Origin of the sequence: Enterobacter cloacae complex sp. GYL001 (genome assembly GCF_049237125.1) — a bacterium.
Taxonomy (GTDB): domain Bacteria; phylum Pseudomonadota; class Gammaproteobacteria; order Enterobacterales; family Enterobacteriaceae; genus Enterobacter; species Enterobacter hormaechei_C.
This window is the reverse complement of sequence record NZ_JBMKGW010000005.1, coordinates 112,884-281,792: the sequence shown is the minus strand read 5'-3', so window position 1 is coordinate 281,792 and position 168,909 is coordinate 112,884. Positions and strand designations below refer to the sequence as shown.

Annotated in this window: 158 protein-coding genes and 1 pseudogene (1 of these 159 cut by a window edge); 93 read left to right on the top strand and 66 right to left on the bottom strand. The window is 56.2% G+C overall.

The features are described from left to right. From ACOTWU_RS12570 to ACOTWU_RS12560, 3 genes are all read left to right on the top strand, one after another. On the top strand, nucleotides 1-7,260 hold a 7,260-nt coding region (locus tag ACOTWU_RS12570), incomplete at its 5' end, for an Ig-like domain-containing protein (protein ID WP_284993021.1). Between the two features lie 176 nt (nucleotides 7,261-7,436). Next, entirely contained in the window at nucleotides 7,437-9,602 is a 2,166-nt protein-coding gene (locus ACOTWU_RS12565) for a type I secretion system permease/ATPase (protein ID WP_040117621.1), read from the top strand. After that, on the top strand, nucleotides 9,599-10,774 hold the full coding sequence (locus ACOTWU_RS12560; protein ID WP_032104109.1) for an HlyD family type I secretion periplasmic adaptor subunit: 1,176 nt from the start codon (nucleotides 9,599-9,601) through the stop codon (nucleotides 10,772-10,774). Before ACOTWU_RS12565 ends, ACOTWU_RS12560 begins: the two co-directional genes overlap by 4 nt. Before the next feature lie 33 nt (nucleotides 10,775-10,807). On the opposite strand, the gene ACOTWU_RS12555 is transcribed toward ACOTWU_RS12560, so the two are convergent. After that, nucleotides 10,808-11,692, bottom strand: a complete 885-nt coding sequence (locus tag ACOTWU_RS12555) for a hypothetical protein (RefSeq protein WP_040118301.1) — start codon at nucleotides 11,690-11,692, stop codon at nucleotides 10,808-10,810. Between the two features lie 285 nt (nucleotides 11,693-11,977). Here ACOTWU_RS12555 and ACOTWU_RS12550 point away from each other — a divergent pair, with 285 nt between their 5' ends. Then, nucleotides 11,978-13,435, top strand: coding sequence for an EAL domain-containing protein (locus ACOTWU_RS12550; RefSeq protein WP_220719561.1), 1,458 nt, complete (start codon nucleotides 11,978-11,980; stop codon nucleotides 13,433-13,435). Between the two features lie 84 nt (nucleotides 13,436-13,519). Here ACOTWU_RS12550 and ACOTWU_RS12545 read toward each other — a convergent pair whose 3' ends face one another. The 6 genes from ACOTWU_RS12545 to ACOTWU_RS12520 all read right to left on the bottom strand — a co-directional run bounded on the left by ACOTWU_RS12545 (nucleotide 13,520) and on the right by ACOTWU_RS12520 (nucleotide 16,384). Then, nucleotides 13,520-13,798 carry a biofilm development regulator YmgB/AriR family protein gene (locus tag ACOTWU_RS12545; RefSeq protein WP_044596271.1) on the bottom strand — a complete coding sequence of 93 codons (279 nt, stop codon included), beginning with the start codon at nucleotides 13,796-13,798 and terminating at the stop codon, nucleotides 13,520-13,522. A gap of 23 nt (nucleotides 13,799-13,821) precedes the next feature. Further along, nucleotides 13,822-14,121, bottom strand: coding sequence for a hypothetical protein (locus tag ACOTWU_RS12540; protein WP_040117623.1), 300 nt, complete (start codon nucleotides 14,119-14,121; stop codon nucleotides 13,822-13,824). 119 nt (nucleotides 14,122-14,240) lie between these two features. Beyond that, nucleotides 14,241-14,480, bottom strand: a complete 240-nt coding sequence (gene ycgZ / locus ACOTWU_RS12535; RefSeq protein WP_003857265.1) for a regulatory protein YcgZ — start codon at nucleotides 14,478-14,480, stop codon at nucleotides 14,241-14,243. A gap of 188 nt (nucleotides 14,481-14,668) precedes the next feature. Next, nucleotides 14,669-14,941, bottom strand: coding sequence for a DUF883 family protein (locus tag ACOTWU_RS12530; RefSeq protein WP_003857263.1), 273 nt, complete (start codon nucleotides 14,939-14,941; stop codon nucleotides 14,669-14,671). A 168-nt stretch (nucleotides 14,942-15,109) separates the two neighbouring features. Beyond that, nucleotides 15,110-15,733: a hypothetical protein gene (locus tag ACOTWU_RS12525; RefSeq protein ID WP_040117624.1), complete on the bottom strand. Its 624-nt coding sequence runs from the start codon at nucleotides 15,731-15,733 to the stop codon at nucleotides 15,110-15,112. A gap of 339 nt (nucleotides 15,734-16,072) precedes the next feature. Next, nucleotides 16,073-16,384 carry a hypothetical protein gene (locus ACOTWU_RS12520; RefSeq protein ID WP_023303710.1) on the bottom strand — a complete coding sequence of 104 codons (312 nt, stop codon included), beginning with the start codon at nucleotides 16,382-16,384 and terminating at the stop codon, nucleotides 16,073-16,075. Between the two features lie 605 nt (nucleotides 16,385-16,989). Between ACOTWU_RS12520 and ACOTWU_RS12515 the strand changes: the two genes are divergently transcribed. The 3 genes from ACOTWU_RS12515 (at nucleotide 16,990) to ACOTWU_RS12505 (ending at nucleotide 20,267) form a co-directional block, all read left to right on the top strand. Continuing rightward, nucleotides 16,990-17,265, top strand: coding sequence for a metal/formaldehyde-sensitive transcriptional repressor (locus ACOTWU_RS12515; RefSeq protein ID WP_003857256.1), 276 nt, complete (start codon nucleotides 16,990-16,992; stop codon nucleotides 17,263-17,265). A 32-nt stretch (nucleotides 17,266-17,297) separates the two neighbouring features. Next, a complete protein-coding gene (locus ACOTWU_RS12510; RefSeq protein ID WP_017693450.1) occupies nucleotides 17,298-18,416 on the top strand; it encodes an S-(hydroxymethyl)glutathione dehydrogenase/class III alcohol dehydrogenase in 1,119 nt (372 codons plus the stop codon). 159 nt (nucleotides 18,417-18,575) lie between these two features. Then, entirely contained in the window at nucleotides 18,576-20,267 is a 1,692-nt protein-coding gene (locus ACOTWU_RS12505; protein ID WP_032648265.1) for a methyl-accepting chemotaxis protein, read from the top strand. Between the two features lie 41 nt (nucleotides 20,268-20,308). Here the strand turns inward: ACOTWU_RS12505 and ACOTWU_RS12500 are convergent, their stop codons facing one another. Beyond that, entirely contained in the window at nucleotides 20,309-21,232 is a 924-nt protein-coding gene (locus ACOTWU_RS12500; protein ID WP_126498530.1) for a LysR substrate-binding domain-containing protein, read from the bottom strand. A 227-nt stretch (nucleotides 21,233-21,459) separates the two neighbouring features. Here ACOTWU_RS12500 and hglS point away from each other — a divergent pair, with 227 nt between their 5' ends. Both hglS and ACOTWU_RS12490 read left to right on the top strand, forming a co-directional pair. Next, nucleotides 21,460-22,803 (top strand): 2-oxoadipate dioxygenase/decarboxylase HglS, encoded by a 1,344-nt coding sequence (hglS, locus tag ACOTWU_RS12495; RefSeq protein ID WP_045334836.1) that lies wholly within the window; start codon nucleotides 21,460-21,462, stop codon nucleotides 22,801-22,803. A 42-nt stretch (nucleotides 22,804-22,845) separates the two neighbouring features. Further along, nucleotides 22,846-24,351, top strand: coding sequence for a carboxylesterase/lipase family protein (locus ACOTWU_RS12490; RefSeq protein WP_017384004.1), 1,506 nt, complete (start codon nucleotides 22,846-22,848; stop codon nucleotides 24,349-24,351). Here the strand turns inward: ACOTWU_RS12490 and ACOTWU_RS12485 are convergent. Next, the gene (locus ACOTWU_RS12485; protein WP_015570561.1) at nucleotides 24,338-25,180 is read right to left on the bottom strand and encodes a LysR family transcriptional regulator; all 843 of its coding nucleotides are present in this window, start codon (nucleotides 25,178-25,180) and stop codon (nucleotides 24,338-24,340) included. The genes ACOTWU_RS12490 and ACOTWU_RS12485 overlap by 14 nt on opposite strands. Before the next feature lie 113 nt (nucleotides 25,181-25,293). On the opposite strand from ACOTWU_RS12485, the gene ACOTWU_RS12480 reads away from it, so the two are divergent. The 4 genes from ACOTWU_RS12480 (at nucleotide 25,294) to rimL (ending at nucleotide 29,768) form a co-directional block, all read left to right on the top strand. Beyond that, on the top strand, nucleotides 25,294-26,463 hold the full coding sequence (locus tag ACOTWU_RS12480) for a pyridoxal phosphate-dependent aminotransferase (RefSeq protein ID WP_017384002.1): 1,170 nt from the start codon (nucleotides 25,294-25,296) through the stop codon (nucleotides 26,461-26,463). Nucleotides 26,464-26,473: 10 nt separating this feature from the next. Beyond that, nucleotides 26,474-27,247: an ABC transporter substrate-binding protein gene (locus tag ACOTWU_RS12475; RefSeq protein ID WP_003857237.1), complete on the top strand. Its 774-nt coding sequence runs from the start codon at nucleotides 26,474-26,476 to the stop codon at nucleotides 27,245-27,247. 230 nt (nucleotides 27,248-27,477) lie between these two features. Further along, nucleotides 27,478-29,133 (top strand): glucan biosynthesis protein D, encoded by a 1,656-nt coding sequence (locus ACOTWU_RS12470; protein WP_032619695.1) that lies wholly within the window; start codon nucleotides 27,478-27,480, stop codon nucleotides 29,131-29,133. A 95-nt stretch (nucleotides 29,134-29,228) separates the two neighbouring features. Further along, nucleotides 29,229-29,768: a 50S ribosomal protein L7/L12-serine acetyltransferase gene (gene rimL, locus ACOTWU_RS12465; RefSeq protein WP_032653529.1), complete on the top strand. Its 540-nt coding sequence runs from the start codon at nucleotides 29,229-29,231 to the stop codon at nucleotides 29,766-29,768. On the opposite strand, the gene ydcK is transcribed toward rimL, so the two are convergent. Next, a complete protein-coding gene (gene ydcK, locus ACOTWU_RS12460) occupies nucleotides 29,763-30,743 on the bottom strand; it encodes a YdcK family protein (protein WP_126498531.1) in 981 nt (326 codons plus the stop codon). The two genes, rimL and ydcK, sit on opposite strands and share 6 nt — an antisense overlap. A gap of 121 nt (nucleotides 30,744-30,864) precedes the next feature. On the opposite strand from ydcK, the gene tehA reads away from it, so the two are divergent. Both tehA and tehB read left to right on the top strand, forming a co-directional pair. After that, the gene (gene tehA / locus ACOTWU_RS12455; RefSeq protein WP_023303716.1) at nucleotides 30,865-31,860 is read left to right on the top strand and encodes a dicarboxylate transporter/tellurite-resistance protein TehA; all 996 of its coding nucleotides are present in this window, start codon (nucleotides 30,865-30,867) and stop codon (nucleotides 31,858-31,860) included. Continuing rightward, nucleotides 31,860-32,453 (top strand): tellurite resistance methyltransferase TehB, encoded by a 594-nt coding sequence (gene tehB, locus ACOTWU_RS12450; RefSeq protein ID WP_015570555.1) that lies wholly within the window; start codon nucleotides 31,860-31,862, stop codon nucleotides 32,451-32,453. The genes tehA and tehB overlap by 1 nt, the downstream gene beginning before the upstream one ends. Here the strand turns inward: tehB and pepT are convergent. Continuing rightward, entirely contained in the window at nucleotides 32,450-33,679 is a 1,230-nt protein-coding gene (gene pepT / locus ACOTWU_RS12445; protein ID WP_126498532.1) for a peptidase T, read from the bottom strand. The genes tehB and pepT overlap by 4 nt on opposite strands. A gap of 111 nt (nucleotides 33,680-33,790) precedes the next feature. On the opposite strand from pepT, the gene ACOTWU_RS12440 reads away from it, so the two are divergent. Then, on the top strand, nucleotides 33,791-35,386 hold the full coding sequence (locus tag ACOTWU_RS12440) for an ABC transporter substrate-binding protein (protein WP_045331860.1): 1,596 nt from the start codon (nucleotides 33,791-33,793) through the stop codon (nucleotides 35,384-35,386). A 134-nt stretch (nucleotides 35,387-35,520) separates the two neighbouring features. Next, on the top strand, nucleotides 35,521-36,195 hold the full coding sequence (locus ACOTWU_RS12435) for a DUF3313 domain-containing protein (protein WP_003857221.1): 675 nt from the start codon (nucleotides 35,521-35,523) through the stop codon (nucleotides 36,193-36,195). Between the two features lie 34 nt (nucleotides 36,196-36,229). Here the strand turns inward: ACOTWU_RS12435 and ACOTWU_RS12430 are convergent, their stop codons facing one another. Then, nucleotides 36,230-37,126: a DMT family transporter gene (locus ACOTWU_RS12430; RefSeq protein ID WP_023303719.1), complete on the bottom strand. Its 897-nt coding sequence runs from the start codon at nucleotides 37,124-37,126 to the stop codon at nucleotides 36,230-36,232. Between the two features lie 174 nt (nucleotides 37,127-37,300). Here ACOTWU_RS12430 and ACOTWU_RS12425 point away from each other — a divergent pair, with 174 nt between their 5' ends. Continuing rightward, complete coding sequence (locus ACOTWU_RS12425; RefSeq protein WP_006810606.1) at nucleotides 37,301-38,173, top strand: helix-turn-helix domain-containing protein; 873 nt, start codon at nucleotides 37,301-37,303, stop codon at nucleotides 38,171-38,173. Here ACOTWU_RS12425 and ACOTWU_RS12420 read toward each other — a convergent pair. After that, the gene (locus ACOTWU_RS12420) at nucleotides 38,153-39,340 is read right to left on the bottom strand and encodes a benzoate/H(+) symporter BenE family transporter (RefSeq protein WP_228336787.1); all 1,188 of its coding nucleotides are present in this window, start codon (nucleotides 39,338-39,340) and stop codon (nucleotides 38,153-38,155) included. The two genes, ACOTWU_RS12425 and ACOTWU_RS12420, sit on opposite strands and share 21 nt — an antisense overlap. A gap of 71 nt (nucleotides 39,341-39,411) precedes the next feature. Here ACOTWU_RS12420 and ACOTWU_RS12415 point away from each other — a divergent pair, with 71 nt between their 5' ends. Both ACOTWU_RS12415 and ACOTWU_RS12410 read left to right on the top strand, forming a co-directional pair. Then, nucleotides 39,412-39,939, top strand: coding sequence for a helix-turn-helix domain-containing protein (locus tag ACOTWU_RS12415; protein WP_015570550.1), 528 nt, complete (start codon nucleotides 39,412-39,414; stop codon nucleotides 39,937-39,939). 80 nt (nucleotides 39,940-40,019) lie between these two features. Beyond that, nucleotides 40,020-41,984, top strand: coding sequence for a peptidase U32 family protein (locus tag ACOTWU_RS12410; RefSeq protein WP_108394207.1), 1,965 nt, complete (start codon nucleotides 40,020-40,022; stop codon nucleotides 41,982-41,984). On the opposite strand, the gene ACOTWU_RS12405 is transcribed toward ACOTWU_RS12410, so the two are convergent. After that, a complete protein-coding gene (locus ACOTWU_RS12405; RefSeq protein WP_015570548.1) occupies nucleotides 41,981-42,214 on the bottom strand; it encodes a DUF2554 family protein in 234 nt (77 codons plus the stop codon). The genes ACOTWU_RS12410 and ACOTWU_RS12405 overlap by 4 nt on opposite strands. Nucleotides 42,215-42,457: 243 nt before the next feature. Between ACOTWU_RS12405 and ACOTWU_RS12400 the strand changes: the two genes are divergently transcribed. Then, nucleotides 42,458-42,820: a hypothetical protein gene (locus ACOTWU_RS12400; RefSeq protein WP_015570547.1), complete on the top strand. Its 363-nt coding sequence runs from the start codon at nucleotides 42,458-42,460 to the stop codon at nucleotides 42,818-42,820. A gap of 148 nt (nucleotides 42,821-42,968) precedes the next feature. On the opposite strand, the gene ftrA is transcribed toward ACOTWU_RS12400, so the two are convergent. Beyond that, entirely contained in the window at nucleotides 42,969-43,967 is a 999-nt protein-coding gene (gene ftrA, locus ACOTWU_RS12395) for a transcriptional regulator FtrA (RefSeq protein ID WP_023303721.1), read from the bottom strand. Nucleotides 43,968-44,040: 73 nt separating this feature from the next. Here ftrA and ACOTWU_RS12390 point away from each other — a divergent pair, with 73 nt between their 5' ends. The 8 genes from ACOTWU_RS12390 to zinT all read left to right on the top strand — a co-directional run bounded on the left by ACOTWU_RS12390 (nucleotide 44,041) and on the right by zinT (nucleotide 52,049). Then, complete coding sequence (locus ACOTWU_RS12390; protein ID WP_015570546.1) at nucleotides 44,041-44,451, top strand: rhodanese-like domain-containing protein; 411 nt, start codon at nucleotides 44,041-44,043, stop codon at nucleotides 44,449-44,451. 156 nt (nucleotides 44,452-44,607) lie between these two features. Continuing rightward, nucleotides 44,608-45,711, top strand: a complete 1,104-nt coding sequence (locus tag ACOTWU_RS12385) for a cobalamin-independent methionine synthase II family protein (RefSeq protein ID WP_015570545.1) — start codon at nucleotides 44,608-44,610, stop codon at nucleotides 45,709-45,711. A gap of 200 nt (nucleotides 45,712-45,911) precedes the next feature. Next, nucleotides 45,912-47,183 (top strand): urea ABC transporter substrate-binding protein, encoded by a 1,272-nt coding sequence (urtA, locus tag ACOTWU_RS12380; RefSeq protein ID WP_126498533.1) that lies wholly within the window; start codon nucleotides 45,912-45,914, stop codon nucleotides 47,181-47,183. A 22-nt stretch (nucleotides 47,184-47,205) separates the two neighbouring features. Next, nucleotides 47,206-48,780 carry an urea ABC transporter permease subunit UrtB gene (gene urtB / locus ACOTWU_RS12375; protein ID WP_015570543.1) on the top strand — a complete coding sequence of 525 codons (1,575 nt, stop codon included), beginning with the start codon at nucleotides 47,206-47,208 and terminating at the stop codon, nucleotides 48,778-48,780. Beyond that, a complete protein-coding gene (urtC, locus tag ACOTWU_RS12370) occupies nucleotides 48,780-49,853 on the top strand; it encodes an urea ABC transporter permease subunit UrtC (protein WP_015570542.1) in 1,074 nt (357 codons plus the stop codon). The genes urtB and urtC overlap by 1 nt, the downstream gene beginning before the upstream one ends. Then, the gene (gene urtD / locus ACOTWU_RS12365; protein ID WP_058689375.1) at nucleotides 49,853-50,650 is read left to right on the top strand and encodes an urea ABC transporter ATP-binding protein UrtD; all 798 of its coding nucleotides are present in this window, start codon (nucleotides 49,853-49,855) and stop codon (nucleotides 50,648-50,650) included. The genes urtC and urtD overlap by 1 nt, the downstream gene beginning before the upstream one ends. Nucleotides 50,651-50,659: 9 nt before the next feature. Then, nucleotides 50,660-51,358 (top strand): urea ABC transporter ATP-binding subunit UrtE, encoded by a 699-nt coding sequence (urtE, locus tag ACOTWU_RS12360; protein ID WP_032103021.1) that lies wholly within the window; start codon nucleotides 50,660-50,662, stop codon nucleotides 51,356-51,358. A 52-nt stretch (nucleotides 51,359-51,410) separates the two neighbouring features. Beyond that, a complete protein-coding gene (gene zinT / locus ACOTWU_RS12355) occupies nucleotides 51,411-52,049 on the top strand; it encodes a metal-binding protein ZinT (RefSeq protein WP_017693437.1) in 639 nt (212 codons plus the stop codon). Between the two features lie 46 nt (nucleotides 52,050-52,095). Here the strand turns inward: zinT and ydeE are convergent, their stop codons facing one another. Beyond that, entirely contained in the window at nucleotides 52,096-53,313 is a 1,218-nt protein-coding gene (gene ydeE / locus ACOTWU_RS12350) for an efflux MFS transporter YdeE (protein ID WP_017383985.1), read from the bottom strand. A 193-nt stretch (nucleotides 53,314-53,506) separates the two neighbouring features. On the opposite strand from ydeE, the gene eamA reads away from it, so the two are divergent. Next, a complete protein-coding gene (gene eamA / locus ACOTWU_RS12345; protein WP_058700938.1) occupies nucleotides 53,507-54,406 on the top strand; it encodes an O-acetylserine/cysteine exporter in 900 nt (299 codons plus the stop codon). A gap of 38 nt (nucleotides 54,407-54,444) precedes the next feature. Here eamA and marB read toward each other — a convergent pair whose 3' ends face one another. Genes marB through marR form a run of 3 tightly spaced genes read right to left on the bottom strand, consistent with a single transcriptional unit; the run spans nucleotide 54,445 to nucleotide 55,528 of the window. Further along, nucleotides 54,445-54,660, bottom strand: coding sequence for a multiple antibiotic resistance protein MarB (gene marB / locus ACOTWU_RS12340; RefSeq protein WP_015570538.1), 216 nt, complete (start codon nucleotides 54,658-54,660; stop codon nucleotides 54,445-54,447). Between the two features lie 32 nt (nucleotides 54,661-54,692). Next, nucleotides 54,693-55,073 carry an MDR efflux pump AcrAB transcriptional activator MarA gene (gene marA, locus ACOTWU_RS12335; protein ID WP_001303241.1) on the bottom strand — a complete coding sequence of 127 codons (381 nt, stop codon included), beginning with the start codon at nucleotides 55,071-55,073 and terminating at the stop codon, nucleotides 54,693-54,695. A gap of 20 nt (nucleotides 55,074-55,093) precedes the next feature. Continuing rightward, entirely contained in the window at nucleotides 55,094-55,528 is a 435-nt protein-coding gene (gene marR / locus ACOTWU_RS12330; protein ID WP_017383983.1) for a multiple antibiotic resistance transcriptional regulator MarR, read from the bottom strand. A 255-nt stretch (nucleotides 55,529-55,783) separates the two neighbouring features. Between marR and ACOTWU_RS12325 the strand changes: the two genes are divergently transcribed. Continuing rightward, complete coding sequence (locus tag ACOTWU_RS12325) at nucleotides 55,784-56,449, top strand: MarC family NAAT transporter (protein WP_017693435.1); 666 nt, start codon at nucleotides 55,784-55,786, stop codon at nucleotides 56,447-56,449. A 237-nt stretch (nucleotides 56,450-56,686) separates the two neighbouring features. On the opposite strand, the gene ACOTWU_RS12320 is transcribed toward ACOTWU_RS12325, so the two are convergent. Next, nucleotides 56,687-57,883 carry a sugar transporter gene (locus ACOTWU_RS12320; protein WP_023296611.1) on the bottom strand — a complete coding sequence of 399 codons (1,197 nt, stop codon included), beginning with the start codon at nucleotides 57,881-57,883 and terminating at the stop codon, nucleotides 56,687-56,689. A 176-nt stretch (nucleotides 57,884-58,059) separates the two neighbouring features. Here ACOTWU_RS12320 and ACOTWU_RS12315 point away from each other — a divergent pair, with 176 nt between their 5' ends. The 3 genes from ACOTWU_RS12315 (at nucleotide 58,060) to ACOTWU_RS12305 (ending at nucleotide 60,228) form a co-directional block, all read left to right on the top strand. Beyond that, nucleotides 58,060-58,848 (top strand): PhzF family phenazine biosynthesis protein, encoded by a 789-nt coding sequence (locus tag ACOTWU_RS12315; protein ID WP_045349595.1) that lies wholly within the window; start codon nucleotides 58,060-58,062, stop codon nucleotides 58,846-58,848. 22 nt (nucleotides 58,849-58,870) lie between these two features. Beyond that, complete coding sequence (locus ACOTWU_RS12310; protein ID WP_047741288.1) at nucleotides 58,871-59,683, top strand: PhzF family phenazine biosynthesis protein; 813 nt, start codon at nucleotides 58,871-58,873, stop codon at nucleotides 59,681-59,683. Between the two features lie 62 nt (nucleotides 59,684-59,745). Next, nucleotides 59,746-60,228, top strand: coding sequence for a GNAT family N-acetyltransferase (locus ACOTWU_RS12305; RefSeq protein ID WP_047741328.1), 483 nt, complete (start codon nucleotides 59,746-59,748; stop codon nucleotides 60,226-60,228). Here the strand turns inward: ACOTWU_RS12305 and ptrR are convergent. Then, complete coding sequence (gene ptrR, locus ACOTWU_RS12300; RefSeq protein WP_047741287.1) at nucleotides 60,182-61,060, bottom strand: putrescine utilization regulator PtrR; 879 nt, start codon at nucleotides 61,058-61,060, stop codon at nucleotides 60,182-60,184. The two genes, ACOTWU_RS12305 and ptrR, sit on opposite strands and share 47 nt — an antisense overlap. A 99-nt stretch (nucleotides 61,061-61,159) precedes the next feature. Here ptrR and sad point away from each other — a divergent pair, with 99 nt between their 5' ends. The 8 genes from sad to ACOTWU_RS12260 all read left to right on the top strand — a co-directional run bounded on the left by sad (nucleotide 61,160) and on the right by ACOTWU_RS12260 (nucleotide 69,929). After that, on the top strand, nucleotides 61,160-62,542 hold the full coding sequence (gene sad / locus ACOTWU_RS12295; RefSeq protein ID WP_126498536.1) for a succinate-semialdehyde dehydrogenase: 1,383 nt from the start codon (nucleotides 61,160-61,162) through the stop codon (nucleotides 62,540-62,542). A 127-nt stretch (nucleotides 62,543-62,669) separates the two neighbouring features. Next, nucleotides 62,670-64,259, top strand: coding sequence for a methyl-accepting chemotaxis protein (locus ACOTWU_RS12290; protein ID WP_126498537.1), 1,590 nt, complete (start codon nucleotides 62,670-62,672; stop codon nucleotides 64,257-64,259). A gap of 62 nt (nucleotides 64,260-64,321) precedes the next feature. Further along, the gene (glsB, locus tag ACOTWU_RS12285) at nucleotides 64,322-65,248 is read left to right on the top strand and encodes a glutaminase B (RefSeq protein WP_003857165.1); all 927 of its coding nucleotides are present in this window, start codon (nucleotides 64,322-64,324) and stop codon (nucleotides 65,246-65,248) included. Beyond that, complete coding sequence (locus ACOTWU_RS12280; protein ID WP_003857163.1) at nucleotides 65,248-65,610, top strand: DUF4186 domain-containing protein; 363 nt, start codon at nucleotides 65,248-65,250, stop codon at nucleotides 65,608-65,610. The genes glsB and ACOTWU_RS12280 overlap by 1 nt, the downstream gene beginning before the upstream one ends. 58 nt (nucleotides 65,611-65,668) lie before the next feature. Beyond that, a complete protein-coding gene (locus ACOTWU_RS12275; RefSeq protein WP_040117642.1) occupies nucleotides 65,669-66,634 on the top strand; it encodes a sensor domain-containing diguanylate cyclase in 966 nt (321 codons plus the stop codon). 82 nt (nucleotides 66,635-66,716) lie between these two features. Then, nucleotides 66,717-67,244 (top strand): GNAT family N-acetyltransferase, encoded by a 528-nt coding sequence (locus ACOTWU_RS12270; RefSeq protein ID WP_032619668.1) that lies wholly within the window; start codon nucleotides 66,717-66,719, stop codon nucleotides 67,242-67,244. Between the two features lie 117 nt (nucleotides 67,245-67,361). Further along, a complete protein-coding gene (locus tag ACOTWU_RS12265) occupies nucleotides 67,362-68,813 on the top strand; it encodes a tagaturonate reductase (RefSeq protein ID WP_047741284.1) in 1,452 nt (483 codons plus the stop codon). A 201-nt stretch (nucleotides 68,814-69,014) separates the two neighbouring features. Continuing rightward, nucleotides 69,015-69,929, top strand: coding sequence for a bestrophin family protein (locus ACOTWU_RS12260; protein WP_003857155.1), 915 nt, complete (start codon nucleotides 69,015-69,017; stop codon nucleotides 69,927-69,929). Here the strand turns inward: ACOTWU_RS12260 and ACOTWU_RS12255 are convergent. After that, nucleotides 69,917-70,465: a GNAT family N-acetyltransferase gene (locus tag ACOTWU_RS12255; RefSeq protein ID WP_022651192.1), complete on the bottom strand. Its 549-nt coding sequence runs from the start codon at nucleotides 70,463-70,465 to the stop codon at nucleotides 69,917-69,919. The genes ACOTWU_RS12260 and ACOTWU_RS12255 overlap by 13 nt on opposite strands. A 136-nt stretch (nucleotides 70,466-70,601) precedes the next feature. On the opposite strand from ACOTWU_RS12255, the gene ACOTWU_RS12250 reads away from it, so the two are divergent. From ACOTWU_RS12250 to ACOTWU_RS12220, 7 genes are all read left to right on the top strand, one after another. Continuing rightward, nucleotides 70,602-71,564 carry a hypothetical protein gene (locus ACOTWU_RS12250; protein WP_033487945.1) on the top strand — a complete coding sequence of 321 codons (963 nt, stop codon included), beginning with the start codon at nucleotides 70,602-70,604 and terminating at the stop codon, nucleotides 71,562-71,564. Continuing rightward, nucleotides 71,564-72,172 (top strand): hypothetical protein, encoded by a 609-nt coding sequence (locus tag ACOTWU_RS12245; protein ID WP_047741283.1) that lies wholly within the window; start codon nucleotides 71,564-71,566, stop codon nucleotides 72,170-72,172. The genes ACOTWU_RS12250 and ACOTWU_RS12245 overlap by 1 nt, the downstream gene beginning before the upstream one ends. Continuing rightward, nucleotides 72,169-72,609, top strand: coding sequence for a GNAT family N-acetyltransferase (locus ACOTWU_RS12240; RefSeq protein WP_126498538.1), 441 nt, complete (start codon nucleotides 72,169-72,171; stop codon nucleotides 72,607-72,609). Before ACOTWU_RS12245 ends, ACOTWU_RS12240 begins: the two co-directional genes overlap by 4 nt. Nucleotides 72,610-72,743: 134 nt before the next feature. After that, a complete protein-coding gene (locus ACOTWU_RS12235) occupies nucleotides 72,744-73,739 on the top strand; it encodes an alpha/beta fold hydrolase (RefSeq protein ID WP_047741281.1) in 996 nt (331 codons plus the stop codon). Between the two features lie 44 nt (nucleotides 73,740-73,783). Then, nucleotides 73,784-74,509: a response regulator gene (locus tag ACOTWU_RS12230; protein WP_126498539.1), complete on the top strand. Its 726-nt coding sequence runs from the start codon at nucleotides 73,784-73,786 to the stop codon at nucleotides 74,507-74,509. Next, nucleotides 74,506-75,801, top strand: a complete 1,296-nt coding sequence (locus ACOTWU_RS12225) for an ATP-binding protein (protein ID WP_047741280.1) — start codon at nucleotides 74,506-74,508, stop codon at nucleotides 75,799-75,801. Before ACOTWU_RS12230 ends, ACOTWU_RS12225 begins: the two co-directional genes overlap by 4 nt. A gap of 135 nt (nucleotides 75,802-75,936) precedes the next feature. Then, entirely contained in the window at nucleotides 75,937-77,127 is a 1,191-nt protein-coding gene (locus ACOTWU_RS12220; protein WP_047741279.1) for a cytochrome c biogenesis protein/redoxin, read from the top strand. Nucleotides 77,128-77,133: 6 nt separating this feature from the next. Here ACOTWU_RS12220 and tam read toward each other — a convergent pair whose 3' ends face one another. After that, nucleotides 77,134-77,892 (bottom strand): trans-aconitate 2-methyltransferase, encoded by a 759-nt coding sequence (tam, locus tag ACOTWU_RS12215; protein ID WP_047741278.1) that lies wholly within the window; start codon nucleotides 77,890-77,892, stop codon nucleotides 77,134-77,136. Nucleotides 77,893-77,976: 84 nt separating this feature from the next. Next, the gene (locus tag ACOTWU_RS12210) at nucleotides 77,977-78,561 is read right to left on the bottom strand and encodes an NUDIX domain-containing protein (RefSeq protein WP_126498541.1); all 585 of its coding nucleotides are present in this window, start codon (nucleotides 78,559-78,561) and stop codon (nucleotides 77,977-77,979) included. Between the two features lie 86 nt (nucleotides 78,562-78,647). On the opposite strand from ACOTWU_RS12210, the gene ACOTWU_RS12205 reads away from it, so the two are divergent. The 3 genes from ACOTWU_RS12205 (at nucleotide 78,648) to ACOTWU_RS12195 (ending at nucleotide 81,417) form a co-directional block, all read left to right on the top strand. Beyond that, nucleotides 78,648-79,406 (top strand): DeoR/GlpR family DNA-binding transcription regulator, encoded by a 759-nt coding sequence (locus ACOTWU_RS12205; RefSeq protein ID WP_015570520.1) that lies wholly within the window; start codon nucleotides 78,648-78,650, stop codon nucleotides 79,404-79,406. 104 nt (nucleotides 79,407-79,510) lie between these two features. Continuing rightward, nucleotides 79,511-80,803, top strand: coding sequence for a glycoside hydrolase family 28 protein (locus ACOTWU_RS12200; protein WP_126498542.1), 1,293 nt, complete (start codon nucleotides 79,511-79,513; stop codon nucleotides 80,801-80,803). Next, complete coding sequence (locus ACOTWU_RS12195) at nucleotides 80,803-81,417, top strand: NUDIX domain-containing protein (RefSeq protein ID WP_080338042.1); 615 nt, start codon at nucleotides 80,803-80,805, stop codon at nucleotides 81,415-81,417. Before ACOTWU_RS12200 ends, ACOTWU_RS12195 begins: the two co-directional genes overlap by 1 nt. Before the next feature lie 175 nt (nucleotides 81,418-81,592). Here the strand turns inward: ACOTWU_RS12195 and ACOTWU_RS12190 are convergent, their stop codons facing one another. From ACOTWU_RS12190 to ACOTWU_RS12180, 3 genes are all read right to left on the bottom strand, one after another. Beyond that, nucleotides 81,593-82,078, bottom strand: coding sequence for a GNAT family N-acetyltransferase (locus tag ACOTWU_RS12190; RefSeq protein ID WP_110293091.1), 486 nt, complete (start codon nucleotides 82,076-82,078; stop codon nucleotides 81,593-81,595). Beyond that, complete coding sequence (locus tag ACOTWU_RS12185) at nucleotides 82,066-82,332, bottom strand: DUF1778 domain-containing protein (protein WP_003857131.1); 267 nt, start codon at nucleotides 82,330-82,332, stop codon at nucleotides 82,066-82,068. Before ACOTWU_RS12185 ends, ACOTWU_RS12190 begins: the two co-directional genes overlap by 13 nt. 63 nt (nucleotides 82,333-82,395) lie before the next feature. Next, entirely contained in the window at nucleotides 82,396-83,325 is a 930-nt protein-coding gene (locus tag ACOTWU_RS12180; RefSeq protein WP_110293092.1) for a LysR family transcriptional regulator, read from the bottom strand. A gap of 128 nt (nucleotides 83,326-83,453) precedes the next feature. Between ACOTWU_RS12180 and ACOTWU_RS12175 the strand changes: the two genes are divergently transcribed. Next, a complete protein-coding gene (locus ACOTWU_RS12175) occupies nucleotides 83,454-84,842 on the top strand; it encodes an MFS transporter (RefSeq protein WP_126498675.1) in 1,389 nt (462 codons plus the stop codon). Nucleotides 84,843-84,864: 22 nt separating this feature from the next. Here ACOTWU_RS12175 and ACOTWU_RS12170 read toward each other — a convergent pair whose 3' ends face one another. From ACOTWU_RS12170 to ACOTWU_RS12160, 3 genes are read right to left on the bottom strand one after another with little or no spacing between them, the layout of a single operon-like run. Continuing rightward, a complete protein-coding gene (locus tag ACOTWU_RS12170) occupies nucleotides 84,865-85,860 on the bottom strand; it encodes a DUF2891 domain-containing protein (RefSeq protein ID WP_110293093.1) in 996 nt (331 codons plus the stop codon). A gap of 9 nt (nucleotides 85,861-85,869) precedes the next feature. Next, a complete protein-coding gene (locus tag ACOTWU_RS12165) occupies nucleotides 85,870-86,856 on the bottom strand; it encodes a DUF979 domain-containing protein (RefSeq protein WP_110293094.1) in 987 nt (328 codons plus the stop codon). Next, nucleotides 86,853-87,575 (bottom strand): DUF969 domain-containing protein, encoded by a 723-nt coding sequence (locus ACOTWU_RS12160; protein WP_003857121.1) that lies wholly within the window; start codon nucleotides 87,573-87,575, stop codon nucleotides 86,853-86,855. The genes ACOTWU_RS12165 and ACOTWU_RS12160 overlap by 4 nt, the downstream gene beginning before the upstream one ends. Nucleotides 87,576-87,799: 224 nt before the next feature. Between ACOTWU_RS12160 and ACOTWU_RS12155 the strand changes: the two genes are divergently transcribed. Beyond that, nucleotides 87,800-88,348 (top strand): winged helix DNA-binding protein, encoded by a 549-nt coding sequence (locus ACOTWU_RS12155; protein ID WP_110293095.1) that lies wholly within the window; start codon nucleotides 87,800-87,802, stop codon nucleotides 88,346-88,348. Here the strand turns inward: ACOTWU_RS12155 and glgX are convergent. From glgX to treZ, 3 genes are read right to left on the bottom strand one after another with little or no spacing between them, the layout of a single operon-like run. Then, entirely contained in the window at nucleotides 88,345-90,420 is a 2,076-nt protein-coding gene (glgX, locus tag ACOTWU_RS12150) for a glycogen debranching protein GlgX (RefSeq protein WP_220719555.1), read from the bottom strand. The two genes, ACOTWU_RS12155 and glgX, sit on opposite strands and share 4 nt — an antisense overlap. Before the next feature lie 15 nt (nucleotides 90,421-90,435). Next, a complete protein-coding gene (gene treY / locus ACOTWU_RS12145) occupies nucleotides 90,436-92,904 on the bottom strand; it encodes a malto-oligosyltrehalose synthase (protein WP_126498544.1) in 2,469 nt (822 codons plus the stop codon). After that, nucleotides 92,901-94,688 (bottom strand): malto-oligosyltrehalose trehalohydrolase, encoded by a 1,788-nt coding sequence (treZ, locus tag ACOTWU_RS12140; protein ID WP_126498545.1) that lies wholly within the window; start codon nucleotides 94,686-94,688, stop codon nucleotides 92,901-92,903. The genes treY and treZ overlap by 4 nt, the downstream gene beginning before the upstream one ends. 131 nt (nucleotides 94,689-94,819) lie before the next feature. Between treZ and ACOTWU_RS12135 the strand changes: the two genes are divergently transcribed. The 3 genes from ACOTWU_RS12135 (at nucleotide 94,820) to ACOTWU_RS12125 (ending at nucleotide 97,428) form a co-directional block, all read left to right on the top strand. Further along, complete coding sequence (locus ACOTWU_RS12135; RefSeq protein WP_017382336.1) at nucleotides 94,820-95,347, top strand: GNAT family N-acetyltransferase; 528 nt, start codon at nucleotides 94,820-94,822, stop codon at nucleotides 95,345-95,347. A 111-nt stretch (nucleotides 95,348-95,458) separates the two neighbouring features. Continuing rightward, on the top strand, nucleotides 95,459-96,343 hold the full coding sequence (locus tag ACOTWU_RS12130; protein WP_017382335.1) for an SDR family oxidoreductase: 885 nt from the start codon (nucleotides 95,459-95,461) through the stop codon (nucleotides 96,341-96,343). Nucleotides 96,344-96,450: 107 nt separating this feature from the next. Further along, the gene (locus tag ACOTWU_RS12125) at nucleotides 96,451-97,428 is read left to right on the top strand and encodes an MBL fold metallo-hydrolase (protein ID WP_069595828.1); all 978 of its coding nucleotides are present in this window, start codon (nucleotides 96,451-96,453) and stop codon (nucleotides 97,426-97,428) included. Nucleotides 97,429-97,545: 117 nt separating this feature from the next. Here ACOTWU_RS12125 and ACOTWU_RS12120 read toward each other — a convergent pair whose 3' ends face one another. Beyond that, nucleotides 97,546-98,130 (bottom strand): nuclear transport factor 2 family protein, encoded by a 585-nt coding sequence (locus tag ACOTWU_RS12120; protein WP_015570507.1) that lies wholly within the window; start codon nucleotides 98,128-98,130, stop codon nucleotides 97,546-97,548. Between the two features lie 109 nt (nucleotides 98,131-98,239). Between ACOTWU_RS12120 and ACOTWU_RS12115 the strand changes: the two genes are divergently transcribed. After that, nucleotides 98,240-99,121 carry a LysR substrate-binding domain-containing protein gene (locus ACOTWU_RS12115; protein WP_126498676.1) on the top strand — a complete coding sequence of 294 codons (882 nt, stop codon included), beginning with the start codon at nucleotides 98,240-98,242 and terminating at the stop codon, nucleotides 99,119-99,121. Nucleotides 99,122-99,137: 16 nt separating this feature from the next. Further along, a complete protein-coding gene (locus tag ACOTWU_RS12110) occupies nucleotides 99,138-100,061 on the top strand; it encodes a LysR family transcriptional regulator (RefSeq protein WP_220719553.1) in 924 nt (307 codons plus the stop codon). On the opposite strand, the gene ACOTWU_RS12105 is transcribed toward ACOTWU_RS12110, so the two are convergent. Further along, a complete protein-coding gene (locus ACOTWU_RS12105; protein WP_017382331.1) occupies nucleotides 100,052-100,936 on the bottom strand; it encodes a LysR substrate-binding domain-containing protein in 885 nt (294 codons plus the stop codon). The genes ACOTWU_RS12110 and ACOTWU_RS12105 overlap by 10 nt on opposite strands. A 111-nt stretch (nucleotides 100,937-101,047) precedes the next feature. Between ACOTWU_RS12105 and ACOTWU_RS12100 the strand changes: the two genes are divergently transcribed. The 3 genes from ACOTWU_RS12100 to ACOTWU_RS12090 all read left to right on the top strand — a co-directional run bounded on the left by ACOTWU_RS12100 (nucleotide 101,048) and on the right by ACOTWU_RS12090 (nucleotide 104,438). Further along, a complete protein-coding gene (locus ACOTWU_RS12100) occupies nucleotides 101,048-102,529 on the top strand; it encodes a UbiD family decarboxylase (protein WP_126498547.1) in 1,482 nt (493 codons plus the stop codon). A 324-nt stretch (nucleotides 102,530-102,853) separates the two neighbouring features. After that, the gene (locus tag ACOTWU_RS12095) at nucleotides 102,854-103,141 is read left to right on the top strand and encodes a VF530 family DNA-binding protein (RefSeq protein WP_003857097.1); all 288 of its coding nucleotides are present in this window, start codon (nucleotides 102,854-102,856) and stop codon (nucleotides 103,139-103,141) included. A gap of 7 nt (nucleotides 103,142-103,148) precedes the next feature. Next, nucleotides 103,149-104,438, top strand: coding sequence for a glycoside hydrolase family 10 protein (locus ACOTWU_RS12090; protein WP_023296643.1), 1,290 nt, complete (start codon nucleotides 103,149-103,151; stop codon nucleotides 104,436-104,438). A 38-nt stretch (nucleotides 104,439-104,476) separates the two neighbouring features. Here the strand turns inward: ACOTWU_RS12090 and dsbG are convergent, their stop codons facing one another. From dsbG to ACOTWU_RS12035, 11 genes are all read right to left on the bottom strand, one after another. After that, nucleotides 104,477-105,253, bottom strand: coding sequence for a thiol:disulfide interchange protein DsbG (dsbG, locus tag ACOTWU_RS12085; RefSeq protein WP_015570501.1), 777 nt, complete (start codon nucleotides 105,251-105,253; stop codon nucleotides 104,477-104,479). Between the two features lie 41 nt (nucleotides 105,254-105,294). Then, nucleotides 105,295-105,852: an RNA polymerase sigma factor gene (locus tag ACOTWU_RS12080; RefSeq protein WP_198922803.1), complete on the bottom strand. Its 558-nt coding sequence runs from the start codon at nucleotides 105,850-105,852 to the stop codon at nucleotides 105,295-105,297. A gap of 5 nt (nucleotides 105,853-105,857) precedes the next feature. Continuing rightward, entirely contained in the window at nucleotides 105,858-106,271 is a 414-nt protein-coding gene (locus ACOTWU_RS12075; protein WP_023303756.1) for a hypothetical protein, read from the bottom strand. Nucleotides 106,272-106,460: 189 nt separating this feature from the next. After that, nucleotides 106,461-108,011 (bottom strand): methyl-accepting chemotaxis protein, encoded by a 1,551-nt coding sequence (locus ACOTWU_RS12070; RefSeq protein ID WP_023303757.1) that lies wholly within the window; start codon nucleotides 108,009-108,011, stop codon nucleotides 106,461-106,463. A gap of 95 nt (nucleotides 108,012-108,106) precedes the next feature. Then, a complete protein-coding gene (locus ACOTWU_RS12065; RefSeq protein WP_023303758.1) occupies nucleotides 108,107-109,123 on the bottom strand; it encodes a LacI family DNA-binding transcriptional regulator in 1,017 nt (338 codons plus the stop codon). Nucleotides 109,124-109,151: 28 nt separating this feature from the next. Then, entirely contained in the window at nucleotides 109,152-110,558 is a 1,407-nt protein-coding gene (locus ACOTWU_RS12060) for a sucrose-6-phosphate hydrolase (RefSeq protein ID WP_126498549.1), read from the bottom strand. Next, on the bottom strand, nucleotides 110,558-111,928 hold the full coding sequence (locus ACOTWU_RS12055; RefSeq protein ID WP_003857085.1) for a sucrose-specific PTS transporter subunit IIBC: 1,371 nt from the start codon (nucleotides 111,926-111,928) through the stop codon (nucleotides 110,558-110,560). Before ACOTWU_RS12055 ends, ACOTWU_RS12060 begins: the two co-directional genes overlap by 1 nt. A 66-nt stretch (nucleotides 111,929-111,994) precedes the next feature. Next, a complete protein-coding gene (locus ACOTWU_RS12050; RefSeq protein ID WP_023303760.1) occupies nucleotides 111,995-113,512 on the bottom strand; it encodes a carbohydrate porin in 1,518 nt (505 codons plus the stop codon). Nucleotides 113,513-113,683: 171 nt separating this feature from the next. Continuing rightward, on the bottom strand, nucleotides 113,684-114,580 hold the full coding sequence (locus tag ACOTWU_RS12045; RefSeq protein WP_032648360.1) for an aminoimidazole riboside kinase: 897 nt from the start codon (nucleotides 114,578-114,580) through the stop codon (nucleotides 113,684-113,686). 88 nt (nucleotides 114,581-114,668) lie between these two features. Beyond that, nucleotides 114,669-115,880: a diguanylate phosphodiesterase gene (locus ACOTWU_RS12040; RefSeq protein ID WP_126498550.1), complete on the bottom strand. Its 1,212-nt coding sequence runs from the start codon at nucleotides 115,878-115,880 to the stop codon at nucleotides 114,669-114,671. Between the two features lie 87 nt (nucleotides 115,881-115,967). Continuing rightward, a complete protein-coding gene (locus tag ACOTWU_RS12035; RefSeq protein WP_047056816.1) occupies nucleotides 115,968-117,443 on the bottom strand; it encodes an alpha/beta hydrolase in 1,476 nt (491 codons plus the stop codon). A 267-nt stretch (nucleotides 117,444-117,710) separates the two neighbouring features. Here ACOTWU_RS12035 and ACOTWU_RS12030 point away from each other — a divergent pair, with 267 nt between their 5' ends. The 7 genes from ACOTWU_RS12030 to ACOTWU_RS12000 are packed head-to-tail and all read left to right on the top strand — an operon-like array spanning nucleotide 117,711 to nucleotide 124,539. Continuing rightward, nucleotides 117,711-118,565 carry a MurR/RpiR family transcriptional regulator gene (locus tag ACOTWU_RS12030; RefSeq protein ID WP_015570496.1) on the top strand — a complete coding sequence of 285 codons (855 nt, stop codon included), beginning with the start codon at nucleotides 117,711-117,713 and terminating at the stop codon, nucleotides 118,563-118,565. Between the two features lie 12 nt (nucleotides 118,566-118,577). After that, on the top strand, nucleotides 118,578-119,150 hold the full coding sequence (gene ddpX, locus ACOTWU_RS12025) for a D-alanyl-D-alanine dipeptidase (protein WP_015570495.1): 573 nt from the start codon (nucleotides 118,578-118,580) through the stop codon (nucleotides 119,148-119,150). A 15-nt stretch (nucleotides 119,151-119,165) separates the two neighbouring features. Further along, on the top strand, nucleotides 119,166-120,698 hold the full coding sequence (locus tag ACOTWU_RS12020; RefSeq protein ID WP_003857078.1) for an ABC transporter substrate-binding protein: 1,533 nt from the start codon (nucleotides 119,166-119,168) through the stop codon (nucleotides 120,696-120,698). A 23-nt stretch (nucleotides 120,699-120,721) separates the two neighbouring features. Next, nucleotides 120,722-121,744, top strand: a complete 1,023-nt coding sequence (locus ACOTWU_RS12015) for an ABC transporter permease subunit (RefSeq protein ID WP_252049283.1) — start codon at nucleotides 120,722-120,724, stop codon at nucleotides 121,742-121,744. Continuing rightward, nucleotides 121,741-122,637: a D,D-dipeptide ABC transporter permease gene (gene ddpC / locus ACOTWU_RS12010; RefSeq protein WP_006810694.1), complete on the top strand. Its 897-nt coding sequence runs from the start codon at nucleotides 121,741-121,743 to the stop codon at nucleotides 122,635-122,637. Before ACOTWU_RS12015 ends, ddpC begins: the two co-directional genes overlap by 4 nt. Further along, nucleotides 122,634-123,620 carry an ABC transporter ATP-binding protein gene (locus ACOTWU_RS12005; RefSeq protein ID WP_032671167.1) on the top strand — a complete coding sequence of 329 codons (987 nt, stop codon included), beginning with the start codon at nucleotides 122,634-122,636 and terminating at the stop codon, nucleotides 123,618-123,620. Before ddpC ends, ACOTWU_RS12005 begins: the two co-directional genes overlap by 4 nt. Continuing rightward, on the top strand, nucleotides 123,613-124,539 hold the full coding sequence (locus tag ACOTWU_RS12000) for an oligopeptide/dipeptide ABC transporter ATP-binding protein (RefSeq protein WP_045345153.1): 927 nt from the start codon (nucleotides 123,613-123,615) through the stop codon (nucleotides 124,537-124,539). Before ACOTWU_RS12005 ends, ACOTWU_RS12000 begins: the two co-directional genes overlap by 8 nt. On the opposite strand, the gene ACOTWU_RS11995 is transcribed toward ACOTWU_RS12000, so the two are convergent. After that, entirely contained in the window at nucleotides 124,536-125,285 is a 750-nt protein-coding gene (locus tag ACOTWU_RS11995) for an SDR family oxidoreductase (protein ID WP_003857073.1), read from the bottom strand. The two genes, ACOTWU_RS12000 and ACOTWU_RS11995, sit on opposite strands and share 4 nt — an antisense overlap. A gap of 137 nt (nucleotides 125,286-125,422) precedes the next feature. Here ACOTWU_RS11995 and ACOTWU_RS11990 point away from each other — a divergent pair, with 137 nt between their 5' ends. Further along, nucleotides 125,423-126,328 (top strand): LysR family transcriptional regulator, encoded by a 906-nt coding sequence (locus ACOTWU_RS11990; RefSeq protein ID WP_126498551.1) that lies wholly within the window; start codon nucleotides 125,423-125,425, stop codon nucleotides 126,326-126,328. A gap of 23 nt (nucleotides 126,329-126,351) precedes the next feature. On the opposite strand, the gene ACOTWU_RS11985 is transcribed toward ACOTWU_RS11990, so the two are convergent. Both ACOTWU_RS11985 and ACOTWU_RS11980 read right to left on the bottom strand, forming a co-directional pair. Next, nucleotides 126,352-126,780: an OsmC family protein gene (locus tag ACOTWU_RS11985; protein ID WP_003857069.1), complete on the bottom strand. Its 429-nt coding sequence runs from the start codon at nucleotides 126,778-126,780 to the stop codon at nucleotides 126,352-126,354. A 69-nt stretch (nucleotides 126,781-126,849) separates the two neighbouring features. Beyond that, complete coding sequence (locus tag ACOTWU_RS11980) at nucleotides 126,850-127,737, bottom strand: LysR family transcriptional regulator (protein WP_023303768.1); 888 nt, start codon at nucleotides 127,735-127,737, stop codon at nucleotides 126,850-126,852. A gap of 111 nt (nucleotides 127,738-127,848) precedes the next feature. Here ACOTWU_RS11980 and ACOTWU_RS11975 point away from each other — a divergent pair, with 111 nt between their 5' ends. The 7 genes from ACOTWU_RS11975 (at nucleotide 127,849) to adhP (ending at nucleotide 134,998) form a co-directional block, all read left to right on the top strand. Further along, nucleotides 127,849-128,700 (top strand): Vmh family MBL fold metallo-hydrolase, encoded by an 852-nt coding sequence (locus ACOTWU_RS11975; RefSeq protein WP_045335124.1) that lies wholly within the window; start codon nucleotides 127,849-127,851, stop codon nucleotides 128,698-128,700. 51 nt (nucleotides 128,701-128,751) lie between these two features. After that, nucleotides 128,752-129,273 (top strand): VOC family protein, encoded by a 522-nt coding sequence (locus ACOTWU_RS11970; protein ID WP_017693390.1) that lies wholly within the window; start codon nucleotides 128,752-128,754, stop codon nucleotides 129,271-129,273. A 141-nt stretch (nucleotides 129,274-129,414) separates the two neighbouring features. Further along, nucleotides 129,415-129,630, top strand: a complete 216-nt coding sequence (bdm, locus tag ACOTWU_RS11965) for a biofilm-dependent modulation protein (RefSeq protein WP_015570485.1) — start codon at nucleotides 129,415-129,417, stop codon at nucleotides 129,628-129,630. A 95-nt stretch (nucleotides 129,631-129,725) separates the two neighbouring features. Next, nucleotides 129,726-129,863 carry a stationary-phase-induced ribosome-associated protein gene (gene sra, locus ACOTWU_RS11960; RefSeq protein WP_000841561.1) on the top strand — a complete coding sequence of 46 codons (138 nt, stop codon included), beginning with the start codon at nucleotides 129,726-129,728 and terminating at the stop codon, nucleotides 129,861-129,863. A 176-nt stretch (nucleotides 129,864-130,039) separates the two neighbouring features. After that, nucleotides 130,040-131,737: an NAD-dependent malic enzyme gene (locus tag ACOTWU_RS11955; RefSeq protein ID WP_006810704.1), complete on the top strand. Its 1,698-nt coding sequence runs from the start codon at nucleotides 130,040-130,042 to the stop codon at nucleotides 131,735-131,737. A gap of 344 nt (nucleotides 131,738-132,081) precedes the next feature. Then, nucleotides 132,082-133,791 carry an ABC-F family ATP-binding cassette domain-containing protein gene (locus tag ACOTWU_RS11950; RefSeq protein ID WP_126498552.1) on the top strand — a complete coding sequence of 570 codons (1,710 nt, stop codon included), beginning with the start codon at nucleotides 132,082-132,084 and terminating at the stop codon, nucleotides 133,789-133,791. A 196-nt stretch (nucleotides 133,792-133,987) separates the two neighbouring features. Further along, on the top strand, nucleotides 133,988-134,998 hold the full coding sequence (gene adhP / locus ACOTWU_RS11945) for an alcohol dehydrogenase AdhP (RefSeq protein WP_047056829.1): 1,011 nt from the start codon (nucleotides 133,988-133,990) through the stop codon (nucleotides 134,996-134,998). 39 nt (nucleotides 134,999-135,037) lie between these two features. Here adhP and ACOTWU_RS11940 read toward each other — a convergent pair whose 3' ends face one another. Next, the gene (locus tag ACOTWU_RS11940; RefSeq protein ID WP_015570482.1) at nucleotides 135,038-135,547 is read right to left on the bottom strand and encodes an RrF2 family transcriptional regulator; all 510 of its coding nucleotides are present in this window, start codon (nucleotides 135,545-135,547) and stop codon (nucleotides 135,038-135,040) included. Between the two features lie 130 nt (nucleotides 135,548-135,677). Between ACOTWU_RS11940 and ACOTWU_RS11935 the strand changes: the two genes are divergently transcribed. After that, on the top strand, nucleotides 135,678-136,880 hold the full coding sequence (locus ACOTWU_RS11935) for an NAD(P)/FAD-dependent oxidoreductase (protein ID WP_047056831.1): 1,203 nt from the start codon (nucleotides 135,678-135,680) through the stop codon (nucleotides 136,878-136,880). Between the two features lie 39 nt (nucleotides 136,881-136,919). On the opposite strand, the gene araJ is transcribed toward ACOTWU_RS11935, so the two are convergent. Then, nucleotides 136,920-138,095 (bottom strand): MFS transporter AraJ, encoded by a 1,176-nt coding sequence (gene araJ / locus ACOTWU_RS11930; RefSeq protein WP_047056832.1) that lies wholly within the window; start codon nucleotides 138,093-138,095, stop codon nucleotides 136,920-136,922. Between the two features lie 160 nt (nucleotides 138,096-138,255). Between araJ and ppk2 the strand changes: the two genes are divergently transcribed. From ppk2 to ACOTWU_RS11915, 3 genes are all read left to right on the top strand, one after another. Next, a complete protein-coding gene (gene ppk2, locus ACOTWU_RS11925; protein ID WP_045329877.1) occupies nucleotides 138,256-139,074 on the top strand; it encodes a polyphosphate kinase 2 in 819 nt (272 codons plus the stop codon). Between the two features lie 101 nt (nucleotides 139,075-139,175). Further along, nucleotides 139,176-139,364: a hypothetical protein gene (locus ACOTWU_RS11920; protein WP_017382306.1), complete on the top strand. Its 189-nt coding sequence runs from the start codon at nucleotides 139,176-139,178 to the stop codon at nucleotides 139,362-139,364. Beyond that, nucleotides 139,364-139,687 carry a CcdB family protein gene (locus tag ACOTWU_RS11915; protein WP_017382305.1) on the top strand — a complete coding sequence of 108 codons (324 nt, stop codon included), beginning with the start codon at nucleotides 139,364-139,366 and terminating at the stop codon, nucleotides 139,685-139,687. The genes ACOTWU_RS11920 and ACOTWU_RS11915 overlap by 1 nt, the downstream gene beginning before the upstream one ends. Before the next feature lie 51 nt (nucleotides 139,688-139,738). Here ACOTWU_RS11915 and fdnI read toward each other — a convergent pair whose 3' ends face one another. From fdnI to fdnG, 3 genes are read right to left on the bottom strand one after another with little or no spacing between them, the layout of a single operon-like run. Continuing rightward, a complete protein-coding gene (fdnI, locus tag ACOTWU_RS11910) occupies nucleotides 139,739-140,395 on the bottom strand; it encodes a formate dehydrogenase-N subunit gamma (RefSeq protein ID WP_032102982.1) in 657 nt (218 codons plus the stop codon). Next, a complete protein-coding gene (gene fdxH / locus ACOTWU_RS11905; protein ID WP_015570476.1) occupies nucleotides 140,388-141,272 on the bottom strand; it encodes a formate dehydrogenase subunit beta in 885 nt (294 codons plus the stop codon). Before fdxH ends, fdnI begins: the two co-directional genes overlap by 8 nt. 11 nt (nucleotides 141,273-141,283) lie before the next feature. Further along, on the bottom strand, nucleotides 141,284-144,331 hold the full coding sequence (gene fdnG / locus ACOTWU_RS11900; RefSeq protein WP_096152361.1) for a formate dehydrogenase-N subunit alpha: 3,048 nt from the start codon (nucleotides 144,329-144,331) through the stop codon (nucleotides 141,284-141,286). A gap of 220 nt (nucleotides 144,332-144,551) precedes the next feature. Between fdnG and yddG the strand changes: the two genes are divergently transcribed. Together yddG and ompC are read left to right on the top strand one after the other, a co-directional pair. Next, on the top strand, nucleotides 144,552-145,430 hold the full coding sequence (gene yddG / locus ACOTWU_RS11895) for an aromatic amino acid DMT transporter YddG (protein WP_032102980.1): 879 nt from the start codon (nucleotides 144,552-144,554) through the stop codon (nucleotides 145,428-145,430). 626 nt (nucleotides 145,431-146,056) lie between these two features. Further along, the gene (gene ompC / locus ACOTWU_RS11890) at nucleotides 146,057-147,130 is read left to right on the top strand and encodes a porin OmpC (protein WP_017382300.1); all 1,074 of its coding nucleotides are present in this window, start codon (nucleotides 146,057-146,059) and stop codon (nucleotides 147,128-147,130) included. A gap of 45 nt (nucleotides 147,131-147,175) precedes the next feature. Here ompC and ACOTWU_RS11885 read toward each other — a convergent pair whose 3' ends face one another. After that, the gene (locus ACOTWU_RS11885) at nucleotides 147,176-148,666 is read right to left on the bottom strand and encodes an MFS transporter (protein WP_045911762.1); all 1,491 of its coding nucleotides are present in this window, start codon (nucleotides 148,664-148,666) and stop codon (nucleotides 147,176-147,178) included. A gap of 116 nt (nucleotides 148,667-148,782) precedes the next feature. Here ACOTWU_RS11885 and ACOTWU_RS11880 point away from each other — a divergent pair, with 116 nt between their 5' ends. The 6 genes from ACOTWU_RS11880 to narI all read left to right on the top strand — a co-directional run bounded on the left by ACOTWU_RS11880 (nucleotide 148,783) and on the right by narI (nucleotide 157,675). Continuing rightward, nucleotides 148,783-149,358, top strand: coding sequence for a TetR family transcriptional regulator (locus tag ACOTWU_RS11880; RefSeq protein WP_045338669.1), 576 nt, complete (start codon nucleotides 148,783-148,785; stop codon nucleotides 149,356-149,358). A gap of 210 nt (nucleotides 149,359-149,568) precedes the next feature. Beyond that, entirely contained in the window at nucleotides 149,569-150,954 is a 1,386-nt protein-coding gene (locus tag ACOTWU_RS11875; protein WP_003857034.1) for a NarK family nitrate/nitrite MFS transporter, read from the top strand. 67 nt (nucleotides 150,955-151,021) lie between these two features. After that, complete coding sequence (locus ACOTWU_RS11870; RefSeq protein WP_110292936.1) at nucleotides 151,022-154,762, top strand: nitrate reductase subunit alpha; 3,741 nt, start codon at nucleotides 151,022-151,024, stop codon at nucleotides 154,760-154,762. Then, nucleotides 154,759-156,303: a nitrate reductase subunit beta gene (gene narH, locus ACOTWU_RS11865; RefSeq protein WP_220719538.1), complete on the top strand. Its 1,545-nt coding sequence runs from the start codon at nucleotides 154,759-154,761 to the stop codon at nucleotides 156,301-156,303. The genes ACOTWU_RS11870 and narH overlap by 4 nt, the downstream gene beginning before the upstream one ends. After that, entirely contained in the window at nucleotides 156,303-156,998 is a 696-nt protein-coding gene (gene narW, locus ACOTWU_RS11860) for a nitrate reductase molybdenum cofactor assembly chaperone (protein ID WP_126498553.1), read from the top strand. Before narH ends, narW begins: the two co-directional genes overlap by 1 nt. Further along, complete coding sequence (gene narI / locus ACOTWU_RS11855; protein ID WP_047365083.1) at nucleotides 156,995-157,675, top strand: respiratory nitrate reductase subunit gamma; 681 nt, start codon at nucleotides 156,995-156,997, stop codon at nucleotides 157,673-157,675. The genes narW and narI overlap by 4 nt, the downstream gene beginning before the upstream one ends. 80 nt (nucleotides 157,676-157,755) lie before the next feature. On the opposite strand, the gene nhoA is transcribed toward narI, so the two are convergent. Next, on the bottom strand, nucleotides 157,756-158,601 hold the full coding sequence (gene nhoA, locus ACOTWU_RS11850) for an N-hydroxyarylamine O-acetyltransferase (protein WP_017382294.1): 846 nt from the start codon (nucleotides 158,599-158,601) through the stop codon (nucleotides 157,756-157,758). Nucleotides 158,602-158,706: 105 nt separating this feature from the next. On the opposite strand from nhoA, the gene ACOTWU_RS11845 reads away from it, so the two are divergent. The 3 genes from ACOTWU_RS11845 to ACOTWU_RS11835 all read left to right on the top strand — a co-directional run bounded on the left by ACOTWU_RS11845 (nucleotide 158,707) and on the right by ACOTWU_RS11835 (nucleotide 160,192). Next, on the top strand, nucleotides 158,707-159,279 hold the full coding sequence (locus ACOTWU_RS11845) for a flavin reductase family protein (RefSeq protein ID WP_039270701.1): 573 nt from the start codon (nucleotides 158,707-158,709) through the stop codon (nucleotides 159,277-159,279). 125 nt (nucleotides 159,280-159,404) lie between these two features. Then, nucleotides 159,405-159,767, top strand: a complete 363-nt coding sequence (locus ACOTWU_RS11840) for a hypothetical protein (protein ID WP_038416106.1) — start codon at nucleotides 159,405-159,407, stop codon at nucleotides 159,765-159,767. Then, nucleotides 159,767-160,192, top strand: coding sequence for a DUF3828 domain-containing protein (locus ACOTWU_RS11835; RefSeq protein ID WP_040117684.1), 426 nt, complete (start codon nucleotides 159,767-159,769; stop codon nucleotides 160,190-160,192). Before ACOTWU_RS11840 ends, ACOTWU_RS11835 begins: the two co-directional genes overlap by 1 nt. 67 nt (nucleotides 160,193-160,259) lie before the next feature. Here the strand turns inward: ACOTWU_RS11835 and fusA are convergent, their stop codons facing one another. Then, entirely contained in the window at nucleotides 160,260-162,362 is a 2,103-nt protein-coding gene (gene fusA, locus ACOTWU_RS11830; protein ID WP_252049279.1) for an elongation factor G, read from the bottom strand. A 161-nt stretch (nucleotides 162,363-162,523) separates the two neighbouring features. On the opposite strand from fusA, the gene ACOTWU_RS11825 reads away from it, so the two are divergent. Beyond that, a complete protein-coding gene (locus tag ACOTWU_RS11825; protein ID WP_000612740.1) occupies nucleotides 162,524-162,823 on the top strand; it encodes an ArsR/SmtB family transcription factor in 300 nt (99 codons plus the stop codon). On the opposite strand, the gene ACOTWU_RS11820 is transcribed toward ACOTWU_RS11825, so the two are convergent. From ACOTWU_RS11820 to ACOTWU_RS11780, 9 genes and pseudogenes are all read right to left on the bottom strand, one after another. Further along, complete coding sequence (locus ACOTWU_RS11820; protein WP_023296669.1) at nucleotides 162,816-163,457, bottom strand: hypothetical protein; 642 nt, start codon at nucleotides 163,455-163,457, stop codon at nucleotides 162,816-162,818. The two genes, ACOTWU_RS11825 and ACOTWU_RS11820, sit on opposite strands and share 8 nt — an antisense overlap. 91 nt (nucleotides 163,458-163,548) lie before the next feature. Further along, nucleotides 163,549-164,550, bottom strand: a complete 1,002-nt coding sequence (locus tag ACOTWU_RS11815) for a Kdo(2)-lipid IV(A) acyltransferase (RefSeq protein WP_064489345.1) — start codon at nucleotides 164,548-164,550, stop codon at nucleotides 163,549-163,551. Between the two features lie 186 nt (nucleotides 164,551-164,736). Next, nucleotides 164,737-164,967, bottom strand: coding sequence for a tautomerase PptA (gene pptA / locus ACOTWU_RS11810; protein ID WP_003857012.1), 231 nt, complete (start codon nucleotides 164,965-164,967; stop codon nucleotides 164,737-164,739). Between the two features lie 37 nt (nucleotides 164,968-165,004). Then, on the bottom strand, nucleotides 165,005-165,622 hold the full coding sequence (locus ACOTWU_RS11805; RefSeq protein WP_064489344.1) for a glutathione S-transferase family protein: 618 nt from the start codon (nucleotides 165,620-165,622) through the stop codon (nucleotides 165,005-165,007). A 41-nt stretch (nucleotides 165,623-165,663) separates the two neighbouring features. Continuing rightward, entirely contained in the window at nucleotides 165,664-166,551 is an 888-nt protein-coding gene (locus tag ACOTWU_RS11800) for a transporter substrate-binding domain-containing protein (RefSeq protein ID WP_064489343.1), read from the bottom strand. 9 nt (nucleotides 166,552-166,560) lie between these two features. After that, the gene (locus ACOTWU_RS11795) at nucleotides 166,561-167,334 is read right to left on the bottom strand and encodes an amino acid ABC transporter ATP-binding protein (RefSeq protein WP_017693375.1); all 774 of its coding nucleotides are present in this window, start codon (nucleotides 167,332-167,334) and stop codon (nucleotides 166,561-166,563) included. Continuing rightward, on the bottom strand, nucleotides 167,318-168,244 hold the full coding sequence (locus tag ACOTWU_RS11790; protein ID WP_040117689.1) for an amino acid ABC transporter permease: 927 nt from the start codon (nucleotides 168,242-168,244) through the stop codon (nucleotides 167,318-167,320). Before ACOTWU_RS11790 ends, ACOTWU_RS11795 begins: the two co-directional genes overlap by 17 nt. A 9-nt stretch (nucleotides 168,245-168,253) precedes the next feature. Next, a complete protein-coding gene (locus ACOTWU_RS11785) occupies nucleotides 168,254-168,763 on the bottom strand; it encodes a GNAT family N-acetyltransferase (RefSeq protein WP_015570459.1) in 510 nt (169 codons plus the stop codon). Between the two features lie 9 nt (nucleotides 168,764-168,772). Then, nucleotides 168,773-168,909: pseudogene (locus ACOTWU_RS11780) on the bottom strand (NtaA/DmoA family FMN-dependent monooxygenase); it runs 2,127 nt beyond the window's last position.

Here is a 168,909-nt window from a genome sequence, read left to right as displayed (position 1 = left end):
AAAGGCCAGGATCTGAGCGTCAGCGGCACCAGCGCCAACCTGGCGGAAGGCACCGTGGTCACCGTGACCCTGAACGGTAAAAACTACACGGCGACGACTGCGGCAGACGGCACCTGGAGCCTGACGGTTCCGGCTGCGGATCTGTCAGGCCTCGGTGAAGCCAGCTACACCCTGAGCGCGACGGCCACCAACGGCGTGGGCAACAGCATCAGCACTACGGCGAACCTGCTTGTCGATACCGCGCTGCCAACCGTCACCATCAACACCGTGGCGGGGGACAACGTCATCAACGCGGCGGAAGTGGCCGCAGGCCAGACCATTACCGGTAAGGTGGCGAACGCGGACATCGGTAACACCGTGACGGTGAACATCGGCGGCAACACCTATACCGCGACGGTGCAGAGCGATCTGACCTGGTCCGTTAACGTGCCGGAATCCGTCCTGACCGCGCTGGGCAATGGCGATTTAACGGTGTCAGCAACCGTCACTAATGACCATGGCAATACGGGAACGGGCGAGCGCGATATCACTATCGACGCCAGCCTGCCGGGCCTGCGCGTGGATACCGTCGCGGGCGACGATGTGATTAACAGCATCGAGCATGGACAGAACCTGATTGTCACCGGCTCCAGCGACGGACTGGCGGCAGGCACTACGCTCACCGTGACCGTCAATGGCAAAACCTATGCGGCCTCCGTGCTGGCAGACGGTACCTGGAGCGCGGCGATCCCGGCAGCAGACGTCGGGGCCCTGGCTGCGGGCACGGTTACCGTGACCGTTGCAGGCCAGAGCGCGGCGGGCAATCCGGTCTCTATCAGCCACGACGTCACCGTCGATCTGGCAGCCGTGGCGATCAGCATTGATGCCATCGCCACCGACGACGTGATTAACGCGGCGGAGAAAGGCGCGGATCTGGTGCTTTCCGGCAGCACCTCCAATGTGGAAGAGAACCAGACCGTGACCATCACCTTTGGCGGCAAGTCTTACACCGCCAAAGTCGATGCCGACGGCAACTGGACGGCCACCGTGCCTTCCTCGGATCTTGCGGGTCTGAAAGACGGCGACGCCAGCGTGCAGGTGAGCGTTACCAATGTGAACGGCAACAGCGCGTCTGCGGGCCGGGAGTACAGCGTCGATGCCACGGCGCCAACCGTGACCATTGACACGGTAGCCGGCGACAACGTGATCAACGGCAGCGAAGCGGCTGCGGGCGTGGCCATTTCCGGCACCACCACGGCTGAAGTCGGTCAGACGGTAACCGTTAACCTCGGTGGAAACAGCTATACCGCACAGGTTCAGCAGGGCGGCGTCTGGAGCATTAACGTGCCGGCCGCCGATCTGTCCACTCTGGCGGATAACGGCTACACCGTGCAGGTGAGCGTGAGTGACGCCGCGGGTAACCCGGGCAGCGCGGGCAAAGCGATTACGCTCGATACTACGCCGCCGACCGTCAGCTTTAACGTCGTGGCGGGCGATGACGTCATCAACAGCGTTGAGCACGGGCAGGCGCAGGTCATCAGCGGCACCGCAACCGGCGCCAGCGTCGGCGATAAGCTGGTCATCACGATAGGTTCGAACCAGTACACCACCACCGTTGACGCCAGTGGCAAATGGAGCGTGGGCGTTCCTGCCAGCGACATTTCTGCCCTGACCGACGGCACCGTGACCCTCAGCGCGACAATCACCGACAGCGCGGGCAACAGCAGCACCCAGACCCATGACGTGGTGGTAAATACCGCATCGGTCGCGCTGACCGTCAACACCCTCAGCGGTGATGACGTGATCAATGCGGCAGAAGCGGGGGCGTCGCTGGTCATCAACGGCTCCAGCGCGCAGTTTGCTAACGGCACGCAGGTCACTATCACCCTGAATGGTAAGAGCTATACGGCCACTATCCAGAGCGATGGCTCCTGGACAACCACCGTACCGGCCGCCGACGTGGGCACCCTGGCCGACGGCGCGAGCTACCAGGTTTCTGTTTCGGCGCAGGACAGCGCCGGGAACAGCGCCTCGGCGACGCACACCATCAGCGTGGACACCACCGCGCCGGTGATTAGCGTGAACACGTTGTCGGGCGACGATGTGCTGAATGCGGCGGAAGCCCAACAGCCGCTCACCGTACACGGCTCTTCCAGCGCGGAAGCAGGCCAGACGGTGACCGTCACGCTGGGCGGGAAAACCTACACTGCGCTTGTGGCAAACGACGGCACCTGGACGCTCGACGTCCCGGCCGCCGATCTTGCCAACCTGAGCGAAGGCGCGCTGACGGTCACCGCGTCGGTGAACGACAAGGCGGGTAATAACGGCCAGACGACGCATACCTTAACGGTCGATACCGTCGCGCCAGCCGTGACCATCAGCACCGTGGCCGATGACGATATCGTCAACAACGCCGAGCAGCTGGCGGGACAGACCATCAGCGGGACCACCACCGCGGAGCAGGGCCAGACGGTGACCGTCTCCTTCAACGGCCACAGCTATCAGGCGACCGTGGCGGCGAATGGCTCCTGGTCCGTCTTCGTGCCGGGACGCGACTTCCTCGGACTGAGCGACGGGGATTACACCATTACGGCTACGGTGAGCGATAAGGCAGGTAACCCGGGCAGCGCAACGCACGACGTGACGCTGAACGGCGACGTGCCGACCATCGCCATTAACACCTTTGCGCAGGATGATATCGTCAACGCCGCCGAGCACGGCACGCCGCTGGTTATCAGCGGCACCACCGATGCGCCAACGGGCCAGACGGTGACCATTACGCTTAACGGTAAAACCTACACGGCTACCGTTCAAAATGACGGCACCTGGAGCTATACGGTCGGCAGCGCAGACGTGACCGCGCTGGCGGACGGCGGTTCGTACGTGATTAACGCGCAGGTGAGCAACGCCATCGGCAACAGCGCCAGCGATAACCATACCGTTACCGTGGATCTCACCGCACCGTCGATGGGGATCAGCATTGATTCCCTGCAAAACGATACCGGCCTCAGCGCGAATGACTTCATCACCAACGACAGCCAGGTGGTGGTGAATGGTTCCCTGACCGCGCAGCTCGGCAATAACGAGAAAGCGCAGATCAGCCTTGACGGCGGTACTACCTGGATTGACCTGACCGTCACCGGCACCACCTGGCGCTACACCGATGGCCGTACCCTGACCGACGGTACGTACCAGTACCAGGTGCGCGTGATCGACAATGCAGGCAACGTTGGGGCAACGGACAGCCAGGACGTGGTAATCGATCTGACGAAGCCTGCGGCGGCGACTATTACCGTGGATTCCGTCTCGCAGGATACCGGCCTGTCCGACAGCGACTTTATTACCAGCGACAACCAGATCAGCCTGAAAGGGACGCTCGGCGCGGCCCTGGGCAGCGGTGACCACGCTCAGATCAGCCTCGACGGTGGCGCAACCTGGACTGACGTGAGCGTCAGCGGCCTGAGCTGGACCTACGTTGACGGCCGCACGCTGGCCGACGGAGACTACAACTATCAGCTGCGGGTGATTGACGACGCGGGGAATATCAGCGCCACTACCAGCCAGGTGGTGACCATTGATACCGTCGCGCCGGACGCCAGCAAAACGATCGCTATCGACAGCATCAGCGACGATACCGGCCTGAGCAGCAGCGACTTTATCACCAATGACACCTCCCTGACGCTGCACGGCTCGCTCGGCGCAACGCTGGCCGACGGCGAATATGCCCAGATCAGCATCGACGGCGGGGTCACCTGGCAGAACGTGATCGTCACTGGCAACAGCTGGTACTACGTGGACGGCCGCACGCTGGGTAACCAGACCTATGACTACTACGTTCGCGTAGTGGATGCGGCGGGCAACGTGGGTGCCAGCGCTCATCAGCAGGTGACGGTCGATACGGTCGCGCCGGATGCGGCGATTACGGTGACCGTGGATAACATCACCGTCGATACCGGCTTCGACAATAACGACTTCCTGACCAGTTCGACCTCGTACACGCTCAACGGGACGCTCGGGGCCGAACTCGGGGCGGGTGAGTATGTGCAGGTGAGCATGGATGGCGGCACCACCTGGGTTTACGCCACGGTAAGCGGCACCCGGTGGAGTTATAACGACACCCGCACCCTGGCCGACGGCGACTACCGCTATCAGGTGCGGGTTGTCGATCAGGCGGGCAACGTTGGGGCCACCACCACGCAGGACGTGACGGTGGATACCCAGGCGCCGCAGTACGGCATCACCATTGACAGCATCAGCGAAGATACCGGGCAGTCCGGGAGTGATTTCATCACCATGGACACCTCGCTGACGATCAACGGCTCGTTGGGCAGCGCGCTGGCCAGCGACGAGCGCGTACAGATCAGCCTCGACGGCGGTAATACCTGGATTGACACTACCGTCACTAACCAGCGCTGGAGCTATACGGATACCCGCGATCTGGCAGATGGGGATTACACCTACCAGGTGCGGATCATCGACCAGGCGGGCAACGTCGGCTCAACCTCTTCGCAGGTGGTAACGGTTGATACCACGCCGCCTGACACGGTGGGAACGGTGGTCAGCTATACCGACGGGGAAGGTGAACGTACAGGCACGTACGGCGCATCAGTCGCGACGGACGATACCTCGCCGCTGATCAACGGTACGCTTAACCGCGCTCCGGAAGATGGCGAAATCGTGCAGCTTTACCGGGACGGGATCTTGCTGGGTCAGGTCACGATGAACGGCAGCGCAAGCTGGTCCTATCAGGACAACGGCCTGCTCGACGGGAATCACACCTACATTCTGCGCGTCACCGACAAAGCCGGTAACTACACGGAATCGGATGGCTTTGTGCTGAACGTCGATACCAGCATCCCGACCACCACCGCGGCGATTACTGCCCAGACCACCTCGGATACCACGCCGATTGTCAGCGGTACGGTCTCCGCAGACCTGGTGAACGGTGAATATCTGGTGGTGACGGTGAACGGGAAAACCTACACCTCCCAGACCGGCGGTGCGGTGGTCGTCGACCCGGATCACAATACCTGGTATCTACAGATCCCGGACAGCGATGCCCTGAGTGTGGCGAGTTACGACGTAACCGCGCAGGTGAAGAGTAGCGCGGGCAACGGTAACACCACCGGTACGGCAACCGGTAGCCTGGTGATCGATACCACCTCGGTGAATACCGACTGGGCGACCACTGCGGGGAACAGCAACAACTCAACCATGACTCTCGGCATGAACAGCAGCGGGCTGTGGAATATCATTGCTAATGGACAGTCTTATTCCAGCAGCGATGATTCAACCTATGCCGGGAATACGTTAACTAACACCCGTAGCTACTATGTGGTGAGCCAGACGGCAGCTGACTTTGACCGTAACGGCACGCAGGATATCTTTGCGACGGAGAACACCTACGCGGGCTCTACGCAGGTGATGTGGACCTACGATGGCAGCAGCTACACCGCCAGCCAGCTGGCGATGGGAACCACCATCTGGTACGGCGGCGTAATTGCCTACGATAAAACCGGCGATGGCTATCTTGATCTGGCGTACGGCGATGCCGGTATGGACTCCCTGACCTACCTGGTGAATACCAACGGCGTTCTGTCGCCGGACGGCACCGGCGGGGAAGGTGGATTCTACGGCCAGTTCGATTCCGGGCGTGAAATCTCCGGCGTCGACCTGAACAACGACGGTACCGTGGACATCGTGCAGCACACCAACCGCAGCGGGGCGTATTCGCTCACCGTGATTAACAACAACGGGAACGGTACGCTTTCCATTGGCCAGAACCTGACCAACGTGTTTGTGGCCAACGCCTCGAATACCACCACGGCGGCCTCCATGACGTGGGCGGACTTTAACGGCGATGGCTACATGGATCTGTACCTCGGCAGCAGCTACAACAACAACGGCGGGGTGATTTACTACAACGACGGTACCGGGCAGCTTTCCACGACCAAAAGCGCGGTGGAAGCCTCTAACGCCACGGCGGGCTATCTGTCGGTGGCGGTAGACTGGAACGGTGACGGGCAGATGGACATCATCAAGCTCAGCACCTACGGCAGCTCACAGACGGCGACCCTGTTCACCAACAACGGCTACGGCTCAACCTGGACTTCAAGCCAGCTGGCTTCTGGGCTGGCCAACGTCACCGGCGTCGCCGCGGTGGACTACAACTGGGACGGTGCGCAGGATCTGCTGGTGTCTCAGCAGAACGGTAAGGTGGTGCTGGTGCAGAACAATGCGGAGATCGCTGACGGTACCGCGATGCATCTGCACATTGTCGATAGCGAAGGCATCAACGCGTACTACGGCAATACGGTCAATCTGTATAACGCTGCGGGCGTGCTGGTGGCCTCGCAGATCATCAACGCTCAGTCCGGCATTGGCTCGAACGATACCTCTGCGCTGGTGAGTTTCTACGGGCTGGATCCGAACGAAACCTACTCGGCGGAGATCGTGAAGATCACCAACGGCGTCTCGGATAACGTCACCTGGACCGGCCTGGACGCGGGCAACGGCAAAGAGGGTTATGTTCTCACCGCCGAAGCGGCCACCGGCGGCCACAGCGGAACCATTACCGGTACCGGGTATAACGACACCTTTATCGCAGAGGATGGGACCTATACCTATAACGGCTCCGGCGGCTGGAATACCCATTCCGACTACGACACCTGGAGCAATACCGGCGGCATGGACGTGGTGGATTATCGTAATGCCACCTCTGGGATAACCGTTGATTTGCGCCTCTCAACGGCGCAGGACACCGGATTCGGTACCACGCGGTTGTTGAATATTGAAGGGATTAACGGCTCCGACTATGACGACGTGATCACCGGCAACAGCGGTGATAACCAGTTCGAAGGCCGGGGCGGGAACGACACCTTCAACATCGGCAGCGGCGGTCACGATACGTTGCTCTATAAGCTGATCAACGCGTCTGACGCGACGGGCGGCAACGGTAGCGATGTGGTGAACGGCTTTACCGTCGGCACCTGGGAAGGGACGGCGGATACGGACCGTATCGATCTGCGCGACCTGCTTTCCGACAGCGGCTATACCGGAACCGGCTCGGCGAGCTACGTGAACGGCGTGGCGACGCTGGACAGCAGCGCGGGCAACATCGCCGACTACATCCGCGTTGTGCAAAACGGCAGCAACACCGAGATCCAGGTTGACCTGGACGGGACGGGCGGTCAGTTCACGCCCACCACGCTGGTGACGCTGAACGGCGTGCAGACGGATCTGGCGACGCTGTTGGCCAATCATCAACTGTTAATTGCGTAAAACAACGCCGCGGGGAGCGATCCTCGCGGCCTTTTGCGTTTCTTTACACGAATAGCCATAACCCTATATTTCACAAGATTATTTTGCGGGCTCGTTTAGACAGTGTTCGATTTCTAATCATCCCGGAAAGGTATCATTTCAGTGCGAAATCATCGCCCTGAACAGGACGTAGCATTATGAAGACACATCCACAGTACGAACCCTGGTTGCAGGGCATGCTCATCATCGCGAAATATTATCGGCTGGATTTTTCGGCGGAGCATGTTCGGGTCACGATTAACCATGAAAGCCAGTCTCCACGCCAGCTGGTGCTGGAGGAGATGGCGCGCCAGCTTGGGCTGGGGATGCGTTGGGTGGCGGCGGGAGCCGTAGCGCTCGATCCGTGGCGTTTACCGCTGCTGGCGGAGTTTACCGGCGGGCAAATTGCGGTCATCAACCGTATGGACAACGAAGGGAACGTCAGCGTGCAGTTTAGCGGCGACGGGGGCCTGGAGACGACGCTGACGCGCGACGAACTCGGTTCGCGGTTAAAGGGGCTGATGGTGCTGCGTCCCCTGGAGTCCACGCCGGATGCGCGCGTGGATGATTACATCAAACCCTATGAGAAAAACTGGTTCTGGCAGCTGGCGCTGAAAGACTGGCGTCGTTACAGCGACATAATGCTGGTGGCGCTGGTCGCCAACGTGCTGGCGCTCTCCGGCATGGTCTTTTCCATGCAGGTGTATGACAGGGTGGTGCCGTCCCAGTCGGAGGCCACGCTGTGGGTGCTGTTTGGCGGTGTGATGATCGCCATCGTGTTTGAATTCATCATGCGCATGCTGCGGGTGCATATTTCGGACGTGGTAGGGAAACGCGCCGACCTGCGTATTTCCGAGCGCGTGTTTGCCCACGCCCTGAGGATTAAAAACGGCGCACGGTCGAAATCGACCGGGTCGTTTATCGCCCAGATCCGCGAGCTGGAGTCGGTGCGGGAGCTGATCACTTCCACCACCATTGCCGCTATCTCCGATCTGCCGTTCTTCCTGCTGTTCGTCTTCATTCTGTGGATGATTGGCGGCCCGCTGGTGCTGGTGGTGCTGCTGGCCGTACCGCTGCTGCTCATTCCCGGCCTGCTGGTGCAGCGCCCGCTGGGAAAACTCTCCAGCGAAGGGATGCGTGAATCGGCGATTCGTAACGCCACGCTGGTGGAAGCGGTGCAGGGGCTTGAGGACATCAAGCTAATGCGTGCCGAGCAGAGGTTCCAGAACCAGTGGAATAACACCAATGACGTTGCCGCGAGCGTCGGCATGAAGCAGCGCTGGCTGACGGGGCTGCTGCTGACATGGACCCAGGAGGTGCAGTCTATCGTCTACGCCGTGGTGCTGCTGGTGGGGTGTTATCTGGTCATCAGCGGCGACATGACCACCGGTGCGCTGGTGGGGACCTCGATTCTGGCGTCCCGGACCATTGCGCCCCTGTCGCAGATTTCCGGCGTGCTCTCCCGCTGGCAGTCGGCAAAGGTGGCCCGCAAGGGGCTGGATGACCTGATGCAGCGCCCGATTGACGATCCCCAGCACGGCAAAAAAGTGCATAAAGCCCATCTGCGCGGTGATTATCGGCTGGACGACGTTGGGTTTTATTACGATGAAGAAGAGAAGCTTACCGTGCTGAATATCAGCAAACTGCGCATTCACGCCGGGGAGCGCGTGGCGGTGCTCGGGCGTAATGGTTCGGGGAAAAGCACCTTGCTGCATCTGCTGGCGGGAATGCAGGAGCCGCAGCAGGGCAGCATTTTGCTGGACGATATTGCTCTCAATCATCTTGACCCGGCCGACGTGCGCCGCGACATGCAGTTGCTCAGCCAGCAGGCGCGGCTGTTCTTCGGCTCCGTACGCGACAACATCCTGATGGGTAATCCGCTGGCGACAGACGAGGAAATCCATCAGGCGCTGGTCAACAGCGGCGCGCTGGAGTTTGTGCGCAAGCAGAAAATGGGGCTGAACACCATCATCAATGAGGGCGGGACGGGGCTTTCCGGCGGGCAACGTCAGGCGCTGCTGCTGGCGCGCGCGCTGATCACCTCGCCGAATATTCTGCTGCTGGATGAACCCACCGCCTGGCTGGATGAGGTCAGCGAGAAGCAGTTTATCCAGCATCTGCACCAGTGGCTCGGTAAGCGCCGGACGCTGGTGGTAGCGACGCATCGTCTGCCGATTCTGGACCTGGTTGACCGCATCATCGTCCTGGAAAACGGCAAAGTGGTGATGGATGGCCCTCGTGATGCCATTTTACGCCAGCATGGAATGGCCCCGCAGCAGGCGCCGCAGCGCACGGTTAAACTGAAAACGGAGGGCGTGGCATGAATGATTTCTCCCGCTTTAACAGCCGGCTGAAGGAGCCCCGCCTGCCGCGTTCGTCGCTGGTGGCATGGTCGCTGTTTGCCCTGCTGGTGGTCTTTATTACCTGGGCCAGCCTGTTCCAGCTGGATGAGGTCACGACGGGTAGCGGCAAGGTGATCCCGTCCTCCCACGAGCAGGTGATCCAGTCCCTGGAAGGGGGGATTATCCACAGTCTGATGGTGCGCGAGGGCGATATCGTCGAGCGTGGTCAACAGCTTGCCCAACTGGACCGGACGAAAACCGAGTCCAGCGTGCTGGAGAGCGAGTCTCGATTAAACGCTGCGATGGCGACGGCCGCGCGTCTGAATGCTGAGGTAAACGACACCGGGCTGACATTCCCGGCAGAGCTGGATGACGACGTTGAGTTGGTCAAACAGGAAACGGCGCTTTATCAGTCACGTCGCGAAAGCCTTGAAAAAGGGCTGGCGGGTTTACGCCAGGGAGCAGATCTCGTGCAGCGTGAACTGGCATTAACGCGCCCGCTAGTGACGCAGGGGGCGGCCAGTAAGGTCGAAGTCTTACGCCTTGAACGTCAAAAAAATGAGCTGGAGAGCAAAATCACCGAAATGAAAAACCAGTACTACGTTCGCGCCCGCGAAGAACTGGCAAAAGCGAACGCGGAAATGGAAGCGCAACGTTCGGTCATGAAAGGACGCGAAGATTCACTCACCCGCTTAACGTTTAATGCGCCGGTGCGTGGCATCGTGAAGGACATTGACGTGACGACGGTGGGCGGGGTGATCCCGCCGAACGGCAAACTGATGAGCCTGGTACCGCTTGATGACCAGATGGTGATAGAAGCGAAAATCTCGCCGCGCGATGTCGCGTTTATCCATCCCGGGCAAAAAGCGCTGGTGAAAATCACCGCCTATGATTACTCCATCTACGGCGGGCTGGAAGGGGAGGTGACGATGATTTCCCCGGATACCCTTCAGGACGAGGTGAAACGGGATGTTTATTATTATCGCGTTTATATCCGTACGGACAGTAACCATCTGACCAACAGGCAGGGCAAGGAATTCCCGGTGTTCCCGGGCATGATAGCCACGGTTGATATCAAAACCGGCAGTAAATCCGTCATTGATTATCTGCTGAAACCATTGAATAAGGCAAAAGAGGCGCTGCGCGAGCGATAAAAAAGGCGTTCAGCAAACCGAACGCCCGTCAGATCAGAGTGTAGGCGTCATGTTGACAACATGGCGTCGTTCTTTTGGTACCACATTGATGTAATGTGTGACATACGCAAAATATAATCCGGCATAATTTTCGACAAGCTCGATAAAGGCCGGATAAATCGACATCCGGCCATCGCCGCGATCTTTAAGATAACCTGCCTCCTGCGCCGATTTGATAATGCGGTTGACGTGGATACGCGAGACGAAAAATTCTTTTGCCAGTGTGCTGGCTGAATACGCTATTATGGCACCGTGTGCTGTTTTGTTTTTAATGGCCTGCAAATAGAGATAGAGCATAATCATTCGGCCACCATCCTTATCAATAAATAAACCCACCTCCGGAAGCACTTTCCTGAATGTTAATCCGCGGAAAAGGTACTCTGCGGCGCGCCGGAAAAAGTTTTGCCTCAAAATGTCATTGTCCAGAAGGTTAACATTAATGTTGAATGTCGGATAAAGAATGCTGACAGGCGTAAATGCCCCAGACATATAGCGTTTCAGCTCATCCAGTCCTTTTTCCGTTGGCGCGATTTTTGTTTTTCGGCGATCTTCGGTACAGCGCCAGGTCTTAATTCGCCCGGTGGTCTTAAGTATGGTGATGATCGCGATAACACTGTTAGGACTGGCGATATTATAGCGGGTACACAGTGCCTTTATCTCTGAAACTGACTCAGCCTGATTACCAAAAACAAAACAACACATTGACAGTATTATGTTGAAGCGTGATTCCTGAAGCATCGTTTTGTAGAACAAGGGTTGTTTTTTATAAATGGCATCATTGATTCTGTAGTGCTCTGTTATAGCTTCACCAAATCGCGGGTTGTTTTTAATAACATCCCTTCGATGTAGCAAAGCCCTGGATGAAATGTGATTATCCATAGCATTTTCTCTTTTTGTCTGGGCCGATAAGATGAAGTGTCCGGTCTTCTTTTTCGGAATTTTCATTATACCTTGTGAAGTGCATATTTACTGTCGTTATATGAAAAGAAAGTAATATTTATGCTGCATATGGATGAGTGGGTTGATTAACGCAAAGATGTTCCCGTGCATAACATTGATAACGGTTTATTAACCAAATGGGGTGCGGTAAAATTATTCAATGCGACAAAGAATATTGGCTTTAATCACATTTGGGAATGATGTTTGCATTCTCAGGAGCAGGTTATGTCTCAAAACTTACCTTTTATGCAAGGTACTTGCTACAAGCAACGATTCGTTATTTCAGCCTGCGGTTTCACCTTCGAGGGGTATAGCCTGCTTCTCAAGTCTCGTGGCGTAAACGTCACGCGGCTCCATTTTGAAGATGATGAAGTTTGCTCAGGTGATGTGCAAAAAATGATGCAAAATCAACAGCCTGATATTTCTGTTTTTCTTGGTCGCGACGTGACTGCCTTTCTTGAAAGCCTGAAACGGTTGGTCTCGGTTCTGAATGCACTGCCGGTTATTTGTAGCGTGACCCTGTATGGTGCAATACCAGAGAGATGGCTTTATGCCACGCTGAAAAGTCTCGTTAATAATACCAAATCGTTGTCGAGGATCAGGGTGGCGAATATTTCAGAGGTAATGAATTGTGTAGAGAGTATTTCTGATGTGCATGCCGATTCGTCACGTTTATTGCGTGAAGGACCTGAGAAGGAAGGTAAGGAAAGCCTGCATGGTTTAACAAAACGTGAGTTAACCGTATTGCTGAATTTTTATCGGGGTATTTCGATAAAAGAGCAGTCAGCGAGGTTAGGGTTGTCAGATAAAACCATTTATACCCATCGGAAAGTGGGGTTGAGTAAATTATATCTTATCAGAGTGTGGTTTAGCGATGCACGTGTCTTAAGGGATGAGGTCTGTGCAGTAAAGAACAAAGCGCAGGGGTTTTCGGAAGCAGAAATAAATATATTGCAGGCGTTACATAAGCGGGAAATCTTTGCGGCTTATCAAATTATTACCGATGGCGATAAAAAAGGAGTAGGCTTTGAAATTCTGCTGCGCTGGCATAAAAACGGTCAGGTCCTGAAACCAGGCCAATTTCTGGATGGGATAAAAAATGGCGAAATTTGGCTCAAGCTGACGGCGTTAGTCATTCACGCGGCCGTATCAGGTATCAACAGATACAATGGAAAATATTATTTTTCGGTTAATATTCCTCCTCAACTGGCTGCCGGGAACGCGCTGCCGGGAATGGCGAAAAAAGCCGTTGAAATGTTACTGAAACCGCAGTGGGCCGGGAAACTTGTCTTCGAATTAGCTGAAACCATTGATGTAACAAAGGATCCAAATATTCCTGTCACTCTCCAGCGTTTACGCGCCGAGGGATGCCGGCTGTTTCTGGATGATTGCTTTTCCAGACATTACGCTATGTTACCCATCCGACAGATTAATTTTGATGGACTGAAGCTTGACCGCGATATAGTTGAGCACTTTGTTGCTAACGACAATGACAATAGCATTATTAAAGCGATACAGATATACAGCGACATGACGGGAAGGGAATGCGTTGCGGAAGGCGTCGATAGCGAAGAAAAATTTGAAAAACTTGTCGCATTAGGGGTTAAGCGCTTCCAGGGATATTATCTTTCCTGGGCGGTTAAAGAAGATGAGCTGGATCGAATGGTACGGCTATTTAGTTAATGGCTTCACTATACTGGTGGTACGACAGACTTAACTCTTCGACCACCAGCAAAAACAGTCACTCACCAGGGCAATAATCTGTTATCAGATATCATCGCGCGTAAAACCGACAACAATTTCAAGCGTGTTTCGAATGACATCGCAGGCTTCGGGCTCCTCGGTAATTTCGAGGGCGTGAATCAGTTGCAGGATAATCTCTTTATTTGAGAGATTGTCACCGGTCAGCATAATACAGCGTATTGCCGAGCCCAACACTTCAACCTCACCACTGAGATGCTTTCCAGCATTAAGAAAATGTTCCGCCAGTCCTTTATCGTGCAGGGCTTCAAAATTATACGTTTGCTGCATAATCGCTTTACTCATGGTGGTCACCGTTTCGGTTAAAATTAGTGTTTCTTGTCTGGGGTCAGAGGCGTGTTGTGAGTAAAGAGAGAGCGCATGCGCCCAATATCATAATCGCCCATCACTCTTCCCCGGTCGTGCGATACGCCGGTTACACGCTGGCGTACTTCATCTTCAGCGGCAATCAATGCATTTTTGCGTTCATCATTTGATTCAACGTTAGCCATCGCCCGCAGGCGACCAGCAAGAGACGCAAAGGTAATAGGTCCGTTCTCTTTCAGTATGGATAATACGGCCTCACCGATAAGGTCATCCTTAAGTCGTTCAAATTTAGTTCTATGCATAGCTTCAATCTCACTCTGCTACACGCAGGAGGCTGTAGCATGGGGTTAGTCATCGCATTCAGGAGCTCTATTCTCACTCAGCATGACTAACTTAGTAAGTTAAAAAAACAGTGTTCAGGTTAACGCTCGAAGAAGAGGGCTATCAGACCGTTATAGTGCGCTTTCTCAACGTCAGACGTTGACTCTTCAATTCTGCGCAACAGCTTTGTACAGATTGTCATTCTGCTCAGTTGTACATTTTCTTTGATGATCTCACTGACGATAGCACCAAGGGTTTCCTGCTGTGTTGGGACGTTATCCTTGTTAAAATACAAGGTGATAGCGCTTTCTGCTGTAGAGGGAGCATGGTTGCGACGCATAATTTTCCACCGTTAACAAACAATTTTGTAACATCAGTGGCATTGAATTTATACTATTCGATCAAATCTGTACATTAAAATTGTACAACTTTTCTCGTGGATCGTGTTTTTGTCAGGAAAACTATCAACAATAGGGGGGGGAAAGAGCAGGAAAGAGGGGAAAAGGAAAGGCCCCGAAGGGCCTGAAATTATTTACGTCCCAGCAGAAGTCCCAGAACGATACCTACCGCACCCGCAGCGATTAAGCCCGTTAAGGGATTGTTTCTGACGGCTTCAGTGACATCCGAGACGGCATCACTGGCCTGGGCAGCATATTTTTTCGCTGCACCTTTCACCTGGTGTTTAGGGGAATCAACGAATTCACCAAACTGCTGCTGCGCAGAGCCGGATAATTCATCAAGTTTGTTTTTGGCTTTATCGCCAGCGTACTGTGCATTTTTATCAGTGTCGAAATCAGACATTCCAGCCTCCTTTTGTTGGTAGTCTAAGAATAGACGCTGATTGCAGGAGTGAGCGAGAATTCGCTGAATTCGACGGCAGATTGCCCCTTTTTAGGACATGTCTTTCTTACATGACCACCATAACGTCCAAAAAATGTCGTTGATAAATATTTCCCTCGCCATCTTTCTCTACGCAGCGCGAAGAGACTGTTTCTGCCGTGCGTGAGTGTGAAAGGTAACGTAATAGCCAAGGGATGCGGCCAGGCACAGCATATAGCCGAATGATTCCGAACCTTCCTCCACGGCGTTTTTCACGACACGCATATAGCCATGCTCCAGGATGTCGTGCCACAGCACCTGCATTCCAAAGAGGCGGGAGAAGACCAGTACAGCCAGCAGGCCGCTCAACAGAATGCCGTACCAGGGGGATTGGGTATATTTTGCCAGCTGTTCCAGGGTAGCGCGAAAATGCATAACGGGGCGAATTAACGCCAGCAGAGCGGTAATCAGCGCGAACCACACCCAACTCCCATGAGAAATGAGATCAAAAAGCGCGTCCAGTTCACGAATTAGCATTGTCAGGAAAAATCCGCCCACCAGAGTATTACAGTAACGCATGGATTCGTCCATTTTCGCCAGACGAAAATGGAGAAAGACAATAGTCGCTAATACCGTTTCCTGCATAATTTCGGTCAGTGATAATTCCGGAATATCATGGCCGACAAACCGCATATCAACCCAAAGACACAGTACAATAAGTGCGCAAGCGGCTGCTGCGCCAACGAAGAATAAAAAGCTCTTTAGTACAATCATTAACACCACCATTTTGTTTGTAGCGAGTATGTTAGGTGACGAGAATGTTATTTCTGTTCACATTGTGCCATATAAGTGCGGATTTTTAACATTTTGAGCTAAATAGGGTTGGTCACGACGAGACGAAAGCGTAAATATCGTCAGCCTCGTCTGTGCTGTTTAGGCGGGCGCTGTCATTACGGAGGGTGCCTTCAGGCAACGGGATGTTAGGGTATTGAGGGACCAGCGAGAGGTGGAAAACACAGCTGCGGAACTATCTTGTCGATATTTTCTTAAGAACGAACTCTGATACAGAAAGCGTTCAGTTCCACAAAAAATGCTGTTTCTCCACCCTGGCAATTATTTTTCTTCTGTGTACTCACCTTTTGATTTCAGTTTATCTCTAACAAGGTTGGCGCAACTGGTTGCATTCTGTAAACTCTGATCGTTTACAATAGAGGACCGAGATTTTAAAACTTCGTTGTAAGCATCTTTAACTTTCGGACTGACTGTTGCAGCATAACTATCTGGCGGGAAGTCACCCAAAGGTTCTTTGTCACCGCTTAAGGCCTTAGCGCAAGCATTATTAATTTGGTCATCAATGCTTAATTGATTTGCGTTAGCAGATAACGAAAAAGCTACAACCAAAGAGGCGAGAACAATTCTTTTCATACTTAGTCATTCCTTAATGATGAAGCGTTGTGATCCGAATTCAATTTGTAAAACCCAATTGTGATAGTAATATTTATCAAAGTGTATGGAAATTCTATTAGATAAACCGGATCCGAACCAGTTTCAGCAATGTTTTCTGTCCGAACATGCTGCACCCGACTTATTTTGTTTAATACAGGCTAAATGTTAGCAAAGATAAATATATCCAACAGTATTAGTCTATTCTTTTTCGTATTCTTATGATACCTACGTTCTTTAGTGGGGGTTAGTGTGATTGCACAAGTCTTTTAAAGTAGGATTTTTAAGAAAGAATGACGTTGTATGACTTCATCTGTACCACACTTGCATTACACTCAATAACAAGAACAACCAACACGTTAATTTTAAAGGGACAGTGCATATCTGCCATGGATTTATCCAATCTACTTTTCGCTCATGACGCACCTGATTGCCCACTTCTGGTATATCAGCGAGTCACCAATATTAACTCCAGACGCTGATTTTTCACATTTTCTACGGCTCTACTTAAAACCCACACTAAACTTCATGTTTACATAAAATCGTATTAACAGATACAATACCCCCCTATAGTATCAGGAGGGCGTATGCCGCATTCACCCGAAGATAAAAAACGTATTCTGACCCGCGTCCGCCGCATTCGGGGCCAGGTTGATGCCCTTGAACGCGCCCTGGAATCGGGCGATCCCTGTCTCGCCATTTTGCAGCAAATTGCCGCCGTGCGCGGCGCTGCCAATGGTTTGATGGGGGAAATGGTCGAAATTCACCTCAAAGATGAGCTGGTGACGGGGGAGACCACCCCGGATCAGCGGGCAGTGCGGATGGCGGAAGTCGGCCATTTACTGCGCTCTTATCTAAAATAAACCCACACACCTCACAACAAGGGAAAGACATCATGAAATCTCGCGCAGCTGTCGCGTTCGGCCCAGGCCAGCCGCTGAAAATCGTTGAAATTGATGTTGCTCCGCCGAAGAAAGGCGAAGTGCTGATCAAAATTACCCACACCGGCGTTTGCCATACCGATGCGTTTACCCTGTCCGGTGACGATCCGGAAGGCGTATTCCCCGCGGTGCTCGGCCACGAAGGGGGCGGTGTGGTGGTGGAAGTGGGTGAAGGCGTCACCAGCCTGAAGCCCGGCGACCATGTGATCCCGCTCTACACCGCAGAGTGCGGCGAGTGTAAGTTCTGCAAATCCGGCAAAACTAACCTCTGCCAGGCCGTGCGCGCCACGCAGGGCAAAGGACTTATGCCGGACGGCACTACCCGTTTCTCCTATAACGGCGAGCCCATTTATCACTACATGGGGACCAGCACCTTCAGCGAATACACCGTGTGCGCCGAGATCTCACTGGCGAAAGTGAATCCGCAGGCCCCGCTGGATAAAGTCTGTCTGCTCGGCTGCGGTGTCACCACCGGTATCGGCGCGGTGCATAACACGGCGAAAGTGAAAGAGGGGGACACCGTGGCGGTGTTCGGCCTGGGCGGGATCGGTCTGGCGGTCATCCAGGGCGCGGTACAGGCGAAAGCTGGGCGTATCATTGCTGTGGATACCAACCCGGAGAAATTTAAGCTCGCAGGTGAGATGGGGGCGACCGACTTTATCAACCCGAAAGACTACGACAAACCGGTTCAGGACGTGATCGTTGAGCTGACCGATGGCGGCGTGGACTTTAGCTTCGAATGTATCGGCAACGTCAACGTAATGCGCTCAGCGCTGGAGTGCTGCCACAAAGGCTGGGGCGAGAGCATCATTATCGGTGTGGCCGGCGCGGGTCAGGAGATCAAAACCCGTCCCTTCCAGCTGGTGACAGGGCGCGTATGGCGCGGGTCAGCATTTGGCGGCGTGAAAGGCCGTACTCAGCTGCCGGGCATGGTTGAAGATGCGATGGTCGGTAAAATTCAGCTTGATCCGTTCATTACGCACCGCCTGCCGCTGGAGCAGATCAACGAAGCCTTCGATCTGATGCACGAAGGAAAATCCATTCGTACCGTTATCCATTTCGGCGACAACTGATTATTCTGCCAGCGGTTTTTTCCGCTGGCATTTCTTCCCTGATCTTCTCTAAAGTGTGACCTGTCCGGCGCTTTTAGACGTAATTTAATTCCCTGGCGTGCCGATGACTCTTTTACAGGCGTGTTATTACGCATCTTACCTATAAGAGAGTCGACGGTCATGGACAACACAACATCGATGCAGGCGCAGCCTAAGCTGAGTTTCTTGCATCACATCCGGCTGGTTCCGCTGTTTTCCTCCATTCTCGGTGGCATTATTCTCCTGTTTGCATTGAGCTCAGGTCTGGCAGGCTATTTCCTGCTCCAGGCCGATAACGATCAGCAGGATGTCACGGCAGAAATCCAGGTGCGCACCGGTCTGTCAAACAGTTCCAACCATTTACGCACCGCCCGTATCAACATGATCCACGCGGGTGCGGCCAGCCGTATCGCGGAGATGGAGGCGATGAAACAAAACATCGCTGAGGCTGAGATCCGCATCAGGCAGTCGCAGGATGGATTTGCCGCCTATATGAAGCGCACCGTTCGTACCCCGGCTGATGAAGCGCTGGATGGCGATCTGAAAGCCCGCTATGACGCCTACATCGCCGGTATGCAGCCGATGCTGAAATATGCCAAAAATGGCATGTTTGAAGCCATTATTAACCACGAAAATGAGACCGCGCGTCCGCTGGACGATGCCTATAACGCGGTGCTGCTGAAGGCGATAAAAATCCGCACCGAACGCGCCAACGCGCTGACGGCACAGGCTCACACCCGCACCCGGCTGGGGCTGATGTTTATGTTCGGCGCGTTTGGCCTTGCGCTGGCGCTGGCGGTGATCACCTTTGTGGTGCTGCGCCGTACGGTGATAAACCCGCTCCAGCGAGCCGCTACGCGTATCGAAAATATCGCAAAAGGCGATTTGACCATGCCGGACGAACCGACCGGACGCAGCGAAATTGGCCGCCTGACGCGCGATCTGCAAACGATGCAGCACGCGCTGGTGACAACCGTGGGCACCGTGCGGCAAGGGGCGGAGGAGATCTATCGTGGAACCAGCGAGATCTCCGCGGGTAACACCGATCTCTCTTCCCGTACCGAGCAGCAGGCGGCGGCGATTGAACAGACGGCGGCCAGCATGGAGCAGCTCACCGCGACGGTGAAACAGAACGCCGATAACGCGCATCATGCGAGTAAACTGGCAGAAGATGCCTCCGGTAAGGCCAGCCGCGGGGGGCAGATGGTCTCCGGCGTGGTGAAAACCATGGGTAATATTTCCACCAGCTCGAAGAAGATCTCTGAAATTACCGCCGTGATTAACAGTATCGCGTTCCAGACCAATATTCTGGCGCTCAACGCGGCGGTCGAGGCGGCGCGTGCGGGTGAACAGGGACGCGGCTTTGCGGTCGTGGCGAGTGAAGTCCGCACCCTGGCAAGCCGCAGCGCGAATGCGGCGAAAGAGATTGAAAGCCTGATTAATGAATCTGTGTCGCTTATCGATCAGGGTTCCGGGGAAGTGGTTGCGGCGGGCAATACCATGAATGAGATCGTCGAGGCGGTTAAACGCGTCACCGATATTATGCTGGAGATTGCAGCGGCGTCCGATGAGCAGAGCCGCGGCATTGTTCAGGTGAGCCAGGCGATTTCCGAGATGGACAAGGTGACGCAGCAGAATGCCTCGCTGGTGGAAGAAGCTTCTGCGGCGGCGGCCTCGCTGGAAGAGCAGGGCGCACGTCTGACGGAGGCTGTTGGCGCGTTTCGTCTCATCGGGGCAGGGGCTGGACGGACTACAGCCCCTGCAACCGCAGCGAAATCCGCGCCTTTAACCCCGGCGGCGGCCGTCTCAGGTGATAACTGGGAAACGTTCTGAGTAAGACAGACCCGCCTTCGCGGCGGGTTCTGCATTTAGGGTCAGAGAGGCATTGATTTACGAATGGCGCTTAACAGCGTTTGCGCGCCTTCAGAGAGCGGGGCATCTACCCGCGTCAGGATCCCAATCGGTTCTCCCGCGCCGGGCGATGTTACCGGCAGCGCCGTAAGCACGCCGCGTCGCAGATCGTCCTTCACCGCGCCGGACGGCACAAACCACACGTAGTCGTAATCCACCGTAAGCTGGCGCGACAGCGACGCCGAGAGCGTTTCAATACACCCGGAAGGCAGCGTGCAGCCCTGCATTTGCAGCAACGCTTCCGCATTCTGACGCGGAACGGTTCCTTTTGGTGAGACCACCACCGGCCACTCCATCACGCGGCTCAGGGTCACGGTGTCCTGCAACAGGGGATGATTCGGACGCACGACCAGCTTCAGCGATTCCAGGAACAGCAGCTCGTAATTCAGGCCGCTCATCAGTTCCAGATCGGACATCCGCCCAATGCCCAGATCCAGCTCGCCTGACTTCAGGCCCGCCAGCAGCATGGTGTTATTCATGGTCGCGACCTGAAGCGTGGCGTGCTTTTGCTGACGGTGGAACTGGCCGATCGCCGCAGGCAGTATTCCCAGCGCCGCCGTTGGCAGCGCGCCCACGCGCACGATGTCGCTGGCCGACTCCTCTTTGCGGTTGAGCGCCTGACCGGCGGTATTGAGGGCATCGAGAACTTTAACGGCATGCGTCAGGAACTGTTCACCCACGAGAGTAAGCTGAGCGCCCAGACGGCCGCGATCGAACAGGCGGGTTCCGGTAAGCTGTTCCAGTTCGTTCAGCGTTTTGGATAGTGCAGGCTGACTGAGGTTAAGGGTTTCAGCCGCTCGCCCCAGCGTTCCCTGTTGAGCGACGGCCACAAAAGTATGCAAATGGCGCAAGCGTATGCGCTGACTGAACAGACCATTTTTTTCCATAGGCGATGTTAAAAACAGAGCGACGCGGGTGACAAGTTAAGATGTTTGAATTTGATAACCTGATAGCAAAATATTTTTAACATTTGATCTATTTGAGTTACAACCGTTTTTCGAAAATGCCCACGCTTTGACCACTGGTCTGCCTGGATCACAATTCGTAAATTCTTCCCAACGAAAGGAACGGGCTTCTCTACACTCCAGGTAGTATTCACTGGAGGCATGACATCATGGCGAACACCATCACGGCTGATGATATTCGGGAACACTTTTCGCAGGCTATGTCGGCGATGTACCAGCAGGAAGTTCCGCAGTACGGCACCTTGCTGGAACTGGTGGCGGACGTTAACCTGGCGGTTCTGGAAAATAACCCACTTTTACATGAACAACTGGCAAACGCAGACGAACTGGCGCGCCTGAATGTTGAACGTCACGGTGCGATCCGCGTTGGCACCGCGCAGGAGCTTTCCACCCTGCGCCGGATCTTCGCCATTATGGGCATGTATCCGGTCAGCTATTACGATCTCTCCCAGGCGGGCGTGCCCGTCCACTCGACGGCGTTTCGTCCGACAGACGATGCGGCGCTCTGCCGTAATCCGTTTCGCATTTTTACCTCGCTGCTGCGCCTGGAGCTGATTGAAAACGTTGCGCTGCGCGAAAGGGCGGCGGAGATCCTCTCCCGGCGCAACATCTTTACGCCGCGCTGCCTGGAACTGATCGACCTGCATGATGCGCAGGGACACTTTACTGAGGCACAGGCGCGCGAATTTGTGCAGGAAGCCCTGGAAACCTTCCGCTGGCATCGCCATGCGACGGTCGATCAGGAAACCTATCTGGCGCTGAGCAACGAACATCGCCTGATTGCCGACGTGGTCTGTTTCCCGGGGTGCCATATCAACCATCTCACGCCGCGCACGCTGGATATCGACCGGGTGCAGGAGCTAATGCCGAATTACGGCATTGAGCCGAAAATTCTGATTGAAGGCCCGCCGCGCCGCGAGGTGCCGATCCTCCTGCGCCAGACCAGCTTTAAGGCGCTGGAGGAGCCGGTGCTTTTCGCGGGAGAACACAAGGGCACCCATACCGCGCGTTTCGGTGAGATTGAGCAGCGCGGCGTGGCCCTTACGCCGAAAGGGCGCGAGCTGTACGACAGTCTGTTAAATCAGGCCGGGACCGGCAAAGACAACCTGACCCACCAGCTTCACCTGCGCGAGATCTTCAGCGCCTTCCCGGACAGCGAAATGTTCCTGCGCCGTCAGCGGCTGGCTTATTTCCGCTACCGTCTGACCCCGACAGGTGAGGCGCATCGCCACGCATTTCGTCCCGGCGACGATCCGCAGCCGCTGATCGAACGCGGCTGGGTTGTGGCACAGCCCATCACCTACGAGGATTTTCTGCCCGTCAGTGCGGCGGGGATCTTCCAGTCGAATCTTGGCAATGAAACGCAGGCGCGCAGCCACGGCAATGCCAGCCGCAATGCCTTCGAAGCCGCGCTCGGCTGTGCGGTGTACGACGAGTTTTCGCTTTACGAGGAGGCGGAAGCGCGCAGCAAACAGCGTTGCGGTTTGCTCTGAAACCGTTACTCTGCAAGGGTGTGATGGAAAAAGAAGGTTGGTATGGAAAATCCCTCCGCCCCTGTGGTTGAAACGCGCCAGGGCGCATTGATTGGTTTTACTGAAGGCGATACTCATGTGTGGTGCGGTATTCCCTATGCGGCACCGCCCGTAGGCCAGTGGCGGTGGCGCTCCCCGCGTCCTCCCGCGCGCTGGGATGGCGTACGTCCGGCGACGGCGTTCTCCGCCTCCAGCTGGCAGAGCAGCGAAAGCTGTCAGGAGCTGGGTGGCGGCGATCCCGGCCAGTTCTCTGAAGACTGCCTGTACCTTAACGTCTGGTCGCCAGTCGCACGCGCCGATCCGCTTCCGGTGATGGTCTGGCTGCACGGCGGAGGATTTACCCTCGGCGCTGGCGGGCTGCCTCCGTATAACGGCAGGGCGCTGGCGAAGCGCGGCACGGTGGTGGTGACGATCAATTACCGTCTCGGACACCTCGGCTTTTTTGCCCATCCGGCGCTGGAGGGGGAAGAAGAGCGCGTGGTGCATAACTTTGCGCTGCTCGATCAGATCCAGGCCCTGGAATGGGTGCGCGATAACATCGCCGCGTTCGGCGGCGATCCTGAGAACATCACCGTATTTGGCGAGTCGGCCGGCGCGCGCAGCGTGCTGTCGCTGATGGCCTCTCCGCTTGCGCGAGGACTGTTCCATAAAGCCATTGTGCAAAGCGGGTACACGCTGCCCGACACCCCACGCGGGCAGGCCATGCATAAAGGCGAAGCGATTGCCGCCCATTTCGGCCTGCAAAATGCCACCGCTGAACAGCTTCGCGCGATCCCGCCTGAGGCGTTCTGGCCGCTGACCTCGCCGCTGAATATCGCCCCTGCGCCCATCGTGGGGGATTGCGTTTTGCCTGAGGCCATGCTCGACGTTTTCTTCGCGGCCCGCCAGCATCCTGTACCGGTGATGATTGGGTCAAACAGCGACGAAGCCAGCGTGATGTCGGTGTTCGGGGTCGATCTGGCCGGGCAGATCCAGAAGCTTCGCCGCGAGCGGCGCTTTGGCCTGGGGCTGATTAAGCTGCTTTATCCTGGCGTGAAGGGCGATGAGGAACTTGGCAGGCAGGTATGCCGCGACATGGCCTTCACCACCATGGGATACGTGGTGATGCAGGCGCAGCAGCGGGCGGGCGGCCTGTGCTGGCGATACTGGTTTGATTATGTGGCCGAAGCGGAGCACGCGACGTACATCAACGGCGCCTGGCACGGCAACGAAGTGCCCTACGTGTTCGATACCCTTGGACAGGTGGAACCCTCGCGGCAGTATGTAAATGAACGCGATCTGGCCTTCGCCGCTCAGGTGGCGGACTACTGGGTGAGCTTCGCCCGGGATGCGGGGGCACGCGATAGCCTGGCAGGGCCCACGCGCTGGCCCGCCTGCCGGAAAGGGCGGGACGTGCTGTTACGTATCGGTGTGAATAAACATGCAGGTTTTCGGCTTGAAAACCGCTTTATGCGTGCCCGTATGAGCCTCTTCAAACGGGTGATGAAACACCACGTCAGCCTCGACTGAGCAGACAGGCGCGAAACGCATCCAGTCCGTTTTCCGGGCCGGGTGCGTCGCGTAATACCAGCCGATAGCTCGCCCCCGTCTTTATGCTTGTGTCAAAAGGCCGCATCAGCCGTCCGGCGCGCACGTCCTCCTCCACCAGTGTTTCATCCGCGATGGCGATGCCCAGCCCCTGAATGGCGGCGGTAATGGCCAGATCCATGGTTTCGAAGTGTTGATTTTTGAGCATAGCTGGCGGCGGACCCGGCTGTTTCGCCAGCCACAGCGTCCAGTCCGTTTTGTCCCGCGTGGGGTGAAGGAAGGTGAGAGTTTCCAGCGCAGAACCGGCCCGTACCGGGCTCATCACCGGGGTTAAGGCCTCTTCGAACAGCAGATCGCCGGCGCTCATGTGTGTCCCAAACACAATCGCCGCGTCACAGGATTCGGTTTTGAAATTGACGTTATGATCGGTGGTGGTGGTCAGCGCAATCTGGAGTTCCGGCTGTTCGCGCTCCACCTGTAGCAGACGCGGCACCAGCCAGCGCATCGCGCAGGTAGGCGCTTTCAGACGAATAACGGTCTGGTGCGTTCGCGCCTGTTCAGCAACGTTCAGCAGGTGCTCAAACGCAGATTGCAGCTCCGGCAGCAGGGCGCTTCCCTGAGAGGAGAGACGCAGGCCGCGCGCATGGCGCTCGAACAGCGGGAAGCCGAACCAGCTTTCCAGCGAAGCGATTTTGCGGCTTACCGCCCCCTGCGTCAGACAAAGCTCCCTGGCAGCATGGGTAAGATTCAGGTGACGCGCGGTCACGATGAACGTCTCTACGGCATTGAGCGGAAATGAACGACGCGACATATCTCACCTTAGCTATGCGTTTTTGTCATGGCTATTATGACAACAATTCGATTGTCCCGGCAATGAAGTTGTTGTTTGAATAGTTATGCATTCACCACGAGAAGGGACAGAGGATGACTTTGAAAACGCCGGTGCAGACACGATCCAAATTGCCCGATGTGGGAACCACCATTTTTACCGTTATCGGCCAGCTTTCAGCCCGGCATAACGCTATCAACCTTTCTCAGGGTGCGCCGAATTTTTCCTGCGACCCAAAACTTATCACCGGCGTGACCCGCGCCATGGAGGCAGGGCATAACCAGTACGCCTCCATGACCGGGCTGCAACCGCTCAGGGAGCGCATCGCAGACAAAATTGCCACGCTCTATGGCACACGCTATGACCCGGCGAGTGAGGTGCTGGTGACCGCCAGCGCCAGCGAAGGGCTTTACTCAGCCATCAGCGGGCTGGTTCATCCTGGGGATGAGGTGATCTATTTCGAGCCCTCCTTTGACAGCTATGCGCCGATTGTGCGTCTGCAAGGGGCGACGCCGATCGCCATTAAGCTGACGGTACCGGATTTTGCCGTGAACTGGGATGAAGTACGGGCGGCTATTACCCCGCGCACGCGGATGATCATCGTCAATACGCCGCACAACCCGAGCGGACAGGTGTTTTCAGCCGCCGATCTGCACCAGCTGGCAGCGCTGACGCGCCACACCGACATCATCATTTTGTCTGACGAAGTGTACGAGCACGTCGTTTTTGATGGCGAACCGCACCACGGAATGGCGACGCACCCGCAGCTGGCGGAGCGCAGCGTGATTATTTCTTCTTTCGGAAAAACCTATCACGTCACCGGCTGGCGCGTGGGTTATTGTGTGGCACCCGCGGAGCTGATGGATGAGATATGTAAAGTCCATCAATTTTTAATGTTCTCGGCCGATACGCCGATGCAGTACGCGTTTGCCGAACACATGACCGATCCGCAAACCTGGCTGTCGCTGGCGGCGTTTTATCAGCGCAAGCGCGATCTGCTGCAAAGTTTGCTCGCCGACTCACCGTTCAGGCTGCTACCAAGTGCCGGTTCGTTCTTCCTGCTGGCGGATTACAGCGGCTTTAGCGACGAGCGCGACAGCGAGATGGTGAAAAGGCTGATTGTCGAGTACGGGGTTGCCACCATTCCGCTGTCGGCGTTTTATGCCGATGGCACGGACAATAAGTTAATCCGTCTCTCTTTTGCGAAAGATGAGGCGACGTTACGGGCAGGTGCCCAGGCCCTTTGTCGGGTTACACCACGTTAAGGAATTTGAGATGAAATTACGCGCGTTAGTTGTCGGCATGGGACTGTTGTGTTCATTCTCGTCGTTTGCCGCTACCGAGTTGCGATACGGGCTGGAAGCGGAATATCCGCCGTTTGAAAGCCGCAATGCGTCAGGGGAGCTGGAAGGGTTTGACGTAGAGCTGGGAAATGCCATCTGTAAAGCCGCCGCGCTGAAGTGCAGCTGGGTTGAAACCTCGTTTGATGCGTTGATCCCCGGTCTGGTGGCGAAAAAGTTCGACGCCATAAACTCGGCGATGAACATCACCGAACAGCGTCGCAAAAGCATTGATTTCACCCAGCCCATCTATCGCATTCCCTCCCAGCTGGTGGGCAAAGCCGGTTCTGCGGTAGAGGCTACCCCCGAAGGGCTGAAGGGCAAAACCATCGGCGTTCTTCAGGGTTCAATTCAGGAAACTTACGCCAAAGAGCACTGGGAAAAGCACGGTGTCACCGTGGTGTCTTATAAAGATCAGAATATGGCCTGGGGAGATCTGCTGAATGGTCGCATCGATGCCTCGCTGGTCATGTCAGCGGCCGGGCAGGCAGGTTTCCTCAGTAAGCCGCAGGGTAAAGGGTTTGGCTTTATCGGCAAACCGGTGTCGGACGACACCATCCTCGGCAGTGGGATCGGCTTTGGGCTGCGTAAGGGGGATGAGGCCACCAAAAAGCAGCTTGATGCCGCAATTGATAAAGTACGTGCCGATGGCACGATCGCTAAACTGGCTGATAAGTACTTCCCGGGTATCGATGTCAGCGTAAAATAACCGCCTCGTTGGTCCCGGCTGTTGATGTCCAGCCGGGACTCTTTTATACATAACTTTACCCCTTTTTCAGGCCGTTCTGGTCGACAGAAAATATTTCTCGGTTTGTTCAGATAATCACCCGCCAACAATTGGATTCTTAACCGTTTTTGTTTAGGCTGTGCGTTCTTTCTTGCCGTCATTTCGCTGCGCGCGAAACTCATTCACACGACCATAAGGACGTTTTCTCAGGCATGAATCGCAGACGTTTTCTCAAAGGTTCCCTGGCAATGGCTGCCCTGAGCGGCACTTCTGGCCTTGCTTCTCTGTTTTCCCAGGCGGCATATGCTGCTGACTCCGACATTGCCGACGGTCAGAGCCGTCGCTTTGACTTCTCTGTTCTGCAATCCATGGCGCACGATCTGGCGAAAACCCCGTGGGGCGGTGCGCCGCGTCCACTGCCGGAAACGCTGGCCACCATGACGCCGCAGGCGTACAACGCCATCCGTTACGATGAGAAGCAGTCGCTGTGGAATAACATTGAAGGCCGTCAGCTGGACGCCCAGTTCTTCCATATGGGGATGGGATTCCGCCGCCGCGTGCGCATGTTCTCGCTGGATCAAACCACCTCTCAGGCGCGTGAGATCCACTTCCGGCCTGAGCTGTTCAGCTACGGCGATACGGGCGTGGATACCCGCCAGCTTGAAGGGCAGAGCGACCTCGGCTTCGCCGGATTCCGCGTCTTTAAAGCGCCGGAGCTGGCGCGACGCGATATCGTTTCGTTCCTGGGCGCAAGCTACTTCCGGGCGGTGGATGATACCTACCAGTACGGCCTCTCCGCGCGCGGTCTGGCGGTGGATACCTTTACCGATACCCCGGAAGAGTTCCCGGATTTCACCTCCTTCTGGTTTGAAACCGTGAAGCCAGGTGATACCACCTTTACCGTCTATGCGCTGCTGGACAGCCCGAGCATTACCGGTGCCTATAAGTTTGTGATCCACTGTGAGAAGAGCCAGGTGATCATGGACGTCGAAAACCATCTCTATGCGCGTAAAGACATCAAGCAGCTCGGCATCGCGCCAATGACCAGCATGTTTAGCTGCGGCAACAACGAACGCCGCATGTGCGACACCATTCATCCGCAGATCCACGATTCAGACCGCCTGGCGATGTGGCGCGGTAACGGGGAGTGGATCTGCCGGCCGCTGAACAACCCGCAAAAGCTGCAATTTAACGCCTACCTGGATAAAAACCCGAAAGGCTTTGGTTTGTTGCAGCTTGACCGTGACTTCTCTCATTACCAGGACGTCATGGGCTGGTATAACAAGCGACCAAGCCTGTGGGTCGAGCCGCGCAACAACTGGGGGAAAGGTTCCATTGCCCTGATGGAGATCCCGACAACCGGCGAGACGCTCGATAACGTGGTCTGCTTCTGGCAGCCAGAGAAACCGGTGCAGGCGGGTGATGAGCTGGACTTCAAATACCGTCTCTACTGGAGCGCGCAGCCGCCGGTGCGTTCCCCGCTGGCAAACGTCTACGCCACCCGTACCGGTATGGGCGGCTTCCCGGAGGGCTGGGCGCCGGGTGAAAATTACCCGAAAGTGTGGGCCCGTCGCTTTGCCATTGACTTCGTCGGGGGCGATCTGAAGGCCGCCGCACCGAAGGGCATTGAGCCGGTGATCACCCTGTCCAGCGGTGAAGCGAAGCAGGTGGAGATACTCTATGTCGAACCGTTCGACGGGTATCGCATTCTGTTTGACTGGTATCCAACCTCTGACTCCACCGAGCCGGTGGATATGCGCCTGTTCCTGCGCTGTCAGGGCGATGCCATCAGCGAGACCTGGCTGTATCAGTACTTCCCGCCCGCGCCGGACAAACGTAACTACGTTGACGACCGGATCATGCGCTAGTCCTAATGGGTTTGTGCCGGGTGGCGACCCGGCCTGCTCTGGACGCATTTGTAGGCCGGGTAAGCGTAAGCGCCACCCGGCAATTAAGAGGCACCATGTCTTCAGAAATCATCCCCGTTAACCAGGAAATCGAGCTTCGCGCCGTCGAAGAGCGCTATACCACCGATCTGCATAACCTCGTAATCAAAAACAAAACTTGGCTGCAAACCGCCTTTGACTGGGCGCAGCATGTCGGCAGCGAAGAGGACACGCGCCGCAACGTGCAGAGCAACCAGATGTTGCACCAGCGCGGTTACGCCAAAATGTTCCTGATTTTTATGAATGACGAATTGGTGGGCGTGCTCTCCTTCAACGCGATCGAGCCTGCGAATAAGGCCGGGTATATCGGCTACTGGCTTGACGAGGCGCATCAGGGGCAGGGTATTCTTTCTCAGGCGCTCCAGGCGTTTATGCGCTATTACGTTGAGCGCGGCGAGATCCGCCGTTTTGTGATCAAGTGTCGCGTGGATAACCAGAGCAGTAACCGGGTGGCGCAGCGCAACGGTTTCACGCTGGAAGGTTGTTTGCGGGAAGCGGAAATGCTCAACGGTCGCTACGATGACGTGAACCTGTACGCCAGAATCTTCCCGCTATAGCGCCCCCAGCAGCGGCGTCCGGGTGATCCGCGTGTCGCCGTTGATCACTTTGGCTCCCCGGACGTGAATGCTTTCACCCTCCAGCGCCTCGATAACCGCATCGTCCGTTATTTCCACCTGATGCTCAATCAGGACATCGCCGCTGATACGCGCCCGCCCCTGAATGACCACTTTGTCATCAATCAGGATCGGCCCGCCGCGTAACCACGCCTCGCCGCCTATTAATACGTGGTGTTTAATGACGCAGTTGCCTTCGACGAGGGCGTTTTCCGCGACCTGTGAACTGTACCGCACGGTCGGGATGGCATCATCCTCCAGACCGGCCAGCAGACGGGCGTTGCCGTACACTTTGGCGCAGTCGCACACCCAGACGTTATTCAGCCCGTTGCCCTCAAGAATGGCGCGATCGAACACCTCGGCGCGGTGCTCAACAAAGGCCCAGGTCACCATGGCATCGCCGTAGATTTGTGCCTGATGCACAATACGCGACTGGCTGACCGTGGCTCGGTCATAGATTTGCAGGATCTGCTCACGGTCGGGTGTCAGCCCTTTGGCTGCAATCACCAGGCTGTTATGCAGCACCCGCGCGTCACCCGCGATACGGCATTCCCCGCGTACGGTGGAGTGCTGAATGGTGACGTTGTCACTTATTACCGCCCCGTGACTCACCTCTGCGGCGTCAAGCCAGCTGTTGCCGCCAATGTCTGCGTGGTGGCTTACGATGCAGGGTTGGGTGAGGCGGGCGTTACCGGATATCCTGGCCCCGGCAAACACCACGCTGTTTTCATCGTAAACCCAGCAATCCCCATCCTGGGCGAGCGCGTGTTCATCCTCAACCCAACCGCCTTTAGTCCCGCGGGTCACATCGTTAAAATCCTTCACGGCAATAATTTGTCTGAGAGGCGTTGTGCACGGCGTTGAGCCGTCCTGCCAGCGCCAGAGACGCGTTTCATTGCTAAGCCGATATTTTGTCATCGTGTTATCCCTGAAAAGCCTTTCAATAAACGTAGCAAAGTTTTGGTTTTTCGAAGTGCTGGCGTCCACTCAGGAAACCCCTTAAAATGGCATTTAAAATACATTTTAAAGTTTAAAAAAAATGCATAACCAAAACCAACGCGTTCTTAACTTGCCCGCCGGGTATTTCGGTATGGTCCTCGGGACCATAGGCATGGGGTTCGCCTGGCGTTACGCCGGCACCATCTGGCCGGTGACGCGCTGGCCGGGCGAGATCCTGGTGGCGCTGGCGGTGGCGATCTGGTTGCTTCTGAGCATGGCGTTTCTTACCCGTGCGGTACGGTTTCCACATAGCGTGCTGGCCGAGATGCGGCATCCGGTAATGAGCAGTTTTGTCAGCCTGTTTCCTGCCACAACGCTGCTGGTGGCCATCGGCTTTGTGCCGTGGTATCGCCCGCTGGCGCTGGGGTTGTTTAGCGTGGGCGTGGTGATCCAGCTTGCGTATGCCGCCTGGCAAAGCGCCGGGCTGTGGCGCGGCAAGCATCCGGAAGAAGCCACGACGCCGGGACTGTATCTGCCGACGGTAGCGAACAATTTTATCAGCGCGATGGCCTGCGGTGCGCTAGGCTTCCACGACGCGGGGCTGGTGTTCCTTGGTGCCGGGGTCTTTTCCTGGCTGAGCCTGGAGCCGGTCATTTTGCAACGCCTGCGCAGCGCGGGCGAACTGCCCGCTGCCCTTCGTACCTCGCTCGGTATCCAGCTTGCGCCTGCCCTGGTGGCCTGTAGCGCCTGGTTTAGCGTCAACGGCGGCGAAGCGGACACCTTCGCCAAAATGCTTTTCGGCTATGGCCTGTTGCAACTCCTGTTTATGCTGCGTCTGATGCCGTGGTATCTGTCGCAGCCGTTCAACGCGTCGTTCTGGAGCTTCTCGTTCGGGGTGTCGGCGCTGGCGACCACCGGTTTACATCTTGGGCAGAGCAGTCCGTCAGGGTTCTTTCATGCCCTCGCGGTTCCCCTGTTTATTTTCACCAACGTCATCATCGCGATGCTGCTGGTCCGTACTTTTATCTTGCTGATGCAGGGCAAACTTCTGGTGCGCGCTGATAAGGCACTGCTTATGCAATCTGAGGAAAAATAATGACTGTCGATGAAAACTACTTTACTGAGAAATATGGGCTGACCCGCACGCACTCAGAGGTGCTGCTCAGCGCGGACATTGTTAAGCCGGGTAAAACGCTCGATCTGGGTTGCGGAAATGGCCGCAACAGCCTCTACCTCGCTGCCAACGGCTATGACGTGACGGCGTGGGATAAAAACCCGATGAGCATCGATAACATTGAGCGCATTAAGGCGGCGGAAGGGATCGCGAATCTGGAAACGGCGATTAAGGATCTGAACAACCTGACCTTTGACGGCGAATACGACTTTATTCTTTCCACCGTCGTGTTGATGTTCCTCGAAGCGAATACCATCCCTGGTCTTATCGCCAATATGCAGCGTTGCACCAGACCAGGCGGCTATAACCTGATCGTTGCTGCCATGGATACGGAGGATTATCCGTGCACAGTCGGCTTCCCGTTTGCCTTCAAAACCGGTGAACTGAGCAACTACTACGAAGGCTGGGAGCTGATCAAGTACAACGAAGAGGTAGGGGAACTCCACCGTACCGATGCCAACGGGAACCGTATCAAGCTGCGCTTCGCTACCATGCTCGCACGCAAGCCCGCTTAACGCGCGGCCAGCAGACAGAGTTGCAGGGCCGTGCGACAGGAGGCCTCGAACGACGACAGCGGTAAAAACTCAAACTTCGAGTGGAAGTTATGGGCGCCGGTGAAGAAGTTCGGGGTGAGCAGGCCTTTGGCTGACAGGGCCGCTCCATCCGTGCCACCGCGCATGGGGATCGGTTTTGGGGTGATGCCGAGCGATTCCATCGCCTCGAACATCAGGTCGATCGCGCGGCGGTCTTCGCCAATCGCATTGCTGATATTGCTGTAGGTATCCTCAATGCGGTATTCCACGTTTGCCGTGGGATGCTGCGCGGCTATTTGCGCCGCCACATCGGCAATGTGCTGCTTGCGGGCGGCGAAACCATCTTTGTCAAAATCACGAATATTGGCTTTCAGTATCGCTTCGTTCTGCCCGGCCTGGATGCCGTTAAACCAGATATAACCTTCGCGCCCCTCGGTGCATTCCGGGGTTTGCCGGCGATCGAAATGGCTGATGAAATCCGTTGCCATCAGCAGCGGATTGACCAGCACCCCTTTGGCGGACATCGGGTGAGCCGTGACGCCGGTAAAGCGAATTTCAGCCGCCGCCGCGTTAAAGTTCTCGTAAACAATCTCCCCCAGCTCGCAGCAGTCGATGGTCCAGGCAAAATCGACGTCGAAGCGCTTCAAATCCAGCGCTTTCGCGCCACACAGGCCAATCTCTTCATCGGGCACAAACGCCACCACAATATCGCCATGCTTATGTTCAGCGGTGAGGTTTTCCAGCACCGTCATGACCACGGTGACGGCCGCTTTATTATCTGCGCCTAATACGCTGGTTCCGTCGCTGAAAATAATCTCCTCATCAGGATAAGCCAGAATTTCCGGGTGCTCATTTACGCGCAGCCAAATATCTTTCTCTTTATTCAGGCAGAGATCATTCCCCGTAAACGTTAATATTTGTGGATGAATATCCGGGGATAAACCGACGTCGACGGTGTCGATATGGGTAATAAAACCAATCCGCGGCGCGCCGGGAACATTGCCTTTTTTCACGGCGGTAACGGTGGCGAACTCATCTATCACAATATCGTCTAACCCCAGCGTTTCCAGCTCCTTCGCCAGCTCCCGCGCCATGTCGTGCTGGCCCGGGGTGGAGGGCAGGGTTTTGACTTTCGGGTCGCTCTGGCTGGTGATGGCGAGATAGCGGAAAAAGCGTTGGGTTAATTGTCTGGAGAGTTCTGAGCCCATAGTGTTTCCTTCTGTATTTATTTTTCATGTGTTTGCGCCATCACTTTAATGTTATTTATGAAATGGCAAAAGAAGTAATTAGCCGTCGAATTAAAAAGACAGGAATAAATGATGAAAAGCACATTCACAATGATAACGCTGGCGCTTGCTGCGCTGACGGTCAGTTCCACCGTCGCGGCAAAAACGCTGGTGTATTGCTCCGAAGGATCGCCGGAAAATTTCAATCCTCAGCTCTATACGTCGGGGACCAGCGTGGACGCCAGCGCCGTACCGGTTTATAACCGTCTGGTCGATTTCAAACCGGGCACTACCGAACTGGTGCCGAGCCTGGCGGAAAGCTGGGAGGTAAGCGACGATGGCAAGGTCTACACATTCCAACTGCGCAAAGGGGTGAAATTCCACAGTAATAAGCTGTTCACGCCGACGCGCGACTTCAACGCGGACGACGTGATTTTCTCGTTTATGCGCCAGAAAGATGTGAATCATCCCTACCATAACGTCTCCAACGGCAGTTATTCCAACTTCGAAAGTCTGGAGTTCGGCAGCCTGATTACCGCCATTGATAAAGTTGACGATCGCACCGTGCGCTTCACCCTGGCGCATCCGGAAGCGCCGTTTGTCGCTGATCTGGCGTGGTACTTTGCCTCCATTCTGTCGGCGGAGTATGCCGATGCCATGCTGAAAGCGGGCACGCCAGAAAAGGTCGATATGCAGCCGATTGGCACCGGGCCGTTTAAGCTGGCGCAATATCAGAAGGATTCCCGCATCCTCTTCACCGCTTTCCCTGACTACTGGCAGGGAAAATCGAAGCTGGATCGTCTGGTGTTCACCATCACGCCGGACGCCTCGGTGCGTTTTGCCAAAGTCGAGAAGAATGAGTGCCAGGTGATGCCGTTCCCGAACCCGGCGGACCTGCCGCGTATGAAGGCTAACAAAGACATCAACCTGATGAGCAAGGCCGGTCTGAATACCGGTTTCCTGGCGTTTAACACGCAAAAGCCACCGCTGGATAACGTAAAAGTGCGCCAGGCGCTGGCGATGGCGATTAACAAACCCGCCATCATTGAGGCGGTGTTCCACGGCACCGGCACGGCGGCGAAAAACCTGCTGCCGCCTGGCGTCTGGAGTGCCGACAGCGAGCTGAAAGACTACGATTACGATCCAGAAAAAGCGAAAGCGCTGCTAAAGGAGGCGGGATTTGCCAACGGCGTAAACATCGATCTGTGGGCCATGCCTGTGCAGCGGCCGTATAACCCGAACGCGAAGCGTATGGCGGAGATGATCCAGGCGGACTGGGCGAAAGTGGGCGTGCAGACCAAAATCGTGACCTACGAATGGGGCGAATACCTGAAGCGCGTGAAGGGCGGGGAGCATCAGGCCGCACTGATGGGCTGGACAACGGCGACGGGCGATCCGGATAACTTCTTCGGCCCGCTGTTTACCTGTACGTCCGCCAACGGCGGGTCGAACTCGGCCAAATGGTGCTATAAGTCGTTTGATAACCTGATTGCCGAAGCTAAATCGATAACCGATCGCGAAAAACGCGTGGCGCTGTACAAGCAGGCGCAGCAGATGATGCACGATCAAATGCCGGCGGTAATGATTGCCCACTCGACGATTTTTGAGCCAGTCCGTAAAGAGGTCACGGGCTATGAAATCGATCCCTTCGGCAAGCACCTGTTCTGGCAAGTGGACCTTAAGGAGTAATTTTTCACTGCCCGGTTTCGTTCGGGCAGTTTTTTCGCTATTTGTGCTGTCTTCGTCATTTTTTGCCACAACACATCGCCCGGTTTTTTGTTATAACTTCAAGTGCATACTTGCAGATAACATTGAATACCATCATGCGTACTCACACTTTTTTTAAAGTTGCAGTGCTTTCTGGTCTGTTGGCCCTTTCCGGCTGTGCGTCAAAAGTCGCAGCCCCCGATCAATATTCAGGCTTTTTAAAAGATTACTCCGGCTTGCAGGAGATGAAATCTGCAACCGGGAAGCCAACCCTGCGTTGGGTTGACCCGTCCTATAATGAGGCGAATTACGACAGCATTATCTGGACGCCGATAACCTATTATCCGACGCCAAAACCGACCACTCAGCTTGGGCAAAAAACGCTTGATGAGCTGTTGAATTATACCAATACCAAACTGAAAACCGCGATTGGCCAGCGTAAGCCGATTGTGACGACGCCGGGCAAACATAGCCTGATCTTCCGCGGCGCCATCACGGGTGTGAGCTCAGACAAAGAAGGTTTGCAGTTCTATGAAGTGGTGCCTGTGGCGCTGCTGGTTGCGGGTACGCAGATGGCAACGGGCCATCGTACCATGGATACGCATCTGTTCTTCGAAGGTGAGTTAATCGATGCGGCCACGAACAAACCAGTGATTAAGGTTGTTCGTAAGGGTGAAGGGAAAGAGCTGGCGAACGAGAATACGCCAATGGGCTTCGGCACCCTGAAGCAGGTTGTGGATGATATGGCGACGGATGCCACCATGTTTGATGTTCATCAGACAGCAAATTAATAAAAAATGGCCTGCATTTTCGCAGGCCGTTTTTTTATGCCGTCCGCAGGCGGCGGAACCAGGTTTCTGGCTTCGTAAACATCACCATATTCCCGCCCAGTATCAACAGCAGGCCGACGATCCCGTTGAGATGCCACACGTAACCCTCGTACACCGTTGAAATCGAGAGCGCCACCAGCGGGAACAGCAGGGTGCTGTACGCGGCTTTACCGGGACCAATGCGGCCTACCAGCGTAAAGTAGGCGCCGAAGGCAATCACCGAGCCAAACAGCGCAAGATAGAGCAGCGCCCCCATATAGCTCACCGTCCATTCCGGCATAAAGCTATCGCCCCTGAAGAGCGCGATAAGGCCCATCACGACGGTGCCGTACAGCATCGCCCAGGCGTTGGTGGTCATAGTTTCCAGCCCGTTTCGCTGATGACGCATGCTGATCATATTCCCCAGCGAGAAGCCGTAGGTGCCGAGGGCGGAAAGCCCGATGCCCGTAAGCAACGACGCGCTCCAGCCGCTGGCGAGCAGATCGTTCCAGAAAAGGGTAATGATCCCGATAAGCCCCAGCGCTGCCGCCGTCCAGAAGCGTGCGGGTGGGCGCTGGCCGAAGAAGATAAAGCTGTTGATGGCGTTATACAGCACGGCCATCGAGAAAATCACCGACTCAAGGCCGGTATTGATATGGGCGGCGGCGGTGTAAAAGCACCAGAAGTTGAAACAGAAAACGCAGCAGCCCTGAAGCATGCAGTAGAGATGATCCCGCAGCGCCAGCCTGCGCAGACGGCGAAGGGCGACCAGGACGATCATCATCGTGGCGCTGGCCACGGCGAAGCGCCAGAAAATGGAGACCGGCGCTGCAACCGGCCCCTGTTGTAAAAAAATGGCGATCCAGGTCGTGCCCCAGATAACAACGACCAGCCCATAGAGTAATGCGTTCATGGTGTCTCTCTTCTCATACCGCGAAAAACGACAGTGTGGCGAAAGAAGGGGGGGCCGGCTTTCATCGCCTTGCGCCGGACTTGCAAATTCTTGCGCTTTTTTCTCGCACAATGGCTGGTAACAGGCTGCAACACTTCTTAGACTGACAGTCTGATTAATCACCTGTTTACGGCCATGTCTCTCGTTTACGACACCTTTGAAACGTTACGCCAACAAAATGCAGTGCTGCGGGAAACCGTCGCGCTCAATACTGGCATTCAACTGGCGGCGTGGTACAACAAGCACGACACGATCACGGTGAAAAGCAACCATCACACCCTTAGCCTGTACGTGGCGGATGGCTATGAAAGCTATCAAAAAACGCCGGGTGGCTGGAAAAATGGCGGCGGGCCGGACCGTTTTTGTCTGATGCCGGAAGAGAGCGAATCCACGTGGGATATTCGTGACGACCTGTCGTTTGTGCACCTCTACTGCACCGATGAACACCTGCGGGACGTGGGGGAGAAAATCTGGGATAAACGACCGCTATCGCTGACGCTGGAGGAAAAAATCTTCGGCAGCGATCCGAAAATCACCGCCCTTTATCGCCAGTTTTTGCTCGGCTGCGACTGGCAGCAAAACGCCAATCAGCTCACCCTGAGCACCGCGTCGACCTTATTGCTGACGCATTTGGTCCAGCACTATTCCAGCGTACAGTGGAAGCTGCCGGTAGTGACCGGCGGGTTATCACCGTTTGTACTGCGCAACGTGCTGGCCTTTATCGAGGAAAACCTTGCACAACCCTTAACCCTGGCGGAACTGGCGGGCCAGGCCGCACTCAGTGAGTATCACTTTGCGCGGATGTTCCGCCAGTCGATGGGGCTGGCGCCACATCAGTACGTTATGCAGCGCCGCATGGAGAAGGCCAAAGCGCTGGTACAGCACACGACCACGCCGCTCACCGACATCGCGCTGGCCTGTGGATTTAACTCCGCCAGCCATTTCAGTAACCGTTTTCGCAGCATGACCGGCATTACGCCGTCACAGCTACGCGCGGCGAAGGCGTGAGAAGACGGCGTAACAGATCCCTCCCAGCACCAGCCCCCAGAAGGCGGAGCCAATTCCCAGGAGCGTGACGCCGCTGGCGGTCATCAGGAAGGTAACGATCGCCGCGTCGCGTTCTGCTTCATGGTTCAGTGCCTGATACAAACTCCCGCTGATAGTGCCGAGCAGGGCCAGCCCGGCCAGCGTCTGGATGCCGCTCAGCGGCAGGGCGGCCATCAGCCCGGAAATCGACCCGCCGAACACCCCCGCCAGCAGATAAAACCCGCCTGCCGCCGCCGCGGCCAGCCAGCGTTTACTGGCATCCGGATGGGCGTCCGGGCTCTGGCAGATGGCGGCAGTGATGGCGGCGATGCATATAGAATAAACGCCGAAGGGGGATAACAGCAGCGCCAGCCCGCCGGTGGCAACGATCAGCGGTGAGACCGCCAGCGGATAGCCCGATGCCTGCATGGTGGCGAAGCCGGGCGCATTCTGCGACGCCATGGTCACCAGGAAGAAGGGTAAGCCGATACTGAGCAGGCTGGTGAAGGTGAACGCAGGGGCAATGAATTCCGGCATGATGACTGATAACGTCATCCTGTTCGTGACAACGTCACCTCCGGCCCATGCCACGAACACGCCCACCAGCAGCGTGGCGACAATGGCGTACCGGGGCGCTACGGCTTTGGTCACCAGCCAGGCGGCCAGCATACTGCCGCAAAGAAAAATGTGTCCCTCAAGATTGCTGAATGCCTTCAGGCCAAACTGTAACAGCACGCCCGTCAGCATAGCGGCGGCAAGCGAGTGCGGGATTAGTTTCATCAACCGGGCAAACAGGCCGGTGACGCCGCACAGCAGAATCAGCGCATTCGCGAATATAAATACCCCGATGGTTTCCGCCAGCGTCACGCCTTGCAGGCTGGTGGCGAGCAGCGCCGCGCCGGGAGTCGACCAGGCGGTCAGCACCGGGGCTTTATACCACCACGACAATGCCAGCGTGCTGATCCCCATCCCGAGCCCCAGCGCGGTCATCCATCCGGCAATTTGCTGTGTACTGGCGCCAGCCGCCGCAGCCGCCTGCCAGATAATGGCGGCAGAGCTGGCATAGCCCACCAGAACGGCAACAAAACCGGCCAGCACGGCAGGAAAGAGAGAGGCAGTCGATCGCATGGATACTCCGTTGTGCGTTATAACGTCCAGGATAAGGTATCACTGTGCGCTATAGCGTACAAGTGGTATGCTTTGCCGCAACGGGAGGAACTATGGATATCACTCAACACCTGGCAACCACACTGAAAGCGCTGCGTCAGGCGCGGGGCTGGAGCCTGTCGAAACTGGCGGAAGAGACGGGCGTGTCGAAAGCGATGCTTGGGCAAATCGAACGCAATGAGTCCAGCCCGACGGTCTCTACTTTGTGGAAAATCGCCACCGGGCTGAACGTACCTTTTTCGGCGTTTATCACTCCAGAAAGCGAACCGCAGGCGGTGTTCGATCCGCAGCAGCAGGCGATGGTGGTGAAACCGCTTTTCCCCTGGGATGAACAGCTTAAGTTCGACCATTTCTCCATCACCCTGTCGCCCGGCGCGCTGAGTGAGTCCACGCCGCACGAAGCCGGGGTGATCGAGCACGTGGTGGTGATAAGCGGTGAGCTGGACATGCAGATTGACGGTGTCTGGCGCACGCTATACGCTGATTCCGGCGTGCGTTTTGCCGGCGATAAACCGCACGCGTACCGCAACAGCAGCGCCCGGACGGTGCATTTTCACTCTCTGATCCATTATCCCCGCTAAAGCGTCGCAAAACGGTTTCACTGGCACAGACTTCTGACTACAATAGCCGCCATTTTGACCATAACGGATAACGACGAAGTATGCGCCTGCACTCCCATCATCTTGAACTGCTAAGCCCGGCCCGCGACGCCGCCATTGCCCGTGAAGCCATTCTTCACGGAGCAGATGCCGTCTACATTGGCGGCCCTGGCTTCGGTGCCCGTCATAACGCCAGCAACAGCCTGCGCGACATTGCCGAGCTGGTCCCGTTCGCCCACCGTTTCGGGGCGAAGGTGTTCGTGACCCTGAACACCATTCTTCATGATGATGAGCTTGAGCCCGCGCAGCGTCTTATTACCGATCTCTACCAGACCGGCGTTGACGCCCTGATCGTTCAGGATATGGGCGTTCTGGAACTGGATATCCCGCCGATTGAGCTGCATGCCAGCACCCAGTGCGATATCCGCACCGTTGAGAAGGCGAAGTTTCTTTCGGACGTCGGGTTTACGCAGATTGTTCTGGCGCGCGAGCTGAACCTGAACCAGATCCGCGATATCCACCAGGCGACCGACGCGACCATTGAATTCTTTATCCACGGTGCGCTGTGTGTGGCGTATTCCGGGCAGTGTAATATCTCTCACGCCCAGACGGGGCGCAGCGCTAACCGGGGCGACTGCTCTCAGGCCTGCCGTCTGCCTTATACCCTGAAAGACGATCAGGGCCGCGTGGTGGCATTCGAAAAACACCTGCTGTCGATGAAAGATAACGATCAGACGGCCAACCTCGGCGCGCTGATCGATGCCGGTGTACGCTCCTTCAAAATTGAAGGGCGCTACAAGGACATGAGCTACGTGAAAAATATCACCGCCCATTATCGTCAGATGCTGGATGCCATCATCGACGATCGCGGTGACCTGGCGCGCGCATCCGCCGGTCGTACAGAGCATTTCTTTATTCCGTCGACGGACAAGACCTTCCACCGCGGCAGCACGGACTATTTCGTGAATGCCCGTAAAGGGGATATTGGCGCGTTCGATTCACCGAAGTTTATCGGTTTACCGGTGGGTGAAGTGCTGAAAGTGGCGAAAGATCATCTTGACGTTCAGGTTACAGAGCCGCTGGCGAATGGCGATGGTCTCAACGTGATGATCAAACGTGAAGTAGTGGGTTTCCGCGCCAATACGGTGGAGAAAATCGGCGAAAATCGCTATCGCGTCTGGCCGAACGAAATGCCTGCCGATCTCTACAAAGCCCGTCCTAATGCGGCGCTTAACCGTAACCTGGATCACAACTGGCAGCAGGCCTTGCTCAAGACCTCCAGCGAGCGCCGCATTGCGGTGGATATCGCGCTGGGGGGCTGGGAAGAGCAGCTGATCCTGACCATGACCTGCGAAGACGGTATCAGCGTGACGCATACGCTCGACGGCCTGTTCGAGGTGGCGAACAATGCGGAGAAAGCGCTTAGCAACCTCAAGGATGGCGTGGCGAAGCTGGGGCAGACCATTTATTACGCGCGCAATACTGAGGTGAATCTGCCGGACGCGCTGTTCGTGCCGAACAGCCTGCTGAACCAGTTCCGCCGTGAAACGGCAGAGATGCTGGATGAAGCACGCCTGGCAAACTATCCGCGCGGCAGCCGTAAGGCCGAAACGGTGCCTGCGCCGGTCTACCCGGACACGCATCTCTCGTTCCTCGCGAACGTTTACAACCACAAAGCGCGTGCGTTTTACCATCGTCACGGCGTGCAGCTGATTGACGCCGCGTATGAAGCGCATGAAGAGAAGGGCGATGTGCCGGTGATGATCACCAAACACTGCCTGCGGTTTGCCTTTAACCTTTGTCCGAAACAGGCGAAAGGCAATATTAAAAGCTGGAAAGCGACGCCGATGCAGCTGGTGAATGGCGATGAAGTGCTGACGCTGAAGTTTGACTGCCGTCCGTGTGAAATGCACGTTATCGGCAAGATGAAGAATCACATCTTCAAAATGCCGCCTCCGGGAAGCATTGTGGCCTCCGTCAGCCCTGACGATTTGATGAAGACCCTGCCGAAGCGTAAAGGCAGCTAACCCGCAGAGTGGGTATCCGGTTTGCGCGATTTCTGCCAGGCATGGTGCTCGCGCAACCCCTCCGCAGACTCCTCAGCCGCGCTGCGTAACTCGTCGCTGTCAGCTTCATGACGAAGCTGATGGTCGGCGTTTTTCACATACACAAATTCATGCCCTTTGTGCTCCGCCATAATCTGCCCTGAGAACAGGGCGCTAATCACCAGCAGTAGCGAAAATTCTTTTCTGAACATCCTTTATCCCCTGAAAATACGCTACGGTCATCGTAGGGATAATTTCATAGAGTAATTATTCGACTGTTTAAATTTGAGAAAATAGACTGTCAAAAATTGTGGTCGCAATAAAACTCACTTAAGACTATTCTTAAAAGCAATATCGCCGTTGTAAACTCCCATTTCTGGTATGCAAAGAGAAGCTAGATTTATTGGGAAATCATTTACAATAAGATTTTTCTGGCTAAGGATTGGATCGAATAAATGAAAAAAATAATCGTGCTATCACTTCTGGGCGTAGTGGTTGCGGTGGGTGCTGCGGCCAGCATCTATTCAAATGAAGAACCAGAATATATTCAGTCAGCAAAAAGCCGTGTCGGATCGTATTTAACCAGCGATTACGGACGTGTCGAATGTAATAGCACCCAGGTAAGTGAAGATCGCTGGGAGCTGGGCTGTACCAATAAGGCGAGGGGCAAAACCTTCCAGTTCGCCGTTTACCCATCCGAGCAGGCGCCGTATGGGGTCTCTCGTGCGTTTTATCTCGAAGCGATTAATGATGATGCCCGCCAGAGTGCAGAGCAGGGGCTGATGCGTTATCTGCAAATTAATACCAAAGCGGGTTAATCGATTCGTTTATGCTTCGTTGAGGCTCACAGTGGTAGATTGCAGGTGATCCACATCCCGGTATGGAATACCGGAGCGTAGATACCAAAATACAAATCTATCCATGCAAGCATTTACCGCCAGATTATGGCGGTTTTTTTTTGCCCGTTTATCGTACCGGCTGTAAAAATTGTTTGCGATATTGCGCGGGCGAAAGCGCAAATTGCTGCCGGAAATGGTGGCGCAGCGTGGCGCTTTGTCCAAATCCGGTTTGTTCCGCAATATTGTCGATGCTGAGTCGACTGTTTTCGAGATAATCTTTTGCCCGCTGCAATCGCGCAGTTAATAACCAGCGCGCGGGCGTTGTTCCGGTTGCGTCCTGGAAACGGCGCAGAAAAGTGCGCTGACTCATACCCACCCGCAGGGCCAGCGATTCGACGGTATGGGAAACGGCCAGATGCTGGTGAAGATAATCAAACAGCTGGCCCAGGCGCTGGCTCTCCCGCAACTGAGCCACCGGTCGGCTAAGCTGCTGGGTTTGCGAGCCGTCCCGATGGGGCGGGATCACCAGCCGACACGCCACGCAGTTTGCCGCTTCAATACCGTAATTCCGGCGCACCACGTGCAGGCACAGATCAATCCCCGCGGCGCTGCCTGCGGAAGTGAGAATATCGCCTTCGTCCTGGTACAGCACATCCTCAACCACGGTGATAGCGGGATAGCGTGCTTTCAGAGCTTGCGTGTAGCGCCAGTGGGTGGTTGCCTTCCGCCCGTCAAGCAGGCCTGAGGCTGCCAGAACGAAAACGCCAGAGCAGATTGAGAGTAGCTGACAACCCCGGGCATGCGCCGCACGGAGCGCCTGACAGAGCGCGTCGGGTACGGGTTCGTCCAGCCCTCGCCAGCCGGGTACGACAACCAGATCCGCCGTTTCCAGCAGACCCAGATCGCCATCGGCCAGAATACGGATCCCGCCCGTTGCCCGGAGCTCGCCGTCATCCACGCTCGCCACGGCGAACTGATACCAGTCCTCGCCCATCTCCGGGCGCGGCAAGCCAAAGATCTCTACCGCCACGCCAAACTCAAAGGTACATAAACCGTCATATGCCAGCACGACCGCGCGCGGCGAGGGATGTCTTAAGTTTGTCATCTTTTTGCTGTTTTCTGGCATAGGCGGACGCATTCATGGGCTGAAGTAAGGGATAGAGTAGTGTTAACACAAACACCACAAATGAGGAAGATTCATGAGCTATGTTACTGAATTTCCGGCTGCTGAGCCGCAGGAAGCCGTGGGGCATTTTCTGCGTCGTCTGAGCGTCGAGACGGACTGCGCCGATGTCCATCACGCGGTATCCAGCGGTGAGCAGGACTTTGTTCTGCTGCACGTTGTCGGAAAACCTGAACATTTTGCCCGGCGGCATCTGCCCGGCGCGCTGCATTTACCCTGGAGCCAGATCACCGCCGAGCGGATGAAAGCGTGGCCAGAGGGCACGCTGTTTGTCGTCTATTGTGCAGGCCCGCACTGCAACGGGGCGGACAGGGCGGCGCTGAAGCTGGCGCGTCTGGGTCTGCCGGTCAAGGTTATGCTCGGAGGCATGACCGGCTGGGAAGATGAGCGGTTCGCGTTTGCAGGATCTTCATCACCCGCCCTGTGAACATGAATTTATTTCAACACAGATGAAATTTTCTCGTTTGTCGGCGGAGAGCCGGTATGACATCTTTTCAGGACGTTTAGACATCCAGAAGTCTAAATATTCAAGAGATGAATTATCACTGTGGGCAATTAACGCCGACAGACAGAGGAGATTTCCATGCAGCGACACCATGCCCCGTACCGCGCCGATGTAGTCGGCAGTTTTTTACGCCCGGATTCTGTTAAACAGGCCCGTCTGCAATTTGCCAGCGGTGAGATCGATGCCGGTCAGCTTCGCGCGGTTGAGGACGAGGCCATTCGCCATGTTGTCGAGCAGCAGTGCGCCTGCGGTCTGCATGTGGTAACGGACGGTGAATTCCGCCGCGCCTGGTGGCACTTTGACTTCTTTGACGGGCTACAGGGCGTAGAGCGTTATGATTCGCAGCAGGGCATTCAGTTCAACGGGGTGCAGACCAAAGCCCATGGCGTGCGCGTAACGGGCAAACTGGGCTTCGGCGATCATCCTATGCTGGAAGATTTCCGCTACCTCAAAAGCATCAGCGGTAACGCACAGCCGAAGATGACCATTCCGAGCCCGAGCGTGCTGCACTTCCGCGGTGGCCGCAAGGATATTGATGCCACGGTATACCCGGATCTGAAAGATTACTTTGACGATCTGGCGACCACCTGGCGCGATGCCATTCGGGCCTTTTACGATGCAGGCTGCCGCTATCTGCAACTGGATGATACCGTCTGGGCCTACCTTTGTTCAGAAGACCAGCGCCGGCAGATCCGCGAGCGCGGTGATGATGCAGACGAACTTGCCCGAACCTATGCCCGGGTGCTGAATAAGGCGCTGGAGGGCAAACCGGACGATCTGACCATCGGGCTACACGTCTGCCGCGGCAACTTCCGCTCAACCTGGATTTCCGAAGGCGGCTATGAGCCGGTGGCGGAGGTGCTGTTCGGTACGGTGAACGTCGACGCGTTCTTCCTGGAGTACGACAACGACCGTAGCGGCGACTTTGCGCCACTGCGTTTTGTGCGCCCGGGTAAACAGCAGGTGGTTCTGGGGCTAATCACCACCAAGCACGGTGAACTGGAGAACCCGGAAGGGGTGAAAGCGCGTCTGGAAGAGGCCGCGCGCTACGTGGCGAAAGAGCAGATTTGCCTCAGCCCACAGTGCGGATTTGCCTCCACGGAAGAGGGTAACAGCCTGAGCGAAGCCCAGCAGTGGGATAAAGTTCGCCTGGTGACGCAAATCGCCAGCGACGTCTGGTAACATCGTTCACAGCGCTGCATTATTACAGTGCAGCGCTGTACCATTCTGAGTCGTTTCCCGTAGATCCTCTCTTCGAACCCGTTTAAATCCTGCCTCTGCAACCTGGCACCCTTTTTGCTCTCCTGAAACTGACGTTACTTTTTCTGCGTCCGGGCGGTAACGGACGTCTTCGCACAGCTTTCTTTTTCAGGAGTGAAAATATGCACCGTCGTACCTTTATAAAAGCGTTCGCCTTGTCCGCCTCCGTGGTCGCCATGGGGGTCAGTTTTGGCGTCCAGGCCGCAGAGACCATTAAAGTCGGGATCATGCACTCACTCTCCGGCACGATGGCCATTTCAGAAACGCCCCTGAAAGATGTCGCCCTGATGACCATCGACGAAATCAACGCCAAAGGCGGCGTGCTCGGGAAAAAGCTGGAGCCGGTGGTGGTTGACCCGGCATCCAACTGGCCGCTGTTTGCCGAAAAGGCCCGCCAGCTTCTGAGCCAGGATAAGGTCGCCGTGGTGTTTGGCTGCTGGACCTCCGTATCGCGTAAATCAGTTCTGCCGGTTTTTGAAGAGCTGAACGGTTTGCTGTTCTATCCGGTGCAGTATGAAGGTGAAGAGATGTCACCTAACGTCTTCTATACCGGCGCGGCGCCAAACCAGCAGGCGATCCCGGCGGTGGAGTACCTGATGAGCGAGGACGGCGGCAGCGCGAAACGCTTCTTCCTGCTGGGAACGGACTACGTTTACCCGCGCACCACGAACAAGATCCTCCGCGCCTTCCTGCACTCGAAAGGCGTGGAAGATAAAGATATTGAAGAGGTCTACACCCCGTTTGGTCATAGCGATTACCAGACCATCGTCGCCAGTATCAAGAAATTCTCCGCGGGCGGTAAAACGGCGGTGGTCTCAACCATCAACGGTGATTCCAACGTGCCTTTCTATAAAGAGCTGGCGAACCAGGGGCTGAAAGCCACGGACGTGCCGGTGGTGGCGTTCTCGGTGGGCGAGGAGGAACTGCGCGGCATTGATACCAAACCGCTGGTGGGTAACCTGGCGGCGTGGAACTACTTTGAATCCGTCGATAACCCGACCAACCAGACCTTTGTCGCGGCCTACAAAGCCTACGCGAAAGCCCATAAGCTGCCGAATGCCGATACCGTCGTCACCAACGATCCGATGGAAGCGACCTATGTCGGCCTGCATATGTGGGCGCAGGCGGTTGAAAAAACGGGGACAACCGACGTGGACAAAGTGCGCGCGGCAATGGCGGGCCAGTCGTTCAACGCGCCGTCCGGCTTTACGCTGACCATGGATGCCACCAACCACCACCTGCATAAGCCCGTCATGATTGGTGAAATCGAAGGCAACGGCCAGTTCAATGTCGTCTGGCAAACCGAACAGCCGGTACGCGCTCAGCCGTGGAGCCCGTTTATCGCCGGGAATGACAAAAAACCTGACCAGCCGATGAAAACCGCCAGCAACTAAGCCACCACCAGGGAGAGACGTCATGAACGCCATGCGCATAATTATTGCGATTGTGTGGCTTACCGGACTGCTGCCAGGGATGGTGCAGGCATCGGATGCCGATGATTTCGTTGCCGCTAGCCGCAGCCAGCAGACCGCTATGCTGACCCGCTGGGCAGCCACGCCGGAACCTGCACGTTTGCCGCTGCTTAAAGCGCTGCAACAGGAGAACCTCTACACCGACAGCCAGAAGAAGGCTTTTACCCGCATCGACGGCGAAATGGTTGCCCTGGGCGCGGCAAAGAGCGCCGAAGGAACGACCAAAGCCGTGCGGCTGACCAACCGGCTGCGCGTGTTAACCGTCACGGCGCTGGCGACGCATCAGCTTGTCAGTGACAGTGTCACCGAAAGGCGTCATGCCGCGCGGCAACTTCAGCGTGACGCCCAGCCGGATATGCTCGGGTTTCTGCAACAGCGGGCTAACCGCGAAACGGATGACGTCACCCGACAGTCGCTGAGGCTGGCGCTGGCAAATCTTCAGCTGGCGAGTCCGCAGGCGGAAACGCGCCTCAACGCGGTTGAACTGTTGGGACAGTCTGACGATCCGGACGTTCAGGCCACGCTGACTCCGTTCACCCGGGCGCAAACCGAGCCGGACGCACGGGTACGTGCCGCCGCCGCTGAGAGCCTGGACCGTATTCAGCACCGGCTGATGTGGGGCGAACTGCTGGGGCAGGCCTTCATGGGCTTGTCGTTGGGATCGGTACTCTTGCTGGCCGCGCTCGGGCTGGCTATCACCTATGGTCTGCTGGGGGTGATTAACATGGCCCACGGCGAAATGCTGATGCTCGGGGCGTATGCCACCTGGATGGTGCAGCAGGTTATGGCGCAGTGGATGCCTCAGTGGCTGGCGCTTTATCCGGTGGTGGCGCTGCCGGTGGCATTTTGCCTGACGGCAGGTATCGGGATGGTGCTGGAGCGCACGGTGATCCGCCATCTGTATGGCCGCCCGCTGGAAACCCTGCTCGCCACCTGGGGGATCAGCCTGATGCTTATCCAGCTGGTGCGCATGACCTTTGGCGCCCAGAACCTTGAGGTCGCAAACCCGGCCTGGCTGTCCGGCGGGGTGCAGGTTTTCGCCAACCTGACGCTGCCGTGGAACCGTATTGTGGTGCTCGGGTTTGTGCTGATGGTGCTGTTCTTCACCTGGCTCATTCTGAATAAAACGCGTCTGGGGCTGAACGTGCGGGCGGTGACGCAAAACCGCAGCATGGCGGCCTGCTGCGGCGTCCCCACCGGACGGGTAGATATGCTGGCGTTTGGCCTCGGGTCCGGCATTGCCGGGCTGGGCGGCGTGGCATTGTCCCAACTGGGGAACGTGGGACCGGAGCTGGGCCAGGGATACATCATTGATTCGTTCCTGGTGGTGGTGCTCGGCGGCGTCGGCCAGCTGGCCGGTAGCGTCGCGGCGGCCTTTGGTCTGGGGATCTTCAATAAAATTCTTGAACCGCAGATGGGCGCCGTGCTGGGCAAAATCCTGATTCTGGTGGCGATCATTCTGTTTATTCAGAAACGTCCGCAGGGGTTATTCGCACTTAAAGGGAGGGTGACAGACTGATGAGCCAGCCATTGACCTTAACACTGGCGCGCAGGGCACCGCGCTCCACGCAAATCTTCGGCAGTCTGCTGGTTGCGGCGCTGCTGGTGCTGCCTTTTCTCGCGCTGTTGCCCGCAACGCATCCGCTGGCCGTTTCTACGTGGATGTTGACGCTCATCGGCAAGATCCTCTGCTACGCAGTTGTCGCCGTGGCCCTCGATCTGGTCTGGGGCTATGCCGGTATGCTCTCACTGGGGCACGGCATATTCTTCGCTCTGGGCGGCTATGCGATGGGCATGTACCTGATGCGCCAGGCGGCCGGGGACGGGCTGCCCGCGTTTATGTCGTTTCTCTCGTGGAGCGAGCTGCCCTGGTTCTGGTGGGGAACGCAGCATTTTGCATGGGCTCTGGTGTTAATTGTGACGATCCCCGGCCTGCTGGCGCTGGTCTTCGGCTGGTTTGCTTTTCGCTCGAAGATCAAAGGGGTCTATTTCTCCATCATGACCCAGGCGCTGACCTACGCGGGCATGCTGCTGTTCTTTCGCAACGAAACCGGCTTTGGCGGCAATAACGGCTTTACCGGCTTTACCACGCTGCTCGGGTTTTCCGTCACGGCGACCACCACGCGGATCGCGCTGTTTCTCGCAACGGTCGTGCTGCTGCTTCTGGCCCTGGGCACAGGCTACGCGCTGGCGAAAAGTAAATTTGGCCGCATTTTAACGGCGGTGCGCGATGCGGAAAACCGTCTCACGTTCTGCGGCTACGATCCGCGCGGTTTCAAGCTGCTGGTCTGGACGCTTTCCGCCGTGCTGTGTGGCCTGGCGGGAGCGCTGTACGTTCCGCAGGTGGGCATTATCAACCCGGGTGAAATGTCGCCGACCAACTCGATTGAAGCGGCCATCTGGGTAGCGCTGGGTGGACGCGGCACTCTGGTGGGCCCGGTGATTGGCGCGGCGCTGGTCAACGGTGCGAAGAGCTTTTTCACCGTGGCGATGCCGGAGTACTGGCAGCTGTTTCTGGGGCTGATTTTCATCGCCGTGACGCTGTTTTTACCGCGCGGCGTGTTCGGTCTGTTTCGTAAGGGAGAGAATTAATGCAGCCCTCTGAAGGACTCTTTACCCGCCAGCTACCGGGCGACCGTTACCGCGAGCAGACCGATCCGGTGTTGCAGCTCGAGGCCATTAACGTCAGTTTCGACGGTTTTCAGGCGTTGACCGATCTCTCGCTGAACATCGGCGTCGGAGAATTGCGCTGCATCATTGGCCCTAATGGCGCCGGTAAAACCACGCTGATGGACGTGATTACCGGCAAAACCCGGCCAAAAAGCGGGAAAGCTATTTACGATCAGTCCATCGATCTGACTGCCCTGGAACCGGCGGCCATCGCCCGTCAGGGCATTGGCCGTAAGTTCCAGAAGCCGACCGTGTTTGAAGCGCTGACCGTAGGGGAAAACCTCGAAATCGCCATGAAAGCCGACAGGGCCGTCTGGGCGAGCCTGCGGGCCACGCTCAGCGGCGAGCAGCGCGACCGCATTGATGAGATGCTGGTTTTGCTGCGGCTTGGCAGCGAGCGCGATCGCCGTGCCGGGCTGCTTTCCCACGGACAGAAGCAGTTTCTGGAGATCGGCATGCTGCTGGTGCAGGACCCGCACCTGTTACTGCTGGACGAACCCGCTGCCGGTATGACTGACGCAGAGACGGAATACACTGCCGAGCTGTTCCGCACCCTGGCAGGCAAGCATTCGCTGATGGTGGTTGAGCACGATATGGGCTTCGTCGAGACCATCGCCGACCACGTCACGGTGCTGCATCAGGGGCGGGTACTGGCGGAAGGTTCGCTTCGCGAGGTACAGGCCAATGAACAGGTAATTGACGTCTATCTGGGACGTTAAGGAGAGGTGATGTTACAGGTTAGCGAACTGAATCAGTACTACGGCGGAAGTCATATTCTGCGCGGGGTGAGCTTTGAGGCGGTCGTCGGGGAAGTTACCTGCCTGCTGGGGCGCAACGGGGTGGGCAAAACCACGCTGCTGAGGTGCCTGATGGGGCTGATCCCGGTGAAAGGCGGGGAGGTGGTCTGGCAGGGAAAGAGCATCACTCACAGTAAACCGCACCAGCGGGTGCAGTCCGGCGTGGCCTATGTTCCGCAGGGGCGGGAGATTTTTCCGCGTCTGACCGTAGAAGAAAACCTGCTGATGGGGCTGTCACGCTTCTCCGCGGGAAACGCAAGGAGCGTACCGGAGGAGATTTGGCAGCTTTTCCCGGTGCTGAAGGAGATGAAGCACCGACGCGGAGGCGATCTTTCCGGTGGTCAGCAGCAGCAGCTGGCGATAGGTCGCGCGCTGGCGAGCCGTCCACGGTTACTGATTCTGGATGAACCCACGGAAGGTATTCAGCCGTCGGTGATTAAAGAGATTGGGCAGGTGATCCGCAGCCTGGCGAACCGGGGGGATATGGCCATCCTGCTGGTGGAGCAGTTTTATGATTTTGCGGCAGAGCTGGCCGACAGCTATCTGGTGATGTCGCGCGGCAGCATCGTCCAGCAGGGGCGCGGGGAGAACATGGAGCAGGAGGGCGTTCGCGGGCTGGTTGCGATCTGAAATGTTATAATATAACATCCTCATTCTTATAAAACGGAATGAGGATTTTGCTGTGGCTGCACAACTTGCAAAAATTGCGCTGACTCTGGGAACGCTGCTGGTAAGCGGCTCGCTTTTTGCCCATTCGCACGGTCATCAGATGACAGAGGCGGAACAGAAGGCGGCAAACGGCGTCTTTGAGGATAAAGACGTCAGGGACAGGAAGCTGTCTGACTGGGACGGGACCTGGCAGTCCGTTTATCCGTTCCTGCTTGATGGTTCGCTGGATCCGGTTTTCGAAAAGAAAGCGCAGAAGGGAGAAAAATCCGCTGCCGAGGTGAAGGCCTACTACCGTAAGGGGTACGCGACGGACGTGGACGCCATCGGCATTGAAAACAACGTGATGGAATTCCACCGAGGCAAAACGGTGAGCAGCTGCCGCTACGACTACAGCGGCTACAAAATTCTGACCTATGCGTCGGGGAAAAAAGGCGTGCGCTACCTGTTTGAATGCAAGGATAACGCGAGCCAGGCGCCTAAGTTTGTGCAGTTCAGCGACCATATCATCGGGCCGAAAGCCTCTTCACACTTCCATATCTTTATGGGCAACACCTCCCACGAGGCGCTGCTGAAAGAGATGGATAACTGGCCGACCTACTACCCGAATGAGATGTACAAAGAGCAGGTGGTGGAGGAGATGTTGCACCACTAGGGTGTTGGTTTTGCCGGGTGACGGCTTCGCCTTACCCGGCTTACGATTAGGGTTTTGTCGGTCGGGTAAGCGCAGCGCCACCCGACACGCTATCTTCACTTTTCACGCGCATCCCGCGCAATATCATCAGCCAGGCCGCAATGATGGCGGCCATCATAATGATAAATAATGACCAGTGCGGTAGATGGGTCAGGATGAGCCCGGTGATCATCGGGTTCGCCGCCGCGCCGAGCCAGCCTAGCGCCTGGGCGGAGAAATAGCTCGCCTTCATGCCCGGCGGGGCGATATTGTCGATCAGCATGTATTCACCCGGTGCATAAATAATTTCACCCAGGGTGAAAATCGCCGCCGCGATCCCCCAGTAAATCAGGTTCTCGCCGGAAAGCATAAACCCGCCCAGCCCGAGGATGAAAAAAAGCGTCGCGGCGGTCATTAACGGACGAATATTGCTGGCGGTGATCTTACGTCCAAGCGCGTATTGCAGGGTGACGACCACCGCCGCGTTGACGGGCAGCACAACGGCCACCACCTTTTCTGCGAAGTCACTGTCCGCATGTGCGGCGAGGACATACTGGGAAATGCAGGTGGCGAACGATCCACCCACATACGACGCCAGCAGGCCGGAGAGCGTGTACCAGAACAGCGCCCGGTCTTTCAGCAGCACCGAGGGCTGCCACGGCATTTTCTCCTCAGGGCTGTCTGAGGCTATGCTTTTCTGCACAAAGAAATGGATAAACCCGAGCGGCAGTGCGGCACAGAAGGCGGCCAGCCAGAACGGCAGTTGCAGGCTGTACATCACCAGCAGGGTGCCGATCGGCGGCCCGATCGTCCAGCCAATGTTCAGGAAACTGTAGTTGAGTGAGAAAACGCGCGCCTTTTCGCTGGAGGTCAGCACGTCGGCAAACCATGCTTTCAGCACCGTTGAGAAGACGGAATAGGCGCAGTTAATCAGGGCAAAGAACAGCACCACCAGCGTCACGTTATTCACCAGCGGAATCGCCACAAACCCGGCGATAAAGGCCACGATGGCGATCAGCATATAGCGTTTTTTGTCGAACTTATCCGCCAGGATGCCAAACCCCAGGCTAAACACCACGCCGATGGTCAACGCCACGGTAAGGGCATAGCCAATATTCTCCACGCTCATATCGTACACGCGTGTGAGATATATGGTCATAAAGGGCAGCGTTGCCCCGCGGCCAATTGTTAATAACAATGACGATGCCAGCAGCGCTGCGGTTGAGCGCCTGATTGATGGTTTCATTTTCCTGCCCGACAAATGCTTATGCTTTTTTTGTTGTGTTATTACAGGATTATCATGGGATCGGCAGCTTGTATAGCACCCAATTTATCCGCAGGTGCTTCTCTCCAGTACCAGAATTAATGATCTTCTCGCGGGGCTATTTTTTCTGTTACCTTGAAGTGTTTACAAAATTTTAATAATTCAGGGGCGGAAAATGACGCGGAAAGACGGGCTGTTAGCGTTGCTGGTTGTCGTGGTGTGGGGACTCAATTTTGTGGTCATCAAAATGGGGTTGCACAACATGCCTCCACTGATGCTGGCGGGGCTGCGCTTCCTGCTGGTGGCCTTCCCGGCGCTGCTGTTCGTTGCCCGCCCGAAAATTCCCCTTAAGCTGCTGCTGGGCTACGGCCTTACCATCAGCTTTGGTCAGTTTGCGTTTCTTTTTTGCGCCATCAAATTCGGTATGCCTGCGGGCCTGGCTTCGCTGGTGCTTCAGGTGCAGGCGTTCTTTACCATCATTCTCGGCGCATTTGTCTTCGGCGAACGCTTGCAGGGCAAGCAGCTGGCGGGCATTAGCCTTGCGGTCTTTGGCGTGCTGGTGCTGATTGAAGGCAGCCTCAACGGTCAGCATGTCGCGCTGCTGGGCTTTATGCTCACCCTGGCGGCGGGGCTGAGCTGGGCGTGCGGCAATATCTTTAACAAACTGATAATGCAGCACGAGACGCGTCCGCCGGTCTTATCGCTGGTGGTCTGGAGCGCATTGATCCCAATCGTGCCGTTTATGGCCGCGTCGTTTATTCTGGATGGTCCGCAGGCGATGTTGAAAAGCCTGGTGGAGATCGACCTGACGACGATTTTGTCGCTGATCTACCTGGCGTTAGTCGCCTCAATCATTGGCTATGGTATCTGGGGATCGCTGCTCGGACGCTATGAAACCTGGCGTGTGGCGCCATTATCGCTGCTGGTACCGGTGGTCGGGCTTGCCAGCGCCGCACTGTTGCTGGATGAAACGCTCAGCGTGCTGCAACTGTGTGGCGCAGGGCTGATTATGGCCGGGCTGTATATCAACGTCTTTGGCTTGCGGGTGCGTCGGGCAACGCGGGTGCGGGGTTAAGGCAGAAAAAAGCCCCGCATTAGCGGGGCAAAAACGAATTACAGGTCGTGGTTGTAATACGGCACGCCTAATTCGTCGGATTTGTCGCTGCCAGCGCCCATGTGATTGAAGTCCCAGGGCGACTGGTTTTGCGTGGACGGCATAATCATGGTGTCACGATTATTTTGCTGCCCCGCATTGGGGGTTTGCTCCGCGAAGCTCTGGCCGGAAACCAGCACCAGCAAGGTGAGGGCGGCGGAGGCGATAAATTTCATGATTTCCTCGGTTACGTCTTAACAGGCGATGATTAACTGCAATGTTTTAGCGGATACAGATAACGGGATTCACCCGGCATACTGGTAATACGGTACTTATGAGGCGGCACGTCAAAGTAGTTCTTGAACGTACGCGTCAGGGTCTGTTGCGATTCAAATCCGTAGCGTTCCGCCAGATAGAGGATCGGCTCATTGCTTTCTTTCAGTTTTTGGGCAATCTCCGTCAGCTTGCGGCTGCGAATATATTGTCCTAATGAATGGCCGGTCTCTTTTTTAAACATCCGTTGCAGGTGCCATTTTGAGTAACCTGAACGCTCAGACACTTTCTCAAGAGAGAGTGGAGATTCCAGGTTATCTTCGATCCAGTCCAAAATGCTATGAATGGTGATAGCGTCAGTATTGCGTCTGGACATCGTCATACCTCTTTTTCTGTTTACGGCAGGATTTTCTTGAGTAAGAGCTCAAGCGTTGCCACTTCATCTGCCGATAAGTTTTTTGTCAGTTCCTGGTGCAGTGTTTGTCCTACTAATTGATGACATTGCTCACACATGGCCGCGCCATCGCTGGTCAGTTTCACCAGTACGCCACGTTTGTCATTCGGGTTAGGGCTTCGTTCTATCCATCCTTTACAGACGAGACGATCCAGCATGCGGGTTAACGCACCCAGATCGACAGAGAGCACCTTTTTCAGCTCAACCGGCGTGATACACACTTCGCAGCGAATGGAACACAGCACTTTGAACTGTGTTGCGGTGATATCCAGCGGTGACAGATAGTCATTGAGCAGGCGATCTTTTTTCTGGTTAACCATATGAATAAGACGACCCAGTGGGATTATGTCGTTAAAGAGGTCACTGGTGCTTTTCACAATGGTTGCCCTGGCAAGTAGTTTAGTCACGGCAGATATTATTGCTCAGGCAAGTATAAGTCAACTGAATGAATCGGCCGATGCCACGAAATGCTAAAACGCTTCAGGAACTTATTCTGTACGCTTTTAAATCATACAGATAATCTGGGGTTATGAATTACGCGAGACAATTATGGTTACGCTGTCGGATGGCTCCGGACGAGGATTTGCCCCTATAATTGCGATGTTGAATAAGGATAAGGACTGCGGTGCATTATGTTGGATTTGATTAAAGCAGTGGGGCTTGGACTGGTGGTGTTGCTGCCGCTGGCGAACCCGTTAACGACGGTGGCGCTTTTTCTGGGGCTGGCGGGGAACATGAACAGCGCAGAGCGCAATCAGCAGTCGATGATGGCCTCTGTCTATGTCTTTGCCATAATGATGGTGGCTTATTACGCCGGGCAACTGGTGATGAATACCTTTGGTATTTCGATTCCCGGTCTGCGTATTGCTGGCGGGCTGATTGTGGCCTTTATTGGTTTCCGGATGCTGTTCCCGGCGCATAAAGCGCACGAATCCCCGGAAGCCAAAAGCAAATCGGAGGAGCTTGAAAGCGAACCGAGCGCCAACATCGCGTTTGTGCCGTTAGCCATGCCGAGTACGGCGGGGCCGGGGACGATTGCGATGATCATCAGTTCCGCCTCAACGGTGCGTGATGGGACGACATTCCCGCACTGGGTTATCACCGTTGCGCCGCCGATCATTTTTGCGCTTATCGCTATTATCGTCTGGGGGTCATTGCGCAGCTCCGGGGCGATTATGCGCTGGGTGGGTAAGGGGGGGATTGAAGCTATCTCCCGACTGATGGGTTTTCTGCTGGTCTGTATGGGCGTGCAGTTTATTATTAACGGCGTGCTGGAGATTGTTAAGACGTATCATTGAGAACGTTGCCGGGTGGCGGCTTCGCCTTACCCGGCCTACTCGCAATGGATATAATTCTTATGAATATAAAGCGATGCGTCTTGTGCAACCACTCCTCTGGCAACGAGAATCGGTATCTATGATTGTCAGACCAAAATGACAGATGAAAGATTCCGTTATCTTGGCGGTGATGAAGAACACGGATATTAATGCTTCTTAGGCCGGGTAAGGCGAAGCCGCCACCCGGCATAACAAACGTCAACCGTGGCTGGACTGTTCTTCCATCGCGACCGGCCATTTACGGAAGATAAGCACCGACCAGATCAGCGCGATCAGCGCCGGAATCGCCCCGAGATAACCAATGGCCGACATCGATACATGCAGGCTGATCTGATTTCCCACCAGCGCACCGGCGCCAATCCCCAGATTAAAAATCCCGGAGAAGAGCGACATCGCTACGTCCGTGGCGTCCGGGGCCAGCGCCAGCACTTTGACCTGCATTCCCAGACCAATAATCATGATTGCCACGCCCCAGAACAGACTGAGGATCGCCAGATGACTCTCGCTGCCTGCCGCAGGCATCAGTAACAGCAGGCATGCCAGCAGCAGACCAATCGCACTGCTTACCAGCGCAGACGCGTGCTTATTGCCCAGCTTCCCGAACAGGATGCTGCCGATAATCCCCGCGCCGCCCAGGATCAGCAGCAGAACGGTGGCAAAGTTAGCGCTAAAGCCCGCCACAACCTGAACAAACGGCTCAATATAGCTGTAGGCCGTGTAATGGGCGGTCACCACAATCACGGTCAGCAGATAGATGCTCATCAGCGCCGGTCGACGCATCAGCAGCGGCAGACTTTTCAGCGAGCCGGAGTGTTCGCTGGGCAGTTTTGGCAGCAGTTTGATCAGACACACCAGGGTGATCAGCGCCCCCATGCCGATGGCAAAGAAGGTGGTTCGCCAGCCGAAGTATTGTCCCACAATGCGCCCGATCGGCAGGCCTAACACCATCGCCAGCGCCGTTCCGGTGGCAATCAGGCTCAGCGCCTGGGCGCGTTTTCCCGCCGGAGCCAGACGAATGGCGAGGGACGCGGTGATCGACCAGAAAACGGCATGGGCAAACGCGATGCCGACGCGGCTGATGACCAGCACGGTAAAGTTCCATGCCATAAATGACAGCACATGGCTGGCAATGAACACCACAAACAGCCCAATAAGCAGCTTACGACGTTCCATCTGGCTGGTCAGCAGCATAAACGGCAGCGACATCAGCGCCACCACCCATGCATAGATGGTCAGCATAATGCCAACCTGTGCCGTTTCCATATGGAAGCTGGCGGCGATGTCGGACAACAGCCCAACCGGAACAAATTCCGTGGTGTTGAAAATAAACGCGGCGATGGCGAGCGTGACCACGCGTAGCCACGCGACTCTGCGGGAAACCGTGTGTGTTGTCATAGGGATATCTGGGATTCGTTGCCTGAAAGATGAGGAGACGATCTTAAAGCCTTAAACGGCGAAAACTCAACCGTTATGTGATGTGAATCACAAAATTTACCTTCATGCAGCGGTAGCGAACGGGGTTGTTTTCATTGAAGATAAAGAACAACACAACAAAAACAGGCGGTAACACGATGCAGGAGATTGATTTTTATCTGGTAGATGCGTTCAGCGCGTCCTCCTTTGGCGGCAACCCGGCGGCGGTGTGCCCGCTCGACGCGTGGCTGCCGGATGAGACGTTACTGCGGATGGCACAACAGCATAACCAGTCAGAAACCGCGTTTTTTGTGTGTACCAAAGGGGGGATCGAGTTGCGCTGGTTCACCACGCTCACCGAGGTTAATCTCTGTGGTCACGCGACGCTTGCCGCGGCGTATGTACTGTTTCACGAACTGGATTATCCGGACTCACGCCTTCATTTTGACACCGCCTCTGGTCGCCTGACCGTCAGTCGTGAAGGTGACTGGATGACGCTGGACTTCCCGGCCTGCCCGACGCAGGCACAGACGCCGCCACCGGAGATGCTCACCGCACTCGGTATCAGCCACTACGTCGAGGCGCGAAAAGGCCGCGCCTGGGTGCTGGTACTGGAAAGCCGCGAGCAGGTTGAAGCCCTTAATCCGGATTTCTCCGCCATGACGCCGGGCGAGCATAAAGTGGCCGTCACTGCCCGGGACGAGAGGGAATACGACTTTGTCAGCCGTTTCTTCTCGCCAGGCGTGGCCGTGCCGGAAGATCCTGTCACCGGCTCCGCGCACACCATGCTGATCCCGTACTGGAGTGAACGGCTTGGCAAAACACAGATGTTTGCCCGCCAGGTTTCTGCCCGTGGTGGCGACGTACGCTGCGAACTCAAGGGCGACCGCGTGCGGATGGGCGGGCAGGCGGCACTGTATCTGAAGGGCACAGTATTTCTGCGCTGAACAAATCTAAGAGGAACCAACGATGCAGGAAATTGATTTTTATCTGGTAGATGCCTTCAGCGACAGGGCGTTCGGCGGCAATGCGGCGGCGGTGTGTCCGCTGGAAGCGTGGCTGCCGGATGAGACGCTGCTGAAGATGGCGAAGCAGCATAATCAGTCAGAGACGGCGTTCTTTGTCCGAACGGATAACGGGTTTGAACTGCGCTGGTTTACCACGCAGGATGAAATTAACCTCTGCGGCCACGCAACCCTCGCGGCTTCTCACGTTATTTTCGAATACCTGGATTATCCGCATACTGAAATCACCTTCACCACGCGCTTTGTCGGCGAACTGACGGTACAACGCAGCGGCGACTGGCTGACGCTTAATTTCCCGGCGTGGTCAACCGAGGTGGTCGATACTCCACCCGCGGTGCTGTTCAGCGCGCTGGGCATTAACGCGGCAAAAGAGGTGCGTGTGGGGCGTGATTACCTGGTAGTGCTCGACAGCCAGCGGCAGGTGGAGGCGCTGACGCCGGATATCGCGGCCATGCTCCCGCTGGGGAAAATGGTCTGCGTTACGGCGCCGGGGGATGAGTATGATTTCGTCAGCCGCTTCTTCTGCCCGGGGGAAGGGGTGCCGGAGGATCCGGTGACGGGATCAGCTCACAGCATGCTGATCCCGTACTGGAGCGAAAAGCTCGGAAAAACGCAGATGTCGGCCCGCCAGGTCTCCTTGCGCGGCGGGGATCTGCGCTGCGAGCTGAAAGGCGACCGCGTGCTGATTGGCGGGCAGGCCACACTGTATATGAAGGGGAAAATCTTCCTTCGACTCCAGGATTACGGTCATCATTAAAAACTATGACGCCGGAATACAGGGCGGGCGGTATGTTGAACGAAAACGACAAGGAGCCTGCCATGTATTCTATTACCGCTGAATCCGCCCATCATCCAGATATTCTCGCCCTGATTACGGCGCTGGACCGTTATCAAAGCGTTCTCTATCCCGCGGAAAGTAATCATCTGCTGGATTTAACCGAACTACCGGACGACTCGCTGATCCTGATGATTATTCGTGACACTCAGCTTAACGCCGTCGGGTGTGGCGCTGTCGTTTTGAACGGGGACGGGACCGGGGAAATGAAACGGGTCTATATTGACCCAACCCATCGCGGGCAACGGCTGGGTGATAAATTACTGGCGGCGCTGGAAGATGAAGCCCTCAGCCGCTGCTGCCACACCGTCCGGCTGGAGACGGGGATCAAACAACACGCCGCCATTCGTCTGTATCAACAGTGTGGATACGAACGGCGCGCCGCGTTTGCCCCCTACAACGAGGATCCGCTGAGCCTGTTTATGGAGAAGACGCTGGTGGCTGACGTTCGTTTAGCAGCCCTATAAACGCCTCAAGCTGGCGAGTCATCGCCCCGCGTCGCCACACCAGCCAGGTGGTGAGCCAGCGCCAGTTTTCCGCCAGCGGCCACGCCGCCACCTGATGATGCCCCGGCATGCTCTCCAGCATGGAGCGGGGCATCAGCGCAATGCCTGCCCCGGCAATCACACAGGCGAGCATCCCGTGATAGGACTCCATCTCATGGATCCTTCCCGGCGTGACGCGGTCGGCATGGAACCAGCTCTCCAGATGACGCCGGTAAGAACAGTTGGCGCGAAAGGCATACACGTCGCTGCCGCTCACCTGCGTGGCTTTTGATACTTCCGCGTGACCCGCAGGGGTGACCAGCATCATCTCTTCCCGGTAAACCGGCATCCCTTCCAGTTCCGGGTGCGAGAGCGGCCCGTCGACAAAGGCGGCGCTGAGCGTCCCCTCAAGCACGCCGTCAATCATCGTACCGGAAGGTCCGGTGGACAACGCAAACTGAATGCGCGGATAGCGCTGGTTAAACCGCGCCAGACTTTCCGGAATGCGTACGGCGGCGGTACTTTCCAGCGCGCCGAGCGAGAATAATCCCTGCGGTTCATCCCCGGCGACGACCATTCGCGCTTCGTCAACCAGCGCCAGGATCTGCTTGCTGTAGCGCAAAAAATTGTGCCCGGCGGGGGAAAGCCGCAGGCGCTGATTCTCGCGAATAAACAGTTCAACGCCGAGATCCGCTTCTAGCTGTCGGATGCGGGTGGTGAGGTTTGACGGCACCCGGTGTACCTTCTGCGCCGCCTGGGTAATGCTGCCGGTCAGTGCGACGGCGTTAAACATCTCAAGCTGAGTTAAGTCCATACCATTCTCGATTCGTGAATAAGGTGGTGAGTATTATTCATTTTTAAGAAATAGCAGAGTAGGCCACAATCAATCAACTGTTATTACGTGGAGAACATCATGACCTATTCATCTGCTACCCATGCCCACTCTGTCAACCCGGCTACCGGCGAAACGCTGGCTGCTTACCCGTGGGCAACGTCCCATGACGTTGAGCGTGCCATTGCGCAGGCGGATACCGGTTTTCGTCAGTGGCGACGCGAAAGCGTGGCGCACCGGGCGCAAAAACTTCGCGATCTGGGTGCGGCGCTGCGTAGTCGTGCGGAAGAGATGGCGCAGACTATCTCCCGGGAGATGGGCAAGCCCATTATGCAGGCGCGTGCGGAGGTGGCTAAGTCCGCCAGCCTTTGCGACTGGTACGCTGAACACGGCCCGGCGATGCTGCACCCGGAATCTACCCAGGTCGAAAATGCGGTGATTGAGTACCGCCCGCTTGGCCCCGTTCTGGCGGTGATGCCGTGGAACTTCCCGCTCTGGCAGGTGCTGCGCGGTGCGGTGCCGATCCTGCTGGCAGGGAACAGCTATCTGCTTAAACATGCGCCTAATGTGCTCGGCTCGGCGGAGCTGATCGGGAAGGTGTTCGCGGATGCCGGTTTCCCGGAGGGGGTCTTTGGCTGGGTGAACGCGACGAATGACGGCGTCAGCCAGGCGATTAACGATCGTCGTATCGCGGCGGTGACCGTAACCGGCAGCGTTCGGGCTGGTGCGGCGATTGGCGCGCAGGCGGGCGCGGCGCTGAAGAAATGCGTGCTGGAGCTGGGCGGCTCCGATCCGTTTATCGTTCTGAACGATGCCGATCTGGATCTGGCCGTCAACGCGGCGGTGGCCGGACGTTATCAGAATACCGGGCAGGTTTGTGCGGCGGCAAAACGCTTTATTGTGGAAGCGGGCGTGGCGGACGCCTTTACCCAACGCTTTGTTGACGCGGTCAAGGCGCTGAAGATGGGCGCACCGGATGAGGAAGATAACTATATTGGCCCGATGGCGCGATTTGATCTTCGCGATGAACTGCATCAGCAGGTGCAGGCTACGCTGACGGAAGGGGCGACCCTGCTGCTGGGCGGAGAGAAGATGTCCGGGACCGGTAACTATTATGCCCCAACCGTACTCGGCGGCGTCACCCCACAGATGACGGCCTTTCGTCAGGAGCTGTTTGGTCCGGTGGCGGCAATTACCATCGCGAACGATGCGGCGCACGCATTGCAGCTGGCTAACGACAGCGATTTTGGCTTATCGGCGACGGTCTTTACCGAGAACGATGCGCTGGCTGAAACCTTTGCGCGCGAGCTGGAGTGCGGCGGGATCTTTATCAACGGCTACAGCGCCAGCGATGCGCGCGTCGCGTTTGGCGGGGTGAAGAAGAGCGGCTTCGGGCGAGAGCTTTCTCATTTCGGTCTGCATGAGTTCTGTAATGTGCAGACTGTGTGGAAGGATCGCGTCTAGTCTTGTTGCCGGGTAAGGCCAGGCCGCTACCCGGCAGTTCACGTTTCCTGTCATTTTTGCGTAATGGTTCTGTCATTTTCGTTTCGTAGACTCGCTCGCGTCTAACGTATTGTTACAGAAGAAAATTATGAACCTAACGCAAATTTTTAGTCGTCTTGCGCCGCGCTTTATCCCTCGTCAGTTTGGCCTGCTGACCGGCATCTTTTGTATTATTGGCCTTTTCTCCGCCCTGCAACTCTCTTCCTCCTTCCTGCTGACCGCCTCCCTGAATGAAGCCCAGCGTAACGAACAGCGCAATCAGCTGGCCTGGCAGCAGCAGAGCAGGCTGGATCAGGCCCGTATTTTTCTGCTGGCGGCCAGCGATCTGCTCAACCGCTCCGGCGTGTACTTTATGCAGGACAAGGAGACCGGCTCGGAAGGGAGCTGGCATAGCCTGATGGACGAGGCGCAAAAATCCCTGGCGGCGTCACAGCAGGCATGGCAGGCCTGGCTCGCGCTTAATCCGCCGAAAGACGAGGGGTTGGTTAACAGCTATCAGCTGTTTTTCGACGCCATCCGAGAGCAGGCGGAGGGGCTGGTGAAAACCAACAGCATCGACCTCTTTTTCGCCGTACCCGCCCAGGCGTTTCAGACCGATTTTAATGACAATTTCGCACGCTATCAGCAACGGAGTGAGAAGCAGACGATACAGGGGCGTCAGTCGCTCATGGAACAACTCTCAGGTCTGCAACGGCTGTTCCTGTTTGCGCCGCTGGTGCTACTGGCCATTGCCATAGCCGTCTGGTTCGGAATGGCGAAGTGGGTGATATCCCCGCTACGCCGTCTGATTATCCAGATTAACCAGCTTGCGGCAGGGGATTTGTCAGGCACGCCGCCTGACGTTGTGCGCTTTAACCGTGAGATCAGCCAGCTCAGCGGCAGTATTACCGCCATGCAGCGCGGGCTACAGCAGCTGGTGACCCAGGTCAGCGAGGCCACTACCTCCATGGTTGAAAATATTGGGTCGCTTGCGCAGGGGAATCAGAAGCTTTATCAGCAGTCTACGCGACAAGCCAAAGAGCTGGAGGAGGTGACCGCGCACATCGCCGATCTCGAAACCCACGTTGAGGGGAACACGGGTTATGCAAAACTCGCCCGCTCGCGCGCGGATGAAGCCCGACAGGCTGCCGCTGGCGGGGAGCAAATGATGTCAGCGGTGAATGGCTCGATGCAGACGATCGTCGACCGATCCTCAGAGATGCGCGGGATCGTCGCGATGATCGACAGCGTGGCGTTTCAGACCAACATTCTGGCCCTCAATGCTGCCATTGAAGCCGCCCATGCAGGAGAGCAGGGGCGCGGATTTGCGGTGGTTGCCCGGGAAGTGGGACTGTTGGCCAGAAAAAGCAGTCACTCTACGCAAACCATCCAGGCGCTGATTAACCACTCGCTACAGGGCATTGAAGAAGGTTCTCAGGTGGTAAACCGTCTGGAAGAGAATTTGCAACAGGTCACCGGGCTGGTGGCGAATCTGAGCAGCCTGCTGAATGATATTTCGCTGGCTACCCTGAATCAGGGGGACAGCATTCATCAGATGACCCGTCAGCTTCAGGCGCTGAATCAGGTATCGCGTCGGACAGATATGCTGGTTAGCGAAGCGTCAAATGCCTCTGAGCGCCTGCATCAGCAGTCCGATCTTTTGTTGCAGGCCGTCTCGCGTTTTCGTCTCCCTGCCTGACGTGACGTATCAGCCTCTGTTATACTCGCAGCCCGTTTTAGCCTGAGGGCAAGGAGCAAAGTGTGGCTGCGGTCATCCATAATGAGATGCTGGACGAGATTCTGGCGCAGGTTCGTCCGTTACTGGGGCAGGGTAAGGTTGCCGATTACATTCCCGCGCTGGCTTCGATCAGCGGTAATAAGCTCGGTATCGCCATTTGTACTGTCGACGGTCAGCGTTTTCAGGCGGGAGACGCGCTTGAGCGCTTTTCGATTCAGTCGATCTCAAAAGTGCTTAGCCTCGTTGCCGCCATGCGCCAGTATGACGAGCAGGAGATCTGGCAGCGGGTGGGCAAAGATCCGTCCGGTCAGCCGTTCAACTCTCTTCTCCAGCTGGAAATCGAACAGGGTAAGCCGCGTAACCCGTTTATTAACGCCGGGGCGCTGGTGGTGTGCGATATGCTGCAAAGCCGGCTGAGCGCGCCGCGCCAGCGGATGCTCCAGATTGTGCGGCAGCTTTCCGGCGTGCAGGACATCGCCTACGATCCGGTGGTAGCGCGCTCTGAGTTTGAACACTCTGCACGTAACGCCGCCATCGCCTGGCTGATGAAGTCCTTCGGCAACTTTCATAATGACGTCGCCACGGTGCTGCAAAACTATTTTCATTACTGCGCGCTGAAGATGAACTGCGTCGAACTGGCGCAGACTTTTCTGTTTCTGGCGCATCAAGGCCATGCCCCGCATCTGGGCGAGGACGTTGTCTCCCCGATGCAGGCCCGGCAGATCAACGCCTTAATGGCAACCAGCGGGATGTATCAGAATGCCGGGGAGTTTGCCTGGCGCGTGGGGCTGCCGGCTAAATCCGGCGTTGGCGGTGGGGTCGTGGCGATTGTCCCTCACGAGATGGCGATTGCCGTCTGGAGCCCGGAACTGGACGAGACCGGAAATTCACTGGCGGGCGTGGCGGCGCTGGAACAGCTGACCAAACGCCTTGGACGGTCCGTATACTGATGTCCACGTTAGATCCTCTGTTCGCGCGCCTGGCTCGCTCCACATTCCGTTCACGATTTCATTTAGGGACGAAAGAGCGGCAATACTGCTGGGATAAGGGCGCGGAGACTATCGATAAGCATGCCGCCGATTTTGTCGCCGCGCGGCTGGCGCCTGCACACCCGGTGAATGACGGTAAGCAGACGCCAATGCGCGGCCATCCGGTTTTTATCGCCCAGCATGCCACGGCAACCTGCTGTCGGGGCTGTCTGGCTAAGTGGCACGCTATCCCGCAGGGCGTGCCGCTGAGTGCGCAGCAACAACAGTATATCGTCAACGTAATCCATCATTGGCTGGTCATAGAGGTAAATCGTGCCTCCTGAACTGACAATGTCTCTGTTTAAGCTACGCTTTTACTAATGCTCAGCGTCAGGAGACGTTATGAAGGCACCTCAAATTCCCGTGAATGAAGCGGAGCGCATGAATGCTCTGCGCGAGTCCGGTCTGCTTGAGATCGACAATTACCCCGCGTTTGATCGTCTTACGCGGCTGGCAACACGCTTTTTCAGGGTGCCGCTGGCGATGATTACGCTGGTGGATGACCACGCCGCGATCGTGAAGTCTGCCGACGGCCAGGTACCTGCCACCCAGCCTCGCGATCTCTCGTTTTGTGGTCATACGATCCTGGGTGACGCGCCGCTGGTGGTGAGTGACACGCTGCTGGACGAACGCTTTGCGGATAATCCGCAGGTGGTGGGAGATCCGGGCGTGCGCTTTTATGCCGGTTTCCCGCTGCGTTTACGTGACGGGGCGTGCGTGGGATCGTTGTGTCTCATTGATTACGCACCGCGTGAGTTTACGGCGGCGGATGTCGCCGTACTGGCCGATCTCAGCGCGCTGGCAGAGGATGAATTTGCGGCCGTTAGCGCGGCCACAACCGATGAACTCACGGGGCTGTTTAACCGTCGCGGGTTTAACCAGTTTGCGCAGTTTGCACTGTCGGTTTCGCAGCGTCGGGCAGAACCGTTAACCCTTGGCTGGCTGGATCTGGACCATTTCAAAACCATTAACGATCGCTTCGGGCATCAGGAGGGTGATAAGGCCCTGAAAGCGATGGCCGCCCTGATGCGTTCCTCGTTCCGCGAGGCCGATCTGCTGGTACGTTTCGGGGGCGATGAGTTCGCGGTGCTGTTTGCGGATACCGATGAACCCGGCGCCTGGATCGCTATGCAGTACCTCGTCGAACAAACGGAAAAGTATAATGCGCGTCAGCTGCATCCCTGGTCGTTACAGTTCTCCTGGGGGCTGAGCGAGTTCGATCATCACCGCAATGATATGCAGGCATGGCTAAAACACGCGGATGCGCAAATGTACGCCATGAAGCGGCAACACCACGGCGAAAAATGACATAACGAAATCCTATGTCATCGCTTATTGCGTTACAAAAATGTTAATAGCAAAGTGGAGAGATTCAACCTAAGGACGCGAAATGAACTCTCCCATGCTGATTAAACCTCTCTCCCGGCAGGACATCCTCACCCACATCGATGCCCTCAACGATATCCTGGTCAACTGTGTCAACGGCGGCGCCTCCGTCAGCTTTATACAGCCTTTTTCTGCCGGGAAAGCCCATACCTTCTGGCTCGGCGTCGCAGAGAGCGTCGGGCGCGACGAGCGTACCGTTCTGGGCTGTTTTGATGCGGAGCAGGGGCTGGTTGGCACGGTCCAGCTGATTACCGATCAGCCTGAAAACCAGCCGCACCGCGCAGATGTCGCGAAACTGCTGGTTCATGAGAAGGCGCGCCGTAAAGGGGCGGCAATGGCGCTGATGGAAGCCCTGGAGGCGGTTGCACGTGAAAAAGCGCTTACGGTACTGGTGCTTGATACCTCAACCGGCAGCGGCGCGGAGACGTTTTACCAGAGAGCAGGCTGGCAAAAGGCGGGGGAGATCCCACGCTACGCCCTGATGCCGAACGGGGACATGACGGCGACCTCGGTGTTCTATAAATTTCTGTGATTATTTTTCACCATCGCATCCTGAGTTGATCCAGACAGGGGTTATGGTCCTGAAGTTTTGATAAGTTATCACACCAATCTTATCAGGCTGTATGACTAATCATAAAGGACCTCCATTGTGAACACACTCAACCGTCGTGATTTCCCCGGTGCGCGCTATCCTGAACGTATCATCCAGTTTGGCGAAGGTAACTTCCTGCGCGCGTTCGTTGACTGGCAAATCGACCTCTTAAACGAGCATACCAATCTCAATGCCGGTGTGGTGATTGTGCGGCCGATCCAGAGCGATTTTCCGCCGTCCCTGAGCACCCAGGATGGTCTGTATACCACGATTATTCGCGGTCTGAATGAGCAGGGGGAAGCGGTAAGCGATGCGCGTCTTATTCGTTCCGTGAATCGTGAAATCAGCGTCTACAGCCAGTACGATGAATTTCTGAAGCTCGCCCATAACCCGGACATGCGGTTTGTCTTCTCCAATACCACGGAGGCGGGGATCAGCTATCACGCGGGGGATAAGTTTGACGATGCGCCAGCTGTCAGCTATCCGGCCAAACTGACGCGTCTGCTGTTCGAGCGTTTTACCCACTTTAACGGGGCAGCGGATAAAGGCTGGATTATCATTCCTTGCGAACTCATCGACTACAACGGCGATGCCCTGCGTGAACTGGTGCTGCGCTATGCACAGGAGTGGGCGCTGCCGGCGGCATTCATTGCGTGGCTGAATGATGCTAACACTTTCTGTTCGACGCTGGTTGACCGCATTGTTACCGGCTATCCGCGTGATGAGGTGGCAGAGCTGGAAGCCGGTCTGGGCTATCACGACAGCTTCCTCGACACGGCGGAACATTTCTATCTGTTTGTTATTCAGGGGCCGAAATCACTTGCAGCTGAACTGCGCCTGGATAAATACCCACTCAACGTCCTGATTGTTGACGATATTAAACCGTATAAAGAGCGTAAGGTGGCGATCCTCAACGGCGCGCACACGGCGCTGGTTCCGGTCGCTTTTCAGGCCGGCCTGGATACGGTAGGGGAAGCCATGAACGACGCGGAAATTTGCGCGTTCGTAGAGAAGGCTATTTATGAGGAGATTATTCCGGTCCTTGATCTGCCGCGCGACGAGCTGCACTCCTTCGCCAGTGCCGTAACGGGGCGTTTCCGTAATCCGTACATTAAGCATCAGCTGCTGTCGATTGCCCTGAACGGGATGACCAAGTACCGCACCCGCATTCTGCCGCAACTGCTGGCAGGGCAGAAGGCGACCGGCAAACTGCCAGCACGCCTGACCTTTGCCCTGGCGGCGCTGATTGCGTTCTACCGCGCCGAACGCAACGGTGAGCCTTATCCGGTGCAGGACGATGCGCACTGGCTTGAACGTTACCAGCAGTTGTGGACGCAACATCACGACAAACAGGTCACTACCCGTGAGCTGGTATCGTCGGTGTTAAGCGTGAGCGAGCACTGGGAGCAGGATCTGACTCAGGTGAACGGACTGGTAGAACAGGTTGCGCAGGATCTGGATGCGATTTTAAGCAAAGGCATGCGCGATGCGGTGAAACCGCTCTGCTAATCATGATGCCCGGCGTTTGCCGGGTTTTTTACAGACCCTATTTAGTTACAACATACTATGTGCTCTTTTTTTAAAAAGCACATGCAGCACCGTGCGCGTAAAGCTTTGCAGGTCAGAAAATGCAATGAATTAGTAACAAGCTTGCAACCGTGAGGGGGATCACGTTTAATAGCCGCGCTCTTTACTTATCTGAAGCTGATTATGATTGTTCGACCTCAACAGCACTGGCTGCAACTGATTTTTGTCTGGCATGGTTCGGTACTCCCCAAAATTTATACCCGACTGCTGCTTAACTTCCTGCTTTCCATCGCCGTGATTGTCATGCTGCCGTGGTATACCTCGCTGGGCATTCGGTTTACCGTCGCGCCGTTCAGCATTCTGGGTGTGGCTATCGCCATCTTCCTGGGATTCCGTAATAACGCCTGTTATTCGCGCTACGTTGAGGCACGTCTGCTTTGGGGGCAGTTGATGATAGCGGCGCGCTCGCTGTTTCGCGAGGTAAAAAACACCTTGCCGGATGATAAACATCTTGGAGAGTTTGTCCGCCTGCAAATCGCGTTTGCTAACTGTCTGCGTATGACCCTTCGCAGAGAAACCAATGCCGATCAGCTGTCCCGCTATCTGGCTCCAGACGATTTACGCAAAGTGATGGACGCCAACTCGCCGGCGAACCGTATCCTGCTGATCATGGGGGAGTGGCTGGCCGTACGGCGGCGTAGCGGGCACCTTTCAGACATTCTGTTTCACAGCCTCAACAACCGCCTGAATGATATGTCCATCGTGCTGGCTGGCTGTGAGCGTATCGCCAATACGCCAGTCCCGTTTGCCTATACGCTGATCCTGCACCGGACGGTGTATCTGTTCTGCATCATGCTGCCGTTTGCGCTGGTAGTTGATCTGCATTACATGACGCCCTTTGTCTCTGCGCTGATTTCGTACACTTTTATCTCGCTGGATACGCTGGCAGAAGAGCTGGAAGATCCGTTTGGGACGGAAGATAACGATCTGCCGCTGGACGCCATCTGCAACATGATGGAGCGCGATCTGTTGCAGATGAACGATGAAGAGAACATCCCTGAAAGACTGATGCCGGATAAGCATTATCAGCTGACCTGACGGGCATTCCACTCATCGCGGGTGATTTCCCACAGCTCCGAATCCAGCAGGCCGCTGACATAGGCTTTCTTCTCCGTCCTGATGAGCCGCATGCCGCTGCTGTCTGAAATACGTCGGGAGCGGCTGTTGGCCGCCGCTTTCGGCGCGCGTAACACCGGTTTATTGAGCGTATTGAACCAGTAATCCGTGGCCGCAATACTCGCCTCGCGCATATATCCCTGGCCCTGAAATTCCGGTGCGAGCCAGAAGCCCCGGTTGTTGTCCTCCACGTCATACAGGCAAATCAACCCCATCAGTTCGTCAGGCGCTTCGCGACGGCGAATCGTCCAGAACCACGCAATCCCTTTGGCCATATCGGGTAGTGCAACGTTGTTAACATAATTTTCTGCACCGTTTTCCGGGTAGGGCCAGGGGACTGAAGCCACCATATAGCGGACAATTTCCCAGCGCGGATAGCGTTGCTGGATCTGGACGGCATCTTCTGCAATCAGGGGGCGTAATATCAGGCGCTCGGTGGTAAGCGTGGGTATGGTCATCCGCTGATCTCCATAATTAAGCGTTATGCTTTTGTTTGGGTTCTGGTATTTTCATCTTAATAACATTCTGTTCCGATGTACTGTACTAAAACGATGTTGAGTTAACGTAATCAACCTGCTTGAAAAGGAGAAGGGTATGGTTTTACCTGGGATAAACCTTGATAAAAACTTACCGGGCTACGATTTTGCGAAAATGTCGGGAGTTGGGGCTGCGGATTTCGATTTTAAAGCGCTTGGTGCCGCCATGGACTGTCATCGTGAATTTGCTCACGCGGGTATCATTTACTCTGCCGGCCCCCAACGCTTCCTGGTGCGACCCGGCAAAAGACATCCTCAAGGGCAAAGTGGAATAGTAACGCATGTTATCGTGACCAAAGCCTCCTCGTTTCCGTCTGCTTCCACAGCAGGAAAAGTATTGAGTGATGCAGTTTCATCTACTTCCATGGGAACTGAAATTGCCTCAACCGTTCTGTCATGTGGCGCGATGATCATAACTGGCGGAGTGATGCTCGCTGGAACAGCAGCAACTCCCCTTACCGCAGGCGGGGGAAGCGTACTGGTCGCTATTGGCTACGCCGGAACGGCTGCCACCGGTCTGCAATGTGTGAATGGCCTTTATCGAATTTATGATTTGGTTGAAAATGACGGTGCCAATGTCGCCTGGCTGGATACTCAGGACTGGTATGTCGCGACATCCACTTCCTTAGATGTCATTTCTCTGGCAAGCGCAGGCGGTGCACTTAAAGAGGCTGTTACTACCTGGCGCGCTATGAAATCCGTTTCGTCCTTGAAAGCAACCGAGTGGCTAAAAAGTTATCCTCGTCAGGACCGTGCTCGACTGACTGAATTAATTATTCGCGCTCAAAACCCTGGTATAAGCAATAAAGAAGTCAAAGCGCTTATTCGAGCAGGCTTTTATCCAAAACGATTCCCATCGGGTCCTGTTCAGGTTGAGCTCACCAGGCAATTAAGTCAAGTTGTAACGAGTGCCGCGGCGCTTGCAGGAAGCGCTGTAAGCGGAGTTATTGCCGCTCCGGGGAACATACCTCGCACCAGTAAATACATTATCGGTACTATCCAGTCACTGGCGGTTTTCTGATGAAAATTCTGCACTTGTTAACCGGACACGTTTCTTACGAGCTCCTGCAACACGGAAAACGGATTGAGGACGCTATTGCCCGTCATGACAATGATTTATTAAACCATTCCACACCCGAACTGGAGCGGTATTTTTCACGCCCGCTTAGTGAGCTGCCACGGCAAAATGCTTATCCGGTAGCGATATTATTACCGCTATTTCTGGTGATTTTTGTGTTTAATTTGCTGCCATTTCTCCAGACAATATCCAGTATGCCGCCAACGCTACATGCACTCAGTTTTTTTGTCCCATCGCTAGCGATACTTATCTTCCTGATGCTCGCGAGTGCCTTCCTTGCCCGGGGATACACTTCAGGACTAACAGGGTTTTTAGCGCTTTTCATCATCCTGCTGACATTAACGGTACTGCAATGGCTTCACTATCTGACCATTTCTGACGGCAGTAGCTGGCAGCTGATCATTGCAACGATCGCTTTGGTAATTAGCCGTATGGTGTTAAACAGTCGAGGCTTTGTGCTGTTCACGCTATATTGTCGTTCGAAGCGTCTTGCCACGCTGGCTCGCATCATGCGCCTGAAGAGCAGTAAGGATAATGTGAGGAACACATGACACTCATCGTACGCCCGTTACAGGCAGAAGATTACCCACAGTGGCGACCGCTGTGGGATGGCTATACCCATTTTTATGAGTGCTACCTTGACGAGTCCGTTACCGCGGTCACCTGGGACAGGGCGCTCGCAGATTCATCACCCCTGTTTTGCCGGGTCGTGGAGAAAGACGGCAGCGTCATCGCCTTCGCCATGTGTGTCCTGCATGAAGGGACCTGGTCAACCGCGCCCGTTTGCTATCTGGAAGATCTGTTTGTTGACGCTGCCGAACGTGGCGCAGGGGCGGGTAAAGCGCTTATCGACGCCCTGATCGATGAGGGTAAGCGGGAAGGGTGGTCAAAACTCTACTGGGTAACCCGCATGCACAATCCGGCGCGTAAGCTGTATGACCACTATGGTGAAGCCGACGATTACGTCCGGTACCGAATCACCCCTTAACCGGGTTTGTATCACACTGTATCTGCGTCTGTGATACATACACAGGTATGCAATAAAGCCGCATCCGCACACATCCTTTATACAAACGCATGGTGTTATATCTCCGTCAACTGAACTCACCCGGAGATAACATCATGTTTAACAAACTCGCATACTCAGCAGTCGCCCTGACCGTTTCGCTTGGCACCGTGATGTCCTGTCAGGCGGAAGCGATGGGCAAGGATTACGCGTCGGCCTTCAACCAGGTAAAACAGATTAACGCTGGCGATCTTAACGTCGGTTATGTCGATATCGGGCCGAAAGAGGGGCAACCGGTGATCCTGCTGCATGGCTGGCCGTACGACATTCACAGCTACGCTGAAGTGGCCCCCGCGCTGGCCGCGAAAGGGTATCGTGTCATTGTGCCGTCCCTGCGCGGGTACGGCACCACGCGCTTTATTTCTGATAAAACACCGCGAAACGGCCAGCCTTCGGCGATGGCAAAAGACATCGTCAACCTGATGGACGCCCTGAATATCAAACAGGCGGTGTTTGCCGGTTATGACTGGGGGGCGCGTACGGCGGATATCGTTGCGGCGCTCTGGCCGGAACGCGTGAAATCGCTGGTCTCGGTGAGTGGCTACCTGATCAGCAGCCAGGCGATTGGCAAACAGCCTTTACCGCCGAAGGCAGAGGTTCAGTGGTGGTATCAGTTCTATTTCGCCACGCCGCGCGGTGCGGAAGGCTATGCTAAAAATACGCACGATTTTGCCCGGTTGATCTGGTCCCAGGCTTCGCCTGACTGGAAATTCAGCGATGCCACCTTCAATGCGAGCGCCAAATCCCTCGATAACCCGGACCACGTTGCCGTCACGCTCAGTAATTACCGCTGGCGTCTGGGGCTGGAGAAGGGGGAGCAGAAATATGACGCCTACGAACAAAAACTGGCTAAGCTGCCGAACATTACGGTGCCGACCATCACCATCGAGGGCGGTAACAACGGAGCACCACATCCTGCACCCGCCGCCTATGCGGGAAAATTCACCGGAAAATATGAGCACCGTACTTTCGGCGCAACGGTTGGCCACAACCCGCCGCAGGAAGATCCGCAGGACTTTGTTAACGCGGTTGTCGACGCGGATAAGCTCTGATATGTGCTATTTTCAATCCGTTACCTCTTAAACAGGAGCCTGCGGTGGAGCATATTGATCACATCCTTGTCGTCGATGACGACAGGGATATTCGTGAACTGATTGTCGATTGCTATCACGCCTCTGGCGCAGCGAACGGGAAAGAGATGCGCGTAGTGCTCGACAAACAGCATATCGACCTGGTGGTGCTGGACGTGATGATGCCCGGCGATGATGGCCTGACGCTGTGTCGGCAGCTGCGCAGCAGCAGGCATAAGGATCTGCCGATCCTGATGCTCACCGCGCGCAACGAGGACACGGACCGCATCCTGGGGCTGGAGATGGGCGCCGACGATTACGTGGTGAAACCGTTTGTGGCCCGCGAACTGCTGGCGCGAATCAAAGCCATCCTGCGTCGTTTTCGTACTATGCCGCCTAATCTTCAGGTGACCGAGGCAGGGCGCCTGGTGGTGTTCGGTGAATGGCAGCTGGATACCGTGGCGCGTCATCTGATTAATAACGAGGGTATGGTTGTGGCGCTCAGCGGGGCGGAATATCGCCTTTTGCGCGTATTCCTCGATCATCCTCAACGGGTGCTGACCCGCGACCAGCTGCTGAACCTGACGCAGGGACGTGATGCCGAGCTGTTTGAGCGTTCGATTGATCTCCTGGTGAGCCGCGTGCGACAGCGTCTGAATGAAGATGCCCGCACGCCCGCCTACATTAAAACCGTTCGCAGCGAAGGCTACGTTTTTACCATGCCGGTGACCATCGTCGAGGCCAATGAATGACGCTATGGCCCCGCACCTTACTGGCCCGGCTACTGATCATTGTGCTGCTCGGGCTCTTGCTGGCTAACGCGCTCAGCCTGACGCTGGTCATGGTTGAGCGAATGCGCAGCGCGCGTACGGTTATGCTGGGCAATCTTGAGAACGACGTGGCGACCAGCGTGGCCATTCTCGACCGGCTTCCGGCCAAAGAGCGGCCAGAGTGGCTGGAACGGCTCAATCGCGGTAATTATCGTTATATCCTTGGCCCCGGCGAGGCAGGCGCCGCGCCAACGGATAAACGCTCGCGGGATGCGATTCGCACCCTGAAAGAGACGCTTTCAGCCCAATATCCGCTTCAGTTTACGGCGGTGCCAGGGCCGATTTCCCATATTCAGGCCCATCTGACGCTCCGCGACGGCGCACCGCTCACCATCGATCTGATCCCGCGCATGCCGCCTGTCGCCAGCTGGTTGCCCGTGGTGCTGGTTCTTCAGCTGTTACTTGTCGCGCTCTGCTCCTGGATTGCCGTGCGCCAGGTTGTCCGGCCCTTCCTGCAATTCACGCGCGCGGTTGATTCCCTCGATCCTGCGGCCCATTCTCCGATGACTGAAAAAGGTCCGGTTGAGGTGCGCCAGGCAGCGCACGCTTTTAATGAGATGCAGTCGCGGATACAGACGTATCTGCGTGAACGCGCGCAGATTCTGGCGTCCATTTCTCACGATCTTCAGACGCCCATCACGCGCATGAAGCTGCGGATCGAAATGGCGGATCAGCCCGAACTCCGCGATAAGCTGCTGAGCGACCTGGATAATATGTCGCGCCTGGTACGGGAGGGGATTGCCTATGCCCGGTCATCAGAATCTCTGGAAGAGACCACGCTGAAGCTGGAGCTGAATGCGTGGGTTAACAGCATCGCCAGTGATTATCAGGACATTGGTAAAAACGTGCAGTTTCATGCACGCAATGCGCGTCTGCCGATCGTCACTCGTCCCCAGGCATTGCGCAGGGTAATGACCAATCTGCTCGATAATGCGCTGAAGTTTGGCGAGAGCGCGGTAATAGAGATTGATGAAAATGAAAGGCAGGTAGCGATCCGCATTATGGATAACGGCCCTGGCATCCCGGAGGCAGAACTGGAGGCGGTGTTACAGCCGTTCTACCGGGTTGAAACGTCGCGCAACCGGGAAACGGGCGGCACCGGGTTAGGCCTCGCCATTGCCGCGCAGCTCACCGCCCAGCTTGACGGGAAATTGCATCTTGCAAACCGGGCAGAGGGAGGGCTGGCCGTAAGCGTGATCCTTCCGCGCGGTTAATTGTACGCCTGTGTATCTGCACCCCGCGCCGATACGCAGGCAGACAAAATTCAGCTTTTCGCACACGGCCTGAACACATTCGTACGGTGAAATGACCTCACTGCATCTTCGCAGCAACCGTATCGTGAGGTCGTTATGTTTATGATAATCGCTTTTTTAGGCGGCATGATTAGCCTGCTCAGTCCGTGCACGCTTCCCGTCATTCCTCTGCTGTTCGCCGGCTTTCAGGGGCAGCGCAAACACATTCTGGCGCTTCTGGCGGGAATGATTGTGATGTTCACGTTGGTGGCGATGGTAGTAACGGTTGCCAGCGAGTGGATCGCTGACGCCACCGTTATCGGTCGCTGGATTGCGCTGCTGGTACTGAGCATTGCCGCCCTGGCCCTGATCTTCCCGCAGTTCGCTCAGCGCATTGCCCGCCCGGCGGTCAGCGCGGGAAACGTTCTCAACACCCACAGCATGCAGCGACGCGGCCTGGTTTCGGCTTTTCTGGCAGGGCTGGCCGTTGGGCTGCTGTGGTCCCCCTGTGCCGGACCGATTCTCGGGGCGATCTTCAGCATTAATATTGCGGGCCACTCGGCCATCGCAACCGGAGCGCTGTTAGCCGCTTACGGCAGTGGGTGCGCGTTGATGCTGGGGCTGCTTGTCGCGGGGGGCCGTAAGCTGATAACCCCTCTGAGAGCCAAATCCGCATTGATGGCGCGTTTGCGTCAGGGAGCGGGAGTGATGATGTTAGCCGCCGTTGCGTTCAACGCCAGCGGGATGACCTCCGCCCTGAAAGGCGCCAACGGTGTTGCCGACCAGCTGGAAAACGCCCTGTTGAGCTTTGCGCAACCATCCTCCACACAGGTGAAACTGCAACCTGTCGCTGACGCAACGCCGGGCAGCCAGCTACCGTCATTAAGCGGCGGTACGGGTTGGGTAAACGGTGACGCTGTCACTTCTGAGGACTTGCGCGGGAAAGTTGTGCTTATCGATTTCTGGACCTGGGACTGTATCAACTGCCAGCACACGCTTCCGCACGTGCGTGACTGGGCGAAGAAATATCAGGCTGAAGGTCTGGTGGTGATTGGCGTCCACACCCCAGAATACCCCTGGGAAAAGCCGTTATCATCGGTGAAAAACGCGGTCAACAAATGGCAGCTGCCGTACCGCGTAGTGACGGATAATAACTACAAAATATGGAGCGCGTTCGGAAATCAGTACTGGCCAGCGCATTATTATTTCGATGCGAAAGGGCAACTGCGTTACACCGCGTTTGGCGAGGGGAACTACGACAAGCAGGAGGCCGTGATTCAGCAGTTGCTCAAGGAAGCGCGTTCCTGATCCGGCTTACGGAACCCGCTGAGCGACCATAAACAGGCGCGGAAAAGCCAGCAGTATCTGCCCGTTCTCCTGGAGCGGATACTGCTCTTCCAGCAGCTCAAGGTAGCGTTTCAGATAGTTTTTCTGCTCGCTTTCGTTGAGTTCCTGTAACCACGGGCGTAACCCTGTAGCGCTGACCCAGTCAATAATCGCCTGATGAGAGCTCATCTGATGGAAGTAAGTGGTGCGCCAGATATCCACGTCGCATCCCGCTTCCGTCAGAATATCGTAGTAGGCATGGATACCCGGTAATGGCTCGCGGCCACGATCGGGGTAGCCCTGTTCCCAGGCAACTTCACGCATCAGGGCGTGCGTCGGCTCAAGCCAGTTGTCAGGCATTTGCACCGCCAGCACGCCGTTTAACTGGAGCAGTGAAACCAGGTGTGGCAGAAGGTGGTAATGGTCCGGGATCCATTGCAGTGAGGCGTTGGCGTAGATCAGGCTGAGCGGCTGGTCAGGTTTGTAGTGCCGGATATCCGCCTCAACAAAGTGGCAGTCTGGCAGGGCCTGTCGGGCTTCCTTCAGCATGGCCGGGGAATTATCCACGCCGGCGATCTGCGCTGAAGGCCAGCGCTGTTTCAGCAGCGCGGTGCTGTTGCCTGGCCCGCAGCCCAAATCCACGGCAGAGGTTATGTCAGCAAGCGGCACCCGGGCGAGTAGCTCAGCGGCGGGACGTGTGCGTTCTGCGCTGTACTGTAGATAAAGAGAGGGATCCCAGTCGGCCATTTTCGCATCTCCATGTTGAGGTGTTCAGCAAGGATAGCACAGACAAATACCTGCGCCGGGGCAGGTATCTGGCTAATGGTGAGATTATAAAATGCCTTTCAGGGCCAGGTGATAGAGCAGCATGATGGTTTTTCCGTCAACAATCTGCCCATTTTCAATGCCCCGAAGCGCGTCGTCCAGCGTCATTTCCAGTACGTCGATATCTTCTCCCTCTGCTTTAACGCCTCCGCCCGCGCTGGTCCGATCCTGCGGGTGATATTCCGCCAGATAGAAGTAGAGTTTCTCGGTAACCGAGCCCGGGCTCATATAGGCCTCATAAATTTTCTCTATGCGCGTCACCTTATACCCGGTTTCTTCTTCCGCTTCGGCCTTAATCCGGCTTTCCGGGTCAAGGTTATCGAGTAACCCGGCGGCCGCCTCAATGAGATCCTCTTCGTGACCATTTATAAACACCGGAAAACGGAACTGACGCGTCAGAATGACGGTTTTGCTGTCGCGATTATAGAGCAGTATCGTCGCGCCATTCCCCCGGTCATACACTTCACGCTCTTGTCGCTGCCAGTCGCCATCGCTGCGCTGGAGGTCAAAAGTGTATTTTTTCAGGTTATACCAGTTGTCGGACAACGTTTCGCTGTTGATGATGCGTATATCTGCACGTTTTGATTGCACGTTTGGCTCTCCTCTCGTAGAGTAAGCATCATAAACAGCACTATCGTGCAAATACAAGGCATATCGTGCAACAACAGGAATAATTCATGCTCACAAGCCAGCGTAAACAGTTGATTCTGGAAAAACTGGAGGCGGAAGGTCAGGTCCAGTCTACTGCGCTCAGCCTCTTTTTCTCGGTGTCTGAGGACACTATCCGCCGGGATTTACGTGAACTGGCGGCAGAAGGGCGTTTGCAGCGTGTTCACGGCGGCGCACTGCCAGCATCGTCAGCGATTGCGCCTTTTGCCGAGCGTCAGTCCGTCAAAATGGATGCAAAAAAACGCGTGGCACGGCGAGGCGCGCAGCTCATTTCACCGGGGCAGGTGGTGATCATCGATGGCGGGACGACCACCTCCGAACTTATTACGTTCTTACCACCCGATTTACGGATAACCGTGGTGACGCACAGCCCGGGTATCGCCTTGGGGCTGGTCGACCATCCATGCATAGAGGTGATCCTGATTGGTGGTCGTTTGTATAAACACTCCATCGTCACGGTCGGCGCGGCCGCTATTGAAGGCATCAATAATATTCATGCGGATCTGTTCTTCATGGGGGTCACCGGCGTTCATCCTGAGGCCGGGCTGACCACCGGAGATTACGAAGAAGCGTGCATCAAACGTGCATTTTCTGGCAGAGCGGCGGAAACGGTGGTATTGGCCTCACCGGAAAAGATCAACACGGCCTCGGCGTTTGTGATTGGCGACCTGTCGCTGGTGAATACGCTGGTTGTTGAAAACACAACGGATGAACGCTGGGTGAGCGCTCTGAAAGAAAAGGGCGTTGCGGTGATCGCAAGCCAGTAAATATCCGCTTTTTTGCCAGCCTGACCGCGTGGCTGTCAAACAGACAAAGGTTATCCTTCTCGCGGATTTCTAAACTAAGGCTTTCATCTGTTTAAGGACAAGCCATGAAAGCGATCTCCATTCTGGCGTGCGGCGCGGACCCAACCGCGCAACGCCTGTCAACGTCTGCCATTCAGCAGGCCATAAGCAGTGCTCAACAGAACGATGTCATTGTTATTCCGCAAGGCCGTTTTCTGACCGGCGCACTGTTTCTGAAAAGCGGTGTTTCGCTTCGCCTGGACGCGGGCGCACAGCTCGTTGGAAGCCAGGATCTGGCTGATTATCCCCTGATAAATACCCGGGTGGCCGGCATTGATATGCGCTGGCCGGCAGGCATTATTAATATCATCGATTGTGAAAACGTCAGCATTACCGGTACAGGCACGATAGACGGGCAGGGTCTTATCTGGTGGCAACGCTTCTGGGGCGATGACGAGCGCAGCGGCATGGTCGGCGATTACAGCGCCAGAGGATTGCGCTGGGTGGTTGATTACGACTGTCAGCGCCCGCGCAATATCCTGGTCTTTGAAAGCCAGAGCATTCTGCTGCGTGATTTTACCAGTCGGGAGTCCGGATTCTGGAACATGCACCTCTGTTATTCGCGCCGTATCACGGTTGAGGGCGTGCAAATCAGCAATTCTGCCGGACCGAGCACCGACGGGATTGATATCGATTCCTGTGAACAGGTGCGGGTTGAACGCTGCATTGTTTCCTGTAATGACGACAATATCTGCATCAAATCAGGACGAGGACGCGAAGCGGCGCAAAAAGCACGTACCGCACGGGATATCGTGATTCGCGGTTGTACGCTGAATAAGGGGTCCGGGATCACGCTGGGGAGCGAAACCTCAGGCGGCATTGAACGCGTCCTGATAGAAGATAATGCGTTTAACGGTACGGGCGTCGGGTTTCGCATTAAGTCGGCCCGCAACCGGGGCGGGTTTATCCGTGATATCACCGTCCAAAATTTACATCTTACGGACGTACGTTTTCCGGTGCTGATCCAGCTGAACTGGTTTCCGCAGTACAGCTATGGCGACCGGGGAAATTTATCTGATAAATCAGAACACTGGCGCAAGCTGGCTGAAGGTGTTGAGGGCGAAGCCGGTCTTACTGCGGTCAGCGGACTGACGATTAAAAATATGTCGGCGCATCGCTCAGACAACAAATATTTCTCGCGGGCATTTTTCATTGAGGGGTATCCGGAGCGTCCTGTGACCGGATTAACACTGGACGGAATTTTGATTGACGCGTCAGAGTTCGGGAAAATTTCCGGTGTGGATGGGTTGCGCTTTAAGGATGTGCAGGTGACTGCCGTGGAGAACACGCAAGACCGTAACGACAGTTATGAGCGTTGATGTATTGCACGGTGAAGGCGTTAACGTTACTGTTAGAGAGCTACAAGCAAAGAAATCAGGGGCTTACCGTGAAGAAAGAGATAAAAACACTGGAGTCGAGACAGATTTATCGTAACCGCTGGATGTCGCTAAAGGAAGACCGGATTCTGAGAGCCGATGGGAGCGAGGGGCTTTATTCCGTCATTGAAAAAGATGATTTCGTGGTCATCATTCCGGTTGAGAATGATGAAATCTATCTGGTTGAACAATACCGATACCCTCTGGGCCAGAGAACCACAGAACTCCCTCAGGGAAGTTGGGAATGTTCTCGCGACGCTGCACCTGAAGACGTTGCCAGAGGCGAGCTTAAAGAAGAAACCGGGTTAAGCGCCGGGAAAATGGAGTACGTCGGTTATCAAAAGCTCGCACAGGGTTATTCAGCCCAGGGTTATCATATTTACCTTGCCACGGAGCTGACATTTACCGGCCAGCAACTGGAGGAGGAAGAATACGGCCTGACGGTGAAAAAAATTAAAATTAGTGCCTTTGCTCAATTAATACGTGACGGCAAAATCACTGACGCCACCTCAGTTACGGCATTCCTGCTGGCGAGAACTAAAAATATGATCTCTTAATCGTTTCCGGGGGGCTCCGATTCTTAAAGCGAGCCGGACTCTAGCGATAACGTTTTAGATTAATATTGAGTATCCATACCTTTAGTGCGCATAATGTATATTATGTTAAATAAGATATTATGAAGCCTACCCCTCGTCAGATAAGCCCATCGCATCCTACCCCCTCCCTTTGCCTCTACTGAGGAAGCCTGAGAAACAGTGTCCGTTCCTGAGTCTGCGATGCTTTGAAACCATGGTGGATATAAAACGCTTTGGCTTCCTCAGTGAGTGCATGAACCATCATCGCCCGCACCCCGATATTCTCAGCTACCCGATAACAGCGTAAAACCGCATCGTGGAGTAAATCGGCTCCCAACCCGTTTCCGCGTAACGAGACATCCACAGCCAGACGGGCAAGTACAATCACGGGTATGGGATCCGGCATGTTACGCCGCAGATTACCTGTCGCTTGCGTATGGTTAACGCTGCCTGTAGCCAGAGAGTAAAATCCCGCGACCTGCTTCGTGCCCGTTTTACAAACGACAAATGTTCGGGCTGCGCCGAGCGCCTGGTTTTTCAGACCTCTTTGTTTTAGCCATTCGTCAAGCACGGCCTCTCCGCTGACGAACTCCGCCAGTTGATGGACGCTGGATAAGGGCTCTGGTGCTGTTACACGTCCCACTGCGGTTTCCTTGCCAGCAGTTTTTCTATGGCAGGATCGTCCGCGACCGGGGCATCGAGCATGTCAATGAACTCTGCGTACTGTTCATCGTTAAAATTGAATACACGTCGATCGAGGATCACATTCTCGGCTGCCTGACAGGCCATCTCCAGAATGAAGTCCGTGCGTGATTTATGGAGGATCTCTGCGGCGGCATCGATAAGCGCCCGCTGGGATTCTTTGGCTCTGAGATTGAGTTGAACATCTGATTTCATAGGTATACCTCTTGTATAGCAATTGCTTTACAAGCATAGCATAAGCGCTGTGTATAGCAATCGCTATACAGAACCCTTAATCATATCTGACCTCGCCACACCGCATATCGCAAGAATTCGCTCTCTCAGCCAGCGGTGACCAGGGTCGCGTTCCATTCTTGGGTGCCACATCTGCGATACCGTAATACGACGGCTTCTGAACGGCAGCTCGAAAACGTGTATCTGGTCCGTTACCTGCTGATTGAGTAAATAGAGCGCGGGTATCATGGCGATAAGATCTGATTCCAGCGCCACGGACAGTGCCGTCGGAAATCCCGGTACGACGCTGACGATTTTACGTTTTGTCCCCAGTTCGGCCAGCGCATCGTCAACGGAACCGTGCAACGCGCCCTCGGGTGACGCTACCACATGGCCCCAGGCGACATAATCCTTCACGCCTATTTCTGCCTGCTTAGCCAGCGGGTGTCCCTTACGCACGACGCCCACAAATCGATCCTCAAACAACCGTTGCAGCCGTATTTCAGGCCCCATATTGCTCTGGACGCCAATCTCCAGATCAACCAGCCCTTCCCGAAGATAGCGCGACGTTTTTTCCGGCTTAGGCGCAAAGCGTATACAGACGTCCGGCGCGGCGTCGGCCACAGCCGCTATAAGCGCAGGCCCAAACGCCACCACAAAACCATCGTTTGCCCTGATGGTAAAAAGGCGCGCCAGACTTTGCGCACTGAACGTTTCAGTTGAGGGCTGCAATACCGCCCTCGCCTCGTGCACTGCACGTCTGGCGCGATCCCGGGTCGCTTCGGCCCACGGGGTTAGTACCATGTTACGCCCGGCGCGCACCAGGATCGGGTCGCCTGTAACGTCGCGTAACCTGCTTAATGTCCGGCTCATGGCCGAGGTGCTGAGGTTCAGACGACGTGCTGCACCTGCGACACTCGCTTCGCTCAGCAATATGTCGAGTGCAATCAGTAAATTAAAATCAGGATCGGTCATAGCGCTCATTCCTGTTCATTCAGATAAGGCGTTTCGTGCAACGATAAAGTGCAAATGGTGCGCCTTCCGCCCTGTAAAAGCCATCTTTATAGTTTTGTCATCCATCACTCTTCTCAGAGGACAACATGATGACGCTCTTTTCCAGTCAACCCGGCGACGGAGGACTGCCTGGCCCGGCGCGCGCACGGGTGATGGCCGCAATTATGACCACCACCTTAATGGGCGTGTTTGATGGCACCATGATCAACATTGCCCTGCCCTCCATGGCTCAGGAGATGCAGGTACCTGCCAGTATTGCCGTCTGGTTCGCCAACGGGTATCTGCTGGCGGCTGCGATGACGCTGGCGATATTCGCGGCGCTTGCGGCCCGCCTGGGTTATCGCCCCGTATTTCTGGCAGGTCTGACGACCTTTACCCTGACATCACTGGGTTGCGCGCTGGCGAATACACCCGAAGTGCTTATCGGTATGCGGGTGCTTCAGGGGATCGGCGGCGCGGCGACGCTGAGTATTGCCCCCGCAATCCTGCGGTCCGTATTTCCCGGGCGATTGCTTGGCCGCATTCTGGGGTTGCACGCCCTGCTCATCGCCTCCAGCTCCGCTATCGGCCCGGTATTGGGCGGGACGATCCTTCACACCCTGAGCTGGCAATGGCTGTTTGCGATAAACGTTGTTCCCGGCACCCTCGCCTTACTGCTGGCGGTCAAAGCGCTGCCGCGGGATGCGGTTCGAAAGCAAGCGCCTTTCGACACCCCGGGCGCCATATTGTCGGCGCTGCTGTTGGGGTCGACGATCATGGCGGCGAACAGCCTCCATGACGCGACTTATCACCTTGGCAGTCTTTGCTGGACAATGCTCGCTGCGCTGAGCGGCATGGCGTTTATCTGGCAGATCCGCCGCGCGGATAACCCCTTACTGCCGCCGATGATGTTTAAAAATGAACGTTTTACCCTCGCGGCCTTCACGTCGATGATTGCTTTTGTCAGCCAGGGGATCACCTTTATTGCGCTGCCCTTCCTGTTTCAGAGCGAATACGGCTACAGCCCGGTGTTGTCTGCCCTGCTGTTTACGCCGTGGCCGCTAGGGATCGTACTGATTGCGCCGCATGCAGGCCGGTGGGCAGACACGATTTCAGCCCCGGCGATATCCACCCTGGGGCTGATGATTTTTGTCGTCGGTTTGATCCTGCTGGCAACATTACCCGACCGCCCTTCAGTGTGGGATATCTGCCTGCGGAGTCTGGTGTGCGGAGTGGGGTTTGGCTGCTTTCAGAGTCCCAATAACCGGGAAATGCTCTCCAACGTTATTCGTGAGCATGCGAGCTATGCATCCGGTGTTTTATCCATTATGCGCACGTTCGGGCAGTGTCTGGGCGCCGCCGCCGTGGCCGTTCTGCTGGCCGCAGATGAAAGGTCAATTCATGTTGCGCTGTGGGTCGCCGCCGCAGCTTCTGCGGTAGCGGTCGTCGTCAGCGCGAGCCGGTTGCGTAAAATCACTCATCCTGCGGAAACAGGATGAGCACGAAAAATATAACTAAGCGCTACTCCAGCGCCAGCAGCGCAAAACTCGCCAGCCAATGGCCGCCGCTGTAGTGACTGCCGACAACATGCTCCAGGCTTGCCGAGAGATGGCGCGCAACGGCATCCTGTAACGCCTGTTGCGCCGGGTGGTTTTCCGGCAAAGCGCGGGCAATGTGCTTCATACACCACGCGCGGCTGAGGTTAAGCCCGTCCAGATGTGCGATTTTCGGGTCGGTGCGGTCGCTTACCTCAGCCGGGTTCATCAGCGCTGAAACGGCACCCACTTCAGGCAGAAACGCATCGAACCAGGCCGGGAAATTCTCTACCACCTTACTCATCAGTAACGCCTCGGTCAGCGCCCCGGAGATATACTCGTCGCCGCCCGGCTCATAATGCGCCGGATATTGCGTGTCCGTATGATAAAAGCGCGTCGCCGCGTCCAGGATCGCCTGTTCAAGCCCGTCATCCGTCACCGCCCGGGCATAATCCAGCCCCAGCGCGAGCGCAAACGCCGTGTTGTAATGTGTTCCGACGCGGATGGGATAGGTGAGCTTGCTGAGGTAATCCACCAGCCGCTGGCGAATATCCCGCGTTAACGGTTGCAGCGTCTGGTACCAGCGCTCCGCCTGTGGCAGTGACGACTGTTTCAGCTCCTGCGCCAGCGCCAGCAGCCAGCCGTAGCCATAAGGCCGCTCAAACGACGCGCGGAACGGCGCGGTAAAATAGGCCAGCTCCTTCGCCACCTTCTCGTCGATCAGGTGTTCTTCGAACAGAGTGATGATCTCTTCCCGGCACGGCAGTTCGGGCCAGAGACGCAGGCAGCGCAGCAGCAGCCAGTAGCCGTGCACCGCAGAGTGCCAGTCAAAACAGCCGTAAAAGATCGGGTGCAGCTCGCGAGGCGGCAAAACGTCGCCGTCATCGTTGAGCAGATGCATAATGTGGTTCGGGTATTCCTGACGTAAATAGGTCAACGGCATTCTGGCGAAGGCGTCAGCCTGATGTTGCGTTAATTCCATTGCAGCTCCTTAGCGAAACACGAGGAAATACATTAAGAACACGTTCACCACCAGCAGGGTTAACGCGGTCGGGATCTGGATCTTGATAACCTGATATTTGTCTTTTAGCTCCAGCAGCGCGGCGGGCACAATGTTGAAGTTGGCGGCCATCGGCGTCATCAGCGTGCCGCAATAGCCTGCGTACATACCGATAGCCAGCAGCGGCGCCGGGTTACCGTGATGGACGTTAATCAGGAATGGCAGAGCGATACCGGCGCTTAACACCGGGAAGGCTGCGAAGGCATTACCCATGATCATGGTAAACAGCGCCATCCCCACGCAGTAAATGACCACCAGCATGAAGCGGCTGTCCGGGTTCACAAACAGGCTGACCACCTTTTGTACCGATTCGCCGGTATTCGCCACCACAAACACCCCGCCGAGCATGGCGAGCATCTGCGGCAGGATCACCGCCCAGCCAATGGTATCGACCAGCCGACGAGACTGACGCACCGCATGCAGCGGCGTACCTTTTGTCAGCCACCAGCCGGTAAGGATAGCCGCCACGCAGGCCACGCACAGCGCCGCCAGCGTAAGCTGTTTCTGGTCGAGCAGATAAACGCCGCCAATCGACACGCCTTTCAGAAACAGCGTCCCGATGACCGTTACCACGGGGATCATCAGTGCCGGTAAAAACAGCCAGTTTTTCAGCCGGTTCGACGAGGCAACACGCTCATCCTCGGTGGACATTTTATAGTGCCCCTTCCCGACCAGCCCGAAACCGGCCAGCAGCGCAATCACGATAACGGCGCCGCCAATAATGCGATACGCCAGCGACTTACCCAGCTCCTGCACCATCAGATCGCCAAACAGGAAGATCCCGCCGAACAGAAACCAGAACAGCGCCGTGGTATAGCGTTTCGGGTTAGCGCGGTCGCGAAGGGTCATCACAACCAGCAGCATCACGACGAAGCCGATCAGGTAATACACGCGGTTAATGGTGATGAGGGTCATCATGGTGCGATCTCCTGCGTACCCTGCTCTGCTTTCCAGGCCATCACGTCGCGACGAATGCTGGCGTCGAGGCGCAGCAGACGCGTCATATGGATGATCAGTGCCGCAATAGCGGTCGGAATGGCCCACAGGCCGATATGCAGCGGTTCGATCCCCTCGATCCCGTTCTCTTTCAGGAACGCATCAATCAGCAGTACCGCGCCAAAGGCGATAAAGATATCTTCCCCAAAGAAAACCGCGATATTGTCACACGCGGCGGCATGGGCTTTGATTTTGTCGCGGATAGTCTGCGGCAGTTCGCCGTATTCATTCAGGGCCGCCCCTTCCGCCATCGGCGCCAGCAGCGGACGCACCGTTTGCGCGTGGCCGCCAAGGGACATCAGGCCCAGCGCAGCCGTCCCTTCGCGGGCGACAAAGTAGAGCATCAGGATACGCGCCGAGGTGGCGCTGGCGATCTTCGCTACCCAGGCCTGGGCGCGCTCTTTCAGCCCGTAATACTCCAGCAGGCCAATCACCGGCAGGATCAGAATGAAGGTGGCAAGCGATCGGCTATTCACAAACTTTTCGCCAAAGGTTTCCAGCAGCATACCGAAATCCATGCCAACCAGCAGGCCCGTCGCCAGCCCCGCCACCACGACAACCAGCAGCGGGTTGAAACGCAGTGCAAAACCAATAACCACCACCGGAATCCCGATAAGTGGCAACAGTGTAGAACTGTCCATAAACGTTACCCTATCCAAAGTGAGCGTTGCGCGCCGACGGCTATTTTTTATACTTCGCAGCAGAGCGAAGCCGGTGCATTACGGCGCGCGATGTTGTGTTTTGCGTCAGGCTCCACAGAACCTGCACTAAAAAGCTATATCTGAACGTCAAAAACATGTAAACAATTTATCAATAAAATGTTCTTATTTTATCGACGGGTTTACATTTCGGGGGAAGGATCGTTATGACAGTAAAGAAAAAGACGACAGCGTTAAACCACGACGATATTGCGGAAGGGCGAATCGTCTCCTCCCGTCATCTCGTCTCAGAGCGGTGTGCTGAATTATCAGAGCTGGAATATGCGCTGATCATGACCAGCAATGCGTTTAACAAATGGATGGTGCGCTGCATGACCGCAGCGGGTGAACCGGATATGGGGGCCTTTGACGTTTCGCTTCTGCACCACGTGAATCACCGCAACCGCAAGAAAAAGCTGGCCGACATCTGCTTTGTGCTTAACGTGGAAGATACCCACGTGGTGACGTATGCGCTGAAAAAGCTGGTCAAGGCGGGATATGTCACCAGCGAGAAAGCCGGAAAAGAGCTTTTTTTCTCCACCACGGAGGAGGGAAAAGCGCTGTGCATGAAGTACCGGGAGGTGCGGGAGGCCTGCCTGATCAACATTCACGCTGAAAGCGGCATTCCGGGCGCGTCGATTGGCGAGACCGCGCAGTTACTCCGCGCGATCTCCTCCCTGTATGATACCGCCGCACGCGCGGCGGCCTCGCTTTAAGGACGGCGGAAAAGCGTCATACTCCGCCCGGCCAGTTCATAATCGACGGATTCCGTGATGATTTCCCCTGTGGGGGCCTCATCCGCCGTCGAAAGCTCCAGCACCCAACCCCCTTCGCCAAACTGGGGGATCTGGAATGGCACCGTACCTTCAAACGGGTTAAACAGCATCAGCACGTCGTGCCAGACGCCCTCTTCCTGCTCAAGATCAGGACGGCTGATGGCAAGACCAAGGGTGGAACCCTCGTCCCACTGTTCCGACTGCTGCGGTCCGCCACCGGCGTTAAACCAGCGGATCTCCAGCCCGTCGCGCCAGTTCTCACGTCGCAGCAGCGGCTGCGTCGCGCGCAGGGCAATCAGCCGACGGGTAAAGTCGCGCAGCTTCTCGTCGTTTTCAGTGAGTCCTTCCCAGTTTACCCAGGAGATCTCGCTGTCCTGACAGTAGCCGTTATTATTGCCCTTTTGCGTCCGGCCAAACTCATCCCCTGCCAGCAGCATCGGCGTACCGTGCGAGAAGAAGAGCGTGGTGAGGAAGTTGCGCTTTTGCCGCTCGCGGGTGGCGATGATATCCGGGTTCTCCGTCGGCCCTTCTTCGCCGTAGTTATACGACCGGTTATCGTTATGCCCGTCGTTATTATCTTCCCCGTTATCGGCGTTATGTTTCTCGTTGTACGACACCAGGTCGTTCAGCGTGAAGCCGTCATGCGCGGTAATAAAATTGACGCTGGCCCACGGACGACGCCCGCGCAGATCGTACAAATCACCGGACCCTAACAGACGGGCGGCAAAATCGTTAGAGACGTTATCCCCCTTCCAGTATTCACGTACCGTATCGCGGTATTTGTCGTTCCACTCACCCCAGCCAGGCGGGAAGCCTCCCACCTGATACCCGCCGGGGCCGATATCCCACGGCTCACCGATGAGCTTCAGCTTCGACAGCACCGGATCCTGGGTCACGGCATCGAAGAAGCCGCCGCGCGGGTCGAACCCCTCCGGCTCACGTCCGAGAATGGTCCCGAGGTCAAAGCGGAAACCGTCAATCTGCATCGATTCTGCCCAGTAACGCAGGGAGTCCATGACCATCTGCAATACGCGCGGGTGGGAAGTATTAACGGTGTTCCCGGTGCCGGTGTCGTTGATGTAATACCGGTGCTGATCCGGCATGGTGCGGTAATAACAGAAGTTATCAATTCCCTTAAACGACAGGGTTGGCCCCAGCTCGTTGCCCTCCGCCGTGTGGTTATAGACCACGTCGAGGATCACCTCGATGCCCGCGTCATGATAGGCACGCACCATGTCGCGGAAACCCTGGATCCCCGCCGGGCCGTAATAGCGTGACGCTGGCGCAAAGAAACCGAGCGAGTTATAGCCCCAGAAGTTTTTCAGACCGCGATCGAGCAGGTGCTGATCGTCAGGGAACCAGTGAACCGGCAGCAGCTCGACCGAGGTAATCCCGAGGCTTTTGATGTACTGCACCGACGCTTTATGCCCCATCCCCTCAAACGTACCGCGCAGTTCAGGCGGAATAGCCGGGTTAAGCTGGGTAAAGCCTTTTACGTGGCTCTCATAAACCACGGTATGCGGCCACGGGATATCGGGTCGGCGGGAGTCTTGCCAGTCGACGGCATTGGGGTCGATGACCTTACATTTGGGCGTAAACGGCGCGCTGTCTCGCGTATCAAAGCTGAGATCCAGCTCATCGTGTCCCAGCTCATAGCCGAAGTGGGCATCGTTCCACTCAATGTCACCCACCAGTTCACGGGCATAGGGGTCAATAAGCAGCTTATTGGGATTGAAGCGGTGACCGTTCTCCGGATCGTAAGGGCCATACACACGGTAACCATACAGCGCCCCCGGTTTCAGATCCGGCACATAGCCGTGCCAGACCTCATGGGTATATTCCGGCAGTTCCAGGCGGGCTATTTCTGTTTTTCCCGAAGGATCAAACAGACACAGCTCTACCCGCTCCGCGTGGGCGGAAAACAGAGCGAAGTTCACCCCTTTCCCGTCATAATTTGCGCCCAACTGCTGGCCATGACCGGCCCGAATTTCAAACGTTGTATCCTTTGGCATTTTTGTTCTCCTCGATTAGTCGCAGGTAAGCAGAACCAACAAACATCCCTTTTCAGACGTTAAATCCAGCGTCTCTGGCAGAAGGCGGCGCTCACCGGTAAACAGATCCCGGTAGTGCTTCCCGGCCAGCTCCTGGGGTATGGCCACCGTAGTATTGGCCCACAGCATCGCATTGTCGGTGACGTCAAACACCAGACGCGGCACGGCGACGATCAGCGCCTCGTCATCTTTTATGCGGGCATAAACGATCAGATTCTCTTCCCGCTCGCCGGTCACCTTCAGCGGCAGCCAGTCGCCGTAGCGGAAAAGCGCGGGGTAATGCGGCCGCAGCCGTAACAGCGTGGCGGTGACGTACTGCTTCACGCTGCCGTCTCGCCAGCGTTGCGCATCGTTAAAAATGGTTTCATCCGCTACGCTGAGGTTTTCCGCCAGCGCGGTGAAATCCGGTTCGCGGCGGTTATCCGGGTCGACCAGGCTGAAGTTAAGCCCTTCGCTGCCCTGGTAGATGTCCGGTACGCCTGGCGCAGTCAGCTTGATCACCGTCTGGCTCAGGCTGTTCATTAACCCAGCCCGAATAAACGGCTGGAGTGCGGCACTGAAATCACGCAGGAACAGGGTGTTATCCGGGGAGAGCAGATGGCGCACGTAGTCCAGCACCACGCTCTCGTACCCTTCGTTGCTGTCGATCCAGTCGGTACGCTGCTTGGCCTCGCGCAGGGCTTTCTCAATAAAGCCGAGGAAACGCTCTTCCAGTGACTTAAGACCATCATGATCGTCAGGCGACAGCGTGGCTGGCCAGACGCCCGCCAGCGCCTGGAAGATCATCCAGGTGTCGGCGGCGTTCGGCGCGGTGCCGTCGTTGAGGAATCGAACCTGCGTCTGGTTCATCTGCCGCCAGCGCGCCAGGTTTTCCCCCCACAGATCTGGCGCTTCCGTCAGCGTGTATAGTCGCGCTCGCGCATCCTCGCCGCGTTTGGTGTCGTGGGTGGAGGTTCCCAGCAGCGCATCGGGCTGGCGGGCAAGACGAATGCGCATCTCCTGATGAAAACGGGAAAGTGAAAATGCGCGCGGCGTCGGGTCGGCGCCGACTTCGTTCAGGGCCAGCTCCAGGTTATGGCGAAAGAACAGCGTATCCTCTACCGATTTCGCCATCAGCGGCCCGGTCAGTTGCTGAAAACGGGTGCGGAAAAGCGAGGCCAGCGCGTGGTCATCCTCCGGCAGATCGCCGGTAAGAATACGCACGATCAGGCTGAGCGCGGGTTCAGAGGTGTCGACGCTGGCGACCACGCGGCTGAGCAGCGCCACATCCGGTGGCGTCAGCCCCTCTCCGGTGCCGTAGGTGCGATACACCGGAAACGCGATAAGCAGCTCGCGCAGGGCATGGCGGATATCCTCATGCTCCACTTCGGCGCCGTTATGCCCGGCCAGCTCGCTGGCTATTTTGAGCAGCGTGATAAATTCACCTTCAAAATTACGATCGGTCATCAGCCCTTTGGCTTTGCGAAGTTCCGCCTGCCTGTCCACGGTCGTACCCAGCGTCTCATCGTAGAGCGTCTCCAGCCGCGAGAGGTTGGTATCATCCACCAGCACTTCCGCCAGCGAGGCAATAAACTCATAGCCCGTGGTCCCCGAGACCGGCCACTCCGGAGGAAGCTGTTCCCCTTTGGCGAGGATCTTCTCTACCGTGATGTAGCAATCCGGCCCGGTCGCCGCACGCAGGCGCTGCAAATAGCCCAGCGGATCGGCAAGCCCGTCCACATGGTCAATGCGCAGGCCGTCGACTACCCCGGCGTGGACAAGCTCAAGGATCAGGCGGTGCGTGTCTGCGAAGACCGCCTCATCCTCTACCCGCACGCCGACCAGCCCGGTGATTTCAAAGAAGCGCCGCCACGAAAGCTGTTTCGGCGCTTCCCGCCAGGACATCAGCCGCCAGCTTTGCGCCTCGTGGATCTCAGCGATGCTCTTGCCTTCGGCATACGTGCCGGGATTAAGCGGATAGGCGGTATCATAGTAAACCAGCGCTGCGCTGTTGGTGACGCTGTCACGTTTTAAGGTGATAGCCCCCCGCTCCAGTTCAGCTTCAAAGGTGTCGCCAAGAAACGGCAACGTCAGCGGTCGGGACCAGTCGATATCAAAATACGCCGCATAGCGGCTCTGCCTGCCGTGTTCGATAACATCGCGCCACCAGCGGTTTTCCAGCGAGGTAGACATATGGTTAGGAACAATATCCAGAATCAGCCCCATCCCCGCCTGTTTCAGCGCTGCCGCCATGCGGTCAAACCCTTCCCGCCCGCCAATCGCCGGGTCGATTTCGTTGGGGTCGGTCACGTCATAGCCGTGGGTAGAATCCGTGGTTGCGGTGAAAACAGGCGACGCGTAAAGATGGCTGATTCCAAGGTCTTTCATATACGGAATCAGGTCCACCACGCGATCGAAGGTCATGCCGTTGCGAAACTGAATTCGGTAAGTAGAGGAAGGGATCATAGCGCTGCTTCTCCATCAGCTAAGCGAACAACGATGCTGTTTGGCGGCAGGTTATCGACTGCCTCCGGCCAGCTAAAGATCGTTTTTCCGGGCAGGTTCGGTAAGGCGAGCGGCTTTTTGCCGATATTCAGCGCCAGCGACAGCGTACCGGACGGGAAACGCCAGCTCACGGCAACCATGCCGAGCGCCGTTTGCAGGACGTTACCCTCCACGGCGCCCCGCTGTTTCAGTAGCGGGACGATAAAGCGCTGACGCAGCGCAATCAGTTCGCGCGTAGCGTGCAGCCACGCCCTGCCTTCCTGCGTGTCTGCCTTGTTCCAGTCAAGCTTCGACCGCATAAAGGTATTTACGTCATTGGGGTCCGGTACGGTTTCATCGTGCCCGGCATGGCCGGTAAACTCTTTCGCGCGCCCTTCCCGCACGGCTTTCGCCAGGTCGCCGTGAAAGTCGGTGAAAAAGAGGAACGGATGCGTTTCGCCATACTCCTCGCCCATAAACAGCAGCGGAATATGAGGCGACATAAGCAGCGCCGCAAACAGCACACGCGTTTTATCCGCGCCTGCCAGAGAGATAAGCCTCTCCCCCTGGGCACGGTTGCCGACCTGGTCGTGATTCTGAATAAAATCGACAAAAAACTGCGGAGGTTGCTCGCGACACTCTACCCCGCGCGATTTTCCGGTCTGAAGCGAGATTTCCCCCTGGTAGACAAAGCCCTCTGCCAGCGCCCGCGCCAGTTTTTTCTCCGGCTCAAAGGCAAAATCCTGATAATAGGCGTGTGATTCCCCGGTCGCGAAGACATGCGCGGCGTTGTGAAAATCATCATTCCATTCGGCGGTGAAAAGCGGCGTCTGACCATGCTCATCGCGCGGATGCAGGAAAATCACGTTGCGACTGTCTTCGGTGGTCAGATGGATATGCCGATCCGGAAATGCGTCGCGGATCCGTTGCGCTATCTCGGGAAGAATATGGGTCTCAGCGTCGTCATGGATCTGGTCGATGGCGTCGAAGCGCAGACCGTCAAGATGATACTCCGAGAGCCAGAATAACGGCGCCTCGGCGATGTATTGCCGGACGGCCTCAACCTCATAGGCAATACCGTTGCCCCACGGGGTCATACGATCCTGATGGAAAAACGCTGGCGAGAGCAACGGCAGGTAATTACCTTTCGGGCCAAAGTGGTTGAGTACGATATCCAGCACCACGGAAAGCCCGAGCGCGTGGGCGGCATCAATGAAGGCATGAAAATCATCCGGTGTGCCATAAGCCGAGTGCGGGGCATACAGCAGTACGCCGTCATACCCCCATCCGCGCGCGCCCCCGAACTGGGACACGGGCATCACTTCCAGTTGCGTAATACCCAGCCCGGCCAGATAAGGCAGTTTGTCGATGGCCGCCCTGAAGGTTCCTTCCCCGGTGAAGGTGCCGATATGCAGCTCGTAGATCACCGTCTCTTCCCACGGTCGTCCTTGCCATTCCCGCTGAGTGGGCTGGCTGCGACGCGGGTCGATCACCACCGACGGGCCGTTGACGCCAGCCTGCTGCGCGCGTGAAGCCGGATCCGGCACCGCCATTCCATCCTGTAAAACAAACTGATAGGTCGTACCGTGCCTGGCGCCGGGCACGTCAATCTGAAACCAGCCGTCGCCCACCGCCGCCATGGGAATGTCGGTATCGGTTAAACGTAATGTGAGATCTTTCTGCCCTTCTGCCCAGACGCGAAAACGTACAACGTCATCGGAAATAAACTCAGCACCCCAGTGCCTGCGACATGTTCTGAATTCCATTCATTGTCCTCGAATGACCACCTTTTACGCGGAACGAAATACAAGCTTAGACCAGGATCTACAGAGTGTTATGCCAGCAGTGGATGCCGCTTCGTCTATTATCTATTTATAACTCCCACTTAAGGAATACTATGCATATTCGAAAAGGATTAAGTACAGACCTCGCCCGCCTTGAATGTTGTGATTTTTCTTTCAAGGTTGATGAGATTGCCAGAGAGCCATTTCTCAATGGTGATTTGCATATCGAGGCGCTGACCGAACCTTATCTTAAAACCTATGAGCTTGATCTCCAGACGCTGGAAAATCATTGCGTTAATCCGGATTCAATATTTCTTATCGCCGAAACGGATGACGGTGAAATCGCCGGTTTTATTACCGCGTCCTGCAACTGGAATAAATTTATTTCGGTGGATTACATTGCCGTGGAGCGTTCAAAACGCCGTACGGGCGCGGCGCACAAGCTGATGTCCGCCACCCACGTCTGGGCGCGGAGCCTCAATGCGCCCGGGTTACGGCTGGAGACGCAAAACGTTAATGTTTCTGCCTGTCTGTTCTATCGTCACTATGGGTTTATTCTGGGCGGTTACGATCGCTATCTTTACAACGCCCTGCCGGAAAAAGATGAGGTCGCCCTTTTCTGGTATTACATGCTGGCTTGAGAAAATATTTTATATCCGCTACCGGAAGATAGATTTGTCTGAATTTGTCAATTTTGCCCGCTTACGTTTAATTAACGACTAATCTTGGAATTCACTATTAAGGAGGCCGGTATGTCTACAGGAAATAATCACACGCTGCATTACCCTCGTCCACCGTTTGCTGAACAACCGCAAAGGGCTCCCGGGCTGGCATCGGAAATGAAGCCAATACCGGATCATGGTGAAACAAGTTATATCGGGTCAGGAAAACTGGCAGGAAAAAAAGCGCTGATTACCGGCGGTGATTCCGGAATTGGTCGCGCGGTAGCGATCGCCTATGCCCGTGAAGGTGCAGATGTGGCTATTGGCTATCTCCCGGAAGAGGAGTCCGATGCGGCATCGGTCATTGCGCTGATTCGGGCCGAAGGCCGTAAAGCGGTCGCCATTCCCGGCGATATTCGCGTGGAGTCGTTTTGCGATACGCTGGTGGAAAAAGCCGTCGCGGAACTGGGTGGCCTGGATATCCTGGTGAACAACGCCGGACGCCAGCAGTACTGCGAATCGATCGACGATCTCACCACGGCAGATTTCGACGCGACGTTTAAAACCAACGTCTATGCCCCCTTCTGGATCACTAAAGCTGCGCTGCGCCATTTGCAGGAAGGCGCCGTGATCATCAACACCACTTCCGTTCAGGCGTTTAAACCGAGCGCGATCCTGGTGGACTATGCGCAGACCAAAGCCTGTAACGTGGCCTTTACCAAGTCTCTGGCTCAGCAGCTGGGGCCGCGTGGCATTCGGGTGAATGCCGTCGCGCCAGGTCCATACTGGACGCCTCTTCAGTCCAGTGGCGGTCAGCCGCAGTCCAAAGTTCAGAAATTCGGGGAAGATACGCCCCTGGGCCGACCGGGCCAGCCGGTTGAAATCGCACCGCTGTATGTGCTTTTTGCCTCAGATACCTGCTCATACGCCTCCGGACAAGTATGGTGCTCTGACGGCGGTACCGGCGTGCTGTAAAGCATTCTCTCAGACCTATCCATTTCATGGATAGGTCACATCCACTTCCCTGCTGTTCTCAAAAATCTCAGTTGAACTATGATGAACTTACTATTGAGGAGCCCATCATGTTTACTGTGAAAAAACTTGCGTTATCAACCCTGTTGACCGGTTCGGTTTTATTCTTTCCCGCGATCCACGCGGTGGCCAGCGTTCCGCAGCATGTGATGAAACAGCAGGCCGGCGGCTACAGCGTTCAGGTTGGCGATACGATTGTCACCGCCTTTACGGACGGCAGCGTGCCGCAGGATCTGCACGCCTTACTGCGCCGGACGACGGCGGAAAATACCGATGCGTTACTGGCCAAAAACTTCCAGGCCAATCCGGTGGAAGCATCGATTAACGCGTTCTATATCGCTATGCCCGGCCACAAAATTCTGGTGGATACCGGCTCCGGTCAGCTCTTTGGCCCCGGCAAAGGCGGGCGGCTGATTGAAAGCCTGGCGACGCAGGGCATCAGGCCGCAGGACATCACCGATATCCTGATCACCCACGCGCACTCCGATCATGCTGGCGGCCTGGTCAAAGACGGTCAGCGCGTATTTACCCGCGCACAGGTGTATGTCGGCAAACCGGATATCGATTTCTTCTTTAACGACGAGAACCAGAAAAAATCTGGCTATGACCAGAACTACTTCGACGTCGCGCACAAGACCTTAAAGCCCTATCTGGATGCCGGGAAAGTGAAGACTTTCTCCGGGACGGAACAGCTTCTGCCGGGCATCAGCGGTACGGTTCACCCGGGCCACACCCCAGGGTCCGCGTTCTACACGCTGGAGAGCAAAGGTGAAAAAATTACCTTTGTCGGCGACATCATTCACGTTGCCGCGGTTCAGTTCCCACAGCCCAACGTGACGATTGCTTACGATGAGGATCAGGACGGAGCCGCCCGGGTACGCAACGCAGCGTTCGCTGAGTTTGTGAAAAACAAAGATCTGATTGCGGCGCCACATCTGCCTTTCCCCGGGATCGGGTATGTGAAGAAAGGTGAGCGGGAAGGCTACGCGTGGGTTCCGGTGACCTATACCAACCGGGACGCCCAATAAGAGAGTCTCTGCGTCCCTGGCTAAATATTTCAGCCTGGGACCGCTATCTCACGCCCAGGGCCCCGCGGCCGGGTATTAACCAGCCGGCGAAATCTGTTCGGCCCTGCGCTCAACCTGTCAGACAGCCAGCCATTTTTTTGCGTTCGCTTTCATATTCGCTTCTAGTTCACTGTCACGCGTGGCAAATACGCGGCCGAGGGGGAAACCGCTTTGTTCCAGCAGATAAGCTAGCGCGGCATATTCCCGCGGATAGTTGGCAGCAATTTTTGAATCAATCTCAACCGGGCCCAGCGGAAAGGTGAAAATACCCATGTCGTAGATGCTCTGACGATGGAACAGCTTCCATACGCCCTCTCTCTTTTCTGCCAGATCGTAGAAACGATTGTGGCATTCGCATCCAATATTAAGTTTTATATTTTCAGCGATGATCATCGCATTGGTTTCAAGAATCGCTTTGTCGCCGCGGTCGTTAAAAGTGACGACGGGCGAGCCAATCATATGTTTTGTGCGCAAATCTGAAGCGCCCATACGCATGGAACCCTCGACAAAATCGCTCGCGAGCCCTTCGAACCACGTAATTTCGATTGTGCCGTCCGGATGAAAAAGATTACGCAGCTGCTCCCATTCGCCCAGGTCGCGGTGCATCCAGCCATTCATGAGGTCGTTAAGATCCTGACGGTCTTGCAGTTGGTGAGTTTGCATTGTTTGGTTCCTGTTTGAGTTGATGCGTTCAGTTTGGCCGTGAAGCGGTTTATACTCAAATATATATATTTTACTAAACAATCATTTTTAATGATGAGTCAGGGTGGCAATGGAACTCCGGCACTTACGCTATTTTTTGGCTGTTGCAGAAGAAGAGCATTTTGGACGCGCGGCTGAGCGACTCCATATTGTTCAGCCTGCGCTCAGCATGCAGATTAAAGCCCTTGAAACCGAGTTAGGCGGTCCGCTGTTTATCCGCACCAGCCGTCGTGTGGAACTTACTGAGGCCGGATCGCTTCTTCTCAGCGAAGCCAGACTGATGCTGGAACAGATGGAACACACGCGTCTGGCAGTCCAGCGTGCGATACGGGGAGAGACAGGGCGTGTACGGGTCGGTTTTGCCGGTAACGCCATTTTTAGTGGCAAAATGATTACCGATGTACGTCGCTTCCGTAAAACCCATCCGGATGCAGAAGTCACCATTCAGGAAATCGCTCCCCAGAAACAGGTAGCTGCGATCCTCGCAGGGCATATTGATATCGGTTATACACCGGATAACAGTACGACAGCCGATCCGCAGATCAGGGTGCAGAAAACCGGAAACTGGGAGATGATAATCGCAATGTGTGACGATCATCCCTTAGCCATCCATCCGCACCTCTCCGTTGAAATGCTCGCCGGTCATCCCCTGGTCCTGTACGACGCGCATGACGCCAATGAAAATCTGACTGTGCTGCTGGCGCAGCAGCTCGGGGATGGTTTTTGCGTGGCACATCGTTCAAACAGTACGCTAAGCGTTCTGGCATTTGCCGCAGCCGGGCTCGGTCTGGCGCTGGTTCCCGCCCCCCTGCAACAGGTGCAAATACCCGGACTGATTTACCGCAACCTGAATGCTCAGGCGTTGACCGCAAATCTGGTCATGATCAGCCGCATGCAGGAGCCAGGTAATGCAGTGACTGCTTTTCTGGCAATGGCTAACCTTCCCTGTTGAACAACGGCAGCAAGCTATGACGCACAATAAGATGCCCTCCTCCGATATGGATATGGACCTGATCCTGACGCTGGATGCGTTACTCAGGGACCAGAATATCACCCATGCGGCCGCGCGGCTGGGCATCAGCCAGCCGGCGATGTCTGCCCGCCTTGCGCGCCTGCGCGTGTTGTTCGGTGAGCCGCTGTTTGTCCCTTCCCCACACGGACGTGGGGTGTTACCGACGCCGCGCGCCGAGGCGTTAAGACCGCAGGTCGCGACGGTTTTGCAGGGGATATCGGCGATGCTTGAACCCACCACGTTCAACGCGCAGAACAGCAACCGCACCTTTGTGATTGCCCTGCACGAGAACCCGGCGCTGATGCTGGGGGCAGAGTTGCAGAATCAGATTAGCAGCGCAGCACCAGGCATCCGTCTGCGTTTTGCGCTTCCCGAAACCCCGCTGCTGCCAGCGCAGATGGAAAATGGCGATGTGGATATTTATGTCGGCATTAACGCGGTAGCGCACGATGCATGGGTCAGACGTAAGCTGTTTGACGATGAATATGCCACCGCCCAGCGTAAAGGCCATCCACGCGGTACGGGGCCGATGGATCTGGAAAGCTATTGTAGCCTTTCCCACCTGGTGGTTTCATCCGAGGGCGACCCGTTCGCGGGCTTTGTCGATCGGCATCTGGCGGGGCTTGGTCACCAGCGTAACGTGGTGATGTCGACGCAAAGCTATGCGATGGCGCCTGCGATTGTTGCCGGTACCGATTTGCTCTGCACCCTACCCAGACGCATGTTGCTACGTTTCACGCAAACGCTTGATATTTTTCCGCCGCCGCTGGATCTGCCGCCGATCGTCATCGGTATGTACTGGCACCCGAAAAACAGCCAGGATCCCGCTAACCGCTGGCTACGTGAACAGCTTCTTCAGGCCGCCGGACGTCAGGTGTGATCGAGGATACTCATCAATTTTTTCAGCACCTCAGAGCGAATAATCCGGTGGCAAACCAGCGTCAGCTCGCTCTCCCGGAGTCGGTCAAGAATATCCACAAAGACGACGTTTTGTACACATATCGCCTTCGCTGAAGCTGGCAGCATGGCGATGCCAAACCCTGCCGAAACGAGGCTTATCACCGTGGGAACATCGGTGGCATTTTGCACAACGTCAGGCTGTATGCCCGCGCTGTGGCAGGCATCATAGAAATATTGCTCCAGCCCCATCCCCTCCGGGTCGCGCAGGGCGATCCACTTCTCCTCTTTCACCGACGCAAGCGTCAGCGCGGCGGAGCCCGCCAGGCTGTGTTGACGAGGTAAGGCCAGCACGGCCTTTTCCGTTGTAAAAGGACGACTTTGCAGATCGTCAGGCAATAGCGGTAACGGGGCACGAATAATGGCCACATCCAGCTGGTTGCTTTGCACGCCGGTATAAAGGGTTTGCACGTTACCCGTCATCATGGAAAGGCTGATGGCGGGCCATTTCTCATGTAAAAGCCGCAGCGCGGCGGGTAGCTTACTGTCGAATATCGCACTTGAAACACATCCGAGATTCAGCACGCCCTGTTCCCCTCTGGCCGTCTGTCTGGCATCCAGAATCGCCTGATCGGTCATTAAAATCGCGACTCTGGCTTTACTGAGAAATGCCTCACCGGCTGGCGTCAGCGTCAGGCGACGATTCGCCCGGCTAAAGAGCAAGACCCCAAGACGATCTTCAAGCGTTTTTATCTGCTGGCTCAGCGCTGGCTGCGCCATGTTAAGGCGCTCCGCCGCCCGATGCATGTGAAGCTCTTCCGCCACCACGATGAAATTGCGCATCAGTCGAAACTGCATACCATGCCTTTATTATTGATAATAAAATTCATATTAAAATAGCATAAATGATGCAATTGATAGCCCTCTTCGTCCGGTTAAGAATGGAAGCCTTCATCCGAGGAGGGAAATATGAAAAACCACATCAACGATCTCAGAAGTGCTATCGAACTGCTCAAACGCCATGAAGGTCAATACCTTGAAACCAGCCATCCGGTCGATCCTGACGCGGAGCTGGCGGGTGTGTACCGGCACATTGGTGCTGGCGGCACGGTAAAACGTCCGACGCGCATTGGTCCGGCGATGATGTTTAACGCTATTAAGGGATATCCCGACTCCCGTATTCTGGTCGGAATGCACGCCAGCCGCGAGCGGGCGGCGCTCCTGTTGGGCTGCGAGCCCTCTGAACTGGCGAAACACGTCGGCCAGGCCGTGAAAAACCCGATTGCTCCCGTTGTGGTTCCGGCGGCCCAGGCGCCGTGTCAGGAACAGGTGTTTTATGCCGACGATACGGACTTCGATCTGCGTAAATTGCTTCCGGCACCGACCAACACGCCGATAGATGCCGGTCCGTTCTTCTGTCTGGGGCTGGTGCTGGCAAGCGATCCGGAAGATGCCTCCCTGACCGATGTCACTATTCACCGTCTTTGCGTTCAGGAGCGCGATGAGCTCTCCATGTTCCTTGCCGCGGGTCGCCATATAGAGGTGTTCCGTAAGAAAGCCGAGGAGGCGGGCAAGCCGTTGCCGGTCACGATCAATATGGGTCTCGATCCCGCTATCTATATTGGCGCCTGTTTCGAAGCCCCTACCACGCCCTTCGGCTACAACGAGCTGGGTGTCGCCGGTGCGTTACGTCAGGCACCCGTCGAGCTGGTGCAGGGTGTGGCCGTAAATGAAAAAGCGATTGCGCGTGCGGAAATTATTATTGAAGGCGAACTGCTGCCGGGCGTGCGCGTAGAAGAAGATCAGCATACCCACACCGGGCACGCGATGCCGGAATTTCCCGGCTACTGCGGGGAGGCTAACCCCTCCTTACCGGTAATCAAAGTGAAGGCCGTCACGATGCGTCATCAGGCGATCCTGCAAACTCTGGTGGGACCTGGCGAAGAGCACACCACGCTGGCCGGTTTACCAACGGAGGCCAGCATCCGGAATGCGGTGGAAGAAGCCATCCCCGGTTTTCTGCAAAACGTCTATGCGCATACCGCTGGCGGCGGGAAATTCCTTGGCGTATTGCAGGTGAAAAAACGCCAGCCCTCTGACGAAGGGCGTCAGGGTCAGGCGGCACTCATTGCGTTAGCCACTTATTCCGAGCTTAAAAACATTATTCTCGTCGACGAAGATGTGGATATTTTCGACAGCGACGACATCCTGTGGGCGATGACCACCCGTATGCAGGGCGATGTCAGCATCACCCATCTGCCGGGGATCCGCGGACACCAGCTCGATCCGTCTCAGACGCCGGACTATAGCCCTTCCATTCGTGGCAACGGGATCACCTGCAAAACGATTTTCGACTGTACGGTGCCCTGGGCGCTTAAGTCCCGCTTTGAGCGTGCGCCCTTTATGGAGGTAGACCCGACGCCATGGGCGCCTGAACTGTTTAAAAAATAGCGTTAACCGGAAAATCTTCTTCACCCTTCACGGGCTGAGGGTTTCCCACAAAATAATGCCTGCACAGACGGCCCCCTCTCCCTTGAGGGAGAGGGCTGGGGTGAGGGGGAACATACGGCGCTGGTGGTCATTCCGTTCACTTAGGGCATCGCTGAAAGCCCTCAGTTTTTCTGAGGCAACGTTATAGCTTTTTCTTTCAAATTACTGGGTAACCCTCTCCTTCACGGGTGAAGAACCTCACGCTGAAATTGCCGCGTCCCCTGCTTTCTTGTAACCTTTGAGCGTTTATCACATCCCCATAAAAAATGAGACTACCGGACGCCTATGACAGCACATGTTTCCAACGATCCTTTGCATGGCGTAACGCTCGAAATGCAGGTTAACGCGCTGGTTGCGCGATATGGCTGGAATGAACTGGGCAACCGAATCAAAATCAACTGTTTTCGCAAGGACCCGAGTGTTAAATCGAGTCTGAAGTTCCTGCGCCGCACCCCATGGGCGCGGGCGGAAGTTGAAGCCCTCTACCTCGACTCTCTTCACGATGACGGTAACGGGGAACAGGACGAACCGGCGTTTAATCCCTGGACGGATAGCCGGACACCCAGGAGCTAACACGCAAATGATGCGACACGTAAAACGGACTGGCGCGCTGCTTGGCTGCGCGCTTTTACTGGTAAGTTGCACTTCCAAACCACCCAAATCACTCGTTACCCCGCTGCCGCAGGCGAAACCTCTACAGCAGACTAACGAACCCATGCGCGGGATCTGGCTGGCGACCGTCTCCCGTCTCGACTGGCCTCCTGTGTCATCGGTGAATGGCCGTAGCGCGGACCAGCGTATCGCCCAGCAACAGCGGGCGCTGACGGACAAGCTCGATAAGCTGAAAAAACTTGGGATCAACACCGTCTTCTTTCAGGTAAAACCGGACAGTACGGCGCTGTGGGCCTCTAAAATACTGCCCTGGTCAGATACCCTGACGGGGACTATCGGGGAAGATCCCGGTTACGATCCGCTTCAGTTTATGCTGGATGAAGCGCACAAGCGCGGGATGAAGGTTCATGCCTGGTTTAACCCGTACCGCGTTTCCACCAACACGAAGCCGTCGACCATCGCCGCGCTTAACCGCACCTCGTCGCTTCATCCTTCCAGCGTGTACGTCCAGCATCCGGAGTGGATCCGCACCTCGGGGGATCGTTTTGTTCTCGACCCGGGCATTCCCGACGTGCGGGAATGGATAACCCAGGTGGTGATGGAAGTGGTAAATCACTACCCTGTCGACGGCGTTCAGTTCGATGACTATTTTTACACCGAGACGCCGGGGTCCACCCTGAATGATGCCTGGACCTTCAGGCGCTATGGCGAAGGATTTGCGTCAAAAGCGGACTGGCGTCGACACAATACGCAGCAGTTGATTGTGCAGGTTTCAAGGGCGATCAAGCAGGCTAAACCTGAGGTCGAATTTGGCGTTAGCCCGGCGGGGGTCTGGCGCAATCGCTCCTTCGACCCGGCAGGCTCGGACACGCGCGGTGCCGCAGCCTATGATGAATCCTACGCTGACACGCGCAAATGGGTACAGCAGGGTTTACTGGATTACATTGCGCCGCAGATCTACTGGCCCTTCGCCCGCGACGCGGCACGTTACGATGTGCTGACAAAATGGTGGGCTGACGTGGTGAAACCGACCCACACCCGTCTGTATATCGGGATCGCGTTCTACAAAGTGGGCGCGCCTTCCAGAAACGAACCGGACTGGACGGTGAACGGCGGCGTACCGGAGCTGAAAAAACAGCTCGACCTCAACGATTCACTGCCAGACGTTAAGGGCACCATCCTGTTCCGTGAAGACTATCTTAACCAGCCGCAGACGCAGGAGGCAGTAAATTACCTCCGGGGACGCTGGGGTAGTTGACTGAAAAAAGGCAGAAACGTCCTGTTTCTGCCTTTCTTTTACGGCTTCGGCCCGAACATCGCCTCAAGCTGTTTTGCGTCTGGCATACCCACGACCTGTTGCAGTTCGTTTTGCTCATTCAGGTAATAAATAGCCGGTGTGGCATTCGCGCCGAGACTGTCCATTAGCGTCTGGTGATTTTGCAGGATCTCAACGGTTTCCCGGGAAGCCGCAGCTTCAGGTTTCGGCAGCTTTTTCCCGCCGGACAGCTCGTACGTTTTCCAGGCCGACACCGGATCTTTCGCATTCAGGATCGCGGAGGCGTTACGCCCGCTGTTCGGGTTAAGAAATGCAACCAGCAGCGTATTGAGCTGAACCTTGCCAGCCTTCACCCACGGCTGCGCTTCAGCCCAGAACTGCTTGCAGTACGGGCAGAACGGGTCGGCAAAGACGAAGACTTTGCGCGGGGCACTCTCCGCGCCCTCTTTCAGGGGATGCGCCGCATTGAGCTTTTTCCACATCTCGCGGCCCATCGGGGCGTAGATCTCTTTCTGGAAAAAGGCCTCGCTGAGGTTGGTTCCCTTCTCATCATACAGATAGCCAGACACGACGTGCTTTCCGTCAGGGGTCAGAAAGAGCGTCACGCCCATGTCCTGATATTTCCCCAGCCACGCTGGCGCGCCGCCGGGGGCGTCAATTTTCTTGATGATTTTGATGTCCTGCTGTTCACTGAAGTGCTTCACCACATCCGGAAGCGACTCCTCTGCCCTGACCAGCCCTGAAACCATCAGAGCAGAGAGTAACAGCACCTTTTTCTTTGCTAACCGTTGAAGCATAACGACCCCTTTAAAATATTGTTTTTCAGAGTGGTCGAAGTTTATTGTCCTGTCAACGCTTCATAAATATCCTTGAGGCGACTACGCAAAAATCGCACGGCTTTGTGTTTGCGGGATAATAACGCCTGCACACTGTCGCCTGTTTCCTCTGCCAGCATCTTCATGCTGTAGCCCTCAAATTCCGTTTTTTCAAACACCTCGCGCTGAGGTGGCGGCAGTTCCGACAGGGCTTGCCCCAACTCTTCCCATAGCAGCATGTTGAGATACTCCTCCTCCGGCGTTTGCGGTACGCCGAATAACGTTTCTGCAATCTCCTGCTCAGGAAAGTCTTCGTCATCTGCTGTCAGGTACCCCGGCAGTGAAACCTCGTGCTTTTTTCGCGCCCGGTCGATCATCTCATTTCGTGCGGCGCGAAACAGCCAGGCGGCGACGTTCTCGACCGGTTGTTCCACTTTCATCAACTGCCAGGTCACTTCCTGAAGAATATCATCGACATCATCACGAACCGCAGTCCGTCCGCGAATGAAGGCTTTTAGCCGCGCGCGGCAGGCATTGAGTGCCGAGATCAGTAATGATTCCCCCACCTCACCGGCTTTCATATTGCTCACTCGGCTTCCGGCGCTTTCGCAGCGTTATCATCTCGCTTTTCATCCCGGCCATCGTGCCACCGGCAATGACCGTGGCGCCCAAATCCCGCCCGACGCTGCTGAATGAAGGCCTCACGTTGTTCGGGGCTCATATTCATCCATTGTTCGTGCATACGGCGGTGCGCACCGAACATACCAGGACGGAAACCCAGCCCACCGAAAAGAATGCGGCTCAGCAGCAGGATCCCCAGCGCCTGCCAGAAGCCAATGGCTTTAATCCCCAGGATGGCCGGGAGCAACGCGTTCCACAGGGACATGACCAGCAGGCCAAGCACCACGAACAGGACTGCGCCAATCACGATGCCCTTACCCATACGATGGCGGCCCAAACCACGCCCGTGACCTTTTCCGTGCATATCAAAATTTCTCATGTGTACCTCGTTTATGTTGAATGATTATGGTCTCTGATGAGGTAGACGGATGAGGAACAGAAATATTGCCGGGGAAAGATAAAATTTATGTGATAGCGGCTTTGTACGGATAACAGTAATGGCTGAAGGAGATTGTGCAGCGGATACATGCAGACATCAAAAAGGCTCCCCCAGGAGCCTCTCTGAACATCACGCCGTAGCAGGCAAACTAAAGCTCGAGATACTCTGGGAAAGCTGCTGCGCCTGCTCCTCCAGCGAGGCCGCGGCGGCGGCGGATTGCTGCACCAGCGCTGCGTTCTGCTGGGTCACACCGTCCATCTCCGTTACGGCCTGCCCAACCTGACCAATCCCGCGGCTCTGCTCTTCTGAGGCAACCGAAATCTGTTCCATCAGCGTATGCACTTTATTCACAGAGCTGATAATAGAATCAATCACCTCTCCCGAACGATTCACCAGTTGTGCACCGTTTTTCACGCTGGAAACAGACTGGGCGATAAGGCTTTCAATATCTTTCGCCGCCACCGCGCTTTTTTGTGCCAGGGTGCGCACTTCACTTGCTACCACGGCAAATCCTCGCCCCTGCGCGCCAGCACGCGCCGCTTCAACGGCCGCGTTTAGCGCCAGAATATTAGTCTGGAAAGCAATGCTGTTGATGACGCTGGTGATGTCTTCAATACGCTTCGAATTGGACGCGATAGTATTCATCGTTTCGATGACTTCACGGGTTACCGCTTCACCGGTATGGGCATTTTTCACGGCATCCTGCACCAGCTTACCGGCCTGGAAAACGTTGTCGGTGTTATTCGCCACCGTCGCGCTCAGCTCTTCCATGCTGGCGGCCGTCTGGGTCAGGGCCGAAGCCTGTTGCTCGGTACGGGAGGCCAGGTCGATATTGCCGGAGGCAATTTCCTGCGCCGCATGCGTCACGGTGTGGCTGGCGTCGCGCACCTGAGAAATGGTGGAGAGCAGCGCCTGGCGCATCTGCTCCATCGAGGACATCAGGTGATCGATTTCATTCCCGGAATCACGCTTGATCGGTACCGGTACGTCCAGCTTCCCGGCCGCAATCTGGCGACAGTGCTCGCGCGCCAGGTTCACCGGCGCAAAGACCACGCGTTTCATCAGCAGGCTGACGGCGAAGATCACCACCACGAACAGCACCGCAATGCAGGCGATAATAACCAGACCCGACACGAAATTATGGCTCGCATCCTCGTTCAGCGTTTTGGCGTACTTCTGGTGAACGGAGAGAACCTGATCGAGCACAATTTCATATTGGCGATCGAGTTGAGACACCACGGGAATAAGAGCGTTGAACCGCGACACATCGTGAGCGGCGGCAGCGGCGATGAGAGGCGCCAGTCCCTGGTTACGGTAGTTTTGCCACGCCTCCTGGTAGGCAGTGACCAGCGGGGCTTCGTCCGGCAAACGCGGCGAGGCCATAAACGCCGAAAATGCACTATCGGCTTTGGTCAGCGCCTCTTTAACCGAGGCCAGTTTCGCAGACAGATCGGTGGCGTCCCCCGCTTCCACCATTTTCACATACTCCATAACCCTGACGCGCAGGGTTCGGCTGTGGTTAATGGGATCAATAATGGACAGAACCACCTGAATTTCTTTGTTCACATTATCCAGCGAAGTATTACTTTTAATGATGAGCCCAACGCTGGTGATAGTGCTGGCCACAAAGAAGAAAAGCAGGGAAAACAGGATAATCAGGGATGATTTTTTCAACGACATAACACACCTCAGGGATATAATTTCCCTTTGGTTATCGGCTGAATCCAATCTTTAATTAATTAAAGTTATTGATGTCACCCTAAGACGTTACCCTGTCACTCCACGGACTTGTATCGCCGTTGCAGGGTGGCATCCAGCTTACGCTGGATCGGCTCCGGCGTTTCCCCTTCAATCAGTTTGCCAATCAGATCAAAGCAGTGCCAGGCGAGCTGGCGGTTATCCTGACGAACGGTATCGACAGGAATGGTCAGAGAATCATAGAGATAGTGATCGTCAAAGCTGGCCAGACGCATATCGCTTTGCAGCAGATTATGTTGCCCCATATAGCGCAACACCCCTTCCAGCAGACCGCAGGCGGCGGTAAAAAGGGCTTTTGGCGGGCGGCCCAGGCGTGCGCAAAGCTCGGCAAACATTTCGTAGCCGGAGCTCGGATGGTAATTACCATGAATGATCCACTCCGGACGTAACTCGACGCCAGCGTCACGCAGCCCCTGCTTAAACCCTTCAAGACGGTCACGCGTCGGGGAAAGCCGCGGCTGACCGCCGAGGAAGTAGAACTCATCCGGATGCTGGCGCGCGATGTCGGCCACCAGCGTGGCGGTTGGGGTAATTGAATCGGTGAGAACCAGCGGCAAAGAACTGTCGTTCATATGACGGTCAAAAAGCACAACGGGCAGCTGTTCGCTCAGCTTTTGATAGTCCGCGTCGTTGAGCATGCTGGAGGCGACAATCAGCCCGTCCACCTGGCGGGCCACCATGTTATTGACCACCACCGTCTCCTGGCCCGGATTTTCATCGCTACAGGAGATCAGCAGCTGAACACCCGCCTCGCGGCAGAGGGTCTCCAGCTCATGAGAAAAAACGGCAAACCCGTAGTTGGTGATTTCCGGCACCACCAGACCAATGGTGTGGCTGCGGTTGTCCCGCAGCGAACGGGCGTGAATGCTGGGCTGATAATGATGTTCTTTGGCAATCGCCAGCACACGCTCGCGTGTCTCCTCCGCCACCCGAAGCTCTTTGCTGCGGCCGTTCAGAACCAGGCTGGCGGTGGCTTTTGATACCCCCGCGAGCTCCGCGATATCTTTAATGGTGACGCGTTTTGTTTTTCTCACAACGACTTAGATCCGGCTGCCAAAACCTCTATTCTATCATGCAGCTGCGCAGCGACCAGTAGCGTAATGTGATATCGGACGCACCTTCGAAGCGTACCTGGGCCGGATGGTCAGGAAAATAGCGGCTGCTCATGACGCCTTCACCGTGATTGATGAAAATTTCGACGCTGGAACAGTCGCACAGCACGCGTAAATGATGAACATTGCCCTGCCAGTAGCGGGTCAGCGTGTCTGTGGTTTTCAGACTGGCGCGTTCCAGACGGATCCCCTCATCATCCACAATCAGCCGCAACGCGCCGGCAAAATCCACGTTCACGCTCGATGCGCTCAGTTCGAACTCAAGACGCGCTCCCGCCAGCACCGGGGCATCGCTGGCGCGTCCCTGCCAGAGATGTTCATCCTCGCGCAGCGTTTCCAGCTCACGGACGGGGGTTTGCCAGAGCTTACCGTCGCGGTAGCGCAGTTCGCGAGGACAGGTCATCTGGTGGATCCAGCCGTGCGCCCGCGTAGGCTGGAGCATCTCTTCGCCGTCCGGCACGCCCATCCAGCCGATGAGGATGCGGCGGCCATCTTTTGCCACCGTGGTTTGCGGCGCGTAAAATTCGAAACCGGCGTCAAGCTCATGCAGCTCGCCGTGCGCAAATGCAGGCGTTTGATAATCAAATGCCCCACGCATCCAGACGGCCGGATAGGTGTTGAGATAGCGATGCGGTTCGCGCGCCAGCCCCTGCGGGCAGCAGATCAAGACGTGTGTGCCATCAAGCTCAAACAGATCCGGGCACTCCCACATATAGCCCGCGTCCGTGAGTCCGTTGACGCCGTGACCGGCGATTTCGCCGCAGGACGCCCAGGTGTGTAAATCGGCTGACGTAAACAGCAGCACCTTGCCGCGCTGCTGTCGATCCTGCGCGCCGAGCACCATGTACCACAGCCCGTCATGCCACCATACTTTCGGATCGCGGACGTGCCCGGTGTACCCGTCCGGCAGGGGCAACACCGGTCCCAGTTTGGCAAACGTGCCATCGTCATTTTGCACCGCCAGACACTGCCAGGCGGTGCGGCCGCCATCGTCAAACTTAACGTTGCCGGTATAGCACAGGGTCAGCACGCCGTTGTTATCCACGGCGCTGCCGGAGTAACAGCCATTGCGGTCATACTCTTCGTCAGGCATCAGCGCCATTGGCTCGTGCTGCCAGTGCACCAGATCTGCTGAGCTCCAGTGCCCCCAACACTTGTAGCGATGATCGCAGCCCAGCGGGTTCCACTGATAAAACAGATGGTAGCGCCCGGCAAACCAGATAAACCCGTTCGGATCGTTCATCAGCCCTGTCACCGGTGCGGGATGCCACTGCGGATAGTGGCTGTCCGCCAGCGCACGCGGCTGGCCTTGCATAACGGCCTGCAACACGGCAGGCCAGCGGGAAGATAAGGTCATTATTCAGAGTCCGTTTTATATTTCAGCAGCAGAGAGACGGTGAACGCCACGCCAAAGGCAATCACCATGCCGATTATATAGTTGAGCAGCGAGCTGGCCTGGACAATCGCCATGCCGGGAAGCGCCGTCAGGCCAACGGCGGTCATGTAGACATGCACCGACACCACCCAGGCACCGCCCGCCGCACCACCGATCAGCGCCGCGATAAACGGCTTCACAAAACGCAGGTTGATGCCAAAAATTGCCGCTTCGGTGATGCCCAGCATCGCGGAAAACGCCGACGGTAAGGTAATGGCTTTGATTTTGGCATCGCGGGTTTTGAACCACACCGCCAGACACGCCCCGCCCTGCGCCACGTTCGCCATCGCCCAGATCGGCAGCAGGAAGTTAACGCCAATCGACGGATTACCCAGCAGCCCGGCCTCAATGGCGTGGAAGCTGTGGTGAATGCCGGTAATGACAATCACCGAATAGAGCCCACCAAACAGCAGCCCGGCCAGCCAGCCCGCGTGGGCAATCAGGGTGCTAAGAATGAAGGAGATCCCGTCGCCCAGCGCGCGTCCCGCCGGGCCAATAATCAATAGCGCAATGAAGCCGGAGATAATGACGGTCAGGAACGGCGTCAGGATCAGATCTAACGCATCCGGGATCGCCCGGCGCAGCTGTTTTTCCACAATGCTCATAAACCACACCGCCAGCAGCACCGGGAAGACGGTTCCCTGATAGCCAATCATGGCGATTTCAAGACCGAAGAAGTTCATGGTGTGGAAGCCGGATGCTACGCCCCAGGCGTTGGTCAGCGCCGGATGAGTCAGGATGCCGCCGAGCGTTGCCCCCAGATACGGGTTGCCGCCAAACTCCCGCGCGGCGGTGAAGCCAATCAGGATCGGCAGAATAATAAACGCCGCCGAGCTGCACATATCCAGCATGATATAGAGCGCGTTATCCGGATTAACCCAGCCGTAGGTTTTAACCATCCCCAGCAGGCCCATCAGCAGACCCGAGGCCACGATCGCCGGGATAATCGGCACGAAGATGTTGGAGAGCAGACGCGCGATACGCTGGAACGGGTTCAGCTTGCGGGCCGCAATATCCGCCGCTTCCGATTTACTGGACTCGCTAATCCCTGCCGCCTGAATAAACGCGGCGTAAACCTTATTCACCACCCCGGTGCCGAAGATCACCTGCATCTGCCCGGCGTTTCGAAAACAGCCTTTCACGCCTTCAACCTTGCCGATAGCCTGCTGGTCGGCAAGCGCATCATCGACCAGCACCAGACGAAGGCGCGTGGCGCAATGTGCCGCGCTGGCAATGTTCTCTTTGCCACCGAGCAGCGGAATAAGCTCGCGCGCAATATGATTAAAATCCATAGATACCTCTTCCTGACCTCTTTTTATGGTGTTCGAAACGCCCCCGCGATGCGGGAGCGTGAAGGGTTAAAACCAGGTTTCCATCTGCACCCCAAAGTTCCATTCCCCGCCCGCGTTGAAGCCGCTGCTGCCAAAGGCGTCATCGCTGGCGTAGTTATCCAGCTTGCTGCTCCAGTCCATCCAGGTGGCGAACAGGCGCAGCTCCGGACGGCTGAAGAAATCGCCAATTTTGCCCGCCTTTAACGTCGGGGCGAAGGTCAGCTTGTAGAAGCTACCGTTAACCGCATTGCGATCCTTGTAGCCTTCCGGGCTTAAATCCATGTACTGATAGCTGCCTTCGAACGCGAGGGCGAAATTCTGGGTCACCTCTTTGATCAGACGCGTATTGAGCGTGACCCACTCATAGCTGTCGCCCTTCACGTAGCGGTCCTTACTGCTTTGCGCCAGCACGGCGGGCGCAATGTGCCAGCCACCGCCCAGCGGCGTGACACCGTAACTTGCAAAACGCCAGGTATCGGCTTCTGACAGCAGCGCGCCGTCTGAACCAATGCTTTTCACCTCGGCGCCCAGACCGTGGCCGTAAAGCAGCGCCGTTTTGGCGGAACCTTCCCGCAGGCCGTAGAAGCTCTCGTTATGCAGACCAACCAGCGCATGTACCCCGTTATTGGCCGCGTCGGTTTTAATCGGATCGCCGTTGCTGTCCTTACGGTCGTCATTATCTTTTGCCCGTAAGCCGCTGACCATCATCTGCACCGGCCCGGCGAAGTGATTCATGCTGAGGATGTAGTTCTGAACGTTGTTGTCGATCTCCTCTTCGCTGCCGAAGTTACGGCCATAAAGGGAGAAGTTACTGCGCAGCGTATCGTTCCACTTCACGTCGTAGACGCCGCCGCCGGTCCCGGCGAGAAACACCACGTCGGAATCCAGCCAGTGAATGTCGAAGTTGTCGCGGTCAAAACGCTTACCCGCCCAGAAGGTACTGCCCTTCAGCGCACCGGTAAAGTCAGGCAAATTGCCCAGCTCGGCAAAGGCCTGACGAATGTTCAGGTCGCTGCTGTCTGCCGACCAGTCGTTATAGGTTTTCTGGCCGTCGGCCAGCATCGCCTTAAAGCGCGTCGTCGCACCATTCTCCAGCGTCTGTTTGTGCTCAACATTCAGCTCAACGTAGGTATCCGCTTCGTTCCCCAGACGCCCGATGGCCCCGCCCGTTTCCCCGGCGGGCGTCAGATAAGGGCCGCTTTTGCTGCTGGAGGCCGCGTCGTTCATCAGCAGGCCGGAACGGGCGTAACCGTGAAATTCAAAACCGCCTGTCCGGTCGGCTTTTTCTTCCAGCACCGTGGTACGTTGCGCCACCGCCTGTGTGGAGGTTTGCGCTTCCTGCTGCGCAGCCACCAGCTGCTGTGTTTTCTGTTCCGCTGCCGTTGCGCGCTTTTCAGCAACCTGCGCGCGGGTTTCCGCCTCCTGCAAACGCTGCTCCAGCGCCGCCAGGCGCGCTTCGATACGTGTCATATCCGTCTGGGCAAAAACAGAGGTACTCCCGGCCAGCATGCCTATCATCACGGCAAGTCTGCGTTTTTTATACATTTTGTCGCATCCCTAATAACTATCGGTGAAAGTGCTAAATTGCTAAACCGGTTTAGGCTGATGATACTAAACCGTTGAATTTTGGATCGGCAACGTTTTTTGCTAAACCGTTTTAGTAAGTGTGATCGAGGCGACAATTCAGGCCGCCGACCGGAGGCCTGGAGAGGTGAATTACAGTTCGTGATGATAAGGCAGCGCGGTCATTGCCCCTTTTGCGGTTGTCGCCAGCGCCCCACAGCGCTGCGCCAGCGTGATGACCTCTGAAAGACGGGCCTGGCCATCACGAGCCAGACCGAACAGCAGCCCGGCGACGAAAGCATCCCCCGCGCCGGTGGTATCAATGCATTCCACGGGTGATGCAGGATAGTGCGTCAACGCGCCTTTCTGCCAGGCGGTGACGCCCTCTTTTCCCTGTGTCACCAGCACCAGCCTGGCCGGACAGGTGCGCATCAGCGCCGCCAGCCCCTCATGGACCTGCGCATTTCCGGTTAAGAACGCCAGTTCTTCCACCGAGATTTTCACCACATCTGCACAGGCTAATGCCCGCTCAAGGCACTGACGCAGCTCGACTTCATCGTGCCAGAGATCGGCGCGGATATTGGGGTCAAAGCTGACGAATCCCCCCGCCAGTCTGATAGCGGACATCGCCTGAAACGTCGCGGAACGGCTGGGTTCGGCGCTGAGCGCGATAGAGCAGACGTGCAGCCACTCCCCGGCGCGGAATGGCGGGAGATCGGCAGAGTCGAGGAATAAATCAGCGCTCGGTCGAACCATAAAGGTAAAGGAACGTTCACCGTCGTTATCGAGATCCACCACCACCGTGGAGGTGCGATGCTGCGGGTCCAGGCGCAGCCATTCTGTATTAACCTGCTCATCCGCAAGCGTTTTTTGCATAAAACGCCCGAAGGGGTCGTCGCCCACCCGGCCTATAAAGGCGCTTCTGCCGCCCAGACGCGCAACCCCTACCGCGACATTGGCCGGTGCGCCGCCAGGACATTGCAGCAGTTTGCCCTCTCCGTCGGGCAACAGATCCACCACGGCATCGCCAAGTACCCAGATCGTCTCCATATCACCTTCTTAGCTAAATCATGTTAAACCGGTTTAGCTATTTAAGCACAGGCAGGTTGTCGGGGAAATATGGCGAGGGAAAATTTGCTTAACCCACCCGATGGGGCCAGTGGATATCACCTACGCCATTGAGCTGCGGGCGGGCGAACAAAAAGCCCTGGAAGCGGCGAATACCGGCGGATTCAAGCCAGCACCACTCTTCTATCTTCTCAATGCCTTCTGCGACCAGCGTAATCTCCAGATCGGTGCAGCAGCTGATTATCGACTTCACAATCGCCTGCTTGGGCCCGCTCAGGTGGATATCGCTGACGATCTCTCTGTCGATTTTGAGCTTATCCGGCTGAAACCGGGTGAGCAGTGAAAGACCAGCATAGCCGGAACCAAAATCATCTATCGCCAGCCCAACCCCTTCCGCGCGCAGCTGTTTAATGGCGCTGTTAAACTGGTTGAAGCCAGAGATCATCTCGCTCTCAGTGACTTCAATGATCACCTGCTCTGGCTGTAGATTGTGCTTTTTGATCTGCGTTACCAGGAACTCTACCGCGCCCGGCACGTTAACCAGCGACATTGGCAGCAGGTTCACCGCCAGTTTGTGGCTGCCGATGCCGAGCTTTTGCGCCAGCGCAAAGGTCCAGGCTTTGGTTTGCAGGTCGACTTCGTAAATCTGTTCACGATCGAGACTACTGAAGAAATGCTCCGGGCTGCCGCCGTCGTTTCCGCGTATAAGCGCTTCGAGAGAACTGATTTTGCCTTCGGACGGCTCGACAATGGGTTGCAGCGCAAACTGGCAGGGCTGTCCCGCCAGCAGACCTAACCCTTTACCAAACGGCGCGCGCTCTCGCGAAAGCGTCCATTTATCAGGCTCATAGTCCGAAGCGGGTGGGATAGCGGTTTTGCCGGTGATAAAGGTCTGAATAAATTTGAAGACCCGATCCTCAGAAGTCAGATAGCTTTCCAGCTTGCTGTAATGCAGAACCGACGCCAGAACCGCTTTCGGGGTCTGAACATCCAGGTCAAACAGCAGCATTCCCACGTCTTCGAAACGTCTGCGCGGGCCGTAATCGCGCATCAGCTCCACCACGCCGGTATGCCGGTCATCCGCACGGATGGTGTTAAAAAGCGCGATGACGCTCTGTTCCGTGCCTTCGAGAATTTGCAGAACGTCACGTCCACGGGAGAGAAGAATGCCTGAGATGCCCTGCTCCGTATTACGGATCCTGGCCTGTTCAACCAGCGCGCTTAACGCTGCGGAGGTGCAGGTTAAGCTCAGCTGGCTTCGATAAATAAGAGTTGTCAGCACAGAAACGGGGTCCGGTATGGGGTATACGCCTGAACGGTACTGTTTAACACAGTTCCCCGGTGTGACCTAATCTATTCCACGTTGGGCTTAATTCTCCCCGATACGGCTGTCGATCCGCGTCTGCATATAATCGTAGAACGGATTCGACGTCACGCGCATCAGCGCATCTTTGCCAACGCTCAGAACCGATGTTTCTCCCCACAGGGCTATCGTCCCCAGGCTGATACCGTAGTGGTTTTTCACCTCAGGATGGCGGCCATACAGATCGTCATCAGGCGGGAACGGAATAGCAACATGCGACAGGGAATAAACCTCCTGCGGATACGCGACAGACAGCGGCATCACCGTTTCCCGGGTGCTACCCGCTGGCGTCGTCTTCGCCACCATATCAAACCTGTCGGGGCTGGCATTGGTCACAATTGTGACACTGTAACGCCTTTTTGCCCCGGGCAGCAGGTCAGCCACCGCCGTCCAGGATGATGGCCTGAACAGTGGACGGAAACTCCCGGCCTGGTTGATATCAAAAACTACCAGTTCGCTGCCGTTTGCCGGAAGCTGGTCAAACAGCCCGCTGACCACGGCGCGGGTACTGACCGTTGAATCCATGACCGACTGAAACGCCAGCACCGGCGGAAGCTGCGCCAGTTTGTGATCATGAACATCGCGGTTTATCTGCTCATGCAGCGCCTGGGTAAGCAGCCAGGACTGACGTGCTGCATTCACCGGGAACGAATTGTATTTATAAGGATTATATTCCGGCGAAATATTGAGCCACGCGGCTTTGGCAAACGCCGGTAACATGGCCGGTAGCCCGGCGAATCCGGCAAAGCGCGCAAACGCCGTGACGCCAATCATCGGTGAGAGCAAAACGATCTGCTGAGGTTTACGCAGTTCAGGCGCATCAAGAGCGTCGAGGGCGTATTTCATCGCCAGCGCCCCGCCGTTGGAGTAGCCCACCAGATGCAGGGGGAGATCGTTCCCCGTCAGGCGTGTCGCTTCACGAACCGCAAGGCGCGATGCGGCCAGCCAAGCCTCCCAGTCAACGTCTGTCAGCGCGCCCGGCGCCGTGCCGTGTCCGGGCAAACGAGGCACTACGGCCACAAAGCCGTGCTGTTGATAATTCACAGCCAGATGCCTGACGCTGTAGGGCGAATCCGTCAGACCGTGTAGCAATACCACCGCCCCGCGCGGCTTTCCGGCAGGCATCAGCACGAACGACCGGTTTGCATCCGGGGAAAAGTGTCCTGGCCACACCAGGCTCTGGCGGTAATAACGGTTCAGCGGCGTGCGCTCTGCGGGTGTGACATTCGCCGTCACCTCAGCGTCGAGAGCGGTGAAGATGGCGTTTTCCCGCGCGACATACGCTGCGAAGGTCGCGTTATCCATCTCCTGCACGGACATTTCGTCAGCCCGCCAGGTGTGCCAGTGATGCAAGGCCGGCCCCTGCTGCGAAAGATAAACCCGCACCGCCAGCAGCACGAGCACAATGATCCCGATGACCATCGCTATTTTTTTTGCGAGAGCCATCAGGCGCACGCTGACCCGCCAGGGCAAATTCGCCATGTTAGGCTCCCTCCCTTATCCACAGAGCGTTCATCTTACCAAAAAATGTGAAGAGGCTGACGTATTCACCAAATAGATACCGCTCAGGCCGGACACTGCACCAAAAGTGAACTACGCTGCACAAATGTTGAGCATCTGTTAAACAAATATTGCATTAACTTTGCTGCACAGCGCGTTTTCGCCGCAATGTAAACATGGCACGCGTCCTGCATTGTTAATCCGGTAACAGAAACCCGGACTTTGACAGCCAGTTAACAGCGAGGCGGTATGACGACCAAACCTGAGGTGTTGAGCCGTATCGAAGCGACCTTTAGCCAGCTCACCCCGAGCGAAAAACGGGTGGCAAGCTGGATGCTGGCGCACGTCGGGCAGATCCCCTTTGAAACGGCAGAGAGCGTGGCGCTGGCCACGGCAACCAGCGGGATCACCGTCGGACGCTTTCTGCGCAAGCTGGGCTATCGCAACCTGGACGACGCCAAAAAAAGCCTGCGCAATCCCCACCAGCCCTGGGGTATTAACGAGCGTCTCGACTCCTGGAAGCAGCAACAGCCGCTGTCGGATCGCCTTCAGCACTCCCTGTCGCTGGAGGTGGACGCCATTGCCCATGTCTACCAGCTGGCGCAAAGCGAAACGTTCAGGCAGGTGGTCCAGCAACTTACCCATGCCGACGCCGTCTTCGTGCTGGGGATCCAGTCCACGCGCGGGATCGCCAATGCGTTCTTCAGCCATCTTGAGTATCTGCGCCCGCGGGTGAGCTATTCCGAAGGGCTCTCCGGTAGCTGGGTGGAGTCGCTTAACTCCGGCTTTTCTAACCCGTATATCGTGCTGACGGATACCCGCGCCTACTCCGCCATTGCCCGCCAGTACTGCCGCGTGGCGAGCGAAAAAGGCCTGGCGATGGCGCTGATCACCGATATCTGGTGCCCGTGGGCGCGGGATTATCCGATTGATTTACTCCAGGTGAAGACCGATACCGGCCATTTCTGGGATTCGCTGGCGCCGGTGAGCTGTCTCTTCAACCTGCTGCTGTCGGGCGTTGTGGAGGCGCTGGGCGATGCGCTGCCGGAACGTCTGGCAATCAACCGACAACTACAACAAGAGTTTGGTCAATTTGAACGCTAAAGGAGCGGAGCTATGCCTGAAGAGAGTCAACTGATTGATGTGGCGAAAACCTTTCCCACGCTGCATATCGATCTGAAATACGCGACCGCCGATAACATCACTGGCCGCCCGATCTACCAGCACGCCGCGTGCCTGTTGCATACGGATGCCGCCACAGCGCTGGCGAAAGCGATCAGCATCGCCGCGCTGGCCGGTCTGAAGCTGGTGGTTTACGACGCCTACCGCCCCCAGCAGGCGCAGTCGCAACTCTGGGATGCCTGCCCCAATCCGGAATACGTGGTGGATGTCGCGATTGGCTCTAACCACAGCCGGGGCACCGCCATTGACGTCACGCTGATGGATGAACACGACAACGTGCTGGATATGGGCGCCGGGTTTGACGAAATGCACGACCGTTCTCATGCCTGGCACCCTTCCGTTCCGCCCGAGGCGCAGCGAAATCGTCTGCTCCTGAACGCCGTGATGTACGGCGGCGGTTTTGTGGGCATCAGCAGCGAGTGGTGGCATTTCGAACTGCCGAACGCCGCCAGCTACCCGCTGTTAGATGACCAGTTCGCCTGTTATCCGACCACATACTCACTCTAATTCTGGAGCCCGGCCATGAAAACTACGCTGCTTACAACCCTGATTGCCGCTACGCTCGCCCTGAGCGCCCCTCTCGCGCTGGCGGCGGTGCCAAAAGATATGCTGGTGATTGGGAAAGCTGCCGATCCGCAAACGCTGGATCCGGCGGTCACTATCGATAACAACGACTGGACGGTGACCTACCCCTCGTACCAGCGTCTGGTGAAATACAAGCCTGGCACCACGGAGGTGGAAGGCGATCTGTCGACGGGCTGGAAGGCGTCTGACGACCAGAAAGAGTGGACGTTCACCCTGGCAGATAATGCAAAATTTTCGGACGGCACGCCGGTGACCGCCGAAGCGGTCAAGCTGTCGTTTGAACGTCTGCTGAAAATTAATCAGGGACCTTCCGAAGCGTTCCCGAAAGATTTGAAAGTGGACGCGGTGGATGAGCATACGGTGAAATTCACCCTCAGCCAGCCGTTCGCCCCGTTCCTCTACACGCTGGCCAATGACGGCGCGTCGATCGTCAACCCGGCGGTCCTGAAAGCCAATGCCGCCGACGACGCGCGCGGTTTCCTGGCGCAAAACACCGCGGGTTCCGGACCGTTTATGCTGAAAAGCTGGCGGAAAGGTCAGCAGCTGGTGATGGTGCCCAACCCACACTGGCCGGGTGAAAAGCCGCACTTCAAGCGCGTCTCGGTGAAGATTATCGGTGAAAGCGCCTCGCGTCGCCTGCAACTTTCCCGTGGCGATCTGGATATCGCCGACGCCCTGCCGGTGGATCAGCTTGCTGCCCTGAAGCAGGAAGGCAAAGTGGCCGTGGCGGAATACCCGTCCCTGCGGGTGACCTACCTCTATCTGAACAACAGTAAGCCTCCGATGAATCAGGTGGATTTGCGCCGTGCGGTCTCCTGGGCCACCGATTATCAGGGGATGGTGAAAGGCATTCTCAGCGGGAACGGCAAGCAGATGCGCGGCCCGATCCCGGAGGGCATGTGGGGCTTCGATGCGAACGCCATGCAGTACAGCTTTGACGAGGCTAAGGCCAAAGCGGCGCTGGAGAAAGTCAACGATAAACCGGCCAGCCTGACGTTCCTCTACTCCGATAACGACCCGAACTGGGAGCCTATCGCCCTCTCCACGCAGGCGAGCCTGGGCAAGCTGGGGATTAACGTCAAGCTCGAGAAACTGGCGAACGCCACCATGCGCGACCGCGTCGGCAAAGGTGATTATGACATTGCGATTGGTAACTGGAGCCCGGACTTCGCTGACCCGTACATGTTCATGAACTACTGGTTCGAATCGGACAAAAAAGGGCTGCCGGGTAACCGCTCATTCTATGAGAACAAAGAGGTCGATGCATTGTTGCAGGCGGCACTGAAAACCACCGATCAGGCGGAACGCACCAAAGATTACCAGCAGGCGCAGAAAGTGGTGATTGACGAGGCGGCTTACGTTTATCTGTTCCAGAAGAACTACCAGCTGGCGATGAACAAAGAGGTCAAAGGCTTCACCTTTAATCCGATGCTTGAGCAGGTCTTTAACATCGCCACCATGAGTAAGTAACGGCCCACGCCGGGGGGAAGTGTATGACGTTCTGGAGCATCGTGCGCCAGCGCTGCTGGGGGTTAATCCTGGTGGTGGCCGGTGTCTGTATTATTACTTTTATTATTTCACACCTGATCCCCGGCGATCCGGCCCGCCTGCTGGCCGGTGACCGCGCCAGCGATGAAATCGTGCAGGGCATCCGCCAGCAGCTGGGGCTGGATCAACCGCTCTATATTCAGTTTGGCCGCTATGTAGAGGCGCTGGCGCACGGCGATCTGGGCACCTCCATTCGCACCGGTCGCCCCGTTGCGGAAGATTTGAAAGCCTTTTTCCCCGCCACGCTGGAGCTGGCCTTCTGCTCTTTGCTGCTGGCGCTGGTGATTGGCGTACCGCTGGGCATTTTATCGGCGGTGTACCGTAACCGCTGGCTGGATCACCTGGTGCGACTGATGGCGATGACGGGCATCTCGACGCCTGCCTTCTGGCTGGGACTGGGGGTAATCGTTCTGTTCTACGGGCAACTGCAAATTCTGCCCGGCGGCGGCAGGCTGGACGACTGGCTCGATCCGCCTGCCCACGTTACCGGCTTTTATCTGCTGGACGCCCTGCTGGAAGGCAACGGCGAGGTGTTTTTCAACGCCCTACAGCACCTGATTCTACCCTCCCTGACCCTGGCCTTTGTGCATCTGGGTATTGTGGCGCGTCAGGTGCGTTCCGCGATGCTGGAGCAACTGAGCGAGGATTATATTCGTACCGCCCGCGCGAGCGGGTTGCCGGCCTGGTACATCGTGCTGCGCTACGCCTTACCCAACGCCATGATCCCCTCCATTACCGTGCTCGGGCTGGCGCTGGGCGATCTGCTGTATGGGGCAGTCCTTACCGAAACCGTGTTTGCCTGGCCGGGAATGGGAGCCTGGGTGGTGACCTCCATTCAGGCGCTGGACTTCCCTGCCGTCATCGGCTTCGCGGTCGTGGTATCGCTGGCCTATGTCTTCGTCAATCTGGTGGTGGATCTGCTGTATCTGTGGATCGACCCGCGAATCGGGCGCGGAGGTGCCGAATGATGTTAACTCAGGAAACGCCCGTCCCCGTCAGCACCGCCAAACAGCGCATCAACTGGGCAAAGCTGTTCTGGATGTTACGCAAAAGCCCGCTCACGCTGATCGGCGGGGTGATTATGATCGTGATGCTGCTGATGATGGTGGTCTCGCCGTGGATAGTCCCGCACGATCCGAACGCGCTGGATCTGACCGCGCGATTGCAGGCGCCTTCAGCCCAGCACTGGTTTGGCACCGATGAGGTGGGCCGGGATCTGTTCAGCCGCGTGCTGGTGGGCAGCCAGCAGTCCATCACGGCGGGGCTGGCGGTGGTGGTGATTGCAGGCGGCATCGGTTCTCTGCTCGGCTGTTTGTCCGGCGTACTCGGCGGACGCGGCGACGCCATCATTATGCGTATCATGGACATTATGCTCTCCATCCCCTCGCTGGTGCTGACGATGGCGCTGGCCGCCGCGCTCGGCCCAAGCCTGTTTAACGCGATGCTGGCGATTGCGATTGTACGCATTCCGTTTTACGTGCGGCTGGCACGCGGGCAAACGCTGGTGGTGCGCCAGTTCACCTACGTGCAGGCCGCCCGCACCTTTGGCGCATCGCGCTGGCACCTGATCAGCTGGCATATCCTGCGTAACGCCCTGCCGCCGCTGATCGTACAGGCGTCGCTGGATATCGGCAGCGCCATTCTGATGGCCGCCACGCTGGGCTTTATTGGATTAGGCGCGCAGCAACCCACCGCCGAATGGGGCGCGATGGTGGCCGTGGGGCGTAACTACGTGCTTGACCAGTGGTGGTACTGCGCGTTTCCGGGGGCGGCAATTCTGATCACGGCAGTTGGGTTTAATCTGTTTGGCGATGGTCTTCGCGACCTGCTGGATCCCAAATCAGGAGGGAAGCAGTCATGAGTGATTCCGTATTATCGATTGAAGATTTGCACCTGAGCTTCCCCATTTTTCGCGGTGACGTCCACGCGCTCAACCACGTTTCGCTGGAGATTGGCCGGGGTGAAATTGTCGGCGTGGTGGGCGAATCCGGCTCGGGAAAATCGGTCACCGCGATGCTGGCGATGCGCCTGCTGCCGGAAGGCAGTTACCATATTCACCATGGACGGGTCACGCTCCTCGGGGAAGATGTCCTGAACGCGTCGGAAAAACAGCTTCGTCAGTGGCGCGGCGCCAGGGTGGCGATGATTTTTCAGGAGCCGATGACGGCGCTCAACCCCACGCGCCGGATTGGCAGGCAAATGGTGGAGGTGATCCGCCAGCATCAGTCGCTTTCCCGCCGCGACGCGCAGCAGAAGGCGATCGCCCTGCTGGGCGAGATGCAAATCCCGGATGCGGCACAGGTGATGGATCGCTATCCGTTTGAGCTTTCCGGCGGTATGCGCCAGCGGGTGATGATCGCCCTTGCCTTCTCCTGCGAGCCGGAGCTGATCATTGCCGATGAGCCGACCACCGCGCTGGACGTGACCGTTCAGCGTCAGGTGCTGCGTCTGCTGAAACACAAAGCGCGCGCCAGCGGGACGTCGGTGCTGTTTATCAGTCACGATATGGCGGTGGTGTCGCAGCTTTGTGACCGGATGTACGTTATGTACGCGGGCAGCGTGATCGAAAGCGGCAGCACGCAGACCTTGATCCACCATCCTGTGCATCCCTATTCGATTGGCCTGCTGCGGTGTGCCCCGGAAAATGGTGAACCGCGCGAGATCCTCCCGGCCATTCCCGGCACGGTGCCTAACCTCAGCCACCTCCCGCGCGGATGTGCTTTTCGCGAGCGCTGTTTTGCTGCCGGAGCGAAATGCAGCGAAACGCCGCGCTTAATTTCCACGGGCGCAGAAGGCCAGCAGGCTGCCTGCTGGTACCCACAACAGGAGAGACGCCATGTCTGAGGTACTGCTGGAACTGGATAGCGTGCATGTGAATTTTCCTGCGCGCAAAAACTGGCTGGGGCGTGTGACGGAGCAGGTACACGCCCTCAACGGCATGGATCTCCGGATCCATCGCGGCGAAACGCTGGGCGTTGTAGGGGAATCCGGCTGTGGAAAGAGCACGCTGGCGCAGCTGCTGATGGGCATGCTCAAACCGAGTACCGGTGCCTGTCAGCGCGCGAATGCGGCAGGCGGTATGCAGATGGTATTTCAGGACCCGCTCTCGTCCCTCGACCCGCGTTTACCCGTCTGGCGCATCATTACCGAGCCGGTGTGGATACAGCAACGCCGCAGCGAACGGGAGCGTCGTCAGCTGGCTGAGACGCTGGCGCAGCAGGTGGGCATTCGGGCGGAATATCTTGACCGCCTGCCGCATGCATTTTCGGGCGGACAGCGCCAGCGCATCGCTATTGCCCGGGCGCTCTCTTCGGATCCGGACATCATCGTGCTGGATGAACCTACCAGCGCGCTGGATATTTCCGTCCAGGCGCAGATCCTCAATTTGCTGGTTGCCCTGCAACAGCAGCGAAATCTGACCTACGTGCTGATCTCGCACAACGTCTCGGTGGTCCGGCACATGAGCGACCGGGTGGCGGTAATGTATCTGGGGCAGATCGTGGAGCTGGGTCCGGCGGACCAGGTGCTGGGCAAGCCACGGCATCCGTATACGCAGCTGCTGCTTGACTCCGTTCCCCGTACCGGAGAACCGCTGGACGAAGATCTGGCATTACGCAAAACCGATCTCCCCGGTAATCGCCGCCTGCCCGATGGCTGCTACTTCCGCGACCGCTGCCCGCTGGCAGTTGAAGGATGCGAACGGCCGCAGCCGCTTCAGCCCGCAGCCGGAGACCGAAGCGTACGCTGCTGGCGTAACCGCTAGATTTGCGCCATCCCGCCATCGACAAACAGCTCCGTGGCGTTTATAAAGCTGGCGGCATCGGACGCCAGAAACGCCACGGCTTTTCCGACTTCGCCCGGCGCGCCCAGGCGACCCAGCGGCACCTGGGCCGCCAGCGCATCGTATAATCCCTGACGCTGTTCTTCGGGAACCAGATCGCCAAGACCGGGCGTTTTCACGGGGCCAGGGCTGACGACGTTGACGCGTATCCCGCGGCCCTGTAAGTCCAGCGCCCAGGAGCGGGCAAAGTTACGCACGGCGGCTTTACTGGCGCTGTAGACGCTAAAATTCGCCGTCCCCTTAATTGAAACCGTCGATCCGGTGAGGATAATGGATGAACCAGAGGAGAGCAGCGGCAGCGCTTTCTGGACGGTAAACAGCACGCCGCGCACGTTGGTGGCAAAAATCCGGTCAAACTGCTCCTCGGTGATGGCGCCCAGCGGCAGCATGTCGCCGCCCCCGGCGTTGGCGAACAGAATATCGAGCCGTCCTTCTTCTTTAGCAATCTGCGCGTAAACCGCATCCAGATCGGCCATTCTGGAGACGTCCGCGCGGATAGCTACCGCCGCGGCGCCAATGTCTGCCCGCGCAGCATCCAGTTCGGCCTGACGACGTCCGGTAATATAGACCTTCGCTCCCTGCGCCGCCAGCTCCTGTGCCGTTGCGAGACCAATACCGGTGCTGCCGCCGGTCACCAGAGCGATTTTTCCTGCAAGCGTTGTATTCATACTCATAACCTTCTGTTGTGATGTAAAAGAGGAGCGTTTGCCCGCGTCAGGCAGACTTTAGATCTTGCGGGATTCGTGATAAACGGGCAAAAATGAAAATGAATTTTCACAGCAGGAAATAATCAGAGGAGATCTGTGTGGATCAGCTAATGGCAATGCGCGCCTTTACGCGGGTGGTTGAATCCGGAAGCTTTACCCGAGCGGCAGACTCCCTGAACATGCCGATAGCTACGCTGAGTAAGCTGGTAAAATCACTTGAAGCGCACCTGGAAACACGGCTGCTGCATCGTACTACGCGCCGGGTGGTCACGACGGCAGAAGGCATGGAATACTACGAGAAAGCGCTGCGGGTATTAATCGATATAGAGGACATTGATACCGCCTTTCGCGCATCGTGCTGCACGCCTAAAGGCCATTTGCGTATCGACGTGGGGGGGTCAACCGCCCGGGACGTGTTGATCCCCCTGCTGCCGGATTTTTTTCAGCGCTACCCGGACCTGCGCATCAACCTGGGGGTAGCCGACCGTCCGGTAGACTTAATCAGTGGAAACGTAGACTGCGTGATCCGCGGCGGCCCGCTGGATGACTCTTCACTTATCGCCCGGCATATCGGTGACGCCCGGATGATAGCCTGCGCGACGCCGGGCTATCTTAAGACTCACGGCATCCCTGCCTATCCGCAGGAGCTGCGCAACGGCCATAAGCTGATTAGCTACCTTTCCCCCGTTACCGGACGCACATTCCCGTTTCGGTTCCTCGATCGGGATGAACCGCTGGAGATCAGCGTTCCGCACCATCTTGGAGTCAATGAAAGCAACGCACACCTGGCCGCGGCGCTGGCGGGTTTAGGGATTATTCAGACGTTTGGCTATGCTGCGAGAGCGCATCTGGAAACGGGCGCGCTGGTAGAGATCCTGAGCGACTGGCGTCCTAAGGCGTATCCTTTTCACGTGGTCTATCCACAGAGTCGGCATTTAACACATCGCCTGAGAGTGTTTATTGCGTGGCTTGCCGAGGTCTTCCCTGCGTCGGTGAAAGGTTAGCCGGGCATTTGCCCGGCCTGATATCAGTTCAGTTTGTAATCCAGCGTGATTTCGGCTTTCAACAGCTGCGACACCGGACAACCCGCCTTCGCCTTCTGAATAATGCCGTCGAACTGCTGAGGATCGATACCCGGTACCGTCACCTTGCTTTGCAGCGCCACTTTGCTGATGGCAAAACCACTGTCGGTTTTATCCAGCGAGACATCCGCCGTGGTATCGATGGAATCGGCGGTATAACCCGCTTCGCCCAACATTAGCGACAGGGCCATAGAGAAACAGGCCGCGTGCGCTGCGCCAATCAGCTCTTCCGGGTTGGTCCCTTTTTCGCCCTCGAAGCGGGTGTTAAAGCCGTAAGGTTGCTGGTTAAGGACGCCACTTTCTGTTGAGACCGTCCCTTTGCCGCGTTTGATGTCGCCAGACCAGTGTGCTGAACCGTGCTTATGAATCGTCATTCTTGCTCTCCTTTTGGCTTACAAAGGGATAAGTATAGGACGCATAATCCATTTTGCAGGGAAGACAGATTAGTCCGAGCGCGTGGCAAGGTGGTTTGCCAGCGCGTCGAGGAACACACGCTGCGCCGCAGGCTGATAGTCTCGCGACTGATAAATACCAAAAATACCGATTGGTTTTGGCGTAAAGGCGCTGAGCACCGGCACCAGGCTGCCCTGCCTTAGCGCCGCGTCGGCCTCGCGCTCGGGCAGCATGGCAATACCACAGTGGTTTATCGCCGCCTCCATCAGCAGTGACGAGATGCTGGCGCTGAGATTGCCGCTGACCGCCGTCGTGATCGGCTCCCCTTCGGGCGTCAAAAAACGCCACGACTGACCGGCAAAAAAGCTGTAATGCAGGCAGTTGTGCCGTGCTAAGTCCTCCAGCTGCTCTGGAACACCCCGGCTGGCAAGGTAGTGCGGCGAAGCGCAAAGTACGGACCGACACTCTCCCAGTCGGCGGGCGATCATGCCCGGTTCGGGGTTATCGGTGATGCGGATCGCCACGTCAATTCGCTCGCCCACCAGGCTTACCGGATGGTTGTTAACATCCAGCTCAATGCGCAGCTGAGGGTAACGCTGCAACAGATCGGGCAGCACCGGAGCGATAATCTGCATCGCGGTAAAATGCGCGCAGGCGACGCGAAGCGTGCCTGAGGGTAAATCCTTCACTGACTGATCTTCAATTTCCTGAGAAATTTGCGAGAGCGTACGCGTCTTTTGCAGGACCTTCTCTCCCGCCGCCGTCAGCGTCAGCTTGCGGGTGGAGCGGTTCACCAGCCGCGCCCCGGCCCACTTCTCCATCTGCTCCAGATAACGGCTCACCATCGGACGGGAGATCCCCAGCGCCCGCGCCGCCGCGCTTAAACTCCCCAGCTCACAGATGCGGTTGTACACCTGGGCGGCAATAACGCGATCCATTTTGACCTCCATTTGCTCGATTTATGAAACTAAGCATCTCCTGTTTCAGGAATTCTGGCAAATGAAGAGATCCGTACAATAGAGACTTTCCTGAAGAACAGAGAGATGACCATGACCATCGCCCGCCTTGCTTTGCTGACAACCCTTTTCACTCCGGCCGTCTTTGCCGCGCCGTTGACCGTTGATACGTACAACCCGCAGGAAAAAGGCATTTTTGCCGTTTCTTCCACCCTGGTGTCTGGCCCGAAAGAGGCGGTACTGTTTGACGCCCAGTTCAGCGTGAAAGATGGCGAAGCGCTGGTAGAAAAAATTCGCCACAGCGGTAAAACGCTGAACAAAATCGTGATCACCTCCGGCGATCCGGATTTCTATTTCGGCCTGCAACCGCTGGTGAAAGCCTTCCCTAATGCCAAAGTTGTCGCCACGCAACAGGTGGTGGACCATATCAAGGCCACAAAAGACGCGAAGCTCGCCTTCTGGGGGCCACAGATGAAAGACGGCGCGCCGACGCAGCTCTACGTGCCGCAAGTGCTTGCCTCAACCACCTTTATGATTGACGGTGAGAGAGTGAATATTGAAGAGCCTGAGAGCTATGCGGCGTATGTCTGGATCCCATCCGCAAAAACCATCCTCGGCGGCACGGGCGTCTCATGGGGCATTCACGTCTGGACGGCAGATACCCAAACGCCGGAAAGCCGCAAACAGTGGCAGCAGACGCTGGATAGCATGGCAGCCCTTAAGCCCGAACACGTTATTCCGGGCCACTACCTGGGGACACCGCCAGCAGGTACCGGCGCTATCGACTTTACCCGTCGCTATCTACAGCAGTTTGAACAGGCCCTCACGGCAGATAAAGCGTCAACCGGCGTCATCAACACAATGAAAAAACAGTGGCCGAATCTGGCGGAAGTCAGTTCGCTGGAACTGAGTGCCAAAGTGAATACCGGCGAAATGAAGTGGTAATAGCCTGATTATCTCCTGCTATATTTAAATTTTTTATAGCAGGAGTTAACTATGCCATCTTCAGTAAGGGGCATCGACCATATCGGTATTACGGTGCCCGACATTGAAAAAGCCACCCTATTTTTTGAACGCGCTTTCGACGCCCAGGTTTTATATCATTCTGTCGATGCGCAAACCGATAATATTGATCAGCCCGCCCAGCAGCACACCTTAAAATTATTTCCCGGCACAAAAATTCACGCCATTCGCATGCTCGTCATGCCCCACGGACCCGGCATAGAACTTTTCGAAATGCATGGCCCTGAACAGGGAATGCCCGCCCGCGCCAGCGACTTTGGCCTCCAGCATTTTGCTGTTTATGTTGATGATTTTGATAAGGCGATAGCCGCTTTCACCGCTGCTGGCGGGGAGATGTTTACCGCGCCAAAGCCGCTCACGTTTCCGGATGAGCAAGGTGAAGGTAATGCTTTCTGCTATGGGCAAACCCCCTGGGGCAGCATTGTAGAATTGATTTCCTGGCCAACGCCCATGCCTTATGAAAAAACGACAAATTTACGCCGCTGGAAACCCTGAATTTTATTTCTGTGCTACGGGAGATGATATTTTTATTTCCAGGACGAATCTGAACCACAACGGCGAAAATATTTGCCAATCTGAATGCGAATTACGATTTTGCACGCCGTAACATTAAACAGACAACGACACGGAGGCAGCATGTTTACTTATTACCCGGCACATACCACAGCAGCACAACCCGAACTCGTTAACGCGATTGCGCAGGGTCTCCAGGCGGAGCACGGTGTTGTTACCGAAGATGACATTTTGATGGAACTGACCAGGTGGGTGGAAGCCACAGACAATGACATCCTCAGTGACATCTACCAGCAAACCATCAACTATGTGGTCAGCGGGCAAAATGCACCTTTGTAAAAACCTGCTAAGCTGGATCTGCAACCTAAGGGGTTACATTTCGTTTGCGTGAGCAAACTTGTCCTTAAAACTATCAACGGGATTGAGGAGTTAATATGAAATCGAACCGTCAGGCACGCCACATTCTGGGACTGAACTACAAGCTCTCTAACCAGCGCAAAGTGGTTATTGAAGAGGGGAGCGAAACGCAAGTGACCCACGCCACCGGCAGGAAACGTCAGGCAGGCAAGTAAGTTCCAGTACCAAATCCACAACACCATCGGTTACCCCGGTGGTGTTTTTGTTTATGTGTTGCGGTAATTAATATTTAGCTCCTTTATAATACCGCCCGACCGCACCCCGTAGCACAGGCCAGAAAGATGACAAACAGCAGTGTCAGGGACGGATCTTCTTAAAAAGAGTGAGTGACATGGACAACAAACTGAAAAAACATCGTTCCCTTTATATTCCTTACGCCGGTCCGGTTTTACTGGAGTTTCCCCTTCTGAACAAAGGCAGCGCCTTTAGCATGGAAGAGCGCAGCAGCTTTAACCTGCTGGGTCTGCTGCCTGAAGTGGTTGAAACCATTGAAGAACAGGCGGAACGCGCCTGGATCCAGTATCAGGGCTTTAAAACCGAAATCGATAAGCACATCTACCTGCGTAATATCCAGGACACGAACGAAACCCTCTTCTACCGCCTGGTGCAGAACCATCTCGAAGAGATGATGCCCGTCATTTACACCCCAACCGTCGGCGCGGCGTGTGAACGCTTCTCAGAGATCTACCGACGTTCCCGCGGCGTGTTCATCTCCTATCAGAACCGTCACAACATGGACGACATTCTGCAAAACGTGCCTAATCACAACATCAAGGTGATCGTGGTAACCGATGGCGAACGTATTCTGGGCCTTGGCGACCAGGGCATTGGTGGGATGGGGATCCCCATCGGTAAGCTCTCGCTGTATACCGCCTGCGGCGGGATCAGCCCGGCCTACACGCTGCCGGTTGTGCTGGACGTGGGGACCAACAACCAGCAACTGCTGAACGATCCGCTGTACATGGGCTGGCGTCACCCGCGCATTACCGACGACGAGTACTATCAGTTTGTTGATGATTTCATCCAGGCCGTGAAGCACCGCTGGCCGGACGTGCTGTTGCAGTTCGAAGACTTCGCGCAGAAAAACGCCATGCCGCTGCTGAACCGCTACCGCGATGAGATCTGCTCGTTCAACGATGACATTCAGGGCACTGCGGCAGTGACAGTGGGGACGCTGATTGCCGCGAGCCGTGCGGCAGGCAGCCAGCTCAGCTATCAGAAAATTGTCTTCCTGGGTGCAGGCTCCGCAGGCTGCGGCATCGCCGAGCAAATTATTGCCCAGACCCAGCGCGAAGGCTTAAGCGAAGAGCTGGCTCGCTCCCGCGTCTTTATGGTGGACCGTTTTGGCCTGCTGACCGACGGTATGCCAAACCTACTCCCGTTCCAGACCAAACTGGTGCAGAAGCGTGAAAACCTGAAAAACTGGGATACGGATAACGAAGTGCTCTCGCTTCTTGACGTGGTGCGCAACGTGAAGCCGGACATTCTGATCGGCGTATCCGGGCAGACCGGCCTCTTCACGGAAGAGATTATTCGCGAGATGCACAAGCACTGCGAACGCCCTATCGTGATGCCGCTGTCTAACCCGACTTCACGCGTGGAGGCAACGCCGCAGGATATCATCGCCTGGACAGAAGGTAAGGCACTGGTCGCGACCGGCAGCCCGTTTGATCCGGTGCTGTGGAAGGACAAACTCTATCCCATCGCACAGTGCAATAACTCCTATATCTTCCCGGGTATTGGTCTGGGGGTTATCGCCTCCGGCGCGTCACGCATCACCGACGAAATGCTGATGTCCGCGAGCGAAACGCTGGCAGGTCACTCACCGCTGGTGAATAACGGTGAAGGCCTGGTACTGCCGGAGCTGAAAGACATTCATAAAGTGTCCCGCGCAATTGCCTTCGCGGTAGGCAAAATGGCGCAGCAGCAAGGCGTCGCGGTGAAAACCTCTGCCGATGCGTTGCAGCAAGCGATTGACGATAACTTCTGGATGCCGGAATACCGTAGCTATCGTCGTACTTCTATTTAAGCATTGCCCCTCACCCAGCCCTCTCCCCAAAGGGGAGGAGGGTTAGGGTGAGGGGAATATACGGCACCTCCCACTAGCCAAACCCATTTTCCCCCGCTACACTCCCTTCATCCATTAACCTACTGAATATATAAGGAGGCCAATTATGCTGTACTGTGAAATTTTCAATGTTTCACATACATTTGGTGATCGCACCAGCTCAAGCGTTATCGGTATCGTGCTGCGATAACTTCCGCTTGAGCGAAGACACCAACCCCTGAAATCCCTTCTCTCGGGCTTACTGAGTTATCGTCAGCGATGTTTGACGAGGCATAAACATGCCTGTAACTCCTGGGTAAGCAACAATGAGCACTTTACTCACTGCACATTCTTTACGCGTTGATACAGCGTTCGGCACGCTCTTCGACTCTCTCTCCTTTACGTTGAAAAAAGGCGATCGCATCGGCCTGCTGGGTGATAACGGCTGCGGAAAAAGTACGCTGCTGAAAATCCTCGACGGGACGCAGTCCCCTGCTGCCGGAACCGTTTCACTGGCGGGGCATTGCCTGCTGGCGCGCGTGGAACAACATCTGCCGGAGGCCCTTTATCCCCTGACCATGCTGGATGCGGTGCTGGCGCAGCTGCCGATCGGTGAGCGCGGCAGTTTGCGCTGGAAAGCCGAGTCGCTGCTGGCCGGAATGGGCTTCACGACGCAGGAAACGGCGTTAACCTCCGCCACGCTGAGCGGCGGCCAGCATACGCGGTTGCTGCTGGCACGAGCGTTGATAAGCGATCCGGATCTGCTGCTTCTGGACGAACCGAGCAACCACCTTGACCTGCCGACCCTGCTGTGGCTGGAGCAGTTTCTACAAAACTGGTCCGGCAGCTTTGTGCTGGTCTCACACGACAGGCAACTGCTGGACGCGGTAACCAACGGCAGCTGGATCCTGCGCGATAAAACGCTGCACGCCTTTGCCCTTCCCTGCACTGCCGCCCGTCTGGCGCTCGACGCAAAAGACGAAAGCGATGCGTTGCGCCATAAGGCAGAGCAAAAAGAGATCGACCGCGTCACGGCCAGCGCACGGCGTCTCGCGACCTGGGGCAAGGTCTATGACAACGAAGATCTCTCCCGTAAGGCTAAGCAGATGGAAAAACAGGTCGAACGCCTGAAAGAGACCCAGACGGAACTGACGGCGGGAAGCCCGTGGACCTTAACCCTGCGCGGGGACGCGCTTCGCGCCGACCGCCTGCTGGAAATGACTCACCTCGGCGTCCCCCCGGCGCCGGGTCTGCCAGACCTGTTTACTCTCGACAGCGCGCGGCTGAAGAGCGGCGATCGCGTGGCGATTGTGGGTCGTAACGGCTGCGGAAAATCGTCGCTGCTGAAGCTTATCTGGCGACATTTTCGCGACGAGATCGCGGACGAGCGGCTTAAGCGTCATCCGCGCGTCTCACCCGGCTACTACGACCAGACGCTGCACCAGTTGCCAGATGATGCAGCGCTGCTTGATGCACTGGAGCCTTTCGCGCCAGATCCGCAGACCCGTAAAATGGCGCTCATCAGTGCCGGGTTCCCGTGGGCGCGTCACGGGCAAAACGTCAGTACGCTGAGCGGCGGGGAACGTTCGCGCCTGCTGTTCGTCGGCCTGACGCTTGCCCGTTATAGCCTGCTGATGCTGGATGAACCGACCAACCACCTGGACATGGAAGGCAAAGAGGCGCTGGCGGAAACGCTGCAACAGTTTGAAGGCGGAGTGCTGCTGGTGAGCCACGATCGTCAGTTAATTAGCCAGAGCTGTAACCGCTTCTGGCTGATTGAGGACGGCAGGCTGAGCGAATGGCACGATGCGGAGGCGGTGTTTGAGCGCCTGCGTGAGGACACCGCTCCGGTTGTACCTGAGGCATCGAATAACGCATTGAAGGCACCCTCTTCAGCGTCTGACGATCTGCTCGAACGTCTGGTTGCCCTGGAAACACTGCTGGAAGAAGATTTGGCGCGCAAGCCAAAACATCAAAAACCGCAGTTACAGGCGCAATGGCGAAAAGAGATTGAGGTGATAGAAGCGCAACTGTAAATCTGAGCCCGGCGGTGACGTCGCCGGGCCAGTGTTTTTCACCCCAATTTATGAGGGGTACAGCCTTTTCTTAATCCGAAAATGCATCAAATAATGACATTATGTTGCGGTTGCCTTGCATTACAGCGCCAAAGTATTAATCCTTAATGGGTAATCAGACCTGCTATGCAGATACTCATCATGAAAGGAGAAACACATGAAGGCTGCTGTTGTCACTCAGGATCATCAGGTTAATGTCACAGAAAAAACCTTACGCGCGCTCAAACATGGTGAAGCGCTGCTGAAGATGGAGTGCTGTGGCGTTTGCCATACCGATCTCCATGTTAAGAATGGCGATTTTGGCGACAAAACCGGGGTGATCCTCGGCCACGAAGGGATTGGTATCGTCAAAGAGATTGGTCCTGGCGTCACGTCACTAAAAGTAGGCGATCGTGCAAGCGTGGCGTGGTTCTTCGAAGGCTGTGGCCACTGTGAATATTGTAATACCGGCAACGAAACGCTGTGCCGTGACGTGAAAAACGCGGGTTACTCCGTTGACGGCGGCATGGCGGAAGAGTGCATCGTAACCGCGGATTACGCGGTTAAAGTTCCGGACGGACTGGACTCTGCGGCGGCCAGCAGCATCACCTGCGCCGGGGTCACCACCTACAAAGCGGTAAAAGTCTCTGACATCAAACCCGGCCAGTGGATTGCGATCTATGGCCTGGGCGGTCTGGGCAACCTCGCGCTGCAATACGCCAAAAATGTCTTCAATGCGAAGGTTATCGCCATTGACGTGAATGACGAGCAGCTGAAGCTCGCTGCCAGCATAGGCGCAGACTTAACCGTGAACTCCCGCAGTGAAGATGCGGCAAAAGTGATTCAGGAAAAAACCGGCGGTGCGCATGCGGCGGTGGTGACGGCGGTAGCGAAAGCGGCCTTCAACTCTGCCGTTGACGCAGTTCGCGCCGGTGGCCGCGTGGTGGCTGTTGGCCTGCCGCCGGAAGCGATGAGCCTGGATATTCCACGTCTGGTCCTGGATGGGATTCAGGTAGTGGGTTCCCTGGTGGGTACCCGTCAGGATCTGCTCGAAGCCTTCCAGTTTGCGGCTGAAGGTAAGGTGAAACCGAAAGTTACAATGCGCCCACTGGAAGATATCAACGCCATCTTCAAAGAAATGGAACAGGGCCAGATCCGTGGCCGTATGGTGATTGATTTACGTTCTTAACCGCGGTGGCCGGGTAGCGGCTCTGCCCTGCCCGGCTTTTCACGTGGACGAACGGCGATCGGAAATCCATTCCTGAACCTCGATCTGGAACGTGTCCGGCGCTTTTCGATACATCTTCCGCGCCAGATCCAGGATGGTATGGCGCCCTAACTCCTCTTCCATCCGCTGCTGCGCGCTGTCCATGACCGAGCGCACCCCACACGGGCCGTCACAGACCCAGGCAGGTGGCGTTTCATCAAACACCGCCAGGCGCTGACGCACTTCCCGACACTCAAACATATTCTTCTCGCCGTCAATGGCATGCGCCACGTCCAGCACGCTGATCAGCTCTGCCGGACGCGCCAGCCGGAAGCCTCCCCCTTTACCCTCGGTGCTGATGACCAGCCCCGCGCGTGATAAACGGGTGAAGATTTTTCCAAGATAGTCGTACGGCACGCCCTGCAAGGCCGCCATCTCCCGGACGCTCATCTCACGTTCATTGCCTTTTGCATCCACCATACACATCAGGCTATGAATGCCATATTCCACACCAGAACTGTAAAACGCCATGGCTCACTCCGGGTCATTGTTCGCTGCATTATAACGATTTTTAACTCAGAAAGAAGTTGTCGCAGTTAACTCCGACAAGTATAGTGGCAGTTATGTCAGACATACAGCCTGACGCACTAAAGGATCGAGTATGAAAAAGCAGATTTTAATTGTGGGTAGTGGGTTTTCCGGTATGTGGGCTGCGGTCAGCGCCGCGCGCCTTTCTGCTCTGGAGGGTAACAATAGCCTGAGCATTGCCGTGCTGGCCCCTGTTGCGGAGCTACGCGTTCGCCCACGCTTTTATGAAGAGAACGTGTCGACGATGGTCGCGCCGCTAACCGAACTGTTTGCTGAGCTGGGTATCGCCTTTATTGCGGGCGAAGCACAACGTATTGATAGCTCGTCTAAAACCGTTTTGTATCGCGATTCAAACGGCGCGATTGCTGACGTCGCCTGGGAACGTCTGATCCTCGCAACCGGTAGCCAGACTAAACTTCCTCCTGTTGCCGGTCTGGCTGAATACGCCTTTGATATCGACCAACTCGACTCCGCCAGATTATTCGAGCAGCATCTTGATTCGCTGGTTTCGCGCCCCTCCACCCCGGAGCGTAATACCGTGGTCGTGTGTGGCGGCGGCTTTACCGGCATCGAACTGGCAACGGAACTCCCTGCCCGACTCCGTACTCGCTTCGGCGCTGATACAAAGACTAAAGTAATCGTAGTTGAAAGAGGTGTAACCATCGGCGGGCGTTATAGCGAGGCGCTGCGTAACACAATTGAAGAAGCAAGCAACGCGCTGGGCGTTGAATGGCGTTTAAACAGTGAAATTGAAGCCATCGATGCCAGCGGCGTAACGCTGAAAAACGGAGAGCGCATTGCCAGCGCCACTGTAGTGTGGACGGCAGGGGTAGAAGCTAACCCCCTCAGCCTGCAAATTGACGGGGAACGCGATACTCAGGGACGGCTGATCGTCAACGACACGTTGCAGGTTCCTGCGCATCCGGAGGTTTACGCGACGGGTGATATGGCGCACGCCAAAACGGACGATGCGGGCAACACGGCGCTGATGACCTGCCAGCACGCGATCCAGCTGGGGAAATTCGCCGGACACAACGCGGCGGCCAGCCTGTTAAATCTGGAGCCGTACCCTTATCGTCAGGTGAACTACGTCACCTGTCTGGATTTAGGTGGCTGGGGCGCGGTATACACCGAGGGCTGGGAACAGCGCGTTAAATCCGTGCGCGAGGAAGGCAAAAAGATCAAAGTCGCCATCACCAACGAACTGATTTACCCGCCAGCAGCAGACAAAGCGGTCGCTTTTGCCGCCGCTGACCCGCTGGCGAAATTCGTTTAGTCCCCTCCTGCGCCCGCGACCAGCGGGCAAAGTGTGGAATCAGGCCAGCGCAGCTGCGTTGGCCTGACGCTTTTTGGCACATAAATAACCATACATCAGCAGAGAGGTCATCGCAGAGAAGGATAAAATCGCTGCCGGAAGCGTGACATAGCTCCAGCTAAAGCCGAGCGTAATCATCAATCCACCGAAATAGGCGCCAATTGCGCTGCCGAGGTTAAACGCCATTTGCCCGCCTGCGGCCCCCAGCATCTCGCCGCCTTTCGCATTTTGCAGCAGCAAAATTTGCAGCGGCGCAGAGAGCGCAAACAGCCCGGCGCAGCAGACAAATCCCATTACCAGTGAAGCTGTTTTAAGCTCGCCAAAGGCAAACAACGCCAGCAGCGAAGCCACAATCACCAGGTCGGTGGTGGCAGCAATGCGCAGCGGGCTAAAGCGTGACGACAGCTTGCCGCTGAAGACATTTCCCAGCACCATGCCCAGCCCCATCAGCATCATGATCGCGGTCATGACGCCCTCAGAAAAGCCTGACACGTTGACCATAAACGGCTTCACGAAGCTAAACCAGGCAAACACCCCGGCATTGCCAAACATCGTAGCGGCAAAAATCAGCCACGGTTCCGGTTTCTTCAGGAAGTGGAATTGTTCTGCCAGCCGGGTGGTTGTCGTGTCGTGAATGTCAGGCACCCACAGCAGAACAGACAGGATCACCAGCGCGTCAAAGACCGCAATCAAAAAGAAGGTGTAACGCCAGTTAAATTCATGTCCCAGCCACGTCCCGAGCGGCACGCCAAGCAGGTTGGCAACGGTCATCCCGGCAATCATCCCGGCCACAGCGACCGTCACTTTACCCGGCGGCGCGATTTTTGACAGGATTATCGCCCCCACTCCGAAAATCGCGCCATGCGGGAAACCAGAGATTAAGCGCCCCGCCGCCAGTCCCACGTAGGAGTCAGAGAAGGTAAAGAGCGCGTTACCGACGACGCACATCGCCACCAGAAACAGCAGCGTTGTTTTCAGCGAAAATTTGCTGGAGAACAGCGCCACAATCGGCGCGCCGATCACCACGCCAAAAGCGTAAAACGAAATCATATTTCCGGCGGAGGGAATCGAAATGCCCGTATCATGAGCCAGCTCGGTCAGCACGCCCATAATGCCAAACTCAGCCATCCCCAGGCCAAAGGTACCCAGTGCTAACGAAAAAATTGTCTTTTTCATACCGCGACCACTGTTAAAAAAATGCAGCGTGCATTATTGATTAAACTTGTATGGTGAACCAGTTCAAATCAGATTTCTGACACATTAATCCATTCATTCAGGCCGATTACACTCTTAGTACGGCCTCGATCCCGCGACCGGATACAAAGGGAGACCCACCATGGTCAGTAAGAAGAAAACCCGTGTTGTTGATGATGTCGTTAAAAACGCGCCGCTCAAAACCAAAGCGTACGAGCAAGAGCTTCGCCGCCTCCATGTTGAACTGGTTAAGCTCCAGCAATGGGTGGTCGCCAAAGGGTTAAAGGTCTGTATTGTTTTTGAAGGGCGAGACGGCGCCGGTAAAGGCGGCGCTATCAAAGCCATCACCGAACGCGTCAGCCCCCGGGTGTTTCGCGTTGTTGCGTTACCGGCCCCCACCGATAAAGAGAAAAGTCAGCTCTATTTTCAGCGTTACGTTCCCCATCTGCCCTCTGCCGGGGAAATCGTTATTTTTGACCGCAGCTGGTACAACCGTGCGGGCGTGGAAAGAGTCATGGGTTTCTGTACCGAAGAGCAGGCCGAAAAATTTCTTGATGGAACGCCGGTAATGGAAAAAGCGATGGTCGATGCCGGGATCATTTTGTTGAAATACTGGCTTGAAGTAACGCCAAAAGAGCAGGAGCGACGCCTGCGCGATCGCATCAATGATGGTCGCAAGATCTGGAAGCTGTCTCCAATGGATATTAAATCTTTCAATCTGTGGGATGAATATACCCTCGCCCGCGACGCGATGTTTAAAGCGACCGACACCGCCTGGGCGCCGTGGTTTGTGGCGCGCTCAGAAGATAAAAAAAGGGTGCGGCTGAATATTATTTCGCATCTGCTTTCCCAGATCCCCTATAAAGAAATTCACGTAGACAAGGTGGATTTACCGAAACGCAAGATCGGCAAAGTGAAGCCTACAAAATATCCCTTCCGGTATATTGCAGAGCAATTTTGATATTACTGGAAGACGGCTCGCATAATGTAGATTACCAGGGGAAACAGTATTGTTTTTTGTTGGCTGCGGTTGATAATGACCGCACCAACAAAGGAGAAAACATGAAACCGAACCGCACAGAAAGATGTGTTACAACAAAGCCTTTTACGGGGAAAAAGCCTCGCCCACTCTCTACAACAGCAGAGCACAAGCGACAGCATCAACAGGATCAGGGATTTATTAAAGCGATGAATGAATTAACGGCCAAAGCAGGGCTATTATCGGATGACCCTTATTTTGGAGGGCTTTGATGTGTTTTCAGTTTGACGTTTATCGCAACCCATCAGACAGAACGCGTGAATATCAGCCCTATTTTATGATTATTCAGCACGATTTTTATGACGACTTATCAACGAGACTTATTGTACCGTTAAGCTATCACAATCATTTAAGAGGACATTCAAACGCTGCAACGCCACTGGTGAACATTGAATTCCAGACATATTTTCTTAATACAGCCAACATCACACACGTGGAGACAAAGAAACTTAATAATAAGAATTATGTATGTAATCTGCGCAGTGCAAGAAGTAGTGTTCTTGCAGGAATTGATGCGTTAATTACCAATACGTAGCTCAGAGCCGCGCAAGTGCAGCGCCGCCGGACAATGCCGACGGCGCGAGGTTTACTTCAACCCTTCCGAACTCTCTTTTTGCGCTTCAAGACGCTCAACGTCCCGATACCAGCGCGGATGGTGTTTTTGCGCCCAGCGGCGGCTCACCTTCCCTTCAATCATGCCTTTAATCGATCCTTTCACCCAGAAGGCCATATACATATGGATCAGGATGGCGTGGATCAGAATAATGGCCGAGGTCGCGTGGATCAGCAGTGCGTAGCGCACCACCTGGATCGGGAAATATTGGGCAAAATACGGACGCCAGATAATCACTCCGGTTACCAGCAGCACGAAAATCATGCTCATGATGGTCCAGAACATCATCTTCTGCCCGGCGTTGTATTTGCCCACCTTCGCGACTTTATGCTCGTTGCCTTTCAGAACCTCAACAATCCCTTTAATCCAGGGAATATCCTGCTTGTCAGGGATGTTGTGATGAACGAAACGCACGAACATAAACATCAGCACCACGAAAATCAGCACGCCGAAGAACGGATGCAGAATGCGCCCCATCTGCGGTGTCCCGAAGGTTTCCGTGAGCCACTGTAGCGTCGGGAAAAAGAACGAAATGCCGGATACCGCCACCAGGAAGAAGCAGATGACCACCGTCCAGTGACAGGCGCGATCGACAAATTTTGTGCGCACTATCATTTTCGACTTATTCATGATGCTCCTCCTCGTCGTCATCCACCTCTTTATTCGGCCCGATACCGATGTAGTGATAAATCAGCCCGGCAAAGGTGGCGATAAAGCCCGCTGCTGAGAGCGGCTTAAGCGCCCCTTTCCACAGGTTGATTGAGGTATCGATCGCCGGATCTTTCGGCAGATTGTGATACAGCTCCGGCTGGTCATTGTGGTGCAGAACATACATGACGTGCGTACCGCCGACACCCTGCGGGTTATAAATCCCGGCCTTGTCATAGCCGCGCGCTTTGAGCTTATCCACCCGCTGCTGTGCCACGTCCAGCATCTCTTTTTTGGTACCGAAGTGGATCGCCCCGGTAGGACAGGTCTTCACGCAGGCAGGCTCCTGGCCGACGCTGACGCGATCGACGCACAGCGTGCATTTATAGACCCGGTTATCCTCTTTATTGAGGCGCGGGATATTAAACGGACAGCCCGCAATACAGTAACCGCAGCCGATGCAGTTATCCTGCTGGAAGTCGACGATCCCGTTGGCGTACTGAATGATTGCCCCGGCAGACGGGCATGCCTTCAGGCAGCCGGGATCTTCACAGTGCATACAGCCGTCTTTACGGATCAGCCACTCCAGCTTGCCGTTCTGGTCGGTTTCGCTAAAGCGCATCACCGTCCAGGACTTGGCGCTCAGATCAGCAGGATTGTCATAGACCCCAACGCAGTGCCCCACCTCGTCGCGAATATCGTTCCACTCCGAGCAGGCCACCTGGCAGGCCTTACAGCCCACGCAGGAGGAGACATCGATCAGCTTGGCGACTTCTGCCTTGTAATCCCGCGCACGAGGCGCGGGCGTTATCGGGTTGGTCGCGGAGCGTTTAATAATGTCTTGTGTTTCCATCGCCATTTAATCGCTCCTTACGCTTTCTCGATGTTGACCAGAAACGCTTTATACTCCGGCGTTTGCGAGTTGGAATCGCCGACGTTTGGCGTCAGGGTATTGGCGATGTAGCCTTTCTGCGCTACACCTTCAAAGCCCCAGTGCAGCGGTATACCGACGGTTTCCACCTGCTGGCCATGCACGTTCAGCGTTTGCAGACGACGGGTGACCACCGCCACCGCGCGAATAAAGCCGCGCTTGCTGCTGACCTTCACGCGATCGCCGTTGGCAATGCCTTTCGCCTTCGCCAGCGTTTCGCTTATCTCCACAAACTGTTCCGGCTGCGCGATGGCGTTAAGCCGCGCGTGCTTGGTCCAGGTATGGAAATGCTCGGTCAGGCGGTAGGTGGTGCCGACATACGGGAACTTGTCCTTTTTACCTAAACGCAGCACGTCGTCTTCATAGATGCGTACCACCGGACTGGAGACCACATTCGGGTGCAGCGGGTTAGTGCCGAGCGGCGTTTCCATCGGCTCGTAGTGTTCCGGGAACGGCCCTTCCGCCAGTTTGTCGATAGCAAACAGACGTCCCAGCCCTTCCGGCTGCATGATAAACGGCCCGGTGTTGCTGCCCGGCGCGGCGGTGTTGAAGTCCGGGATATCGTTCCCCGTCCACTTCGTGCCGTTCCACTCGATCAGCATGCGTTTCGGATCCCACGGCTTACCGTTCACGTCTGCGGAGGCACGGTTGTACAGTACGCGGCGGTTCAACGGCCACGCCCATGCCCAGCCCAGGGTATTGCCCAGGCCTGACGGATCGGCGTTATCGCGATTGGCCATCTGGTTACCCTGCTCCGTCCAGCTGCCGGTGTAGATCCAGCAGGAAGAGGCCGTGGTACCGTCGTCACGCAACAGCGCGAAGCTATTGAGCAGCTGTCCTTTCTTCGCCACCAGATTGCCGTTGGCATCGTACAGGTCGGCCAGCGCCACGCCGTTGTTCTCTTTTGCCACCTCTTCGGACTCAGGATGATCCGGCTGCTTGTAGTTCCAGCTCATCTTCAGCAGCGGCTCAGCGCCTTTGCCGCCTTCTGCGCGGTACATCTCGCGCAGACGATGGTAAATCCCGGCCAGAATTTCGCCGTCATTACGCGCTTCGCCCGGCGCATCCTGACCTTTCCAGTGCCACTGTAGCCAGCGGCCAGAGTTGGCAATTGAACCGTCCTCTTCCGCAAAGCAGGTCGACGGCAGGCGGAACACCTCGGTCTGAATCGCTGCCGGATCGACATCGTTTGATTCACCGTGGTTCTGCCAGAACGTAGACGTTTCGGTGACCAGCGGATCGATAACCACCATGTACTTCAGCTTGCTCAGGCTGCGAACGACTTTGTTTTTATCCGGGAATGACGCTACCGGGTTAAAGCCCTGGCAGATGTAACCCGTGACGTCGCCCTTATCCATCATGTTGAAATACTTGATGACATCGTAAGCCTGGTCCCATTTCGGCAACCACTCAAAGCCCCAGTCATTCTCTTTCTGCGCCGCGTCGCCGTAGAACGATTTCATCAGACTGACGGCAAACTTCGGATAGTTACTCCAGTAGTTCACCTGGTCCGGACGCGTCGCTTTTGGCGTGTTGGCGTCAAGCCAGCTTTGCCAGTCGGTCTGCTTCTCGGACGGCAGGGTCAGGTAACCCGGCAGGCTGGTCGACAGCAGGCCGAGGTCGGTTAAGCCCTGAATGTTAGAGTGCCCGCGCAGGGCGTTCACGCCGCCACCGGCCATCCCCATGTTGCCGAGCAGCAGCTGGATCATCGCCATGGTACGGATGTTCTGCGCGCCCACGGTATGCTGCGTCCAGCCCAGCGCGTACAGGAATGTAGTGGTTCTGTCGGCGGCACTGGTGGAAGCCAGCACTTCACATACTTTCAGGAAGTCCGCTTTCGGCGTACCGCAGATGTTTTCCACCACGTCCGGCGTATAGCGGGAAACGTGCTGTTTCAGCAAGTTCCACACGCAGCGCGGATCGCTCAGGGTCTCATCGCGTTTCGCGTAGCCGTTTTCGTCGAACTGATAGTTCCAGGATGATTTATCGTACTGACGTTTCTCTGCGTCATAGCCGCTGAAGAGGCCATCTTCGAAGGCGAAATCTTCCCTTACCAGCAGGCCGGCATTGGTGTAATGCTTAACGTATTCCGCGTTAATCTTATTGTTTTCGATCAGGTACAACAGCACGCCGGACAGGAACGTGATGTCCGTACCGGAGCGGATCGGCGCATAGATATCAGCCACCGATGCCGTACGCGTAAAGCGTGGATCGACGACAATCAGCGTCGCATCGTTGTTGTTTTTCGCTTCCATCGCCCAGCGGAATCCCACCGGATGGGCTTCAGCGGCGTTACCGCCCATTACCACCACGACGTTAGCGTTTTTAATATCAACCCAGTGGTTGGTCATCGCACCGCGACCAAATGTTGGAGCAAGACTTGCTACCGTTGGTCCGTGTCAGACGCGCGCCTGGTTATCAACCGCCAGCATGCCGAGGGAGCGCACAAATTTTTGCGTCAGCATGCCGGTCTCATTACTTGCCGCAGAGGCACACAGCATCCCGGTGGAGGTCCAGCGGTTTACCGTGATGCCCTGCTCGTTCTTCTCAATAAAGTTGGCGTCGCGATCCGCTTTCATCAGTTTTGCAATTCGGGAGAAGGCTTCGTCCCAGGAGATACGCTGCCAATTGTCAGAGCCCGGCGCACGATATTCCGGGTAGCGCAGACGGTTTTCACTGTGGACGTAGTCCAGCAGCCCCGCCCCTTTCGGGCAAAGCGCCCCGCGGCTCACCGGATGGTCCGGGTCCCCTTCAATATGATAAATCGCTTCTTTGGCGTTCTTTGCGCCATCACCCAGGCTATACATTAATAGCCCACAACCCACGGAGCAGTATGTGCAGGTGTTACGGATCTCTTTCGCGCGCAGCAGTTTATAGTTGCGTGCCTGAGCCAGCGCCATTTTGGGAGCGAATCCCAGCATTGCGGCTGTTGTTCCGGCCATACCGCCCGCGCAGATTTTAAAAAATTGTCTGCGGCTGACGTCCATTGCTGTCCTCGTTATCTGATAAGACTTCGCGCCGCAAACTAACAGCAAAGCCCCTGTTTTTTTTGCGTCAAATCAAGGTCGTCAGACTTCGCCCCCTTAATAGTCACTGCCGGTACGATTTGCTAATCCTTTCGGGTTAACAGGCTCTTTGAAAATTCGCCAGGTGTAGCAAATAGATGCTATAAGTTTTCCCTTTGATTTTTAGAAGACTGGCAGGGTAATGGACAGAAAAAGAGCAACGCTGACAGGCCTGGCGGCCATATTGTTGTGGAGCACCATGGTGGGTCTCATCCGCAGCGTCAGTGAAGGACTGGGCCCGGTGGGCGGCGCGGCGATGATTTACACCGTCAGCGGGCTGTTGTGTCTGGTGACGGTGGGTTTTCCCGATCTTCGGCGTTTTTCCACGCGCTATCTCATTGCGGGCAGCATCCTGTTTGTCAGCTATGAGATGTGCCTGGCCCTGTCGCTGGGGTATGCCGCGACGCGCTCACAGGCGATTGAAGTCGGTATGGTCAATTATCTGTGGCCAAGCCTGACGATTGCGTTCGCGATTTTGTTCAACGGGCAAAAAACCACCCTGTGGGTGATCCCTGGGCTTCTCATCTCGCTGTTGGGTGTGTGCTGGGTTTTAGGTGGCGAAAACGGTCTGCAACTGAATGACATCATGCAGAACGTCGTTTCCAGTCCGCTAAGTTATGGGCTGGCGTTTGCTGGCGCTTTTATCTGGGCCGCCTACTGCACCGTCACCAGCAAGTATGCCAAAGGGCAAAATGGCATTACCCTTTTCGTCCTGCTGACCGCTCTGAGTCTGTGGGTCAAATATGCCGTCAGCGATCAGCCCGAAATGGTGTTCAGCGTCCCGGTTGTGGTGAAGCTATTGATGTGTGGGGTTGCGCTTGGCTTTGGCTACGCCGCCTGGAATATCGGTATTCTTCACGGTAACGTCACGGTGCTTGCGGCTGTCTCTTATTTCACGCCAGTTCTTTCCGCCGCACTGGCGGCTATTCTGTTGAGTTCTCCGCTTTCACTCTCATTCTGGCAAGGGGCATTGATGGTGTGCGCCGGATCGTTACTGTGCTGGTATGCCACCCGCAAATAGCATTTTTATTTTTGCCGGGTACCGAATATGCCCGGCAAAATATTAACAATATTTTAATATGTGATCACACCCTCGAATATAATTCGTAACATTAGAGAGTAATTAAATTTCTGTATAGAGTGCTGTCAGAAAGCCAGAGTTGTTGTGGAAATTGACATAAACTGACAACGCAGGTAATTAATTCAGCGCCAAATTTCCCGCGCTATATAGCACAAAGTGCAATAGTTTATTTCTGAATATTTCTCTTAAAAAACAGGTTCTGGTTTCCCGAGAAATCTATAATCAACTGTTTTAAAAAAGTTTATCCTGCCACATGCTTTGACATTCCCTGCCAAACCCTTTTAATCCCACCAAAAAACTAAAACGTCCGACAACTATTCACAGCCATATGATCTTGATTAGTTAATAATCACTTTATGTCTATATATTAACCTGATTGGCCGATTTAAGGGCAATTTATCCGATCAGGATCACACTAATTGAAATTATCTTTAATATTTTGAAACTTATTATTGAAAGCAGTCTACGGAATTTTAAAAATAGTCTGCCATTGACGATAGGCCTCGTTTAAAAATCGCTCAGGTGGCTTAGGAAATACCTAAATAAAATTATAAGGATTATTTAAGATGAAACTTAAATTAGTTGCAGTGGCAGTGACTTCCATGTTGGCAGCTGGCGTTGTTAACGCGGCTGAAGTTTTTAACAAAGACGGTAACAAACTGGATCTGTACGGCAAAGTTACTGGTCTGCACTATTTTTCTGATGATGCTGGTAGCGACGGCGACAAAACGTATGTTCGTCTGGGCTTCAAAGGTGAAACTCAGATCAACGATCAGCTGACCGGATACGGTCAGTGGGAATATGAGTTCAAGGGCAATCGCTCTGAAGCTCAAGGTTCCGACGGCAACAAAACCCGTCTGGCGTACGCTGGTCTGAAATTCGATGAATTCGGTTCCTTCGACTACGGTCGTAACTACGGTGTGGCTTATGACATCGGCGCATGGACTGACGTTCTGCCAGAGTTCGGTGGCGATACCTGGACGCAGACTGACGGCTTCATGACCGGCCGTACCACTGGCGTTGCAACCTACCGTAACACCGACTTCTTTGGTCTGGTTGACGGCCTGAACGTGGCTGCTCAGTACCAGGGTAAAAACGACCGTGACGATATCACCGAATCCAACGGTGACGGCTGGGGTCTGTCTTCTACCTATGAATTCGACGGCTTCGGTGTGGGTGCGACCTACGCGAAATCTGACCGTACCGACCGTCAGGTTCGTGCTGCAAGCAACCTGAACGCCGGTGGCGAAAACGCAGAAGTCTGGGCTGCTGGCCTGAAGTACGATGCGAACAACATCTACCTGGCAACCACCTACTCTGAAACCCGCAACATGACGGCGTTCGGTAACGGTCACGTTGCCAACAAAGCGCAGAACTTCGAAGTTGTGGCTCAGTACCAGTTCGACTTCGGTCTGCGTCCGTCCATCGCTTACCTGAAATCCAAAGGTAAAGACATCGGTTCTTATGGCGACCAGGACCTGGTTGAATACGTTGACGTTGGCGCGAGCTACTACTTCAACAAAAACATGTCCACCTATGTTGATTACAAAATCAACCTCGTGGATGACAGCCAGTTCACCAAAGATGCCAAAGTGGCTACCGACAACATCGTAGCTGTAGGTCTGACCTACCAGTTCTAAGATCTGTTAGTTCAAAAGGCCAGCCCTCGCGGCTGGCCTTTTTTATTACTGCTGCCCTCCGACCTTCGCCAGACTAAACCAGATCCCGACCGCCAGAATCAGCAGCATGCCTCCCGCACTGCCCAGGGCCACGCTGTGCGAGGTGATGAACGCGGTTTTCGCCGCCTTCATCACCGGCTCGGCCAGAGACGGCGACAGCTCCTGCGCCACCTTCATCGCTTCACCGATGGACGACGAGGCTTTATCTGTCAGCGACGCGCTCAGCCCTTGCGGCAGTACAATAGACGCCGAAAAGCTGCGGGTTAACAGCAGACCGAAAATGGCGATCCCCAGACCAGCACCCAGCTCGTAGGACATGGTTTCGATCGCGCCTGCGGCGGCCGCTTTCTCTTTCGGCGCGGCAGCCATGATCGCTGACGTCGATGCCAGCAGTGCGCTGGCGGCACTGAAGCCCAGCAGCACCATCAGGCTCCACGCCTGCCACTGTTGGGTGCTGAAATCGAGCGTCGACAGGCCGATAAAACTGACCGCGCTAAGCCCCATGCCTCCGGCCGCGACAATGCGCAGCCCCAGACGCCCGACCAGCACACCCGCGATCGGCCCGCTAAATCCGCTCGCCACCATCACCGGCAGCATGAATATCCCTGCTTCAAACGGCGTAAAACCATGCACGAACTGCAACTCCTGCGCCATCAGCAGTTCAAAGCCCACCAGCGCAATCATGGCGGTCATCGCCATGACCACGCCGCTTAAAATAATGCGATGGCAAAACAGACGCATGTCGATCATCGGCACGCGCGCGCGCAGCTGGATACGGACGAAGATAAACAGCATCACCGCCCCGGTAAGCAGCGTACAGGCCACCATCCACGGCGACAGCACCCCTTTCAGGGCGATTTTGGCGCTATAGACCAGCAGTAAAATCGCCACAATCAGCATAATGGCATGGCTGATATTGAGCGGCTGCTCGGGCCGCCCCTGCTGAGCAGGCACCAGGCGCGCAGCAAGCGAAACCACGATCAGCACGATCGGCACGTTAATCAGGAACACCGACCCCCAGTAAAAGTGCTCCAGCAGCATGCCGCCAATCAGCGGGCCAAACGCCGCGCCGCCCGACCCAACGGCAGCCCAGACGCCGAGGGCGATATTACGGTGCCGCACGTCAATAAACAGGGTGCGGATCCCTGCAAGCGTAGCCGGAATGATCATCGCCGCGCCAATCGCCAGCGACGCGCGGGCGGCAATCAGCCAGCCCGCGGACGGCGCAAAAGCCGCCGCTAACGATGACAGGCCAAACAGCACGCTGCCGATCATCAGCAGGCGCTTAAAACCTATGCGATCGCCCAGCGCGCCCATCGGCAGCACCATTCCCGCCATCACCAGCGAGTAAATATCAATAATCCACAGCAATTCGTTGCCGCTGGCACCCAGCGTCATGCTCAATGTTGGCGCCGCCACGTGCAGCACCGTCGCGTCAATCGCCACCGGGATATACACCAGCACGATAATCACTAACGCTAACCACTGACGAAACATAAATTTCCTTTTCAGTTAAAAACTGGACACATGTCCAGAATGCGATCCTACGTAAAGTTGAACACTTGTCCAGCTCTTTGTTACACTCGTTTCGTTGCCATTGAGAGTGAGAAATTATGCGTTATCTGAGCAAGGACGAGCGGCGGGAAGAGATCCTCCAGGCCGCGATGCGCGTGGCGCTGACCGAAGGATTCGCTGCGATGACCGTGCGCCGCATCGCCACCGAAGCGGGCGTCGCCACCGGGCAGGTGCATCACCACTTTGCGTCGGCGGGCGAGCTTAAGTCGCTGGCGTTTGTCCGGCTGATCCGCGATTTGCTGGATGCTGAAATCGTTGGCGAAAACGCCGGCTGGCGCGAGCGCCTGCATGCCATGCTCGGCAGCGATGACGGCGGGTTTGAGCCCTACATTCGACTGTGGCGGGAGGCACAAATTCTCGCCAGCCGGGATAGCGATATCAAAGGCGCCTACGTTTTGACTATGGAGATGTGGCACCAGGAAACGGTCGCGATTATCCGCGCTGGGGCGGAGGCCAACGCCTTTACGCTTGCTGACCAGCCGGAAAATATCGCCTGGCGTTTAATTGGTCTGGTATGTGGCCTGGATGGCATATACGTATTAAATATGCCTGAAATGGACGACGCGGCATTTAATAAGCATCTGGATAAGCTTATTTCCCTCGAATTGTATTAATACTCCCATCGGGGTATTAATTTCCGCAAATAGTTACAATTAGTAACACATAAAGCGAACCCTGATTCCCATTCCAAACTCAGGGATTCGCTTTTTTATCTATCCTTTCAGATGTATCCCATAACATCCAAAAATTTCTACAAACTGCCGAAAGGTATCTTTCTGTTTTCACTTCTTTTTTCTCTCCATTTGGGTAAGCAAGAGGGTGATATGTCACATCAAAGCGAGAAGAGTAATCAGCATCTGTTGAGTAACTGGAAACCGGAAAACGCGCAATTTTGGGAGAATAAAGGGAAACATATCGCACGTAGAAACCTGTGGATTTCCGTGGCGTGTTTGCTTCTCGCGTTTTGTGTATGGATGTTGTTTAGCGCTATTGCGGTAAATCTTAATAAGGTCGGATTTAATTTCAGCACCGATCAGCTTTTTATGCTAACGGCATTACCTTCTCTTTCCGGCGCGATATTGCGTGTCCCCTACTCTTTTATGGTGCCGATATTTGGCGGACGTTATTGGACCGTGTTAAGTACCGTTATCCTGGTCGTACCCTGTGTCTGGCTTGGGATCGCCATCCAGAATACCGCCACGCCTTACTGGGTCTTTATCATCATCGCACTGCTGTGCGGTTTTGCCGGCGCCAACTTCGCTTCCAGCATGGGAAACATCAGCTTCTTCTTCCCGAAAGCCAGACAGGGCAGCGCGCTGGGCATTAACGGCGGGCTGGGTAACCTGGGCGTGAGCGTGATGCAGCTGGTTGCGCCGCTGGTGATTTTTCTGCCGATGTTTACCTTCCTCGGCGTTCACGGCGTCCCCCAGGAGGATGGCTCGACGATGTGGCTGGCGAACGCGGCGTGGATCTGGGCCCCGCTGCTGATTCTTGCTACCCTTGCGGCGTTTTTTGGCATGAACGACATCGCCAGCTCGAAAGCGTCCATTGCCAGCCAGCTTCCGGTGCTTAAGCGCTTTCACCTCTGGCTGCTGAGCCTGCTTTATCTGGCAACCTTCGGCTCGTTTATCGGTTTCTCGGCAGGCTTTGCTATGCTGTCGAAAACCCAGTTTCCGGACGTAAATATCCTCCACCTCGCCTTCTTTGGCCCGCTGATCGGCGCTCTGGCGCGTTCGGCTGGCGGAATGATTTCAGACAGGCTGGGCGGCGTACGGGTGACGCTGATCAACTTCGTCTTTATGGCCATCTTTAGCGCCCTGATTTTCCTGACGCTCCCCGGGTCTGGTTCAGGCAGTTTTATCGCCTTCTATCTGGTCTTTATGGGCCTGTTCCTCACCGCAGGCCTGGGCAGCGGCTCGACCTTCCAGATGATCGCGATTATCTTTCGCCAAATCACCCTCGACCGCGTGAAAAAACAGGGCGGGAGCGACGAACAGGCACAGCATGAAGCGGTGACCGAAACGGCTGCCGCGCTGGGCTTTATCTCTGCCATCGGTGCGGTAGGCGGGTTCTTTATTCCCAAAGCCTTTGGCACATCCCTGGCGATGACCGGTTCCCCGGTGGGCGCCATGAAAGTCTTCCTCGTGTTTTACATCGTCTGCGTGCTCGTCACCTGGCTGGTGTACGGCCGCAAATCCTCACAAAAATAATAACTACCTCTTCGCCGGAGCGTGATGTCTCACCCTCCGGCCATGCTATCGAAGCAGGAGAAATGTCATGAGCAAACTGTTGGACCGCTTCCGTTACTTCAAAACAAAAGGCGACAGTTTCGCCGATGGGCACGGGCAGGTGTACCACACCAACCGCGACTGGGAGGACAGCTACCGTCAGCGCTGGCAGTTCGACAAAATTGTGCGATCCACCCACGGCGTTAACTGCACCGGCTCCTGTAGCTGGAAAATTTATGTCAAAAATGGCCTGGTAACCTGGGAAACCCAGCAGACCGACTACCCGCGCACCCGCCCTGACCTGCCTAACCACGAACCTCGCGGCTGCCCGCGTGGCGCAAGCTACTCCTGGTATCTCTACAGCGCCAACCGTCTCAAGTACCCGCTGGTACGCCGCAGGCTGATCGAACTCTGGCGCGAGGCGCTGGCGCAGCATACCGATCCGGTGCTGGCCTGGGATGCCATTCAGAACGATCCGCAGAAAGCGCAGAGCTACAGGAAAGCGCGCGGAAAAGGCGGTTTTATCCGCTCAAACTGGAAAGAGCTTAACCAGCTGATTGCTGCCGCCAACGTCTGGACCATCAAAAACTACGGCCCGGATCGGGTAGCCGGTTTTTCCCCAATTCCGGCGATGTCGATGGTCTCTTATGCCGCCGGTACGCGCTATCTCTCCCTGCTCGGCGGCACCTGCCTGAGCTTCTATGACTGGTATTGCGATCTGCCTCCGGCGTCGCCGATGACCTGGGGCGAACAGACCGACGTGCCGGAATCGGCGGACTGGTACAACTCCAGCTATATCATTGCCTGGGGCTCGAACGTGCCGCAGACGCGCACCCCGGACGCCCACTTCTTTACCGAAGTGCGTTACAAGGGCACCAAGACCGTCGCCATTACGCCGGACTTCTCGGAGGTGGCGAAGCTCAGCGACCAGTGGCTGGCCCCCAAACAGGGTACCGACAGCGCCCTTGCCATGGCGATGGGCCATGTGATCCTTAAAGAGTTCCACCTTGATAATCCGAGTGATTACTTCCTTAACTATTGCCGCCGCTACACCGACATGCCGATGCTGGTCCTGCTGGATGAACAGGCTGACGGTCGCGTGGTGCCGGGCCGCATGCTGCGCGCGTCGGATCTGGCCGACGGGCTGGGTGAAACCAATAATCCGGAGTGGAAAACCATCGCCTTTGACGTGGCCGGAAATCTGGTGGCGCCGAATGGTTCCATCGGCTTCCGCTGGGGTGAAAAAGGCAAATGGAACCTGGAGTCGCTGGCTGCGGGACAGGAAACCGAGCTGACGCTTTCCCTGCTCATCACCCACGACAGCGTGGCAGACGTGGCCTTCCCTTACTTCGGGGGCAACGAGAATCCGCATTTCCGCAGCGTGAAGCAGGAGCCGGTGCTGACGCGCCGCGTACCGAGTAAAACTCTGACGCTGGCCGACGGCAGCCAGAGACGCGTGGTTAGCGTGTACGATCTGGTGCTCGCAAACTACGGCCTCGATCGCGGTCTGGAAGACAGTAACGCGGCGACAAACTACGCCGAGATAAAAGCCTATACCCCGGCCTGGGGCGAACAAATTACCGGCGTCCCCGCTTATCTGATAGAAAAAATCGCCCGTGAATTTGCCGACACGGCGCACAAAACTCACGGTCGTTCGATGATCATCCTCGGGGCCGGTGTGAACCACTGGTACCACATGGACATGAACTACCGCGGGATGATCAACATGCTGGTCTTCTGCGGCTGCGTCGGGCAGAGCGGCGGCGGCTGGTCGCACTATGTCGGCCAGGAAAAGCTGCGCCCGCAAACCGGCTGGCTGCCGCTGGCCTTCGCGCTGGACTGGAACCGTCCGCCGCGCCAGATGAACAGCACATCGTACTTCTACAACCACGCCAGCCAGTGGCGCTATGAGAAGCTCACCGCACAGGAACTGCTTTCTCCCCTTGCAGACGCATCGAAGTTTACCGGACACCTGATCGATTTCAACGTGCGCGCCGAGCGCATGGGCTGGCTGCCGTCGGCCCCTCAGCTCAACCTTAATCCGCTGCACGTGAAAGCCCGCGCCGACGCCGCCGGGATGTCGCCGCAGGACTATACCGTGCAGGCGTTAAAATCAGGTGATATTCGCTTCGCCTGTGAACAGCCCGACAACGGCAAGAACCACCCGCGCAATCTGTTCGTCTGGCGCTCGAACCTGCTCGGCTCGTCCGGGAAAGGCCATGAGTACATGCTGAAATATCTGCTTGGCACCGAAAGCGGTATTCAGGGTGAGGATTTAGGCTCAACGGACGACGTGAAACCTGAAGAGGTGGAATGGCAAACCGCCGCCATTGAGGGCAAGCTGGATCTGCTGGTGACGCTCGATTTCCGTATGTCCAGCACCTGCCTGTTCTCGGATATCGTCCTGCCCACCGCCACCTGGTATGAAAAAGACGATATGAATACCTCGGACATGCATCCGTTTATTCACCCGCTTTCCGCAGCCGTTGACCCGGCGTGGGAGTCCCGCAGCGACTGGGAGATTTACAAGGGCATCGCCAAAGTCTTCTCTGAAGTGTGCGTCGGACATCTCGGCACCGAAACTGACGTGGTGCTACAGCCGCTTCAGCATGACTCCCCGGGGGAGCTGTCGCAGCCTTTTGATATTCTGGACTGGCGCAAAGGCGAATGCGATCTGATCCCCGGCAAAACGGCACCGAACATCGCCGTGGTCGAGCGTAACTACCCGGAAACCTACGAGCGCTTTACGGCCCTTGGGCCGCTGCTGGACAAGCTCGGTAACGGCGGAAAAGGCATATCGTGGAACACCCAGAACGAGGTCGATTTCCTCGGCAAGCTCAACTACGTCAAGCTCGACGGCCCGGCGAAAGGTCGTCCGCGCATCGAGACCGCCATTGACGCTTCAGAGGTGATCCTCGCCCTTGCGCCGGAAACCAACGGTCAGGTCGCGGTCAAAGCCTGGGAAGCCCTCGGCGAACTGACCGGACGCGATCACACTCATCTGGCGCTGAACAAAGAAGATGAGAAAATCCGCTTCCGCGATATTCAGGCGCAGCCGCGCAAAATCATCTCCAGCCCGACGTGGTCCGGCCTTGAGAGCGAGCACGTCTCCTATAACGCAGGCTATACCAACGTTCACGAGCTGATCCCGTGGCGCACGATTTCGGGCCGCCAGCAGCTGTATCAGGATCATGCCTGGATGCGCGCCTTCGGGGAGAGTCTGGTGGCCTATCGTCCACCGATTGACACCCGCAGCGTTACCCATATGCGCGAAATCCCGCCGAACGGATTCCCGGAAAAAGCGCTTAACTTCCTGACGCCGCACCAGAAATGGGGCATTCACTCCACCTACAGCGAAAACCTGCTGATGCAAACCCTGTCGCGCGGGGGGCCAATCGTCTGGATCAGCGAAACCGACGCGCGCGAGCTGGGCATTGAGGACAACGACTGGATCGAAGCCTTTAACGCCAACGGCGCCCTCACCGCCCGCGCGGTGGTCAGCCAGCGCGTGCCGCCGGGCATGACCATGATGTACCACGCTCAGGAGCGCATCCTGAACATTCCGGGGTCAGAAGTAACCGGACGGCGCGGCGGGATCCACAACTCGGTCACCCGCGTCTGCCCGAAACCGACCCACATGATCGGCGGCTACGCGCAGCTGGCGTACAGCTTCAACTATTACGGCACCGTCGGCTCGAACCGCGACGAGTTCATCATGATCCGTAAAATGAAAAACATTAACTGGCTGGACGGCGAAGGTCGGGATCAGGTACAGGAGGCGAAAAAATGAAAATACGCTCACAGGTTGGCATGGTTCTGAATCTCGATAAATGCATTGGCTGCCACACCTGCTCGGTCACCTGTAAGAACGTCTGGACCGGGCGCGAAGGGATGGAGTACGCGTGGTTTAATAACGTCGAAACCAAACCGGGTATCGGCTATCCTAAAAACTGGGAAGATCAGGATGAGTGGCAAGGCGGCTGGATCCGCGGTATTCACGGCAAGCTGACCCCGCGCCTCGGCGGCAAAATGGGCGTGCTGTCGAAGATTTTCGCTAACCCCGTCCTGCCGCAGATTGACGATTACTATGAACCCTTCACCTTCGATTACCAGGATCTGCACCGCGCGCCAGAGGGCGATCACCTCCCTACCGCCCGCCCGCGCTCGCTGATTGACGGCAAGCGAATGGATAAAATCGAATGGGGGCCCAACTGGGAAGAGCTGCTGGGCGGCGAGTTCGAAAAACGCGCCCGCGACCGCAATTTCCAGAAGATCCAGAAGGAGATGTACGGCCAGTTTGAAAACACCTTCATGATGTACCTGCCGCGCCTGTGCGAGCACTGTCTGAACCCCAGTTGCGTTGCCACCTGCCCGAGCGGTGCGATTTACAAGCGCGAAGAGGACGGCATTGTGCTGATTGACCAGGACAAATGCCGCGGCTGGCGTCTGTGCATCAGCGGCTGCCCGTACAAGAAAATCTACTTCAACTGGAAGAGCGGCAAGTCAGAGAAGTGCATCTTCTGCTACCCGCGCATTGAGTCCGGTCAGCCGACCGTCTGTTCGGAAACCTGCGTCGGGCGCATCCGCTACCTTGGCGTGCTGCTGTATGACGCGGACCGTATCGAGGAGGCAGCGAGCACCGAGCATGAAACCGATCTGTACGAGCGCCAGTGCGACGTGTTCCTTAACCCGAACGATCCGGCGGTGATTGAGGAAGCGCTGAAACAGGGTATTCCGCAGAACGTCATCGACGCGGCACAGCGTTCCCCGGTTTACAAAATGGCGATGGACTGGAAGCTTGCCCTGCCGCTGCATCCGGAATACCGCACCCTGCCGATGGTCTGGTATGTGCCGCCGCTGTCACCGATTCAGTCCTACGCGGACGCGGGTGGTTTGCCGCAGAGCGACGGCGTGCTGCCTGCTGTCGAAAGCCTGCGCATTCCGGTGCAGTACCTGGCAAACATGCTCAGCGCGGGCGATACCGGTCCGATGCTGCGTGCCCTGAAGCGCATGATGGCGATGCGCCACTACAAGCGTTCCCAGACCGTGGAAGGCGTGACCGACACCCGCGCCATCGAAGAGGTCGGCCTGACGGAAGAACAAGTAGAAGAGATGTATCGCTACCTGGCGATTGCCAACTACGAAGACCGCTTCGTGATCCCGACCAGCCACCGCGAAATGGCGCGCGACGCCTTCCCGGAGAAAAACGGCTGCGGCTTCACCTTTGGCGACGGCTGCCACGGTTCCGACACCAAATTCAACCTCTTCAACAGCAGCCGCATCGACGCGATCAACATCACCGAAGTGCGCGATCACGGGGAGGGAGAGTAATGCAAATCCTCAAAATCATCGCGCTGCTCATTGAGTATCCCGATGAGCTGCTGTGGGAAAACCGTGACGAAGCGCTTTCCCTGGTGGAACAGGACGCGCCCATGCTGCTGCCGTTTGCGCAGCAGCACCTGAGCGCCCCGCTGCTGGATAAGCAGGCCGAATGGTGCGAAGTGTTTGAACGCGGGCGCGCAACCTCGCTACTGCTGTTCGAACACGTTCACGCCGAGTCCCGCGATCGCGGTCAGGCGATGGTCGATTTGATGAGCCAGTATGAGAAAGCCGGCCTTCAGCTTGACTGCCGCGAGCTGCCGGACTATCTGCCGCTCTATCTGGAATATCTCAGTATCATCAGCGATGACGAGGCGCGTGAAGGGCTGCAAAACGTCGCGCCGATCCTGGCGCTGATTGGTGGCCGCCTGAAACAGCGTGAGGTAGCGCATTACCAGCTATTTGACGCCCTGCTGACGCTGGCCGGAACGCGCCTTTCCAGCGACAGCGTGGCGAAACAGGTGTCCGGTGAAAAACGGGATGATACCCGTCAGGCGCTGGACGCCGTGTGGGAAGAGGAACAGGTGAAGTTTATTGAAGACAACGCCACATCGTGCGACAGCTCGCCGATGCAGCAATATCAACGACGCTTTAGCCAGGACGTCGCGCCGCAGTACGTGGACGTCAGCGCCGGAGGCCCAAAATGACACATTACCTGAACGTGTTTTTCTATGACATTTATCCGTACATCTGCGCCACCGTCTTTTTCCTCGGTAGCTGGTTGCGCTACGACTACGGGCAGTACACCTGGCGCGCCTCGTCAAGCCAGATGCTCAGCAAGCGCGGGATGAACTGGGGCTCTAACCTGTTTCATATCGGCATTCTGGGGATCTTCTTCGGGCACCTGTTCGGCATGTTAACCCCGCACTGGATGTACGCCTGGTTTTTACCCATCGCGGTTAAACAGCAGTTAGCCATGATTGCGGGGGGTATTTGCGGGGTGCTGACGCTGGTTGGCGGGTCGATGCTGCTGATCCGCCGCTTGTTCAACCAGCGGGTGCGTGCCACATCCACCACGCCGGATATTATCATCATGAGTATCCTGCTGCTTCAGTGCATCCTTGGGCTGTCGACCATTCCTTTCTCCGCCCAGTATCCTGACGGAAGCGAAATGATGAAGCTGGTCGGCTGGGCGCAGGGGATCGTGACGTTTAAGGGAGGCTCGTCAGAAATGCTGAGCGGCGTCGCACCGATCTTCCGCGTGCATCTGGTGCTGGGGATGACGATCTTCCTTATCTTCCCGTTCACCCGTCTGGTGCACGTGTGGAGCGCGCCGTTTGAGTACTTCACCCGTCGCTATCAGGTAGTGAGATCGCGCCGTTGATTTTGTCGGGTGGCGGCTTCGCCTTACCCGACCTACGTTTCAAGCCGCTGTAGGCCCGGTAAGGCGTAGCCGCCACCGGGCTATTTCCCTGCCTGTGGATGCGTATCAAACCCCGCCATCACGGCCGTCAGCTCGGCCAGGGTAAAGCCGTGCTTCGGGTCATCAACGCCCAGGCCAAACCGCGCCTGCATCAGCTTATACAGCGCCTCCGCATCCGGCAAATGGATCTGCTCCTCCACATGCCCGTTCTGCCAGTGGGTAAAATTAAAGTTGGTCAGCGTCAGCTTGCCCCCGTCCGGCAGGTGGCGACACATCAGCAGGTGATGACGGAAATGGGACTGCGGCCAGTGCGCCGACCAGAAGTTTCCCATCACGTAATCGTTGAAGTACTGGGTCGCCAGGTCGAAGTGGTACATCGACTGCCAGTGCTCGTGATGGCGGAATTGCAGTACCCAGTCGTTACCCTCGCTCAGCAAACGATAACGCCCGTGTGGGGTTTCCTGTTCCTCGTTGGCGATCAAACGAATCGGCGCCGTCAGCGTTTGTCCGCCAAATCCCACATCGGCGATCCAGCGCTCGCCGTTCAGCTCAACCAGCAGCAACCGGTGCGTACGTGGCGGCATCTGCGACGGATTAGCCAGCACAACCCGCCCCAGCACGCTGCGCACCGTAAAACCGACTTCGCGCAACACCCGCTCAAACAGGCCGTTTTGCTCGAAGCAATACCCCCCCCGACGTGCGGTGACCAGTTTATCCACCAGACACCCGTCGTCCAGATGGATTTCACGCGGCAAAACGACATCAATATTTTCGAAAGGGATCGCGCAGTTATGGTGTAAATGCAGCCCCCGCAGGGTATCGATATCAACCTGTACGGGCTGCTGCCAGCCCGTGCGGGCGAAATAAGCACTCAGAAATGGGGACATGATTTGCTCCAGGATGTGATATCCCCTGTTTATAAACTATTTTCCCTTATGCATATGCGCAAAAGTGCTTTTTCGTCATACTCATCGTGTACATGAGGAGATCCTATGAACCACTTTCGCCCTGTTGAATTACGCCATGCCAGCCGTCTTCTGAATCACGGTCCAACCGTGCTCATCACCAGCCGGGATGAGACCATCGATCGTCGCAACGTCATGGCCGCCGCATGGTCTATGCCGGTGGAATTTGAGCCCCCACGTATCGCGATTGTGGTAGACAAAAGCGCGTGGTCACGGGAGTTGATCGAACGCAGCGGGAAATTCGGCATTGTGATCCCCGGCGTGGCGGCAGCCAACTGGACCTGGGCGGTCGGCAGCGTCAGCGGGCGCGACGAGGATAAATTTAACTGCTACGGGATCCCGGTTATTTATGGCCCTGAGCTTGGCCTGCCGGTTATAGAAGAGAAATGTCTGGCGTGGATGGAGTGCCGGTTATTACCTGTAACCTCTGCGGCCGAGAAATATGACACTCTGTTTGGCGAAGTGGTTTCCGCCGCGGCGGATGAACGCGCATTTGTCGCCGGACGCTGGCAGTTTGACGGGGATAAGCTGAATACGCTGCATCATCTGGGTGCGGGTACGTTTGTCGCGAGCGGGAAAATGGTGAAGGCGCTGGAATGATTTTTTAATTATACCCATCTGAATTATATAAAATTTCTATGGCATTTTATGTTTATCACGACGATGTTAAACGGAGGATATTTCAGAAGCTGTCGCATAAACAATCTTTCGTAAAGGAAATATCCATGTCATGGAACAAAGATGGCGCAATATCATATGCGAAATCACACGCGCAACCCAGCAGCACGGGTTATTGTGCTCGTTACGTAACAGAAGCGATCAGAGCGGGTGGTCGATTAAAAATCCCCAACACGCGTCTGGCAAAAGATATGGGGCGCACATTAGTCAATGCAGGCTTTCACCTGGTATATGATCAACCCCATGCTGGTGACGTCGCAGTTATCCAAAATATAGTTGGTCATGATAGCGGTCACGTTTGTATATACGATGGTCAACAGTGGATCAGCGATTTTGTGCAACGCACCATGTATCCTGGGCAGGCTTACCGCAACATACAACCTCATTACGAACTGTTCAGGCATGATTAATGAAACCACTCTACTTTTTACTTTTCGCCCTGTCTCCGCTCGCGGCCGCAGAAAACATTTATGCACCGGGTCAGGCGGCGCTTAAATTCAATCAATGGTATATAGCGCAGTTAGATCAGAACAAACCACCCGTACTCAATCCAGACATTATGAACGAGTACGTAGCCTCAGGGACCATTGCAGCAATTAAAGAAATGTACTCTGGCGACAGTAACGACAAAGATATGCCCGATGCGGATATGTTTATCAAAGCGCAGGACTGGGATGATGACTGGAATCAGATAACCGTCTTACATTCTGATTTTGACGCCGTTTGCACAAACGTCTATGTCGCATTTGGTAAGAAGCAAAATCATGTTATTGCAGATTGTCTCGTTGAAGAGCAAGGAAAATGGAAAGTGCGATCGGCGACGCTAATTAAGTAACAGGCATAAACTCCCTGTCGTAATAATAAAGGCACATGGTAGCCAAATGACTACCATGTGCAATTAATTAACTCTTCACACGCTTCGCAATAATCTCATCCGCCACATTCCGCGGAGCTTCCGCAAAATGATGGAACTCCATCGTATACGTCGCGCGACCCTGGGACATCGAGCGCAGCGTGGTGGCGTAGCCAAACATCTCAGCCAGCGGGACGTCAGCGCGAATAATCTGGCTGCCGTACTGCTCTGCCATCCCCTGCACCAGGCCGCGACGGGAGGAGAGATCGCCCATAATGTTCCCGGCGTACTCTTCCGGCGTTTCCACCTCAACGTGCATGACCGGCTCAAGAATAACCGGATCCGCCCGCCGTGCGCCCTCTTTGAAGCCGAGGATCGCCGCCATGCGGAAGGCCATTTCCGAGGAGTCAACGTCATGGTAGGAACCAAACGTCAGGGTCGCTTTCACATCCACCACCGGATAGCCCGCCAGCACTCCCGTATTCATGGCTTCTCGCAAGCCTTTTTCCACCGACGGGATGTACTCCCGCGGCACCACCCCGCCTTTGGTGGCATCTTCAAACACAAAACCACTCCCGGCGGCTAACGGCTCAAGGCTCAGGACCACATGACCGTACTGCCCTTTCCCGCCGGACTGTCGGACAAATTTACCTTCAATATCCTTCACCGCTTTACGCAGGGTTTCACGGTAGGTGACCTGCGGACGACCAATGTTCGCCTCAACGCCAAACTCGCGCTTCATGCGGTCAACGATGATCTCCAGATGCAACTCGCCCATCCCGGAGATAATGGTCTGTCCGGACTCTTCGTCCGTGTGCAGGCGAAACGACGGATCCTCCGCCGCCAGGCGCTGTAGGGCGATCCCCATTTTCTCCTGATCGGCCTTGGTTTTCGGCTCAATCGCCAGCGAAATAACCGGGTCCGGGAACTCCATCCGTTCAAGGGTGATCACCGCATTCGGGTCGGTCAGCGTGTCACCGGTGGTGACGTCTTTCAGCCCGACACAGGCCGCGATATCCCCTGCGCGCAGCTCGTCCACCTCATGGCGATCGTTGGCATGCATCAGCACGATGCGCCCGATACGTTCTTTCTTACCCTTCACCGGGTTGTACACCGCGTCGCCTTTACGCAGTATGCCGGAATAGACGCGGATAAAGGTCAGCTGGCCGACGTACGGATCGCTCATCAGCTTGAAGGCCAGCGCCGAGAACGGTTCATCATCGCTTGGGTGGCGCTCGGCGTGCTGTCCGTCTTCGTCTACCCCATCAATAGCGGGCACGTCCAGTGGAGACGGCATCAATTCAATCACCGCGTCGAGCATGCGCTGCACGCCCTTGTTCTTGAAGGCGCTGCCGCACAGCATGGGCTGTATTTCGCCGGAGATAGTCCCGATCCGCAGCCCTTTGATGATTTCCGCTTCATCCAGTTCGCCCGTCTCAAGGTACTTATCCATAAGCTCATCGCTGGCTTCTGCCGCAGCCGAAACCATTTTTTCTCGCCACGCCTGGGCGGTGCTCAGCAGATCGTCAGGCACTGGCGCATAGCTAAACGCCATGCCCTGCGTCGCATCATCCCACAGAATGGTGCGCATCCTGATGAGATCCACCACGCCGGTGAAGTGTTCTTCTGCCCCCACGGGGATCACAATCGGGACCGGGTTGGCTTTCAGCCGCTCCTGCATCATCCGCACCACGCGGAAGAAATCCGCACCCGGGCGGTCCATTTTGTTGACGAATGCCAGGCGCGGGACGTGATATTTATTCGCCTGACGCCAGACGGTTTCCGACTGCGGCTGCACGCCACCGACGGAGTCATAGACCATTACCGCGCCGTCGAGCACACGCATGGAACGTTCCACCTCAATGGTGAAATCCACGTGCCCGGGGGTGTCGATAATATTGATGCGGTGCGGTTCAAAGCCTCTGTCCATACCGGGCCAGAAACAGCTTACCGCCGCCGACGTAATGGTGATCCCGCGCTCCTGCTCCTGCGCCATCCAGTCGGTGGTTGCCGCGCCATCGTGTACTTCACCCAGCTTGTGGCTCATCCCGGTGTAAAACAGGATGCGCTCAGTGGTGGTTGTTTTGCCCGCATCGATATGCGCGGAGATACCGATGTTGCGATAACGTTCGAGTGGAATGGGTCGGGGCATGATATTTCCTTAAGTCTTCATGACTGGTTTGTGACGACCGGGATGGTCGCGTATTCGTTCGTTTGTTATAATAGTCCTATTGTACGAGTATTATCGAACTATTTTTTAACGGTTGACCTATTGTTGATATAGCTCAATCTCACGCGAGACGCAGGAAAACGATGATCCCAAACCACCCGGAACCTGAACAAATAGTGTTGGAAAATGTGCTGTTCGCCCTCGGCAACCCGCTGCGATTAGCGATTATCCGCAGGCTGGCCGACGGCAGCGAACTGAGCTGTAACGCACTGCGCCCGGAAGAGGTGGTGAAATCCACTATGACTCACCACTGGCGCGTGCTGCGCGACAGCGGTGTGATCTGGCAGCGCCCGCAGGGGCGCGAGAATATGATCTCACTGAGAAGAGAAGATCTGGACGCCCGTTTTCCTGGGCTGCTGGCGATCCTGCTCCAGGCTAAGTAGCGGCAGCGTCCTCAAGACGATAAACCGGAATCCGCCGTGTTGTTCCGGTAAGGGTGTCGAACACCTCCGTATCGGACGTCACTATTCTCATCCCGGTCTTCCTTAACCGCTGCACGTCGGCGGCTATGCGCTGGAGGCCAAACCAGAAAAGCCCGTCAAGCGCGGTGACCGCAAGCCCCTGTTCCAGCGCCAGCTGGAGGCGCTCGCGGGGGGCTTTCACCTGCTGAGCGATTTGCCGGTAAGGCACTTCCGAACCGCCGGACGCATCGATTCGCTGAATACGGGTCTTCAGGTGGTAGGTAAATTCATCGGGAATGCCGTTCAAATCCTGTTTAAGGCTGTAGACGCAGCCAAACCGCTTGCCGTTGAACAGGACATTTTTTTGACTGAGCTGAAACTCATTTCTGATGCCATCAATCAGCTGCGGTGCGCGGGTAAGAAGTAACCGGAAGGGAAGCTCAAAGCTGGTCACGTAATCCACATTCAGCAGCGCAAGACGCAGCCGCTCTTCTGCCCCGGATTTCTGGTCATGACACTCGCGCATCACCTCCGCCCACTGGCGCGTCAGACGTTCCGGCTCACCGGCTTCGGTGAGGAGGTATTTTTCCAGATGATAATCGACTCTTCCGGTCATGTTGGGCATCCCGTCAATGTGGATGCGGTAATTCTATCCAGCGCGGCAGGATTTATAAAGGGCGGAGCGCACCGGCATCCGCCCTGCCGGGCTACTGCTGGATACTCGACCGGTCCGAAATATCGCTGGCAGATAAGGTTCTTGCAGAAGATGGGATCTGTTTTTTGCGTTTATACCGGTCCGGCTGGCCTTCAGGGCGGGTTTTGAACCGGCGATGCAGCCACATATATTGCTCAGGCGCCATCATCACGGCGCGCTCAATCGCTCTGTTCATTTGCGTGGCCACCGACGCTTTGTCGCCTCCCTGCAAGGTATCGCTGATATCCTCCAGAATAATCAGCTCATACCCTGTGCCGTCTGCTTTTCGGCGCGGTACAAACGGGATCACGGCCGGTCTGGCACTTTTCACCAGCATGTAGCTCCCGGCAGTTGTCGCGGCGTCCGGGACGGCAAAAAACGGCACAAACACGCTATTCGTTTTGCCATAGTCGTGGTCCGGGGCATACCACAGGATCTCGTTTTGCTTCAGCGCGCGGATCATGCCCTTCAGGTCATAGCGGTCAAGCATGGTTTTATTGGAACGTAGACGACCGCGCGTTTGCAGCCAGTCGAGCAACGCATTATTGTTGGGACGATACACACCAATACCCGCGTTGAGCATGCCAAAGATGCGTGCGCCTAATTCCAGCGTGAGAAAATGCATGCCAATGAGCACCACTCCCCTTCCTTGCGCCCGCGCCTGTTCCATATGTTCGTAGCCGGTTACGCTGAAGTGTTTCCGTACGCGCCAGTCTGGCCAGAACCACGCTATCCCCGTTTCGATGACGCCCATTCCAACCGATTCAAAATTACGCTCAAGTAAACGCTCGCACTCGTCCTCTTTCATATCAGGAAAGCAAAGCTCAAGATTTCGTCTGGCGATCTCCACGCGGCGTGGAAGCAGGCGCATAGCCAGACGCCCAAGCCCGTGACCTATTTTCAACAGCAGCGGGTACGGAAGCTGAACCGTGCACCAGAGCGCGGCAATGCCTGCCCAGCTGAGCCAGTAACGAGGATGAATAAAGGCGAGTGAAAACTGAGGTAATTTTGTCATGGAAAAATTATCCTTTTACTAATTTGTACTTAATCTGGTGCAGTTGCAGTGCTTACCTGCTGATTCAACGAATATTGTTCGGAAGGATGAATTGTAGCGGAATCGTTATGGTTTTTATTATCGATTTTTGCGAAAGGGAATAAAAGCGAGGAGCGCCGGGTGATATTGCACCACCCGGCAGGCAAGTTACATCGAATAACCGGGCTTCTTAATCAGTTCATCCAGTTTCGGGCCGATCTCGGTATCCCAGACCTGCGCCTTCCAGTCAGCTTCCTGAACCTCCTGAAGCGCCACGGAGATTGAGCGATCTTTGCTGTTCAGATGACGGGCGATCGCTTCGGCGATATCCGCCGCCAGGGCCGTTTTTTGTTCGTCAGTCAGATCGCGTGGAAAACATTTGATATCAACGTGTGGCATGGGCAGGGCTCCTTTTATAGGTGAGCGTTCCACGTTATCAGATTATATCGTTAGCTTTTAGCACCTTGTGCAGTTCCGGCAGCGCGCAGACGGCATCCGCGACGGCGGTAATATTAGGCGTGCTAGTGGCAAACCACTCATGACGTGGCCCCCAGGTACGCGCAACGGCAATATAGACGTCAAGCAGCGTCAGCTGTTTGCCAAACGCAAACGGCGAGGCGCTGAGCTGGCTGTCGAACCACAGATAGAGCGATTTTCGGTACTCAATGCAATTTTTCTTCAGCTGTTCCGGGGCATCAGGCACCCAGCGTTCCGGGTAATCTGCATACGTAAAGGTGGGATAGACGTTCGCCACAAACCAGATGAGCAGGCGCTGAAACTGCTGGCGCTCGGCCTGCCCTACGAGCGGCGCGAGGTCGGGACGTCTGTCGAGCACCATCAGGGCGATCGCCGCGGTTTCCGTCACGATCGCCCCATTTTCCAGCTCCAGCGTCGGCACCTGGCACAGCGGGTTCAGTTTCAACAGCAATTCGCGCTGCGGGCCGGGCTGGTCAAACCCGTCCACGTTGACGAACTGATACGGGATGTCTGCCAGAGTCAGCATCACTTCACTGATTGCCGATCCCCAGCCGGGTACGCCATAGAGTTTGATCATGTTGCCCCCTCAGGGATGAAAACCCTAAGTGTAGAGCACCATTAGTAGGTTATCCCGGGCGGGTTAACGTCAGAAGACGTCACCGCTTCGCCCGCCTCCCCCCAGCGCGCCAGCACCTTTTGATAATCCCCGCGCTTAATCGCACCGTCCAGCGCAGCCTGCAACGCATACACCAGCCCATTACCTTTTTTGGTTGTGGTGGCGACATAGGCTTTCTTCGGCCCAAATCCCACGACGCGGGTTTTGCCGGTTAACGCGGCTTTGTAGGCCGAAACGGACTGCGGTCCAAAGAAAACATCCGCCCTGCCGGACTGAATATAAAGATTGCCTGAGGCGTCGTCGGTCAGATAAACCGGCAATGCAGGCTCGCGCCCGACCTTTTTATTCTCTTCGTTCCAGCCCAGCAGAATACGTTCCTGATTGGTGCCTGACCCGACAATCACCTTTTTACCGGCCAGATCTTTCGCACGGGTGATCGACTGTACGTTGCTGGTGGATTTCACCGAGAAGGCGAGGGAATCGACGCGATAGGTCGCAAAATCGAACTTCGCCTTACGTTGCTCGGTGACGGCGATATTCACCAACGCCACGTCATAGCGCCCGGAAGTGATCCCCAGCGGCCAGTCTTCCCACGCCGTTGGCACCAGCTTCAGCTTCAGCCCCAGGCTGCCCGCCAGCAACCGGGCGATATCCGGGTCGCTGCCAATACGGGTGCGGTTATCACTGGCCAGCAGCGCCAGCGGCGGAGAATTCAGGGCTGAAATCGCCACCGTGAGGGTACCCGGCTCAACAAATTTATAGTTCGCCGGGATTTTCGCCACTGCCTGTTGATCAACCGTCACCGGCAGCGGCTGTTCGTTGGCCTTTAAATCAATGCTGGCGTGGCTCGCCGTCGTGAAGACCAGCCCCGCCAGGAGTCCATATTTCATCTGCGCTCCTTACAGCACTTTTGAGAGGAACTGGCGCGTTCGCGGATGCGACGGTCGGTTTAACACGTCGTCGCTGCTGCCCTGCTCCACAATTTTACCGTCGACCATAAATACCACCTGGTCCGCCACTTCCCGGGCAAAGCCGATCTCATGGGTGACCACCACCAGCGTCGTGCCGGAACGGGCGAGCTTTTTAATCACGTCCAGCACTTCACCAACCAGTTCCGGATCCAGCGCCGAGGTGGGTTCATCAAACAGCATCACGCGCGGGCGCAGCGCCAGCGCGCGGGCAATGGCGATACGCTGCTGTTGGCCGCCGGAGAGGTGACGCGACCAGGCATCGGCTTTATCGCGCAGACCTACCACATCCAGAAGGCTGTAGGCGTTTTCAACAGCCTCTTTTTTACTGAACTTTTTATGCGCGATGGGTGCTTCAATCAGGTTTTCCAGCACCGTGAGATGCGGAAAAAGATTGAAGTTCTGAAACACGTACCCAACGTTGACGCGCTGTTTGAGGATCTCTTTCTCTTTTAGCTCGTAGAGTTTGTCACCCTGACGGCGATAGCCGATGTAATCCCCGTCAATCTGAATAAAGCCTTCGTCTACGCGCTCCAGATGGTTAATGGTGCGCAGCAGCGTCGATTTTCCCGATCCAGAGGGGCCAAGGATCACCGTCACGGAGCCCGGCGGGATCTCAAGCGTGACGTTATCGAGCGCTTTATGTCGGCCAAAAAACTTACTGACGCCGGTAATGGAAATGTGTCCTTCAGGAGAGGCTTGCATGAACAGGCTCCTGTGCTGGCGAAGTGGTGACGGAGCGCGCGCGACTGGCCGCCCGGTTGTGGTTAACGGCGGAGCGGCGCTCGCTGCGGGCGAGTCCACGCTCAATAACATGCTGGATGGCAGACAGTACGGTGGTGATCACCAGATACCAGACGGCCCCCACCATCAACAGCGGGATCACCTCCTGGGTGCGGTTGTAGATCATCTGGATCGTGTAGAACAGTTCCGGCATCGCCAGCACGTAAACCATCGCCGTCCCTTTGGCGAGGCTGATAATTTCGTTAAACCCGGACGGCAGGATGGTGCGCAGCGCCTGAGGGAGAATTATGCGCACCGTGCGACGCCATGCCGGCAGACCTAGCGCAGCGGCCGCCTCATACTGACCGTGGTCGACCCCAAGGAACCCCCCGCGAATGATCTCCGCAGTATAGGCGCTCTGCACCAGCGTCAGCCCCACGATGGCGGTAGAAAACTGCCCGAGAACATTGATGGTTTCAAAGCTGCCCCAGGTAATGCCGGTAAAAGGCACGCCGAGAGAGAGCGTGTCGTAGAGATAGGAGAAGTTATAGAGGATAATCAGCACCACGATCAGCGGCAGGGAACGGAACAGCCAGATGTACCCCCACGCCAGGCTGCTCAACAGCCATGATGACGAGAGCCGCGCCAGCGCCAGCATGCCGCCAATCACCACGCTCAGTACGGTGCTTATCAACGTCAGCAGCAGCGTCTGGCCGACGCCTTCGAGGATCACCGGGTCGAAGAACCAGCGGGCAAATACCGCCCATTCCCAGCGCGGATTAAAGGCCACGGACTGGATCACGACCGCCAGCACAAACAGCGCCACCACGGCGCCAGCAGCGCGCAGCGGATAACGTGCCGGGACCACTTTTATGGTTTCAACGTTGCTCATCGTCGCTCCTTATGCGGTTTTGCTGAGCGCTTCGCGGATCAGCGTCTTGGTGAAACGCAGCCGACCGTCGAACGGCGGCTGGCTATACTCTTCCGGATCGCGGTTAAGATCGAACTGCGGCTGGTACCCCTGGCTGAGATAGAGCCGCACCGCCTCCGGCTGGCGAAACCCCGTGGTCAGGTAGATGCGGCTGTAGCCCGCCAGCACCGCCCGGCGCTCCAGCTCCTGTACCACGCGCGCGGCCAGTCCCTGCTGGCGCAGCGTTTTATTCGTCCAGATGCGTTTGATCTCTGCGGTATGTTCGTCGAAGGGCTTGTACGCACCGGTGGCGATGATCTCGCCATCGCGCTCCAGGACGATAAACAGCCCCTGCGGCGCCAGGTACCACTCTGTCAGCTCGACTTCCGCATCCTTTGAAAAGTAGTCGCCGTAACGAGCGGCGTACTCACCGAAAAGCCCCTCGATAATGGGCTGAAGATCGGCATCTTCCGGCGAAACGTCACGAAATTGTTCGCGCATAGCGCCTCCTTAATCGCCCAGACCCGCCGGGTTAACTTCGGAACTGGGGATACGCTCCACGCCTTCCCCCCAGCGGTTCAGCACTTTGTCGTAATCTCCGTTCTTGATCGCGCCGTTCAGCGCGGTTTGAACCGGCTCGACCAGGC

Bases quoted from the DNA above. Each gene is read 5' to 3' on its own strand.
- ACOTWU_RS12565 (WP_040117621.1), top strand. From the start codon at position 7,437: ATGAAGACACATCCACAGTACGAACCCTGGTTGCAGGGCATGCTCATC.
- ACOTWU_RS12560 (WP_032104109.1), top strand. From the start codon at position 9,599: ATGAATGATTTCTCCCGCTTTAACAGCCGGCTGAAGGAGCCCCGCCTG.
- ACOTWU_RS12555 (WP_040118301.1), bottom strand. From the start codon at position 11,692: ATGGATAATCACATTTCATCCAGGGCTTTGCTACATCGAAGGGATGTT.
- ACOTWU_RS12550 (WP_220719561.1), top strand. From the start codon at position 11,978: ATGTCTCAAAACTTACCTTTTATGCAAGGTACTTGCTACAAGCAACGA.
- ACOTWU_RS12545 (WP_044596271.1), bottom strand. From the start codon at position 13,798: ATGAGTAAAGCGATTATGCAGCAAACGTATAATTTTGAAGCCCTGCAC.
- ACOTWU_RS12540 (WP_040117623.1), bottom strand. From the start codon at position 14,121: ATGCATAGAACTAAATTTGAACGACTTAAGGATGACCTTATCGGTGAG.
- ycgZ (WP_003857265.1), bottom strand. From the start codon at position 14,480: ATGCGTCGCAACCATGCTCCCTCTACAGCAGAAAGCGCTATCACCTTG.
- ACOTWU_RS12530 (WP_003857263.1), bottom strand. From the start codon at position 14,941: ATGTCTGATTTCGACACTGATAAAAATGCACAGTACGCTGGCGATAAA.
- ACOTWU_RS12525 (WP_040117624.1), bottom strand. From the start codon at position 15,733: ATGATTGTACTAAAGAGCTTTTTATTCTTCGTTGGCGCAGCAGCCGCT.
- ACOTWU_RS12520 (WP_023303710.1), bottom strand. From the start codon at position 16,384: ATGAAAAGAATTGTTCTCGCCTCTTTGGTTGTAGCTTTTTCGTTATCT.
- ACOTWU_RS12515 (WP_003857256.1), top strand. From the start codon at position 16,990: ATGCCGCATTCACCCGAAGATAAAAAACGTATTCTGACCCGCGTCCGC.
- ACOTWU_RS12510 (WP_017693450.1), top strand. From the start codon at position 17,298: ATGAAATCTCGCGCAGCTGTCGCGTTCGGCCCAGGCCAGCCGCTGAAA.
- ACOTWU_RS12505 (WP_032648265.1), top strand. From the start codon at position 18,576: ATGGACAACACAACATCGATGCAGGCGCAGCCTAAGCTGAGTTTCTTG.
- ACOTWU_RS12500 (WP_126498530.1), bottom strand. From the start codon at position 21,232: ATGGAAAAAAATGGTCTGTTCAGTCAGCGCATACGCTTGCGCCATTTG.
- hglS (WP_045334836.1), top strand. From the start codon at position 21,460: ATGGCGAACACCATCACGGCTGATGATATTCGGGAACACTTTTCGCAG.
- ACOTWU_RS12490 (WP_017384004.1), top strand. From the start codon at position 22,846: ATGGAAAATCCCTCCGCCCCTGTGGTTGAAACGCGCCAGGGCGCATTG.
- ACOTWU_RS12485 (WP_015570561.1), bottom strand. From the start codon at position 25,180: ATGTCGCGTCGTTCATTTCCGCTCAATGCCGTAGAGACGTTCATCGTG.
- ACOTWU_RS12480 (WP_017384002.1), top strand. From the start codon at position 25,294: ATGACTTTGAAAACGCCGGTGCAGACACGATCCAAATTGCCCGATGTG.
- ACOTWU_RS12475 (WP_003857237.1), top strand. From the start codon at position 26,474: ATGAAATTACGCGCGTTAGTTGTCGGCATGGGACTGTTGTGTTCATTC.
- ACOTWU_RS12470 (WP_032619695.1), top strand. From the start codon at position 27,478: ATGAATCGCAGACGTTTTCTCAAAGGTTCCCTGGCAATGGCTGCCCTG.
- rimL (WP_032653529.1), top strand. From the start codon at position 29,229: ATGTCTTCAGAAATCATCCCCGTTAACCAGGAAATCGAGCTTCGCGCC.
- ydcK (WP_126498531.1), bottom strand. From the start codon at position 30,743: ATGACAAAATATCGGCTTAGCAATGAAACGCGTCTCTGGCGCTGGCAG.
- tehA (WP_023303716.1), top strand. From the start codon at position 30,865: ATGCATAACCAAAACCAACGCGTTCTTAACTTGCCCGCCGGGTATTTC.
- tehB (WP_015570555.1), top strand. From the start codon at position 31,860: ATGACTGTCGATGAAAACTACTTTACTGAGAAATATGGGCTGACCCGC.
- pepT (WP_126498532.1), bottom strand. From the start codon at position 33,679: ATGGGCTCAGAACTCTCCAGACAATTAACCCAACGCTTTTTCCGCTAT.
- ACOTWU_RS12440 (WP_045331860.1), top strand. From the start codon at position 33,791: ATGAAAAGCACATTCACAATGATAACGCTGGCGCTTGCTGCGCTGACG.
- ACOTWU_RS12435 (WP_003857221.1), top strand. From the start codon at position 35,521: ATGCGTACTCACACTTTTTTTAAAGTTGCAGTGCTTTCTGGTCTGTTG.
- ACOTWU_RS12430 (WP_023303719.1), bottom strand. From the start codon at position 37,126: ATGAACGCATTACTCTATGGGCTGGTCGTTGTTATCTGGGGCACGACC.
- ACOTWU_RS12425 (WP_006810606.1), top strand. From the start codon at position 37,301: ATGTCTCTCGTTTACGACACCTTTGAAACGTTACGCCAACAAAATGCA.
- ACOTWU_RS12415 (WP_015570550.1), top strand. From the start codon at position 39,412: ATGGATATCACTCAACACCTGGCAACCACACTGAAAGCGCTGCGTCAG.
- ACOTWU_RS12410 (WP_108394207.1), top strand. From the start codon at position 40,020: ATGCGCCTGCACTCCCATCATCTTGAACTGCTAAGCCCGGCCCGCGAC.
- ACOTWU_RS12405 (WP_015570548.1), bottom strand. From the start codon at position 42,214: ATGTTCAGAAAAGAATTTTCGCTACTGCTGGTGATTAGCGCCCTGTTC.
- ACOTWU_RS12400 (WP_015570547.1), top strand. From the start codon at position 42,458: ATGAAAAAAATAATCGTGCTATCACTTCTGGGCGTAGTGGTTGCGGTG.
- ftrA (WP_023303721.1), bottom strand. From the start codon at position 43,967: ATGCCAGAAAACAGCAAAAAGATGACAAACTTAAGACATCCCTCGCCG.
- ACOTWU_RS12390 (WP_015570546.1), top strand. From the start codon at position 44,041: ATGAGCTATGTTACTGAATTTCCGGCTGCTGAGCCGCAGGAAGCCGTG.
- ACOTWU_RS12385 (WP_015570545.1), top strand. From the start codon at position 44,608: ATGCAGCGACACCATGCCCCGTACCGCGCCGATGTAGTCGGCAGTTTT.
- urtA (WP_126498533.1), top strand. From the start codon at position 45,912: ATGCACCGTCGTACCTTTATAAAAGCGTTCGCCTTGTCCGCCTCCGTG.
- urtB (WP_015570543.1), top strand. From the start codon at position 47,206: ATGAACGCCATGCGCATAATTATTGCGATTGTGTGGCTTACCGGACTG.
- urtC (WP_015570542.1), top strand. From the start codon at position 48,780: ATGAGCCAGCCATTGACCTTAACACTGGCGCGCAGGGCACCGCGCTCC.
- urtD (WP_058689375.1), top strand. From the start codon at position 49,853: ATGCAGCCCTCTGAAGGACTCTTTACCCGCCAGCTACCGGGCGACCGT.
- urtE (WP_032103021.1), top strand. From the start codon at position 50,660: ATGTTACAGGTTAGCGAACTGAATCAGTACTACGGCGGAAGTCATATT.
- ydeE (WP_017383985.1), bottom strand. From the start codon at position 53,313: ATGAAACCATCAATCAGGCGCTCAACCGCAGCGCTGCTGGCATCGTCA.
- eamA (WP_058700938.1), top strand. From the start codon at position 53,507: ATGACGCGGAAAGACGGGCTGTTAGCGTTGCTGGTTGTCGTGGTGTGG.
- marB (WP_015570538.1), bottom strand. From the start codon at position 54,660: ATGAAATTTATCGCCTCCGCCGCCCTCACCTTGCTGGTGCTGGTTTCC.
- marA (WP_001303241.1), bottom strand. From the start codon at position 55,073: ATGTCCAGACGCAATACTGACGCTATCACCATTCATAGCATTTTGGAC.
- ACOTWU_RS12325 (WP_017693435.1), top strand. From the start codon at position 55,784: ATGTTGGATTTGATTAAAGCAGTGGGGCTTGGACTGGTGGTGTTGCTG.
- ACOTWU_RS12320 (WP_023296611.1), bottom strand. From the start codon at position 57,883: ATGACAACACACACGGTTTCCCGCAGAGTCGCGTGGCTACGCGTGGTC.
- ACOTWU_RS12315 (WP_045349595.1), top strand. From the start codon at position 58,060: ATGCAGGAGATTGATTTTTATCTGGTAGATGCGTTCAGCGCGTCCTCC.
- ACOTWU_RS12310 (WP_047741288.1), top strand. From the start codon at position 58,871: ATGCAGGAAATTGATTTTTATCTGGTAGATGCCTTCAGCGACAGGGCG.
- ACOTWU_RS12305 (WP_047741328.1), top strand. From the start codon at position 59,746: ATGTATTCTATTACCGCTGAATCCGCCCATCATCCAGATATTCTCGCC.
- ptrR (WP_047741287.1), bottom strand. From the start codon at position 61,060: ATGGACTTAACTCAGCTTGAGATGTTTAACGCCGTCGCACTGACCGGC.
- sad (WP_126498536.1), top strand. From the start codon at position 61,160: ATGACCTATTCATCTGCTACCCATGCCCACTCTGTCAACCCGGCTACC.
- ACOTWU_RS12290 (WP_126498537.1), top strand. From the start codon at position 62,670: ATGAACCTAACGCAAATTTTTAGTCGTCTTGCGCCGCGCTTTATCCCT.
- ACOTWU_RS12280 (WP_003857163.1), top strand. From the start codon at position 65,248: ATGTCCACGTTAGATCCTCTGTTCGCGCGCCTGGCTCGCTCCACATTC.
- ACOTWU_RS12275 (WP_040117642.1), top strand. From the start codon at position 65,669: ATGAAGGCACCTCAAATTCCCGTGAATGAAGCGGAGCGCATGAATGCT.
- ACOTWU_RS12270 (WP_032619668.1), top strand. From the start codon at position 66,717: ATGAACTCTCCCATGCTGATTAAACCTCTCTCCCGGCAGGACATCCTC.
- ACOTWU_RS12260 (WP_003857155.1), top strand. From the start codon at position 69,015: ATGATTGTTCGACCTCAACAGCACTGGCTGCAACTGATTTTTGTCTGG.
- ACOTWU_RS12255 (WP_022651192.1), bottom strand. From the start codon at position 70,465: ATGACCATACCCACGCTTACCACCGAGCGCCTGATATTACGCCCCCTG.
- ACOTWU_RS12250 (WP_033487945.1), top strand. From the start codon at position 70,602: ATGGTTTTACCTGGGATAAACCTTGATAAAAACTTACCGGGCTACGAT.
- ACOTWU_RS12245 (WP_047741283.1), top strand. From the start codon at position 71,564: ATGAAAATTCTGCACTTGTTAACCGGACACGTTTCTTACGAGCTCCTG.
- ACOTWU_RS12240 (WP_126498538.1), top strand. From the start codon at position 72,169: ATGACACTCATCGTACGCCCGTTACAGGCAGAAGATTACCCACAGTGG.
- ACOTWU_RS12235 (WP_047741281.1), top strand. From the start codon at position 72,744: ATGTTTAACAAACTCGCATACTCAGCAGTCGCCCTGACCGTTTCGCTT.
- ACOTWU_RS12225 (WP_047741280.1), top strand. From the start codon at position 74,506: ATGACGCTATGGCCCCGCACCTTACTGGCCCGGCTACTGATCATTGTG.
- ACOTWU_RS12220 (WP_047741279.1), top strand. From the start codon at position 75,937: ATGTTTATGATAATCGCTTTTTTAGGCGGCATGATTAGCCTGCTCAGT.
- tam (WP_047741278.1), bottom strand. From the start codon at position 77,892: ATGGCCGACTGGGATCCCTCTCTTTATCTACAGTACAGCGCAGAACGC.
- ACOTWU_RS12205 (WP_015570520.1), top strand. From the start codon at position 78,648: ATGCTCACAAGCCAGCGTAAACAGTTGATTCTGGAAAAACTGGAGGCG.
- ACOTWU_RS12200 (WP_126498542.1), top strand. From the start codon at position 79,511: ATGAAAGCGATCTCCATTCTGGCGTGCGGCGCGGACCCAACCGCGCAA.
- ACOTWU_RS12195 (WP_080338042.1), top strand. From the start codon at position 80,803: ATGTATTGCACGGTGAAGGCGTTAACGTTACTGTTAGAGAGCTACAAG.
- ACOTWU_RS12185 (WP_003857131.1), bottom strand. From the start codon at position 82,332: ATGAAATCAGATGTTCAACTCAATCTCAGAGCCAAAGAATCCCAGCGG.
- ACOTWU_RS12180 (WP_110293092.1), bottom strand. From the start codon at position 83,325: ATGACCGATCCTGATTTTAATTTACTGATTGCACTCGACATATTGCTG.
- ACOTWU_RS12175 (WP_126498675.1), top strand. From the start codon at position 83,454: ATGACGCTCTTTTCCAGTCAACCCGGCGACGGAGGACTGCCTGGCCCG.
- ACOTWU_RS12170 (WP_110293093.1), bottom strand. From the start codon at position 85,860: ATGGAATTAACGCAACATCAGGCTGACGCCTTCGCCAGAATGCCGTTG.
- ACOTWU_RS12165 (WP_110293094.1), bottom strand. From the start codon at position 86,856: ATGATGACCCTCATCACCATTAACCGCGTGTATTACCTGATCGGCTTC.
- ACOTWU_RS12160 (WP_003857121.1), bottom strand. From the start codon at position 87,575: ATGGACAGTTCTACACTGTTGCCACTTATCGGGATTCCGGTGGTGGTT.
- ACOTWU_RS12155 (WP_110293095.1), top strand. From the start codon at position 87,800: ATGACAGTAAAGAAAAAGACGACAGCGTTAAACCACGACGATATTGCG.
- glgX (WP_220719555.1), bottom strand. From the start codon at position 90,420: ATGCCAAAGGATACAACGTTTGAAATTCGGGCCGGTCATGGCCAGCAG.
- treY (WP_126498544.1), bottom strand. From the start codon at position 92,904: ATGATCCCTTCCTCTACTTACCGAATTCAGTTTCGCAACGGCATGACC.
- treZ (WP_126498545.1), bottom strand. From the start codon at position 94,688: ATGGAATTCAGAACATGTCGCAGGCACTGGGGTGCTGAGTTTATTTCC.
- ACOTWU_RS12135 (WP_017382336.1), top strand. From the start codon at position 94,820: ATGCATATTCGAAAAGGATTAAGTACAGACCTCGCCCGCCTTGAATGT.
- ACOTWU_RS12130 (WP_017382335.1), top strand. From the start codon at position 95,459: ATGTCTACAGGAAATAATCACACGCTGCATTACCCTCGTCCACCGTTT.
- ACOTWU_RS12125 (WP_069595828.1), top strand. From the start codon at position 96,451: ATGTTTACTGTGAAAAAACTTGCGTTATCAACCCTGTTGACCGGTTCG.
- ACOTWU_RS12120 (WP_015570507.1), bottom strand. From the start codon at position 98,130: ATGCAAACTCACCAACTGCAAGACCGTCAGGATCTTAACGACCTCATG.
- ACOTWU_RS12115 (WP_126498676.1), top strand. From the start codon at position 98,240: ATGGAACTCCGGCACTTACGCTATTTTTTGGCTGTTGCAGAAGAAGAG.
- ACOTWU_RS12110 (WP_220719553.1), top strand. From the start codon at position 99,138: ATGACGCACAATAAGATGCCCTCCTCCGATATGGATATGGACCTGATC.
- ACOTWU_RS12105 (WP_017382331.1), bottom strand. From the start codon at position 100,936: ATGCAGTTTCGACTGATGCGCAATTTCATCGTGGTGGCGGAAGAGCTT.
- ACOTWU_RS12100 (WP_126498547.1), top strand. From the start codon at position 101,048: ATGAAAAACCACATCAACGATCTCAGAAGTGCTATCGAACTGCTCAAA.
- ACOTWU_RS12095 (WP_003857097.1), top strand. From the start codon at position 102,854: ATGACAGCACATGTTTCCAACGATCCTTTGCATGGCGTAACGCTCGAA.
- ACOTWU_RS12090 (WP_023296643.1), top strand. From the start codon at position 103,149: ATGATGCGACACGTAAAACGGACTGGCGCGCTGCTTGGCTGCGCGCTT.
- dsbG (WP_015570501.1), bottom strand. From the start codon at position 105,253: ATGCTTCAACGGTTAGCAAAGAAAAAGGTGCTGTTACTCTCTGCTCTG.
- ACOTWU_RS12080 (WP_198922803.1), bottom strand. From the start codon at position 105,852: ATGAAAGCCGGTGAGGTGGGGGAATCATTACTGATCTCGGCACTCAAT.
- ACOTWU_RS12075 (WP_023303756.1), bottom strand. From the start codon at position 106,271: ATGAGAAATTTTGATATGCACGGAAAAGGTCACGGGCGTGGTTTGGGC.
- ACOTWU_RS12070 (WP_023303757.1), bottom strand. From the start codon at position 108,011: ATGTCGTTGAAAAAATCATCCCTGATTATCCTGTTTTCCCTGCTTTTC.
- ACOTWU_RS12060 (WP_126498549.1), bottom strand. From the start codon at position 110,558: ATGACCTTATCTTCCCGCTGGCCTGCCGTGTTGCAGGCCGTTATGCAA.
- ACOTWU_RS12055 (WP_003857085.1), bottom strand. From the start codon at position 111,928: ATGGATTTTAATCATATTGCGCGCGAGCTTATTCCGCTGCTCGGTGGC.
- ACOTWU_RS12050 (WP_023303760.1), bottom strand. From the start codon at position 113,512: ATGTATAAAAAACGCAGACTTGCCGTGATGATAGGCATGCTGGCCGGG.
- ACOTWU_RS12045 (WP_032648360.1), bottom strand. From the start codon at position 114,580: ATGGAGACGATCTGGGTACTTGGCGATGCCGTGGTGGATCTGTTGCCC.
- ACOTWU_RS12035 (WP_047056816.1), bottom strand. From the start codon at position 117,443: ATGGCGAATTTGCCCTGGCGGGTCAGCGTGCGCCTGATGGCTCTCGCA.
- ACOTWU_RS12030 (WP_015570496.1), top strand. From the start codon at position 117,711: ATGACGACCAAACCTGAGGTGTTGAGCCGTATCGAAGCGACCTTTAGC.
- ddpX (WP_015570495.1), top strand. From the start codon at position 118,578: ATGCCTGAAGAGAGTCAACTGATTGATGTGGCGAAAACCTTTCCCACG.
- ACOTWU_RS12020 (WP_003857078.1), top strand. From the start codon at position 119,166: ATGAAAACTACGCTGCTTACAACCCTGATTGCCGCTACGCTCGCCCTG.
- ACOTWU_RS12015 (WP_252049283.1), top strand. From the start codon at position 120,722: ATGACGTTCTGGAGCATCGTGCGCCAGCGCTGCTGGGGGTTAATCCTG.
- ddpC (WP_006810694.1), top strand. From the start codon at position 121,741: ATGATGTTAACTCAGGAAACGCCCGTCCCCGTCAGCACCGCCAAACAG.
- ACOTWU_RS12005 (WP_032671167.1), top strand. From the start codon at position 122,634: ATGAGTGATTCCGTATTATCGATTGAAGATTTGCACCTGAGCTTCCCC.
- ACOTWU_RS12000 (WP_045345153.1), top strand. From the start codon at position 123,613: ATGTCTGAGGTACTGCTGGAACTGGATAGCGTGCATGTGAATTTTCCT.
- ACOTWU_RS11995 (WP_003857073.1), bottom strand. From the start codon at position 125,285: ATGAATACAACGCTTGCAGGAAAAATCGCTCTGGTGACCGGCGGCAGC.
- ACOTWU_RS11985 (WP_003857069.1), bottom strand. From the start codon at position 126,780: ATGACGATTCATAAGCACGGTTCAGCACACTGGTCTGGCGACATCAAA.
- ACOTWU_RS11980 (WP_023303768.1), bottom strand. From the start codon at position 127,737: ATGGATCGCGTTATTGCCGCCCAGGTGTACAACCGCATCTGTGAGCTG.
- ACOTWU_RS11975 (WP_045335124.1), top strand. From the start codon at position 127,849: ATGACCATCGCCCGCCTTGCTTTGCTGACAACCCTTTTCACTCCGGCC.
- ACOTWU_RS11970 (WP_017693390.1), top strand. From the start codon at position 128,752: ATGCCATCTTCAGTAAGGGGCATCGACCATATCGGTATTACGGTGCCC.
- bdm (WP_015570485.1), top strand. From the start codon at position 129,415: ATGTTTACTTATTACCCGGCACATACCACAGCAGCACAACCCGAACTC.
- sra (WP_000841561.1), top strand. From the start codon at position 129,726: ATGAAATCGAACCGTCAGGCACGCCACATTCTGGGACTGAACTACAAG.
- ACOTWU_RS11955 (WP_006810704.1), top strand. From the start codon at position 130,040: ATGGACAACAAACTGAAAAAACATCGTTCCCTTTATATTCCTTACGCC.
- ACOTWU_RS11950 (WP_126498552.1), top strand. From the start codon at position 132,082: ATGAGCACTTTACTCACTGCACATTCTTTACGCGTTGATACAGCGTTC.
- adhP (WP_047056829.1), top strand. From the start codon at position 133,988: ATGAAGGCTGCTGTTGTCACTCAGGATCATCAGGTTAATGTCACAGAA.
- ACOTWU_RS11940 (WP_015570482.1), bottom strand. From the start codon at position 135,547: ATGGCGTTTTACAGTTCTGGTGTGGAATATGGCATTCATAGCCTGATG.
- ACOTWU_RS11935 (WP_047056831.1), top strand. From the start codon at position 135,678: ATGAAAAAGCAGATTTTAATTGTGGGTAGTGGGTTTTCCGGTATGTGG.
- araJ (WP_047056832.1), bottom strand. From the start codon at position 138,095: ATGAAAAAGACAATTTTTTCGTTAGCACTGGGTACCTTTGGCCTGGGG.
- ppk2 (WP_045329877.1), top strand. From the start codon at position 138,256: ATGGTCAGTAAGAAGAAAACCCGTGTTGTTGATGATGTCGTTAAAAAC.
- ACOTWU_RS11920 (WP_017382306.1), top strand. From the start codon at position 139,176: ATGAAACCGAACCGCACAGAAAGATGTGTTACAACAAAGCCTTTTACG.
- ACOTWU_RS11915 (WP_017382305.1), top strand. From the start codon at position 139,364: ATGTGTTTTCAGTTTGACGTTTATCGCAACCCATCAGACAGAACGCGT.
- fdnI (WP_032102982.1), bottom strand. From the start codon at position 140,395: ATGAATAAGTCGAAAATGATAGTGCGCACAAAATTTGTCGATCGCGCC.
- fdxH (WP_015570476.1), bottom strand. From the start codon at position 141,272: ATGGCGATGGAAACACAAGACATTATTAAACGCTCCGCGACCAACCCG.
- yddG (WP_032102980.1), top strand. From the start codon at position 144,552: ATGGACAGAAAAAGAGCAACGCTGACAGGCCTGGCGGCCATATTGTTG.
- ompC (WP_017382300.1), top strand. From the start codon at position 146,057: ATGAAACTTAAATTAGTTGCAGTGGCAGTGACTTCCATGTTGGCAGCT.
- ACOTWU_RS11885 (WP_045911762.1), bottom strand. From the start codon at position 148,666: ATGTTTCGTCAGTGGTTAGCGTTAGTGATTATCGTGCTGGTGTATATC.
- ACOTWU_RS11880 (WP_045338669.1), top strand. From the start codon at position 148,783: ATGCGTTATCTGAGCAAGGACGAGCGGCGGGAAGAGATCCTCCAGGCC.
- ACOTWU_RS11875 (WP_003857034.1), top strand. From the start codon at position 149,569: ATGTCACATCAAAGCGAGAAGAGTAATCAGCATCTGTTGAGTAACTGG.
- ACOTWU_RS11870 (WP_110292936.1), top strand. From the start codon at position 151,022: ATGAGCAAACTGTTGGACCGCTTCCGTTACTTCAAAACAAAAGGCGAC.
- narH (WP_220719538.1), top strand. From the start codon at position 154,759: ATGAAAATACGCTCACAGGTTGGCATGGTTCTGAATCTCGATAAATGC.
- narW (WP_126498553.1), top strand. From the start codon at position 156,303: ATGCAAATCCTCAAAATCATCGCGCTGCTCATTGAGTATCCCGATGAG.
- narI (WP_047365083.1), top strand. From the start codon at position 156,995: ATGACACATTACCTGAACGTGTTTTTCTATGACATTTATCCGTACATC.
- nhoA (WP_017382294.1), bottom strand. From the start codon at position 158,601: ATGTCCCCATTTCTGAGTGCTTATTTCGCCCGCACGGGCTGGCAGCAG.
- ACOTWU_RS11845 (WP_039270701.1), top strand. From the start codon at position 158,707: ATGAACCACTTTCGCCCTGTTGAATTACGCCATGCCAGCCGTCTTCTG.
- ACOTWU_RS11840 (WP_038416106.1), top strand. From the start codon at position 159,405: ATGTCATGGAACAAAGATGGCGCAATATCATATGCGAAATCACACGCG.
- ACOTWU_RS11835 (WP_040117684.1), top strand. From the start codon at position 159,767: ATGAAACCACTCTACTTTTTACTTTTCGCCCTGTCTCCGCTCGCGGCC.
- fusA (WP_252049279.1), bottom strand. From the start codon at position 162,362: ATGCCCCGACCCATTCCACTCGAACGTTATCGCAACATCGGTATCTCC.
- ACOTWU_RS11825 (WP_000612740.1), top strand. From the start codon at position 162,524: ATGATCCCAAACCACCCGGAACCTGAACAAATAGTGTTGGAAAATGTG.
- ACOTWU_RS11820 (WP_023296669.1), bottom strand. From the start codon at position 163,457: ATGACCGGAAGAGTCGATTATCATCTGGAAAAATACCTCCTCACCGAA.
- ACOTWU_RS11815 (WP_064489345.1), bottom strand. From the start codon at position 164,550: ATGACAAAATTACCTCAGTTTTCACTCGCCTTTATTCATCCTCGTTAC.
- pptA (WP_003857012.1), bottom strand. From the start codon at position 164,967: ATGCCACACGTTGATATCAAATGTTTTCCACGCGATCTGACTGACGAA.
- ACOTWU_RS11805 (WP_064489344.1), bottom strand. From the start codon at position 165,622: ATGATCAAACTCTATGGCGTACCCGGCTGGGGATCGGCAATCAGTGAA.
- ACOTWU_RS11800 (WP_064489343.1), bottom strand. From the start codon at position 166,551: ATGAAATATGGACTCCTGGCGGGGCTGGTCTTCACGACGGCGAGCCAC.
- ACOTWU_RS11795 (WP_017693375.1), bottom strand. From the start codon at position 167,334: ATGCAAGCCTCTCCTGAAGGACACATTTCCATTACCGGCGTCAGTAAG.
- ACOTWU_RS11790 (WP_040117689.1), bottom strand. From the start codon at position 168,244: ATGAGCAACGTTGAAACCATAAAAGTGGTCCCGGCACGTTATCCGCTG.
- ACOTWU_RS11785 (WP_015570459.1), bottom strand. From the start codon at position 168,763: ATGCGCGAACAATTTCGTGACGTTTCGCCGGAAGATGCCGATCTTCAG.